The sequence below is a fragment of the Thalassobius vesicularis genome (assembly GCF_004799325.1).
Taxonomy (GTDB): Bacteria; Pseudomonadota; Alphaproteobacteria; order Rhodobacterales; family Rhodobacteraceae; genus Thalassobius; species Thalassobius vesicularis.
This window is the reverse complement of sequence record NZ_SSMD01000007.1, coordinates 1-177,098: the sequence shown is the minus strand read 5'-3', so window position 1 is coordinate 177,098 and position 177,098 is coordinate 1. Positions and strand designations below refer to the sequence as shown.

Annotated in this window: 147 protein-coding genes, 2 tRNA genes and 2 pseudogenes; 73 read left to right on the top strand and 78 right to left on the bottom strand. The window is 63.5% G+C overall.

Annotated elements, in window-relative coordinates; translation table 11 throughout:
* The first annotated feature begins 375 nt into the window (after positions 1-375).
* Positions 376-774 (top strand): DMT family transporter, encoded by a 399-nt coding sequence (locus tag E7681_RS14845; RefSeq protein WP_281302332.1) that lies wholly within the window; start codon positions 376-378, stop codon positions 772-774.
* Positions 775-829: 55 nt separating this feature from the next.
* Complete coding sequence (locus E7681_RS14840; protein WP_158524522.1) at positions 830-1,342, top strand: TetR/AcrR family transcriptional regulator; 513 nt, start codon at positions 830-832, stop codon at positions 1,340-1,342.
* A gap of 160 nt (positions 1,343-1,502) precedes the next feature.
* On the opposite strand, the gene E7681_RS14835 is transcribed toward E7681_RS14840, so the two are convergent.
* The 3 genes from E7681_RS14835 to E7681_RS14825 all read right to left on the bottom strand — a co-directional run bounded on the left by E7681_RS14835 (position 1,503) and on the right by E7681_RS14825 (position 4,951).
* Positions 1,503-2,525, bottom strand: coding sequence for a hypothetical protein (locus E7681_RS14835; protein ID WP_136340094.1), 1,023 nt, complete (start codon positions 2,523-2,525; stop codon positions 1,503-1,505).
* Positions 2,526-3,132: 607 nt separating this feature from the next.
* Positions 3,133-3,216: transfer RNA gene (locus tag E7681_RS14830), tRNA-Leu, on the bottom strand.
* A 79-nt stretch (positions 3,217-3,295) separates the two neighbouring features.
* Positions 3,296-4,951, bottom strand: coding sequence for an NAD(P)H-hydrate dehydratase (locus tag E7681_RS14825; RefSeq protein ID WP_136340093.1), 1,656 nt, complete (start codon positions 4,949-4,951; stop codon positions 3,296-3,298).
* Positions 4,952-5,124: 173 nt separating this feature from the next.
* Between E7681_RS14825 and E7681_RS14820 the strand changes: the two genes are divergently transcribed.
* The 9 genes from E7681_RS14820 (at position 5,125) to E7681_RS14785 (ending at position 14,190) form a co-directional block, all read left to right on the top strand.
* Entirely contained in the window at positions 5,125-5,463 is a 339-nt protein-coding gene (locus E7681_RS14820; RefSeq protein WP_136340092.1) for a P-II family nitrogen regulator, read from the top strand.
* A 31-nt stretch (positions 5,464-5,494) separates the two neighbouring features.
* Positions 5,495-6,901: a type I glutamate--ammonia ligase gene (gene glnA, locus E7681_RS14815; protein ID WP_136340091.1), complete on the top strand. Its 1,407-nt coding sequence runs from the start codon at positions 5,495-5,497 to the stop codon at positions 6,899-6,901.
* A 307-nt stretch (positions 6,902-7,208) separates the two neighbouring features.
* Complete coding sequence (locus E7681_RS14810) at positions 7,209-8,231, top strand: hypothetical protein (protein WP_136340090.1); 1,023 nt, start codon at positions 7,209-7,211, stop codon at positions 8,229-8,231.
* A gap of 158 nt (positions 8,232-8,389) precedes the next feature.
* Complete coding sequence (locus tag E7681_RS14805) at positions 8,390-9,598, top strand: bifunctional alpha/beta hydrolase/OsmC family protein (protein WP_136340089.1); 1,209 nt, start codon at positions 8,390-8,392, stop codon at positions 9,596-9,598.
* Between the two features lie 109 nt (positions 9,599-9,707).
* Complete coding sequence (gene purB / locus E7681_RS14800; protein ID WP_136340088.1) at positions 9,708-11,015, top strand: adenylosuccinate lyase; 1,308 nt, start codon at positions 9,708-9,710, stop codon at positions 11,013-11,015.
* A 64-nt stretch (positions 11,016-11,079) separates the two neighbouring features.
* Entirely contained in the window at positions 11,080-11,229 is a 150-nt protein-coding gene (locus E7681_RS18880; protein WP_168733219.1) for a carbohydrate-binding module family 14 protein, read from the top strand.
* 56 nt (positions 11,230-11,285) lie between these two features.
* A complete protein-coding gene (locus E7681_RS14795; protein WP_136340087.1) occupies positions 11,286-12,374 on the top strand; it encodes a flagellar motor switch protein FliG in 1,089 nt (362 codons plus the stop codon).
* Between the two features lie 67 nt (positions 12,375-12,441).
* Complete coding sequence (locus E7681_RS14790; protein WP_425471393.1) at positions 12,442-13,302, top strand: DMT family transporter; 861 nt, start codon at positions 12,442-12,444, stop codon at positions 13,300-13,302.
* A 3-nt stretch (positions 13,303-13,305) separates the two neighbouring features.
* Complete coding sequence (locus E7681_RS14785) at positions 13,306-14,190, top strand: lysophospholipid acyltransferase family protein (protein ID WP_136340085.1); 885 nt, start codon at positions 13,306-13,308, stop codon at positions 14,188-14,190.
* Here E7681_RS14785 and E7681_RS14780 read toward each other — a convergent pair.
* Both E7681_RS14780 and E7681_RS14775 read right to left on the bottom strand, forming a co-directional pair.
* Complete coding sequence (locus E7681_RS14780) at positions 14,187-14,897, bottom strand: DUF1223 domain-containing protein (protein ID WP_246032499.1); 711 nt, start codon at positions 14,895-14,897, stop codon at positions 14,187-14,189. The genes E7681_RS14785 and E7681_RS14780 overlap by 4 nt on opposite strands.
* Before the next feature lie 132 nt (positions 14,898-15,029).
* Positions 15,030-17,819: a bifunctional aconitate hydratase 2/2-methylisocitrate dehydratase gene (locus E7681_RS14775; protein ID WP_136340084.1), complete on the bottom strand. Its 2,790-nt coding sequence runs from the start codon at positions 17,817-17,819 to the stop codon at positions 15,030-15,032.
* A gap of 279 nt (positions 17,820-18,098) precedes the next feature.
* Here E7681_RS14775 and acnA point away from each other — a divergent pair, with 279 nt between their 5' ends.
* Complete coding sequence (gene acnA, locus E7681_RS14770; RefSeq protein WP_136340083.1) at positions 18,099-20,786, top strand: aconitate hydratase AcnA; 2,688 nt, start codon at positions 18,099-18,101, stop codon at positions 20,784-20,786.
* A gap of 8 nt (positions 20,787-20,794) precedes the next feature.
* Here acnA and E7681_RS14765 read toward each other — a convergent pair whose 3' ends face one another.
* On the bottom strand, positions 20,795-21,592 hold the full coding sequence (locus E7681_RS14765; protein ID WP_136340082.1) for a heme-dependent oxidative N-demethylase family protein: 798 nt from the start codon (positions 21,590-21,592) through the stop codon (positions 20,795-20,797).
* A 144-nt stretch (positions 21,593-21,736) separates the two neighbouring features.
* Here E7681_RS14765 and E7681_RS14760 point away from each other — a divergent pair, with 144 nt between their 5' ends.
* Positions 21,737-23,182 (top strand): TrkH family potassium uptake protein, encoded by a 1,446-nt coding sequence (locus E7681_RS14760; protein ID WP_136340081.1) that lies wholly within the window; start codon positions 21,737-21,739, stop codon positions 23,180-23,182.
* A gap of 9 nt (positions 23,183-23,191) precedes the next feature.
* On the opposite strand, the gene E7681_RS14755 is transcribed toward E7681_RS14760, so the two are convergent.
* The 10 genes from E7681_RS14755 to yajC all read right to left on the bottom strand — a co-directional run bounded on the left by E7681_RS14755 (position 23,192) and on the right by yajC (position 30,170).
* Positions 23,192-23,743, bottom strand: coding sequence for a DsbE family thiol:disulfide interchange protein (locus E7681_RS14755; RefSeq protein WP_136340080.1), 552 nt, complete (start codon positions 23,741-23,743; stop codon positions 23,192-23,194).
* Complete coding sequence (locus tag E7681_RS14750; RefSeq protein ID WP_342777063.1) at positions 23,736-23,891, bottom strand: heme exporter protein CcmD; 156 nt, start codon at positions 23,889-23,891, stop codon at positions 23,736-23,738. The genes E7681_RS14755 and E7681_RS14750 overlap by 8 nt, the downstream gene beginning before the upstream one ends.
* Positions 23,891-24,625, bottom strand: a complete 735-nt coding sequence (locus E7681_RS14745; protein WP_136340078.1) for a heme ABC transporter permease — start codon at positions 24,623-24,625, stop codon at positions 23,891-23,893. The genes E7681_RS14750 and E7681_RS14745 overlap by 1 nt, the downstream gene beginning before the upstream one ends.
* Positions 24,626-24,670: 45 nt before the next feature.
* A complete protein-coding gene (gene ccmB, locus E7681_RS14740) occupies positions 24,671-25,327 on the bottom strand; it encodes a heme exporter protein CcmB (protein ID WP_136340077.1) in 657 nt (218 codons plus the stop codon).
* The gene (gene ccmA / locus E7681_RS14735; RefSeq protein WP_136340076.1) at positions 25,324-25,941 is read right to left on the bottom strand and encodes a heme ABC exporter ATP-binding protein CcmA; all 618 of its coding nucleotides are present in this window, start codon (positions 25,939-25,941) and stop codon (positions 25,324-25,326) included. The genes ccmB and ccmA overlap by 4 nt, the downstream gene beginning before the upstream one ends.
* 156 nt (positions 25,942-26,097) lie before the next feature.
* The gene (locus tag E7681_RS14730) at positions 26,098-26,451 is read right to left on the bottom strand and encodes an Mth938-like domain-containing protein (RefSeq protein ID WP_136340075.1); all 354 of its coding nucleotides are present in this window, start codon (positions 26,449-26,451) and stop codon (positions 26,098-26,100) included.
* Positions 26,452-26,470: 19 nt separating this feature from the next.
* A complete protein-coding gene (locus tag E7681_RS14725) occupies positions 26,471-27,223 on the bottom strand; it encodes a sulfite exporter TauE/SafE family protein (protein ID WP_136340074.1) in 753 nt (250 codons plus the stop codon).
* Positions 27,216-28,184, bottom strand: coding sequence for a protein translocase subunit SecF (gene secF, locus E7681_RS14720; protein ID WP_136340073.1), 969 nt, complete (start codon positions 28,182-28,184; stop codon positions 27,216-27,218). Before secF ends, E7681_RS14725 begins: the two co-directional genes overlap by 8 nt.
* Position 28,185: 1 nt before the next feature.
* Positions 28,186-29,850 carry a protein translocase subunit SecD gene (gene secD, locus E7681_RS14715; RefSeq protein WP_136340072.1) on the bottom strand — a complete coding sequence of 555 codons (1,665 nt, stop codon included), beginning with the start codon at positions 29,848-29,850 and terminating at the stop codon, positions 28,186-28,188.
* A gap of 32 nt (positions 29,851-29,882) precedes the next feature.
* Positions 29,883-30,170 carry a preprotein translocase subunit YajC gene (yajC, locus tag E7681_RS14710; protein ID WP_136340071.1) on the bottom strand — a complete coding sequence of 96 codons (288 nt, stop codon included), beginning with the start codon at positions 30,168-30,170 and terminating at the stop codon, positions 29,883-29,885.
* A 223-nt stretch (positions 30,171-30,393) separates the two neighbouring features.
* On the opposite strand from yajC, the gene serS reads away from it, so the two are divergent.
* Both serS and E7681_RS14700 read left to right on the top strand, forming a co-directional pair.
* Entirely contained in the window at positions 30,394-31,686 is a 1,293-nt protein-coding gene (gene serS / locus E7681_RS14705) for a serine--tRNA ligase (protein WP_136340070.1), read from the top strand.
* A gap of 87 nt (positions 31,687-31,773) precedes the next feature.
* Positions 31,774-32,472 (top strand): hypothetical protein, encoded by a 699-nt coding sequence (locus E7681_RS14700; RefSeq protein WP_136340069.1) that lies wholly within the window; start codon positions 31,774-31,776, stop codon positions 32,470-32,472.
* Positions 32,473-32,564: 92 nt separating this feature from the next.
* Here the strand turns inward: E7681_RS14700 and E7681_RS14695 are convergent, their stop codons facing one another.
* The 4 genes from E7681_RS14695 to E7681_RS14680 form a co-directional block, all read right to left on the bottom strand.
* On the bottom strand, positions 32,565-32,801 hold the full coding sequence (locus E7681_RS14695) for an EF-hand domain-containing protein (RefSeq protein ID WP_136340068.1): 237 nt from the start codon (positions 32,799-32,801) through the stop codon (positions 32,565-32,567).
* A 182-nt stretch (positions 32,802-32,983) separates the two neighbouring features.
* A complete protein-coding gene (gene der / locus E7681_RS14690; RefSeq protein ID WP_136340067.1) occupies positions 32,984-34,456 on the bottom strand; it encodes a ribosome biogenesis GTPase Der in 1,473 nt (490 codons plus the stop codon).
* 48 nt (positions 34,457-34,504) lie between these two features.
* Positions 34,505-35,827, bottom strand: coding sequence for a PQQ-like beta-propeller repeat protein (locus E7681_RS14685; RefSeq protein WP_136340066.1), 1,323 nt, complete (start codon positions 35,825-35,827; stop codon positions 34,505-34,507).
* A 55-nt stretch (positions 35,828-35,882) separates the two neighbouring features.
* Entirely contained in the window at positions 35,883-36,554 is a 672-nt protein-coding gene (locus E7681_RS14680; protein WP_136340065.1) for a hypothetical protein, read from the bottom strand.
* A 226-nt stretch (positions 36,555-36,780) separates the two neighbouring features.
* On the opposite strand from E7681_RS14680, the gene E7681_RS14675 reads away from it, so the two are divergent.
* Both E7681_RS14675 and E7681_RS14670 read left to right on the top strand, forming a co-directional pair.
* Positions 36,781-38,031, top strand: coding sequence for an efflux RND transporter periplasmic adaptor subunit (locus E7681_RS14675; protein WP_136340064.1), 1,251 nt, complete (start codon positions 36,781-36,783; stop codon positions 38,029-38,031).
* Positions 38,031-41,603 carry an efflux RND transporter permease subunit gene (locus tag E7681_RS14670; protein ID WP_136340102.1) on the top strand — a complete coding sequence of 1,191 codons (3,573 nt, stop codon included), beginning with the start codon at positions 38,031-38,033 and terminating at the stop codon, positions 41,601-41,603. The genes E7681_RS14675 and E7681_RS14670 overlap by 1 nt, the downstream gene beginning before the upstream one ends.
* Positions 41,604-41,815: 212 nt before the next feature.
* Here the strand turns inward: E7681_RS14670 and E7681_RS14665 are convergent, their stop codons facing one another.
* Both E7681_RS14665 and E7681_RS14660 read right to left on the bottom strand, forming a co-directional pair.
* Positions 41,816-43,636 carry an ABCB family ABC transporter ATP-binding protein/permease gene (locus tag E7681_RS14665; RefSeq protein ID WP_136340101.1) on the bottom strand — a complete coding sequence of 607 codons (1,821 nt, stop codon included), beginning with the start codon at positions 43,634-43,636 and terminating at the stop codon, positions 41,816-41,818.
* Between the two features lie 96 nt (positions 43,637-43,732).
* Positions 43,733-45,175 (bottom strand): LysM peptidoglycan-binding domain-containing protein, encoded by a 1,443-nt coding sequence (locus tag E7681_RS14660; protein WP_136340063.1) that lies wholly within the window; start codon positions 45,173-45,175, stop codon positions 43,733-43,735.
* 102 nt (positions 45,176-45,277) lie between these two features.
* Here E7681_RS14660 and E7681_RS14655 point away from each other — a divergent pair, with 102 nt between their 5' ends.
* Positions 45,278-45,829 carry an LOG family protein gene (locus E7681_RS14655; RefSeq protein ID WP_136340062.1) on the top strand — a complete coding sequence of 184 codons (552 nt, stop codon included), beginning with the start codon at positions 45,278-45,280 and terminating at the stop codon, positions 45,827-45,829.
* Here E7681_RS14655 and rarD read toward each other — a convergent pair.
* The 7 genes from rarD to E7681_RS14620 form a co-directional block, all read right to left on the bottom strand.
* Positions 45,766-46,686: an EamA family transporter RarD gene (gene rarD, locus E7681_RS14650; protein ID WP_136340061.1), complete on the bottom strand. Its 921-nt coding sequence runs from the start codon at positions 46,684-46,686 to the stop codon at positions 45,766-45,768. The genes E7681_RS14655 and rarD overlap by 64 nt on opposite strands.
* A 104-nt stretch (positions 46,687-46,790) precedes the next feature.
* Complete coding sequence (locus E7681_RS14645) at positions 46,791-47,390, bottom strand: superoxide dismutase (RefSeq protein ID WP_136340060.1); 600 nt, start codon at positions 47,388-47,390, stop codon at positions 46,791-46,793.
* A gap of 111 nt (positions 47,391-47,501) precedes the next feature.
* Positions 47,502-48,080 carry a sarcosine oxidase subunit gamma gene (locus E7681_RS14640; protein WP_136340059.1) on the bottom strand — a complete coding sequence of 193 codons (579 nt, stop codon included), beginning with the start codon at positions 48,078-48,080 and terminating at the stop codon, positions 47,502-47,504.
* Complete coding sequence (locus E7681_RS14635) at positions 48,073-51,066, bottom strand: sarcosine oxidase subunit alpha family protein (RefSeq protein ID WP_136340058.1); 2,994 nt, start codon at positions 51,064-51,066, stop codon at positions 48,073-48,075. Before E7681_RS14635 ends, E7681_RS14640 begins: the two co-directional genes overlap by 8 nt.
* Positions 51,063-51,392, bottom strand: a complete 330-nt coding sequence (locus E7681_RS14630; protein ID WP_136340057.1) for a sarcosine oxidase subunit delta — start codon at positions 51,390-51,392, stop codon at positions 51,063-51,065. The genes E7681_RS14635 and E7681_RS14630 overlap by 4 nt, the downstream gene beginning before the upstream one ends.
* A 31-nt stretch (positions 51,393-51,423) precedes the next feature.
* Positions 51,424-51,915: a hypothetical protein gene (locus E7681_RS14625; protein ID WP_136340056.1), complete on the bottom strand. Its 492-nt coding sequence runs from the start codon at positions 51,913-51,915 to the stop codon at positions 51,424-51,426.
* Complete coding sequence (locus tag E7681_RS14620) at positions 51,912-53,156, bottom strand: sarcosine oxidase subunit beta family protein (protein ID WP_136340055.1); 1,245 nt, start codon at positions 53,154-53,156, stop codon at positions 51,912-51,914. Before E7681_RS14620 ends, E7681_RS14625 begins: the two co-directional genes overlap by 4 nt.
* Positions 53,157-53,345: 189 nt before the next feature.
* Between E7681_RS14620 and ccmI the strand changes: the two genes are divergently transcribed.
* From ccmI to E7681_RS14605, 3 genes are read left to right on the top strand one after another with little or no spacing between them, the layout of a single operon-like run.
* Positions 53,346-54,569 carry a c-type cytochrome biogenesis protein CcmI gene (gene ccmI / locus E7681_RS14615; protein WP_136340054.1) on the top strand — a complete coding sequence of 408 codons (1,224 nt, stop codon included), beginning with the start codon at positions 53,346-53,348 and terminating at the stop codon, positions 54,567-54,569.
* The gene (gene ruvX, locus E7681_RS14610) at positions 54,569-55,045 is read left to right on the top strand and encodes a Holliday junction resolvase RuvX (protein WP_136340053.1); all 477 of its coding nucleotides are present in this window, start codon (positions 54,569-54,571) and stop codon (positions 55,043-55,045) included. Before ccmI ends, ruvX begins: the two co-directional genes overlap by 1 nt.
* Entirely contained in the window at positions 55,042-55,284 is a 243-nt protein-coding gene (locus tag E7681_RS14605; RefSeq protein ID WP_136340052.1) for a DUF1289 domain-containing protein, read from the top strand. Before ruvX ends, E7681_RS14605 begins: the two co-directional genes overlap by 4 nt.
* On the opposite strand, the gene E7681_RS14600 is transcribed toward E7681_RS14605, so the two are convergent.
* From E7681_RS14600 to E7681_RS14570, 7 genes are all read right to left on the bottom strand, one after another.
* Positions 55,281-56,105: a sulfite exporter TauE/SafE family protein gene (locus tag E7681_RS14600; RefSeq protein ID WP_136340051.1), complete on the bottom strand. Its 825-nt coding sequence runs from the start codon at positions 56,103-56,105 to the stop codon at positions 55,281-55,283. The two genes, E7681_RS14605 and E7681_RS14600, sit on opposite strands and share 4 nt — an antisense overlap.
* Positions 56,106-56,175: 70 nt before the next feature.
* A complete protein-coding gene (gene dusA, locus E7681_RS14595) occupies positions 56,176-57,159 on the bottom strand; it encodes a tRNA dihydrouridine(20/20a) synthase DusA (RefSeq protein ID WP_136340050.1) in 984 nt (327 codons plus the stop codon).
* A gap of 77 nt (positions 57,160-57,236) precedes the next feature.
* Positions 57,237-57,626: a carboxymuconolactone decarboxylase family protein gene (locus tag E7681_RS14590; protein WP_136340049.1), complete on the bottom strand. Its 390-nt coding sequence runs from the start codon at positions 57,624-57,626 to the stop codon at positions 57,237-57,239.
* Between the two features lies 1 nt (position 57,627).
* Complete coding sequence (locus E7681_RS14585; protein ID WP_136340048.1) at positions 57,628-58,068, bottom strand: hotdog fold thioesterase; 441 nt, start codon at positions 58,066-58,068, stop codon at positions 57,628-57,630.
* A 145-nt stretch (positions 58,069-58,213) separates the two neighbouring features.
* A complete protein-coding gene (locus E7681_RS14580; RefSeq protein WP_136340047.1) occupies positions 58,214-59,425 on the bottom strand; it encodes a 3-hydroxybenzoate 6-monooxygenase in 1,212 nt (403 codons plus the stop codon).
* A 72-nt stretch (positions 59,426-59,497) separates the two neighbouring features.
* A complete protein-coding gene (locus E7681_RS14575; RefSeq protein ID WP_136340046.1) occupies positions 59,498-60,196 on the bottom strand; it encodes a fumarylacetoacetate hydrolase family protein in 699 nt (232 codons plus the stop codon).
* Entirely contained in the window at positions 60,193-61,230 is a 1,038-nt protein-coding gene (locus E7681_RS14570) for a cupin domain-containing protein (protein ID WP_136340045.1), read from the bottom strand. Before E7681_RS14570 ends, E7681_RS14575 begins: the two co-directional genes overlap by 4 nt.
* Positions 61,231-61,367: 137 nt before the next feature.
* On the opposite strand from E7681_RS14570, the gene E7681_RS14565 reads away from it, so the two are divergent.
* The 12 genes and pseudogenes from E7681_RS14565 to selD all read left to right on the top strand — a co-directional run bounded on the left by E7681_RS14565 (position 61,368) and on the right by selD (position 78,032).
* Positions 61,368-61,835, top strand: a complete 468-nt coding sequence (locus E7681_RS14565) for a MarR family winged helix-turn-helix transcriptional regulator (protein WP_246032498.1) — start codon at positions 61,368-61,370, stop codon at positions 61,833-61,835.
* An 86-nt stretch (positions 61,836-61,921) separates the two neighbouring features.
* Complete coding sequence (nadA, locus tag E7681_RS14560) at positions 61,922-62,974, top strand: quinolinate synthase NadA (RefSeq protein ID WP_136340043.1); 1,053 nt, start codon at positions 61,922-61,924, stop codon at positions 62,972-62,974.
* A 13-nt stretch (positions 62,975-62,987) separates the two neighbouring features.
* Positions 62,988-64,553 (top strand): L-aspartate oxidase, encoded by a 1,566-nt coding sequence (locus tag E7681_RS14555; RefSeq protein ID WP_136340042.1) that lies wholly within the window; start codon positions 62,988-62,990, stop codon positions 64,551-64,553.
* Positions 64,550-65,401 carry a carboxylating nicotinate-nucleotide diphosphorylase gene (gene nadC / locus E7681_RS14550; RefSeq protein WP_136340041.1) on the top strand — a complete coding sequence of 284 codons (852 nt, stop codon included), beginning with the start codon at positions 64,550-64,552 and terminating at the stop codon, positions 65,399-65,401. Before E7681_RS14555 ends, nadC begins: the two co-directional genes overlap by 4 nt.
* A gap of 129 nt (positions 65,402-65,530) precedes the next feature.
* Positions 65,531-66,115 carry an ANTAR domain-containing response regulator gene (locus tag E7681_RS14545; protein WP_136340040.1) on the top strand — a complete coding sequence of 195 codons (585 nt, stop codon included), beginning with the start codon at positions 65,531-65,533 and terminating at the stop codon, positions 66,113-66,115.
* Positions 66,112-67,284 carry an ABC transporter substrate-binding protein gene (locus E7681_RS14540; RefSeq protein ID WP_136340039.1) on the top strand — a complete coding sequence of 391 codons (1,173 nt, stop codon included), beginning with the start codon at positions 66,112-66,114 and terminating at the stop codon, positions 67,282-67,284. The genes E7681_RS14545 and E7681_RS14540 overlap by 4 nt, the downstream gene beginning before the upstream one ends.
* Positions 67,285-67,541: 257 nt before the next feature.
* On the top strand, positions 67,542-68,909 hold the full coding sequence (locus E7681_RS14535; protein ID WP_136340038.1) for a CmpA/NrtA family ABC transporter substrate-binding protein: 1,368 nt from the start codon (positions 67,542-67,544) through the stop codon (positions 68,907-68,909).
* Between the two features lie 72 nt (positions 68,910-68,981).
* Entirely contained in the window at positions 68,982-70,076 is a 1,095-nt protein-coding gene (locus tag E7681_RS14530; protein ID WP_136340037.1) for an ABC transporter permease, read from the top strand.
* 5 nt (positions 70,077-70,081) lie between these two features.
* A complete protein-coding gene (locus E7681_RS14525; RefSeq protein ID WP_136340036.1) occupies positions 70,082-71,788 on the top strand; it encodes an ABC transporter ATP-binding protein in 1,707 nt (568 codons plus the stop codon).
* Positions 71,789-71,794: 6 nt separating this feature from the next.
* Positions 71,795-73,036 (top strand): annotated as a pseudogene (locus E7681_RS14520) (NAD(P)/FAD-dependent oxidoreductase); the annotation flags it as partial.
* A 69-nt stretch (positions 73,037-73,105) separates the two neighbouring features.
* On the top strand, positions 73,106-75,751 hold the full coding sequence (locus E7681_RS14515) for a nitrate reductase (RefSeq protein WP_136340034.1): 2,646 nt from the start codon (positions 73,106-73,108) through the stop codon (positions 75,749-75,751).
* A gap of 106 nt (positions 75,752-75,857) precedes the next feature.
* Positions 75,858-78,032 carry a selenide, water dikinase SelD gene (gene selD / locus E7681_RS14510; protein ID WP_136340033.1) on the top strand — a complete coding sequence of 725 codons (2,175 nt, stop codon included), beginning with the start codon at positions 75,858-75,860 and terminating at the stop codon, positions 78,030-78,032.
* A gap of 54 nt (positions 78,033-78,086) precedes the next feature.
* On the opposite strand, the gene mnmH is transcribed toward selD, so the two are convergent.
* Positions 78,087-79,139, bottom strand: coding sequence for a tRNA 2-selenouridine(34) synthase MnmH (mnmH, locus tag E7681_RS14505; protein WP_136340032.1), 1,053 nt, complete (start codon positions 79,137-79,139; stop codon positions 78,087-78,089).
* Positions 79,140-79,337: 198 nt separating this feature from the next.
* On the opposite strand from mnmH, the gene E7681_RS18875 reads away from it, so the two are divergent.
* From E7681_RS18875 to E7681_RS14480, 6 genes are read left to right on the top strand one after another with little or no spacing between them, the layout of a single operon-like run.
* The gene (locus E7681_RS18875) at positions 79,338-79,502 is read left to right on the top strand and encodes a hypothetical protein (protein ID WP_168733224.1); all 165 of its coding nucleotides are present in this window, start codon (positions 79,338-79,340) and stop codon (positions 79,500-79,502) included.
* Positions 79,499-79,681, top strand: coding sequence for a hemin uptake protein HemP (hemP, locus tag E7681_RS14500; RefSeq protein WP_136340031.1), 183 nt, complete (start codon positions 79,499-79,501; stop codon positions 79,679-79,681). The genes E7681_RS18875 and hemP overlap by 4 nt, the downstream gene beginning before the upstream one ends.
* Positions 79,682-79,711: 30 nt before the next feature.
* Entirely contained in the window at positions 79,712-80,962 is a 1,251-nt protein-coding gene (locus E7681_RS14495) for an imelysin family protein (protein ID WP_136340030.1), read from the top strand.
* A gap of 5 nt (positions 80,963-80,967) precedes the next feature.
* On the top strand, positions 80,968-82,335 hold the full coding sequence (locus tag E7681_RS14490) for a di-heme oxidoreductase family protein (RefSeq protein WP_246032497.1): 1,368 nt from the start codon (positions 80,968-80,970) through the stop codon (positions 82,333-82,335).
* Positions 82,336-83,349, top strand: a complete 1,014-nt coding sequence (locus E7681_RS14485; protein WP_136340029.1) for an imelysin family protein — start codon at positions 82,336-82,338, stop codon at positions 83,347-83,349.
* Between the two features lies 1 nt (position 83,350).
* The gene (locus E7681_RS14480) at positions 83,351-84,430 is read left to right on the top strand and encodes a DUF1513 domain-containing protein (protein WP_136340028.1); all 1,080 of its coding nucleotides are present in this window, start codon (positions 83,351-83,353) and stop codon (positions 84,428-84,430) included.
* 76 nt (positions 84,431-84,506) lie between these two features.
* Here the strand turns inward: E7681_RS14480 and E7681_RS14475 are convergent, their stop codons facing one another.
* From E7681_RS14475 to putA, 4 genes are all read right to left on the bottom strand, one after another.
* Positions 84,507-85,907, bottom strand: a complete 1,401-nt coding sequence (locus E7681_RS14475; protein WP_136340027.1) for a TRAP transporter large permease — start codon at positions 85,905-85,907, stop codon at positions 84,507-84,509.
* The gene (locus E7681_RS14470; RefSeq protein ID WP_136340026.1) at positions 85,907-86,548 is read right to left on the bottom strand and encodes a TRAP transporter small permease subunit; all 642 of its coding nucleotides are present in this window, start codon (positions 86,546-86,548) and stop codon (positions 85,907-85,909) included. Before E7681_RS14470 ends, E7681_RS14475 begins: the two co-directional genes overlap by 1 nt.
* An 84-nt stretch (positions 86,549-86,632) precedes the next feature.
* Entirely contained in the window at positions 86,633-87,643 is a 1,011-nt protein-coding gene (locus tag E7681_RS14465; RefSeq protein ID WP_136340025.1) for a C4-dicarboxylate TRAP transporter substrate-binding protein, read from the bottom strand.
* Between the two features lie 206 nt (positions 87,644-87,849).
* A complete protein-coding gene (gene putA / locus E7681_RS14460; RefSeq protein WP_246032496.1) occupies positions 87,850-91,356 on the bottom strand; it encodes a bifunctional proline dehydrogenase/L-glutamate gamma-semialdehyde dehydrogenase PutA in 3,507 nt (1,168 codons plus the stop codon).
* 101 nt (positions 91,357-91,457) lie between these two features.
* On the opposite strand from putA, the gene E7681_RS14455 reads away from it, so the two are divergent.
* Positions 91,458-91,943 (top strand): Lrp/AsnC family transcriptional regulator, encoded by a 486-nt coding sequence (locus E7681_RS14455; protein WP_246032495.1) that lies wholly within the window; start codon positions 91,458-91,460, stop codon positions 91,941-91,943.
* Here E7681_RS14455 and E7681_RS14450 read toward each other — a convergent pair.
* Both E7681_RS14450 and E7681_RS14445 read right to left on the bottom strand, forming a co-directional pair.
* Complete coding sequence (locus tag E7681_RS14450; RefSeq protein ID WP_136340024.1) at positions 91,940-93,145, bottom strand: MFS transporter; 1,206 nt, start codon at positions 93,143-93,145, stop codon at positions 91,940-91,942. The two genes, E7681_RS14455 and E7681_RS14450, sit on opposite strands and share 4 nt — an antisense overlap.
* A gap of 17 nt (positions 93,146-93,162) precedes the next feature.
* Positions 93,163-93,402 carry an Lrp/AsnC ligand binding domain-containing protein gene (locus E7681_RS14445; RefSeq protein WP_136340023.1) on the bottom strand — a complete coding sequence of 80 codons (240 nt, stop codon included), beginning with the start codon at positions 93,400-93,402 and terminating at the stop codon, positions 93,163-93,165.
* Positions 93,403-93,528: 126 nt separating this feature from the next.
* On the opposite strand from E7681_RS14445, the gene hisB reads away from it, so the two are divergent.
* Both hisB and hisH read left to right on the top strand, forming a co-directional pair.
* The gene (gene hisB / locus E7681_RS14440; RefSeq protein WP_136340022.1) at positions 93,529-94,116 is read left to right on the top strand and encodes an imidazoleglycerol-phosphate dehydratase HisB; all 588 of its coding nucleotides are present in this window, start codon (positions 93,529-93,531) and stop codon (positions 94,114-94,116) included.
* A 34-nt stretch (positions 94,117-94,150) separates the two neighbouring features.
* Positions 94,151-94,789, top strand: coding sequence for an imidazole glycerol phosphate synthase subunit HisH (hisH, locus tag E7681_RS14435; protein WP_136340021.1), 639 nt, complete (start codon positions 94,151-94,153; stop codon positions 94,787-94,789).
* Between the two features lie 135 nt (positions 94,790-94,924).
* Here the strand turns inward: hisH and E7681_RS14430 are convergent, their stop codons facing one another.
* The gene (locus E7681_RS14430) at positions 94,925-95,308 is read right to left on the bottom strand and encodes a DUF2147 domain-containing protein (protein WP_136340020.1); all 384 of its coding nucleotides are present in this window, start codon (positions 95,306-95,308) and stop codon (positions 94,925-94,927) included.
* Positions 95,309-95,452: 144 nt separating this feature from the next.
* On the opposite strand from E7681_RS14430, the gene hisA reads away from it, so the two are divergent.
* From hisA to E7681_RS14405, 5 genes are all read left to right on the top strand, one after another.
* On the top strand, positions 95,453-96,175 hold the full coding sequence (gene hisA / locus E7681_RS14425; RefSeq protein ID WP_136340019.1) for a 1-(5-phosphoribosyl)-5-[(5-phosphoribosylamino)methylideneamino]imidazole-4-carboxamide isomerase: 723 nt from the start codon (positions 95,453-95,455) through the stop codon (positions 96,173-96,175).
* Positions 96,176-96,308: 133 nt separating this feature from the next.
* Positions 96,309-96,656: a hypothetical protein gene (locus tag E7681_RS14420; RefSeq protein ID WP_136340018.1), complete on the top strand. Its 348-nt coding sequence runs from the start codon at positions 96,309-96,311 to the stop codon at positions 96,654-96,656.
* 63 nt (positions 96,657-96,719) lie between these two features.
* On the top strand, positions 96,720-97,481 hold the full coding sequence (hisF, locus tag E7681_RS14415; RefSeq protein ID WP_136340017.1) for an imidazole glycerol phosphate synthase subunit HisF: 762 nt from the start codon (positions 96,720-96,722) through the stop codon (positions 97,479-97,481).
* Positions 97,478-97,786, top strand: coding sequence for a phosphoribosyl-ATP diphosphatase (locus E7681_RS14410; RefSeq protein ID WP_136340016.1), 309 nt, complete (start codon positions 97,478-97,480; stop codon positions 97,784-97,786). Before hisF ends, E7681_RS14410 begins: the two co-directional genes overlap by 4 nt.
* Positions 97,783-98,070: a Dabb family protein gene (locus E7681_RS14405; RefSeq protein ID WP_136340015.1), complete on the top strand. Its 288-nt coding sequence runs from the start codon at positions 97,783-97,785 to the stop codon at positions 98,068-98,070. The genes E7681_RS14410 and E7681_RS14405 overlap by 4 nt, the downstream gene beginning before the upstream one ends.
* Before the next feature lie 165 nt (positions 98,071-98,235).
* On the opposite strand, the gene E7681_RS14400 is transcribed toward E7681_RS14405, so the two are convergent.
* Together E7681_RS14400 and rlmB are read right to left on the bottom strand one after the other, a co-directional pair.
* Positions 98,236-98,709, bottom strand: coding sequence for a CoA-binding protein (locus E7681_RS14400; RefSeq protein ID WP_136340014.1), 474 nt, complete (start codon positions 98,707-98,709; stop codon positions 98,236-98,238).
* A 225-nt stretch (positions 98,710-98,934) separates the two neighbouring features.
* Entirely contained in the window at positions 98,935-99,714 is a 780-nt protein-coding gene (gene rlmB, locus E7681_RS14395; RefSeq protein WP_136340013.1) for a 23S rRNA (guanosine(2251)-2'-O)-methyltransferase RlmB, read from the bottom strand.
* A gap of 135 nt (positions 99,715-99,849) precedes the next feature.
* On the opposite strand from rlmB, the gene E7681_RS18870 reads away from it, so the two are divergent.
* Positions 99,850-99,933, top strand: a tRNA-Tyr gene (locus tag E7681_RS18870).
* A gap of 43 nt (positions 99,934-99,976) precedes the next feature.
* Here E7681_RS18870 and E7681_RS14390 read toward each other — a convergent pair.
* Positions 99,977-100,483 (bottom strand): hypothetical protein, encoded by a 507-nt coding sequence (locus tag E7681_RS14390; protein ID WP_246032494.1) that lies wholly within the window; start codon positions 100,481-100,483, stop codon positions 99,977-99,979.
* 87 nt (positions 100,484-100,570) lie between these two features.
* On the opposite strand from E7681_RS14390, the gene E7681_RS14385 reads away from it, so the two are divergent.
* Positions 100,571-101,575, top strand: a complete 1,005-nt coding sequence (locus E7681_RS14385; protein WP_136340012.1) for a hypothetical protein — start codon at positions 100,571-100,573, stop codon at positions 101,573-101,575.
* Positions 101,576-101,715: 140 nt separating this feature from the next.
* Here E7681_RS14385 and E7681_RS14380 read toward each other — a convergent pair whose 3' ends face one another.
* Positions 101,716-102,129, bottom strand: a complete 414-nt coding sequence (locus E7681_RS14380) for a VOC family protein (RefSeq protein WP_136340011.1) — start codon at positions 102,127-102,129, stop codon at positions 101,716-101,718.
* 100 nt (positions 102,130-102,229) lie between these two features.
* On the opposite strand from E7681_RS14380, the gene E7681_RS14375 reads away from it, so the two are divergent.
* A complete protein-coding gene (locus E7681_RS14375) occupies positions 102,230-103,513 on the top strand; it encodes an O-acetylhomoserine aminocarboxypropyltransferase/cysteine synthase family protein (RefSeq protein ID WP_136340010.1) in 1,284 nt (427 codons plus the stop codon).
* A gap of 51 nt (positions 103,514-103,564) precedes the next feature.
* Here E7681_RS14375 and E7681_RS14370 read toward each other — a convergent pair whose 3' ends face one another.
* Positions 103,565-104,245, bottom strand: coding sequence for an SIMPL domain-containing protein (locus E7681_RS14370; RefSeq protein WP_136340009.1), 681 nt, complete (start codon positions 104,243-104,245; stop codon positions 103,565-103,567).
* Between the two features lie 161 nt (positions 104,246-104,406).
* Here E7681_RS14370 and E7681_RS19320 point away from each other — a divergent pair, with 161 nt between their 5' ends.
* Entirely contained in the window at positions 104,407-106,608 is a 2,202-nt protein-coding gene (locus E7681_RS19320; RefSeq protein ID WP_136340008.1) for a hypothetical protein, read from the top strand.
* Between the two features lie 106 nt (positions 106,609-106,714).
* Positions 106,715-106,840 (top strand): hypothetical protein, encoded by a 126-nt coding sequence (locus E7681_RS19315; protein WP_281277664.1) that lies wholly within the window; start codon positions 106,715-106,717, stop codon positions 106,838-106,840.
* Here the strand turns inward: E7681_RS19315 and hppD are convergent, their stop codons facing one another.
* Positions 106,841-107,935: a 4-hydroxyphenylpyruvate dioxygenase gene (gene hppD / locus E7681_RS14360; RefSeq protein WP_136340007.1), complete on the bottom strand. Its 1,095-nt coding sequence runs from the start codon at positions 107,933-107,935 to the stop codon at positions 106,841-106,843.
* A 133-nt stretch (positions 107,936-108,068) separates the two neighbouring features.
* On the opposite strand from hppD, the gene E7681_RS14355 reads away from it, so the two are divergent.
* Both E7681_RS14355 and E7681_RS14350 read left to right on the top strand, forming a co-directional pair.
* Entirely contained in the window at positions 108,069-108,524 is a 456-nt protein-coding gene (locus tag E7681_RS14355) for an Lrp/AsnC family transcriptional regulator (RefSeq protein ID WP_136340006.1), read from the top strand.
* A 10-nt stretch (positions 108,525-108,534) separates the two neighbouring features.
* The gene (locus E7681_RS14350; protein WP_136340005.1) at positions 108,535-110,412 is read left to right on the top strand and encodes a monovalent cation:proton antiporter-2 (CPA2) family protein; all 1,878 of its coding nucleotides are present in this window, start codon (positions 108,535-108,537) and stop codon (positions 110,410-110,412) included.
* Positions 110,413-110,436: 24 nt separating this feature from the next.
* On the opposite strand, the gene cobT is transcribed toward E7681_RS14350, so the two are convergent.
* Positions 110,437-111,453 (bottom strand): nicotinate-nucleotide--dimethylbenzimidazole phosphoribosyltransferase, encoded by a 1,017-nt coding sequence (gene cobT / locus E7681_RS14345; RefSeq protein WP_136340004.1) that lies wholly within the window; start codon positions 111,451-111,453, stop codon positions 110,437-110,439.
* An 80-nt stretch (positions 111,454-111,533) separates the two neighbouring features.
* On the opposite strand from cobT, the gene cobS reads away from it, so the two are divergent.
* Together cobS and E7681_RS14335 are read left to right on the top strand one after the other, a co-directional pair.
* Positions 111,534-112,295 (top strand): adenosylcobinamide-GDP ribazoletransferase, encoded by a 762-nt coding sequence (gene cobS, locus E7681_RS14340; protein ID WP_136340003.1) that lies wholly within the window; start codon positions 111,534-111,536, stop codon positions 112,293-112,295.
* A gap of 99 nt (positions 112,296-112,394) precedes the next feature.
* Positions 112,395-114,161 (top strand): carboxyl transferase domain-containing protein, encoded by a 1,767-nt coding sequence (locus tag E7681_RS14335; RefSeq protein WP_136340002.1) that lies wholly within the window; start codon positions 112,395-112,397, stop codon positions 114,159-114,161.
* A gap of 3 nt (positions 114,162-114,164) precedes the next feature.
* Here the strand turns inward: E7681_RS14335 and E7681_RS14330 are convergent, their stop codons facing one another.
* Positions 114,165-114,629 (bottom strand): Lrp/AsnC family transcriptional regulator, encoded by a 465-nt coding sequence (locus E7681_RS14330; RefSeq protein WP_136340001.1) that lies wholly within the window; start codon positions 114,627-114,629, stop codon positions 114,165-114,167.
* Between the two features lie 173 nt (positions 114,630-114,802).
* Between E7681_RS14330 and E7681_RS14325 the strand changes: the two genes are divergently transcribed.
* The 4 genes from E7681_RS14325 to E7681_RS14310 all read left to right on the top strand — a co-directional run bounded on the left by E7681_RS14325 (position 114,803) and on the right by E7681_RS14310 (position 120,154).
* Positions 114,803-115,843 (top strand): pyridoxal-phosphate dependent enzyme, encoded by a 1,041-nt coding sequence (locus E7681_RS14325; RefSeq protein WP_136340000.1) that lies wholly within the window; start codon positions 114,803-114,805, stop codon positions 115,841-115,843.
* Positions 115,836-117,002 (top strand): M24 family metallopeptidase, encoded by a 1,167-nt coding sequence (locus tag E7681_RS14320; RefSeq protein ID WP_136339999.1) that lies wholly within the window; start codon positions 115,836-115,838, stop codon positions 117,000-117,002. Before E7681_RS14325 ends, E7681_RS14320 begins: the two co-directional genes overlap by 8 nt.
* Positions 116,999-117,736: a maleate cis-trans isomerase family protein gene (locus E7681_RS14315; RefSeq protein ID WP_136339998.1), complete on the top strand. Its 738-nt coding sequence runs from the start codon at positions 116,999-117,001 to the stop codon at positions 117,734-117,736. Before E7681_RS14320 ends, E7681_RS14315 begins: the two co-directional genes overlap by 4 nt.
* Positions 117,737-117,868: 132 nt before the next feature.
* Positions 117,869-120,154: an arginine/lysine/ornithine decarboxylase gene (locus E7681_RS14310; RefSeq protein ID WP_136339997.1), complete on the top strand. Its 2,286-nt coding sequence runs from the start codon at positions 117,869-117,871 to the stop codon at positions 120,152-120,154.
* 42 nt (positions 120,155-120,196) lie between these two features.
* On the opposite strand, the gene E7681_RS14305 is transcribed toward E7681_RS14310, so the two are convergent.
* Complete coding sequence (locus E7681_RS14305; protein WP_136339996.1) at positions 120,197-121,114, bottom strand: bile acid:sodium symporter family protein; 918 nt, start codon at positions 121,112-121,114, stop codon at positions 120,197-120,199.
* A gap of 156 nt (positions 121,115-121,270) precedes the next feature.
* Between E7681_RS14305 and E7681_RS14300 the strand changes: the two genes are divergently transcribed.
* Complete coding sequence (locus E7681_RS14300; protein WP_136339995.1) at positions 121,271-122,152, top strand: 1-acyl-sn-glycerol-3-phosphate acyltransferase; 882 nt, start codon at positions 121,271-121,273, stop codon at positions 122,150-122,152.
* A gap of 31 nt (positions 122,153-122,183) precedes the next feature.
* On the opposite strand, the gene E7681_RS14295 is transcribed toward E7681_RS14300, so the two are convergent.
* The 9 genes from E7681_RS14295 to E7681_RS14255 all read right to left on the bottom strand — a co-directional run bounded on the left by E7681_RS14295 (position 122,184) and on the right by E7681_RS14255 (position 136,673).
* Positions 122,184-123,362 carry a cytochrome P450 gene (locus tag E7681_RS14295; protein WP_136339994.1) on the bottom strand — a complete coding sequence of 393 codons (1,179 nt, stop codon included), beginning with the start codon at positions 123,360-123,362 and terminating at the stop codon, positions 122,184-122,186.
* Entirely contained in the window at positions 123,359-123,868 is a 510-nt protein-coding gene (locus E7681_RS14290; RefSeq protein WP_136339993.1) for a cyclic nucleotide-binding domain-containing protein, read from the bottom strand. Before E7681_RS14290 ends, E7681_RS14295 begins: the two co-directional genes overlap by 4 nt.
* 21 nt (positions 123,869-123,889) lie before the next feature.
* A complete protein-coding gene (locus E7681_RS14285; protein ID WP_136339992.1) occupies positions 123,890-126,724 on the bottom strand; it encodes an ATP-binding cassette domain-containing protein in 2,835 nt (944 codons plus the stop codon).
* Positions 126,721-128,859, bottom strand: coding sequence for a cysteine peptidase family C39 domain-containing protein (locus E7681_RS14280; RefSeq protein WP_211089807.1), 2,139 nt, complete (start codon positions 128,857-128,859; stop codon positions 126,721-126,723). Before E7681_RS14280 ends, E7681_RS14285 begins: the two co-directional genes overlap by 4 nt.
* A gap of 23 nt (positions 128,860-128,882) precedes the next feature.
* Positions 128,883-130,154 carry an NHLP bacteriocin system secretion protein gene (locus E7681_RS14275; protein ID WP_136339990.1) on the bottom strand — a complete coding sequence of 424 codons (1,272 nt, stop codon included), beginning with the start codon at positions 130,152-130,154 and terminating at the stop codon, positions 128,883-128,885.
* Positions 130,151-133,306, bottom strand: coding sequence for a type 2 lanthipeptide synthetase LanM (gene lanM, locus E7681_RS14270; protein ID WP_136339989.1), 3,156 nt, complete (start codon positions 133,304-133,306; stop codon positions 130,151-130,153). Before lanM ends, E7681_RS14275 begins: the two co-directional genes overlap by 4 nt.
* 53 nt (positions 133,307-133,359) lie before the next feature.
* Positions 133,360-133,980: an NHLP leader peptide family RiPP precursor gene (locus E7681_RS14265; protein ID WP_136339988.1), complete on the bottom strand. Its 621-nt coding sequence runs from the start codon at positions 133,978-133,980 to the stop codon at positions 133,360-133,362.
* Between the two features lie 87 nt (positions 133,981-134,067).
* Positions 134,068-136,026 (bottom strand): CHASE2 domain-containing protein, encoded by a 1,959-nt coding sequence (locus E7681_RS14260; RefSeq protein WP_136339987.1) that lies wholly within the window; start codon positions 136,024-136,026, stop codon positions 134,068-134,070.
* 23 nt (positions 136,027-136,049) lie between these two features.
* Entirely contained in the window at positions 136,050-136,673 is a 624-nt protein-coding gene (locus E7681_RS14255) for a FecR domain-containing protein (protein ID WP_168733223.1), read from the bottom strand.
* Between the two features lie 156 nt (positions 136,674-136,829).
* Between E7681_RS14255 and E7681_RS14250 the strand changes: the two genes are divergently transcribed.
* Together E7681_RS14250 and E7681_RS14245 are read left to right on the top strand one after the other, a co-directional pair.
* The gene (locus E7681_RS14250; RefSeq protein ID WP_168733222.1) at positions 136,830-137,546 is read left to right on the top strand and encodes a Crp/Fnr family transcriptional regulator; all 717 of its coding nucleotides are present in this window, start codon (positions 136,830-136,832) and stop codon (positions 137,544-137,546) included.
* 108 nt (positions 137,547-137,654) lie between these two features.
* Positions 137,655-139,202, top strand: a complete 1,548-nt coding sequence (locus E7681_RS14245; RefSeq protein ID WP_136339984.1) for a PAN domain-containing protein — start codon at positions 137,655-137,657, stop codon at positions 139,200-139,202.
* 394 nt (positions 139,203-139,596) lie between these two features.
* On the opposite strand, the gene E7681_RS14240 is transcribed toward E7681_RS14245, so the two are convergent.
* On the bottom strand, positions 139,597-140,394 hold the full coding sequence (locus E7681_RS14240) for a hypothetical protein (protein WP_136339983.1): 798 nt from the start codon (positions 140,392-140,394) through the stop codon (positions 139,597-139,599).
* A 579-nt stretch (positions 140,395-140,973) separates the two neighbouring features.
* On the opposite strand from E7681_RS14240, the gene E7681_RS14235 reads away from it, so the two are divergent.
* From E7681_RS14235 to E7681_RS14210, 6 genes are all read left to right on the top strand, one after another.
* Entirely contained in the window at positions 140,974-142,131 is a 1,158-nt protein-coding gene (locus E7681_RS14235) for a tyrosine-type recombinase/integrase (RefSeq protein WP_136339982.1), read from the top strand.
* A 73-nt stretch (positions 142,132-142,204) separates the two neighbouring features.
* Positions 142,205-142,870 (top strand): hypothetical protein, encoded by a 666-nt coding sequence (locus E7681_RS14230; RefSeq protein ID WP_136339981.1) that lies wholly within the window; start codon positions 142,205-142,207, stop codon positions 142,868-142,870.
* 135 nt (positions 142,871-143,005) lie between these two features.
* A complete protein-coding gene (locus E7681_RS14225; protein WP_136339980.1) occupies positions 143,006-143,200 on the top strand; it encodes a helix-turn-helix transcriptional regulator in 195 nt (64 codons plus the stop codon).
* 251 nt (positions 143,201-143,451) lie between these two features.
* Positions 143,452-144,330 carry a DUF7146 domain-containing protein gene (locus E7681_RS14220; RefSeq protein ID WP_136339979.1) on the top strand — a complete coding sequence of 293 codons (879 nt, stop codon included), beginning with the start codon at positions 143,452-143,454 and terminating at the stop codon, positions 144,328-144,330.
* Positions 144,327-145,832: a YfjI family protein gene (locus E7681_RS14215; RefSeq protein ID WP_136339978.1), complete on the top strand. Its 1,506-nt coding sequence runs from the start codon at positions 144,327-144,329 to the stop codon at positions 145,830-145,832. Before E7681_RS14220 ends, E7681_RS14215 begins: the two co-directional genes overlap by 4 nt.
* A 260-nt stretch (positions 145,833-146,092) precedes the next feature.
* Complete coding sequence (locus E7681_RS14210; protein WP_136339977.1) at positions 146,093-146,374, top strand: HGGxSTG domain-containing protein; 282 nt, start codon at positions 146,093-146,095, stop codon at positions 146,372-146,374.
* A 109-nt stretch (positions 146,375-146,483) separates the two neighbouring features.
* Here E7681_RS14210 and E7681_RS14205 read toward each other — a convergent pair.
* Positions 146,484-151,499, bottom strand: a pseudogene (locus E7681_RS14205) (RecQ family ATP-dependent DNA helicase).
* A 631-nt stretch (positions 151,500-152,130) separates the two neighbouring features.
* Here E7681_RS14205 and E7681_RS14200 point away from each other — a divergent pair.
* On the top strand, positions 152,131-153,717 hold the full coding sequence (locus E7681_RS14200; RefSeq protein WP_168733221.1) for a calcium-binding protein: 1,587 nt from the start codon (positions 152,131-152,133) through the stop codon (positions 153,715-153,717).
* Positions 153,718-154,023: 306 nt separating this feature from the next.
* Here the strand turns inward: E7681_RS14200 and E7681_RS14195 are convergent, their stop codons facing one another.
* The 7 genes from E7681_RS14195 to capB are packed head-to-tail and all read right to left on the bottom strand — an operon-like array spanning position 154,024 to position 162,602.
* A complete protein-coding gene (locus E7681_RS14195) occupies positions 154,024-155,196 on the bottom strand; it encodes an ABC transporter substrate-binding protein (RefSeq protein ID WP_136339975.1) in 1,173 nt (390 codons plus the stop codon).
* Between the two features lie 39 nt (positions 155,197-155,235).
* Positions 155,236-156,288: a branched-chain amino acid ABC transporter permease gene (locus E7681_RS14190; protein ID WP_246032493.1), complete on the bottom strand. Its 1,053-nt coding sequence runs from the start codon at positions 156,286-156,288 to the stop codon at positions 155,236-155,238.
* A 4-nt stretch (positions 156,289-156,292) separates the two neighbouring features.
* Positions 156,293-157,207, bottom strand: a complete 915-nt coding sequence (locus tag E7681_RS14185) for a branched-chain amino acid ABC transporter permease (RefSeq protein WP_136339974.1) — start codon at positions 157,205-157,207, stop codon at positions 156,293-156,295.
* The gene (locus tag E7681_RS14180) at positions 157,207-157,944 is read right to left on the bottom strand and encodes an ABC transporter ATP-binding protein (RefSeq protein WP_136339973.1); all 738 of its coding nucleotides are present in this window, start codon (positions 157,942-157,944) and stop codon (positions 157,207-157,209) included. The genes E7681_RS14185 and E7681_RS14180 overlap by 1 nt, the downstream gene beginning before the upstream one ends.
* The gene (locus tag E7681_RS14175) at positions 157,944-158,696 is read right to left on the bottom strand and encodes an ABC transporter ATP-binding protein (RefSeq protein ID WP_136340095.1); all 753 of its coding nucleotides are present in this window, start codon (positions 158,694-158,696) and stop codon (positions 157,944-157,946) included. The genes E7681_RS14180 and E7681_RS14175 overlap by 1 nt, the downstream gene beginning before the upstream one ends.
* Positions 158,697-158,701: 5 nt before the next feature.
* Positions 158,702-160,828 carry a caprolactamase subunit alpha gene (capA, locus tag E7681_RS14170; protein ID WP_136339972.1) on the bottom strand — a complete coding sequence of 709 codons (2,127 nt, stop codon included), beginning with the start codon at positions 160,826-160,828 and terminating at the stop codon, positions 158,702-158,704.
* A 22-nt stretch (positions 160,829-160,850) separates the two neighbouring features.
* The gene (capB, locus tag E7681_RS14165; protein ID WP_136339971.1) at positions 160,851-162,602 is read right to left on the bottom strand and encodes a caprolactamase subunit beta; all 1,752 of its coding nucleotides are present in this window, start codon (positions 162,600-162,602) and stop codon (positions 160,851-160,853) included.
* A gap of 269 nt (positions 162,603-162,871) precedes the next feature.
* On the opposite strand from capB, the gene E7681_RS14160 reads away from it, so the two are divergent.
* Positions 162,872-163,825 carry an AraC-like ligand-binding domain-containing protein gene (locus E7681_RS14160; RefSeq protein WP_136339970.1) on the top strand — a complete coding sequence of 318 codons (954 nt, stop codon included), beginning with the start codon at positions 162,872-162,874 and terminating at the stop codon, positions 163,823-163,825.
* Here the strand turns inward: E7681_RS14160 and E7681_RS14155 are convergent.
* The 4 genes from E7681_RS14155 to gabT are packed head-to-tail and all read right to left on the bottom strand — an operon-like array spanning position 163,822 to position 168,577.
* Entirely contained in the window at positions 163,822-164,733 is a 912-nt protein-coding gene (locus E7681_RS14155) for a phosphate acyltransferase (RefSeq protein ID WP_168733220.1), read from the bottom strand. The genes E7681_RS14160 and E7681_RS14155 overlap by 4 nt on opposite strands.
* Positions 164,730-165,830 (bottom strand): butyrate kinase, encoded by a 1,101-nt coding sequence (gene buk, locus E7681_RS14150; protein ID WP_136339968.1) that lies wholly within the window; start codon positions 165,828-165,830, stop codon positions 164,730-164,732. The genes E7681_RS14155 and buk overlap by 4 nt, the downstream gene beginning before the upstream one ends.
* Positions 165,831-165,834: 4 nt before the next feature.
* Positions 165,835-167,265, bottom strand: coding sequence for an aldehyde dehydrogenase family protein (locus E7681_RS14145; RefSeq protein WP_136339967.1), 1,431 nt, complete (start codon positions 167,263-167,265; stop codon positions 165,835-165,837).
* Between the two features lie 13 nt (positions 167,266-167,278).
* Positions 167,279-168,577, bottom strand: coding sequence for a 4-aminobutyrate--2-oxoglutarate transaminase (gene gabT, locus E7681_RS14140; protein WP_136339966.1), 1,299 nt, complete (start codon positions 168,575-168,577; stop codon positions 167,279-167,281).
* A gap of 121 nt (positions 168,578-168,698) precedes the next feature.
* Here gabT and E7681_RS14135 point away from each other — a divergent pair, with 121 nt between their 5' ends.
* Together E7681_RS14135 and E7681_RS14130 are read left to right on the top strand one after the other, a co-directional pair.
* Entirely contained in the window at positions 168,699-169,277 is a 579-nt protein-coding gene (locus E7681_RS14135; RefSeq protein ID WP_136339965.1) for a cupin domain-containing protein, read from the top strand.
* A gap of 233 nt (positions 169,278-169,510) precedes the next feature.
* Positions 169,511-169,699 (top strand): hypothetical protein, encoded by a 189-nt coding sequence (locus E7681_RS14130; protein WP_136339964.1) that lies wholly within the window; start codon positions 169,511-169,513, stop codon positions 169,697-169,699.
* A 7-nt stretch (positions 169,700-169,706) separates the two neighbouring features.
* Here E7681_RS14130 and E7681_RS14125 read toward each other — a convergent pair whose 3' ends face one another.
* The 3 genes from E7681_RS14125 to E7681_RS14115 are packed head-to-tail and all read right to left on the bottom strand — an operon-like array spanning position 169,707 to position 176,479.
* Positions 169,707-172,781 (bottom strand): type I restriction endonuclease subunit R, encoded by a 3,075-nt coding sequence (locus E7681_RS14125; protein WP_136339963.1) that lies wholly within the window; start codon positions 172,779-172,781, stop codon positions 169,707-169,709.
* 51 nt (positions 172,782-172,832) lie between these two features.
* Positions 172,833-174,089 (bottom strand): restriction endonuclease subunit S, encoded by a 1,257-nt coding sequence (locus E7681_RS14120; RefSeq protein WP_136339962.1) that lies wholly within the window; start codon positions 174,087-174,089, stop codon positions 172,833-172,835.
* Complete coding sequence (locus E7681_RS14115) at positions 174,086-176,479, bottom strand: type I restriction-modification system subunit M (protein WP_136339961.1); 2,394 nt, start codon at positions 176,477-176,479, stop codon at positions 174,086-174,088. The genes E7681_RS14120 and E7681_RS14115 overlap by 4 nt, the downstream gene beginning before the upstream one ends.
* Between the last annotated feature and the right edge of the window lie 619 nt (positions 176,480-177,098).

Here is a 177,098-nt window from a genome sequence, read left to right as displayed (position 1 = left end):
ACTACATAAACGGCTTCTACAATCCGCGCCGACGGCACTCAGCCCTCGGCTGGAAAAGCCCCGTGGCCTTCGAACGGAAAGTGGCCTAAACGAGCACTTGGGGCGGCACAAAAACGGGACAGGTCCAATCTGCTTTCAAGACCCAAAGAGAGTGCAAGCATAAGCTGTGAGAGCGCCGTGAATCCTCGTTGATCTCGGCTATGCAGCAAAGTTGGCCAGGTGGCGGGAGATCGAGTTACGACCAAGGGGGGCGGCAAGCGGAGGTTCGCTGCGGCTTGTCCCGAGGTCTGCACTGCGGACAAAGCAGACCTTTCCCTTTCGAGAACAATGACCGCTCTGATGACTAAAAACCACAAATAACGTAGAAGAGTGGCCTTGAAAGAAACCATTCGTATGGTATGTTTATCGAAAATCGACGGAGATGTTGAAATGAACGCCATGCTTGCTGCCTACACGGCTCTGGGAGCCGCCATTATCCTAGAGGTCAGCGGTTCGACCCTGCTGAAATTGTCCCAACAGTTTACGAAGCTGTGGCCATCTCTCGGGATGCTGGTCTGCTTTATCCTGTCCCTTTACTGTCTTTCTCTTGCGTTGAAGATGGTGCCTCTTGGTGTGGCCTACGCCGTTTGGGCTGGTCTCGGCATCGTCCTGACGGCGGTGGTCAGTGTCGTCGTGTTTAAGATGGCTCTGGATTTCTGGGCGGTAACGGGAATTGCTATGATCGTCGGCGGTGTGCTTGTCATGAACTTGCTGTCTGGTAGCGTCTCACATTGAGATGCCAGAAGCACATAAACGCGTCAAAGACCCACAAGCCGTTAGACGCCGCCTCATGGATGAAGCCAAAAAGCTCGCCATTGAAAGCGGCATCTCGGCAATAACAGTTCAAGCCGTTGCGTCTGCTGCCGGTGTCACTAAAGGCGGCTTCCTTCATCACTTCCCGAGCAAGCAGGCCTTGATTGATGCGATCTTCGAGGAAGTCTTAGACCAACTGGCTTCTGAGATTGGGGCTCGGGCCTCGAAGGATCGTGTTGCGCATGGAGCGTTCACCCGTGCCTATATTGATCTGGCCTTTGGTGGTGAAGAACCGGCCATGGATCAGACATGGATCGCTCTTTCGCTCCTCATGCTGGATGATCCGGCTCTTCGGATGAAATGGACAGAGTGGCTGAATGACCAACTCTCTGAATACGGTGAAGATCAAGGCAACGTCGAACTAAGCATTGCTCGGTTTGCCGTAGACGGAGCTTGGCTGGCCCAACACTTCGGGGTGGCGATCCCGGAGCGGAAGAGTATGCACGAAGCTCTGACGAAGAGTACCTTTTCCGCTGGCAAACGAGGATAGCTCGCGACCCACTTTCCGAAAGCGGTCGTTCGTGCGACGCGCAGCATTCTGTATTCTGGGCTCCTAACTGCCGTTCGCGGCACACAACACGACCGTCCGCTATGGGCCGGCACCGTAGACTCAGCAGCGTTGTTGTCCCTTAATAACGATTGTCAGAAAATCATCCCTCCATTCTCGGACCCACGACGCGCGTGGGTAAATCCCTACTTGCTGGTTGTCCTCGCTTGTGCGCCCGAACCCGTACCACTTTTCCGTCGGCGTACCGTCTTTCATGTTCGGCCACCCAATGCTCAGTTGGCGCAGCTCGGCTTGCGGCCCGTGCTTGCTCAAAGCGAAGCCTAGCCTTTCGCTCAGTCAAGTGTCGCTCGCCTGCCGGTCCAATTCTAATAGTAACATGAGATTTGAGAACTTCAGTCATCCAAGCCTTGCCAAACTTCCGCGCTGTCTTGGCCTGTGATGTTGATAGGCTTGCAACTTCTTGCGATATCAAGTCGTCCTCACGCGCAGCTAGAGCAGCGAAGAGCATAAACCCGACTACCATCTCGTATGTGAGGTGACCTTTGTGTTCCTCGAAGTATTCCCTCAACGAAGCTTCATCGGGCAACAGTCCTGCCCTCATTAATCCCGCTAGTACTGTCCGCTGAGGTTTCCAAAGGGTGCCATTAAAGTCGGGCCGACCATCTCTTGATTTCGGTATCTCCAGAACGAAGGGCGCATCAAAGAAGATGGTGTCCGTAATTGCTGAGAAGAGGCGCACGCTCAGTTTGTCGGGAGAACGATTATCAAAGAGGAACCCTCGCTGATGCCGGTTGCTCAGTCCTTCTTTCTCCAGGGTCGTTACTCCTCGAGCACAACGGTCTTCCCACAGTTTGCGGTCGTCATACTCTATCCAAATGAGGTCACGCGGAAGTTCGATATCGCGCACATAGTCTCGAATATTGGACTCAGGTCGATCCTCCCATGGCATGCCTTGGACATCCATCCTCAACGAGTCGAGATAATTGGTAGCGTTGTGATCGAGCAAATAGATCCTCGCCGAGGAAAGGTCGCTAAGAACTTGTTGCCAATGCTGACGGATTTCCTCGGACGAGACCCGCTGCCCATCAAGGCCGTGCATATCCACAGGTATTTCGTTTTCGATGTGGTGGCCAAACTTAAGAGCGATCGTCTTATAAAGGATCATTGATTTTACTCAAATTTTAGGTGGGCGTATCTCTGGCGGATCGAATACCCGACAGTGTCATACCCAAGACCTTAGAAGCGAGATGCCGGTGCGTGTACTCTCCTAGCCTCGCTGCACTTGGCAACCGACACAACGGAAAAACGGAGATCCGGAGGCTCAAAGACTAGTTAATCATGCCTTCTGATTGCTGGCATTGTCCACATTCTGGGACGTCCGCTTTGGGGAGTCGCGTCGCAGCAACTCTAGGCGCGACGAGGTAACTACTAAGGGCCGGAAGCAATCTTCCTATAGCCAACACAGGGTATAGCCCCCCTCAATGATCGCATGCAGAACGAACACAACCTCAAGGCGCATTTCAGATGCCGTCTCCCCCAAAAAAACAGTGTCGATTTCATGTTTTGAACTGCTTTTGCAAGATCACCGATTTCCCGAAATCAGGCTTGCACCGCCTAGAAAACGATGGTCTTCCAGAGTGGTTGACGCACAATAATTCGTACCTACCCAGAATGATGATACTTTATAACATTGTAAAACCGGGTGTAAAACTCGCATTTTTTACAAAATGGTGACCTTAATAAATTTCGAAAATAATCTTTTAAAATCAATGTGGTGCGGGTGAAGGGACTCGAACCCCCACGCCAAAGGCGCCAGAACCTAAATCTGGTGCGTCTACCAATTTCGCCACACCCGCAACCCAAGCCCCGCCCAAAGGCAGGTCCGGCGTTCAATAGCAAACCGCCGAACCGGATGCGAGGGAAAAAATCCGCCGCTCAGACCCGTCCGGCTTCGCCCGAAATGACCCGGCGGAGCACCCCTGGCAGTTGCTCTGGCAGGTCCTCGGCAATCAGGCCCGGCCCGAACTGCCGCGCGCATTCCACATGCAGCCAGGCGCCGGTCGCGGCGGCTTCGAACGCCGCATATCCCTGTGCCAGAAGCCCCGCGATCAACCCGGCCAGCACGTCTCCGGACCCTGCGGTGGCCAGCCACGGCGCGGCGCGCTCATAGACTGCGGCATGAATGGCGCACTGCCCTTGCGGCGTCGCGATGACCGTATCCCGGCCCTTCAGCAGCACCGTGCAGCCGGCCTCGGCCGCTGCGGCGCGCACTGCATCGACCTTGGAAAAGGACTGGGCCGACGGGGTACTCAACCGCGCCTCTATTTCGGGAAAAAGTCGTTTGAATTCACCATTATGCGGGGTCAGAACGCAATTTTGGTGCAGCAAATTCCGCAGCTGATCATCGCGTGCGACCAAGCTGAGCGCATCCGCATCCAGAACGGTTGGCCTTCCGGTTTTCAGCACGGTTTCCACCAACGCGGCATGGTTGGGCCCAAGGCCGAGGCCCGGTCCGATGCAAATCGCGTTCAGCCGCGCATCGGTCAGCATTTCCGCCATCGCACCGGCGTCGGGCACCGCCCGCATCATCGGGGCCGTGATTTGGGCGGCGACCTCGGCGGCGGCGTCCGGCGGGACGGCCAGGCTGACCAACCCCGCACCGACTCGCAGCGCCGAGCGGGCGGCCAAACGCGCAGCCCCCGTGCGCCCTGCCCCTCCGGACACGATCACGCCATGTCCGAACGAGAATTTATGGGTATGCCCTGCATGGATGTTACGCTCGGACTTGACCGGCACACGCAGGGGCGACAATGCGTGCCGACGATCCGGCACCACGGACCGATCCGTGACCAGCACGGTTTGCGGCAGCCTCATCGCCCGTCCCGCCCCCGTTTCGCGCCATTTCCGAAGCCCGATATCCTTGACCGCCAGTTTCCCACACAATCCCGGCCCGTCGGCCAAGAATTGCCCCTGCTTCGGGCTGTCGAAGGTCACGGTCAGCGCGGCGAAGCGGTTATGTCCGTGCGCATAGCTGCCGTTCGCTGTTCCCAGCAGCCGACCGCTGTCCAGACACAGACCCGACGGCGCGTCGATCGCCACTATATAAGGCGCGTAATCATCCCCGTTGCGGCCCGCCAAATGGGTCAGCACGCTCCACGCTTCTCCGCTGACGGGCCGGCTCATCCCGGTGCCGAACAGCGCATCCACATAAAGGTCCGCATACCCGGCCCCTGCCGCCCGAAACGCTCGCTCGGACAGCGGCTGCACGTCCCCCAGCGCCAGCCAGCGCCGATAGTTGGTCTTCGCGTCCGGTGGCAGCTTTTCAGGATCGCCAAGGGAAAAGACCGTCACATCCCAATGCAGATCCCGCAACAGGCGCGCGACGACATAGCCGTCCCCCCCATTGTTGCCCGGCCCACACAATACGATTGCCCGGCGCGGAGACAGCCGATAGGACGGCCATTCCTCGAAAACAGCCTCGACCACGCCACGCCCGGCGCGCTCCATCAGCTCCAGCCCGGTCACCTCGCCCGACTCGATGGCAGCTTGCTCGATGCTGCGCATTTGTGCAGCTGTCAGAATTTCAGTCATACTTGCGGACCCAGCGATTCAATTTCGATTATTTTTTGTGCATTGCGCTCAAAGAATAGTCATTCTATGGGCTTTCCCATGACCCCTTGCAGCACCTTGACCATAGTCAATTGTGGCCGCTGTATGAAAGTGTTCTGTCGCTTGCGACAAGTCTGGTGAGGAGATCCAAGGCGATGAAAAAAATCGAAGCGATCATCAAGCCCTTCAAGCTTGATGAAGTGAAAGAAGCGCTGCAAGAAGCCGGCATCCAGGGCCTCAGCGTGATCGAAGTGAAGGGCTTCGGTCGTCAAAAAGGGCACACTGAATTGTATCGCGGCGCAGAGTATGTCGTGGACTTCCTGCCCAAGGTTAAGATCGAGGTCGTTCTGGACGACGACCTGGTGGACGGCGCGATCGAAGCGATCATTGACGCCGCCAAGACCGACAAGATCGGCGACGGCAAGATTTTCGTTAGCCCCGTCGAACAAGCCATTCGCATCCGCACCGGTGAATCCGGCTCGGACGCGCTGTAATAACCCCAAATAAACGAAAGGGATTAAGGGAATGAGCAAGGACGCAGTTCTTAAACTCATCAAGGACGAGGACATCGAATACGTCGATATCCGCTTCACCGATCCGCGCGGCAAGCTGCAGCACGTGACCGTTGTTTCGGACCTGGTTGACGAAGATTTCCTGGAAGAAGGCTTCATGTTCGACGGTTCGTCGATCGCAGGCTGGAAGTCGATCGAAGCATCGGACATGAAACTGATGCCCGACACCGAGTCGGCCTACATCGACCCCTTCTATGCCGAAAAGACCCTGTGCATTCACTGCTCGGTCGTCGAACCCGACACCGGCGAAGCATATTCCCGCGACCCGCGCGGCACTGCGGCCAAGGCAGAAGCCTACCTGAAATCCTCGGGTATCGGCGATGTGGCCTACTTCGGCCCCGAAGCTGAATTCTTCCTGTTCGACGACGTGCGTTACTCGGTGAAGCCCTCGAAAGTGTCGTTCTCGATCGACGCCGAAGCAGCAGCCTGGAACACCGATACCGAAATCGAGCACGGCAACCTGGCTCACCGCGCTGAACACAAGGGCGGCTACTTCCCGGTCAACCCCGTTGACGAAGCGCAGGACATCCGCGGCGAGATGCTCTCGACCATGAAGCGCATGGGCATCAAGGTCGACAAGCACCACCACGAAGTGGCGACCTGTCAGCACGAACTCGGCATGATCTTCGGTGGTCTGGTCGAGCAAGCCGACAACATCCAGAAGTACAAGTACGTCATCCACAACGTGGCGCACGCCTACGGCAAGACCGTGACCTTCATGCCGAAGCCCATGAAGGGCGACAACGGCTCGGGTATGCACGTGAACATGTCGATCTGGAAAGACGGCAAGCCCCTGTTCGCAGGCGACAAATACGCCGACCTGTCGGACGAGGCGCTGTACTTCATCGGTGGTATCCTGAAGCACGCCAAGGCCCTGAACGCGCTGACCAACCCGTCGACCAACTCGTACAAGCGTCTGATCCCCGGTTTCGAAGCCCCCGTTCTGCGCGCCTACTCGGCACGCAACCGCTCGGGTTGCGTCCGTATTCCGTGGACCGAATCGCCGAAAGCCAAGCGCGTCGAAGCTCGTTTCCCCGATCCTTCGGCGAACCCCTACCTGGCCTTCGCAGCACTGCTGATGGCTGGCCTGGACGGCATCAAGAACAAGATCCACCCCGGCGAAGCCTCGGACAAGAACCTGTACGACCTGCCCGCCGAGGAACTGGCCGGCATTCCGACCGTCTGCGGCTCGCTGCGCGAAGCCCTGGACGAGCTGAAGGCCGACATGGACTTCCTGCTGGCCGGCGACGTGTTCACCAAAGACCAGCTCGAAGGCTACATCGACCTGAAAATGGAAGAAGTCTACGCCTACGAGCACACCCCGCACCCGATCGAATACCAGCTGTACTACAGCTGCTGATCCGGTTCGGACAAGGTTTGGAAAGGGCGCCCTCGGGCGCCCTTTTCTGTTGGAAGCCATGCAACCAGAGCGGTACTGGGCCAAACCCAAACCGAATCATCCAGCCACAGATTCCTTTCGAAAAAACAAAAACTGCAGGGTACGCGGGCACCACTTGCGTAAAATTTTGCGCCACTGTTCACCCACTGGGGACAGTATGGACCAGGCCGCAGGATTACCCCGGAGTCTTCGAATTTCCGTCATATTCTTACCCTTTTTCCCCTCCAGATTGAGCAGGAGAAAAAAGACGGCGGACTGGAGTTCTGTGATGAGCAAGGACGAACATAGGTATTCTTCAGGGCTGGTATTCCTGGCTTCGCGCAACTGCGACACGCTGGAACTCAGCACCAGCCTTCAGCGCGTGCTGGAGGCCAACGGCCACCGCATCTGCGGTGTGCAGGTTCTGTCTGACACGCATGTGCAGGTATCCTCGGACATCCTGAAGCTTGAACTTTCCGTTCCTGAAAACGGCGGCAAGCGCGGCAAGGCCGACGACCTTGGCGACACCGCCAGCGCGCAGGAAATCATGGAAAAGGCCGGGCTGATCATCGAGGTGACGCTGACCCAGCCCCAGGAAGACGGCCTTGCACCGGCCAAGCGCGCCACGCAGGCGACCCTGGCCAGCCTGACCTGCCAGATGGCTGTCTGGCTGGAACCCGATTACATTCAATGGCTTAACGAAGACACACTGCTGGACACGCATGATTTCGTAAAGGCCGTGGCCCGCGTCATGCCCCGCCGCGTCAAGCGCCCTGAGCATGTCGAGGCCGTTCGCCCCGCCCGCCCCGTTCTGGCCATGCCCAAGCCGCAACTGGCCACCGCGATGGCAACTGCCACGGCCGCGCCGGTGCGCCCGGTGCATCCGACCGTGACGCCCTCGGAACGTCCGGCCACCACCCGCGGCGCGGCGCGTTTCCCCGACGTGGACATGACCTCGCGCCGGCTGGAATCCGAGTATGACACCCGCAACCGCCGCGCAATCGAGCAGTCCGACCTGCACGAGCTGTCGGACCTGCGCACCAGTTTCCGCGATGAGAACGACCAGATCGAGGCGCAAGGCATCGCCTCGCCGCGCAACAGCGTGGCCCGCATGGCGACCTGGTTCGTGTCGATCACCGTCGGCGTGTTCTCGATGCCGCTGGCCGCCTTCCTGATGATCTACAACCTGTTCCGCGGCGAGGATTTCCGCCTGTCGGCGCAGATGCTGTCCCTGTCGGGCCTGTTCGCCGCGCTGAACGCCAATGGCGCGACGGCGGATGTGCTCCACATCGTCACGCAGATCGTCGGCTAAGCACCTGCACACACAGGCAAACGGCCATCGCGTTCCTTACGCGGTGGCCGTTTTGCTGCGCGCGGCGGCTCAAATTCGCGTGACGCGCGGACGGATCGGGTGGTGTACGCCTGCGCGCGCTCCTACTCTGTGCTCAACAGACCGCAGCGGAGTATCCCATGCCTTCCGAAAGGTTCACATTTGCCGGCCATGACGGCACCCAACTGGCCGCGCGTCTGGATATGCCGGATGGCCCGCATCAGGCGACGGCGATCCTGGCCCATTGCTTTACCTGCACCAAGGACATCGCCGCCGCGCGCCGGATCAGCCAACGGCTGGCCGGGTTGGGCATCGCCGTTTTGCGTTTTGATTTCACAGGGTTGGGGCATTCGGCAGGTGAGTTTGCGAACACCTCGTTCACTTCGAACGTCAACGACATTCTTGCCGCGGCAGCGCATCTGCGCACCCGTAGCATGGCGCCCAAGCTGCTGATCGGCCATTCGCTGGGCGGGGCCGCCGTCCTGCGCGCCGCCCAGCAGATCGAAGGGATCAAGGCCGTCGCCACCCTGAACGCGCCTTTCGACCCGGCGCATGTTCTGAAAGCGTTCGAGGCGGATATCCACACCATCGAATCCGAAGGCTGCGCGCAGGTCAAACTGGGGCATGGCAGCTTTCCGATCACCGACAGTTTTCTAGCGGATGTCAGCCAAGCCAAGCTGACCGACGCGATCGCCCATCTGCACGCCGCCCTGCTGGTGATGCACGCCCCAAGGGACGAGGTTGTCGGGATCGACAACGCCACCGGCATCTTTGTCGCTGCCAAGCACCCCAAAAGCTTTGTCACGCTGGATGATGCCGACCACCTGATCTCGCGCGCGGAGGATGCCGATTACGCCGCACAAGTGATCGCCGCCTGGGCCGGGCGCTATCTGGGTCTGAAACACCCCGCCCCGCCCCCCGGTGCCCCCGAAGGCGTCGTGCGCGTGACCGAGGCGGACCCCAACGGCTTTCTGCAGGACATCCAGAACGGCCCGCATCACCACGCCGTCGCGGACGAACCGCTGGCCTATGGCGGCACCAATCGCGGGATGACGCCCTACGGCTTTCTGGCGGCCGGTCTGGGGGCTTGCACCTCGATGACCGTGCGCATGTATGCCCGGCGCAAGGGTTGGCCCCTGACTCGCATCCGCGTGGACGTCACACAGGGCAAGGTTCACGCGCAGGACGCGGGGACCTCGGACACGCTGGACCACTTCACCCGGCTGATCCACCTGGAGGGCGACCTGACCCCCGACCAGCGCGAGAAGCTGCGCCAGATCGCCGACAAATGCCCCGTGCACGGCACCCTGACCCGCGGCAGCAAGGTCACAACCCTGCTGGCCGACTAACAAGGCCACCCAGAGAGGCCCAAACACGGGCATATCGCCGCCCCGCCCTTGCCGCGCGGGGCGTGCGGCGTTAAAGACCGCGTGAAACCCAAGTTCCCGAGGAAAGCCGATGATCCCGCGTTATGCCCGCCCCGAGATGGTCTCCATCTGGTCGCCCGAAACCAAGTTCAAAATCTGGTACGAGATCGAGGCCCATGCCTGCGACGCTCAGGCAGATCTGGGCGTGATCCCGCGCGAAAACGCCGACGCCGTCTGGAAAGCCAAGGACGTGGATTTCGACGTGGCCCGCATCGACGAGATCGAAGCCGTCACCAAGCATGACGTCATCGCCTTCCTGACCCACCTGGCCGAGCATGTCGGTTCCGAAGAGGCGCGTTTCGTCCACCAGGGCATGACCTCGTCGGACGTGCTGGACACCTGCCTGAACGTGCAGCTGGTGCGCGCGTCGGACATCCTGATCAAGGACGTCGAGGCCCTGCTGGCCGCGCTGAAGAAGCGCGCGATGGAACACAAGATGACAGTGCGCGTCGGCCGCAGCCACGGCATCCACGCCGAACCCACCACCATGGGCCTGACCTTTGCCCGCTTCTACGCGGAAATGGACCGCAACCTGGCCCGCCTGAAACTGGCGCGCGAGGAAATCGCCACCGGCGCGATCTCGGGCGCGGTCGGCACCTTCGCCAACATCGACCCCCGCGTCGAAGAGCACGTCTGCGAGAAACTCGGCCTGAAGCCCGAGCCGATCAGCACCCAGGTCATCCCGCGTGACCGTCATGCGATGTTCTTTGCCACGCTGGGCGTGATTGCCAGCTCGATCGAGAACGTCGCCATCGAAATCCGCCACATGCAGCGCACCGAAGTGCTGGAAGGCGCGGAATTCTTCTCGATGGGCCAAAAGGGCTCGTCGGCGATGCCGCACAAGAAGAACCCGGTGCTGACCGAGAACCTGACCGGCCTGGCCCGTCTGGTCCGCATGACCGTGGTCCCCGCGATGGAAAACGTCGCCCTCTGGCACGAGCGTGACATCAGCCACTCCTCGGTCGAGCGCGGCATCGGCCCGGACGCCACGATCACCCTGGATTTCGCGCTGAACCGTCTGACCGGCGTCATCGACAAGATGCTGGTCTTCCCGCAGAACATGCTGGACAACATGAACAAATTCCCCGGCCTGGTGATGTCGCAGCGCGTGCTGCTGGCCCTGACCCAAGCCGGCGTGTCGCGCGAAGACGCCTATTCGATGGTCCAGCGCAACGCGCTGAAAGTCTGGGAAGACCGCGTCGATTTCCGCGAACTGCTTCTGGCCGATGCCGAGGTTGTGGCCGCGTTGGGCGAGGAGGCGATCAACGCCAAGTTCGACATGGACTACCACACCAAGCACGTCGACACGATCTTCCGTCGGGTGTTCGGCGAAGCCTGATTTCTCGGGAATCGGTTTACATGTTATGCTCCCTGTCGTGTCACCCACGACAGGGAGTTTTCGTATGATCCGCCTGGTACTGACCGCCCTCATCCTGGCCGCGCCCATGCCAGCGCTGGCGCAATGCCCCTCGGGCCACGAGCAGGCGATGTCCTGCGCCGATGGCAAGGTTTGGGACAAATCGTCGAAAAGCTGCATCAGCGCGACGGGCTAAAGGCATTTTTTACCCTTCCCTGCTTTTGTGACCCCGGTCACAGACGTGAGGCAAGGATGAGCGAAACGAAACAGTTGGCACGGATCACACCGGCCAAGAAAGAGGTGCCTGCCCCCGCAGTCCCCTCTCCGCAGCGGCGCAAGTCCGGCCTCAGCCGCCGCCAGAAGGCCGCGATCATGGTGCGCTTCCTGCTGAGCGAGGGGGCGGATCTGGATTTTTCCGCCCTGCCCGAGGCGTTGCAGGCCGAACTAACCCTGCAACTGGGCGACATGCGCCTGATCGACCGCGAAACCTTGGCCAGCGTCGTCGCCGAATTCGCCGGCCAGCTAGAGGAGATCGGCGTTACCTTCCCCCACGATCTGGCGGGCGCGCTGATGATGCTGGACGGGCGCATCCACCCTCGCACCGCCGCGCGCCTGCGCAAACAGGCGGGCGTGCGCCAATACGCGGACCCGTGGGATCGTATCCGCGCGTTGGATTGCGCCGCCCTCGTCCCCATTTTCGAGGAAGAATCGACCGAGGTCGCCGCCGTCGTCATGTCCAAGCTGGACGTGCCCCGCGCGGCCGAGGTGCTGGCCCTGCTACCCGGCGACAAGGCCCGCCGCATCACCTATGCCATGTCACTGACCGGCGCGGTGACGCCTGATGCGGTGGACAGGATCGGCCTGTCGCTGGCCGCCCAGTTGGACGCCCGCCCTGAACGCGCGTTCGAGGACGGCCCGGACAAGCGCGTCGGCGCCATCCTGAACTACTCCCCCTCGGCCACGCGCGATGAACTGCTGGCCGCGCTCGAAGGCGACGACGCCGATTTCGCGGCGCAGGTGCGCAAGGCGATCTTCACCTTTGCCGACATCCCCGCCCGCATCACACCGCTGGACGTGCCCAAGATCACACGCTCGGTGGACCAGTCCGTTCTGGTCGCCGCCCTCGCCCATGCCAGCGCCTCTGGTGTGCAAGAAGCGGTCGATCATATCCTGTCCAACCTCTCGGGCCGCATGGCCGACGCGCTGCGTGAGGAGATCGCCGAGGCCGGCACCATCAAGCCCAAATCCGGAGAGGAGGCGATGTCCGCCGTCGTCTCCGGCATCCGCCAGCTGGAGATGTCGGGCGAGATCACCCTGATCACCGAGGACGAAGACGGCTGAACCATCTGGACACTTACTATTATGCCCCATAACGTCCGGACAGCTTGGACCAACCGGGGATGCCGCCGTGCACAGCCTTTCGCCAAAGTCCCGCGCCATCTTGTTGATGATCGGGGCCATCTTCTTTTTCTCGGCGATGGATGCCACGGCCAAAGAACTGACGCGCCATATCGGCACGCTACCCACCGTCTGGTCGCGCTATGCGGGGCAAAGCCTGATGGTGCTGTTGATCGTCTCTCCGCGCCTGAAACAGGTGGCGCGCACGCAGTTTCCGTGGCTGCAACTGGCACGCTCGGTGCTGCTGATGATCGGCACGGTCTGCTTTTTCTCGGGCCTCGCGCATATCGGCCTGGCCGAGGCGACCGCGATCATGGACATCAACCCCGTCCTGATCACGCTGGGCGCGGCCCTGTTTCTGGGCGAACATCTGGGCCCCCGCCGCCTGCTGGGCATCGCCGCCTCGCTGGTGGGTGCGCTGATCGTGATCCGCCCCGGATCGGGCGTGTTCTCAATCTACGCGCTTTACCCGCTGGGGGGCGCGCTGGCCTATTCCGCCTACAGCCTCGTCACTCGCTTCGTCGGCCGGGCCGAGGATCCCTGGACCTCGCTCCTCTACACCGGGTTGTTCGGCGCGGTCATCCTGACCTGCATCGTGCCGTTCTTCTGGGTCACCCCCAGTTGGACGGCGATTGGCCTGATGGCGATCCTTGCCGTGTGCGGAACACTGTCCCAACTACTGCTGATCCGCGCCCTTGGCATGGGCGAGGCCGCGATGCTGGCGCCCTTTGCCTATACCGGCCTGATCTTCGCCGGGGTCTGGGGCATCACCCTGTTCGGCGAATTCCCTGACCTGTGGACAATCGTCGGCGCCCTTGTGATCGCGGTTTCGGGCATTTATGTCTGGCATCGCGAAACCCGAGGAAGCTGACATTTGGCGAAGAAGGCGAAAAAGCACGGCGGCTGGCAGGACTGGCTGTCAGATCGCATCCTGCGCGGCCTGATCGGGCTGGCGCTGGCGCTGCCGTGGGAAACGCGCGTCAACATGATGGGCTGGTTCACCAGCCGCGTGCTGGCCCCTCTGGTGGGCTACCGCAAGCGCGCGATGGCCAATCTGGCCTATATCTACCCCGACATGCCCGAGGGTGAACGCCTGCGCATCGCGACCGCCGTGGCCGACAATGCCGGGCGCACGATGATCGAGAATTACGACACCCAAGCCCTGCTGGAACGCACCAAGGACCAGCAGATCACCGGCGCCGGACTGGAGATCATCGAAGAGGCCCGCCGCAACGGCACCCCCGTGATGATGGTCACCGCCCATTTCGCCAATTTCGAAATCCCGCGCGCCGCACTGGTCAACCGCGGTTTTCAGATCGGCGGCCTTTATCGCCCGCTGGCCAACCCCTATTTCAACGCCCATTACGCCGAGAACATGAAGCGCCTGTCCGGCCCGGTGTTCGAGCAGGGCAACAAGGGCACCATCGGGCTGATCCGGCACATCGCCAAGGGCGGCTTCGGGGTGCTGTTGTTCGACATCTACGCCAGCGGCGGCATTTCCCTGCCGTTCATGGGCAAGGACGCGCCCACCATCACCTCGGCCGCTGAAATCGCGTTGCGCACCAAGGCGTTGCTGGTGCCGTTCTTTGCCACCCGTCACGCGGACGGCATCCATTTCGACGTGGAAATCGAGACCCCGATCAGCGCCTCCACCCCCGAAGAAATGACCCGCGAGATGAACCGACGGCTCGAGGCGCGCATCGCCGCCCACCCCGAACAATGGTTCTGGATTCACCGCCGTTGGAGCAAGTCGCTCTAACGCAGACGCGCCGCCGCCAGCACCTCGCCGGGGCCCTTTTTCTGCAGGATCACGACGATCGGCTCGTTGCCCTCGATGGTGCCTTCAGCCTCCAGCGTGGTGCGCGTGTCCCACTCGCCCAACACGTGCCATTCCGTGACGATGTTGGAATAATCCACCGTGCGGCCCGCGTTCTCGCCCTTGTTGATCATCACCCGCGCCGACGGCATGTAGCGCACCACCTGCACCAGCACCGGCTCGCCCAACGGATAGGCGGCTTCGGCTTCGATCTCCAGCCGGTCGCCCTTGCGCTCGATCTTCAACTCGACCGGGGACGCTTGCGTGCCGTGCTTGTTGATCATGGCGCCCACGTCCTTGGGGTGGTTGCCCACGACATGCTCCATCCCGTCCACGATCATCTGCGGCGTATAGACAGACCGACGCCCCGCCGAAATCGCGTATGCCTTCTGGCGGGCGGTAAAGGCGGGCTGGGCAAAGCTGTCCTTCCAGCCGATGTAATCCCAGTAATCTACATGCAGCGCCAGGGCGATGACATCGTCGCGGTCGGCAAGCGTGGCTAGGAATTCGTCAGCAGGCGGGCACGACGAACACCCCTGCGAAGTGTAAAGCTCAACCACGACCGGATGGTCATCTGCCCAGACGGGTGCGTATGCCGCTGTCCACGCCACCAACACCCATGCCAAAACCTGACGCATCTTTGCTGTCATCCCCAATTTCCGTTGCCTTAGGTCTTAGGACGATCGCACTGAAATAACCAATCAAGGTTTCGTCAGATGCCCCAAGAAAAAGGGCGCCACGGTTTCCCGTGACGCCCCCATTTTCGTCGCAAGACGTCGGTCTTAGAAATGGACCGAGCGCGCGGTGCCCGGGATTTCCTTCGGCGGTGCGAACTTGGTCAGGTCGATGCCTTCGACAGCAGCCTTGTACTCGTCCAGGTTCGGGGTGCGGCCCAGGATGGCCGACAGCACCACGACCGGGGTCGAGGCCAGCAGCGATTCACCCTTCTTCTCGGCCGAATCTTCCACCACGCGGCCCTGGAACAGGCGGGTCGAGGTCGCCAGGACGGTGTCGCCCTTCTCGGCCTTTTCCTGGTTGCCCATGCACAGGTTGCAGCCCGGACGCTCCAGGTACAGGATGTTCTCGTACTCGGTGCGGGCCTTGGCCTTGGGTTTCAGGTCGTCAAACTCGAAGCCCGAGTACTTCTCCAGGATCTCCCAGTCGCCTTCGGCCTTCAGTTCGTCGATGATGTTGTAGGTCGGTGCGGCCACAACCAGCGGCGCCTTGAATTCCACCTTGCCGGCGGTTTTCTCAAGGTTTTTCAGCATTTGCGCGACGATCTTCATGTCGCCTTTGTGCACCATGCACGAGCCCACAAAGCCCAGGTCCACCTTCTTCTCGCCGCCGTAGTAGGACACGGGGCGGATGGTGTCGTGGGTGTAACGCTTGGACACGTCGATGTTGTTGACGTCCGGGTCGGCGATCATCGGCTCGACGATCTGGTCCAGGTCGACGACAACTTCGGCAAAGTACTTTGCGTCCGCATCCGGGGTCAGGGCGGGCTTGGCGCCCGACTTGATGTCCGCGATGCGCTGATCGGCCTTGGCGATCAGACCGGCCAGCAGGCCTGCCTCGTTGTCCATGCCCTTGTCGATCATGATCTGGATGCGCGACTTGGCCAGCTCCAGCGAGCCGATCAGCGTCTCGTCGTTCGAGATACAGATCGACGCCTTGGCCTTCATCTCGGCGGTCCAGTCGGTGAAGGTAAAGGCCTGGTCAGCCAGCAGCGTGCCGATATGCACCTCGATGATGCGGCCCTGGAACACGTTGTCGCCGTGCTGCTTCAGCATCTGCGCCTGGGTGGCGTGCACCACGTCGCGGAAGTCCATCCAGTCGGCCATCTCGCCTTTGAACGTCACCTTGACCGATTGCGGGATCGGCATGGTGGCTTCGCCGGTTGCCAGCGCCAGTGCCACGGTGCCCGAGTCCGCACCAAAGGCAACGCCCTTGGACATACGGGTGTGGCTGTCGCCGCCGATGATGATGTCCCAATCCGACACGGTGATGTCGTTCAGCACCTTGTGGATCACGTCGGTCATCGAGTGATATTCGCCCTTGGGGTCACGCGCGGTGATCAGGCCGAACTTGTTCATGAACGCCATCAGACGCGGGATGTTGGCCTGTGCCTTCTGGTCCCAAACCGACGCGGTGTGGCAGCCCGACTGATAGCCCACGTCGACCGACGGGGAAATCACGGTGGCGGCCATTGCTTCCAGTTCCTGCGCGGTCATCGGGCCAGTGGTGTCCTGCGAGCCGACAACGTTCACGCGCACGCGCACGTCCGAACCGGCGTGCAGCACTTTGCCCGGGGTCACGCCGCGAGCGTTGGCGTTGAAGATCTTCTCGACGGCGGTCAGACCCTGACCTTCGACCGACACCTCTTTCGAGGCCGCGTAGGCCGACTTCAGCTCTTGGCCCAGCGTTTCAGCAGCGAACGTTTGCAGCTTCTTGCCAAAGACCACGGCGTAGGAACCGCCCGCCTTGATGAATTCCACCTTCTGCGGGGTCAGCGACGAGGCGATGTCCACCAGCTCGGTGCCATCGGCGTCATACAGCTTCTTGGTTTTGGTGTTGATGGTCAGCACCTTGCCGGTTTCGACCGAGTAGGCCTGCTCCAGCACCGGATCGCCGTTGGCGTCCAGAACCGGCTTGCCGTCGGCGTCCAGCTTCTTGACCCAGTTCTTCAGGTCGATGCCGATCCCGCCGGTCACGCCCACGGTGGTCAGGAAGATCGGCGAGATGCCGTTGGTGCCAGCCACGATCGGCGCGATGTTCACGAAGGGCACGTAGGGGCTGGCTTGCTTGCCAGTCCACAATGCGACGTTGTTCACGCCCGACATCCGCGACGAGCCAACGCCCATCGTCCCCTTTTCGGCGATCAGCATGACGCGCGCTTCGGGGTGCTTGGCTTGCAGCGCCTGGATCTCGGCCTGCGCTTCGGGGGTGATCATGCACTTGCCGTGCAGTTCACGGTCGGCGCGGCTGTGGGCCTGGTTACCGGGCGACAGCAGGTCGGTCGAGATATCGCCTTCGGCGGCGATGTAGGTGATGACCTTGATCTCTTCGTCGATCTCGGGCAGCGCGGTGAAGAACTCGGCCTTGGCGTAGCTCTCCAGGATGTCCTTGGCGACGGCGTTGCCGGCCTTGTAGGCAGCGGCCAGACGGTCGGTGTCGGCTTCGTACAGGAAGACCTGGGTCTTCAGCACGCCAGCCGCGGTGGCGGCAACGGCCGCGTCATCACCCAGCGCCAGATCCAGCAGCACGTCGACCGAGGGGCCGCCCTTCATGTGCGACAGCAGCTCGAACGCAAATTCGGGGGTGATTTCGGCAACGGTCTCGGTCCCCAGGATGATGTCCTTCAGGAAGGCCGCTTTCACGCCTGCCGCACTCGTGGTGCCGGGCAGCGTGTTGTAGATGAAGAAGTTCAGCGAGTCCGCACGGTGCTCGTTTCCGGCATCCTTGATCTGCGCGATCAGTTCGGCGACCAGCGCGCCATCGTCAATCGGCTTGGGGTGCAGGCCCTGGCCTTTGCGCGTTTCAATCTCGTTTAGGTAGTCGGTGTACAAGCTCATGACGATCCCGAAGGTTAGAGTTGAATAACGCCCGCAAACCCGAGCACTGACAGGTCAGACGACTCGGGGCGGAACAGCTGTATGCAACGGTATACCAGACGCTGCGGCATTGCAAGATTTTCGACCGTTGCTGCCCGGCTTTTATAGCCACGCGATACCGCCCCCGCCACCCGTCAAAACGCCCGTGACCAGCGGCAAACACGCCGATAGCCCTAACATTTTCCGCTAGCCGCCCTAGCTGTGTCTCAGCACGCTGCATCTTCGAAAAGGAGTCCCGAAATGACCGTTCACGTCGGACAAGACACCGCCAAGACCCGCAAGACCCTGACCGCTGCCGGCCAGAGCGTCGCCTACTACTCGATCCCCGCCGCGCAGGCCGCCGGACTGGGCGATTTCACCCGCCTGCCCGCCGCGCTGAAGGTGGTGCTGGAAAACCTGCTGCGCTTCGAGGATGGCGGGTTTTCCGTCTCCCTCGACGACATCCGCGCCTTTGGTGACTGGGCCAGAAACGGCGGCCAGAACCCGCGCGAGATCGCCTATCGCCCCGCCCGCGTGCTGATGCAGGATTTCACCGGCGTCCCCGCCGTGGTCGATCTGGCCGCGATGCGCGACGGCATCAAGGCGCTGGGGGGTGACGCGCAAAAGATCAACCCGCTGACCCCGGTCGATCTGGTCATCGACCACTCGGTCATGATCGACGAGTTCGGCAATCCCCGCGCCTTCCAGATGAACGTCGACCGCGAGTACGAGCGCAACATGGAGCGGTACCAGTTCCTCAAATGGGGTCAGGGTGCGTTCAACAACTTCCGCGTGGTGCCGCCGGGCACCGGCATCTGCCATCAGGTCAACGTGGAATATCTGGCCCAAACCGTCTGGACCGACACGGACCAGACCGGCGAAACCGTCGCCTACCCCGACACGCTGGTCGGCACCGACAGCCACACCACGATGGTCAACGGTCTGGCCGTTCTGGGCTGGGGCGTTGGCGGGATCGAGGCCGAGGCCGCCATGCTGGGCCAGCCGATCTCGATGCTGATCCCCGAGGTCGTGGGCTTCAAACTGACCGGTCAGATGGTCGAGGGCACCACCGCCACCGATCTGGTGCTGAAAGTGGTCGAGATGCTGCGCAAACACGGTGTCGTGGGCAAATTCGTCGAATTCTACGGCGACGGCCTCGATCACCTGCCCCTGCCCGACCGCGCCACCATCGCCAACATGGCCCCCGAATACGGCGCGACTTGCGGGTTCTTCCCGGTCGACGGCGAAACCCTGCGCTACCTGCGTCAGACCGGCCGGGATGAGGCGCGCATCGCGCTGGTCGAGGCTTATGCCAAGGAAAACGGACTGTGGCGCGGGCCGGATTACGCGCCGATCTATTCCTCCACGCTGACGCTGGACATGGGCAGCATCGTCCCCGCCATTTCCGGCCCCAAACGCCCGCAGGATTACCTGCCGCTGACCGAGGCCAAGGCCAGTTTCACGCGGGAAATGACCGAGACCTTCAAACGCCCGCTGGACAAATCCGTCCCGGTCGAGGGGCAGGACTATACCCTGTCGTCCGGCAAGGTGGTGATCGCCTCGATCACGTCGTGCACCAACACCTCGAACCCCTACGTGATGGTCGGGGCCGGTCTGGTCGCCCGAAAGGCCCGCGCACGCGGCCTGACGCAGAAACCTTGGGTGAAAACCTCGCTCGCCCCCGGGTCTCAGGTCGTCACCGACTACCTGCACGCCGCCGGTCTGCAGGATGATCTGGACGCGCTCGGCTTCAACCTTGTGGGCTATGGCTGCACCACCTGCATCGGCAACTCGGGCCCGCTGCAGCCCGAAATCTCCAAGGCGATTGCCGAGGGCGATCTCGTCGCCGCCGCCGTCCTGTCCGGCAACCGCAACTTCGAGGGGCGCATCAGTCCCGACGTACGCGCCAACTACCTCGCCTCGCCGCCGCTGGTCGTGGCCTATGCCATCGCGGGCGAAATGAACATCGACCTGACGACCGAACCGCTGGGGCAGGATCCGGACGGCAAAGACGTCTACCTGCGCGACATCTGGCCCACCAATGCCGAGATCGCCGAGCTGGTCCACGCCACTGTCACGCGCGAGGCGTTCATGGCCAAATATGCCGACGTGTTCAAAGGTGATGCCAAATGGCAGGCGGTCGAGACCTCTGCCGGGGAAACCTACGACTGGCCGCCCACCTCGACCTACATTCAGAACCCGCCCTATTTCCGGGGCATGGGGGCCGAAAAAGGCACCATTCAGGACATCACCGGCGCCAAGGTGCTGCTGATCCTGGGCGACATGGTCACCACGGACCACATCAGCCCCGCCGGCTCGTTCAAACCCTCGACCCCCGCCGGTAAATACCTGACCGAACGCGGCGTGGAGGTGCGCGAGTTCAACTCCTACGGCTCGCGCCGCGGCAACCACGAGGTGATGATGCGCGGCACCTTCGCCAATATCCGCATCCGGAACGAGATGCTGGACGGCGTCGAGGGCGGCTTCACCAAAGGCCCTGACGGCCAGCAAACCACCGTGTTCGACGCCTCGATGGCCTATCAGGCACAGGGCACGCCGCTGGTGATCTTCGGCGGCATCGAATACGGCGCGGGCTCGTCACGCGACTGGGCGGCCAAGGGCACGAACCTGCTGGGCGTCAAGGCAGTGATCGCGGAATCGTTCGAACGCATCCACCGCTCCAACCTGGTCGGCATGGGCGTGATCCCGTTCGAATTCACGGGCGGCGACACCCGCAAGACGCTGGGCCTGACCGGCGATGAAACCGTCACGATCCAAGGTCTGGCCGATGTCCAGCCGCTGCAGATCGTGCCCTGCGACATCACCTATGCGGACGGGCGCACGAAAACCATCCAGCTCAAATGCCGGATCGATACCGCGCCCGAGGTCGAATACCTCGAAAACGGAGGCGTGCTGCATTACGTGCTGCGCAACCTGGCCCGGTCGTAATCGCGGCCTCAATCCGCTAGGCGGATCGGGAATTCCTCAAGCGTTTGCGCCTGATGCGGGCTCAGCGCCGAGGGTTCCACGATCTGCGTGTGGATCGAGAACACTACCGCCCGCGTTTCCGGCAGGCGGATCAGGCATTGCCGCTCCACCCGGATGAACCGCGACCCGCGCGAGCCGTGCACATATTCGCCCTCGGATCGCGGATCGGCCAACGGCGCGTCCGAGCGCGAGGCCGTGCCGCGCATCAGCCCCCGCCCCACCTGCACCCCGTCCAGCAGGCGCTGTACGCGCATAGCCAGTTCGGGGGTGTATTTCTCGATCGGCAGATGGATGCGCAGCATCGGCATCATGAATTTCTGCGGCAGCCGCCAGCCGGACGGAAAGCACAGCACACCCCCCGTCAGCACGCTTTCCTCGGTCTGGCCGGTCGGATCGGGCTGCATCAGGCACAGGTCGCACTGCACCAGCCGCCCCAGCGTCGCCAGCGGGTCCGAGGCATCCAGCGCCACCGTCACCCCATCCGGCCGCGTGACCGAGCCCTCGCCGACCTCATAGCCAAGCGCCGGCAGACGCTCCAGGATCACGCGGTACATCTCGTCCGCAGCCGGGCGCGCACTGTCGTGCAGCGCCATCACCTCTTGCGGCTTGGTGGCGATCAAATGTTCCCGCAGGGCCATCTGCGCGGCAAAGGCGCTGTCCACCTCCAGCCACTCCTCCATCGTGACCGGAACGATGCCGGGCAAGCGGTTGGTTCGGGGGTCGGCCCAGGGGGCAAAGCTCAGCGATGTTTGCAATATCGTGTCCATGACGCGATGCTGCGCGGGATTTCAGCCCGCGTCCATGCCCGAAATGCCGCACTCGGGCCTTGCCCTTGCGTCGCCCCCATTTCACGCTGGACCTTGCGGGGCGGTTTTCGTTAACTCCGCCCTGTTTCGACCGGAAAAGACACGATGCAATACGCCTCTATCGCCAGAATTCTGGCCTATCTGACCATCGCAATGGGCCTGGCCATGCTGCCGTGCCTGGTGATGGACGGTGTGACCGGCGATCAAAGCATGGGCGTTTTCGCCAAGTCCGCCGGGTTTTCGCTGGTTGTGGGCGTGATGGTGGTGATGGCCACCCAGAACCGCCGCGGCGACGACATCGGCATCCGCGAGGCGTTCCTGCTGACCACCGGCACCTGGGTGGTGATTCCGATGGTCGGCGCACTGCCGCTGATGCTGGGCGCCCCGCAATCCAGCTTCATCGACGCCTATTTCGAATCCGTCTCGGGCATGACCACGACCGGCGCCACCATCTACGAAAACATCGAGTCCCTGCCCTCGGGCATCCTGCTGTGGCGCGGTATCCTGCAATGGCTGGGCGGGTTAGGCATCGTCGTCGTGGCGATGATCTTCCTGCCCGTTATGCGGGTCGGCGGGATGCAGTTCTTCCGCTCCGAAGGGTTCGACACTCTGGGCAAAGTGATGCCCCGCGCCCCCGACATCGCCCGCAGCCTGCTGGACGTCTATATCGGCCTGACCGTGCTGTGCGCGATGGCTTACATGCTGCTGGGCATGACCCCATTCGAGGCGACGGTCCACTCCTTCACCACGATCTCAACCGGCGGATTTTCCACCGCCGACGCCAGCTTTGCCGCCTACGAGGGGCCGTTGGAATATGTCGCCTCGTTGTTCATGATGCTGGCGTCGCTGCCCTTCATCCGCTTCGTGCAACTGACGCGCGGACAGGTCAGACCGATGTTCCGCGACGTGCAGATCCGTGCGTTCCTGCGGTGGACGGCCTATGTGATCGGCGCAATTGTCCTGTACCGCTGGTATAACGAGACGACCCCCTTTCTGGATATCCTCCGCGAAAGCGTCTTTAACACGATCACGCTGTTTTCCGGCACCGGCTACGCGTCCGAGGATATCACCACTTGGGGCGGCTTTCCCTTCGCGCTGATCTTCTTTTCCGGACTGGTCGGCGGGTGCACATCGTCCACGGTCTGCTCGATCAAGGTGTTCCGCTGGCTGATCGTGATCGAGGCCATCAAGACCCAGATCCGCCGGATTCAATATCCCAATGCAGTGATGCGCCCGCACCTTGGCAGCCAGACCATCGAGCAGGACGTCATCAACTCGGTCATCGCGTTCTTCGTACTGTTCACGCTGTCCTTCGGGGTGCTGATCGTGGCGCTGGACCTGACCGGCCTGCACCTGAAAACCGCGATCACCGCCGCCTGGACAGCCATCGCCAATATCGGCCCCGCCTTCGGGCCGGGGGTGTCGCCCTCGGGCGCCATGAACAATTTCCCCGAAGCGGCGAAGTGGCTGATGATCTTCGGAATGCTGGTCGGACGGCTGGAAATCCTGGCCGTCTACTTGCTGTTCACCCGCAAGTTCTGGCAGGACTAAGCCAGCCCGTTACTGCCCTTGCGCGGCACGGATCGCCGGCATCAGCGTCTGGTCGATCACCCGCTCGGTCAGCGGCCCGGCGATACGCAGCAGCACCTTGCCATTCGCGTCGATCAGGAACGTCTCGGGCGCGCCATAGACGCCCCAGTCGATCTTGGTCTTCTTGCTCAGATCCTTGCCCAGCGTGGTAAAGGGGTTGCCCTCTTCGGCCAGGTATTTCTCGGGCGCGCCCTCGACGGTTTCGTCGAAATTGACGCCGTGCAGCGGCATCGGCATCTTCAGCAGTTCCGACAGTTTCAGCAGGTTAGGATGCTCGGCCCGGCAGGCCACGCACCACGTCCCCCAGAAGTTGACCAGCTTCAGGCCCGGCTCGCGCACGGTTTCGTCGGTCAGCAGCGGTTCGCCCTCGAACGCGGTCAGCGTCAGCGGCGGCGCCGATTTGGCGATCAGCTGCGACGGCAGATCATTCGGGTTCTCGCGCTTCATGCCCAGCACGAACATCGCCGCCAGCCCCGCGAAAATCAGCGGCGGAGCAATCATCAGCGGGGAAAACTTAGCCATTGCGTCCACTCCGTTTCTCGACATCGTCCAACAAGGCCCGTGCCTTGCGCGACCGCAGGATGCTGATGGCGACCAGCGCCACGATAATCACGATCGACACCGCGTAGGACGACAGCACCTCGATCTCGTATTTTCCCAGTTCCGGCATCATTGTCCCAGTCTCTCCCGTGCCAGCAGCGCCCGTGTACGGCGTGCGCGGATCTCGGTTTGCGTGCGCAGGAACACCAGCGCCACGAACAACAGGATGAACCCGGCGATGCAGACCAGCAGCGGATAGTAATACACGTCATTGACGTGCTCTTCCTTGTCCAGCGACAAGGACGCGCCCTGGTGCAGGCCCTGGTTCCAGAAATTCACCGCATAGCGGCTCAGCAGCGCGAACACCGACCCCACCAGACACAGGATCGAGGTCAGATCGGCCGCCGTGTCGTCGTTTTCAATCGCCGCCCACAGCGCCATGTAGCCCAGATAGAACAGGAACAGGATCAAAAAGCTGGTCAGGCGCGGGTCCCACTCCCACCAGGTGCCCCACATCGGCTGGCCCCAGATCGCGCCCGTCACCAGTGCGATCACCGTCATCGTCGCCCCGATCGGTGCGGCCGCGCGGGCCGCCAGCGCCGACACATGGTGCCGCCGCACGATCCACACCAAGGACGCCACCAGCATCATCATCCATGCGTTGATCGCCATCAGCGCGGCAGGCACGTGCAGGTAGATGATCTTGACGGTCGAGCCCTGCTTGTAATCCTCGGGCGTGAAGAAAAAGCCCCAGATCAGCCCGCTGACCAGCGCGACCACGGCCAGCGCCGACACCCACGGCAACAGCTTGTCCGTGGTGGCGATGAATTTCTTCGGATTGGCATATTCCCAGATCGAGGCCATGTCTTTTCCTATCTCCCCTCGCGCGATGCGCAAGTCACATCCTTGTTAGCGCAGGTTCACCCGCAATACCGCAGCCGAGGCAAAGGGCAACAGCGCGATAGCGCCGCAGCTGATCCCCGCCAGCAACAGCATCGGCGTACTGTAATCCATCTGGTCCGCCCCGCGCCGCGCCACCTCGGCGCCGAAAATCAGCGTGGGCACGTAAAGCGGCAGCACCAGCAGGCTCAGCAGCAGCCCGCCCCGCTTGATCCCTACCGTCAGCGCCGCGCCGAAGGTGCCGATCACGCTCAGCGCCGGGGTGCCCAGCAGCAGCGACAGCACCACTGGCCCGTAGCCCGGCCCCGGCAGGTTCAGCAGCATCCCGAACACGGGCGCAGCCACCACCAGCGGCAGCCCCGTCGTAAGCCAATGCGCCAGCGCCTTGATGCTGACGGCAGCCTCCAGCGGCACCGGCGCGGTCGCCAGCAGATCCAGAGAGCCATCCTCCCAGTCCAGCGCGAAAATCCGGTCCAGCGACAGCAGGCAAGCCAGCAGCGAGCCCAGCCACAAAATCCCCGAGGCGATCTTGGCCAGCAGCGCCGATTGCGGCCCCACGCCGAACGGCACCAGCACCACGACGATCAAAAAGAACGCCAGCCCCAGGCCAAAGCCCCCGCCCGCGCGCACCGCCAGCCGCAAGTCTCGTGTCAGCAGCGCAATCACAGGAATGCTCCGTCGAAATCATCCAATGCAGGGGCCTTCGCCTTGAACGGGCGCACATCCAGCACCCGCGCCTCGTCCAGCCCCAGGTCGATATGCGTCGCCATCAGCGCCAGCCCACCGCCGCGCAGATGGGTGCGCACGGCCCCCGCGAACATCTCCACCGCGGACACGTCCAGCGACACGGTTGGCTCGTCCAGCACCCAGACCGGGCGCCCCGTGACGACCATCCGCGCCAGCCCCAGCCGCCGCTTCTGCCCCGCCGACAGCGACCCGGCCGGGCGATCCTTCAGCCCGTTCAGATCGAACGCCTCCAGCGCCGGCTCGATCGAGCCCGTCGCAAACACATCCGCCCAGAATTGCAGGTTTTCGCGCACGCTCAGCACGGCCTTGATCCCGTCCGAGTGCCCCGCATAAGCCATCGCCTCACGCTCCAGCCCGATCTGTCCAGCCAGCGCAGGCTGCAACCCGGCAACCGTGCGCAGCAACGTGGTCTTGCCACATCCGTTCGGCCCACGCAGCACCAGCGCCTCGCCCGCCATCACGGTGAACGAAACCCCCTCAAGGACCGGCACGCCTCCGCGCGCCACGGCAAGATCAGTCACTGTCAGTTCCATGCCGCCGTCCTACCCGATTGGCCCGGCCCCGCAAAGCCGCAACCGCCCGGTCCTTCTTCTTTTTCCAAATATCCCGGGGGTGTGGGGGCTGGCCCCCACTCCGTCCGCGTTCAGACAGGGCCTACCCCGAAGCTACCGCCCCGACCTTGACCTTGGTCAAACCGGCAGCGCGGCAACCGCAACCCGCCGCCCCTCCGAGGCCAGCACGTTATACGTCCGGCATGCGGCCGGAGAGCTCATGACCTCCAGCCCGACGCCCAGCTCCTCCAGCGCCTTGCGCAGCGCGGCGGGCGGATGCGCGATATCCGCGCCCATCCCCAGAAAGATCACGTCGACCGAACCCGCCAGCGCCTCCAGCGCAGCCGCATCCTGCAACCCGCCCCAGCTGGCCGCGCGCGTCAGCGTCACCAGCACCGGCCCCTCGATCACCTGGCCCGCGACCCGGAAAAACCCCGGCCCGTACCCGTCGATCGGAACCGCATCCTTGTAAGTGATCTCGTGCATCTGCATGGCGTTGTTTTCCGTTTCCTCAGTCCCACAGCGGCAAACCGGCCAGCGCCGACGCCGTGATAATCGCATATCCGGTGGCGCGGTACAGCTTCGCGCGCTCGGGCCGGAACATAGCCGCCCCCGCCAGATTGCCCAGCAGATTCGGCACCGCCAGCAGCAGCCCGATCAGCGCCGCCTCGGGGAAAAAGCGCCCCTGCACGGCCAGAACCCCGATCATCAGCAGGCCAAAGGCGCTCAGGTAGCTCATGATATTGCCGCGGATCGCTTGCGTCGGCAGGTTCGAGGCCATGTACAGCAGGATCACCGGCGGCCCCGCCAGCCCGCTGATTCCCCCCAGAAACCCGCTCAGCACGCCCGTCCCGAACAGCAGCCCCGGCCCCAGCGGCCGCGTCAGCCGGAACCCGGCGGCCATCAGCGCGGGTGCCAGCAGCGCAATGCCCGACACCGCATATCGAAACAGCTCGGGCCGGACCGAGAACAGCACCATCAGCCCGACCGGCAGCGCGATCAGCGCCCCCGCCAGCATCAGGGCGATCTTGCCGGGATGGCCGTCCCGCACCGCCCGAGGCAGGTTGGGCGCGGCGCCGATCAGGTCCATCACCACCAGCACGACCAGCGCCTGCACGGGTGGTAGCACCAGCCCCGCGATGGGCAGAAAAACAAGGGCCGTGCCGAAGCCGGTAAAGCCTCGCACGACCCCTGCGATGAATGTGCCAAAGATCAGCCAGACCAGGCCCTCTTGGGCCAGGACGGCGGAAATGACCTCAGGCATCGATGTTGGCAAACTGGGTGCCCGCACCCGAATCCGGCTTGGACCAGTCGCGTTTCACGCCCAGCATCAGCACGATATTCTTGGCCACATAGACCGACGAATACGTGCCCACGATGATGCCCCAGGTGATGGCAAAGACGAAGCCACGGATCACGTCGCCGCCCAGCACCAGCAGCGCGATCAGCGCGATCAGCGTGGTGCCCGAGGTCATGATCGTCCGGCTCAGCGTTTCGTTCGCCGTCAGGTTCATCAGGTCACGCAGCGGCGTCGTCTTGAACTTGATCAGGTTCTCCCGCAGGCGGTCAAAGATCACCACGGTGTCGTTGATCGAATAGCCGATGATCGTCAGCAGCGCCGCGATGGTCGCCAGATCGAACCGGATCTGCATGACCGAGAAGATCCCGATCGTCACGATCACGTCATGCGCCAGTGCTGCGACCGCGCCCACCGAGAACTGCCATTCGAACCGCAGCCAGATGTAGAACAGGATCGCCGCCAGCGACGCGCCCACCGCCAGAATCGCCGTGATGATCAGCTCTCCGGACACTTTGGGGCCGACCGATTCCACCGACGGGAAGGTGATCGAAGGATCGACGACTTTCAGCGCGTCCTCGATCTTCTGGATGGTTTCTGGCGTGACCGCCTCTTGGTCGTCCTGCGCCTGGATGCGGATCATCGAGACGTGTTTGTCCTCGCCGAACGCGGGGTCGTACACCTCCGAGATGATCACGTCGCCCAGCCCCAGCTGTGCCAGCGCACTGCGGTACGAGCCAACATCAACGGCCGCGCTCGATTCCGTACGGATCGTGGTGCCGCCTTTGAAGTCGATGCCGAAGTTCAGCCCGATCACCAGCCAGCTGACCAGCGACAGCACCACCGCCACGCCCGAGACACCCAGCGTGACCCATTGCAGGCGGAAGAAGTCGAAATTCGGTACTTCCTTGAAGAAACGCAGGCGCATGTCAGACCTCAATCGTTTTCGGACGGCGGCGTTCGAACCAGGTGACGATCAGCAGCCGCGTGACGTAGATCGCCGTAAAGACCGACGTGACGATGCCCAGACCCAGCGTGATCGCAAAGCCGCGCACCGGACCCGAGCCCAGCGTGAACAGGATCACCGCGATGATGAACGTGGTGATGTTGGCGTCGATGATCGCCGACAGCGCCCGGTCATAGCCCAGCTCGATCGCGCGGGCGGGGCCTTTGGCGGTGCGCAATTCCTCGCGGATGCGCTCAAAGATCAGCACGTTGGCGTCCACCGCCGTGCCGATGGTCAGCACGATACCCGCGATACCGGGCAGCGTCAGCGTGCCGCCGATCAGGCTCAGCGCGCCGAAGATCATGATGACGTTCAGCGCCAGCGCGATGTTGGCGAACAGGCCGAACAGGCCATAGCTGGCCAGCATGAACAGCACGACCGCAGCCGCCGCCACGACGCTGGCAATCTTGCCTGCTTCGATGCTGTCGGCGCCCAGTTCCGGGCCGATCGTCCGCTCTTCGAGGAAATCCAGCCCGGCGGGCAAGGCGCCCGCACGCAGCAGAACCGCCAGGTTGGTCGATTCCTCGACCGTGAAATTGCCGGTGATGATGCCCGATCCGCCGCCGATATGGGCCTGGATCACGGGGGCGCTGATCACCTCTCCGTCCAGCACGATGGCGAAGGGGTTGCCGATATTGGCCGCCGTGTAATCGCCGAACTTGCGCGCGCCGGTCGGATCAAAGCGGAAGCTGACCGCCGGCCGCCCGTTCTGATCGAACGAAGGCTGCGCGTCCACCAGGTCCTCGCCGGTGACGACAGCGGCCTGTTCCAGCACGTAGTACAGATCTTTTTCATTGGCGGCGGGCAGCAACTCGTTGCCAGCGCCAGCCGGCATATCGGCATTGTTGGTCCGCGTCACCACGCCCTGGAACGTCAGCTGCGCGGTGGTGCCGATGATATCCTTCAGCTCTTTCGCGCTGCCGATGCCGGGCACCTGGATCAGGATGCGGCTGTCGCCCTGACGCTGAATGGTAGGTTCGCGCGTGCCGACCTCGTCGATACGGCGGCGGATGATCTCCAGCGCCTGCTTGACGGTGCGGTCATCGGTGGCGGCGCGCTCGGCCTCGCTCAGGGTGATGACGATATCCGCGCCATCCACGGTGACTTCGATGTCGCTGGCACCCGCGCCCGACAGGCTGGCCACGGGACGGGCCAGACCGCGCACCAGCTCGGCGGCGCGTTCGGCCATGTCCGGGTTCTGGTTCAGACGGATGCGCAACTCGGCGCCTTGCGTGCGTTGCAGCCGGATGGTGCCGATCGTGTCACGCTCCTCGCGCAGCAGGTCGCGCACTTCGGGCCACATGCCCTGCAGGCGGGTTTCATAGACATCCGCAACCTGCACTTCGGCCAGCAGATGCGCCCCGCCGCGCAGGTCCAGCCCCAGATTGACCAGCCCCGACGGCAGGAACGAGGGCCACAGGGCCACCTGTTCCGCCAGACCGGGGGCCGTGGCCCCCTTCTCGATCGAGGCGACCGCGTCGTTATGCGTCTCCACCCGCGTGTAGAACGCATTCGGAAGCGCCAGCGCGATGCCGAGGGCGCAAAGCGCCCAGATCAGCACACGCTTCCACATCTGAATCTGAAGCATGATCCCTGCCTTTGCTTGGGGCTGCGCGGGGCTTACGCCTCGGCTGCAGCCGGCTCGGTCTTGTTCAGAACCTGTGCGATGGTCGATTTCACGACGCGCACCTTGACGCCCTCGGCGATCTCCAGCTCGACCTCGTTGTCGTCCTTGACCTTGCTGACCTTGCCGATGATGCCGCCCTGCGTGACGACCTGATCACCGCGACGCAGCGCCGAGACCATGTTCTGGTGGTCCTTCATCTTTTTCTGCTGGGGGCGGATCAGCAGGAAATACATGATCGCGAAAATCAGGATGAGAGGGAGAAACTGGCCAATGGCTTCCATTTTTGTCTGTCCTTATAGCATGGCGAGGGTCACCCCCCCGGATTTTGCAGGGAACCTATGTGCGAGGGCCGCCATTTGCAAGGCGCGAAAGGCCACCCGGTCAGCAGGCGATCCGCCTGCGCCCCGGTGAAATGCCGCATCTTTCGCGGGGCGCGCTTACATCCTGTTCAAAAATACGCAATAACCTGCGCCGAAACGACTCAACACACCCCGGAGCAGACCCATGCATGACATCCGTGCCATCCGCGAAAATCCCGCCGCTTTCGACGCGGCTCTGTCCCGTCGCGGGGCTGCTCCCATGTCGTCCGAGATTCTGGCCCTGGACGAGGCGCGGCGCGCCAAGATCCTCGCCTCGGAAACCGCGCAGGCCGATCAGAACAAGGCCGCCAAGGAAGTCGGCGCCGCCAAGGGCCGTGGCGACGAGGCAGAGTTTGAACGCCTGCGCGCCCTCGTAGCCGAAAAGAAAACCGAAGTCGCCGCCATGCAGGCCGAGGCCAAGGCGCTGGACCAGCAGCTGACCGACCTGCTGATGACCCTGCCCAACGCACCGCTGGACGTGGTGCCCGACGGCAAGGACGAACACGATAACGTCGAGATTCGCCGCTGGGGCACCCCGCGCGTCTTCGATTTCAAACCGCGCGAACATTACCAGCTGGACGGCGTCGTCCCGGGCATGGATTTCGAGACTGCCGCGAAACTCTCCGGCTCGCGCTTCGTCGTGCTGAAGGCCGGCGTCGCCCGCATCCACCGCGCGCTGGCGCAGTTCATGCTGGACACCCATATCGAGGAAAACGGCCTCTCGGAAACCTGGACCCCGGTTCTGGTGCGCGAGGAAATGATGCTGGGCACGGGCCAGCTGCCGAAATTCGGCGAGGACAGCTATCAGACCCGCGAAGGCTGGTGGCTGGTGCCGACCGCCGAGGTCACCCTGACCAACGTCGTCAACAACGAAACCGTGGACGAATCCGCCCTGCCCCTGCGCATGGTCGCGCATACCCAGTGCTTCCGCTCCGAAGCGGGCAGCGCGGGCCGCGACACCGCAGGCATGTTGCGCCAACACCAGTTCGAAAAGGTCGAGATGGTCTCGATCACCCATCCCGACACCTCGCTGGCCGAACATGACCGCATGACCAAATGCGCCGAGGGCATCCTTGAAAAGCTGGGCCTGCCCTATCGCACCGTCGTGCTGTGCACCGGCGACATGGGCTTTGGCGCCACCCGCACCCACGATATCGAGGTCTGGCTGCCCGGTCAGGATACCTACCGCGAGATCAGCTCGGTTTCCGTCTGCGGTGATTTCCAGGCGCGCCGCATGAACGCCCGCTTCAAGCCCACCGACGGCGGCAAGCCGCAATTCGTGCACACGCTGAACGGCTCGGGCCTGGCCGTGGGCCGCACGCTGATCGCAGTGCTGGAGAACGGCCAGCAGGCCGACGGCTCGGTCAACCTGCCCGAGGTACTGCACTCCTATCTGGGCGGCAAAACCTGCCTGACGGCGGACGGCACCTTGGCCTAAGGCCACCTGATTGGCCGTCCCACCGGGGCGGCCAAAAAATATCTGCCCCTGGCGGGAACCCTTTGGCCAAACGCGCGTTCCATCCCCATGGAACGTATGATCGCCAGCCTCATCCTTATCGCCTCAATAGGATTCGTCCTGTCCCCGGTGCTCAGCCCCGGCTTCAGCGGCTTCACGCCCGAGCAGTTCCCGATCCCGCAATACCGCCCCCCGATTCAGCCCGCGGGCTATGCGTTTTCGATCTGGGGGCTGATCTACCTGTGGCTGATCGTCGGTGCGGGCTACGGCCTGTTCAAACGCGCCCAGGCCACCGATTGGCACCGCATGCGCCCGGCCCTGCTGCTGTCGCTGATCGTGGGGATTGCCTGGATCCCGGTGGCGAATCTGTCGCCGCTTTGGGCCACTGGCCTGATCTGGGTGATGTGGGGCAGCGCGGTAATGGCCATGATGAATGCCGGAAGGCAAGACAGGCTGTGGCAGCGCACGCCGGTCGCGCTTTATGCCGGGTGGCTGACGGCGGCCAGCGCGGTTGCGACGGGGCTGGTGCTGGCGGGCTACGGCATTCTGGGCGCGCAGACCGCCGCCTACCTGATGCTGGGTCTGGCGCTGGTGCTGGGCCTGTTCGTGCAATCGCAACGCCCTGATTCGCCGGAATATTCGCTGGGCATCATCTGGGCGCTGGCCGGGATCGTCGTGGCCAACATGGCCAGCGGCAACGTGCAGATCATCGGACTGGCCAGCCTTGGCATCCTGATGCTGGCGGGCCGCGCTTTTCTGGCCCGCTGAAAACACGAACCCCCGGCGCGGATGCAGCCGGGGGTGTGTGACGGTGCGTCGGGTCAGGCACGAGGTTACCCCTCCCGGACGTCCTGTCTGGCTCAGCCTGCGATAACGCCAGCTGCGACGGCTGCTGCCAGCTCGTCTGCGCTCACTTCGCCGTTTGCGTCGGCGTCGATCTGGCCGAACTGCTCTTCGGTCAGGCCTTCAACGGCTGCCGACAGTTCTTCCATCGAGTACGAGCCGTTGCCGTCGGTGTCTTCGACGGTGATTTCGGCATGTGCTTGAGCTGCGAAAAATGCTGCAGAAGCAGCCAGAGCCAGAACAACTTTGTTCATGGACGATACTCCAAATGCGACAGCTAAGTCGCTGATAAAAAGGCGATATTGCCTTCGAGCGGAGACATATCTGATCTGTTGGCAGCCGCAACAGAATCGAATACGGCCCGGATACCGTAGAAAATGCTGCATCGGCAAAAGGGCGCTTACGACCTTGGTTGCGGCCATGAAAAAGGGGCGCCTCAGCGCCCCTTGGGTGTCTTGTTCAGGTGCTTGGTCAGGGCGCCTGCGTTCTTTTCGCGTCGGCCCTTGTAGGGGTTTCGGTCGCCCTGCCCGCGCATGTACAGGCGGATCGGCGTGCCCGGCATGTCAAAGTCCTGCCGCAGCCCGTTGACCAGGTAGCGCGAATACGAATCGGGCATCACATCGGGGTGCGAACACATGACCACGAACCCCGGCGGGCGGCTCTTGGCCTGGGTCATGTAGCGCAGCTTGATGCGGCGCCCGCCCGGCGCGGGCGGCGGGTGCTGTTCCAGCATCCCGGTCAGCCAGCGGTTCAGCTGGGCGGTCGGCACGCGGCGGTTCCAGATCTCGTAGGCGCGTTTGATCGCGCCGTGCAGGCGGTCCAGCCCCTTGCCGGTCTTGGCGCTGACGGTGACCAGCGGCGCGCCGCGCAGCTGGGGCAGCAGCCGCTCGAACGACTCTTTCAGAGCCTTCAGCTTCTCCTGCTTCTCGTCTTCGATATCCCACTTGTTGACCGCGACCACGACGGCGCGGCCTTCACGCTCGGCCAGGTCGGCGATGCGCAGGTCTTGCTGTTCGAACGGAATCGCCGCGTCCAGCAGCACCACCACGACCTCGGCGAATTTCACCGCGCGCAGACCGTCCGAGACCGACAGTTTCTCCAGCTTGTCCTGCACCTTGGCGCGCTTGCGCATCCCCGCGGTGTCCCAGATGCGGATCGGCAGCCCGTCCCAGTCCATCGACAGCGAAATCGCGTCGCGCGTGATCCCCGCCTCGGGGCCGGTCAGCAGGCGGTCCTCGCCCAGGATCTTGTTGATCAGCGTGGATTTGCCCGCGTTCGGGCGGCCCACCACGGCGATCTGCATCGGCCGCTCCGGCGTGGGCCAGCGGATGGTGTAATCTTCGTCATCGCCATCCACGTCCTCGTCGATGCTGACATCGACCTCGGGGGCATGCGCGGCGGCGCGTTCCTCATATTCCTCGGCGATCGGCATCAGCACGTGCAGCAGATCGTCCATCCCCTCGCCATGTTCCGAGGAAATCCGCAGCGGCTCTCCCAGACCCAGCGCATAGGCCTCCAGCGCGCCCGCCTCGCCGGCGCGGCCCTCGGCCTTGTTGGCCGCCAGGATCACCTGCTTCGAGCGTTTGCGCAGGATGTCCGCGAACACCTCGTCCGAGGGCGTCACGCCGACGCGCGCGTCCAGCATGAACAGGCACACATCGGCCATGTCCACGGCGCGTTCCGTCAGGCGGCGCATCCGGCCCTGCAGGCTGTCGTCAGTGGCCTCTTCCAGACCGGCGGTGTCGATCACGGTGAACCGCAGCGGGCCCAGCCGCGCCTCGCCTTCACGCAGGTCGCGCGTCACGCCGGGCTGGTCATCGACCAGCGCCAGCTTCTTGCCGACCAGGCGGTTGAACAGCGTGGATTTGCCCACATTGGGGCGCCCCACAATGGCCAGGGTAAAACTCATTTCAGGCTCCGAAGGCGGATCAAGCCGCCCTGTTACAGCATTCCCGCGTCAACGGAAAGCGTACAATTGCCCCTTGGTCGAGATGACGTACATCACGCCACCGGCCACCACCGGAGAGGTCGTCGCCCCGTCCGGAATTTCCAGCACCTGCAGCAGCGCGCCATCGACCGGGTTGAAGAACCGGATCTTGCCGTCGTTCGAGGCCACGATCACACGCCCACCGGCGACCACGGGGCCCATGTTGGCATAGGTCTCGGTGGCTTTCTTCTGGGTGTGCTTCACGTAATGGGGCAGTTTCACGCCCCAGATGCGGCTGCCGTCCGAGGCGTTCATCCGTACCAGCTCGTTCTGCACCGTCACCGCGAAGACCGAGCCGCCGACCGGCCACATCGGCCCCAGCGCGCCGTCGCGTGCCGTCCAGATGCGCTCGCCGGTGTCGATGTCCAGCGCCACCATCCGGCCCGCCATCGAGCCCGCATAGATCCGGCTGCCGTCGATCACCGGATCGCCCGTGACATCCGTCAGCTTCGAAATCGCGCGGTTCTGCTGTTCGCCCGCCAGCTGCGAAATCCACATCCGCATCCCGCCCTTGCGGAACGCGCCCTGCACCTCGCCGTCGCCATAGGCGAAAATCGCGTATTTATCCGTCAGCGCCGGGGCCGGAGCGCCCAGCACGTTGCCGTTATCCGGCGCGGCGGTCAGCTGCCAGCGGATGCGGCCGGTATCCGGCTCGATCGCCCAGGCGGTGTCATCGCCCGAGGTGACGTAGACCAGCCCCTTGTAATAGGTCGGCGCGCCCGAGCCGCTGGCATTCAGCAGCTGGGTCCACTTCACCGCGCCCGAGGTCGGATCAATCGCGGTCAGACTGCCAAAGCCCGAGGTCACGAACAGCGTACCGTCGCCATAAGCCAGACCACCGCCCGTCGCCTCTTCGGAACTGTCGCGCGCCGGCGTCAGATCGCGGCTCCACAGCGTTTGTCCGGCGGTCGAGGTCGCCATCACCGTCGCCTGCGCGTCCAGCGTGAACACCTTGCCAGCGGCGACAACGGGATCGGCGGTGATGCGGTTGCGGCGGCTGTCCCCGGCGCCGATGGGCGCGCTCCAGATCACGGCCGGGTTAGCGGCCAGCGCCGGATGGCTGGTGCGATAGGCGGGCGTGCCGATGGCATGGGTCCACTCGGCATTCGCCTTGGCCGCAGGCAGCCGGATCGCGACCGAGCGGTTCTCGGGGATCACCGTATCGGCAGGCGCCCCGTCGGCCAGGATCGCGTAGATCTCCTCGCGCTCGCCGACAAGGATCTCTTCCTTCTCGCTACAGGCGGTCAGAACCGCCAGGCCAGCCAATCCCAGGATCAAAGCACTTGGTTTCACGGACACCGCCCTCTTTATTGTCTCGGCACGCGGCGACCGCCGTCGTGCCCGGGCCTCAATTGCCCGATTGGCTTGCCGGTTGCAGCTCGCCACCCAGCGACACAATCAACTGAGACGCCCGACGACGCAAGTCCTCCGTCACCTCGGCATCCGCGATGATCCGCTGCAAGCGCTCGATCGCGTCCGCGGATTTGCCTTCCTGGATGTCCAGCAGGGCCAGTTGTTCCTCGGCCGGCAGGCGCAGCGTGACCGAGGTCTGCATCAGCCCCTCCAGACGCACGCGGCGTTCGGCGGCATCCAGCCCATTGCCCTGCACCAGCAGCGATTTGAACGAGGCGACCTGACGATAGATCATCGGCATCTCACCGTTCGAGGCGACCGAATCCAGCAGCGCCACGGCGCCCTGGGTATCCCCGGCCTCGGCCAGTTGCGCCGCGCGCAGCATCGCCACCAGCGCAGTCGCCGCCGGGCTGTTGCTTTGCACACCCGCCAGGGCTGCGGCGCGCGCCTCGGCGCTGTCGCTTTCCAGCGCGGCCACCACATCGTCACCCAGCTTCTGGGCGGCGGCGGTGTTTTGCGCCTTGGTCCATTCCTTGTAGGCGGCACCGCCCACGATCGCCACCACGGCAACGGCTGCGATCCAGCCGTATTTCTTCATCAGCGCGAACAGCTTGTCGCGGCGGACTTCTTCGGTGACTTCTTCGATGAAACTGTCGGTATCGCTCACGTCGGGGCCTTTCTTCTTTGCCCCCTCTTAGCGCAGCGCCCGCCCCCTGCCAAGAGGCGCGGCCACTCCTTGGCCCCTGCGCACAGCACGCTTGCGTTACAGGGTTTCCATGCGTAAACTGAACCAATCGGTTCACCTTTTTGTGGGCCTGGTAGTTGTTTTGCGGGGACGGGCCGATAAATAAGGCGTGAACCCCGGCTTTTGGCGCGCGAAAAGGACCCCACTGATGAGACCCATCCCGGTACTCACCGCCATCCTTGTGACGGCATTCCTCTATATCCTGGTGATGGAGCGCGACGCGCTGACCGCCTTTGCGCTGACCGGCGACCCGCAGGCCGCCATCGCCGCCGCCGAGGCCCCCGACACCCCCAAGCCGCTGCCCGAACACGCCCAGCCGCAGCACAAGGCGGTCCGCGTCATGGCCCTGCACTCGACCGCGCAGGTGATCGACAGCGCCGTGGTGCTGCGCGGTGAAACCCGCGCCATGCGCCAGGTCGATGTCCGCGCCGAAACCACCGCTCAGGTGATCTCGGAACCGTTGCGCCGTGGCACCTACGTCGAAAAAGGCCAGCCCCTGTGCCAGCTGGACCCGGGCACCCGCCCCGCCAAACTGGCCGAGGCAAAGGCCAATCAGGCCAGCGCCCGCGCCCGCCTGCCCGAAGCGAACGCCAACCTGAAAAAGGCCGAGGCCGCGCTGCACGAAGCCTCGATCAACTATAACGTCGCCAAGAAGCTGAACACCTCGGGCTATGCCGCCGAAACCAAGCTGGCCGCCGCCGAGGCTGCGCAGAAAGCCGCCGAGGCAGGCATCGAATCCGCCCGCTCGGGGCTGGAGACCGCACAGGCCGGCATCGAATCCGCCCAGGCCACCGTCGCCGCCGCCGAGAAAGAACTGGAGCGCCTGACCATCACCGCCCCCTTCACCGGCCTGCTGGAAACCGACGCGGCCGAGCTGGGCAGCCTGCTGCAATCGGGCACCCTGTGCGCCACCGTGATCCAGCTGGACCCGATCAAGCTGGTCGGCTACGTCCCCGAGACCGAGGTCAACCGCGTCACCGTCGGCGCGCTGGCCGGCGCCCGCCTGACCACTGGCGCGATGCTGCAAGGGCGCGTGACCTTCCTGTCGCGCTCGGCTGATCAGCAGACCCGCACCTTCCGCGTCGATATCGACGTACCCAACCCCGATCTGAAGGTCCGCGACGGCCAGACCGCCGAGATCCTGATCGCCTCGGACGGCGCGCGCGCCCACCTGCTGCCGCAATCCGCGCTGACCCTGAATGACGAGGGCACTCTGGGCGTCCGTCTGGTCGGCCCGGAAAACATCGTGCAATTCGCCCCGATCTCGCTGGTGCGTGACACCGTGCAGGGCGTCTGGGTCACCGGCCTGGACGAAACCGCCGACGTCATCATCGTCGGCCAGGAATACGTGACCGAAGGCGTCAGCGTCGCCCCGACCTTCCGGGAGGCCGCGAAATGATGACCGGTATGGTCGACTGGGCCGCCTCGCGCGCCCGCATGGTTCTGGCCTTTATCGTGCTGTCGCTGGTGGCCGGGGGCTATGCCTACGTGAACCTTCCCAAAGAGGGCGAGCCGGATATCGACATCCCCGCCCTGTTCGTCTCGGTGCAATTCCCCGGCATTTCCGCCGAGGATTCCGAGACCCTGCTGATCAAGCCGATGGAAACCGAGCTGGCCGATCTGGACGGTCTGAAAAAGATGTCCGCCACCGCCGCCGAAAACTACGCCGGTGTGGCGCTGGAATTCGAGTTCGGCTGGGACAAGTCCAAGGTCATGGCCGACGTCCGCGACGCCATGTCCACCGCCGAGGCGCAGTTTCCCGACGGGGCCGAGAAATACTCGATCAACGAGATCAACTTCTCGGAATTCCCGATCATCATCGTCAACCTGACCGGCGACGTGCCCGAACGCACCATGTTCCGCATCGCCAAGGAACTGCAGGACAAGGTCGAGGCGATGGATTCCGTTCTCGAGGCCGGGATCGCCGGGTCGCGGGATGAGATGGTCGAGGTTGTGATCGACCCGCTACGCCTGGAATCCTACAACGTCACCGCGGCCGAGCTGATCAAGGTCGTCCAGAACAACAACATGCTGGTCGCCGCAGGCGAGGTCGAGACCGCGCAGGGCACCTTCTCGGTCAAGATCCCCTCGTCCTTTGATGAGCCGCGCGACATCTACTCGCTGCCGGTGAAAATCAACGGCCAGCGCGTCGTCACCCTTGGCGATCTGGCCGAGATTCGCCTGACGTTCGAGGACCGCAAGGGCCTGGCCCGGTTCAACGGCGAACCGACCGTCGCCTTGCAGGTGGTCAAGCGCAAGGGCTTCAACCTGCTGGACACCACCGCCGCCGTGCGTCAGGTCATCGACGAGGCGCAAAAAGACTGGCCCGAGGATCTGCAAGCCGCCGTTCAGGTCGGCACCTCGAACGACCAAAGCCGCGTCGTCGGCTCGATGGTCAGCCAGCTCGAAGGCTCGGTCCTGACCGCCATCGCGCTGGTGATGATCGTGGTGCTGTCCTCGCTTGGCAGCCGCGCCGCGCTGTTGGTGGGCTTTGCGATCCCCACCTCGTTCCTGCTGTGCTTCCTGCTGCTGGCCGGGATGGGCGTGACCATTTCCAACATCGTGATGTTCGGCCTGATTCTGGCCGTGGGGATGCTGGTGGACGGCGCCATCGTCGTGGTGGAATACGCCGATAAGCGCATCTCCGAAGGCGTCGGCCCCATGCACGCCTATGTCGAGGCGGCCAAGCGCATGTTCTGGCCGATCGTCTCGTCGACCGCGACCACGCTCTGCGCCTTCCTGCCGATGCTGTTCTGGCCCGGCGTTCCGGGTGAATTCATGGGCATGCTGCCCGTCACCCTGATCTTCGTGCTGTCCGCCTCGCTGGTCGTCGCGCTGATCTACCTGCCCGTCATGGGCGGCGTCTCGGGCCGTCTGTCGCGTAAATTCGACCGCTCCTCGGCCTTCCTGATCGCGCATTTCCCCTGGTGGGTGCGTGCAGCCCTGGTGCCCGTCACCTGGATGGGCATGTTCATCGGCGCGATGCAGGTGCTGAACCCCGCCTACCTGTCCGCTGACCTGGCCGCCAAACCCGGCCTCGCCCTGCTGATCGGCACCGTGCTGTTCTTCCTGTCGGCCTTCGGCGCCTCGATCGCGCTGGGGGCGGCCAAGATCACCTGGCGCCGCCGTGGCCGCGTGAAGGCGGGCCATAACCGCACCCCCTTCGGCATGTTCATCAAGTTCATCGCCGGCAACCCGATCATGCCGCTGATTACCGTCGCCGTCGTCATCGGCTTCGTGATGACCACCTTCCAGGTCTTCGGCGAAAACTCCAAGGGCGTCGAATTCTTCGTCGATTCCGAGCCCGAGCAGGCCATCGTCTACGTCCGCGCCCGCGGCAACCTGTCCGTCCCCGAAAAGGACGCGCTGGTGGCCCAGGTCGAACAGGTCGTGCTGGCCCATCCCGGCGTGCTGAACGCCTTTGCCTTCGCCGGCGAAGGCGGGCTGAAGAACAACACCGGCGGCGCACAGCCCCCGCTGGACACCATCGGACAGGTCCAGCTGGAAACCATCCCGTGGGAAGACCGCGCCGACCGCCCCGATCTGGACGGTGACGTCGTGATCGCCGAGCTGACCCGACAGCTCGAACAGATCCCCGGCATCAAGGTCGAGATCCTCGCCCAGGCCCGCGGCCCCGCCTCGGCCAAGCCCGTGCACCTGCGCGTGAAAGGCGACGACTGGGGCAAACTGGTCGAGGCCACCAAGCTCGCCCGCGCCCATTTCGACGAAACCGAAGGGCTGGAACTGATCGAGGACACCCTGCCCCTGCCCGGCATCGACTGGCAGATCGACGTCGATGTCGAAAAGGCCGGCCTCTACGGCGCCGACGTCGCCACCGTGGGCGCGATGGTGCAGCTGGTCACGCGCGGCATCCTGCTGGACACCATGCGCGTCGACAGCAGCGACGAGGAAATCGAAATCCGCGTCCGCCTGCCCGAGCAATACCGCGTCCTCTCGACCCTCGACACGCTGAAGGTCCGCACCGCAGATGGCCTCGTGCCGCTGGCCAACTTCATCACCCGCCAGCCGGTGCCGAAACTGGCCAAGATCAGCCGCGTCGACCAGAAACGCTATTTCGACGTCAAGGCGGGCGTCACCGACGGGCTGACCAAGACCGTCACCGACGACAACGGTACCCACCAGGTGCCGCTGACCGCCAACGAACGGATTGAAGAGATCACAAACTGGCTCAACACCAATCCCCTGCCCGCAGGCATCGAATGGGAATGGACCGGCGACCAAGAGGATCAGGCCGAATCCCAAGCCTTCCTGGGCAAGGCCTTCGGCGCGGCGCTGGCGCTGATGTTCATCATCCTGCTGGCGCAATTCAACAGCTTCTACAACTCGGTGCTGGTGCTGCTGGCCGTGATCCTGTCCACCGCCGGCGTGCTGGTGGGGATGCTGGTGATGGATCAGGCGTTCTCGGTCATCATGACCGGAACCGGGATCGTCGCACTGGCCGGGATCGTGGTGAACAACAACATCGTGCTGATCGACACCTACCAGGAATACTCGGCCTACATGCCCAGGATCGAGGCGATCGTCCGCACCGCCGAAGACCGCATCCGCCCCGTCCTGCTGACCACCATCACCACGATGGCGGGCCTCGCGCCGATGATGTTCGGCCTGTCGCTGGACTTCATCCAGGGCGGCTACTCCATCGACAGCCCAACGGCGCTGTGGTGGAAACAGCTGGCGACGGCAGTTGTGTTCGGCCTCGGTATCGCCACGGTGCTGACGCTGGTCTTCACGCCCTCGCTGCTGGCCATCCGGGTCTGGCTGAACACGTATCTGCGCTGGATCGCCCAGGCGCTCAAGGCACTGTCCCTGGGCCGTGCCAGCCGCGCCGCGCAGGACCTGGCCCTGCAGCGAGCCGCCCGCAAGCTGAAAGCGCCCGAGATCATCTGGGACGACGACACCCCCGACCTGTTCGAAACCCCGCCCAAACCCGGCCTCAAGGCTGCGGAATGAACAACGCGCTGGGGGCGTTGCCCCCGGTCGCCTGCGGCGCCCTCCCCCAGAGTATTTTTACTCAGAAAGAAGCCAGCTTGTTTCTTTCTGATCAGAAATACTCCGGGGTTTGGGGCAGAGCCCCAATCTGCGCGAAATCACCCGAGAACCAACGTACGAAAACCGGCGAAAATCCTACGATTCCGCGGGTTAACCGAGTGTTAGAGCACCGTTCAGGCGGCCTCTTCCTCGGTTTGTTGGCGGGTCCATAGGCTGTAATAGCGGCCCTTCTTGGACAGGAGTTCGGAATGGGTGCCTTCTTCGACCACAACCCCTTGTTCCAGAACGACAATCCGGTCCGCATCGGCGATGGTAGACAGCCGGTGCGCGATGGTGATCACCGTGCGCCCTTGCCCGGCTCGCGCCAGCGCGCCCTGGATTTCCCGTTCCGTATCCGTGTCCAGCGCAGACGTCGCCTCGTCCAGCAGCAGGATCGGAGGATTTTTCAAAAGCGTACGCGCGATGCCTACGCGTTGTTTTTCGCCGCCCGACAGTTTCAGCCCGCGCTCACCGACCTGGGTGTCGTAGCCTTGCGGCAAAGACTGAATGAAATCATGGATTTGCGCGGCTTTCGCGGCCTCGATCACCTCGGCGTCCGAGGCATTGTCGCGCCCATAGGCGATGTTGTAACGGATCGTGTCGTTGAACAGCACCGTGTCCTGCGGCACCACGCCGATCATCGAATGCAGGCTGTCCTGCGTCACGTCGCGCACGTCTTGCCCGTCGATTTTCACCGCCCCGCCCTGTACGTCGTAGAACCGGAACAGCAATCGCCCGATCGTCGACTTGCCCGAGCCCGACGATCCCACGATCGCTACCCGTTTCCCGGCCGGCACGTCGATGCTGACGCCTTTCAGGATGGGCCGCTCGGCGTCGTAGCCGAACTGCACGTCGGACAGATTAACATGCCCGCCTGACACGGAAATTTCCGGCGCACCTGGCTTGTCGTTGACCTCGGCGGGTTGCTCCAGCAGGTGGAACATCTCGCTCATGTCGACCAGGCTCTGGCGGATTTCACGGTAGACCGTGCCGAGGAAGTTCAGCGGCACGGTGATCTGGATCATGTAGGCGTTGACCATGACGAAATCGCCCACCGTCAAAGCGCCATCCTGCACCCCCATCGCGGCCATCACCATTACCGCTATCAGCCCGCCGGTGATCAGGAAGGATTGCCCGAAGTTCAGGAACGAAAGCGAGTAAGCCGTTGACAACGCAGCTTTTTGATAGCCCTCCATCGCGTGATCATAGCGCGCGGCCTCGCGGGCTTCGGCGCCGAAATACTTGACGGTTTCAAAGTTCAGCAGGCTGTCGATGGCCTTTTGGTTGGCGTCGGTGTCCTGCTCGTTCATCTGGCGGCGCAGCTTCACGCGCCATTCGGTCACGGCGAAGGTGAATTTGACATAGGCCGCGATCGTCACGGCCACGACGACCAGGTACCAGACGTCGAACATCCAGAACAGGATCGCGCCGACCAGTGCCAGTTCCAGGATCAGCGGCCCGATCGAGAACAGCATGAATCGCAACAAAAAATCCACGCCCTTGACGCCGCGCTCGATGATGCGGGACAGCCCACCGGTCTTGCGGGTGATGTGGTAGCGCATCGAAAGCCGATGGATGTGCGAGAACGTCTCGAGTGCCAGCACCCGCAGCGCCCGTTGCCCGACCAGAGCGAACACCGCGTCGCGCAGCTGCTGGAACCCGTTCGACATGAGCCGCGCCATGCCATAGGCGACGGTCAGCCCCACGGCCCCCAACATCAGCGGCGAAGCATCCTTGGCCAGCGCGTCCACGGCGTCCTTGTACAGCATCGGCGTAGCGACCGTGATCAGCTTGGCCAGCAGCAGCAGGATCATCGCAACGACCACGCGCCACTTGATATCCGTGCGCCCCTCGGGCCACAGGTACGGGGCGACACGGCGGATCGTGCGCCATCCCTGAACGTCGGTCTTGCTGGGATCTGCCTCGGACACGGGCAGGGACTTGCGGCTTCTCATACGGATCATCCTTTGCAACCTCCCTGACATAGGGCGCGGCAGCAGCAATGACCAGCGGATGCGAAAGCGGGGCGACGATGCGCCCCGCTAGATGCGTTATTCCGGCACCACAAACACCTGTCCGGGATAGATCAGGTCGGGGTTGCGGATCAGCTTTTTGTTGGCCTCGTAGACGCGGACATACAGAATTCCGTCCCCGTATTTTTCGCGCGCGATGGCCCACAGGGTCGAGCCGGGCTGCACCGTCACCACCCGCACCGGTGGGGCCTTGGGCTGCTCGGGGCTGGGCGCGACTTTCGCGAGGATTTCAGGGGCTTCGCGCTTGAACGGAGTTTCGATCCGCGACAGAACCTTGCCGGTTTCGTCCACCTCGTCCACCCGCAGGGTGTAAACGCCCGGGGCGATGGCGGCCAGAACGGTCTGCCATTTGCCATCCTCGGCAATGCCGGTGCTGCCCACCGAGGCGTTGTTCAGGTAGATCTGCACAAACTTGCCCGGCTTGCCGCGTCCAGCGACGGTAACATCGCCAGTTTCGGTGTAGCTGATCGCGTCGATCACAACGGTGACCTCGGGTTCGGCGGCGGCGGGTTGGATCACCTTCACGCCGTCCTTGTCCGCCAGGATTACCGCCGGAGCCTTGGGCTTGGGCGCCTCTTTCACAGGCTCCTGCGCGGGTTCAGCGGCCGGTTCTGCGGGCTGCTCGGCAGGCTGCTCAGCAGCTGGTTCGGCTGCGGGTTCGGCTGCGGGGGTGGTCTGCTCAGGCTCCTCGGCTTTCGCGACCTGCGTGGGTTCGTCCTTGGGCTCTTCCTTGGGTTCGTCCTTGGGCGCTTCGGCAACCTCTGCCGGGGCCGCAGGCTGCGTCTCGGCCGGGGGTTGCACGGGTTCCGACTGCTTGGGCTGCTCCTCGGCGACCTGAGCGGGTTCGGGCTGGGTATCCTGACGCGGGGCCTCGGCTGCCGGGGCTTCTGCTTTGGGCTCCTCGGCTTTCGGTTCCTCTGCCTTGGGTTCCTCGGCCTTGGGTTCCTCTGCGGGGGCCTCGGCCACCTGTACGACCGGCGCGATGATCACCGTCTGGTCCGAGACGATCTCTTGCCCGTCGATCCGCATCAGCAGGCTCAGCACGCGCGGCTGCTCGGACGGTTCGATCGTCACGAAGGCAGCGAACTTGCCGTCCTCGGCGGGCTTGGTCTGCGCAACCGAGGCGGCGTCCAGCAGGATCTCCAACTCCGAACCAAAGGCAGCGCGCCCGGCGATCAGCGTCGATCCATCCGGTTCCACCCGCACCACGTCGAAGGCAGGCGGATCGTAAACCACCACGGCGGGTTCCGGGGCGGGGGCCGGTTCCGGCTTGGCTTCGGGCTTCGGCTCGGCGGCGGGTTCCGGCGTGATGGGCTGCGCCACTTTCACCGGTTCGCTTGGCACGGGTTGCGCTGGCGTGAACCATCCCAGAAAATAGGCACCAACCACGGCCGCGACCACAACAGCGGCGCCGCCAAACATCAGGGCCTGGCCGCCCGTCGCTCCAGCTTGTTTCGTCATCGTTATCCTTCCAGCCCGCCTTTTCCATCCCCAGCGGTTGAGAGACCATAGCAACGGCTGTATCAGGGGTCAAAACCACCTTTCGTCCAAGGATGATTTGCGATGAAAACCGTGTCTGTCTGTGTCTATTGTGGCTCACGTTCCGGGAAAAACCCGATTTATCAGGCCCATGCCGAGGCATTCGGCGCCCTGCTGGCCGAAAATTCCTGGCGTCTGGTCTATGGTGCCGGGGATGTCGGGCTGATGGGGGCCGTCGCCCGCAGCGCCCAGGCCGCCGGGGCCGAGACGTTTGGCGTGATCCCGACCCATCTGGTGAAGTGGGAAGTCGGCAAGACCGACCTGACCCGCTACATCGTCACCGAGAACATGCACGAGCGTAAGAAGGTCATGTTCATGAACTGCGACGCCATCGTGGTTCTGCCCGGCGGCGCAGGTTCGTTGGACGAGCTGTTCGAGGTTCTGACCTGGCGCCAGTTGAAGCTGCACCACAAGCCGATCCTGCTGCTGAACTCGGACGGGTACTGGAATCCGCTGATGGCGCTGATGCACCACGTGATCGATCAGGGCTTTGCCGAGGCATCGCTGCTGGATTACATCCGCGTCGTCGCAACGCCCGAAGAGGCCATCGCCGCCCTGCGCACCGCCCTGTCCTGACGCCAGGTGCCGGCGGTGTAGATCGCCAGCGCGGTCCAGATCAGGGCAAAGGCGATGGCGTGCCATTGGCCGAACGGCTCGCCGAAGATCAGCACGGCGCACAGGAATTGCAGGGTCGGGTTCAGGTACTGCACCAGCCCGACCGTCGCCATGCTGACCCGCTTGGTCGCGGCCGAGAACAGGATCAGCGGCGTCGCCGTCAGCGGGCCAGAGAACAGCAACAGCCCCGTATCACGCCAGTTCGCGCCAAAAGTCGCGTGCCCTTGGTACCAGGCCAGCAACAGCACGCTCAGCGAGATCGGGGCGATCAGCAGCACCTCGGCCGTCACGGACACCACCGGCCCGACGGAAAGCCATTTCTTGACAAGGCCATAGAGGCCGAAACTGAACGACAGGATCAGCGCGATCCACGGCGCTACGCCCAGCCCGAGCGTCAGCACCACCACCGCGCTCAGCGCCAGAACAACGGCCAGGATCTGCAGCCGGCCCAGCTTTTCCCGGAACACGACAACGCCGATCAGCACCGCCACCAGCGGAAAGATGTAATAGCCCAGCGACGCCTCGGTCGCCTTGCCGATCTGGATCGACACGATGAAGAAGAACCAGTTGATCGAGATCATCAGCGACGCAAACGCGATCACCAGCACCGAGCGCACAGACCCCAATGCCGTGCGCAGCTGCCCCAGCCGGCCCTGCACCATCAACACCACCGCGAAAAAGACAAAGGACCACAGGGTGCGATGCGCCAGCACCTCGATCGGCGGGATATGGGCCAGCAGCTTGTAGTAAAGCGGCGACAGTCCCCAGACCGTGCACGCGCCGACCAGCGCCAGAATGCCGCTTTTGTTTTGTGTCATGATGTCCCTCGCCCGCCCACAGTGGCGCGCATTTTCACCACCCGCAAGCGGCAAAGAAAAACCCCGCCCGAAGGGGCGGGGTTCAATACCGGATCAGGCCGGAATTACAGGCGCGAGGCCACGTTTTCCCAGTTCACCAGCTTCTCGAGGAAGTTGGTCAGGTAGGCCGGGCGCTTGTTGCGGAAGTCGATGTAGTACGAGTGTTCCCACACGTCGCAACCCAGCAGCGCGGTCTGGCCAAAGCACAGCGGGTTCACGCCGTTCTCGGTCTTGGTGACCTTCAGGCCGCCGTCAGCGTCCTTCACCAGCCAGCACCAGCCCGAGCCGAACTGACCCGCGCCTGCAGCGGCGAAATCGTCCTTGAACTTGGCGACCGAGCCGAACGATTCAGTGATGGCTTTTTCCAGCTCGCCGGGCATGGCGTTGCCGTTCGGGCCCATCATTTCCCAGAACTGCATGTGGTTCCAGTGCTGCGAGGCATTGTTGAAGATGCCGTTCTGGGCAACCGCGCCAGCGGCATAGGTGCCGGTGATGATGTCTTCCAGCGACTTGCCTTCCCATTCGGTGCCGGCGATCAGCTTGTTGCCGTTGTCGACATAGGCCTTGTGGTGCAGGTCGTGGTGATACTCCAGGGTTTCCTTCGACATACCCAGCGCTTCCAGCGCGTCGTGGGCATAGGGAAGATCGGGAAGTTCAAAAGCCATGGTCAAAACCCTTTCCGGTTCGAGCGTTAATATCCTGCCGTAGATGGTAGCCTTCGACGCGCGAGGTCAACCCCAAACCGCGGCAAATAGCGACCAAAGGTGGTTGGTGGCTTAACCCTGCCGGAAAAATCCCACCGGCCCTGCAGCCGCCGAGGTCGCCAGCAGATCGAACGCATAGCGCGCGACCGAGCGGAAGCAGACCAGGTTCGCCTCGCCTTCTTGCGTCAGCCAGAACGCGGCGGCGACCTGGGCCAGGCGGGTGCGACGGATGTCTCCGAGGGCGAAGGCGTCTGGCGACAGATCGGCCGGGGCCAGCTTGGCGATCACCTCGCGCACCGGGCCGGGCTTGCCGGTCACCCGGAACAGCGCGCGCGCGTCCGACACGTTGACCGCCAGGAAATGCGTCCCCGCCAGGGCCGCGTTCAGCGAGGACACGGCGGCCCCCACCTCGGCATAGGGCAGCAGGATCAGCAACTCGTCGGGCGACATCCACGCGACGGCATTGGCCCCCGCATGGGTGATCTTGCGCTGCCCCGGCACGGAGGCGCCGGTGACTTGCGCCACGGCTGCCCCAAAGGCGGCATCCGACAGATCGCCGCGCAGGGTGATCATGCCTTGCGGGCCGACCTCCTGCACCGTGATGGCACCCTTGGCATAGGCGTTGTTCAATGCGCTGACGGCCTCAGACATTCTGCTTCTCCCCGTCCTTATCGTAGAAGACCGGATCGCAGATCCGCGCCTTCACGCTGGTTCCGTCCACTTTCGGGAACTCGATCACCTCGCCCATCCGGTCCGGGCCATGCAGCACCAGCCCCATGGCGATGCCCTTGCCCAGCGTCGGCGAATGGTAGGTCGAGGTCACGCGTCCCTGCGTATTTCGCTGACCGTTGGCATTCACGCCCTCGGCCATCGCATAGGCCCCATCCGGGATGACCGAGCCATCCAGCGTCTCCAGCCCCACCAGTTTCCAGCGGTTCGGATCGGCCATGTGGCTACGGGTCTGGGCGCGCTTGCCGATAAAGTCCTCTTTCTTCTTCGAGATCGCCCAGTTCAGCCCCAGATCCTGCGGGATCACGGTGCCGTCGGTTTCGTCCCCGATCATGATAAAGCCCTTCTCGGCCCGCAGCACGTGCAGCGTCTCAGTCCCGTAGGGCATGATGTCGAACTCGGCACCCGCCTCGCGGATCTTGTCCCACAGCTCTTGCCCACGCCCCGCATCGACGGCGATTTCATAGCTCAGCTCGCCCGAGAAGGAGATGCGGTAGACCCGCACCGGCATGCCCGCCAGCGTGCCGTCCTTCCAATCCATGAAGGGCAGCGTTTCCTTGGACACGTCCATGCCGCCCAGCTTTTCCAGCACCTTGCGGGCGTTGGGGCCGACCACGGCGATCTGGGCGTATTGCTCGGTCGCGTTGGCGACATAGACCTTCAGGTCCCACCATTCGGTCTGCAGCCATTCCTCCATATGGGCGTGGATGCGATCCGCGCCGCCGGTGGTGGTGTGGCAGAGGAAGGTGTCCTCGTCGATGCGCGCGACCACGCCGTCGTCGATCAGGAACCCGTTGTCCGAGCACATCAGACCATAGCGGCATTTGCCCGGCTTCAGCGTCGACATCAGGTTCGTGTACATCAGGTCCATGAATTTGCCCGCATCCGGGCCTTTCACGATCAGCTTGCCCAGGGTCGAGGCATCCAGCATCCCGACCGAATTGCGCACCTGCAGGATTTCCCGGTTGACGGCCTGATGCGTGGTTTCGCCCGCACGCAGATAGCAGAACGGACGCCGCCACATGCCCACAGGCTCCCAATCCGCGCCGTTGGCCTCGTGCCACTCATGCATCGGCGTGCGGCGCAGCGGCTGGAAGATCTCGTCGCGTGCCGCCCCGGCGATCGCGCCAAAGCTGATCGGAGTATAGGGCGGGCGGAAGGTGGTCGTGCCGGTCATCGGGATCGGTTGATCCAATGCATCGGACAGGATCGCCAGACCATTGATATTGCTCAGCTTACCTTGGTCCGTGGCCATGCCCAGCGTGGTGTAACGCTTGGTGTGTTCGACGCTCTCATACCCCTCGCGCGCAGCCAGTTGCACGTCCGAGACCTTCACGTCGTTCTGGTAATCCAGCCAGGATTTCATCCGCAGCTTGACGCCTGCGCCCTGAGGCATCAGCCAAACGGGCATCATCGGCGCTTCGTCGGTCGCGGGCACGGCAGGCGCATCAGCCTCCACCCCGGCGACCTTGGCGGCCACTGCAGCGGCATCCGCCATCACGTCGGCCAGATGCATCGCCCCCGAGGCGGTGCCGGCAGTGGCGACGTACCCTGCGCCATCGGCGCCAAGCGGAGGACGCGACGGATCGGGGCGGAACATCGCGTTCGCCTCGTCCCAGATCAGTTTGCCGCCGCAATGCGACCACAGGTGCACGACCGGCGACCAGCCGCCCGACATGGCAACCGCGTCGCAGGGGATCGTCTCCAGCGCAGCACCCTCGCCCGCGTGCAGACAGACGGACACGCCGGTGACGCGCTTGCCGCCATGCACCTTGGCAATGGCCTTGCCAGCCTCGATACGGATCCCCAGTGCGCGCGCCTCTTCGGCCAGCGCACCGCCGCCGGTGGGGCGGGCATCCAGGATCGCCGACACAATCATGCCAGCCTGTTTCAGCGCAATCGCAGTGCGATAGGCGTCGTCGTTGTTCGTCACCACAACGGTGCGATCCCCGATCGAAACGCCGTAATTCACCAGATAATCCCGCACGGCACTGGCCAGCATCACACCCGGAATGTCGTTCCCGGCAAAGCTGATCGGGCGCTCAATCGCGCCGGTTGCCGTGATCACCTGCCCGGTCCGGATGCGCCACAGACGGTGGCGCGGCCCGGCGGCCATCGGAGCGTGATCGGTCAGGCGTTCGTATCCCAGCACATAGCCGTGGTCATAGACGCCCGCGCCCATGCAGCGGCTGCGCAGGGTCACGTTGGGCAGGTTGCGCAGGTCGGAAACCGTCTGTTCAATCCAGTCCGCAACCGGCTTGCCGTCCACCTCGCCACCATCGACGGGCGCGCGGCCACCCCAATGGGCGCTCTGCTCGATCAGCATGACCTTTTTGCCGCTGGTCGCCGCGACCTTGGCCGCTTGCAGACCGGCCACGCCGCCGCCGATGACCAGCACGTCCACGAAGGCATAGAAGTGTTCATAGGTGTCAACGTCGCGATCCTTGGGCACTTTGCCCAGACCGGCGGACTGGCGCACGATCGGCTCGAACAGGTGTTTCCACGCGGCCCGAGGCGCCATGAACGTCTTGTAATAGAACCCCGCCGGCAGGAACCGCGCGGCGTAGTTGTTCACCACGCCCACGTCGAATTCCAGCGAGGGCCAGTGGTTCTGGCTTTCGCTTTCCAGCCCATCGAACAGCTCGGTCGTGGTGACGCGCTGGTTCGGTTCGAACCGGCCATCGCGGCCCAGGCCGACCAAGGCATTCGGCTCTTCGGCGCCCGAGGCGACGATGCCGCGCGGGCGGTGATACTTGAACGAGCGCCCGACCAGCATCTGGTCGTTCGCCAGCAGGGCCGAGGCCAGCGTGTCGCCCTCGTACCCTTTGAAATTCTTGCCGTTAAAGCTGAAACGCAGCGGCTTGCCCTTGTTCAGCAGGCGGCCGCCGGTGGCCATACGAGTGCTCATGCGAAGTTCCTCCAGCTCCAACCGGGGCGTTTGGCGGTGATGGCGTCCTTGATCTGTTGCGGCGGTTCGCTGACCTGCGCGCTATAGGTGCCGAACACCTCTAGCGTGGCGGTGCAGCGGGCTGCGTGGAACCACTTGCCGCAGCCGTTCACGTGCCGCCAACGTTCGAAATGCACGCCCTTGGGGTTTTCGCGCATGAACATGTAGGTCTCGAAATCCTCGTCCGAGGACCCGGGACCGAAGCGTTTCAGGTGGGCCTCGCCACCGGCGTGCAGCTCGGTCTCTTCGGCCATGACGCCGCAGTAGGGACATTGAAGGGTCAGCATGTCAGCCTCCGAATGGGTCGGAAAATTTGGGTCATTGCGTCAGCCCTTTCCGGCAATCCTGCAACTGGGCGTAAACGCCCGGCATGGTGGTCAAATCCAGACCGACGCGGTCGTCGGGCCGCAAGGGCAGAGAGATCACGGTGTGGCCATGACGGCGCAGCGCCGTCCAAAGCGGGGTTTCGGTTTCGGCAACGCCGTCGTGCAGTTCGACCAGAAAGCGGCCGTTTTTCAGGCGGGCCGATCCGCGCACGGTCATGCTGTCCTCGAACGTGAAGTCCAGCAGCTGCGGCAGCATTGCGCTGCGCGAGTAGGCGTCGGGGGCGACGACCATCTCGGTCCGGCCGTCGCGCGCCATGACAAAGGCGACGTCGATCCCGGCCTTGCGCGCGCTCAGCAGATGGTCCTTCGCCACGCATAGCCCCGCATCCACCGAATGCTGGAACTTGGCCGGGCGCACGGTGGCGACCTGCTCGGCCAGCGCGGGGGATGCCAGTCCAGCGATGATCGCGAATACCAGCCTCAATGCGCCACCCCTGCCGCCACGCTTTCGTCGATGAAGCGGCCCTCGGCAAAGCGGTTCAGGCCGAATTCGTCCGCCAGCGGCGAGTGGCCCTTGGCCATCAGTTCCGCCATCGCCCAGCCCGAGCCGGGGATCGCCTTGAACCCGCCAGTGCCCCAGCCACAATTGACGAAAATGCCCTCGACCGGGGTTTTCGACAGGATGGGCGAGCGGTCGCCGGTCATGTCCACGATACCGCCCCATTGGCGCAGCATCTTCAGGCGGCTGATCATCGGGAAGGTCTCGATCAGCGCGCGGATGGTTTCCTCGATATGGTGGAAGCTGCCGCGCTGGGTGTAGTTGTTGAACCCGTCGGTGCCGCCGCCGATCACCATTTCGCCCTTGTCGGACTGGCTCATGTAGCCGTGCACGGTGTTGGCCATCACGACCACGTCCATGCAGGGCTTGATCGGTTCGGACACCAGCGCCTGCAGCGCCAGCGATTCAATCGGCAGACGGAAGCCGGCTTTTTCAGCCATCACACCCGAGTGCCCGGCCACGACGATGCCCAGCTTATCGCAATCGATCGAGCCTTTGGTGGTGTCCACGCCGACCACGCGGCCGCCCTCGCGGCGCACGCCGGTGACTTCGCATTGCTGGATGATGTCCATCCCCATCCCCGAGCACGCCCGCGCATAGCCCCAAGCCACCGCATCGTGCCGCGCCGTGCCGCCGCGTTTTTGCAGCAGACCGCCCAGCACCGGGTAACGCGGGCCGTCCAGGTTGATGATCGGCACCAGTTCCTTGACCTGTTGGGGGGTGATGAACTCGGTCGCGACGCCCTGCAGCGCGTTGGCATGGGCGGTGCGCAGATAGCCGCGCACCTCGTGCTGGGTTTGCGCCAGCATGATAAGGCCGCGCGGGCTGAACATCACGTTGTAGTTCAGATCCTGGCTCATCGTCTCGTAGAGCGAGCGCGCCTTTTCGTAGATCGCCGCTGACGGATCCTGCAGATAGTTCGAGCGGATGATCGTCGTGTTCCGGCCCGTATTGCCGCCGCCAAGCCAGCCTTTTTCGATCACCGCGACATTGGTGATGCCGAAATTCTTACCCAGGTAATAGGCCGTCGCCAGCCCGTGCCCACCGGCACCGACGATGATGACGTCGTATTTCTTCTTGGGTTGGGGCGACGCCCAGGCGCGCTCCCATCCAGTGTGATAGCGGGCTGCTTCGCGGGCGATGGCAAAGGCGGAATAACGTTTCATCGTCGACTCTTGTACCTCGAATCCGATGTGGAAGTGCTCTGAACCCTAACTGGACCGACAGGCGGTTTCATCCCCGTTTTGAAGCGTCACTATGGATCACAATTGCGACATGGTGGGGCATTGCGTCAGTTTGCCCTTTTTCCAAACGGGCTGCGCATATACATGTTGGCCCGAAAACTTGGAGGCCCCATGCTGTTCTGGATCATTATCGGCGTCATCGCCTTTGTCGCGGCTGTCATTCTGGCTGTGGCACTTGTCAAAGGTCGGGCCGGGCAGGACGCGCCTGCTGCCTATGACCTGCAGGTGTATCGCGACCAGCTGAAAGAGGTCGACAAGGATTTGGCCCGCGGTGTCATCAACGCCGAGGATGCCGAGCGGACCCGCGCCGAAATCTCGCGCCGCATTCTGGCCGCCGATGCGCAGGTCAAGGCCGGTAACGACACCGGCGGGCAGCCGCAAGGGCTTGGCCGCGTTCTGGCCGTCGGGGTTGGCGCGGTGATGGTTGCGGGCTCGATCGGCCTGTACATGACGCTGGGCGCGCCGGGTTATGGCGATCTGGGGCTGTCCTACCGGATCGAACAGGCCAAATTGATGCATGAAACCCGCCCCAGCCAGGACGAGGTTGAGGCCCAAATGCCCCCCGGCAACCCGATGGGCGAACCCCCGGCGGAATATGTCGTGCTGGTCGAAAAGCTGCGCAAGGCCGTGGCCGAGCGTCCGGATGATCTGCAAGGGCACCAGCTGCTGGCCCGCAACGAGGCAGCACTTGGGAACTTCAAGGACGCCTATACCGCCCAGACCAAGGTGATCGGCCTCAAGGGCGACGCGGCAACCGCGCAGGACTACCTGGACCTGGCCGACATGATGATCCTGGCGACGGCGGGCTATGTCTCGCCTGACGCCGAAAAGGCGCTGCTGGCCGCCCTGGCGCGTGAACCGCGCAACGGGGCCGCGCGCTATTACATGGGCCTGATGCTGGCCCAGACCGGCCGCCCGGACCGCGCCTTTGCGACCTGGGATGCGCTGATGCGCGAAGGCCCCGCAAACGCGCCGTGGATCGCTCCCATCCGCGACCAGATCGAGGAGCTGGCCTCTCGCGCTGGCGTCAACTACCAGCTGCCCCCAGCGGCAGAGATGAAAGGCCCCTCGCAAGCCGACATGGCCGCCGCGCAGGACATGAGCGCCGAGGACCGCCAGCAGATGATCCGCGGCATGGTCTCGCAACTGGCCGAACGTCTGGGCACCGAGGGCGGCACCCCCGAAGAATGGGCGCGTCTGATCTCGGCTTACGCCGTGCTGGGTGAAACCGACAAGGCGCAAACCGTCTGGAACGAGGCGCAGCAGGTCTTTGCCGACAAAGCCGAGGCGCTGGCAACCGTCCGCGCCGGGGCTGAAAAGGCCGGGCTGCAATAATGGTGCTTGACGATTTCGCGGACTTCGCCGCCGCCCTGCCCCCGCATGGCGCGGTGATGGGGCTGGATCTGGGTACGAAAACCATCGGCGTGGCGCTGTCGGATGTGCTGCGCGGGGTCGCCACGCCCGTGGAAACCGTCAAGCGCAAGAAATTCACGCTGGACGCCGCCCGCCTGCTGGAAATCGTGAAAGCCCGCCAGATCAGCGGCATCCTGCTGGGCCTGCCCTACAACATGGACGGCTCCGAAGGGCCGCGCTGCCAGTCCACCCGCGCCTTCGCGCGCAATCTGGCACAGCTGACCGAGCTGCCCATCGGCTATTGGGATGAACGCTTGTCCACCGTCGCCGCCGAACGCGCCCTGCTGGAGGCGGATACGTCTCGAAAGCGTCGCGCCGAGCTGATCGACAACGTCGCCGCCTCTTATATCCTGCAAGGGGCGCTGGACCGGTTGCGCCATATGGGACGCAGCGCATGAGCGAAAACACCGACGCCATCTGGAAACGCGACGAGATCCAGTCGCCTTGCGTGAAGGTGTGCGTGATGCACCCGCAAGAGCGGCTGTGCATCGGCTGCCTGCGCACTATCGACGAGATCGTCGGCTGGTCGAAAATGACCACGCCCGAGCGCAGCGCGATCATGGCCGAGCTGCCCGCACGCGAACCCCGGATCAAACAGCGCCGCGGCGGTCGCGCGGCGCGTCTAGCGCAGGATTAAAGCCCCAGCGCCTTGCGCAGCATGTTCAGCGCGACCAGCGTCAGGAACACCGCAAAGACCCGCTTCAGAGGCTTGGGGTCCATCGAATGGGCCAGTTTCACTCCGATCGGGGCGGTCAGCAGCGTCATGGCAATGACGATGAAAAACGCCACCAGATTGACAGCACCAATGGTAAACGGCGGGCGCACAGCCGGATCAATGCTGAGCGTCAGGAACCCGATCACCGACGGCACTGCGATGAGCACTCCAAACCCTGCGGCGGTCGCCACGGCACGGTGGATCGGCGTGTTGTAGAGGCTCATCAGCGGCACACCAAAGCTGCCGCCGCCGATCCCCATCAGCACGGACAGAAAGCCGACAACCGGTGACAGCACCGCGCGCAGGATGCCCTTGGGCATGGCCTGACCCAGACGCCACTCGGACCGGCCAAAGCCCATGTAGGTGCCCACGATAAGGGCCAGAACGCCGAACACCCCCTGCAGCGTGGAGCTGCGCAAGGACGCGACCGTCATCATCCCGATGACCGCGCCAATCGCGATGCCGGGCGCCCAGCCGCGCAGGATCGCCCAGTCCACGGCGCCCTTCTTGTTATGGCTCAGCACCGAACGGACCGAGGTAACGATGATCGTCGCCAAAGAGGTCGCCAGACAGATCTGCATCAGCTGCGGGCTGTCATAACCCAGCGTTTTGAACGCGTAAAAGAAGGCCGGCACCAGAACGATGCCGCCGCCAACACCCAACAAACCCGCAAGCACACCCGCAAACGCGCCGATCACCATCAGCAACGCCATCATCATCAACAACAAGGACAAATCGGGCATTACGCCACTCCCCATTCTCAGTCTCACCCGCGCCTACATAACGCGTTCATCCCGAGAGGCGACAGGAAAATCAGGCGACCTGAACCAGCGCCTGTTCGACAAGCGCGGGGCCGGCGCCGGGCAGATGCGCGCCTTCGGACAAAATCCGCCGCCATTGCCGGGCACCGGGGCGACCGGCGAACAGGCCCATCATGTGGCGGGTGACTTGCGCCAGTTTGCCGCCGCCGGTCAAGTGGGCCTCGATATGGGGCAGCATCTGCTGCACGGCCTGCATCGGGTCGCTGGCCTGCCCCGTTCCATAGATCAGCGGATCAGCCTGACACAGGATGTCGGCGGGCTGGTGATAGGCCGCGCGGCCGATCATGACGCCGTCCAATCCGGCCTCCAGAAACTCTTGCGCCTGTTGCAGGCTGGTGATGCCGCCGTTGATCGACAGGTGCAGATGCGGGAACGCCTGCTTCATCCGCAGCACCAGCGGGTAATCCAGCGGAGGGATATCGCGGTTCTCTTTCGGGGACAGCCCCTGCAGCCACGCCTTGCGCGCATGGATCGTGAAGCGATTGCACCCCGCGCCCGAGACGGTTTCCAGAAAGGCGGGCAACACGTCCTCGGGGGTCTGCTCATCCACACCGATGCGGCACTTGACGGTGACTTCGACGCCGACGGCATCCTGCATCGCCTTGACGCAGTCCGCCACAAGTGCCGGGTGTTTCATCAGCACCGCGCCGAAAGTGCCCGATTGCACCCGGTCCGAGGGGCAACCGACATTCAGGTTGATCTCGTCATAGCCCGCATCCGCGCCCATCTTGGCCGCCTGCGCCAGTTCCGCCGGATTCGAGCCGCCAAGTTGCAGGGCAACCGGGTGTTCCTCGGGCGAGTAGTCCAGCAGATGCAGCGCCCCGCCCCGCACCAGTGCGGGCGAGGTCACCATCTCGGTGTACAGCAGGGTTTCCTTCGACAGCAGCCGATGCAGATAGCGGCAATGACGGTCCGTCCAGTCCATCATCGGGGCGACGGACAGTCGGGCAGAGGTACGGATGCTGTCTGGGCTCATCGGTGTCTTGGCGGCGCTGTTGCGGATCAGGTCCGCCCCTTAGCACCGGTCGCCCCGTCTTGCCACCCCTGCCGGGATCACAACAGCCCTTCGGCCTCCAGCACCTTGCGGGCCGCGCGGAAGCATTCCAGCGCCTGCGGCACGCCGCAATAGATGCCTACGACGTGGATGATGGCGCGGATTTCCTCGGGGGTGACGCCGTTGTTCAAAGCGCCGCGGCAGTGCAACTCCCACTCGTACATCTTACCCAGGGCCCCCAGCATCGCCAGGTTCATCATCGATCGGGTCTTGGCCGGGATCACTTCGTCGCCCCATCCAAAACCCCAGCACCAGGCGGTCATCGCCTCCTGGAAGGGTTTGGTGAAATCGTCGGCGGCGGCATAGGATTTCTCGACATACTCCTCGCCCAGCGTGGCCTTGCGCTGGGTCATGCCTTTCAGGAACAGGTCTTCGTCAAACAAGCTCATGTCAGTCTTCCTTTGGCCGGTCGATCACTGCCAGCGTCATGCGAGAGATGCAGACCAGACGGTCCGCCTCGTCCGTGATGTGAGTTTCCCAGACCTGCGTGCGGCGGCCGATATGGACCGGGCGCGAGGTGCCATAGACCCACCCTTCGGTGGCCGAGCGCAGGTGGTTCGCGTTGATTTCCTGCCCGACGCAGGCCTGATCACGCCGATCTAGCACAAAATTTGCGCCAATGGATGCCAGAGTTTCCGCCAGCACCACCGAGGCCCCGCCATGCAGCAAGCCCATCGGCTGTTTGGTGCGGTGATCCACCGGCATTCGGGCTTGCAGAAAGTCAGGCCCGACCTCGATCACCTCGATGCCCATGTATCCGTTGCAGCAATTGGTCCCCAGCTTGTTCACCAACTCCAGTGAGATCGGGGATTTCCAGATGGTCTCGGTCATTTTGTGCCCTTCGAAATTTTCACCAGAACTGTCGCGTGCCATTCCTTAGCGTCAAGGACAGAACCGCAAAACATTGCGTCACATCGCAAAAATCGAAAGGCCCCCGAAATTCGAGGGCCTTTCAGCAAGCAGCAAGACGGTGGGATTAACCGCGCAGCGTCTCAGGAGAGACAGCGCCGTTCAGCCCGGTCGAGCCGTACAACCATTCGACGTTATCGTACCAATCGGCCGGGGTTTTGGCCTTCATGATCGCGTTGCGCAGCTCGGCATGGGCCCCGGCGGGGTGATAGATATGCTGGCCGATCTCGCGCGATTGCAGCTGGATGCGGGCGGTACGCAGTTTGCGCATCCCCTGATAGGTCTGCAGCACCTTCTCGATGTCGTTGGGCGTGTCACCCATGACATGCGCCAGTGCGACGGCGTCTTCCATCGCCATGCAGGCGCCCTGAGCGAAGTATTGCAGCTGCGGGTGAGCAGCGTCGCCCAGCAGCGCCACGCGGCCATCGACCCAGTTGCTGACCGGCTCGCGGTCGCACAGCACCCACAGTTTCCAGTCTTTGCCCTTTTCGATGATCTGACGGGCGACCGGGTTCACGTGCTCAAAGCCGCGGGCGACTTCTTCGTTGGTCACGGGTACGCCGGCAACGGGGGCGGCGGCGTCATTGTGGTAGGTCACCACCAGGTTGAACACTTTCCAACCCGACAGCGGGTAGTGAACGATGTGACACTTGGGACCGGCCCACAGGGTAGCCGCGTTCCAGCGCAGATCCTCGGGCATCTGTTCGGTCGGAATGACCGAGCGATAGGTGGTGTGGCCCGACACGCGCGGTGCGCCGTCGCCGACCACGCGCTTGCGGATGTTCGACCACAGGCCATCGGCACCGATCAGGGCCTTGCCGGTCACGCGCTCGCCATTGTGCAGGATCGCGGTGACAGAGCTGCCGTCCTGCTCGTAATCCGCCACTTCCGAGGAGGTGCGCAGATCGACCAGGTCATGCTCCAGGCAGGCGCGCAGGAACACGCCATGCAGGTCCCCACGGTGCACCACGGCATAGGGGTTCTTGAAGCGCGCACGGAACGCTTCGTCCAGCGGAATGCGGGTGATTTCCTCGCCCGAGATCGCGTCCATCAGGCGCAGGTTATCGATATACACGGCCATCGAGCGGGCCGCGTCGCCCACGCCCAGATAGTCGAAGGCGTGGAAGGCGTTCGGCCCCAGCTGGATGCCTGCGCCGATCTCGCCCAGTTCGGGGGCCTTTTCCAGGACAAGCGTCTTGATGCCCTTCTGGGCCAGACCAATGGCGGTGGCCAAACCACCGATACCGCCACCAGCAATCAGGATACGATCTTCACTCATGGGAAATCTCCTCCGTTCGGGGGCGACCCCTCGGCCACGCCCCGTCCATGAATTTACGTTTAGGGAACCCGATTACTCGGGGTCGCCGATGGTCAGAGCAATCGGGGCCAGCCCGTCCACGCCGCCGGTGATCTTGTCACCAGAGACAACGGGGCCAACGCCTGCAGGGGTACCGGTCATGATCACGTCGCCGGGCACCAAGTGGTAGTATTTCGACAGGTCCGCCACGATCTCATAGACGTTGTGGATCAGGTCCTTCAGGTGCGCGTCCTGCTTGACCTCGCCATTCACTTCCAGATGGATGCGCTGCGGGCCAACCTCGCCGAATTCAGCGGCTTTGGTCAGCGGGGCGAACACGGCCGAATCCTCGACGTCTTTGCCCAGATCCCACGGGCGCTGCTTGGCGCGGGCGGCCAGTTGCAGGTCGCGGCGCGTCATGTCCAGACCGCAGCCATAGGCGTAGATCTTGTCGGCGGCCTCGTCCTTGCTGACGCGGAAGGCGGGTTTGCCGATCACCAGAACCAGCTCCATCTCGTAGTGGTAGTTCGAGGTGCCCAGCGGATAGGGGATGGTCGAACCGCTGGCCAGATTGGCCGAGGGCGACTTGGTGAAGTAGAACGGCGCCTCGCGGTCCACCTCGACCCCCATTTCAGCGGCATGGGCGGCATAGTTGCGGCCAACGCAGAAGATGCGGTTGATCGGGTATTGCTTGTCCTCGCCCTGAACGGGGATGGATTGAACCTTGGGGGTGTCGAACAGATAGCTGCTCATCGTGCGCGTTCCTCGTAGTAGCCCAGTTTTTCCTGCAGCGGACGGTCATGCACACGCACCAGGAAGGATTCCTCGCTGGCTTCGTGGGTGATTTCCGCAAAGACGGGGGCGGTAAACGTGTCCTTGGGGCCCCATTCGAACACTTGCCCGTCGATGGTGGTTTTGCCACGGCCCTTCACGACATGGAAGGCGGCCGAGGACGATTGCAGCGGCGGCGCGGATTTCACACCGGCGGGGATCATCACCGCGGTGAAGCCCATCGTCGGCAACACATCGGCGCCGGTTTCGGGGTTCACGTAGTCCAGCTCGGCGATGCCATCGTCCGAGTATTTCACGACCTCGCGCAGCGCGGCCTCGGTGCGGGTCCAGGGGTAGCGCACCATCGGGTACTTGCGCGCACCCGCGCCCAGCTTGCGCGACGGCACCAGACCCGAGGACAGGTATTCCACCTGACCGGCATCGGGACGGTTGCGTTGTGCCTGCAGCGGGCCTTCGGTCGCGTACGACCCTTCGAGGTAGTAGAACAGCGGCAGGTCCAGCGCGTCCAGCCACACGACAGGCTCGGTGCCGTCATGGCCGTGATCGTGCCAGTCGCCGCCGGGGGTCAGGACCAGGTCACCCTCTTCCATCGGCAGACGCTCGCCGTCGACGACGGTGAAACCACCCTTGCCTTCGACGATGATCCGCACGGCCGAGGGGGTGTGAACGTGTGCAGGCGCGGTTTCGCCCGGCAGCAGCAGCTGCATGCCCAGATAGATCGAGGCCGTCGCCTGCATCGCCCCTGCCCCGCGGCCCGGATCGGACAGCACCAACACGCGACGCTCGGCCTTTTCGACCGGGGTCAGCTCGCCAGCCCGGTGCAGCAGCGGACGCAGGTTTTCATAGTTCCAGTAGCCCGGACGGGTCGTCGGGTTGGGTTTGCCATGCGGCAGCACGTTGCGCATCATCGGCCACAGCGGCGCGACGCCCGCCTCGGTCATCGCATCGCGATAGTCCTGCGGCAGCTCCTCCAGGGTTCCAAGCTGTTCGGCCATGATCATCCTCCCAATGGCAAACACGGTGATTCCACGATTTATGTAAGTGTACTTATCATTAGTGTACTCGTCAAACATTTCTTTCCGTGTTAATGAAATCCCGACGCGCCGCCCCACCCGCAACGAAGGAGCGCCCCTTGGACGAACTTTACGGCATGGCCGGTCACCTGATCCGGCGGCTGAACCAGATTTCGACCTCGGTCTTTGCCGAGAAAATGAAAGAGGCCGGGCACGACTTGACCCCGGTGCAATTCGGCGCGCTGTCGGCGCTGCGCACGAACCCGGATGTGGATCAGGCGACGCTGGCGGGGTTGATCGCGCATGACCGCGTGACGATGGGCGCGGTGCTGGACCGTCTGCAAAACAAGGGGCTGATCGCGCGCAACGTCAGCCCGACTGACCGCCGCGCCCGCATCCTGACGCTGACCGATCAGGGCCAACAGGTGCTGGCCGAGGTCGAGCCGATCGTCTGGCAGTTGCAGGACGAAATCCTGTGCGGGCTTGAGGATGACGAAAAGGCGCTACTGCTGAGGCTCATGCGCAAGGTGGCCGACGCGGGCAACGCCCGAAGCCGCGCACCATTGCACCTGCCGCAGGGGCGATAAAATCTGCCGCACCGCCGCATTCCGCTGGAAAATACCGTAGATTCACCTTAAGTAGCACGTCCATGCCATAGCTGGAGGATAGCTGGTTGCTCGATCTGACGCATGTTCGCGCCGAACTGGCCGACCATTACGATCTCGCTCCGTCCGTGGAGCTGGCCCAGGCCACCCAGGACATCTACGCCCGCATGGATCGGGTCGTCACCCCTGCCGACTGGGCCATCTACGCGCCCTATGTCGTCGCGATCAACGAGCTGAAGAAACAGCGCAACGCGGTGATCCTGGCGCATAACTACATGACGCCCGAGATTTACCACGGCATCGCGGATTTCGTGGGTGACAGCCTTCAACTGGCGATCAAAGCGACCGAGGTCGAGGCCGATGTCATCGTCCAGTGCGGCGTGCATTTCATGGCCGAAACCTCGAAGATCCTGAACCCGGCCAAGACTGTCATCATTCCGGACATGGAGGCTGGCTGTTCGCTGGCCGAGTCCGTCACCGCCGAGGGCATCGCCCAGATGCGCGCCAAATACCCCGGCGCACCCGTGGTGACCTATGTGAACACCACCGCCGAGGTGAAGGCCGCGTCGGACATCTGCTGCACCTCGTCGAACGCGGCGCAGATCGTCGCTGCCCTGCCCGATGACACGATAATCATGACCCCGGACCAGTACCTGGCGCAAAATATCGCTAACCAGGTGCCGGAAAAGAATATCGTCTGGTGGGAAGGCTCGTGCATCGTGCACGAACAATACACCGCGCAAGACCTCAAGGACTTCCGCGAGTGGAACCCCGACACCCGCATCATCGCCCACCCCGAATGCCCGCCCGACGTGGTGGCGGAATCGGATTTCTCGGGCTCGACCAGCGGGATCATCGACTACGTGACCCGCGAGAAACCGCAAAAGGCGATGCTGGTGACGGAATGCTCGATGGCATCCAACATCTCGGACGCGCTGCCCGAGGTCGATTTCGTGGGGCCGTGCAACATGTGCCCCTTCATGAAGAAGATCACGCTGGAGAAAGTGCTGTTCGCCCTTCACACCATGACCGGTCAGGTCGAGGTGGACCCGGCCGTCGCCGAAAAGGCCAAGCTGGCCGTTCAGCGCATGATTGATCTGTCTCGCGAATTGGGGATCTAAGGGAATCCGGCCCATGCAGGTGGTCACGACCGATCGCGTCATTATCGTCGGCGCGGGGATGGGGGCGCTCTATGCGGCGCTGAACCTGGCCCCGACGCCGGTCGTGATGATTTCCCCCGAGAAGCTGGGCGAAGGCGCCTCTTCGGCCTGGGCGCAGGGTGGGGTTGCCGCCGCGATGGCCCAGATGGACAGCCCGGAAAGCCATGCCAAGGATACCGTCCGCGCCGGAGCGGGCACCGTGGATCGCAGCGTGGCCAATCTGGTGACGCAAGAGGCCCGCGCGCATATCCTGGACCTGACCCAGCTGGGCACGCCCTTTGACCGCGACGAAAACGGCGGCTACGTGCTGTCGCGCGAGGCGGCCCACAGCTTTGCCCGCGTCGTGCGTGTGAAGGGTGATCAGGCCGGTGCCGAGATCATGAAGGCGCTGATCGCGCAGGTCCGCGAAACGCCATCCGTGCAGGTGCTGGAGGGCGTCATGGCCTCCAATCTCGAAGTGCAGAACGGCGGAGTGACCGGGGTCGAGATCGAAACCTCGGGCAGTGAACGCTCGCATCCCGTGCTGCTGCGCGGGCCGGCGGTTCTGCTGGCGGGTGGCGGCTCGGGCGGGCTGTTCAAGCTGACGACGAACCCGCCACGCATCCGGGGGCAAGTGATCGGCATGGCTGCCCGCGCTGGCGCGATGATCGCCGACCCGGAATTCGTGCAATTCCACCCCACCGCCATTGACATGGGCGAAGACCCCGCCCCGCTGGCGACCGAGGCCCTGCGCGGCGAAGGCGCGATCCTGATCAACAAGGACGGCGAGCGGTTCATGCTGGCTGATCACCCAGACGCCGAGCTTGCCCCACGCGACATCGTGGCCCGCGCGATCTATGCCCAGACGCAGGCGGGCAAACGCCCGATGCTGGACACCCGCGCTGCCTTGGGTCCGAAAATCCTGACCCATTTCCCCGCCGTGGCCGAGGCATGTGCCCGTGCCAGCATCAACCCAGCAGTCGAGCCGATCCCCGTGGCCGCCGCCGCGCATTACCACATGGGCGGGATCGACACCGACATGGAAGGGCGCGCCAGTCTGGGCAACCTGTGGGTCTGCGGCGAGGCATCCTCGACCGGGCTGCACGGCGCGAACCGACTGGCCTCGAACGGGCTGCTGGAGGCGCTGGTTTACGCCCGGCACTGCGCGCAGGGCATCAAGGCCACCCTCGGCCAACCCGCCCCTGCCCCCGAACTGGATCTGCATTGGGCCCCCGGCGGCCCCACTCCGCCTGCCGAGGCCATCGACGCCCTGCGCCGCTGCATGACCGACAATGTCGGCGTGGTGCGCGATGCCGAGGGCCTGAAACGCGCCCTGCGGGTCATCGCAAAGCTGGAGCAGGACCACCCCGAATGCCCCTGTTTCCTGAACATGACCGCTACCGCGACCCTGATCACCGCCGCCGCCCTGACGCGCGAAGAATCGCGTGGCGCCCATTGCCGCCGCGATTTCCCCGATACCGCCGACGAGGCGCGCCGCACCCGCATCACTCTGGACCAGGCGCTGAGAATTCGCGCCGCCGCCGTGGAGTCTGACCAATGACCCGATATGCCCCCCTGCCCGACCTGATCCTTGAACCGATGGTGCGCAACGCGCTGATGGAGGATCTGGGCCAATACGGTGACGTCACCACCCGCTCTGTGATCCCCGCCGGAACCACCTACAACGCCCGCATCAACGCGCGCGAAAATGGCGTTGTGTCCGGGATGCAAGTGGCCGCAATTGCGTTCCGTCTGGTCGACCCGTCGCTGGAAATCACCACCGTGCTGGCCGATGGCAGCCCCTGCAAGAAGGGCGACACGCTGATGGAGATCAAGGGCGCCGCGTCTTCGATCCTGTCGGGCGAACGCGTCGCGCTGAACTTCGCCGGGCGTCTGACCGGCATCGCCACCCTGACCGCCGCGTTTGTCGCGGAAACCAAGGGTACCCAGACCCGTATCACCTGCACCCGCAAGACAACGCCCGGCCTGCGCATCGTGGAAAAACAGGCCGTCTTGCATGGCGGCGGGTTCAACCACCGGATCTCGCTGTCCGACGCGATCCTGATAAAAGACAACCACATCGCAGCCGCCGGTGGGATCGTGCCGGTGCTGGAGGCGGTAAAGACCAATGCCTCTCACATGGTCCGGGTCGAGATCGAAGTGGACACGCTGGAGCAGCTGGCCCAGGTGCTGGAAACCGGCGGCGCGGATGTCTGCCTGCTGGACAACATGGACACCCCCACCCTGCGCAATGCCGTCGAGATGGTGAACGGCCGTCTGGTGCTGGAAGCCTCGGGCAACATGCGTCTGGAACGCATCGCCGAGGTGGCCGCGACGGGGGTCGACTACATCTCCTCCGGGGCGCTGACGCATTCTGTGCGCACCCTCGACCTTGGGCTTGATTTCTAAGCTGATCGCCTGTTTTTTGTGCGGCCGCCGAAATTATGCCGCATTGCGGCGACAACTTAGGCAGTCGCAGCTATCAGGCCCTCAATCCGACGGGTATCCCAGACCCAAAGACACTGGGGACCCGCCAAATTGCCAAGCCGCCTTTCCATCATCGTGGTCGAAAAAGACCGTGATCGCGCCCTGCAAATCGTGGATAGCCTGAACGCTTCGGGTGACTACGACATTGCAGTGATTGCCGAAGAATCCGGCCTGGCCCGGCGCATTGCTCAGCGCAATCCAGACGTGGTGCTGATCGACATCACCAATCCCTCGCGCGACTCGCTGGAGGAACTCGCCCTGGCCTCGGGCCCGACCGAACGCCCGGTGGCGATGTTCGTGGACCGCTCGGACGACGCACTGACCAAGGCCGCGATCGAGGCCGGTGTTTCTGCCTACGTGGTCGACGGGATGCGCGCGGACCGGATCAAACCGATTCTGGACGCGGCGATCACCCGCTTTCACATGTTCCACCGGATGCGCACCGAGTTGCACGCCACCAAGCAGGCGCTAGAGGAACGCAAAACGCTGGACCGCGCCAAGGGCATCCTGATGAAGGCGCGCGGCCTGTCCGAGGACCAAGCCTATGCCCTGCTGCGCAAGACCGCGATGGATCAGGGCAAGAAGATGATCGACGTGGCCCAGTCACTGGTAACAGCGGCGGGGTTGCTTTCATGACATTGACCCTGACTGCCGGTTTCATCCCGCTGGTGGATGCCGCCCCGCTGATCATTGCGCGCGAACTGGGCTTTGCCGAGGAAGAAGGCCTGAACCTGGAGCTGCGCAAGGCTCCAAGCTGGGCAACCTTGCGCGACCTTCTGGCGCTGGGTCAGATCGAGGCCGCCCATATGCTGGCCCCCACCCCCGTTGCGATGGCACTGGGGCTGGGTGGCATGACAACCCGGCTGGACGCGCTTCTGGTGATGTCCGTGAATGGTAACGTGATCGGCGTGTCGACCACGTTGGCGGCCAAACTGCACGCCGACGGGTACGATTTCGATTTCCAATGCGCCAACAAGGCCGGACGCGCGCTGATTGCCTCGGGTAAGCGTCTGCGGATCGGGGTGCCGTTCCCGTTCTCGATGCATGCCGAACTGCTGTATTACTGGCTGAACTCGCTTGGTCTGGCCGCCCCGCAGGCGCTGGACATCCGCACGGTGCCGCCGCCCCTAATGGCGCAGGCCATCGCGGCGGATGAGATTGACGCCTTCTGCGTCGGCGAACCCTGGGGCTCGATCACCGTTGAAAACGGTGTGGGCGAGTTGCTGCTGCCCTGCGCTGCAATCTGGAATTTCGCCCCGGAAAAAGTGCTGGCTGTGCGCCATGACTGGGCCGAGTCCGACCCTGATCTGACCGGCCGCCTGATGCGGGCTGTCTGGCGCTCGTGCCGCTGGCTGGGCACCGAAGGCGCGCGAACGACGGCTGCCGAGATCCTGTCGCGCGGCACCTATGTCGCCGTCCCGCCCGATGTGATCGACCGCGCCCTGACCGGACGGTTGGTCATCAACGCCCGCGGAGAGGAGCGCGAGACCGCGAAATTCCTGGAGTTCCACGCCGGCGCCGCCACCTTCCCCTGGAAAAGTCAGGCCGCCTGGATCGGCGCACAGATTGCCGGGCGGATGGGGCTGGACCGGGCGCAGGCGATGGACACGGCCCGCGCGGTGTTCCGCAGCGATCTGTACCGCAAACACCTGGCCACGACTCCGGCCGATTTACCCGGCGCCTCGGAAAAACTCGAAGGGTCGCTGTCGGCGGAAACGGCGGTCGCTTCGGAGACCGGAAAGCTGTTCCTGCAGCGCGATCGTTTCTTTGACGATCGCATTTTCGACCCCTCCGCTCCGGTGTGATGAAAAAAAAGGCAACACACCAGAGCGGACGCCGCAATGCAGCAAAATCTTCCGACATACCCCGAAACCCCCTTGCTGCACCGCCCGATTCCCCCGCATGTTGATACCGAAGACGAAACAAGGGCGTTCCGTCTTACGAAATTTCCCGAAGGACCGGGTTTCCTGAGCAAAGCCGCTCGACCCTCTGCAAACGCAGAGTGTGTCAGCGGCTTTTTTGTTGTTCCGCCTAGCGGACCCCACGAACGAGGACAGACAGAATGAAACGTATCGCCTCCATCCTGGTCGCCACCACCATGCTGGTGACCCCTGCAGCTGCAGAGATGTTGACCGTCGAGAAAGACGAGCTGAAGTTCGGCTTCATCAAGCTGACCGACATGGCGCCGCTGGCCGTCGCCTATGAAAAAGGATATTTCGAGGACGAAGGCCTGTTCGTCACCCTCGAAGCGCAAGCCAACTGGAAAGTGCTGCTGGACGGCGTGATCTCGGGCACCCTGGACGGCGCACACATGCTGGCCGGCCAACCGCTGGCAGCGACCATCGGCTTCGGCACCGAGGCCCACATCATCACCCCCTTTTCGATGGACCTGAACGGCAACGGCATCACCGTGTCGAACCAGATCTGGGAAGAGATGAAGCCCTATGTTGCAATGGGCGTGGACGGCAAGCCGATGCACCCGATCCCCGCATCGGCCCTGAAGCCGGTGGTCGAGAAATACAAGTCCGAGGGCAAGCCCTTCAACATGGGCATGGTGTTCCCGGTGTCCACCCACAACTACGAACTGCGCTACTGGCTGGCCGCGGGCGGCCTGCAGCCGGGCTACTACTCGCCCGAGAACGTGACCGGCCAGATCGGCGCCGATGTGCTGTTGTCGGTGACCCCGCCGCCGCAAATGCCCGCCACCCTGGAAGCCGGCACCATCTACGGCTACTGCGTGGGTGAGCCGTGGAACCAGGCCGCCGTCTTCAAAGGCATCGGCGTTCCGGTCATCACCGACTACGAGCTGTGGAAGAACAACCCGGAAAAAGTGTTCGGTCTGAGCGCCAAGTTCCAGGAAGAGAACCCCAACACCACCATCGCCATCACCAAGGCCCTGATCCGCGCCGCGATCTGGCTGGATGAGAACGACAACGCCAACCGTCCGGAAGCCGTGGAAATCCTGTCGCGTCCGGAATATGTCGGCGCCGATGCCGAGGTGATCGCCAACTCGATGACCGGCACGTTCGAATACGAAAAAGGCGACAAGCGCGAAGTTCCCGACTTCAACGTGTTCTTCCGCTACAACGCGACCTACCCCTACTACTCGGACGCCGTGTGGTACCTGACGCAGATGCGCCGCTGGGGCCAGATCGCCGAAGCCAAGCCGGATAGCTGGTACGACGAAGTCGCCAAGTCAGTCTACAAGCCGGAAATCTACCTTGCCGCCGCCAAGAGCCTGATCGACGACGGCCTGGCCACCGAAGACATGTTTGACTTTGCCACCGACGGCTACAAGGCGCCGACCCCCGGTTCGGATGTCATCGACGGCATCGGCTACGACGGCAAGCAGCCCAACGCCTACCTGGAAAGCCTGCCGATCGGCCTGAAAGGCAGCCAGGTTGTCGAAGGCAACCAGGTCAAGGGCTAAGCCCCGCGGGCCGGGCGCCGCTCTGCCGCCCGGCCCCTCCTCAAACACACGCGAACCCGCAGGATCAGACACATGACCGCTATTGACCCGCACACCCTGTCCGAGGCCGACAAGGCCGCCGAGAAGGAAGCCCGCCGCGCCCGGATGTTCACCCGCATCAACAAGATGGACGCCTGGTTCAAGGTGCTGGGCCTGGCCTGGATCACCCCGATCCTGAAAGCCTCTGCCGGCGACAACCCCAAGACCCAGGCCAAGGAAATCTGGCAACTGCTGGGGGTTCCCCTGCTGGCCATCGCGGCCTTCCTGCTGATGTGGGGCACGCTGGCGCCGAAGGTGCAGACCTCGCTGGGCGCAATCCCCGGCCCGGCCGAAGTGTGGGAACAGGTCATCAACCTGAACGCCGACCACGTCCGCGAGAAAAAGAAAGAAGCCGCCTTCTACGATCGTCAGGACGAGCGGAACGCCAAGCTGATCGCCTCGGGCCAGGCCGATAAGGTCAAAGAGCGCGACTATACCGGCAAACCGACCTATTACATGCAGATCTGGACCTCGATCAAAACCGTGTTCTTCGGGTTCCTGGTCGCCACGCTGGTCGCGGTTCCCGTGGGCATCGCCGCGGGTCTGTCGAAGACCGCGAATGCCGCCGTCAACCCGATCGTGCAGATCTTCAAGCCCGTCTCGCCGCTGGCCTGGCTGCCCATCGTGACCATGGTCGTCTCGGCGGTCTACACCACCAATGACGGGTTCTTTTCCAAGTCCTTCCTGATCTCGGCCATCACCGTGACGCTGTGTTCGCTGTGGCCGACGCTGATCAACACCGCACTGGGTGTGGCCTCGATCGACAAAGATCTGGTCGCCGTGTCCAAGGTTCTGAAAATGGGCACCTGGACCAAGATCACCAAGCTGGTGCTGCCCTCGGCTCTGCCGCTGATCTTCACCGGTCTGCGTCTGTCGCTGGGTGTGGGCTGGATGGTGCTGATCGCCGCCGAGATGCTGGCGCAGAACCCTGGCCTGGGCAAGTTCGTCTGGGATGAGTTCCAGAACGGGTCGTCGCAGTCGCTGGCCAAGATCATGGTGGCCGTGTTCACCATTGGGATCATCGGCTTCCTGCTGGACCGCGTGATGTACGCCCTGCAGTCGCTCTTCACCTTCTCCAACAACCGGTGAGCGCCATGTCCGTGATTTCCTTCAAGAACGTCTACAAGAGCTTTGGCGAGGGCACCCATGCCCACGCCGTCCTGAAGAACATCAACCTTGAGGTGGAAGAAGGCGAATTCCTGGTCCTGCTGGGCTTCTCCGGCACCGGCAAGACCACGCTGATCAACCTGATGGCCGGCCTTGATTTCCCGACCAAGGGCAAGGTCTCGTTCAAGGGCGACCAGATCGAAGGCCCCGGCCCGGAACGCGGCGTGATCTTCCAGAACTACTCGCTGATGCCGTGGCTGACGGTGAACGGTAATGTGGGTCTGGCGGTGGACACGATCTTTCCGGATCTGTCCAAGGCCGAAAAGGCCGAGAAGGTCAGCAAATACGTCAAGATGGTGGGGCTTGGCCACGCCACGCACCGCCGCCCAGCGGAACTGTCCGGCGGGATGCGTCAACGGGTGAACGTCGCCCGTGCGCTGGCGATGAACCCCGAAGTGCTGCTGCTGGACGAACCGCTGTCCGCGCTGGACGCGCTGACCCGCGCCAACCTGGCCGACGAGATCGAGCATATCTGGGAAGCCGACAAGAAGACCTGCATCCTGATCACCAATGACGTGGACGAGGCCATCATCCTGGCCGACCGCATCATCGCGCTGAACCCCGATGGAACGCTGGGCGAGCAGTTCACCGTCGACATCCCCCGCCCCCGTGATCGCGGCGAGATGAACCACCACGAGGGCTTCAAGAAGCTGCGCGCCGAGGTGACCAACTACCTGATGGATGTCGGCATCGAGGCTAAGGCCGAAGGCGTCCGCCTGCTGCCGAACGTGCGTCCGATCCACGACACCGCGCCCGAGGTGGACCCGAACCTGCCATCGGCCGTGGCCGAGGCCCAGAAGGGCATGATCGACCGCAACTTCCTGGATTTCTCGCAGCTCTACAAGATCTACCCGACGCCCAAGGGCCCGCTGACCGTGGTCGAGGACTTCAACCTGAAACTCAACCGCGGCGAGTTCATCTCTCTGATCGGCCACTCGGGCTGCGGTAAATCCACCGTGCTGACGATGGCCGCCGGTCTGAACTCGATCTCCAAGGGCGTGATCAAACTCGACGGTCGCTCGGTTGAAGGTGCTGACCCCGAACGCGCCGTGGTGTTCCAGTCGCCCAACCTGTTCCCCTGGCTGACCGCGCGTGAAAACTGCGCCATCGGCGTCGACAAGGTCTATCCCAAGGCCAGCGTGGCCGAGCGTCAGGACGTGGTCGAATACTATCTGGAACGCGTTGGCATGGCCGATGCGATGGACCGCCCCGCGAACTCCATGTCGAACGGCATGAAACAGCGCGTCGGCATCGCCCGCGCCTTTGCCCTGTCGCCCAAGCTGCTGCTGCTGGACGAACCCTTTGGCATGCTGGACAGCCTGACCCGTTGGGAACTGCAAGAAGTGCTGATGGAAGTCTGGGACCGCACCAAGGTTACCGCGATCTGCGTCACCCATGACGTGGACGAGGCGATCCTGCTGGCCGACCGCGTGGTGATGATGACGAACGGCCCACAGGCCACCATCGGCAAGATCGTCGATGTGAACCTGCCCCGTCCGCGCACCCGCAAGGCCCTGCTGGAGCATCCGGATTACTACGCTTACCGCCAGGAAGTGCTGGATTTCCTTGAGGAATACGAGCACGGCGCCAAGCCGAAAGCCCCGGCAAAACCCAAAGCCATCGCAGCGGAGTAAGGTCGAATGTCGCGCAACCTTGTCGTGATCGGAGCAGGCATGGCCTCGGGGCGGGCGCTGGAGCATCTCCTTCAGGTCAACCCCGGCGCCTATGACGTCACCCTGTTCAACGCCGAGCCGCGCGGCAATTACAACCGCCTGATGCTGTCGCCCGTTCTGGCCGGCGAAAAGACATACGAACAGATCGTCACCCATGATGCCGACTGGTACGCGGCGCATGGCGTCACCTGCCGCTTTGGCGAAAAGGTTCTGCGCATCGACCGCGCCCGCAAGGTCGTGATCGGCGAGAACGGCGAGGTGCCCTATGACAAGCTGCTGCTGGGCATGGGCTCGACCCCGTTCATGATCCCCCTGCCCGGCCGCGATCTGGGCGGCGTGATCGCCTATCGCGACCTCGAAGACACCCAGCGCATGATCGACCTGGGCCTGAAACCCGGTGCCAAGGCCGTTGTCATCGGCGGCGGTCTGCTGGGGCTGGAGGCTGCGGCCGGCATGAAAGCCCGCGGCGTGGACGTCACCGTTGTCCACATCATGGGCCACCTGATGGAGCGTCAGTTGGACCCCGCCGCAGGCTTCCTGCTGCGCAAGGCGCTGGTGGATCGTGGGATCAAGGTGATGTGCTCGGCCAACTCGCAGGAAATCGTGGGCGAAAACGGCCACGTCACCGCCCTGCGTCTGGCCGACGGCACCGAACTGCCCTGCGATCTGCTGGTCATGGCCGTGGGCATCCGCCCCGCGACCAAACTGGGTGCCGAGGCGGGCCTGACCGTCAATCGCGGCATCGTGGTGGATGATCACATGGTGACCTCGGACCCCGACATCCTGGCCGTAGGTGAATGCGTCGAACATGACGGCGCGCTCTTTGGGCTGGTGGCCCCGCTCTACGATCAGGCCAACGTCGTCGCCCAGACCCTGCTGGGCCAAGAGGCACGCTTTGTGAACAAGGAAGTCTCGACCAAGCTGAAGGTCACCGGCTGCGATCTGTTCAGCGCGGGCGACTTCGCCGATGGCGAGGACCGCGAGGACATCGTTCTGCACGACGCCGCCGCCGGATCCTACAAACGCCTGATCCTGAAGGACGACCGCCTGATCGGTGCGGTGATGTATGGCGACACCGCCGATGGTGGCTGGTTCTACAACCTGATCCGCGATGGCGCCGATGTCAGCGCGATGCGCGACATGCTGATCTTTGGCCCCGGCTACCAAGCCAGCACTCCGGCCGAGCCTTACGGCGGCCTGTGCAGCCTGACCGGCTAAGGCCCTGACGAACACTTCCCCTCCGGTGCGCCGGTGGGGACCCGCCCAAGGGGATTGAGAATGAAGAACCTCCAGTTTGCGCCCGCCTCCACCTGCAAGACCACCTGCCCCTATTGCGGCGTCGGCTGCGGTGTGCTGGTCAGCCCCGAAAAGACCGGCGGCATCAAGGTCAAGGCCGACCCCGATCACCCGGCAAACCTGGGCCGTTTGTGCTCCAAGGGGACCGCGCTGGCCGAGACGATCTGGCTGGACGATCGCCTGCTGCACCCGCAAGTGAACGGCGCTCGCGCCAGCTGGGACGACGCGCTGGAGCTGGTCGCGCAACGCTTCAAGGGCACCATCGCCGAGCACGGCCCCGACAGCGTCGCCTTCTACGTCTCGGGCCAACTGCTGACCGAGGATTATTACGTCGCCAACAAGCTGATGAAGGGCTTCATCGGCTCGGCCAATATCGACACGAACTCTCGCCTGTGCATGGCGTCCTCGGTCGCGGGACATAAGCGCGCCTTTGGCACCGATACTGTGCCGGGCCAGTATACCGATCTGGAACAGGCCGATCTGGTCGTGCTGACCGGCTCGAACCTGGCGTGGTGCCACCCGGTGCTGTACCAACGCATCGTCGCGGCCAAGAAGGCCAATCCAAAGATGAAGGTCGTCAACATCGACCCGCGCCGCACCGCGACCTCGGACATTGCTGACCTGCATCTGGCCATCGCGCCGGGCGGCGACGCGGCCCTGTTCAACCGCCTGCTGGTCGAGATCCACGAACAAGGCGCGGTCGACAGCAGCTTTGTCGGCCAGCATGTGGACGGCTTCGACGACGCGGTGAATGCCGCCAGCAGCTGCGACAGCACCGTCACCGGCCTGAGCGAGGCCGACATCCGCGCCTTCTGCAACATGTGGATCGGCACGGAAAAGGTCGTCACCGTCTATTCGCAGGGCGTGAACCAGTCCAGCGCGGGCTCGGACAAGGTGAACGCGATCCTCAACTGCCACCTGGCCACGGGCCGCATCGGTCAGCCCGGCATGGGGCCGTTCTCGGTCACTGGCCAGCCCAACGCGATGGGCGGGCGCGAGGTGGGCGGCCTGGCCAACATGCTGGCCTGCCATCTGGACCTGGAAAACGCCGAGCACCGCAGCGCCGTCAAAACCTTCTGGGCCGCGCCAGATATGCCCGAGGCCGCAGGGCTGAAGGCCGTGGACATGTTCAATGCCGTCGCCGAAGGCCGGATCAAGGCGATCTGGATCATGTGCACCAACCCGGTCGTGTCGATGCCCGACGCCGACGCCGTCAAGGCCGCGCTGGAGGGATGCGATTTCGTCGTCGTCAGTGATCTGACCGCCGACACCGACACCGCCAAGCTGGCCCATGTCGTGCTGCCCGCAACCGGCTGGGGAGAGAAGGACGGCACCGTCACCAATTCCGAACGCTGCATCTCGCGCCAGCGCGGCTTCCTGCCCGCCCCCGGCGAGGCGCGGCATGACTGGGATATCATGTCCGACGTGGGCCGCCGCATGGGCTGGCACGACGCCTTCGACTACCAGTCCCCGGCCGAGATTTTCCGTGAATACGCCGTGTTGTCGGGCATCGCCGGTCAGTTGGGCCGCGACTTCGACATTTCGGGCCTCAGCGATCTGGGCGACGACGCTTATGACAGCCTTGAGCCGCTGCACTGGCCGGTCACCGCGATCCGTGCGGGCGGGCGCTTCTTTGGCGACGGGCGGTTCTTTACCCCCTCGGGCAAGGCGCGGATGCTGCCGATCCACTTCCGGACCCCGCAATCGCACCCCTCGGCGCAGTACCCGTTCCGCCTGAACACCGGCCGCGTGCGCGATCACTGGCACACCATGACCCGCTCCGCCAAATCGTCGCGCCTGTCGCAGCACCTGGCCGAGCCGTATCTTGAGATTCACCCCAGCGACGCCACCCGTTTGGGCATCGCCCCGGCGGACATCGTGCGCGTCACCAGCCCGCAAGGCGCCTCTCTGCTGCGGGCGCTGGTCACGGATCGTGTTCATGCGGGACAAGTCTTTGCGCCGATGCACTGGACCGCGCAATACGCCTCGGCCGGGCGCGTCGATACGCTGGTGGCGGCACATACCGATCCGGTCTCGGGTCAGCCGGAATCCAAAGCCTCGGTCGTGAATGTCGAGAAATTTCAGGCCAAATGGTACGGGTTCGCCGTCTCTCTGGCCAAGCCGCGCGCCGACACCGCCTATTGGGCGCAGGCCCGCAGCGGTGACGGATGGCGCATCGAACTGGCCGCCACCGACACCCCCGAGGATTGGGAAACCTACGCCCGCACCCTGCTGAACGCCCCCGAGGCACAGGCCCAGATCGTGCAAGACCCGAAACGCGGCGGCGCGCGCATTGCCTTCGTGCAGGATGGCCGCCTGATTGGTGCGCTTTTCGTGGCCGCTGAACCCGTGCAGGTCGCTCGCAACCACATGGCCCATATGCTGGGCAACGTGGCCGAGGATGCTCTGGCCGGTCGTCCATCCGCCGATCGCCCCGACCCCGGCGCCACGATCTGCGCCTGCTTCGATGTCGGGGTGAACACTATTCTGGCCGCGATCGCCGAGCAGAAACTGGTCTCGGTCGAGCAGATCGGAGCGGCCCTGAACGCAGGTACGAACTGCGGGTCGTGCCGGCCCGAATTGGCCGCCCTGCTGGCCGCCAGCCACGTGCAACAAGCGGCAGAATAACATCGCCCCTCTCGCAGCTTTGTGAGGGGGGCGGCCCACAAGCCCATAGCCTGACACGAACAAAGCCGTTACATTCCGGGGACTGAATAAATCCGAAGGCCCCGCCATGCAGACGCAAATCCCGCTGACCCGTGACCTCGTCCTGATCGGAGGCGGCCATACCCACGCACTAGTGCTGCTGAAATGGGGCATGCGCCCGCTGCCCGGCACCCGTGTCACGGTCATCAACCCGGCGCCCACTGCTCCTTATTCGGGGATGCTGCCGGGCCATATCGCAGGCCATTACACACGCGATGAGCTTGAAATCGACCTGATCCGCCTGGCCCGTTTTGCCGGTGCCCGCGTGATCCTGGGCCGCGCGGTCGGCCTGGACCCCGAGGCACGGACAGTGACCCTTCAGGACGGGCGCGTGATTGCCTATGACGTCGCATCGCTCGACATCGGGATCACCTCGGAACTGCCGCAAATCCCCGGCTTTGCCGAGCACGCGATTGGGGCCAAACCCCTTGATATCTATGCTGAAACCTGGGCCGATTATCTGGAGGCCGCCCGCCAGACCGGCCACGCGGAACCGGTCGCCGTCATCGGCGGCGGCGTCGCTGGCGTCGAACTGGCGATGGCCATGGCCCATGCCTTGATCAAGGCGACGGGCAAAGCGGACGTCACGCTGCTGGAAGCGAATGCAGAGATCCTCTCAGCCGATCCGAAACCGCGGTCGCAGCTACGTAAAGCACTTGAAGTTTGCGGCGTAACCATACGCAATAATGCAACTATTTCCGAAATCACCCAAGAGGGACCGCGCCTCTCCACCGGCGACATCATCCCCGCCGGATTGACGATCGGCGTCGCCGGCGCGTTGCCGCAATCCTGGTTGGAACGGACAGGCCTGACCCTGACCGAGGGCTTCGTCAATGTGAACAAGTCCCTGCAAGTATCTGGATACGATACACTTTTTGCCGCCGGGGATTGCGCCCACCTGACCCATGCCCCGCGCCCGAAGGCCGGGGTCTATGCCGTTCGCGCAGCGCCAGTGCTCTTCGACAATTTGCGCGCAAAACTGGTCGGCCTTCCGTTGCGCGCGTTCCACCCGCAAAAGGACTATCTGAAGCTGATCTCGCTCGGGCAAAAATCCGCCCTGGCCGAGAAATGGGGACGCATCTGGCAAGGCCCCTGGCTGTGGCGGCTGAAAAATCGCATCGACCAGAAATTCATGAATATGTTCAATAACTTACCGCAAATGCCTCATGCGGACCTGCCCCCCGTTCTCACGCTCGGCGTCGCGCAGGAACTGGGCGACGGGCAACCGATTTGCGGGGGATGCGGCTCGAAAGTCGGGGCCGGAACGCTGTCCGGCGCGCTTGAAACCTTGCCGCAATCGCAGCGCGCCGACGTGGTGACCGGGCGTGGGGACGACGCCGCCGTTCTGAAAATAGGTGAGCATTTTCAGGTTATTACGACCGATCACCTCAAATCCTTTACCGAAGATCCGGCGCTGATGGCGCAGATTACAGCCGTGCATGCGCTGGGGGATATCTGGTCGATGGGGGCGCAGCCTCAGGCGGTGCTGGCAACGGTGATCCTGCCGCGCATGTCGCAGTCGCTGCAGGCGCGGACAATGGCCGAAATCATGGGCGCGGCCAGCCAGGTCTTTGCCCAGACCGGGGCCGAGATCGTCGGGGGGCATTCGACCCAAGGCACTGAAATGACTATAGGATTCACGATCACGGGACTGGCAGATCGGCCGATCACCCACGCAGGGGCGCGGGTTGGGGATGTGTTGATCCTGACGCGGGCGATTGGGACGGGAGTTTTGCTGGCGGCGGAGATGCAGGGCAAGGCGAACGGGCGACACGTCGCAAAAATGCTGGCCGCGATGGCGCAACCGCAGGACAGAGCGGCGGAAATCCTCAAGGATTCCAATGCAATGACGGATGTGACGGGGTTCGGACTGGCCGGTCACTTGCAGGCGATTTGCCGCAGCTCGGACGTAGGGGCCGAGTTGGTGCTGGACCAAATCCCGGTCTACGAGGGCGCCGTTGAGATGTCAGAAGTTGGCGTAAAATCAACGATTTACGACTCGAACCTGATGCACTCTCCGGTCGAAAATGCGGCGGGATCGAAAGCGAAATTGCTGCATGATCCGCAGACCGCGGGCGGATTGCTGGCCGCCGTGCCATCCGAGAAGGCCGACGAAATTCTGTCGCAACTTCAAGAGCTTGGCCTGCCCGCCGCCATCATTGGCCGGATCATCGACGGCCCGCCGATCCTGCGTTGCGTGTGACGGGGCGCGGGGGTCACCAAGGGTTAACCGGCGAAATTGTAAGATTCTCGGCAGTTATTGTACGTCGCCTGCGACGGTGACGATGCGGGCGGCCGCATCCCCAAGGGCGGCATCGTCCAGACCCGGCAGATCGACCTCGGCCAGCGGGGCGGTCACGCGGCGAGAGGAGCGGCGGTAGGTCGGATCGTAATGCTTTTCGACCAGCTCGGCGGCGAGCTGCTCCAACTGACCAGCGCGGGCCATCGCGCGCCAGGCGTCGGACTGATCATGCCCGTGGAACCGCGCCAGAACGGCGAGCTTCTCGTCCAGACCCTCGGCATCCTCGATCACCTCGGAATAGGTACGCACGAGGTAGCGGGCGCGCACGTCGAGCGGGGCCTGCACGCGGACATGATCGGCGCGCAGCATCGCCTGCCACAGGGTCGGCGGCACGATGCGGGTGCCGATCTTGTTGCTTTCCGCCTCAATGAACACCGGGCGGGTCGGGTCCATCGCGGCCAGCGCCATCGCCACGCGGGATTCGAAGGTCTTTTGCGAGGGCTGCCCGCCCGGCATCCCGCCCAGCAAGGAACCGCGATGCTGCGCGATACCTTCGAGGTCCAGCACCTGCTGGCCTTGCTGCGCCAGATGCGTCAGCAGGCGGGTCTTGGCAGTGCCGGTGCCGCCGTCGATCAGGATGACGCGGGGCGCGACCGGGGTTTCGTACATCGCCTGCACGACCAGACGGCGGAAGGATTTGTAGCCCCCGTCGATCAGCCCTACGCGCCAGCCGATCTGCGCCAGGATCGACGCGAAAGAACCAGAGCGCTGCCCGCCGCGCCAGCAATAGACCAGCGGACGCCAGCGATAGGGCCGATCCGCCAGCGGCCCCTGAAGATGCGCGGCGGCATTGCGCGCGACCAGCGCCGCGCCGACCTTGCGCGCCAGAAAGGGATCCTGCTGCACGTAGATGGTGCCGACGGTTGCGCGCTCTTCATCCGACAGAACGGGCAGAGAGATGGCGCCGGGGACGTGATCCTCGGCGTATTCGGCGGGGGCGCGCACGTCGATGATTTCGTCAAAGGGCAGCGCGGTCAGGTCGGTCAGGCTGGTCAGCGTGTGTTTCATGACAGATGCATAGCGCAGCCCCCGCCCCTGCGCCAGATGCCGGAAATTCAGGCAGGGCGCGGGGTGACGTTGGGAAATATTTAACTTAGCAAAAGACTCGGGTTGACTATTCTGACTATTTTGGTCAGTTAAATCCCATGTCCAGCCAACCGCGCGTGCGGCCAGCCCGATCCAACCGATCACACAGGAATGCCCGAGATGAGAAACGCGCGCACCCAAAGGGCCGGACATGCCCCGCTGACCAGCGGACCGGCCGATGACCAACTGACCCTTCGCAGCATGATGAGCGAGGCAGGACTGACCGGAGGTATCTGGCTGGACTGGATCCTGGACCGGATCGAAACCCCGGAGGCAGGCCAATGACCGACATGCGACTGACCCGCGACGGCGCCACCGAAGTGCCCGGCCCGCTGGGCGAGGGCTTCCCTGTGCATCACGCGCAGGATCTGACGCGCGGCGGCACACAGGCGCGCATCGTGCTGGGCGATCAGGTCTACAGCCTGCGCATCACCCGCGCGGGCAAGCTGATCCTGACGAAATAACCACCAAATAACAGACCAAGGGACACAAAGATGAAACGCAGTTTGCTGGCGCCTGCCGCCGTAATGCTGAGCTTTGGCGGCGCGCAGGCCGATACTGGCGCCGTACTGACCACCTATGCCGATATCGCGCAGGCCACGTTCGAGGACAGCCTGACCACCGCGCAGGCGCTGCAACAGGCGGTGGCTGCGCTGGTCGCGGCCCCCTCGGACGCGGCGCTGGAAAACGCCCGTCTGGCGTGGAAGGCCGCGCGCGTGCCCTATCAGCAGTCCGAGGTGTTCCGGTTCGGCAATGCCATCGTCGACGACTGGGAAGGCAAGGTGAACGCATGGCCGCTGGACGAGGGGCTGATCGACTATGTCGACGAGGGCACCTATGTCGGCCCCACGGATGAGAACGAATATGCGGCGCTGAACGTCGTGGCCAACCCGGTGTTCCAGCTGGGTGGTGCGCAGGTGGATGCAACGCAGATCACCCCGGCCCTGCTGGAAACCGCCCTGCAAGAGGCGGACGGGATCGAAACCAACGTCGCCACCGGCTATCACGCGATCGAGTTCATGCTTTGGGGGCAGGATCTGAACGGCACCGGCCCGGGCGCGGGCGCGCGTCCGTGGACGGATTATGCCTCCGGCGAGGCCTGTACCAACGGCAATTGCGACCGGCGCGCGGCCTATCTGGTGGCGGCGACGGACCTGCTGGTCAGCGATCTGGCCTGGATGGTGGCGCAATGGCAACCCGGTGGCGCCGCGCGTGCGGCCGCGACCGAGGGCGGCCTGTCCACGATCCTGACCGGGATGGGCAGCCTGTCCTACGGCGAGCTGGCGGGCGAACGGATGCGTCTGGGCCTGCTGCTGAACGACCCCGAAGAAGAGCAGGATTGCTTCTCGGACAACACCCACAACAGCCATTTCTATGACGGCGTGGGCATTCGGAATGTCTATGTCGGGGCGTATACGCGGGTCGATGGCTCGGTTGTCAGCGGGCCGTCGCTGGCCGATCTGGTCGCTGCCACCGATGCCACGCTGAACGCCGAGCTGGTGGGCAAGCTGGACACGACCGTCGCCGCCCTGGGCGAGATGAAGGCCGCCGCAGATGCCGGATTCGCCTATGATCAGATGCTGGGCCGGGGCGATGCGCGCGGCGAGGCGCTGATCATGGCGGGCGTGAACGGGCTGGTCGACCAGACCAAATCCATTGAACGCGTCGTCGCAGCCCTGGGCCTGGACCAGCTGGAGATCGAGGGCTCGGACAGTCTGGACGCCCCCGGCAAGGTGGCCGAGTAAGCGCAATGACGCGCCGGACGGACACGATGCGCCCCGTTGGATTGGCCGTGCTTTGCGCGGCCAGTCTGGCGTTCGGGCCTGCTGCGGCGGATGAGACGGCCCCGGCTGGGGCGGCGACGTTGCGCCGCGCGGTGCCGGTGGGCGAGGTGTTCAGCCAGCCGCGGACGGGCATGGATGCCGCCGCGCGGATGGAGTTCGTGCTGGGCAAGGCGATGTTCGACAAGCTGTGGGTGGCGTCTCCGTCCTCGACCAAGGCGTCGGACGGGCTGGGGCCGCTGTACAACGCGCGGTCCTGCGCGCTGTGCCATCCGGGCAATGGCCGCGCCCTGGCCCCCGTCGGAGATGGGCCGCTGACGATGGGGCTGGTGCTGCGTCTGTCGGTGCCGGCTGAGGCGCAGACGGGGATCGAGGGCTATCTGGCCACCCTGCCCGACCCCACCTATGGCGCGCAGTTGCAGACCGACGCGGTGTCGGGTCTGACGCCCGAAGCCGCGCCCAGCGTGCGCTATGAGGCGCGAGCGTCCGATGGGGTGGAACTGCGGGTGCCGGAGTATGATCCCGGTGTCGCGCTGTCGGCTGAAACGATGATCAGCCCGCGCTTGGCCCCGCCGGTCATGGGGATGGGCCTGATCGCCACGATCCCCGAGGCGAACATCCGCGCCGGGGCCGACCCCGAGGATGCCGATGGCGACGGGATTTCCGGGCGCATCAATCTGGTGCCGACCGAGGCTGGTCCGCAACTGGGCCGGTTCGGGTGGAAGGCGGGGATGGCCTCTCTGCCAGCGCAGGTTGCGGATGCGTTTTCGCACGATATCGGGGTTTCCAGCCCACTGCTGCCCGAGGGTTGGGGCGATTGCACCGAGGCGCAAGCCGCCTGCCGAGCCGCACCGCATGGCGATGGCGACGTGCGCGGCACCGAGATCGACGCAGAGGCGCTGGCGCTGACCACCGCCTATGTCGCCGGGCTGACCCTGCCCGCGCGGCCTGATCCGGCCGCCACCGCCGAGGGGCGCGATCTGTTCGCGCAGATCGGATGTGCCGCCTGTCACCGTGTCGAATGGCAGCTGCCCGGCCCGATTGGCGCGATCCGGCCGCATTCGGATTTCCTGCTGCACGACATGGGCGACGGTCTGGCCGACCACCGCCCCGAGCATCGCGCAACAGGTCGTGAGTGGCGCACCCCGCCCCTATGGGGTATTGGGAGGACAACACAGGTCTCGGGCGGGGCGTTCTTCCTGCATGACGGGCGGGCGCGCTCGCTGTCCGAGGCGATCCACTGGCATGGCGGCGAGGGGCAGAATGCCCGCGACCGGTTCGTCATGCTGTCAATCCGCGACAGGGATGCCCTGCTTGCCTATCTGGAAAGTCTGTAGATGTTGAAACCGTTGCTGACCGCCGTCCTGATTACCCTGCCCTTTGCGGGATGGGCCGAGCAGGCCTCGTCCGAGGCTGAAAAGGCCGTTCACCAGCAGATTTTGCCGGGGTTTGCGGCGCTGGCGGCCGCGTCTGCGCGGATGTCGGATGCGGCGGCGACGGATTGCGCGCCGACGTCACAGCCGCTGCGCACCGCGTGGAACGCCGCGTTCGACGACTGGATCAAGGTCAGCCACCTGCGCTTTGGCCCGACCGAGACCGAGAACCGCGCCTTTGCGCTGGCCTATTGGCCCGACAGCCGCGGCACCACGCCCAAGACGCTGAAACGGCTGATCGCCGAGCGCGACCCGATCATCACCTCGCCCGACGGGATGGAGTCGGTCTCGGTCGCGGCGCGCGGGTTTTACGCGATGGAATACGTGCTGTTCGACCCGGCCTTTCAGGGCGATGCGGGCTATGCCTGCGCGCTGACCCGCGCGCTGAGTGCCGACATTGCTGCGAAAACCGCCGGGATCGCGCGGGACTGGCGCGACAGCTATGCCGCGCTGATGATGACGCCGGGCAGCACCTATAGCCCCTACCAGACCCCGGCCGAGGTGACGCAAGAGCTGTACAAGGCGCTGGCGACGGGGCTGGAGTTCACCTCGGACGCGCGGCTGAACCGGCCGCTGGGCAGCTTTGACAAGCCCCGCCCCGGCCGCGCCGAGGCGCGTCTTTCCGGGCGCTCGCAGCGTCATGTGGTGCTGTCGCTGCAGGCGCTGAAACAGCTGGCGGTGATCCTGTCCGAAGGCGATCAGGCGCTGCAGGATGATGTCAGCCAGGCCTTTGACACCGCGATCAGCCAGGCCGAGGCGCTGGACGATCCGATCTTTGCCGGGGTCGAGGACCCGCAGAAACGCCTGAAGATCGAGATCCTGCAACAGACGGTCAAGCTGATCCGCGAACAACAACTGGCCAATATCGGCAACAAACTGGGCGTGGCCGCTGGCTTCAACGCCCTTGACGGAGATTGACATGACCACTCGACGCGGGTTTCTGGCCGGGTTGCTGGCCAGCGGGTTGGCCGGACAGGCCAGCTGGGCCGATCTGGGCGCGCCCAAATTCCTGGCAGCGGCCAAGAAGGGCGAGACCTACCTGATTTGCGGCCTCAGCGAGGCGGGCGAGACGTTGTTTTCCGTCCCGATGCCGGGACGCGGGCACGGCGCAGCGGCGCATCCCGAAAAGGCCGAGATCGTCGCCCTGGCGCGCCGTCCCGGCACCTTTGCCGAGGTGATCGACGTCGCCACCGGCCAGCGCAAGGCGGAACTGACCAGCCCGGCGGGGCGGCATTTCGTGGGGCACGGGGTGTTTTCGTCGGACGGGACGCTGCTGCTGACCCCCGAGAACGACTTTGACGCCGGGCGCGGCGTGATCGGCGTCTGGGACCGGCGGCAGGGATACAAGCGTGTGGGCGAGTTTGCCTCGGGCGGGGTCGGGCCGCATGACATGCTGCGCCTGCCGGGCAGCGACCTGTTCGTCGTGGCCAATGGCGGGATCGAGACCCACCCGGACGCGGGCCGCGCCACGCTGAACCTGGCGACGATGCGCGCGAACCTGGCGCTGGTGGACCTGAGCGGCGCGCTGCTGGAAGTGACCGAGTTGGACATCGACCTGCGCCTGAACTCGATCCGGCACATGGCGGTGCGGCCTGACGGGCTGGTCGGGTTCGCGATGCAATGGCAAGGCAACCCGACGGACAACCCGCCGCTGCTGGGCCTGTACCAGCCGGGTCAGGGCATGGCCCCGATCCTGGGCCAGGCCGACGAGGAGCTGCACGCCGCGATGAAGGGCTATGCGGGGTCGATCGCGTTTTCGGGGGACGGTTCGCAGGTGGCGATCTCGTCGCCGCGCGGGGGCATGGTGCAGGTGTTCGACGCGCAGACAGGCGCGTTCCTGTGGCATGTGGACGAGCCCGATGTCTGCGGGCTGAACGCAGTGCCCGGCGGGTTTCTGGCGACGGCAGGCACGGGGCGGATCACGCGGTTTGCGGACCCCGAGGTGACACTGCTGCGGCGCGACGCGCTGGCCTGGGACAATCACCTGGTCACGGTGTGACACGAGACGCGCGTTCAGGCGCGGTGAGGACACAAAAAAAAAACGCCCCCTTGCGGGGGCGTTTTCGTTTGGTTCATCAGGCCATGGATGGCAGCCAGAGCACGATCCACGGGAAGGCGATCAGCAAGCCGATCGTCACCGCATCCGCCACGAAGAACGGCGTCACACCGCGGAACACGTCCTGCACGCTCAGGTCCGGGCGCACGCCCGCCACGACAAAGCAGTTCAGGCCGATGGGCGGGGTGATCAGGCAGAACTCGGCCATTTTCACCACGAGGATGCCGAACCAGATCGCGCACATCGGACCGGACATGCCAAAGGCGCTGTCGGCGGCGCTGACGAACTCGCCCCCGTTCAGGGCCATGACGGCGGGGTAAACCACCGGCAGGGTCAGCAGCAGCATCCCGATCGCGTCCATGAACATCCCCAGCACCGCATAGGCCAGCAGGATGTAGATCAGCGTCAGCATCGGCGACTGCTCCAGCCCGGTAATCCAATTGGAGAATGCGTGCGGCAGGTCGGCAAAGCCCAGGAAGCGGACATAGATCAGCACGCCCCAGATGATGGTGAAGATCATCGCGCTCAGCTTGGCGGTTTCCAGCAGGGCGTCCTTGAACTCGGTCCAGCGCATGCCGCGATAGACCGCCATCAGGAACACCACGAAGGCCCCCAGCGCGCCGCCCTCGGTCGGGGTGCCCCAGGCATCGCCGCCGAACGGGTTGTAGATGAAGACGATGATGATGAAGACCACGAAGAAGATCGGGAACGCCGGCGGGATCGCCATGAAGCGTTGCTTCCACGTGAAGCCGGTGACGCGCGGGCCGAAGCTGGGGATGACCAGCGCCAGACCCATGATCAGGATCGCGTAAACAACGGCCGAGAACATCCCCGGCACGAAGCCCGCCAGCAGCAGCTTGCCCACGTCCTGTTCGACGATGATCGCGTAGATCACCAGGATGGCCGAGGGCGGGATCATCGAGGCCAGCGTGCCGCCAGCCGCCACGACACCAGCCGCGAACCGCTTGTCATAGCCGATTTTCAGCATCTCGGGGATGGCGATACGGGCGAACACCGCCGCCGTCGCCACCGAGGCGCCGGACACGGCGGCAAACCCCGCCGTGGCAAAGATCGTCGCCACGGCCAGACCACCGGGCAGCCAGGCGACCCAGCGTTTGGCGGCCTCGAACAGGGCCTTGGTCAGGCCCGCGTAATAGGCCAGATAGCCGATCAGGATGAAGGTCGGGATCAGCGACAGCGCCTGCGAGCTGACCTTGGCATGGGGCACCTGCCCCGCGGTTTTCACGGCGATCGTGACCGCCTTGAGGAAACGCGACGGGTCATAGCCGAACTTGTTCCAGAAAATCCAGGTCAGGCCGACCAGACCGGCAGTGCCGGCGGCAAAGGCCACGCGCATCCCCAGCAGGACGGCAACTAGCATGAACCCCGAGACCCACAGGCCGATTTCAATCGGTTCCATCAGTTGTCTCCCTTATCCAGGCTGCTGACGTGCTCGGCCTCTTCCGCGGCCTGGGCGGCGGCGGACATGACCAGCGGCACGGCGACGGGTTCGCTGAGGCCCAGTGCTACGGCGCGGGCATAGCCCCAGATCTGCAGCAGCATCCGCACGCTGAGGATCGCAAACGCCACCGGCGCCAGCAGTTTCGAGGGCCACAGCGGCAGGCCGATGTCGATGGTGCTGTCGCGGCTCCAGAGTGGCGAGCCGAAATCAAAGCTGCGGGCGAAATGTTCCCATGTGCCCCAGACCAGAAGCAGCATCAGGATCAGCGTGAAGACCGCGGTCACCAGCTCGGCCAGCCAGAGCGCGCGGCCCTGCAGTTTGCCGACCAGGATGTCCATGCGGATATGGCCGCCATCGCGCTGGGTATAGGCGATGCCGAGGAAGGCGATCAGCGGCATGGCTTGCTCGATCCAGTCCACGTAGCCGGGCAGCGGCGCGTTGAACGCGTTGCGCCCGCCGACTGAGATCACCGCCAGCACCATCAGCGCGAACACGGCAAGGCCGCTGATCAGCGCAAGAATCTTTTCAATACGGTGTAACCCGACGTCCAGACGGCTAAGCGTTGAGCCGTCCTCGAGCACAGCAGCCGAACCAGCCATGTGCTACCCCCCTTTTATGTTGATTGGTCCCCACCCAGGGACGGGGCCGCCCGCAGAAACCCTGCGGGCGGCCAGATCTGTCGCTTACTTGCGCGCAGCTTCCAGAGCCGACATGACGGTGTCATACAGCTCTTGGCCGGGGATGCCCTGACCGTCCATCTTGGCGATCCACTCGTCGCGGATCGGGTCAGCAGCGGCGGCTTTGAACTTGGCGATCTCTTCGGGCGCGTAGGTCACGGTGGTCACGCCCTTTTCAGCCAGAACGGTGTCCCACTTCTTGTAGACCTCGCCGTAGACGGCGATGTAATGCGCGATCGATTCATCGATCGAGCTGTTCAGCGCGTCACGCTCGGCATCCGACAGGGCCTCGTAGGCGTCCTTGTTCATCACCACCGGGCAGTTCACGGTGCCGGGGTTCAGGTTCGAGGACCACCAGGTGCCGATGTCGACGGTCCGGTACGCCAGGTGCGCGTGCTGCGCGAAGGCCACCGAGTCGACCACGCCGCTTTCCATCGCGTTGTAGGCTTCGGTTGCGGTCACCGAGGTCGGCACGGCGCCAACCGTCTTGAACGCCTGGCCGATGCCGCCAGTGGCGCGGACGCGCATGCCGTTCATCTTTTCCAGCGTGTCGCGCGGCTCGCCGATACCGACCAGGTTGTACTGGGGCATGGGCGACGGCATCAGCAGCATCGCGTTCCAGCGCTCCAGATCCTTGACGGCAGCGGGGTGCTTGTAGACCGCGTTCGAGACCGCGACCTCTTCGGCCAGGTTGTTCACGCCGATGAACGGCAGTTCCAGCACGGTCAGGGTCGGGTTCTTGTCGGCGTGGTAGCCCGCGCAGATCTGCGCCATTTCAAACGCGCCGATCGAGATGCCGTCCAGGTTTTCCTTGGCGTTCGACAGGCCGCCGTAAGAGATGTTCAGGGTAAAGCCGCCGTTGGTCTTGGCGGTGATCAGCTCGTTCAGCTTCTCGATATGCTCGGTGAAGGCGCGGCGCTTGCCCCAGACAGAGACGTTCCACTCGGTGGCCATGGCTTCGGTCGCAAAGCCAAAGGCCAGAGCCGCGACGGCGGCTTTGGTCATCAGGTTCTTCATTATGTCCTCCCAGTTTGCGGTATGTACCCACCGCTGACAGGGGAAAAGCTAGTACGGGAATTTGGTGATGCCAACCCTTTCGTGCAAAATGCGATTCCGCATACCGGAAAGTGGGTACAAACCCCGTGGGATTACGGTACGCGGCCGCATGGAATTTGCGGCCGCGTCAGGGATTGGTCCGTCAGACGGACAAACGCGCCCAAGAATCAGGCGGTTGCGGCCAGAAGTTGTGCGTTGCCACCGGCGGCTGTGGTGTCGATGCAGATGTGCCGCTCCAACCGGCAGCGTTGCGCCAGTCCTGCCCCCGAGGACAGCCCCACCAGAGCGCCGTCGCGCAGGGACAGCGCGCGCCGGGTGGCGGCCAGATCCTCGTCATCGGCCCAGAGGGCGACCAGGGCGATATGCTCCAGATGCTCCAGCGCGCCGCGCGGCAGCACCCCGTCCAACCCCAGCGCCGGCGGCACGCCCGGCGCGATGGCCAGAGCGGGACAGCCGTTGTCGCGGGCGATGCGGACCTGCTCGATCGCGTCCTCGGCGGTGGGGCCAAGGCACAGAACGGTGCCGCGACCGCTGACCGTCAGGCGATTCGATTCGCCGGTCGGGCCGGGCAGATCGGTGGCCGAAAGACGTTCGGTCGGTTGCTTGGCCAGCGTTTCCAGCGCGGCCTGAACCTGCGCCACCTTGACCGCCTTGCCGGGCACGAAGGGATGCGCGATGCGCGGCGACCGGGTGAAGCGCGGCAGGTAGGCCGGGCCGCCCGCCTTGGGGCCGGTGCCAGAAAGCCCTTCTCCACCAAAGGGTTGCGAGCCGACGATAGCGCCGATCTGGTTGCGGTTGACGTAAAGGTTGCCGACGCGGATACGGCTGGAGACCTGCTCGACTCGGCTGTCGATGCGGGTGTGCAGGCCAAAGGTCAGCCCGTAGCCGGTGGCGTTGACGGCATCCACCACGGCGTCGATCTGGTGCGCCTTGAAGGTGGCGACATGCAGGACCGGGCCGAAGATTTCCCGCTCCATCTCGGCGATGCCAGAGACGCGGATCACGGTCGGCGCGATGAAGTGGCCGGTGTCAGGGGCGGTCAACTCTTTCAGCACGGCGCCACGTTCGCGAGCCTGCGCAATGTAGGCAGCGAAATCGGCCTGCGCGCGGGCATCGATGACGGGGCCGACATCGGTGGTGTGATGCCACGGATCGCCCAGAACCAGCTGATCCATCGCGCCGTACAGCATGGTCAGCAGGCTGTCGGCGATATCCTCTTGCACATAGAGACACCGCAAGGCCGAGCACCGCTGCCCCGCCGACTGGAAGGCCGAGGCCACGATGTCGCGCACGGCCTGTTCGGGCAGCGCGGTGGAATCGACGATCATGGCGTTCAGCCCGCCGGTTTCCGCGATCAGCACCGCATCGGCCGGCGTGCCCGTCGCCATCGTGCGCTGGATGCGCTGCGCCGTGGCGGTCGAGCCGGTGAAACAGACGCCATTGACCTGCGGGCTGCCAGTCAGGACGGGGCCAAGAGCCCCGCCCTGCCCCGGCAACAGCTGCAGAGCCGCAAAGGGAACTCCGGCTTCGTGCAGCAGCTGGGTGGCGCGATGAGCGATCAGACTGGTGGATTCCGCAGGCTTGGCCAGCACGCCATTGCCCGAGGCAAGCGCCGCCGCGATCTGGCCGGTGAAGATCGCCAGAGGGAAGTTCCAGGGCGAAATGCAGGTGAACACGCCGCGCGCCTGGTTGGTCAGATGATGGGCCTGGGCCGCGTAATAGCGCAGGAAATCAACCGCTTCGCGCAGCTCGGCAATGGCGTCATTCGGGGTCTTGCCGGCCTCGCGGGCCAGCAGGGCGAACAGCTCTCCGAAATGCGCCTCGTAGAGGTCGGCAGCGGCGTTCAGGATCGCGGCACGTTCGGTCACGGGCGCGCTCCATACGGTGGCGTCCTGCAACGCGCGGGCGGCGTGATCGGGCGTCGCCTCGGTGATCTGGCCGACGGTGTCGGCGGGAGCGGCGGGGTTGACCACGACCCGTACCGGGCCATCGGTTGCGGGCGTCACGGTCAGCGGCGCGGCCTGCCATTGCGCGGTCTGGAAGGGGGTGCGCGCGGCCTCGATCGCGGCGAGGTCTGTCAGATCATGCAGATCCCAGCCCTGCGCATTGCCCCGTTCCGGCGCGTACAGAGCGGCCGGAGGAACCACGCCCTTCGGTGCCGTATGGGTGACGGCATCCAGCGCCTCGAACGGGTCGGCGACGACCACGGCGGGGGGCACATCCGTGTCCACGATCTGGTTCACGAAGGACGAGTTCGCGCCGTTTTCCAGCAGGCGACGCACCAGGTAGGCCAGCAGATCGCGATGCGCGCCGACGGGTGCATAGATCCGGCAGCGGGTGCCCTGATCGGCGTGCACGATGTCGTGCAGCGCTTCTCCCATCCCATGAAGACGTTGGAATTCAAAGGGTTGACCGTCCGAGAGTTCGAGGATCGTGGCGACGGTATGGGCGTTGTGCGTGGCGAATTGCGGGTAGATGCGGTCGGTCATGCCCAGCAGTTTCGTGGCGCAGCACAGATAGGCCACGTCGGTCGCCTGCTTGCGGGTGTAGACCGGAAAGCCGTCCAGACCCTGCACCTGAGCGCGCTTGATCTCGGTGTCCCAATAGGCGCCTTTGACCAGACGGACCATGATTTTGCGGTCCAGACGGGCGGCCAAGGCGTAAAGCCAGTCGATGGCGTATGGTGCGCGCTTGCCGTAGGCCTGCACGACCACGCCGAAGCCGTCCCAACCGGCCAGGCGGGGATCGGCCAGAACGGATTCGATCACGTCCAGCGACAGGTCCAGGCGGTCGGCCTCCTCGGCGTCGATGTTCAGGCCCATCCCGGCCTCTTTGGCGGCCAGCGCCAGCGCCAGCGTGGCGGCGGTCAACTCGCTCATGACGCGGGCGTGCTGGCCGACCTCATAGCGCGGATGCAGGGCCGACAGCTTGATCGAGATGCCGGGGTTGTCGCGAATGTCGTCCGAGCGCGCCTCGGCGGCCAGACGGCGGATCGCGGCCAGATAGGCGGCGTGGTACTTGACGGCGTCACGGGCGGTCAGCGCGGCCTCGCCCAGCATGTCGTAGGAAAAGGTGAAGCCCTGACGCGCGCGCGGGGCGCCACGTTTGATCGCCTCGTCAATGTCCTGCCCCAGCACGAATTGCGCGCCCAGCTCTTTCATGGCGCGGGCGACGGCGGTGCGGATGACAGGCTCGCCCACCCGTTTGATCGCGCCGTGCAGCGTGGCGGCCAGACCCGGAGTTTCGTCTTCTTTCAACACCTTACCGGTCAGCATCAACGCCCAGGTGGACGCGTTCACCAGCGAGGAGGACGAGCGCCCCAAATGGGTGCCCCATTCCGACGGCGCGATCTTGTCCTCGATCAACTCATCGATGGTGGCGCGGTCAGGCACGCGCAGCAGCGCCTCGGCCAGACACATCAGCGCGATGCCTTCCTTGGTGGACAGGCCGTATTCGGACAGGAACACCTCCATCAGGCCCGGATTGCGAGCCGAGCGGATTCGTTTCACCAGATCGACCGCGCGGGCAAAACCGGCGTCGCGCAGCGCCTCGTCCGGCGCGTGGGCACGGCGCAGCGCCTCTAGCAGGGCGGTTTCGGGCAGGTGGTGGGCCTCGCGCATCTGGGTGCGCAGATCGGTCAGGGCGGTGGTGCGGATCGGGGTCATGTCAGTCATGTCGCGCTCGGTTGTTGATGGGGTCATAATACCAGATGCGCGACAGTCAGATTTCCTGTAGAGATGCCGAATGCAGGCAATCCGCCCGAAGATTCCGAAACATGCAGGACCATGACATGCATCACCCCGACCTGAACGACGATCTGGACCGTATCGATCTGCGCATCCTCGAGGTGCTTTCGGGCGACGGCCGCATCGCCGTGACCGAGCTTGCCAAAAAGGTCGGCCTGTCCAAAAGCCCGTGCCAGGTGCGCCTGAAACGGCTGCAGGACGAGGGCTATATCCAGGGCTTCCGCGCCATCCTGAACGCCGCGAAACTGGGGTTGGAACATGTCGCCTTTGCCGAGGTCAAGCTGACCGACACCACCGAAAAGGCGCTGTCGGCCTTCAACAAGGCGGTCTTGCAGGTGCCGGAAATCGAGCAATGCCACATGATCGCGGGCTCGTTCGACTACCTGCTGAAAATCCGCACACGGGATATCCAAAGCTATCGGCGGGTGCTGGGCGAGGTGATCTCGACCCTGCCCTACGTGGGTTCGACTTCGACCCATGTGTCGATGCAATCGGTCAAGGACGAGGCGTTCTAGCGTTTCGGAAGGCGGCGCGACAACGGCAGCAGGGCAAGCACGGTCAGCGCGGCAAAGCCTGCGCCGGCCAGAAAGGTGCCTTGCGGGCCGATATATTGCCAGAGCGCGCCAGCGATGACGCTGGCGGCCAGCAGGGCCAGGCCGGTGATCAGGTTCATCATGCCAAAGGCAGTGCCGCGCAACTCGGCCGGGACGGCATCGGCGACGATGGCCGACAGCAGCCCCTGCGTGAAGCCCATGTGCAGCCCCCACAGCGCGACGCCCAGCCCGGCCCCGGCCAGGCCGGGGATCAGCGCCAGCGCCAGGTCGGCGGCGATCAGCAGGGCCATGCCCGCGCCCAGAATCGCGGCACGGCTGAGCCGGTCTGACAGCACCCCCATCGGGTAGGCGCTGAGCGCGTAGACCAAGTTCATCGCCACAAGCACCAGCGGCACCCACATCACCGGCAGGCCGCCGCTTTGGGCGCGCAGGATCAGGAATGCCTCGCTGAAGCGGGCCAGCGACATCAGGGCAGCGGTGGCGACCAGGCCCCAGTAGAGCGCGCCCAGCTGCGCCAGCTCGGCCCGGCTGAGCGGGTTGCGGACGGCGCGGCGGGCGGGCTGCACGGGCTCGTGCACGGCGAACAGGATCAGCGCCAAAGCGGCAAAGGCGGGGATGGTGGCGACCCAGAACACATGGCGGAAATTGTCGGCAAACAGCCACATCAGCGCGATGGCCAGCAGCGGGCCGAGGAAGGCACCGAACGTGTCCAGCGACTGGCGCAAGCCGAAGGCGGCGCCGCGCATGTCCGGCGGGGTGATGTCGGCGATCAGCGCGTCACGGGGGGCGCCGCGGATGCCCTTGCCCACGCGGTCGATAAACCGCGCGCCGACCAGCCAGCCAATCGTGGGGGCCAGCGGGAAGACGGGTTTGGTCAGCGCAGCCAGACCGTAGCCAAGTGCGGCCAGCCGTTTACGCTGTCCCAGCCGGTCGGACAGCGCGCCCGAGAACACCTTGGTGATGGCGGCAGTGGCCTCGGCGATGCCCTCGATCACGCCGACGGCAAGGGTGGACGCCCCCAGCCCGACCGTCAGATAGACCGGCAGCAGCGCGTGGATCATTTCCGAGGAGATGTCCATCAGCATGGACACCAGACCCAGCGCCCAGATCCCCGGCGGCAATTTGCGCCACAGGCTGCGGGACGGGTCGGCGGGGCTGGCCATATTGGCCTCCGATTGGATCAGAACGCCTTGAAGGTCAGCGTGGTCAGCGAGCGTTCAATCCCCGGAATATCCAGCAGATGGTCGTTGATGAACTTGCCCACGTCCTGATCGCTGGGGATGTAGAGTTTCATCAGCAGATCGTAATCGCCCGAGGTCGAATACAGCTCGGAATGGATTTCGCGCAGGGTGATGTCCTCGGCCACGCGATAGGTGGTGCCGGGTTTGCAACGGATCTGGACGAAAACGCAGGTGGTCATGGGGGGCCTCGTATTCCTTGGTTGCGGCCAAGCTGTCACAGGCGGTCGGGGCGCGCAAGGCGCATCAGGCTTGGACAATGACGCGGGCGCGGCCTATAAGGCGCGCGAACCCTATCGGAGAGCGACATGCGCACAGCTTTGATCAGCCGCAAGACGGCAGAGACCGAGATCACGGTGAAGGTGAACCTGGACGGCACCGGGACCTATGACAACCAGACCGGCGTGGGCTTTTTCGATCACATGCTGGACCAGTTGGCGCGGCACTCGCTGATCGATTTCGAGATCCGGGCGAAGGGCGATTACCACATCGACGACCACCACACGGTCGAAGATACCGGCATCGCGCTGGGTCAGGCGCTGGCGCAGGCCCTGGGCGACAAGAAGGGCATCCGGCGCTACGGCGAATGCCACCTGCCGATGGACGATGCGCAGGTGCGGTGCGCGCTGGACCTGTCGGGCCGGCCCTACCTGGTGTGGAATGTCGAGTTCAAGGCGCCCAAGATCGGTACCTTCGACACCGAGCTGGTGCGCGAGTTTTTCCAGGCGCTGAGCACCCACGGCGGCATCACCCTGCACGTCGATCAGCTGCACGGCTTCAACGCCCACCACGTCGCCGAGGCGGCCTTCAAGGCCGTGGCACGTGCGCTGCGCGAGGCGGTCGAAACCGACCCGCGCAAGGCGGATGCGATCCCCTCGACCAAGGGCGCGCTGTAATCCGGCGGCGCCGGAGCAAACAGGAACAGGCAAGATGACCACTGTTATTGTCGATTATGAATCGGGCAACCTGCACTCGGCCGAGAAAGCGTTCCAGCGCATGGCGGGCGAGGTCGGCGCGGGCGAGGTCATCGTGACCTCGGACCCCGAGGCGATCCGCCGCGCGGACCGTATCGTGCTGCCCGGCGACGGGGCATTCCCGGCCTGCCGCGAGGCGCTGTTCGACCATCGCGGCGTGTACGAGGCGATGGAAGAGGTGGTGATCCGTCAGGGCAACCCGTTCCTGGGCATCTGCATCGGCATGCAGATGATGGCCTCGCGCGGGTTGGAGTACCAGGAGACCCCCGGTTTCGACTGGATCGGCGGCGAAGTGGCCAAGATCACCCCGGCGGACGCGCATCTGAAGGTGCCGCATATGGGCTGGAACGATCTGGTGATCGACCACGCGCACCCGGTATTCGACGGGATCGAAAGCGGCCAGCACGCTTATTTCGTGCACTCGTACCATTTCCGGGTGGCCGATCCGGCGCACCGGCTGGCGCATGTGGATTACGCGGGCGACATCACGGCGATGGTCGGGCGCGACAACCTGCTGGGGATGCAGTTCCACCCCGAGAAAAGCCAGAAGACCGGGTTGCACCTGATCGCCAACTTCCTGCGCTGGAAGCCATAACGGGTTGGGGGCGCTGCCCCCGCCGCCCTGCGGGCGACTCCCCCGGGATATTTGGAAAAAGAAGAAGGAAAGCGCGGCGCGCGATTCGGGCCCCGGGGTGCTGATGCGCCCCGAGGCTTTGAGATCAGGCGCGCGTTACTTGACGCGGTTCCAGGTCTGCTTTTTGCAGAACGGGCCGATACAGCCCTTTACGAACAGCGTGTCGCCGTCCAGGTCCATCTTGGAGCTGTAGATCTTGTCGGTCGACGGCTGCCAGATCTTGCCGTTGCGATAGGCCTTGCCGCCCGACGGCTCCATATCCCAGACCAGCTGTTTGCCGATATTGGGCGACTTGTATTCCCCGCCCGAGTTGAAGGTGCGGCTGATCACACCGCAAATCTTGGCCCCGCAGGGCGCGATGTTGACATAGGCATAGGCGCCGTCATCGACCTGTGTCTTCCAGACGCCCTTGACCGGGTCGGCCATCGCGACAGAGGCCATGGAGAGTGCGGCCACAGCGGCCAGAGCAAGAATTTTCATTGGAATCCTCCCAGTGTTTGGAACGATCCTGCGCCGGGCAGGCGATTCCGTTCAAGTCCGACCTGAGGGAAACAGGGCGAAAGTTGCAATTCCCCGCCCATCATGCAAAAGGGCGGCGAGCACAGATACGGAAAGGCCCGACCGATGATCCTCTACCCCGCGATCGACCTGAAGGATGGCAACGCCGTGCGCCTGTACAAGGGCGACATGGGCAAGGCCACGGTCTTCAACGAAAACCCCGCCGCGCAGGCGATGGAGTTCGTCAAGGCGGGCTGCGAATGGCTGCACCTGGTCGACCTGAACGGCGCCTTCGCGGGCGAGCCGGTCAACGCCAAACCGGTCGAGGAAATCCTGGCCCAGACCAAGGTGCCCGCACAGCTGGGCGGCGGCATCCGCGACATGGCCACGATTGAACGCTGGCTATCGAAGGGGCTGCAGCGCGTCATCCTGGGCACCGTCGCCGTGGAAAACCCCGATCTGGTGCGCGAAGCCTGCCGCGCCTTCCCCGGCCATGTCGCCGTAGGGATCGACGCCCGTAACGGCATGGTCGCCACCAAGGGCTGGGCCGAGGAAACCAACGTCACCGCCACCGACCTGGCCAAGTCATTCGAGGACGCCGGCGTCGCGGCCATCATCTACACCGACATCAACCGCGACGGCGCAATGCAAGGCCCGAACGTGGCCGAAACCGCCGCACTGGCCAACGCCGTGTCAATCCCGGTGATCGCCTCGGGTGGCGTCTCCTCGCTCGATGACCTGCACGCCCTGAAGTCCTGCGGCGCCCCGCTCAACGGCGCCATCTCGGGCCGCGCGCTCTACGATGGCGCGATCGACCTGAAACAGGCGCTGGACCTGCTCAAGGCCTGATCTTCTTCTTTTTCCAAATATCCCGGGGGGTCCGGGGGGCTGCCCCCCCGGCCCTTCCTGCCTGCGAGGCGCAACCGGGTTTGACTTTGACCCACTGCCGCCCATACTGCCCCTGCGCAAACCGGAGGCGTCCATGCTGAACGACATCCTGCTGGCCTTTTTCTTCGGCATGCCCGCCATCGTCGCCGTGCTGCACGCACCGAATATGCGCGCTCCTTTGGCACGCGGATTGCTGCGCTGGGGCGGCTTGGCCGCAGTGGTCTGCGCCACCCTGACCATCCTTCCGATGCTGGCCTGCGACGGCACGATCTACGACAGCTACGCGAACTGCACCGGCGGCGCGTCCCTCACCAACCTGTTCAACACGGCACAGCCCGCAATCCTGGCCCTGGCCAAAATCTACATCCTCGCGGGCCTGCCCCTGGCGATCCTAGCCTTCGTGATCGAATGGCTGGCCCCGAAGCCGCGCCAAACCCCCTGATCGGGCATGGACGCCGCCCGGCTTTCTTGGCATAGAGGCGGCACCATCGCAGAAGGCCCCACCATGCTGAAAACCCGCATCATCCCCTGCCTGGACGTGGCTGACGGCCGCGTGGTGAAGGGCGTGAACTTCGTCGACCTGATCGACGCCGGCGACCCCGTCGAATCCGCAAAGGCCTATGACGCCGCTGGCGCGGACGAGATCTGCTTTCTCGACATCCACGCCACCCATGAAAACCGCGGCACCATGTTCGACGTGGTCAGCCGCACGGCCGAGCAATGCTACGTCCCCCTGACCGTAGGCGGCGGCGTCCGCACCGCGCAGGACGTGCGCAACCTGCTGCTGGCGGGGGCCGACAAAGTGTCGTTCAACTCGGCCGCCGTGGCCAACCCGGACGTGGTGGCCGAGGCCGCCGACCAGTTCGGCAGCCAGTGCATCGTCGTGGCGATCGACGCGAAAACCGTCTCGCCCGGCAAGTGGGAGATTTTCACCCATGGCGGCCGCAAATCCACCGGCATCGACGCCGTGGAATTCGCCCGCACCGTCGCCGCCAAGGGCGCCGGGGAAATCCTGCTGACCTCGATGGACCGCGACGGCACCCGCGCGGGCTTCAACCTGCCGCTGACCCGCGCGATCAGCGACGCGGTCGACATCCCCGTCATCGCCTCGGGCGGCGTGGGCAACCTAGATCACCTGGTCGAAGGCGTGACCGAAGGCGGCGCCAGCGCCGTTCTGGCCGCCTCGATCTTTCACTTCGGCATTTACACCATCCGCGAAGCCAAGGAACACATGGCTGCCGCGGGCATCCCGATGAGGATCGAATGACACTCGACGATCTGGCGGCGGTCATCGCCGAACGCGCCAAAGCCGACCCCGAAAGCAGCTGGACAGCCAAACTGCTGGCCAAAGGCCCGGAAAAATGCGCCGAAAAATTCGGTGAAGAGGCCGTCGAGGCCATCATCGAAGCGGTGAAGAACGACAAGGCCCGCCTCACCTCCGAAGCGGCTGACGTACTGTTCCACCTGCTGGTCATGCTGCAATCGCGTGGCGTAGCCCTGTCGGACGTGATGGCGGAGCTGGCGCGCCGACAAGGCACCTCGGGCATCGCGGAAAAAGCCGCCCGCAAATGATCCGCCACGTGGTCTTTTTCTCGGTCAAACGCCCCGAGGACACCGAGCGCGCCCGCGATGGGCTGATGCTGCTGGCGGGCATCCCGTATTCCTCGCATTTCGAGGTCGGACGCAACCTGAACACCGACCCGATCCCCGGCCCCCGCGTCGACCTGATCGTCTATGGCGAGTTCCCCGATGAGGCCGCGCTGGCGGCGTTCAAGGCGCATCCGCTTTATGAGCAATCCATCCAGATCGTCCGCCCCTTGCGGGACCAGCGCGTGGCCGCCGATTTCCTATGCTGATCCGCGGCGCGTCTGGATGCGTCGGCATTTGAGTATTTTCATCAGAAAGAAGCCAAAAAGCGGCGCGTTAAGGTTAACGGCTTCTCTTCTTCTTTTTGCAAATATCCTCGGGGGTGAGGCCGCAGGCCGAGGGGGCAGACAGCCCCCTGCCCGGTTGATACGCGATCACAGTTTCGAGGAAATCACACCGGTCGCAAAGCCGCCCATGCGCAACTCTCCGAACAGGCGCTGGTATTCGATCTTGGGGCAGCGATCCATGATCACCTCGACACCGCGCGCGCGGGCTGTTTCGGCGGCATCAAGGTTCACGACTCCGATCTGCATCCAGATGGTTTTCAGGTCTGGGAAGGTTTCCAGCGCCTCGTCGACGATGGGGCCGACATGGTCGGAGCGGCGGAAGATGTCGACCATGTCGACGCCACCCTGGATGTCTTTCAGGTGTGCGACCACGGTCTGACCGTAGAGCTTTTCGCCCGCATGGCCGGGGTTCACCGGGATCACGGTGTAGCCCTTCAGTCCCAGATAGCGTGCCACGTAGTTCGAGGGGCGCACCGGGTTCAGGGAAACGCCGACCACGGCGATCCGTTTGGTGCCGCGCAGAATCGTTTTCAGGTAATCGTCGGAATAATGCTCGCTCATGCCCTAGCGTTACCGCGCTGGGGCTGGTCTGCATAGCCTGTGCTCAAGAAAAAAGCGCCCCGGGACCAACCGGGGCGCAAGTGTCGGAACGAGGGACAGTGAATGGAGCCACGGGGGTTCCGGCCCCGCAGTCACTTACTCATGTAGGATCGCATGATCCGTTTGTAAGAGGGTGTAAAATACCTGTGAAGATCCCGTTAACACGGGCAGGTTTCCGCCGATCCCCTAGCGCTGCCCCGAGGCATAGAGCGCCACCGCCGCCGCGTTCGACACGTTGAGCGAGCCGAAGCCGCCCGGGAAGTCGATCCGCACCAGCGCGTCCACGGTTTCGCGGGTTTTCTCGCGCAGACCCGGCCCTTCGGCGCCCAGAACCAGTGCGACGGGGCGGTCGCGTTTGCCCTCCAGCGCGGCCTCGATGGTTTGGTCCGCCTCGCCGGCCAGACCCAGCACCAGGTAGCCCATCTTTTGCAGCGCCTCGATTCCCTCGGCCAGGTTGCGGACACGCAGGTAGGGCTGACGTTCCAATGCGCCGCTGGCGGTCTTGGCCAGCGCACCGGTTTCGGGAGCGGAATGGTGGCGAGTGCCGATCACCGCGCAGGCGCCGAAGACCTCGGCCGAGCGCAGGATCGCGCCGACGTTATGCGGGTCGGTCACGCGATCCAGCACCACGACGCGCGGCGGCAGGTCGGGTTTGCCGACGCAGACGTCCTCCAGCCGGCCCCAGTCCAGCGGCTTGACCTCGAGCGCGGCACCCTGGTGCACGGAATTGGGATCGATCGGCACGTTGAACTTGCGCGGATCGACGATCTCGGGCTCCAGCCCGGCGGACGGAATCGCGTCGGCCAGCTTGTCCATCGCGTTCTTGGTCACCACCAGGCGCAGCTTTTCGCGGTGGGGGTTGAGCAGCGCGTCACGCACCGCATGCAGGCCAAACAGCCAGACGGTTTCGGCAGCGGCGGCCTTCTTGGCCTGCTCTTTTTCGACGACCCATTTGGGCTTTTTCATCGCTCGGTCCCCCGTGCTTTCGGATGTGCGCGTTAATGCGCTGCATCCCGTCCATCTGCAAGGAATTTTCCTGTTGACGCCCCCCGCGGCGAACGGTAATCACCCCCCACGTTCCGCGGCCGAGGCCGAGGACACGGGCGACGAGCTGCAAGGTGCGGCAGCGGACTGTAACTCCGCCGGGGAGACCCATGCCTGGTTCGATTCCAGGGTCGCCCACCATTTCCCCCCCAAATAACTGGTTGGCAAGCGGTGGTTTTCCCGGTCACGGGATCAGGATTTGTGCGCGCTGATAGCTGGCAAAGTCGATGCTGGTATCGTCGTAGAACACCTCGACATCCAGCGTTTGCACCGAGTTGGGCGGCAGCCCCATGATCGGCATGCCTTCTTCGCCGATCAGCGCGTTGGGGGTCGCGGTGTCCTCGTGGCAGGGCGGCAGCGGATATTGCTGCATCGGCCCGCCATTGACCGAGTAACGCATCGCCGACAGCCCGCAGCGCCAGGACAGCAACTGGGTGAAATAGATCAGGTCGTGCCCGTCATATTCGCGCACGGCCACCCATTGCGGCTTGGTCATGGTCAGGATCGGCTTGACCTCGGCGGCGGTCAGGAATTTACCCGTCGGCGCCTGCACGGGGGGCGGCGTTTGCGCAGGCGGCTGGGCGGCGGGCGCGGCCTCGACCACTTGTGGCGGCGTGACGGGCGTGGTCCCGCCATCCCCACCTATCCCGCCAGCGACGGCGGCAATTCCAATCAACAGCCAGTCCAGCATCGCGCAATTCCTTTTCTTTCAAATCGCCTCCCGGTGCCCCATACTCCGCAAAACACGCGCAGAAGTTTGCATCGGGCTAGGTCGAGTATGGCGGCAGACAGGGAAAAAATCCAATCTTTCAACATTGTCGTCGTCGGCCAGGCCAATCGCCTGCAATACGAAGCAATCCTGTTCGCCGCCTCGCTGCGCCACACCAACCCCGATTTTCAGGGCCGGCTGTTCGTGGCCACGCCGAATGAAAGCCCGCTCTGGTCCAGCTCTCCGACGCTGCGCAACAAGGCGGTGATCGCTCGGCTAGAGGCCCTGAGCGCCGAGATCCTGCCCTTCGACACCCCCGAATTCGGCGAGGGCTACCCGAACGGTAACAAGATCCAGTGCCTGCTGGCCTTGCCCGAGGGCGAACCCTTCGTGTTCTTCGACACCGATACGTTGATTCTGGACGATCTGGCCCGTGTCCCCTTCGATTTCGACCGCCCCAGCGCGTCGCAGAACGTCGAAGGCACCTGGCCCAGGATCGAGCTTTACGGACCGGGCTACACGGCGATCTGGCGCTCGCTCTACGATAAATTCGGCCTGGATTTCGACAGCTCGCTGGACCTCAGCCAGCCGGACGAGTTCTGGAAACGCTACCTCTATTTCAACGCGGGCTGGTTCTACGGCCGCTGCCCCCGCGAATTCGGCGCGCGCTTCCTGCGCTACGCCACGCAAATCCGCGACGACGCCCCCGAGGAACTGGTCTGCCAGCCCATGTGGCCCTGGCTGGACCAGATCGCCCTGCCCCTGGTAATCCACAGCTTCGGCGGCGGCCGAGACGTGCTACCCACCGGGCTGCTGGACGGAGAGGTCAGCTGCCACTACCGCCTGTTCCCGCTGCTCTACGCGCGCGAGGATGATCGGGTGGTCGAGGTGTTGGAAACCATCGCCGCCCCTAACGACGTGAAAAAAGTGCTGAAACAGTACGACCCGATCAAGTTCATGGTCTATCATGGCCGCGGCCAGAAAGTTCGCGCGCTTTTCGACCGGCAAAACCTGCCCCGCCGCGAACAGGCCATCCGGAAGATCATCAAGGAAAAGGGCTTCTGGATGCGGTGAGGGGAAAAGGGGCGCTGCCCCTCTGCGCCTACGGCGCATTCACCCCGGGATATTTGGGAAAAGAAGAAGGGCAAGGGCGCGGCTTTTGGCTTCTTTCTGATCCAAATACTCAAATTCCGCGCGTGCCACGGGTGCCGCGTTCAGGTGGCAAAGACCTGATCGAAATCGGCGAATCCCTTGATCTCGATCGGGTTGCCGGAGGGGTCGCGGAAGAACATCGTCCATTGTTCGCCCGGTTGGCCCTGGAAGCGGACCGAGGGGGGGATCACGAAGTCGATGCCCGCGGCGTCGAGCCTGTGCGCCAGTTGTTTCCAGTGCGGCAGTTCCAGCACCACGCCCAGATGCGGCATCGGGACCATGTGGTCACCGACCTTGCCGGTATTTGCTGTGGCGAAGGGTTGGCCCAGGTGCAGGCTGATCTGGTGGCCGAAAAAGTCGAAGTCGACCCAGGTGTCGGTGCTGCGGCCTTCGCGGGCGCCCAGCAGGCCAGAATAAAATTCTCGTGCGGCGTCCAGATCCAGAACATGGTAGGCCAGATGAAAAGCAGAGCGCATCAGTTTGGGGTCCCTGTTGGTTAGGCGTTGTGGGGCATCCTCGGATGGCATACTTCTTTTTGCAATCCACAACATCCGGATGAATTCAGGAGGAGACCCCATGACCGACGCCCCCGCCTTTGGCTTTGACACGCTGGCCATCCATGCCGGCGCCCGCCCCGATCCCGCGACCGGTGCGCGCCAGACGCCGATTTACCAGACCACGGCCTATGTGTTCCGCGATGCTGATCACGCTGCGGCTTTGTTCAACCTGCAAGAGGTGGGCTACATCTACTCGCGTCTGACCAACCCAACCGTGGCCGTTCTGCAGGAACGCATCGCCACGCTGGAGGGCGGCGTGGGCGCTGTTTGCTGTTCGTCCGGCCATGCCGCGCAAATCATGGCGCTGTTCCCGCTGATGGCGCCGGGGCGCAACGTGGTGGTGTCGACGCGTCTGTATGGTGGCTCGATCACCCAGTTCAGCCAGACGATCAAGCGGTTCGGCTGGTCGGCCAAGTTCGTCGACTTCGAGGATATGGCCGCCGTTGCCGCCGCCATCGACGATGACACCCGAGCGGTGTTCTGCGAGTCCGTGGCCAACCCGGGCGGTTATGTGACCGACCTGCCCGCTGCCGCCAAGGTGGCCAGCGATGCCGGTCTGCCTCTGATCGTGGACAACACCAGCGCGACGCCCTACCTGTGCAACCCGATCGCGCATGGGGCGACGCTGGTCGTGCATTCGATGACCAAGTACCTGACCGGCAACGGCACCGTCACCGGCGGCGTCGTCGTCGACAGCGGCACGTTCGACTGGTCGGCCAGCGACAAGTTCCCCTCGCTGTCGCAGCCCGAGCCGGCCTATCACGGCCTGAAATTCCACGAGACGTTCGGCCCGCTGGCCTTTACCTTCCACGGCATCGCCATTGGTCTGCGTGACCTGGGCATGACGCTGAACCCGCAAGCCGCGCATTACACGCTGATGGGGATCGAAACCCTGTCGCTGCGGATGGAGCGCCACTGCCAGAACGCCCAGACCATCGCCGAATGGCTGGAAAAGGACGACCGGATCGAGAAGGTGACCTATGCCGGTCTGGCCTCGTCGCCGTATCACGCGCGGGCCAAGGCACTGTTCCCCAAGGGCACCGGCGGGCTGTTCACCGTGGCGCTGAAGGGCGGCTATGACGCTTGCGTCAAGCTGGTCGGAAATCTGGAGCTGTTCAGCCACGTCGCCAACCTGGGCGATACGCGCTCGCTGATCATCCACCCGGCCTCGACCACGCACCGTCAGCTGACCGAGGCGCAGCAGGTGGCCGCAGGGGCTGGCCCGAACGTGGTGCGCATCTCGATCGGGATCGAGAATGCCGCCGACCTGATCCGCGATCTGGACCAGGCGCTGCCGCGCTGATCTGAACGCATGCAAAAGGAAACGGCGCGGGACACCCCCGCGCCGTTTTCGTTATTGCAGCTCGATCACAAGGGTGACGGATTGCTGTAGCGCGACCTCGCCCTCGGCCACGGGCACCGGCGAAGGCGCCATATCCGCCGCCATGCGCATCATCGGCACGCCACCTCCCCCGCCGTTTTCCTGGATCGAAACGACAGCCCCCAGTTTCACCCCCGCAGCCTGAGCCAGCAGCCCGGCCTTGCGCAGCGCATCCGCAACAGCGGCGGCGCGGGCGGCATCCTCGGCGGCCTGCCGGTCAGAGACCGAGAAATGCAGCCCCGAGAACCGGTTCGCGCCATCCTGCACCACGGCCCCCAGAATGCCCCCCAGCGCGGGAAGATCGCGCACGCGCACCGTCAGCTCCAGACTGGCGCGGTAGGCGTCGATCGTGGGCTCTTCGTTCTGGCGGTGGGTATAGACCGGGGACAGGTCGATCTGGCTGGTCTGCAGATCGCGCGGCTCGATCCCCAGATCGCGCAGTTTCGTCAGCACCGCGCCTGCCGCCTGCGAGGCCCGCGCCATCGCGGTGGCGGCATCCTTGTCCTGTTGGGTCACGCCCACCGAAATCACGGCGACATCCGGCACCGTATGAACGATCCCCTCGCCCATGACGGTGATCTGGCGCGCGACGCCCTCGGCCCAGGCGGGCAGCGCGGCGGAACACAGCGCCATCGTCAGAATCCATGCTTTCATTCGGAATCTCCTTTCCTTGCTGGCCCCATGATGAGCGGAAATCCCGCTGCGACAACAATCACATATTTGTTTTTCTTCCCCTCGGCAGGAAGCTGCTGTAACTTGCCCTCCGCGTGCAGAGGGACTCCCGCTGTCGCGCACGGGATGGTATTGCCAGTGAGATGAAACCGAATTTCGCCCTGACCTTTTCCAGCGAAGGCCTCCGGCTGTTGCAGCGCGCACCGACGGGGTGGCTGCTGGTGGGCGACGTCGACTATTCTGCGCCCGATCTGGCGGCAGGGATGGCGCAACTGCGCGCCGCCGCTGGCCGTCTGTCCCCCGAAGGCGTGCGCACCAAGCTGGTGCTGCCGAACGACCAGATCAAGTACCTGACCGTCGCCTCGACCGCGAAAACCGAAGCCGAGGCTGAGGACGACGCCGCCCACGCGCTGGCAGGCGCGACGCCATATGCGCTGAACGAGCTGTCGTTCGACTGGGCGATGGATGACGGCCAGCTGTTCATCGCCGCCGTCGCCCGCGACACCCTGGACGAGGCCGAAGCCTTTGCGCTGGAGCATGACCTGGGGCCGGTCAGCTTTGTCGCGCTGGCCGAGCAAAGCACCTTTGCCGGAGAGCCGTTTTTTGGCGTGGCCAAATCCGCGCGCGCCGAATTCGGATCGGCCGACAATGTGACCCGCGATCTGCAGCCCATCCACGTTGTGGGCCGCGCCAATATCCCCGAGCCGGAACCGGAACCCGCCCCGATGATCGAGGTTGTGGATGACGTCCCCGAGACGCCGGTAGACCCTGCACCCCCTGCACCAGCAAAGCCCAAGCCGGTTGAAGCGCCAAAAACCGAGGCGAAGCCCCCGGTTGAGCCCGCCCCCAAAGCACCTGCTGCAGAGCCTGAGGCACCGGCGCCCGTGTCCTTTGCCAGCGTCCGCGCGGCGACCCCGGCGCCTGCTCCGGCAGGTGGCAAGGACGCGCCCAAGGCCCCGCGCAAGGGCAAGCTGACCCTGACGCTGCCAAGCGCGCCCGACGCCACACCTGACCCCAAACCCGAACCAGCAAAACCGGCTGAACCACCGAAAGCCGCGCCCAAACCGCAACCTGCAAAACCGGCAAAAGCCAAGCCTGCCCCCTTTGAACCGTCCGTTGACGTCGTCGGGGGAAAACCCCGCCGCCTGGGCCTGATCCTGACGGCTATCTTGTTGATATTCATGGCAGGTGTGGCGCTGTGGGCCTCTGTGTTCTCGGATGACGGATTGGCCGGATTGTTCGGCGGCGCGCCCGAAGTTCAGGTCGCCTCGGCCCCTTCGCCCGAGGCCATGACGACGGCCACCGAAGAGGAAATGGCCGAGGCCGCGGATGTCGAACCCGCAGGCGATGTGACCAGCGGCGAAAACGCGCCTCCCCCGAGCGAGGCGATGCTATTGCCCGACCCCGAGCCGGGCCTGTCGCGCGAGGAGGCCGAGCAACGCTATATCGCCACCGGCATCTGGCAAATCGCGCCGGACAAGCCCGCGACGCCGCCGGCGCTGGACTCGGCGGATGCCTATCTGGCCTCGATCGACCCGGCAATCAACGCCGTGGACGCCATCGCGCTGCCCGATATCGGCGCGCAACATGACGAACCGCCGTCGCGCCGCTCGAACCCCGCCGCTGCGGGCACGACCTATGACGTGGATCAGCGCGGGCTGGTCACCGCCACCGCCGAGGGCGCGCTGACCCCCGAAGGCATCAAGGTTTTCGCGGGCCGCCCGCCGCTGCTGCCACCCCGGATGCCGAACCGGGCCGAGGAAAACCAGGCCGTCGATCCCGCGCTATCAAAGCTGCGCCCACGTCCCCGCCCCGAGAATTTGCAGGAAAAAACCGAGCGAGAACAACTAGGTGGCCGGACCCGGACCGAGTTGGCGCTGTTCCGGCCGCGCCTGCGCCCGGAGGATGTTGCTTCGGAACCGCAGGCTGAGACGACGACGGATGATGCCTCGACCGCGCTGGCGGTTGCCTCGTCGCTGAAGCCGCGTTTGCGGCCCTCCAGCCTGGCCAGCCTGGCCAATATCTCGCGCAAGTCGCAGCCGATCGTGGGTGGCGATGATGAAGAGCCCGAGGTCACCAAGGCCGCGCCGAACCTGCCCTCCTCTGCCTCGGTCGCGCGGCAGGCGACGGTGAAAAACGCCATAAATCTCAGAGAGTTGAACCTGATCGGCGTCTATGGAAAAGCCTCGGACAGGCGCGCGTTGGTGCGGCTTTCAAACGGGCGCTACAAAAAGGTTCAGGTCGGCGACCGGATCGACGGCGGGCAGGTCGCGGCGATCTCGGATACCGAGTTGCGGCTGGTGAAAAACGGCCGCTCGGTCATCCTGAAAATGCCGCGCGGGTAAGGCCGGGACGCTGGTCTGGGCTTTGGTTAACCCGCGAAATTGTATGATTCTTGCCGGAAAACGTACGTTAACCCGATAGCAGGATTTACCCGGCACATTGGCCGTCATGATCTTGCTGTTTTCCATCCTGTTCGCCCTGCCCGCGCCGCGCCCGGTGCGGTTTACCCTGCCCGATTGGCCGGGGGGCGATCTGACAGCGCGGGTGCGCCCCGCGCTGCCGAACCCGCCGTGATCACTCGGCGGCGATTTCGCCGTTTTCGATCTGCTCACGCTCGATGCTTTCGAACAGGGCCTTGAAGTTGCCCTCGCCAAAGCCGTCGTCGCCCTTGCGCTGAATGAACTCGAAGAAGATCGGGCCGATCACGGTTTTCGAGAAGATCTGGAGCAGGATCCGGGTCTCGCCGCCATCGACCACGCCTTCGCCGTCGATCAGGATGCCGTGCTTTTGCATGCGGTCCAGCGGTTCGTCATGGCCGTGAACGCGGCTGCGCGACAACTCGTAATAGGCCTCGTTCGGGCCAGGCATGAACTGGATGCCGTTCGCGGCAATCGCGTCGGTCGAGTCGTAGATGTCGTCGGTGCCGACGGCGATGTGCTGGATGCCCTCGCCCTTGTACTTTTTCAGGTAGGCGACGATCTGGCCGGTCTCGCCTCGGTCCTCGTTGATCGGGATGCGGATACGCCCGCAGGGCGAGGTCAGCGCGCGCGAGAACAGGCCGGTATACTTGCCCTCGATGTCGAAGAAGCGGATTTCGCGGAAGTTGAACAGCCGCCCGTAAAAGCCAAACCACTTGTCCATGTTGCCCTTGAACACGTTATGGGTCAGGTGATCGAGGTAGTAGAAGCCAACGCCGGCGGGTTTGGAGCGGGCCAGCCAGTCGAACTCCTCGTTATAAGGCGAGGTGTCGTGATACTGATCGGTGAAGTAGATCAGGCTGCCACCGATGCCCTTGATCGCGGGCCAGTCCAGCGTCTTGTCGGCACCCTCGTAGGGTTCGGCGCCCATGCTGACGGCGTGGTCAAACGCGTGCTGCGCATCCACCACGCGCCACCCCATCGAGGGCGCGCAGGGGCCGTGTTCGGCCACGAAACGGCTGGCAAAGCTGCCGGGTTCGTCGTTCAGGATATAGGTGATATCGCCCTGCTGCCAGAGCTCGACATTCTTGGTTTTGTGCCGCGCCACAAGGGCATAGCCCATGCGGGTGAACAGCGTGCGCAGCTCCTCGGGGTTGGGATGCGCGAATTCGACGAATTCGAAGCCGTCCGTGCCGGCGGGGTTCTGCGGGGTGATCTGCGCCTGCGGCGCGTCATGCGGGAAAGGGCCCATTGGTATTCCTCCTGTTCTGCTGTGAACAGGTTAAGGGGTTTTCACCGTGTTTTTTGCGCATTCTTTGGCAGTCCGAAGGGTTGCCATGCGGGTTTTTCGCGTTAGGTTAAGAAAAAACGCGGAAATTGCGCACATGCTGGATGACACGGACAAACGGCTGCTGGCCGAGCTGCAAAACAACGCCCACCTGACCGCGCAGGAGTTGGGGGATATCCTGAACCTGTCGCCCAGCCAGGCCGGACGGCGGCGCCAGAGGCTGGAGGCCGAGGGCTATATCCGGGGCTACGCGGCGCGGCTGAACCCGCGCAAGGTGGGGCTGTCGGTGCAGGCCTTTGTGCAGGTGCAGATGGTCACGCATCGCCCTGAACAGGCGCGGCTGTTCGCGCAGCTGGTGCAATTGCGCCCCGAGGTGATCTCGGGCTGGACGTTGACCGGCGAAGCGGATTACCTGCTGAGAGTCTATTGCGAAGACCTGACCGCCCTGAACCGCCTGATCCACGAGGTCCTGTTGCCGCACCCCTCGGTCGCGCGGGTGCAAAGCCAGATCGTGATGGACCAGTTCAAACAAGACGCCCCCCTGCCCTGTTGAGTATTTATTGATGCAATCATTCCTGTTCCAAGCCTCGATCTACCTGGCCGCCGCCGTCATCGCCGTTCCCATCGCCGCACGTCTGGGGCTGGGCTCGGTGCTGGGCTATCTGAGCGCGGGCATCCTGATCGGGCCGGTCTTCGGGCTGGTCGGCACCGAGACGATGGACCTGCAGCATTTCGCGGAATTCGGGGTGGTGATGATGCTGTTCCTGATCGGGCTGGAGCTGACCCCGCAATCGCTGTGGGACATGCGGCACCGGCTGATCGGGATGGGCGGGTTGCAAGTGGTGGCGACCACGCTGGTGGTGATGCTGGCGGCGATGTGGATGGGGCAGCAATGGTCGCCGGCGCTGGCGATCGGGATGATCTTTTCACTGTCGTCGACGGCAATCGTGTTGCAGACCTTGTCCGAGAAGGGGCTGATGCAGACCAGCGGGGGGCGCTCGGCTTTTTCGGTGCTGCTGACGCAGGATATCGCGGTGATCCCGATGCTGGCGATCCTGCCGCTGCTGGGGTCAACCCCGACGGCGGTGCTAAAGTCCGATGGCTCGATCGCGCGGGTGAAGGACCTGGATGCGGGCAAGGATCACGCGATCTCTTTGGTTGAGGGGTTGCCGGCCTGGGGCGTGACGCTGGTCACGCTGGGGGCCGTGGCGGTCATCATCCTGGCGGGGATCTACCTGACGCGGCCGGTGTTCCGCTATATCCACCACGCGCGCCTGCCCGAGATGTACACGGCGCTGGCGCTGCTGATCGTGCTGGGCATCGCCTTTGTGATGTACGGCGTGGGCGTGTCGCCCGCATTGGGCACCTTCCTTGCGGGCGTGGTTCTGGCCAACAGCGAATTTCGCCACGAGCTGGAAAGCGATATCGAGCCGTTCAAGGGCCTGCTGCTGGGGCTGTTCTTCATCACGGTGGGCGCGGGGATCAACTTTGACCTGCTGACCAAGGCTCCGGTGCAGATCCTGGCGATGACGGCCAGCCTGATCCTGATGAAGGGGCTGATCCTGCACGGGCTGGCGCTGCTGTTCAAGCTGAAGGGCCGCAATCGCTGGCTGTTCACGCTGTCGCTGGCGCAGGCCGGTGAATTCGGCTTTGTGCTGCTGTCCTTTGCCAAGCAGACCCATGTGCTGACGGGGGGCCTGTCGGAAAAGCTGCTGATGGTGGTGGCGCTGTCGATGCTGGCCACGCCGCTGCTGTTCATCCTGTACGACTGGCTGTCGAAACGGCTGGGCGAAGAGACGCAGACCTTCGAGGACGACCTGATCGACGACCACGGGCCGGTGATCATCGCGGGGATCGGGCGGTTCGGGCAGATCGTCAACCGGCTGGTGCAGTCGAGCGGGTTCAAGACGGTGGTTCTGGACCACGACATGGAAACCATCCAGCTGATGCGGAAATTCGGCTTCAAGGGGTTCTTTGGCGATCCGACCCGGCCGGAACTGCTGCATGCGGCGGGGCTGAAGGACGCGCGCGTGCTGGTGGTGGCGCTGGACAGCCCGACGGCGACGACGCAGCTGGTGACCTATGCCCGACGCGAGCGGCCCGACCTGCATATCGTGGCACGGGCACGCGACCGCAACCACGTGTTCCAGCTGTACAAGGCCGGTGCCGATGACATCGTGCGCGAGATGTTCGACAGCTCTTTGCGGGCGGGTCGCTACGTGCTGGAGAATGTCGGCCTGAGCGAATACGAGGCCGATCAGGCCGAACGGCTGTTCTATCAACACGACCGCGAGGCGATGCTGGAACTGGCGCAGCTGTGGGACCCGAACAAGCCCGCCTCGCAGAACAACGCCTATATCCAGCGCTCGCTGGAGCTGGACAAGGAGTTGGAAGCCGCCCTGCAAGCGCAGCTGGATGCGCGCGCGCAAGAGGAAGGCTGACGCTGTTCAGGGCGGGGGTGCGGATCAGCCGTCCGACACGCCCGCTTCGGCGAAGGTGGCCATGCCGGAATGGCAGGCGACCGCGCCCTTCAGTACGCCGATGGCCAGTGCCGCCCCCGAGCCTTCGCCCAGACGCAGGCCCAGCGACAGCAGCGGGGTCTTGTCCAGCGCGGCCAGCAGGCGGGGATGCGCGGCCTCGGCGCTGACATGGCCCGCGACGCAGTGATCCAGCGCGCCCGGCACGGTCTTTTCCAGACAGGCGGCGGCAGCGCAGCAGATGAACCCGTCCAGGATCACCGGGATGCCAAGGCTGCGGGCGCGGGCAATCGCCCCGGCCATGCCCGCCAGTTCACGCCCGCCCAGACAGCGCAGCGCGTCCAGCCCGTCGGTGATCGCCTGGGCATGCAGCGCCTCGCCTTCGCGGACGACGCGGGTCTTGTTGGCCAGACCGGCATCATCGACCCCGGTGCCGCGCCCGGTCCAATCCCCGGCATCGCCGCCGAACAGCGCCAGCGCGATGGCCGCGGCCGAGGTGGTGTTGCCGATGCCCATCTCTCCGGTCACCAGCAGATCCGAGGCCGGATCGACGCTGTTCCAACCGGCGTTGAGGGCGTCCAGTAGTTCAGCCTCGGACAGGGCGGGGGCGGTGGTGAAATCGGCGGTGGGCCGGTCCAGATCCAGCGCCACCACGTCCATCTTGGCGCCGAACGCCTTGGACAGCTGGTTGATCGCGGCGCCGCCGTGCTGGAAGTTCATCACCATCTGCACGGTCACCTCGGCGGGAAAGGCCGACACGCCCTGCGCCGTGACCCCGTGATTGCCCGCGAAGATCACCACCTGAGGGGCGGCAATTGCCGGACGCGCGTCTCCGCGCCAGGATGCGTACCAGATCGCCAGATCCTCGAGTCGGCCAAGCGCGCCCGGCGGCTTGGTCAGCTGGCCATTGCGGGCCTCGGCCTCTTTGCGGGCGGACTGATCGGCGGCGGGGGCTTGCGCCAGCAGGGCGCGGAACACATCGAGCGTATCAAAGCTGCGGGTCATCGGGATCATCCTTCGTGTCTGTGTTGCGGCGGTGTTTAACGCAATGGTAACGAGGGGCAAGCTAACAAAAGGCCGGAGCGATGCAGGAAAACGACAAGACCGGGATTCAGCTGCGCGATGTCGCGGTGGCGCTGTCGCTGCTGACACGGGTGCCGCTGCGCCTGCCGGACGCGGCCTTTGCGCGGGGGGCGGCGGCCAGTTGGGCCTGGCCACTGGCGGGGTTGGTGCCGGGGACGCTGGCGGCGCTGGCGGGGCAGCTGTGTCTGGGCGCGGGCGCAGGGTTCGCCGCCGTGATGGCGCTGGCTGCCTCGGTGATCGTGACGGGCGCCATGCACGAGGACGGGCTGGCCGATGTCGCCGACGGGTTCTGGGGCGGATGGGACCGCGCGCGCCGGCTGGAGATCATGAAGGACAGCCGGATCGGCGCCTATGGCGTGATGGCGCTGATCCTGGGCTTTGCTGCGCGCTGGTCGGCGCTGAGCGTTCTGCTGGCCTCGGGCGGCGGGGCATGGGCGCTGCTGGGCGTGGCGATGCTGTCGCGGGCGGGGATGCCGGCGCTGATGTGCTGGCTGCCGAACGCGCGCGCCAATGGGCTGAGCCAGTCGACGGGCCGCCCCTCGGCCCCGGTTGCGGGACTGGCGGTCGCGGTGGCGCTGATCGGCGCGGGCCTGTGCCTGGGCGTGTCGGTGCTGCCGGTGGCGGTGATGATAGCGGCCGTGGTGCTGTGCCTGGGCCTGATCGCGCGGGCCAAGATCGGCGGACAGACCGGCGACGTGCTGGGGGCCAGCCAGCAACTGGCGGAAATCGCGGGGCTGGGCGTGCTGGCCGCGCTCTGGGCCTGAGGATTCCCGCAAAACGACGCAAGGTCACAGCGTCCTACCGGCTAGGCGTGTGGGCGGGGCCGTGCCATCGTCCCTCCTAAGACGTCAGAGGGGGGAGCCATGACCATCATCCGTGCCGAAAGCGCCGCACTTGTCGCAGCCATCCATGTCGCCGTCGGTGACGAAGTGCCCGCGGGAGCGCAGCTGCTGTCGACCGAGCTGATGAAGATGCACCACGACATCTGCGCGCCCTCGAGTGGGATTGTGGCGGCGATCCATGTCAGCATCGGTGACGAGCTGCGTGGCGGCGAGGCGCTGGTGACGCTGACACAGGCCGAGGTGGCGCAAAAGGCCGAAACCGCCGCCCCGGCCCCGCGCGCCGATTTCGCCGAGTACCAGACCCGGATGGCGCTGCTGGACGATGCCGCGCGCGAACAGGCGGTGGCGAAACGCCATGCCTCGGGGATGCGGACGGCGCGGGAAAATATCGAGGCGCTGTTCGACGCGGGCAGTTTCTCGGAATACGGCGCGCTGGCGGTGGCCGCGCAACGCACCCGCCGCCCGCTGGAGGAGCTGCACAGCCGCACCCAGGGCGACGGCATCATCGTGGGCACCGGGCTGGTCGGCGGGCGGCCCGTCGCGGCGATGGCGGTGGATTACATGGTGATGGCGGGCACGCAGGGCTTTAACCATCACCGCAAGATGGACCGGCTGATCGAGATCGCATCGCGCGATGACCTGCCGATCGTGATTTTCGCCGAGGGCGGCGGCGGGCGGCCGAACGATTACGACGTCGGCGCGATCATGGCGGCGTGGCTGAACGTGACCTCGTTCCGGCATTTCGCGGCGCATAAGGGGCCGAAGATCGGCATCGCGGCGGGGTTCTGTTTCGCGGGCAACGCGGCGATGTTCGGCGTGTGCGATTTGCGGATCGCCACGCGCAACAGCTGGATCGGCATGGGCGGCCCCGCGATGATCGAAGGCGGCGGGCTGGGCGTGGTGAAGCCCACCGACATTGGCCCCTCGGAGGTGCAGGTGGCCAACGGCGTGATCGACCTGCTGGTCGAGGACGAGGGCGAGGCCGTGCAGGCCGCCCGCGCGCTGCTGACGCTGGGTGCCAGCGGCGCGGCGCAGCCGCCGCAGACCGACCCGCGCGACGTGGTGCCGGCGGACCGCACCCGGGCTTATGATATGCGCGCGGCCGTGGACTCGATCGTCGATGCGGGCAGTTTTCTGGAACTGCGGCGCGGCTTTGGCACCGGGATGATCACCGGCTTTGCCCGGATCGAGGGGCGCGCGATGGGCGTTCTGGCCAACAACCCGCTGCATCTGGGCGGCGCGATTGATGCCGCCGCCGCCGACAAGGGCGCGCGATTCTTGCAGCTGTGCGACGCGTGGGGCATTCCGGTGCTGACGCTGTGCGACACGCCGGGTTTCATGGTTGGCCCCGAGATCGAAAAGACCGGACAGGTGGCGCATATCTCGCGGCTGTTCCTGGCCGGGGCGCATTTCAGCCAGCCGCTGGTGACCGTGATCCTGCGCAAGGCCTACGGGCTGGGGGCAATGGCGATGGCGGGCGGCGGGCTGGACCGGCCGCATTTCTGCTGTGCCTGGCCCAGCGGCGAGGTTGGCGCGATGGGGCTGGAGGGCGCGGTCAAACTGGGCGCGCGCGATCATCTGGCCGCGATCACCGACCCCGCGGCGCGCGAGGCCGAGTACAAACGCCTGGTGGACGAGCTGTACGAGCGCGGCAAGGCGCTGAACGCCGCCAGCCTGCTGGAGTTCGACGCGGTGATCGACCCCGCCCGCACCCGCGAAGAGATCACCCGCGCGCTGGCCACCGCCGGACAGGCGCGGCCCGGCGGGCGCTATGTGGATGCGTGGTAAGGGTTAGTCGTCGGGCTGGACCGGCATGGCAAAACCGGTCTTGACCCGCTCCATCACCGCGCTGGTGCGGAAGCGGACGACGTTGTCCTGGCTGAAGAAATGGCGGCGGGTGAAGCTCTCGTAATCGGCCATGTCGCGGGCCGAAATCAGCAGGATGAAATCCGCGTTGCCGGTGACGTAATAGCACTGCATGACCTCGGGGGTGTCGGTCATGCGGGCCTTGAACGCGTCCAGATCGGTCTTGCGTTCGTTCTGCAGGCTGACCTCGACGATCAGCATCAGGCCGCGGCCGATGCGGGTCGGGTCCAGCACGGCGATCTCGGCCTCGATCACGCCCGAGGCGCGCAACCGCGCCAGCCGTTTCCGGCAGGCATCGGGCGACAGGCCGACCAGCGGCGAGAGCGCCTCGGCCGTCAGACGGGCGTTGCGTTGGATGGCATCAAGGATCTGGGCGTCGAATCTGTCCATCTCCGCAGGATGGCGGATTTTCGGCGCTATGGTCAGAGGATTTTTGCGCATGAGCCGAAATTCGTCCCTTATAGCAGCTTTAGCACGTATTTTCGGCCCGTTTCGGCCAAAGCTTTCCGGAAGCTTTGGCGCGGCCTGCGCTACTCTGACCCCAGATAATTGCAGGAGGCCCCATGACCGAGACCGTTTCGAACCGTTGGCGAGGTGCCGGGCTGGTGCTGGATGCGCCCTTGCCGTTGGCCGATGCCGCCCCCGTGGCCGCGCTGTTGGCGCAATGCCCGGCCCATGCAGAAACCCCGCTGCGCGACTGCCCCGATCTGGCCAAGCGCGCAGGCGTGGCCGAGCTGTGGGTCAAGGATGAACGCGGCCGGATGGGGCTGGGCAGCTTCAAGGCGCTGGGGGCGGCCTATGCCATCGCGCGCGAGGCGGCGGCGACCGGAAAGGACTGGGCGCAGGCGCTGACCGGGCGGACCTATGTCACCGCCAGCGCGGGCAATCACGGGCTGTCAGTGGCGGCGGGGGCGCGGCTGTTCGGGGCGCGGGCGGTGATCTACCTGTCGCACACCGTGCCCGAGGGGTTCGCCCAACGCCTGCGGGCGATGGGCGCCACGGTCGAACGCGCCGGGGCGATCTACGAGGACAGCATGGCCGCTGCGGAACAGGCGGCCGCAACGAACGGGTGGACGCTGCTTTCGGACAGCTCTTGGCCCGGATATACCGAGATGCCGCTGCGGGTGATGGAGGGGTACACCCAGATGGCCGCCGAGGCCGCGCGGCAGATCCCTGCCCCGCCGACGCATATCCTGTTGCAAGCCGGTGTCGGCGGCCTGGCCGCCGCTGTCGCCGCCCATTCGCGCGCGGTTTGGGGGAACGGGCCACAGATCATCGTGGTGGAACCCGAGGCGGCGCCAGCGCTGCAAGCCTCGATCCAGGCGGGTCAGGTGGTGGAGACGCACGGGCCGGTCTCGGCGATGGGGCGGCTGGACTGCAAGACCTCCTCGATGATCGCGCTGGCGGGGCTGTCGCGCGACGCCGATCTGTTCGTGACGATCAGCGAGGATGAGGCGTTTGATGCCATGCCGGTGCTGGCGGGGGCCGGTCTGGCCACGACGCCATCAGGCGGGGCCGGGTTGGCGGCGCTGCTGGCAGGCGTCATCGACGACCCGCAGGCGCGGGTGCTGGCGATCCTGAGCGAGGGGGGCGAGGATGCCTGAGCGATCGCTGATCTTTCCGGCGCAGGAATACCGGGACCGCGTGGCCCGGTTGCAGGCGCATATGGACGCGGCGGGGATGGGGGCGGTGCTACTGACCTCGGCCGCGGATGTGTTTTACGTGACCGGTTTCCTGACGCGGTTCTGGGAAAGCCCGGCCCGCCCGTGGTTCATCGTGGTGCCAAGCGCCGGAGAGCCGGTGGCGGTGATCCCCTCGATCGGGGCAGAGCTGATGGGGCGCACATGGATGCCGCAGATCCGGACCTGGGACGCGCCCGACCCGCGCGACGATGGCGTCAGCCTGCTGGCCGAGACTCTGGCCGGGCTGGTTGGCCCCGAGGGGCAGATCGGCGTGCCGATGGGGCTGGAGACGCAGTTGCGGATGCCTTTGGCCGATTATGCGGAACTGGGCCGCAAACTGGCGCCACGTCGGTTCGTCGATGCGACGGACGTGGTGCAGCTGGTGCGCGAGGTCAAATCCGAGGCCGAGATCGCCCGTATCCGCGAAAGCTGTGCCATTGCGGGGCGCGCGTTCGACCGGGTGCCCGAGTTTGCCGGGGCGGGCCGTCCGCTGGACCGGGTGTTCCGCGATTTTCAGGTCACTCTGCTGCAAGAGGGCGCCGATTGGGTCAGCTATGTCGCGGGCGGTGCGGGGCCGGACGGATATGGCGATGTGATCTCGCCCGCCGCTGAAACGCCGCTGCAACCGGGTGACGTGCTGATGCTGGACACCGGCGCGGTGCGGAACGGATATTTCTGCGATTACGACCGGAATTTCGCGATCGGGCGGGCCTCGGACGCGGCGAAACGGGCGCATGCGGCGCTGTGGGGCGCGACGCAATCGGTGTTGGAGGCGCTGCGCCCCGGCCACCGGGCCTGCGATGTGCACCGGATGCTGTGCGACGGCTTGCGACGGCACGGGGCGGAACCGGGTGGCGGGCGGCTGGGTCACGGGCTGGGGATCACGCTGACCGAGTGGCCCTCGTTCACGGCGCTGGACACGACCGAGCTGCGCGAAGGCATGGTGCTGACGCTGGAACCGGGTGCGGTGCTGCGCGAGGGCGTCATTCAGGTGCACGAGGAAAACATCGTCTTGCGGGCGGACGGGCCGGAATTGCTGTCGCCGCGCGCACCGTCTGAATTGCCGGAGATCCACGAATGAGCGCCTTTCCCTATGAGCTGAGCAATGATCCGCAGCCGGTGCTGGGGCTGATCGTGTTGCAGGTGGACGAAACCATCGAGCAGGATTTTCGCCGGATTTTCCCGCCCGAACTGGCCAAGCTGCACGTCACGCGCATCCCCTCGGGGGAGGAGCTGACGCCGGACACCATCGCGACGATGGAGGGCACCCTGCCCGCCGCCGCGCGGTTGCTGCCACAGGCGGCGCGGTTCGATGCGGTGGGCTATGGCTGCACCTCCGGCACCACGCTGATCGGGGCGCCGCGCGTGCATGCGCTGGTCGGGGCCGAGGTGGACACGGCCGCCGTCACCGACCCGCTGAGTGCCGCGCTGGCGGCGATGCGGGCGCTGGGGCTGCGGCGGATCGGGGTGGTGTCGCCTTATGTGGAGTCGGTCGCGGGCCCCATCAAGCGCGCGTTCGAGGCGGCGGGCTTTGCGGTGCCCGCAACCCTGTCGTTCGGCGAGGAGGTCGAGGCGCGCGTGGCGCGGATCGACCCGGCCTCGATCAGCGCGGCGGCGGGCGAGGTGGCAGGCCGCGCGCAGGTGGACGGGGTGTTCCTGTCCTGCACCAACCTGCGCACGCTGGACATCATCGCCCCGCTGGAGGCCAAGCTGGGCGTGCCGGTGCTGTCATCGAACCAGGTGCTGGGCTGGCAGATGGCGCGGATGGCCGGGCTGCCCGTTCCGGCATGGATGGGCCGGATCGCCGATGTGTGACGCATTGGCCCCGGCCAAGCGGCAATTGGCCTGATCTGACGCGGGTTTATGCCCTAATCCGGCAGCAACCCTTGACGCGGAAGCCCATGGGCGAAACAAGGGGGCAGGCTGCCGTCCCCCGAGGAGAGACTCATGAAGTTCCGCTTTCCCATCGTTATCATCGACGAAGATTTCCGCTCTGAAAACACATCGGGGTTGGGCATCCGCGCCCTGGCCGAAGCGATCGAGAAAGAGGGTTTCGAGGTGCTGGGCGTCACCAGCTATGGCGACCTGTCGCAATTCGCGCAGCAGCAATCGCGCGCCAGCGCCTTTGTGCTGTCGATCGACGACGAGGAATTCACCCCCGGTCCCGATCTGGACCCCGCCGTTCTGAACTTGCGCAATTTCATCGAGGAAGTACGCTGGAAAAACGCCGACGTGCCGATCTATGTCTACGGCGAAACCAAGACCAGCCGCCACCTGCCCAACGACATCCTGCGCGAGCTGCACGGCTTTATCCACATGTTCGAGGATACGCCCGAGTTCGTGGCCAAGCACATCATCCGCGAGGCCAAGGGCTATCTGGAATACATCCAGCCGCCGTTCTTCAAGCAGCTGCTGGATTACGCCGAGGACGGCTCGTACTCGTGGCACTGCCCGGGGCATTCGGGCGGCGTGGCGTTTCTGAAATCGCCGATCGGGCAGATGTATCACCAGTTCTACGGTGAAAACATGCTGCGCGCCGACGTGTGCAACGCGGTCGAGGAGCTGGGCCAGCTGCTGGACCACAATGGTGCCATCGGAGAATCCGAAAAGAATGCGGCGCGGATCTTCAACGCCGATCACTGCTTCTTTGTGACCAACGGCACTTCGACCAGCAACAAGATGGTCTGGCACCACACCGTGGCCCCCGGCGATGTCGTCGTGGTGGACCGCAACTGCCACAAGTCGATCCTGCACTCGATCATCATGACGGGCGCGATCCCGGTCTTCCTGAAACCGACGCGCAACCATTGGGGCATCATCGGCCCGATCCAGCGCAGCGAATTCGAGCCCGAAGCGATCAAGGCCAAGATCCGCGAGAACCCGCTGCTGGCGGGCTATGACGCTGACACGGTGAAGCCGCGGATCATGACCGTCACGCAATCGACCTATGACGGCGTGCTGTACAACACCGAGGTCATCAAGGGCGCGCTGGACGGCTGGATCGAGAACCTGCATTTCGACGAGGCCTGGCTGCCCCATGCCGCGTTCCACCCGTTCTACGGCACCTATCACGCGATGGGCCGCAAGCGCGGACGCACCAAGCATTCGGTCACCTATGTCACCCAGTCGGTGCACAAGCTGCTGGCGGGCATCAGCCAGGCCAGCCACGTTCTGGTGCAGGACAGCGAGGAAACCAAGCTGGACCGCCACCTGTTCAACGAGGCGTACCTGATGCACACCTCGACCAGCCCGCAATACTCGATCATCGCGTCCTGCGACGTCGCGGCGGCGATGATGGAACCCCCCGGCGGCACCGCGCTGGTCGAGGAATCGCTGCAAGAGGCGATGGATTTCCGCCGCGCCATGCGCAAGGTCGACGAGGAGTTCGGCAACGATTGGTGGTTCCAGGTCTGGGGCCCGGACGAGCTGGCCGAAGAAGGCATCGGCCGCGCCAAGGCGTGGGAGCTGAAGAAAACCGACAGCGAGGGCGTGGAATCCTCGGGCGAGGACGCCTGGCACGGGTTCGGCGACATGGCGCGCGGATTCAATATGCTGGACCCGATCAAGGCCACCATCGTCACCCCCGGCCTGAACATCGACGGCCGGTTCGAGGAATCGGGCATCCCCGCCTCGATCGTGTCGAAATACCTTTCCGAGCATGGCGTCGTGGTCGAAAAGACCGGGCTGTACAGCTTCTTCATCATGTTCACCATCGGCATCACCAAGGGCCGCTGGAACACGCTGCTGGCCTCGTTGCAGCAGTTCAAGGACGACTACGACCGCAACCAGCCGCTGTGGCGCGTGATGCCCGAGTTCAGCCAGAAACAGCCCCGCTATGAGAAGATGGGCCTGCGCGATCTGTGCCAGCACGTCCATGCGCTCTATGCCAAGTACGACGTGGCCCGCCTGTCGACCGAGATCTACCTGTCGGATCACCACCCGGCAATGACCCCGACCGAAGCGTTCAGCCACATCGCCCGCCGCAAGACCGAGCGTGTGTCGATTGATGACCTTGAGGGCCGGATCACCACCTCGCTGGTGACGCCGTATCCGCCGGGCATTCCGCTGCTGATCCCGGGCGAGGTGTTCAACACCAAGATCGTGGATTACCTGCGCTTCAACCGCGAATTCGCGCGCGCCTGCCCCGGATTTGAAACCGACATCCACGGGCTGGTCACGGAAACCGGCGAGAACGGCGAGACGCTGTATTTCGCCGATTGCGTCGTGGAATAAGATCGGATCGGCCGGGGGGCGATTTGCTCTCCGGCCGTTCGCTTAGTGCTCTACGGGATGGCGGGCCAGAACCCCGGCCAGCGCGATCCCGGAAATGGCGTGCCAGATGCCCCAGAAGGCGGCAACCACGGCCATGCCCCCCAAGCCCCCGAAAAAGCCGAAGATCAGCACCAGGCCCAGGCCGGAATTCTGGATGCCCGTCTCGATCATGATGGCGCGGCGGTCAAAGGCGGGCAGACGCGCCGCCGTGGCCGTGGCCAGCCCGGCCCCCAGCGCCAGCGAGTTGTGCAGGATCACCAGCCCCGCCACCGCCCCCGCGAATTGCAGGAACAGCGACCAGTTGGCCGACAGGGCCAGCACCACGAAGCCCACGAAAATCCCCATCGACAGGTATTGCAGCGGCGTGCGCAGATGGGCGGTGATGTCGGGGCGGCGCATGTTCAGCAGCACCCCAAGGCACAGCGGCAGGACCAGCATCACGCCCACCGTGATGACCACCGACAGCGGGTCGATCGAGGTTTCGCGCAGCACCGCCCGTGTCGGGGGATAGAGGCTGCCCCAAAGCGCGATGTTCAGCGGCGTCAGGATGATCGAGCCGACCGTGGAAAACGCCGTCATCGACACCGACAGCGCCGCGTTGCCGCCCGCACGATGCGTGATGAAGTTCGAGATATTCCCGCCCGGACAAGCCGCCACCAAAATCAGCCCCAACGCGATCGAGGGCTGCGGGTTCGTCACCAGGATCATGCAAAAGGTCACCACCGGCAGCACCACGAATTGCGACACCAGCCCGGTGATCAGAGATTTCGGTGAATGCGCCAGCTTGCGGAAATCGGCGGGCTTCATGTCGATGGCGATCGAGAACATCACCACCGCCAGCACCGCGTTCAGGATTTGCAGGCTGGTGGGCGAGAAATTCAGCATCACCTCGTCGATGCCGATGGTCACCGGAGTCGTCATGTCACCCTGTCCTTCCCTATGGCCCCAGTTTTCGGGTGCCTGTTGCGGCCATCTTACCCGAAGCCGGGCCGCTGACCACAGATTTCGCCATGCGTCGGAACAGGTGCAGGGACTGGCCAGCCGTGCTAGCGTGCGAAAAAGACGAAGGAAAACGGCTTGGCACAGCAGCGCACCCCCTCTCCGATGGACGAACTCTTGCGGGCGCGGCTGCGCATTGCCGAGGGCGCCGATCTGCGCCTGACGGCGCTGCGGATGCTGATGTCCTCGGTCGACGGGGTCAGCCGGACGGTGACGGGACAGGCGTTTTTCGCCCTGCGCGAGGCCGAGCAGGTGCTGCGCGCGCTGGACGGGCGCACCGATACCGCGCTGGTGCAGGCCCTGCTGGAGATGAACGGCGGCACCCGGATCACCGCCCACGGGCTGGAGAATGTCCCACAGGCGGGGCCGGTCGTCATCGGCTCGACCCACCCGATCGGGACCTTCGATTTCATCGCGCATGCCGGCGCGCTGCTGCACCACCGCCCGGACCTGAAGGTCGTCGCCAACCGCGAGGCTGAGCGGTTCCTGGGCGCGGATCGCATCGTGCCGGTGGATCTGGACCGAAAAGACCACGTTCTGACCGCGCGCCAGACACGAGCCGGGATGCAGGCGCATCTGCAAGAGGGGGGCGCGCTGCTGGTGTTCGGCTCGGGCAAGGTGCCGGGGATGCGAAACGGATTGCTGGTCGAGCCGCCCTGGCGCACCGGCATCACCCGCATGTCGGCGGCCTGCGATGCGCCGATCGTTCCGGCCTCGGCGGACATGCGTAATTCGCGCCACTATTACCGCACGCGGAGGCTGGCCAAACTGCTGAGCGGCGGCAATGACGACGTCGGGAGAGAGGTCGCATCGCTACGCTATGTGTCTGAATTATTAGCAAAACTTGGCGGCAGCTATGACGTGCATTACGGCACCCCACAAGCACCGGGCACACCGCCCGAAACCCTGAAGGCGCTGGCCGAAAACCTGGTGCCGGGGCTATACACGCGCCCGGACTAAGTCGCGTTTCAAGGGGCTGTCCCTAGCGGCGTCAGGCCCAACGCAGGGGCAAGGACTCGAGCCCGCCGTCATCGGAGCGCGTTGACCACTGGGCGGCGCCATTCGGGACCACGCTCCGGTCGCCGCGCAGCATCTGGCGCAGGACCGAGGACCACAGGACCGGGGCAAGGGCCTGTCCCAGACAGGCATGCGCCCCGGACCCAAAACCAAGGCCGCGTGCGGGAACGCGGGTCGCATCAAACCGGTCAGGCGCCGCAAAACGGGCCGGGTCGCGGCAGGCCGCACCGATCAGCAGGTAGACACGGTCGCCCCGCCGCAGCGGCACTCTGCCGATGCTCCGGTCCGCCGCGACCCAGCGATCCACCATGCGCAAAGGCGGACAAAGGCGGAGCGTTTCGTGAAACGCCGTCTCAAGGGATTGGCCGCTACGCACTGCAGCACCGAGCCCGCCCTGATCGGCCCCGGTCGCCGCCAGCCACAGCGCCGCCGAGATCGCATCGCGCACACCCCCATGCCCGGTGGTCAGCACGAACACTGTCAGCGACAGAACCTGCGGCAAGGGGGCGTCCGGCATCAGCCTGCGCAGCCGTGACAGCAGGCCATCGCCGATCCCGTCGGCAAGCGCCCCGCTGAGCGCATCGACCAGCGCAACGCGGGCCGCGACAAAGGCGGACTGAGGGGTGCCACGGTCCAGCATGGACAGGACCAGCGCCTCGACCGCGCGGGCCGCATCCGCGCGAAACCCGGTCAGGGCCACCATGGCGGCAGCGGGCACCTGCGGGGACAGGTCTCGGGCCCCGTCAAAGACATCTTGCGACCGGAGGGTTTTCGCCAGTTCGCCGATCCGATCGTCGATGATGCGGGCCATATCGCCGGTGGGCAGGCCGAACAAGGCCGAGGCCAGCGCCTGTCGCAGCGGCCCGTGGGCGGGCGGATCGCGAAACACCGGCCAGGTCTGGTCCAGCTCTATCAGGCCCGGCGATGGCCTGCGTCCGGACGGATGATCCGGCACCGGCCGGTCCGGGTGTTCGCGGACCAGACCGGGATCGGCGAAGGCGGCACTGACCCGTTCCCAGCTGCCGAAATAGAACAGCCGGTCGTTGTCCACCGCGCGCCCGACCCCCCCGGATTTGGCCAGTTCGACCGCCAGGGACGACGCAGCAGCCGGATCGGCAAGACGCTCTGCCGTGATCCGTGGGAGGGTGCTCATGCGCGGCCCAGCGCGGCTAGCAGGTCGTTGAAGCGGGTGCCGGCCATCGACAGCGTGTCCAGCACCGTTTCATCCAGCTCATCCGGCGCCAGGCCGTCCCCGCCCTGCCCCGTCGCCGCCCGCAGACGGTCGGACAGCAGAATGGCCAATGCGCGATAAAAGCGGGCGGCAAAGGCCGGCTCTGCCTCAAGCCGGGCGCGCATCCGATCCCGGTTCATCGCCAGCACTGTCAGGCTGTCCAGCGCCGTCACCGTGGCCGAAGGCGGCGCGGCGTCGACAAAGCTCATTTCGCCCAGCATGTCACCGGTGCTGCGTGTCGCCACCACGCGGCCATCGGCCAGCGCAACGCGCGCCTGACCGTCCAGCACGATGAACAGGTCGTCCAGCGGCACCCCCTGCCGGATCAGCACCGCTTTGGGGGCCAGAGTGCGAACCTGACCAGTATTGGCAAACCAGTGGATGTCGTCGTCGTGAAACAGACCGAAGAAGTAGAGGATCGTTTTCATCTGGTGCCCTTGCGCATTTGGTTACAGGGATTGCCGCTGGATCATGTCCCGGAAGGGGCCGTCGGTGGCGGCAAGGCTGTCATAGGTCCCGCTTTGCACGATCTTGCCGCGCACAAGCACGTGGATCAGATCGGCATCGCGGATCGTCGACAATCGGTGGGCCACGACCACCCGCGTCACGCTCATGGTGCGCAGCGTGTCCATGACCTGCGCCTGCACCCGGTTGTCGAGCGCGCTTGTCGCCTCGTCCAGGACCATGATCGCGGGGGTGCCTGCGATGGCACGGGCGATCAGGATGCGTTGCCGTTGGCCGCCCGAGACGCTTGATCCGCCATCCAGCAACAGCGTGTGCATCCCCATCGGCATCGCCTCGATATCGCGGTCCAGCCCGACCCGGCGCGCGGCGTCCCAGGCGTCGTGGATCCCCAGCACGCGGTCGCCCGAGATATTGTCCAGAATCGAGCCCGCGCTGATCCGACCGTCTTGCAGGACCGCGCCGACCTGTTCGCGCAGGCTGGCCGGGTCGATCCGGTCCAACGGTAGACCGTCGAACAGGATTTCGCCGGTCTCGGGGCGTTCCAGACCAAGGATCAGGCGCAGAAGCGTGGACTTGCCACTGCCCGAAGGCCCCACGATGGCAACCTTTGAGCCCGGCGCGACCGACAGGCTGACCCCGTCCAGCACGGCGGGCCCTTCGGGATCGTGGCGAAAGGTGATCCCGCGCAGCTCGATCGCGCCGGAAAGCCTGGGCGGCAGGATATGGTCCGCGTGCTCCTCGACGGGCGTTTCCAGCAAGGGGGCCGCACGACGGGCCAGCGCCAAACCCTCGGCCAGACCGACCAGTGCCCGGCTTGCCGTGCGACCGGCCAGCATCGCCTGTCCAAAGGCCGCCGCAAAGGCGATGAAGGCCGCTGCGGGGATCGGTATCTCGGTCACGGGGGCGTCAGAGAGCATCCCGTTGCGCCAGACCACCGCCAGTATCAGCACCGCGTAGGACAGCAGCCCGAACAGCTCTGCGGTGACGTCTTGCAGGGCGGTCCAGCGTTGAGCGGCGATCCGGGCGTCGCGCACCCGGGCATAGGCCCCGGCCCAAAGCGCCATCGCCCGGGGTTCGGCAGCCGCGACGCGCAGTTTGGCGATGCCGCGAAAGAACTGCAAAACCTGGCCCTCGACCTTGCCTTGTTGTTCATAGGCTTCGCGGTTTCGGGTCTGTACCGGCACGGAAAGTGCCAGTTGCACAAGGCTGCCAATCCCGACCAGGCCGATCCCGACCACGGCCAGCAGCGGATCGAACACCAGCATCGGCACCAGCCCCGCCAGCGCCAACGGCACCGCCAGGATCAGACTTGCCGCGCTGGCCCCAAGGATCATCCGCGCCGCGTTCAGACCAAGGGCGCGGTCCAGCAGATCGCCACTGGCGCGGGATTTGAAGAAGCTCAGGGGCAATCGCATCAGCCTTTGGACGACAAAGGGCTGCGTCCGCAACTCCAGCCGCGCCGCGATCCGCGCCGAAACCAACTTCAGGATCAGATCGAACAGGGCCTGCGTGAGTGCCATCACCGCCATCCCTGCGATCAGCACGGCAAGGAACACGCGGTTGCCCTGTGGCAGCGCGCTTTCGATCATCGCATGGAGCAGGAAGGGCATCGCCATCCCGCCAAGGGCCACCATCAGGCCGGCAAACACCATCCGCGCCCGATCCCCCCCCGAGCCGCGCGTGGCATGCCGCAGCAATCCCGCCAGACCGCTGCGCGCCTGCCTGTCCCAGGGATAAAGCTGCAATGCCTCGCTGCGGAATGCGGCGCGGTCGCGGGGGCGAATGATATCTTCGCTTGTGGCGGTGGTGAACTGCCATTGCCCGCGTTGCCGTGACAGGGCGCCGATATCGCCTGCATCGCCCCGCCAAGCGATCAGGGGCGGGCTATGGCCCTGCCAGAACGCTGTATCGATCCGCACGGATCGCGCCCCTGTTCCCAGGCTTTTGAGGATGCGCCGCACGCGTTCCGGGGCGGCGGCATAGCCGCGTTCGACCGGAACGGCCAGCGCGCGGTCAGCGTCAGCGCGGCTCCAGCTTGCGTGTTCCAGCCGGTGCACGGATGCAAGCGCCGCGATCACCGCCTGATCGGCCTGATCAATATGGAAGGTGTCACCATTCAGCGCCGCGCTATCGACCGCGTCCCCGGGATGCGCCAAGCGAGCCACGGCCTGATGCAGGCGATGGGCGTTCTCGCGCGCGGTTCGGTCGGTTGCCGCGGCGCGCGCGGAGGCGTCGGCCTCGGCCCGGATCGCCAGAACCCGCAGAACGCCCGCCATCAAGGGCGCCAGAGCATTGCAGCCGATGTCGCCGGGTTCCAGACTGGCGACGCACCCTGACTCTCCGGCGGCGATCCAGACACCGGGTCCGGCGGCACAAGGCCCGACCGGAAGATCGGTTTCCCCCCACAAGCGCGCCGTACCGGACTGCAGATGCAGAAGCCCGACCTCGGCAGCGGCAACGCGCGCGACCTGCCCCGCCGCCAGGTCGATCGGATCGGGCCCCAAGAGCCCGGGCCAGCCCTGCACCGCAGGCACCAGCGGCGGCACCCAGCGGCGGGCCCAGTGCGAAATGACCTCGGTCGTCGCGGGAATGGTCTGCACAGACGCCCCGGCGCGCCCGATCGCAATCAGGCGGTCGCCGCTTGGCGTTCCATTGGCACTGACGCCGATCAGAACACCCCCCGGTTCAACCCGAAACAGGAACTGACGGCGCCCGGACGACGCCGGTTCAAAGTAGACGTCATAGACGCCCTGTGTGACGGACCATGCGCCCTCGTTGCGCCCAAGATCCAGCGAAGTGCCCGTTAGCGCTGCGGTCATGTCGCCCCCACCAATGCCGTATAGGCCCCGCCCCGAGCCAAGAGGCCGTCATGGGTGCCGCGCTCGACGATCCGTCCCCGTTCCAGCACGATGATCTCGCCCGCGTCGCGGATCGTGCTGAGCCGGTGCGCGATGACGACCTGCGTGATGCCGCGGCGGGACAGGCGGTCCACCACCTGCGCCTCGACCTCGGGATCAAGGGCTGCCGTCGCCTCGTCCAGCACGATCACGGCGGGGTCCGAGACAAGCGCCCGCGCGATTTCCAGCCGCTGCCGCTGCCCGCCCGAGAAATTCGCGCCGCCCTCGGCCACTGGGGCTGACAGGCCGCCGGGCCGGGCCAGGATGTCGTCCAGCAGCGCCGCATCGTCCAGGGCGCGCAACAGGTCGGCATCGGGTGCAGAGGACAGCCAGAGCGTCAGGTTATCGCGCACCGTGCCTTCGAACAGAAAGATCTCTTGGTCGACATAGGCGATCTGGTTGGCGCGCTCCAACTTTGGAACGCTGCGCAATGCGCGCCCATCCAGAAGGATGTCGCCGCCCCTTGGCTCCAGCAGGCCACAGATCAGCCGGCCCAAGGTGGATTTGCCACTGCCCGACAGCCCCACCAGCGCAACCGACGCACCGGGGGTTACGGTCAGGTCGATCCCCTCTACCAGCGGCGGATCCAGAGGGGAGTAGCCAAAGCTCAGCCCTGACACGGCAAGGCCCCCTGCTGCCGGACCAGAAATGGAATCCGTGTCAGGCTCGGGCGGGACGGGATAGCGCATCGCATCCTCGGCCCGCATCAGCCCGGTGCGGACATTGGCCAGATCCGGGCCGAGGGCCAGAAACGCCCCGAGCGGGGCAAGGAAACTGGCCGAGAGCGTCTGGAACGCCAGAAAATCCCCGAGGGTAAAACGCCCCTCCAGCACCGACCAGCCCCCCAGTGCGACGACCCCGGCCCCAGAGAGCCCGCGCAACAGCACCGGCAGCGCGCCGAACACGGCCTCTTCGATGGCGTTCCGGCGCAGGTGATTGGAGACCTGCGCATGCAAACCCGCCCATTTCCGAAACGCCGCCGCCTCGCGCCCCGAGGCACGGATCGTCTCGATGTTCTGGATGATCCCGGCGGTATGGGCGACCAGCCGGCTTTCGCGCAGGCGAAGGGTCTCGGCGGTGCGGCGCAGACGGTCCGAGAACAGCCACAGCACCAGCAGGTTGGGGATCGCCATCGCCCAGACCGCCAGCCCGGCGACCGGCGCCATCACCACCAGAACCAGACCGTAGAGCAGCACCTCGACCAGCTTGAGAACGGTCTGCGACACCTCGGTCGACAACAACCGCGCGGTTTCGTCGTTGGTGTTGATGCGATCGGCGATTTCAGCTGCATGGCGCTGCATGAAAAACGCGATCGGCAGCCGCAGCAGATGCCAGACCAGCCGCCCTGCGCCGGACACCGCGATCCGGGTGTTCAGGCGCACCAGCAGCGATTGCTCGACCAGGATCAGACCCGCCCGCACCAGCGCGGTCACGGCCAGCCCCCCGATCACCACCGGCAGCCAGTGGCTTTGCCCGGCCACCAGGATGCCATCGACAAACACCCGAATGGCAGCGGGCAGAACCAGCCCCGTCGCAACCAGACACACAGCCAGCAGCGCGATCAGCGTCAACGCCCCCGAGGCCGCAGCCAGACGCCGCCACAGCATCGCCGCGGCACCGGCTGCCTTGCCGCCCGGACGGAACGCCTCGGTCCGGGCGAATGTCAGCACGACGCCGGTAAAAGCGCGGTCCAACTCGTCGGTGCCGATCACGCGGCGCCCCGTGGCCGGATCGTTGATCCAGCAGCGCCGGCCCCGGATGCCCTCCAGCACCACGAAATGTTCGAAATTCCAGTGCAGGATCACGGGCATGGTCAATGTGCCCAGCTCGCCCGGTTCCTTGCGAAAGCCCCGCGCCTCGAGCCCGAAGCTGCGCGCGGCCTTGAGGATGTTGCTGGCCTTGGCCCCGTCCCGCGTGACACCGCACAGGCTGCGCAACAATTCGACCGGCACGAAGCGGCCCTGCCGCGCCAGGATCATCGCCAGACAGGCCGCGCCGCATTCCACCGCCTCGAACTGCAGAACGGTGGGCACCTTGCGCCGCCGAGCCTGTGGCATGGGTTGTGTCCCGACCGCCGCCGTCATGACCCGCCTCCGCCGCGCAACAGCGCCTTGATGGCGGGCATCAGCAGTGCGATCGGCGGATCGATCCGGACCGTGATCTCGGCCGTTGCCAGCGTGCCGCTGTCGATCTCCAGCGTCGGGCCCTGCCCCGTGGCCCAAAGCGGCGCGCCGGTGTCGGTGTCACGCTCCAGCTCGATCACCACTTCGAAGGGCGCACCAAGCGGCGCGAACCGGGGCAGCAAGCTTTCATTGCCCAGCACGGCGATCATCGCCTGCGGGCTGACCGGCGCCGAGGAGACGGACAGAACCCGCGCCCGCAGCCCGCCCGTTTCGGCGCGCCGCACCGTTGATGGCACCACCAGCGCCGCCATGCCCGGTGCAATGCGTTTGCCGGTTTCCGGCGCGACATAGGCCACCAGCCGGACCGGGGCCGCGCCGGTTTCCAGCGTGGCGATCCGCACACCCGGCGCCACGCGTTCGCCGGGCCGGGCCAGCAATTCTTTGACCCGCCCGTCCGCTGGGGCCAACACCACCTGGAATTCCCGCGCGCGCAGGTCCAGCTGTGTCACCCGCTCTTGCTGGATGCGCAGTTCCTCGGCCAAGGCCGCGCGATCCCGATCATCCTGTTGCTTCGCCGCCAGCGCCTCGCCGTCCAGAGCCACAAGGGCGGCCTTGAAATCCAGCAGGGCCTGTCGGGCATCGTCCAGTTGGCGGCGGCTGTCTTCGACCGCCCGTCGCACGACCAGCCCACGCGCCAGCAAGGCCTCGTCCCGGGCCAGTTGATCGGCCTGCACAGAGACGCGCCGGGTGGTGGCCGCGATCTGTTCGTCCAGCGCCGCGCGCCGCGCCGCCAACCCTGCATCGCGCGAGCGGGCGCGGTCTGCGATCTGCGCCTCTCGGGTTGCGTTCCGAGCCTGCAACTCGGCCACTGCCGCCTGCGCCTGCGCCAGTTCCAGCCGCAGCTCGGGCTGGCTGATCTGGGCCAGCGGCATTCCCGCCGTCACCGCCTGCCCGGTGGTCACCAGCAGCGCGCTGAGGCTGCCCTCGGCGGGGGCGCTGACCTGAACGATCGCGCCATCGGCCGGGGCAAAGATCCCGTCGCCGGGGACCAGCGTCTTGACCTGCCCGAGAAACAGCCAGACCACGCCCGCCGCGACAAGGCAGGCCAGCGCCAGCACCGCGACCAGATCGAACGGGCGCACCACGCGGATCGCTTCGTCCAGCTGGTCGGGGTCCGACAGCCGGTCCAGCGCCGCCTTGCGAAATACTCGGGATGACTGATCGCTCATGCTGCGTGCCTTCTGTTTGGGGCCGACAGGGTCATGACATCCGGGATCGGCAGATCGGGCCGGGCCACAGACAACAGGGTCAATCCGATCCCGGCAGTGCCCTGCATCAGGCCCGGAAACACCGGCTGGCGCAGCGGCGGCGCATAGGTGCCACGCGGATAGAGGACAAAATCGCCCGGCGTTGCCCTTGCGGTCGCCAGCCCCACGGCCATCGGGCGCGCGGCCTTGGGCTGGCCGGCCCGCATCAGCAACATGACCGAGCCCGCATTGCCGCAGCACAGGTGATCGACCAGCGCCGCACTCGCCCCGCTGACTGCGCGGGCGGCCCTGTCAGTGCCCTCGCGGGTCGTGGCGTCAGGCAGCAGGCCGGACAGGGCCAGATAGGCAAACCCGGTTCCCGCCGCGCCGTAGCACCACTGGCAGGAGCAGGCGCCGTCCTCGCGCCTTGTATCGCGCCAATTGGTCTGCGCGGCGTCCCAAAGGCGGGCCTGAAAGCCCAGCGCGGCGTGACCTGCGCGCACGAAATCGTCGCGTCCCAGACGATGCCCCAGACGGATCAGAGCCACCGCGATACCCGCCGCGCCATGGGCGAAACCGCCGTGCAACAGCCCCTCGATCGTGGGCCAGGCCAGCGTATCGCCTTGCGCCACGGCATGGGCCAGCAGATGGTCGCCGGCGACCTCGGCCAATGTCAGGCAGCGCGGCTCGCCCGAGGCTTGCGCCAGATCGAGCAGGGCCAGGATCAACCCCGCCGATCCGTTCAGCACGTCGAACTGGGTATCCATGTGAATGTGGACCGGGGACAAAAGCCCGGCCAGTCGCAGCGCCGCGCCAAGAGGCGCCGGGTCATCCAGCAGCGCTGCAAGACGAACATTGGCATAGATCAGCGCCCCGGCCCCGGAATAGCCGCCGATCGGCACCCGGAACGTCGCCACATCCTCGGGGCGGCCGAAATCTTCGGGGGCCATCGACACGGTCGCGCGGGCGGCATCGGCAAAGCCTTGCCCCGGCAGTGCCCTGTCCAGAACGGCAAGGAACAGGGCAATCCCGCCATTGCCGGCATAGACCCCTTGATCCAGCCCGCCGACCTGATAGCGCCGGTGCGCGTCAGACGGGACCGCGCCCTGCCAATTCAGACCACCGTTCGGCGCCACAAAAGCCCGCCGGATCAGATCGCGCCCGATCTGGGCCGCGCGTTCGGTCAGCATGTCGTCGGAGCGTGCAGCCTCGGCCACGGGGGCAAAGGCGTCCCCCTCGACCCCGGCGCGCAATGTCGCGGGGGTTGCGCCCGCTGCGAACACGGCGGCGTTCACCAACTCGATCTGCCGCCACAGTTCATCCTCGGAGGTCAGCGCCAGATGCCGCCGGAACGCGTCGATCCCGGAATTGCCAAAGAACCCGCGAACGGCGGCACCCGTGACCGACAGCAGATCGCGCCCGTCATTGCGCCGGGTGAAGACAGGCACGTCCTCGGCCATCAACTCGGCCTGTTCCTGACGCGCGAAATCGGCCTGATCGCGTTTCCAGCTACCCAGAAAGGTGACGCGCATCACCTGCTCGTAATGCAGGCTCAACGCGATTCCGTCCCGGTTGAGATCGGGGTGATAGCTGGCCTCCAGCAGGGTCACGTAAATCCGGGTGTGACGCAGGATGTGCCGGAATTCGAGCGTTTCAGCCCGTGCGATCAGCGCGTCCAGCCCGGTGCCCGCCTTGTCGCGCACAGCCCTGAAGACCCGGCTGAAACCGTCCCGGAAAGGGGCCAAGTGATCTGCCAGCCGCTGGGGCTGATCGCCCAGCCGCACCAGGTTGCTGCCCCGCCGCGGAGGTTTTGGCATGATGCCCCAGCGCATGGTCGCGCTGTTGGGGTCCAGGTACTGCGCCTTGTGCTGCGCGACATCGTCCAGGCACCCGGTGAACCCGCCAATATCAACCGATCCCCCCTGCGCCGAGGGCATCCAGGCGGTCAGCAGCATCGTGTCCATGACCGAGAACACCGACCATTGCGGACGGTCCTGCCCGTCCGGGCGCAGGGGCTCGGGGTTGAACAGGGTTTCGAAATCGACCAGCGTCGGCCATTCGCCCGAGGCGATGACGTTTTCCTCGTGGAAGTCATAACCGTTGATCAGGTGGACCAGCGCGGCCAGCCCGCCAGCGCGGCGATAGTATCGTTCGACCTGATCGGGGGCGGTGCAGGTCAGATGCTCGATATACCCGACCCAGCCATAGCCATCGCGGGCAAGCGCCAGTAACCCCGGCCGAACCAGCCCGCCCGGAATGTTCGCCAGCGTCCCTGCCGCGTGCGCGAAGTCGTTGAACCAGATTTCAGGCTCGATCGGCTTGGGCTTGTAGACCAGCTTGCGGCCCGAGGCAAAGTCGACAAGGATCACCGTCGCGCCGCCGTCATGCCGGTCTGACAGGCCGATATTGAGCCGCGCCACGGGCAGATCACCAGCGGCCGCCAGCGCCTTGGTATCCGCGGCCAGACGGGTCAGGAACTGGGCGGTGGTCCGAATGTGGCTCTCTACAAAGGTCACGATCCGCCGCGCCAGCACAGGGTATTCACGCAGAAACGCCACATGACCAGCCGCCCGGAAATGCCGTACGAAACTGCCATAAGGGTCGCCCCCCCGACGGAGCCTGCGCCACAGGTCAAACTCGGCGAACAGGCTGTGCGCCGTGACCGTCGACAAAATCCGCAAGAGGGCCGCGTCGATGTCCTCTTGTGCTTGGTCCGTCAGCAGCGCGGCAAGGTCGGGATGGCGCGTCATAATCCGGGTTCCGGCAAGACGGGCCAGAGGCCACAGCAGATCTGCAAACGGAATCTCGGCCAAATCGGCGGGCACCGGGATGTCCAGCGCAAAGGCAGGGGCCAGATCAGCCAGCGCGCGCGTCCAGTCCGGCAGCACGGTCAGCGCATCGGGTCGAAGCCCACCCATCAGCATTGCCGCGCGGGCCTCGCTCAGGTCCAGTTGCGCCAGACGTTTGCCCAGCCGGTCGGGGAAATCCTCGCCCAGACTGCGCCGCCAATGATCCAGCCGCCGCTGCACCGCCCCGGGGTCCGCAACAAAGGCGGTGTCCGGCAGGGCCAGACGCTCGTCCAGCGTCAGGGCCCCCGTTGCGATCTGCCTGAGGTCGGTCTGGGTCAGTGACATGGTATGTGCAAAGGCCAGCAGCCCAGCCGACACCGGCTGGGCCTTGGCTGATCCTAGGCGCGCACCCCGCTGGCCGACGAGCAACCACAGCTGCCCGAGTTGGTGGATGCGTTGCACGAAGAGGAGCTGCTGGTCATCCCCAGCTTGACCGCCAGCCACGAGAAAAAGCCGCCGCCCGCGACGCCTTCGAGTTCCTCGTCGCTCAGCTCGCTGCTGGCAGCAGGGGCCGCGCCGGTGTCGCTGTCCAGATTGGCGGGCAGGATCAGTTCCAGCGTGTCCTTGCCTTCCTCCAGCACCATCAGCTTGGCCCCGGCGGGCATTCCAGCGCCGAATTCCGCCCGCAGCACCGCATCTGGATTGGCCACCAGCTTGGCGCGATAGGCCGGGTCTTTCCACGCTTTCTTGACCACCACCTCTTCGGGGTTGTCGGTTGGATTGACGGTGATCGCCCCGGCGCCGCCCGGCAGATCGGGGTTGTAGTTGATCAGGAAATAGACGTTATCGGGCGTCTCCTGATGCAGGTTCACCTTGAGCCCGTTCACCTTTGCCATCTTGCCGACAGTGCCAGCCGGGTCCTGCCGCAGGGCGCTGCGAAAGGCGCTGTCGGTGTGCGCCTTGCGGATCACTTCCCATTTGAAATCTTCGCGGCTGTTGATCGAATTCAAGTTCAACATCTTATTCTCCCTATGTGTTTTTGGTGCAGTCTGGTCGTTTGGAAAGAGCCAGATTCGCTCTGGCGTGATGCAATCGTTAACGCGGGTTCACCTTTTGGCATGTTCCTTTCGTAACAGGGCAAAGCCGGGGGGATCGGGGCCGAGCGTGGTGAACACCTCAACGCCGTCACCGATGCCCCGGATCGAGACACGGCCAATCGCGCGCAACATGCCGGGCGGGCACAGCGAGGCGGTTCCGGGACCGACACAGATGGTGGTGCCCAGCTCCTTGTTCATCGCTTCAAGGCGCGCCGCCGTGTTGATGACATCCCCATGCGCCGTGTAGTCCAGCTTGGCCCCCCGCCCCACGTCCCCGACCACGGCAGGCCCGGTTTCGATGCCGATCCGGGTCCGGCCAAAGCCGTCGGCCGCCAGATCGGGGCGCTGGCGCAGCGCTTCGGACCAGGTGGCGATCTCGGTGGCGCAGCGCAGGGCCGAAAGCGCGTGATCGGGTTGGTCGATCGGAGCATTGAACAGCACGTGGACCGCATCGCCCACGATCTTGTCCACCATGCCGCCGTGACGCAGGATGATCGCCGTGATGCCCTCGAAATACTGGTCCAGCATCTCGATCAGCCGCTCTGGTCCGGTCCGCCGGGTCATCGCCGAGAACCCCTCAAGGTCGGTGAACAGCGCGGTCACGACCCGCCGCTCGCCGCTTTGTTTCATCAGGTGCGGCGCCTTGACGATCCGGGCCACCACCTGAGGGGCAAGATGCTGTTCGAACCGCTGCCGGATGCGGGCCGCCTGCCGACGGCTGATCGCGAAGGACGCGACCAGCCCGCAGAGGCCGGACAGCAGCAGAACGGTGCCGGGAAACACCGGATCGAACAGGATCAAATCCTGCGCCAGCCGCAGAGACAGCATCACGAACGCGCCGACACCGGCCAGCAACCCCAGCACGGCAAGGATCGGAGGGGCCAGAGGGATCAGCGCGCTCAGAACCACCGCTAGCGCGACCGAGCCCCAGACCATCCCTGCGCTGGCCGAAACCGGGGTCAGGCCCAACAGCATTTGTTGCGCCGCGCGGGCCTGTATCTCGACCGTTGCCGCGGTTTCACCCCATGGCAGGCTGCGGATCGCACCGATTTCGGGGGCCGACCCGCCGATCATGACCAGGCGGCCCCGAAACTGGTCGGGGTCGAAGCGTCCTGCCAGCACGTCTGCCGCCGACACCGATATTGGGCCGCGTCCTGGCCGGCCTCGGGGGAGCAGTCGCAGGAACCCGCGGGCATCCATCCGACCCTGCACCGCACCGGCCGCAAAACGACCCGCAATCGGGTCCAGCCGTATAAAGGGTGCCCCCGATACCACCCGCGACGCTTCGAGAGCGAGGCCGGGCAGCGCGGCCCCTTCGATCGAGACGACCACAGGCACCCGGCGCACCACGCCGTCGGGTTCGGTGAGAATGGCCAGCGCGCCCTGTCCGGCAGCGGCGGCGGCCAGCGTGGTATCGGCCGCCTCGGCCCCGGCGGCCGCCCAGAACCCCTCGGCCGCTCCTGCGGGCATCAACACCGGCGCACTGCGCGGTGTGGCCCCGCCCGCGGGGGCCAGCGCAAAGCCCAGAACCGTCGGCGTCGAGGTCATGGCGGCGGCGAAAAGCTGATCGTCATCCGGGCCGGGAACTGTCCGGGCAAGTTCCGTTCGCCCGGTCGCTTGTGCAAGTGCCCGGGCCATCGCGGCGGGCGACCGGGTGTCCGCACCGGCAAACAGGATATCCACCGCGACCGCGCTTGCCCCGGCCCTGCCAACCGCCTTGACCATCATGGCGATCAGTTTTCTGCGCCACGGCCAGGGGCCCACCTCTTGCAAGGACGCGGAATCGATATTGACGATGACGACACGGTTCGGGGCATCCTGTGCCCATCCGCTATAGGCAAGGGCTGCGTCTTCGCCGAACGTCACAAGGCGCGCGCGCGCCTCGGGGGCAACCACGCTCAGACCCAGTACAAGCAGCAAGGCCACGGCCAGAGCACTGAGCGGAACGGCCCACCGACGCCACATCATGGCGGATCGCGGGCGCACGGGCGTCAGTCGAATTGACTCAGCGCCTCGGCCACGCGCTCGGCGGACCAGACGCTGACCGTACCGGGCACCGCGCCGGGTTCGGCGATGCTCACGCCCTGCCCTTCGGCAACCGTGACTGTCGCGCCGCCCGCTGTCACCTCGACATGGCCGCGCGCGACAAAGACGCTGAAACTGCCCCGGCTGGGGCCGACAAAGAACGACGTCCCGCGCACCGCGACCCGCCCGAATACGCTGTCGATGGTCAGTGGCACCGCAGACGACGCGGGCGGTTTGTCCACCAGGATCGCCCCCTGCGCCAGATCAAAGGCAAACCCCGCCGCCTCGACCAACTCGGTCAACGCAATCGAGGTCTGTGCGCCCAGTTGCAGCACCAGCCCGCTGGGGAATAACAGATCCGCCCGCGCCTTATCCCCGGTCGAGACAACATCGCGGACGAAAACCGGATCCTGCACCGCAAGCGGGCGCGATGTGCCCCCCTCGGTCGCCTGGACAGAACCCGAGACGTGGATGGCGTTGCCATGCGCTGCACCGGCACCTTCCGCGATGCCCGCGACGGGCCGAAAGTTGGACAGTAAAGCCAGACAAACAAACGCAAAAATACTGCGACGCGACAGAACCCACAGCATGACAGCCACCTGACAAACCCACTTGGCGGATGACCGCAAATGTGCCACGAAATAGGGGAAAAACATAGTGAATTAATTGTTCGGCTTTACGGCAATCCCGGTCGGGCGGTGTCGGCACCGAGCGGCTTGGCGGCGGCCAAAACAAGCGGTGCTCGGATGCAGGGTGGCAAACCTTTTTCCAGATCGAACGCCGCCCATTGGCGGTCTTTTCCCCCGTTCGAAACCCTCGAGGAAGATACGCTTGCCGCGATCTCGGCCCTTAGTCAGACGCGCGTCTGGCAGGCGGGCGCGGTGCTGTTCCAGAAAGGCGACCCGGGGGACTGGATGGTGGCGCTGACCGATGGCCGCGTCCGCGTCGACATCAGCTCGCCGGGGGGGCGCAGCCTGACGTTGCGGATCATCGAACCCGGCGAGTGTTTTGGCGAGATGTCGCTGTTCGACGGTTCGCCCAGATCGGCCACCGCAACCGCCATGACCCCGATCACCGCGCATGTCCTCAGCAAACCCGATTACCGCAGGCTGACCGGGGCCCACCCGGAGATTCTGGATGGCATGGTTCGCTGGCTGGCTCGTCGCCTGCGCGAAACCACCGATCAGCTGGCAGCCGTCGCCTTGCTACCGCTCGAAGCGCGCACGGCGTGGTATCTGCTCAGGGCATTGAAGGCGCTGCACGGGATTGATGAGACCTGTGACGTCGCGCTGGATCTCAGCATCAACCAGTCGGAAATCGCGCTGATGCTGGGGGCCAGCCGGCCAAAGGTCAATCAGGCCCTTCTGCAACTGACCCATTGCGGCGCCGTTGAGCGGGGGGGAAACCGGCTGATCTGCCGTGCCGACCGCCTCGCCGAGCGGATCGAGGCACTCAGCCGCTGACCATCTCGGGGACGGTAGACGAGAATTCTTGTTGCTTTTTACAACCACCCCAAGGACTCTGGCGCCAGGCCGTCGAAGATAAGACAGGCCGACTTGGGAGAGGTAACTATGGAATTTTTTATGATGCGCCTGCGTGGCGTCTTTGTAGTGGCGATTGCCATGCTAACGCTCTCGGCGAGCGTCGGATTGGCGGATTGTCGTCCTGACTTTGATGGAAAGCCGCCCTCAAACGGCGTGCTTTTCTTTGATTCGAACGACTGTAACCCCAACAACGGCATGGTCACGTTTACTCTTGAAGACAACAACGGAAACCGCCCGAGGTTGTCGGATACAGGTTGGAAAGACAGGATCAGCTCGATCGCCGTGGGCGACGGCGTCAAGCTGACGGTGTACTGGAGCGACAACTACGAGGGCCGCAAGGCCACGCTTTGGCCCGGCACCTATTCCCGCATAGCCCGTTGGGACAATGACATCGCCTCGATGAAACTCGAGAAATTTGACAAGGCGAAAGAGGGCATCGTCTCGATCTACCTTCGGGATAACATCACCGAAAACACCCCCGCGCACCATGTCAGCGCGGGCAAGTTCAACTTCAATGCGGGTGGAGATAAGGCCTGGGATCTGTTCGTGACTGGGAACGTGGTGGACAAGGACGTCTGGCCCAAGGTGATCCGCATGGACAAGAACATGAAGATCACCATGTACAGCGACCCCGCTTACACGCCGGACGAAAGCACCGCGCATGTTGAGACCTCGCTCGAAGAAGGCCGCGATATCATCCTGGACAATATCGGCTGGGGCAGCAAGCTGCGCAGTCTCAAGGTCGAACGGATCGAGCCGGACATTTCCAAGCTTGAGGAAGGCTACAAAGTTGTCAACGTCACAGGCCACTGGGAACGGGTGAACCCCAAGGGCTGTTCGGGCTGCTCCAATCTGTCCTTTGCCATCACGGTCGGGTCCGAGCATGCAGAGGAAATCGGCAATGAGGAAGGCGTCGAGAACGAGATCAATGCCTCGGTAACCGCGTCCGTTGAAACGACGGTTGGCGGGCCGGGTGCCGAAGCGACCGTAGGTCTTGCTGTGTCTGCCGGATACAGCAACGGCTGGACCAAGTCAGAAACCATTGTCAAAAGCTTCACCACCTCCGAACAGACAGAAGTGACCGAGGAATGCGATCTCGGCTCGATGTGGCAATGGCGCTCCGCGGCCGTGCGCGAGTGTCCGAACAAGGCGGCGGCATGCAGCCCCTTTGAAAGCAAGGGCCACACTGTATGCGCCCCCGAGGACGCTGAACCACCGACCACCGGCAACTTCAAGCTCGATTCCAGTTGGGGCGGCTGTGAAAAGGTCGCCACAGGCGTCGAGTTCGAGGGCGCGGGCCCTGCCGTCGCGGGCGTCATGATCATGCTGTCGCCGGAATACCGGTGCAAGTGGAACTACTTCATGCGCTACAACGGACCAGAGCTGCGCACCTTAACGTTGACGAAGAACCCCGAGGATTGTCGTGCGATCTGCAGCAACACTGCCGATTGCCGCGCGTGGTCGCTGAACCTTTCGAACGGGCAATGCACGATGCACCAGTTCATCGGAGAGGCGGTGCCGGGTCAGACAGACTTCATCGCTGGCACGATCGCGTCGCCAAAGACCTTCGAATAGTCTGGACGCAGAGACCGGGGCGGTGCAATGCCGCCCCGGTCCCGATATGAACGGCGAACAACCACGCGGGCCTGTACGGGAAAAGCCAATCCCCACGCTGAACAAATGGATGCCGCGTAGGATCACGCAAGGCCGGTTTCCGCACTCAGGCCAGTGACCAAACCACCACGACCAGTCTGTAGGTATCCCGGTTCAGAAGGCCCCTGCACATCGATAAGATCGGCAGCGCCCCAACGCGCGTGCTGGTCCTGTTGTGCCAGGGATTGCCGCGGCCCATCGTACCTTCATCCTACCCGAACGACGCACGCAGGATTGCCCTTGGGGGGCGGGGCTGCGGCTCAATAAAAAAGGGCCGCCTGATCAGGCGACCCTAATTTTTCGATCAAAACGACGGTCATTTCACCGGAATGTACTCATCCTTTTGTCCGGCCATGTGGTTCTGACTTTGGCTTTGCATTTTCTTGACAACATATGTGAGTTCAAAGACACCGTCGGCGTTCGGCCCGACGACATCATAGCAATTGCCTTCGACCACATCGAAGCACAGCTCATTGCCATCTTTGATGAAGAACCCCTTGATGTTCAAACCCGGCCCCGTTTCCGAGAACGACCCATCAGCGTTCATCTCTATGATAGTGCCCCAGCGCTTGGACTTATATTTGCCCACGGCAAGAATCTCGGTCGCGGCAGCGCGGGCCTCCTTGCGGGCTTCGGTGATTTCCGTTTCGCCCGGCGCCAGTTCATCCGCACTGATCGTCAGTATGGTTTTTGCCATGGCAGGATTGTTGCGGGTTTGACCTGCGCGGCGTCCGGGTTCCCAGAACTCGAACTGGATCGAACCGTCGGGCAGGAACTCGAAGCGCACTTCGTCCTGATCCGGTTGTTTGAAGTTGACCGTCGGGTTGCCGTCTTTGCGGCCTCCTGCCCGGGCAAGTCGTTCGGTGAATTCAATCCGTTCGCCGGCTTTCACGTATTCATAGGCGAACTTGTCCGGCCCCAGGATCGTGAACTTCACCACTTCACCTTCCATCACGCCGTCCAACGCGCCCTGAAAACTATTCGTTTTCGAGGTGATTTGCTGAACCTCTTCTTCTGTTAGATAAACCTGTGCATTGGCAGGCGCGGCCAGTACCAGTATTGCCGCCGCAATTACTACAGAAAGCATCATCGACAGTTTATTGCCAAGTCCCATAACTTTCCTCACTCTCAAAAGAGAACTCCCAAACAGTCTTTTGATTATACGGCTACGGCTTGACACCGGTCAATGCGGATGACGCTCGGGTCGGATCGCAAAATACTGTCTTACGGGACCCCGCATGCGGTCACAGAGCAGTGCCCTGGCGACACTAATCTCGGGTCTGGCGTCGTATTTACCAGCGTCAACGAGTGACTGTCGGGTTGCGAACCAAGTACGAACGTCGCCAGTTTCTGCAGAGGTAAATGGATAAGTCGATAGTCTCTCACCCGCAGCGAGACAGGAAATCGAAGCCGATATTCCATCTTCCTACATTTTCAAGATGGAGAATTGCGCTCATCGAAAATGATGCAAGCACCTGTAAATAGATCATTTCAATTGACTGCGTGGTGCCCCCAGAGGGAATTGAACACCTATATATAGTGTTATCACCCAATAGCAGACCCAAACTAACATATTGATTTTCAGTTGTTTATAGAATTATGTAGCCTCAACAGTTCTCACTCAATCTCCCACCATACTAGATCTTGTAGGTGGACTGAAAGGTGGACTGAGTTTTTCGAGTGATAAAATCATATGCGTAAGAGACATCTTCTAAGCGCCAAGCGGGCCGCGGCACTGAACAAAGGGAAGTGGGCCGACGGCGCTGGGCTCTGGCTCTGCAAATACGAAAAAGACCGCGGGAAATGGGTGTTCCGGTTTACCACCTTCGGCAAACGTCGAGAAATGGGATTGGGGGCTTATCCGGACGTGTCGCTGGCGGATGCGCGTCGAAAGGCAGATGCGGCACGGGATATTGCGATCAATGGCAAGGACCCGATCAAAGAGCGGGAAAACGCAACCCGGGAGACGATCCGTAATCTACACTTGCTGCGTGACATTGCCGTAGATGCATTCGAGGCTCGCAAAGCGCAGCTGAAGAACGATGGCGAGGCCGGTCGTTGGTTCAGTCCGTTAGAGCTCCATGTCCTGTCACGGCTTGGAAATTCACCCGTCTCGGAAATCAATCAAATCGACATTCGGGACACACTTGCACCGATATGGCACACCAAAGCTGACACGGCGAAAAAGGCGCTTAATCGTCTCAGCATCTGCATGAAGCACGCGGCCGCGCTGGGCCTGAATGTCGACATTCAAGCGACCGAGAAGGCACGTGCGTTATTGGGAAAACAGCGGCATGACATTGCGCACATTCCCGCCATGCCCTGGGCTGAAGTGCCGTCATTTTACAAATCCTTGAGCGACAACACGGTCACGCATCTGGCGTTACGATTGTTGATCTTGACCGGCTCCCGGTCCGCACCTGTCCGGTTTGCTCGGGTTGAGCAATTTGAGGACGGCGTCTGGACGATCCCAGCGGACCGTATGAAGGGTATCAAAGGCAAAACCTCGGATTTCCGCATCCCACTTTCAAGCGAATCCCTACGCGTACTTGAGGACGCGAAACGACACGCCAGAAACGGGGATCTTTTTCCAAGTGTTCGGAAGGGCGTGATTTCAGATGCAACCATGAGCCGACACATGGAGCGCACGGGGCTGCACTACCGACCACATGGCTTTCGATCGTCCTTTCGCGACTGGATCGCTGAAACGACTGACACGCCTCATGATGTAGCAGAAACCGCAATGGGACACGTAGTCGGGGGCAACGTGGAACGTGCATACCGCCGGACAGATTTTTTGGAACAGCGTCGCAAACTGCTCGAACGCTGGGCGCAATTTCTAACGCAGTGATCAACCCACAAAGTGAGTAAAACATATGTTTTGTCCGAACAATTACGTTCTGTTGTCCGAACTGGTAGACGAAATGAAACTGGATATCGGCGAGTTGCCGGAGCCTGTCACCTCGACTGCCGAATTCTTCGCCGATGTCGATGCTTTGAAGCGAGCCTTCGTGAACTGGCTGTTGCTCGCTCTTTTCAAATCTCTTGGTGACAAGTTGCGGGTCTCCACGCCTGCCGGGGCGACCTTGCGCCTTAGCGCTGAAGTCTTGCAGCCAATTGTGCCCAAATTTTCTGACGCGATAGAGGTGAGATGGGATGGAAAATTTCCCTCCGAAAGCGTGAAAGATCTGCGAGAGCTGTCAAAATCACCTTTCTTCAAGTTTTTGGACCCCGATTATCTTTGCATTTCTGTTGATGACGGTCGCAGCAACACTCCGCTACATCTGCTCAACCGCTATCCACTTTGTATTGCTAAGGATGAGCTGCCAAAAGGTAATCCCAGACTGGCGCCTTGGTTGTTGGATGAAATGCAAAGATCTTTCGATCCAAACTTCACCGGTCATTTTGGGACAGAGGATGAAGAAGCATTAATCGCGACTCTGATCCAAGCCTATGTTGATGGAGAGGTTCGCGACAAGCCGAGCGCCAAGGCGATGTTCGCCCCCAATATGAAGCACGAATCTTGGAAAGAGATTTGGGCTCTCGCAAGCAAGAAATATCCAGAGATGGCCAAATCGGGACCTCGCTAACGAAACCGTGAGAAATGGCGTCGGGGATTCTTGGCGAGAATAATTCAAAACGGAATTCAAAATGAGTTTCGCTTCGCGTTCTGAATTCCCTCGTACAGTCTGTCAGGCACGTTCAACCCTTGGAAAGGAATATGAATGAGCCTCACCGACCCTCTTTTGAAAGCGAGCGAAGCTGCTGAAATTCTTGCAATTTCTGAGCCCACCCTGTGGCGGCACGTCAAGTTGGGGAAACTTCCCAAGCCCCTCAAGCTGGGGGCGTCGTCCCGCTGGCCGCAGTCGGAAATCTTGGACGTCATCGAACAGGCCAAGGCCAACCGCGCAACGCAGTAACAGAAAACCCCGTCAATCATGACGGGGCTCCTGCCTTGTTTCTCGCAACTTCAAGGTAGCCAGCCCCGCATATTGGCACAAGTCACCAAACCCCGATCTTGATTGGATTTCTGGGCTCAGCACCCAGCCAAATCGCCGTTTCAAACGGCGACCGGTATCGGCTTGTCCAACGGTATGCCCGTGCTTAACAACAGCCGCCGCTGGTCCGCTCAAGATCCATACCGAACAAACAGTATGGAGATGACTAAACCATGCACGACGCAAAACACTTTACCCTCACTCTCGGAGGGCGCTGGTATCAAGCCTATGGGACTGCAGCCTGCCCGGTCTGCCAACCGGAGAAACGCGCGGACCAAACGGCCTTGACCATTGGGCAAGGCTCGAACGGCCATTTGTTGCTGCACTGCAAGAAAAGCAACTGTAGCTTTCGTAGCATCATGCGCGCCAGCTTGAGCAACGAACAACTCAATCTCCGCCTCACGTCCCAAATTGCCCAGCGCATTGAGACCTATTCGGACGTGCACGCTCGCAAGGCCAAATTTGCCGAAGCAATTTGGCGGCGCAGCCAGCCGATCCAAAGCTCCCTTGCGGAGATCTACCTCCGGAAGCGGGGGATTTGTTGCGACCTGCCAACTTCGATCCGGTTCCTTTTCCGCTGCAAGCACCCCACGTCGGGCGATCTACCGGCGATGGTCGCAAAAATCGACTGTGCAACTGGATTTGGCATTCACAGAACTTTCCTGACCAGGGATGGGCTCGCAAAAGCAGCTGTGATCCCCACGAAAGCAATGCTTGGCCGTGCCGCCGGTGGTGCGGTCCATCTTTTGGAGGGGGGAGAAGGGATCCTGGTTGCCGAAGGAATCGAAACGGCATTGTCGTTGTACACGATCGCCGCCGAGCAGAACCTGTCTGTTTGGGCGGCTTTGTCGACCTCGGGGATGACGCAATTGGTACTTCCGAATTGTCCCCGCCAGTTGATCGTTGCGACAGATGGGGACCACGCCGGGAAAACCGCGGGCCTCGCATTGGCGCGTCGCGCCGATCAGCTCGGCTGGAAGGTTAGCATGCTGCCGGCGCCCAACGGGAAAGATTGGAATGATGTGCTCTGCTCTAAGCGAGGTGCGCAATGATCGCCAACGAAATCAAGAATGCGATTATTCCGTTTAAAGCTGAGGAACCGCAAATGCTGGTCCGGCCGACAGCGGTGGGGGAAGCCTACCCGGTAGACGCGCTTGGCCCGCTCGAACAAGTGGTCACATCAGTTCAGAAAATGACCCAAGCACCGGTGGCTATTGCTGCGCAATCGGCGCTGGCTGTCGCTGCGTTGTGCGTCCAAGGTTGGGCAGACGTGGAAACATTGCGCGGATCCGTTCCCTGCTCGTTGTTTTGCTTGACCATCGCCGAAAGCGGTGAGCGCAAGTCGTCATGTGATCGGTTGCTGATGCAGGGTGTTGCTGACTTCGAGAAGTGGTTGATGCAGTCCTACAAAAAGGAAATCAGTGACTTCAAACTGAACCAGGAAATTTGGAATGGGCAGCGGAAACGATTGCTGGCAGCGGCAATCGGGGAGGATCCCGTTACTGCTGCCGCAGCCAAAAAGACGTTGCTCGCGCTGGGCGATGAACCGCAGCCGCCGGTCTTGCCAATTGTGACCGTGCAAGAGCCAACCCTGGAGGGTCTGTACAAGGCGTTTCAGTTCGGTCGCCTGTCGCTGGGTCTCCTCTCGGATGAGGCGGGAGGACTGATTGGCGGCCACGCCATGAACAAAGACAACAAGCTGAAAACCATTTCCGGACTATCTGTTTATTGGGATGGAACGGGCGTGAAACGCGTGCGGGCCGGAGATGAACCGAGCTGGGTTTGTGGACGCCGTTTGTCCATCCACCTGATGGCGCAACCCGTCGTTCTTGGGCCCCTCCTGGGGGACGCAGAGGTTTCGGGACAGGGGTTTCTGGCGCGGTGTCTGATTGCCGCACCGGCCAGCACGATTGGCACACGCACCGCGCGTGGGTACTCGGCGCAATACGAGGAAGAGGTCAAAGCGTTCAATACCCGCGTCTTTGAACTTTTGGCATTACCGATGCCCACCGACAAGCATCAGAAACAGCTTTGCCCTCGCAAGCTCTGTTTGTCCGAAGATGCACGTGAATGCCTCTACGATTTCTATGACAAAGTAGAGCGAGGTCAGGCCGCCGGAAATCTCTACGCACACGTACATTCCTTTGCCAGCAAGGCCGCGGAACAAGCCGCACGCATCGCCGGTATTCTTACGTTGTGGGCCGACCCGAACGCGTCGCATGTGACGGTTGAAACGATGCGGTGCTCGATCCGCCTCGCGCACTTCTATCTTGGAGAGGCAAGCCGCCTATCGCAGCACGGGCAAATCGACAAGCAGATCCAGCTTGCAGAACAGCTGCGTCTGTGGCTTCAGAGCCAATCCAAATACGACGAAGTATTCACTGGCTACATTTTGCAGGAGGGGCCAAATTCGGTTCGTGATCGCAAGACTTTGACGCCCTTGTTGTCTATCCTGGAAAGCACTGGTTGGTTGATCCGCCTGCCTGAAGGTACCGTGATCGACGGACGCGCCCGCAAGGAAGCATATCGCATCGTTCGACGGGGGGAGTTCTAGGTTTTTCTGGGCGCCTACGCGCTCGTATGCGCCCAGTCCAAACAAATGTGAGAGCCGCGACTGGACTGAGAATTGGCGACGGTGCGTATCCGGCCTCCAAGGCAAAATACGGACCGCCGCCAATGCAGCCAAGGTAGCAGCTAATTCCGCTAAAATTGCTAACCGGTGTTCCGTGTTTAGCGCAATTAGCAACATTAGCGGGGCAGCCCCTGATGCTTTGCACATCCCAAAAGTCGCCTACCACCCCCAAGGAGAACCAGTTGGATCAAGACGAGATCACCAAGCTGTTCAATGCGTTCCAGGCAAGCCGCGCCCATTACCTGCAACGCCAGCAGAGGAAGAAAGCGGTATGCGGCGCCAAAACTCGCAAGGGCACAGAATGCAAGGTAAAACCACTGCAGGACCACTCTCGATGCCGGATGCACGGAGGCAAAAGCACCGGTCCCAAAACGCAAACGGGGCGATCCCGAATTGCGGAAGCGCAACGAAAACGTTGGGAAAAATGGCGTCAGGAAAGGAGTGAAAAAGCTAGTGATTGCTAGTCACGCGACAAATGCGACAACGGTGCATGGGGTCTTATACTCAACGCAACGGCTGTTTGTTTGGCAGAGGCAGAAAATTGCAGCTGCTTTGAGCGCAGCCGCGTTAATATTATCGAAACACCAGTTCGGGCAGCACAGTCTCCCATTCATCCCGTTTAATATAGGACTGGAAGCGTTCGTCATTGTCTGTCTTCCGCCAGCGAACGATGGCCCCGACCTTACCTGACAGAAGTGCAGTATTTTCGGGCGGACGCCAGTTGCCAGCCATGCGGCCCAGTGGCCGTTGATATTGATCTAGGATCAGCCATTTCCCATCCCGCTGTTCCAGTGTCACGGGATCATCGATCTTTGATGCCGCAATGGCCGCATGGGATGGATGCCTTTCTGGGAGGCGGCCGGCATAGGACAGGTCCACCGTAGCCATATCGGGAACCTGGTACCAATCGGGATGAGGCAGATCCATCCGCCCGGGCATCTCGACCTTGCGCAGCATTTCGCTATCAGAGTCCGCAACGACGAAGGCATGTTCCCCGCTGGTGACAACAGACAAGCTACGGCGGGCGCGGGTCATCGCAACATAGAAGAGGCGGCGCGGGGCTTCGCCGTCCTCACCTTTGGACAGGGCTTTCCAGCCGCCATTGAGGATCACCACGTGATCGAACTCGAGCCCTTTGGAGCGGTGCGCGGTCAGCAGCAACAGGCCCCTTTGCGCTCGGCGGACGTCCTGTGACCATTCGGCCAACCACTCGATGGCGTCGGGCACAGGAATGGTCTTTTTCCCTAGGTCACGCGCAAGATCCGCAATACCTTCGGCAAGCAAGTCCACCCAGCGACCTGAAGGTTGTCGGTTGAGGACATCTAGAATGTCCTGGATCGTCAACATTGCAGCGGGACGCTGTCGCAGGCCCTCGATGAGCTGCTGCATCTCGCGCAGGCGCCAGACACTAGGCAGCTTTTCGTTCGCCATTTCGACCGGCAGAACGAGTTTTTCGGCATAGGCCCGAACGGCACCCAGCCGCCGCCAATCCCGAGAGATGATGGCGGTACGGGACCAGGTAAAATTCGGATCCAGTCGCGAAATCCGCACGAGCTCGTCGACCGCAATGACTGCCTGCGCCACCTCATGATCCGGACCATCGAGGAATTGCACTCGCCCTTTGGCGACAGGATCATACTGCGCCATGGCCCCGCCACCGGGATCAAGGCCGCGTAACTTGTCGACGGTGATTTCGTGCCCGGCTTTCATACGTCCCTGCGCAGGTTCAATGACCTGATTGGAGGCATCGATGATGTGCCGGGTAGAGCGGTAGTTCTCAACCAGGAACTTCGGCTTGGCGCGGTAGTCTTCTTCGAACTGGCGAATGAAGGATATTGAAGCCCCTGCAAAGGCGTAGATGTTCTGATCATCGTCGCCGACGGCAAACAGGCTGAGCCGTTGATCTGGGTCGTCCATCGAGCGCCCGGCGACCGCAGCGATCAGCGCGTATTCTTCGGGGCCGATGTCCTGATATTCATCTACCAGGATCCAGCGATACCCCTGAATAAGCGCCTCGCGCTGCGCCTCGGCCTCGGAGCGGCTCAGGCCGTCGCCGTTGATCTGGCGGACTGCCTCCATGACGATCCCGTCGAAATCACGTTCTTCGGACGCGGCGCAGGTAAAGCTGGCGCCGACCAGCCGCATCGCCAGCGCATGACAGGTCGAAACGGTAACGCGTGTCGCCTCTTCGCCGACCAGATGGCGCAAGCGCGCGCGGATTTCAGCGGCGGCGTGGCGGTTGTAGGTCAGCACGAGGATTCCTTGCGGATCCTCTCGCTTCACCCGAAGGAGGTAAGCGATGCGATGCACCAAGACCCGCGTTTTTCCCGATCCCGGCCCGGCAAGCACAAGGACGTTGGTTTCTTCGCGATCATCGGCAACAATTTCTTGCTGGACCGGATTGCCCAGATCCTCGACGATCTTCTTCTAGGCCTTGCCGGTGGTCTGACGGCGGACTTCGACCCCTCGCCCGGGCATCCAGCGCCGCAAGAACCGCTCCTGATCGAGTGCGAAATAGTCCTCAGACAGACGTTCGGCTTCTGCGATCTGGTCTAACCCCTTTTCGGCGTAAGCGGCCATTACGTGGGTCTGAAGCGTTTGTTCGCGGTAATGCTCCTCGAGCGGCAGGAAGTCTTTCCTGGTGAACGTCGCGCGACTGGGTTTTAGAAAAATCGTCATGGCTGAACGGAACACCGTCAGCCCTTTCCCAAGGGTCACGACCTGCTGCTCGTGAAGCCACAGAAGCGCGCGCTCCATGAGCTTGGTCATGTCCTTGACGCCAGAGGTTTTGATGACCGCATCGCCGCTGATCTCGGCCAGCAGATCGCCAATGGTCGTTTCGACTTGAATGTCTTTGCCCCTTGCGCCTGCGGGAGCGTTCTGGATCAGGAAATTCAGCAATTTTTCAGCAGCCGCCCAGCGCACGGCGGCTGTCTGCTCAACGACCCGCCAAGACCGCTGCAGCACCACTTCGAGCGTCTTGCTGGACAGTTTGCGCAAGCGGATGTTGCCCTGGCCACCATCGCTGTCGCGCCCGTCCCTCTCGATGCTGCGCAGCAGACGGTCAATCAAGTGGGGAATGGCGTCCGGGTGTCCCTCATCGCGCAGGATCTGACTGGCCGCTGACAGATCGAGCGGCGACGCGTCGCCAACACCGGTATCGGGGGCCAGCTCTCGCATCCGTGCAATCAGCGCCTTTTCCAGATGCATGGCGCGGACCATGCGATCGCGCGACTGGTTTTCGACGCCAATGTGCACCGAAACCGTGATGGCGATGTCGTTCTGCGCGATCCCAAGCGTTTCAAGGTCCGCCATGGCTTTGATCAGTTCGCGATGCGACAGCCCGCTGATGCCGGTTAGTTCGTCTGTGGAAATGCCCTGATCGGGGGGCGTGCTCATCACATGGCGCACGATGGTCAAAAGCTTATCCCGCCGAGCCTGCGTGATGTCGGCGCCTTTCAAACGCGCTTCGGCTTCGGCGATTGTCCGCACCAGCAGGGACGAGGGGAAGACCTGCACTCGGTTTTCCTCGCGCGAAAGCAGCGCTGCTTCCTCCAGCCAGGAGACAGCGGTTTTAACACGGGTGTCGTCAGTGGCACTGTCGCGCACGAACTCCCGGTCTTTTTCCTCACGTACGATTTCGCCCGGAGTTGCGACCACCTTGCCGCTGTTGCGCGTGTGCTCGTCCATGCGGCGGAGCGCCTTGAGAATGGCACCGATTTCATGACGATCTAGGCGCGAGCGGGCGGAAAGGGTGAACTGCCGCTCAACGTCGTCGGAATGATAAAGCAGCACGCAATCAGCCGGGGCACGGTCGCGTCCCGCCCGCCCTGCCTCTTGCAGGTAGTTCTCGAGCGAGCCGGGAATGTCTGCGTGAACAACCAGACGGATATCCGGCTTGTCAATACCCATCCCAAAGGCGTTGGTGGCAGTAATCACCCGTAGTTCCCCGACGCGAAAGCGTTCCTGAACGATGTGTTTGTCGTCAGCCGTCATACCTGCGTGAAAATGCTCAGCCGCCAGCCCTTGTTGCTTCAGGAAGGCCCCTACCCGCTCGGTTTCCTTTCGGGTGGCGCAGTAGATCACCGCCCCAGAGGTATCATCGGCGGGAAGAAACTCATTGATCGCCGTCAGGATGTCGCCAAGTTTGCTTTTCCTACCAGTCGGACGGACAGTAAAGGTCAGGTTGGTTCGCGTCGCACCACCGTCGAACAGGCCTAGTTCTACACCAAGGCGGTCGCGAAAATGTTGTGTTATATCCTGCACGACTTCGGGCTTTGCCGTGGCTGTCAAACACATAACTGGCGCGGGTTTGGCAGCCCCGGAGAACTCGCGAATGAACCGCCCGATGTAACGATAGTCCGGCCGGAAGTCGTGCCCCCATTTCGAGACGCAATGTGCCTCGTCCAGCACCCATAGCCCAACTTCGCGCTGGGCAAGCACAGACCGGACAGAGACGCTGCGCAATTGCTCGGGCGAGATCAGCAAGATGGCCGCTTGCCCCAATCGAACCCGGTTCAAAGCCTCTTGCCGCTCTGGCATCGAGAGCATTCCGTTGATAGTGACGGCCGACGAAATACCTACACGCTCCATCCCTTGGACCTGGTCGGCCATCAGCGCCACCAGAGGAGAAATCACCACGGTAAGCGCTCCGGTCTTGTCATAAAGGCTCAGCGCCGGAACCTGATAGCAGACGGACTTACCCGTACCCGTCGGCAGGATGCCCAGCACATCTGCGTGCCCCATGGCTTTGGCCACGATGACCTCTTGCAAAGGGTTGCCATCGTTGTCCACGGGCTGAGGGCGGAACCCTTCGAACCCGAACCACCGCTTTAGCGCCCCCACCGGGTTGTTCATCGCAGCGCACCAGGTGCAGCTGGGATCGCCACAGTTCGTGTCCCGCAAATCGCGCACCATCATTGCCGCCTCTGGGAAAGACGCACGGACCCACGGCGGCATCACGGACTCGCCCCCGGACACCGAAATCCAGGCCAACGCATAGGCCAGCGGCCAACCCATCCGAGGATCTGACAGCTGAGCAAGCGTCGGAGCGACCTGAGCGCCACAAGACTGACCTTCGAGGAGCCTTTTGATCGCAGCCAGCGCGTCGGCGCGCTCGGGTTTCGGCGCTTTCCGGATGTGGGTGAATACAGCGTCGAACCCATCCGCACGATCGGTTCTGGTTGCGAGATAATGATACGCAAGCAGCGTTTCCGGCGAGGCTGCATTCAGCTCCGTCAGTGCCTTGTTCTGGTTCTCCAGAACCTGAAACACAAGTCGTGCATCAAGCTCAGGGTCATTCACATGCCCAGCCTGCAGGCGCCCGTCATGGTAATGTTTGACAAGGTGGTGGTAGGGATTGCGCGGAAAGGCTAGAGGATTGAGCCACAAAGTATCAATGGGCGCGGCCATTTTCGCCGCCAGCCGCGGGCGCGCTGCCAAAAGGTGCTCGATATCATGGCGCAGAATGTTGTGACCAATCACGTGAGGCGTTTTGCCGAGCGCCTTTTCGAGCTGATCGAGCGACTTTGACAACTTTCCTTTCGCAGAAACAATAGCAGGCCCGTCCCCGATCCTCACGGCTGCCAGATCAAAGATTTCTGAGGTTTTGGGATTTATCTCGAGATCAACAGAAAGGCATTGCTCCAACAGGGGCCTTTTGTTTTCGGCTCTAGATCGAACAAGGTTAAAAAAGGCCATAAGTCTCGGGGCATTAGTCTTTGCTGAGGTGAAGTTAAGACCCGCGCATGGCTTCCGCAAGAGAACAGAGATGGCCGGTCGCTCGCATCAGGAGTGCAAATTTCGGAAATATGTGATCCGCAATCGGAGGATTTGAGGTGCCCCGAGATTTGGAGACGCTTTGACCTCCTACATTAGAGGTTAGGAGACCAATCGTGCACACCGACATCACCATTATTTACCGCTGCCCTGACTGAACTGGAAAACACGGAAAAGCGCCATTCGGGGCGCTTTTTGCCAGAATTTCAGGCCGACCCCTGGCGCGAATACGGTCTTGAAATTCCCTCAAGACGGGACAATCCTGAGAAAACACATTCTTGCCTATTCCACTTTCATCCGTGGGCCAAAAGCCCCGGAACCCGTTCAGACAACACATCAGAAAATGGTGACTGCGATGCTCCGGAAACCCGATTTTACTCTGCTCGACAGTATCTCAAGAAACCTGGCAGAGCTGGCGACAACCACCCTGCGTATTCGTGAAATGGCCGTCATTCGCGGCACCACAGATCCCGACAGCCTTGACGGCACCGAATTGGACGACCTGATCTATGGCGACGATGGCGACGACACCATAAACGGTCTGGTGGGCGACGACACCCTTCTGGGCGAGGCAGGTAACGACAGTCTCGATGGCGGCTCTGGCACCGACTTCATGTTTGGCGGCGACGGCAACGACACGCTGCGCGCAGGTCACTATGGGTATGACTCGCTCTATGGCGCCGACGGCGATGATCTGCTGATCGGAAGCCTTGAGGAAAACGTGCTCTGGGGCGGCACTGGCAACGACGTGATCGCTGGCGAAGCGGGCTCCGACCTGATCGAGGCCGGGGATGGCGACGATTACATCTTTGGCGACGGGTACCTCAATTTCGGCGCGTCTGTGACGGACGGCAATGACAGAATCTACGCGGGTGCCGGCAACGACACCATCTTTGGCGGCGGCGGCCGCGACAACATCAACGGCGAAGACGGCGATAACCTGATCTACGGCGGCGATGGGGGCGACTCTTTAGTGGGCGGCTTGGGCCATGACACTCTGTTCGGAGGGGATGGCGACGATTCTCTTGGAGCCGCAGGTACACACAACCTGTTGGTGGGGGGCGATGGCGATGACCGTCTGTCGGGGGGGCTTTACGGATACGATACCCTCATCGGCGGGAGTGGAGACGATCGCTTCAGAACCAATGGCCTTTACAGCTTCGCTGGCGGCGGCGAAGGCAACGACACATTCTATGGCGGAGCCAACCACGACACGATGATGGGGGGCGTAGGCAACGACATCTTCTACGCTGGCAGCGGTTATAATTTTGTCGACGGCGGCACCGGCACCGACACGCTATTTGGCGGCTATGGCGACGATACGCTACTTGGCAATGCCGGTGATGATGAAATCTGGGGCGGCTTCAACGAAGACTATCTCGAAGGTGGGACTGGCAACGACTGGCTGTATGGCGAGCAGCAGAACGATACAATCTGGGGCGGCGAGGGGGACGACCGCATCTTTGGCGGCTCTGAAGACGATCTGATCGGTGGATATCTGGGGGCCGATCTCATTCTGGGCGGCCGGAATGACGACACGATCAATGGCGGAGGCGACAACGACACGCTGCAAGGCGAACATGGCAACGACCACCTCTGGGGTGATGCGGGCAATGATGACCTCTCTGGCGGCGTGGGGAACGACACCCTGGGCGGCGGCGAGGACAGAGACACCGTAAACGGTGACGCAGGTGACGACCTGATCTACGGCGGGTCCGGTAACGATCTGCTCAGCGGCGGCGCGGGCAACGATACCGTCTGGGGCGGCTTGGGGGCCGATACCTTCGTCTTCACCCTCGGAGACGGCGCTGACTTGGTACGCGATTTCTCTGGGGTAGAGGGCGACGTGCTGCAGCTGGACCAGTCCTTGTGGGGAGCCCAAGGCACCCTGACTGCCGTGCAAGTGGTGACGCAGTTCGCAAGTTTGGGAACCAACGGCATCGTGTTGACCTTCGATCTTGGCAATGTCATCACGCTCGAAGGGTACTGGGACATGGCCGACCTGCACGACCACATCACCATTGTGTGACCTCTACCCTTAAAGGCAGGAAAACACCGCACAGATCCCTATGAGGGCCTTGCTCACGATGACGGGCTGTTTGCTTCAACGGGAAAGCGTAGAGCGCTCGGTTCTTTGAATTCGATGACGCTATTAACGGCAGTTTGCATTCACGTACCAACAAGGTGCAAAACCGACATCCGCCTTGCCATGAGAAAGCGTATCTCAGAGCAATTTGGCCAGCCTCTCGTCACGGGCAACCGACGTTTCATCCGCCAGTCAAAAACTTCCCCGGCAAGGAAAATCGCCGGGGAAACTATCATTACGTGGCTTCGGTTACTTCAACAGAACGTCCAAGGGGACGGCTTCGCTGATCGTCCAATTGTCGACGGCTTGGGGTTTGCCGTCGGTAATCTCGATGATCTGCATTTCGGCAAAGTTTTGATGATGAAGCTCGGAGGTAAAGCTACGCGGGCCAAAAACCGTTGCCTCATTGCGCATCTTTTCCAATTCCGCCGTCACGGCCGCGCCGTCAAGGGTGCCTGCACGCTCAACCGCCTTGGCCCAGAGGTCCATCAGCACGTAGCCAGGATAAGCGTAGGAGCTGGCTGGGCGAGCGCCAACCGTGGCCTCATAAGCTTTGTTGAAGGCCTCCACTTCGGGGCGCGGATCGTCGCCATAGATCGAGCCTTGCACAGGTACCACGAAATTCGACAGGTTCGGCGTCGCATCCAGCCAATACGACCCATCAACGGCCGAGCCATTCAGGATCAGCGACTCGATCCCCGCCGCCCGAAGCTGCCGCACCGCCGAGGCCGCGCCCGGGATATAAGAGCACAGCATGATCACATCAGGCTGTGTCGGCAGCGCCTTGATCCGGCTGATCTGGCTGGCAATCGAGGCATCGTCGTTCTTGAACGTATCGCGGCCGACTATCTCGGTGCCTTCGAGGCGCGGGAACATCCAGTCGAACCCGGTGCAGATGCCCTTGTTATACTCGATCGTGGTGTCCAGCAGGACGTAGCCGGTCCGCGCGTTCCGCTTGGCGTGGCTCCATTCTGCCATCGTGGCCCCCTGAACCGGGGCCAGCACCGAACCCGAGAAGCTGTAGGGACCGACACCCTGGATGCCGGCTTTGACATCCTCGGCGCACAGGAAGAACGAAACCATGCCTTCGGCATCCGCGGACAGCGCAGCAGGTGCTCCGAAATCGTAGTCGCACGACACTACCATCATGTCTGCGCCCTCGTCGATCAGTTGGAGCCCGGCCTTGGCCGCTTGGGCGCGGTCGGTCTTGGTATCGGACTCGACCCATTTGATCTGACGGCCCAGCAGACCACCGTTTGCGTTGATCTCGTCGATGCGGATCTTGGCGGCGGTGGCAGCGGGGGTGTCATAGGCCTCCATCCATCCGGATTTCGCGATAGCGAAGCCTACAGTGATGTCGTCGGCGGCATAGGCCGGGCCGCACAGGGCCAGCACAGCCGCGGCTGTGGTCAAATATTTCATATCATACACTCCTGTTTTCTGGTTGGTATTGGAGGGCGTTCAGGCCTGTTTCGGCCTGCCCTTGGTTTGGAACAGACGCCTTGACAGCGTCCATTCGCGCCCCCCGGTCAGACCCGAGGGGCGAAGGATCAGAATGACAATCATTGCCATGCCGATCACGATTTCCTGTGTGCCATTGGGGATCGCCAGATGGGCATCACCCAGATCAAAGCCCTGCTCCAGCCGGACCAGCACCTCGATGGCGACCGACAGCACAACCACGCCAGCGACCGCTCCGGTCAGGCTGCCGATGCCGCCCACGACCAGCATAGCCAGCGCGATGAAGGTCAGACCCAGATAGAAACTGTCAGGGTTCAGCACGCCGATGAAATGACCCAGCAAAGCACCCGCAACCCCGGTGAAGAAGGCTGAAATCACCAGTGACAGCAACCGATGACGGTACATGTCAATCCCCGAGGACTGGGCCGCGACCTCATCCTCACGCGTGGCGCGCAGGGCCAGACCCGACCCGGAATTCGCATAAAGGCTTGCGACCAAGATCGCGGCCACGGACCAGGCCAGTGCCACCCAGGCATCCACGTATCGCGGCAATCCCACGACCGAACTGGTCGCGCCTGTCACGTCCTCCCAGTTGGAATAGACGGTGTTCACGATCGCCAAAAACGCGAAGGTCGCGATCGAGGCGGCGATGCCAGACAGCCGCAGAATGGCCGCCCCGGATAGCAGACCGACCGCAGCGGCCAGCGTGCCTCCGGCAAGGGCGGCGGGAAAAACCGGCCATTGCGCCTGGGCCAGCCAGTCGGGCAATCCCGGCAACAACAGCGCCTTCATCGTCGGCTTCAGGGTCAGCCAGGCGGACATGTACGCACCGATACACATATAGCCCGCATGCCCGAAGCTGATGACGCCCGAATTGCCGACGAAGATCCAAAGCGCCACCACCAGCGTCACGCGGATCAGCATCTCGGCCATGGCGCGGGCCAGAGCCTTGTCACCCAGACCGACCGCCAAGACCGTCAGGGCTAGCAAGGACAGCGACAACAACAGCGGCGTGGAATAGGAACGAAGCCGTGTCTGCGTATGAGTATGCATCAGATCAAACCCTCGGTTTGGCGCCGGACAGGGCGAACAGCCCCTGCGGGCGCAGCAACAGGCACCCGATGACCAGCGAATAAAGGAACGCATCGCGGAAGGGACGCGCCTCGAGCGGCAGGAAAGCCTGCAAGATCACCGAGGCCGCCCCCAGCAGAAACCCCGCAGCCACTGCTCCGGGCAGGCTGCCCATGCCTCCGATCACCGTTGCGATGAACGCCACCAACATCACCGGCCCACCCATGCGCACATCGGCGACACCCGTCTGCGTGACTAGGATCAGCGCCACAGCGGCCGCCAGCGCCCCCGAAATCGCGAAAGCCCCGGTGATGACCCGGTTGGCCTTTACGCCAAGCATACGGGCCATGGTGAAATTCTCGGCGGCGGCGCGCATTTCCAGCCCCAGTCTGGTGTGCTTCAGCAATCCGAACAGGACACCCAGAATTGCGACCGTGATGCCAATGACGATCAGCTGCAGCAGCGGCACGCTGGCCCCCAGCAGCTCGACCGGCGTGTTCAGGCCCGGCCACAAGGAAATCGCCTTGGGGCGCCCACCATAGGCTGCCAGCAGCGCGTACCGCAGCACGAAACCCAAAGCGAAAGAGGCGATCATCATAGTGACCGGCGTGGCATTACGCAGGCGACGGAAAATCAGCGCCTCGGACATGACGGCCAGACCACCGCCGACCATCAGTATGGCGGGCACCAATACTATCGCCGGTGCGCGCCCCAACAACAGATGCGCAGTTGCGTCCGTGCTGGGGATGATCAGCGCGAAAACACAGAAGGTGATGTATTCGCCATGTGCAAAGTTCACCAGATTCATCACACCAAAGATCAGCGCGATGCCCAACGCGGCCAGCGCATAGATCCCGCCAAGCGAGGCTGCATCAAAGAACAGTTGGGATACCGACCCCATCACGAAACCTCCTTCACGTGGTTCGCATTGCCGAAATAAGCGTCGCGCAGGCTGTCTTCGTTTCCGATCACGGCGGCATCTCCATCGCCGACAATGCGGCCTCCGCGCATCAGGATCATTCGACCGCCCACGCGGGCCGCACGGGCCGAGCTTTGCTCGACGATCAGCAACGTCAGCCCCTTGAGGGCCTGCAATTCGACCAGGGTGTCATAGACCTGATCGACTATCTTCGGGGCTAGTCCCAAAGACGGCTCATCGATCATCATCAGTTTCGGGTTGGTCATCAGCGCGCGTCCGATCACCAGCATCTGCTGCTGGCCACCGGACAAGGCCCCTGCACTTGCGTGCCGGCGTTCGGCCAAGATCGGAAAGGCCGAGTAGATGTCTTGAAGGTCTTCGGCGATGGCAGTCTTGTCGCGACGTATCCCAGTGCCGATCAGCAGGTTTTCTTCGATCGACAGTTGCCCAAAAACCTCGCGCCCTTCGGGAACCATCGACAAGCCTTTGCGCGCAATGGCTTCGGGGGAGGCGCCGCTCAAGATGTCTCCGTCCATCTCGATCCGGCCGTGGGCGGTGGTCGCCACGCCCGCAATCGCCTTCAGCAGCGAGGATTTTCCAGCGCCGTTCGGACCAGAGATAAAAACCCGTGCACCTTCCTGAACGGTGAACGAGACATCGTCCAACGCCGTCAATTTGCCATAGCGCACCGTCAAGTCGTGAATTGCCAGCTTAGACATCACGCGGCCTCCTCGTGGCTGGGTCCGAGATAGGCGTCTCGGACAGCCTGGGATGCCAAAATAGCCGTGCGGTCGCCCTGTTCGATCACCTGACCGGCATCCAGAACGTAGACGTGCTCGCAGACACCCAGGACCAACCCGACATTGTGCTCGATCAGCAAAACACCGATCCCCAAGTCCGAGGCGATCCTGGCAATCAGTTGCGAAAGTTCTTCGGCTTCGATCTCGGACATGCCGGCCGCAGGTTCGTCCAGCAGCAGGAATTGCGGTTGGCCCATCAGCGCACGTGCAATGCCGACGCGTCGTTCATCGGTATAAGGCAACCCAGCAGCGGGCTGGTCCGACAGATGCCGAATGCCGATCCAGTCCAGCACCTGTCGGGCCATATCTTCGGCCGCCCTTCGGCGATGACCAAGGCCAACCCCGGTCACCGCCAGATTGTCGAGGACGTCCAGACCGGCAAACAATCGGCCAGCCTGAAACGTCCGCGCGATTCCGAGGCGGCGCAGCGCGAAAGGGGAGTACGCGCCCACCGCCTCTGTCCCGAGCAGAACTTCGCCGGAAGAGGGGGACTGAAAGCCCGTCAGGACGTTCACAAGTGTTGTCTTGCCGGCACCGTTCGGCCCGATCAGCCCGACAACGGACCCGGCGCTCAACGTCATCGTGACATCTGTCAGCGCGTTGAAACCACCGAACGAGACCGTGACGTTTCGGGTCTCAAGTGCGGGTTGCGGAGGAATTGATGCCGGCATGACGATCAAGCCTCGACCAGTTGCTTGGCGTCCTGCGAGACCCGGTTGTCGTGCGCAGGATCATAGGTCACGACGTAGACGCCGCTTTCATGCAGATCCGCCGTCCAGCCAGGTTCGATCACCAGCGTGGTCGTGACCTCTTCGATCACAGCGGGCCCGTGTAGCACGTCCCCAGCCCCCAGTTTCGCGCCTTCGTAGACGTTGGTCCGGGTCGTAGCACCCGAGGCGTCGAACACCATCGGACGTGTGCCTTTCAGCGCCTTGTCCGAACCCGAACCTGCCGCGATGCGCATCTGCGCAGGCTTCTGGACATGACCACAGATCGTGCTTTCGACGTTGACCACCTCAACCGCGCTGGCGGGTTCGTCGTAGGTGTACAGCTCCTTGTGCCGGGCGTGGAACGCGGCCTTGAGCTGCTCCAGCGAGGCTTCGGTGATCTCGAACGGATCGACCTCGACGGTGCATTCATGGACCTGTCCAACATAGCGCATATCCAGCGAGCGGCGGACCGAGATGCGGTCACGGGTGAAGTCGTCCGCCTCGAGGTCCGCAACACCGCGCGCTTCAAGTCCATTGAACAGGGCATCCAGTTTCGCGGCGGCTTCGGCCCCTTCCAGACGCACAGGCGCGGGTGCCATGTAGTTGTACTTCACGTCCGAGATGATCTGACCATAAGCACACAGACCGGATGCCAGCTTGGAAATCAGAACCTTGCGGATGCCGATTTCGCGGGCCAGCGCCGTAATATGCGCGCCGGTTGCACCGCCCGCGCCAATCAGAACGAAGTCGCGCGGATCATAGCCGCGCTCCACCGACACGCGGCGGATACCGTTGACCATGTTGTTGTTGACGATGGTGAACATCCCGTAGGCCGCCTTCTCCACGGAAATCCCCAGCGGATCGGCCAGTTTGGTTTTGATCGCCTCGCGCGCCTTGGACACGTCCAACGGCAGGCGGCCGCCGACCAGACCATCACCGTTCAGGTAGCCCAGCGTCAGATTCGCATCGGTCGTGGTCGGGTTTTCACCGCCTTGGCTGTAGCATGCGGGTCCGGGTTCGGAACCGGCCGACTGCGGTCCCATCTGCAGCAAGCCCATCTCGTCAATCCACCCGATCGAGCCGCCACCGGCGCCCAGCGTCTCGACCTGGATCATCGGGATGCCGATGCGGTAACGCAGGAAGTCGATGTTCTTGCTGACATTGGCCTGCCCATCCTTGGTCAACGTAATGTCGAACGAGGTGCCGCCCATATCCACGGTGATCAGGTTGGTTTCACCCCAGGGTTCAGCCACGTTCAGTGCCGCCTGCGGGGCCGATGCCGGGCCCGAGTTGATCGCGTAGACCGACTGGTCCGTCACAACCTGCCCGCGCGCTAACCCGCCGTTGGACTGGAAGTAACGCACCGGGTTCTTTGCCCCCAACGATTGGAAATAGGCATCCACCGCACTGACATAGCGTTGCAGGATCGGTGCCAGATAGGCGTTCACGATCGCGGTCGAGGTCCGGGTATATTCCCGTACCTGCGGATATAGCTGCGCCCCGACGGTCAGATGAACCTCTGGCATCATCTCGCGGACGATCTCGGCGGCGCGCAGTTCATGCTCGGGATGCAGCACGGACCAGACAAAGGAAATCGCGACGGATTCCACTTTTTCGCGGATGAAATGGCGGCACGCCTCGCGAACCTGTTCCTCGTCCAGCGGAGTATAGACCTTGCCGTTGGACAGAACCCGTTCCGAAACGCCCCGGCGCAGGTAGCGAGGCACCAGCATGGTCGCAGGCGGATAGTCCGGATCGTAGCGATAGCCGTCTTCCTTATGGCCCAGACGAATTTCGATGCTGTCTTCGTGTCCCGAAGTCGCAATCAGGCCGGTGCGAGCGCCGTTATGGGTAATGAGCGCATTCAAGCCCACGGTCGTGCCGTTGATGCACAGATCCGAGTTCGAGACGATTTCCTGCGGGGTGATTCCGGTTTCTTCCTGGATCAGCGCCAGACCGTTACGGATGGCCTGGGTCGGATCGGACGGTGTAGACAGGGCCTTGAAGATCCGCACCTGCCCCGAAGAGTCGGCCAGAACGAAATCGGTGAAAGTGCCGCCCGCGTCGATGCCAAGACGATATTTCGTACGCATGTTTTTTCTCCTTGAAACTGGCTTAGGCGCTGGCGCGCAGACGGGCGGTTTCGGCCTCGTCGATTTGCAGAGCGTCCACGTCGGCAAAGGCCACGCCGTATTCGATACGGGCACCTTCGATGCTGACCAGACCGTTACGCACATCCTCGGCCACGCGGGCGGGGCTGCGCTCGAATGCAGGGCCGAAGCCGCCGCCGCCGGGGTTGATATTTGCGGCACGTTCGCCCGGATGAATGGTTTCGATCACGTTATCGGTGATCACTTCGGTCTGACCGTTGCGGGTGATTTCCAGTCTGCCGACCTTTTTGTCGATCATCTTGGATTCAGCGCCTGCAGCACCCATGGCAGGGATGCGACGTCCTTCGCCAAAGGTGACCAGGGTCATCGGGGCGTCCAGCGGCTCGACCTCCCAACGCGCACCGGAACCGCCACGGAATTTGCCTGCCCCGCCCGAGTCTTCCATCATCGAGTAGCGGTGGATGATGATCGGATAGCTGTGCTCCAGCATCTCGATATCGCCCGAGGTCAGCGCCCCAAAGCAGCATTCCGGCCCGCGCACGTGCCAGCCATCCTGCGTGGCCGTGGCCCCCGCCCCCGAGATGATCGAGGCCAGGACCATGGTCACGTATTCCTCGTCATGGCGGGTGTCCCAGCCGGCGATGTTGCAGCCGTTGGCATGGCCCCAGCTGGCCGAGACCTTGTCCGGCGCGGCCTGCTCGAACGCCAGGCGCACGGCATCCGTCAGGGTTTCCATCGGCGTGGTGGTGCAGTTCATGTGCGGCGCCGGGGATTTGGCGTTACACAGCGTGCCCTTGGGCCCCATGTTCACGGTCACGTTCCGGTACAGCCCTTCGTTATAAGGCGGCGGCAGTTGCGCGAACATCATCAGGCCCAGATAGACGCCCGAGTAGCTGTTCCCCTCGTAGGAGTTGATGAAGTAGGGGATCTGCGGCGGGCTGGCGATCTCGATATGGCAGGTTTCGCCCTTGATCGTGACGGTCGCCGTAATGTCGAAATCACCAAAGCCGTGGCCTGCGTCCTCCAGCACTGCGGTGCCGGAATAGGTGCCGTCCGGAACCTGAGCGATCAGCTTGTTCATGTGCTTGTTGGCCATATCCAACAGCACCTCGATGCAGTCCTGCACCGTTTGCTTGCCGTACTTGTCCATCAGCGCCACCAGATTACGCGCACCCACCTGGCAGGCCCCGATCAAGGCGTTGAAGTCACCCTCTTGGTCGCGGCGCGCGCGCATGTTGGTCAGCAGCATGTTCAGCACGTCGCGGCGCGGCTTGCCCTTGTCCCAGATCTTGACCGGAGGAATGCGTAGACCCTCTGCGAAGATCTCTTTGGCCTCGGGGTTGTAGCCTGCGGGAACCGGGCCGCCGATATCGGTCAGGTGGCCCTTACAAACCGTCCAGAACACCAGCTCTCCCTGATAGAACACCGGGTAGTACATGCAGGTGTCGATGATGTGGCTGCCCGCGTAATCGGGGTCGTTGTGCAGGATCAGGTCGCCTTCGTGGATGTCCCCGTCAAAGAAACCCGCAACAGCCTTCATCGCCGGGATCAGGCTGCCCAGGTGGATCGGAATGTCCTGACCTTGAAGGATCATTTCGGGCGTGTGGTTGAACAGCGCCGTCGAATAGTCGTGCGCCAGATTGAACACCGAGCTGCGCGCGGTCTTCTCCAGCGCCAGCGTCATTTCGCGCTGGGTCGTTTCCAGAACGCCACGCACCACGGATAGCGTGATCGGGTCGACATTGGGTTTGGTCATTTGGTCCTCCGGGGCTGTAACGCACCGTCCGGACAAAACTGTAGGGAGCCCGGAATCCGGGGGAATCTCCCTGTCAGCGCGCCGTCCGAAACGGCTTTCTCGTTGTTGTTCGAAGCAACCTGCCCGGAAGTGGCGCCCCCGTCTTGATCCACAGTGCGCAATGATTTGCATTTCAGCGCACTGCCCGCGCAACCAATGGAAAAGGGCTTGTCAGCGTGTTCGGCGGCCCCTAGCCTTCCTAAAGTCAAGGCAAACAGGGGAGGTTCGTCATGACATTGACCCAGTTTTCCACCGAGAGTGCCGCTGCGCCCCAACGCGCCGCGATGTGGAGTTCGGTCATTGCCGAGACCTATTTCCCCCTGCAGCTGAACTTTCGCTCGCCCGAGACATTCAAAGGGCAGCTGTCCCGCCGGCAGATGGGGCAGATCTCTGTCTCTCGCCTGTCAACCGAGCCGCTTCAGTTCGAGCGCCGCCCCCACCACATCAAATCCGCGACGGAGGAAGAATACCTCGTCACAATCCCCCTCAAGAGTCCCGTGGTCTTCCGCCAGCTGGGGCAAGAGGTGCGGTGCGATCCGGGTGGATTCATCCTGGAGCGCGGAGACGAGCCCTACCGGTTTTCGTACGAAAGCGCCGCAGATTTGTACGTCATGAAAGTGGGCAGACAAGCCCTGGCAGATCGCATTCCGAACCCTGATCGTTTCTGCGCGAAGGTGCTGAACGGGTATTCGGGGATGGGGGCGCTGTTCTCGTCGATGGTGCAGGGCGTACACAAACAGGACATGGCAAACGATCCGCGCAGTACCTCGGTTCTGACGCGTCACCTGCTGGAGTTGCTGTCGCTGTCGCTGGAAGAAGTCGGCGTCGAAGATCCGGGCGCGGGGTCGTCTGTCCGCGCAGCCCACCTGCGGCGGGTCGAGCAGATCATCCGCGACAACCTGAGAAACCCCAACCTGTCACCGGACATGATCGCGGACAAGTGCGGCATCTCGAAACGCTACCTGCACGAGCTGTTCAAAGACGTGAACGGCACCGTCTCGCAGCGTATCCGGGACCGCCGCCTGCTAGCAGCGAAAGACATGATGGAAGCGCAGCCACAAAAATCCATCGCCGAAATCGCCTACACGTTCGGCTTCTCAGAACAGGCGCAGTTTTCGCGCCTGTTCAAGGCGGCATTCGGGGAAACGCCCTCGGGGTATCGGGCGACATTGCGCCAGGCTTAATGCCCGGCGCGTTGCCCCGCGAGCATGGTGATCGCGAGTAGTAATCCGTTCAGCCGCGCCTGCGCACCGTCCGAGCGCGAGTTCAGCAGGATCGGCACCAGCCCCCCCAGCACGATCGAGCCGGTCTGCGCGTTTGCGTGAAACTTCCACGATTTCACGACCGCATTCGCAGCCTCGATATTGGGGAACAGCAGCAGATCGGCGTGCCCGGCCACACGGTTTTCACCGGCTCCCTTCAAACTTGCAGCCCGGGGATTGATCGCCATATCATAGCCCATTGGCCCCGCCACTTCGAAACCTGCGATGCCCTGCCCTACAATCTGGGCAGCATCGACCGTGGCAGGCATTGCCGGGGTCACCTTTTCGGTTGCGGCCAACAGGGCGACCTTTGGCACAGACACCCCCAAGCCACGCCATAAGGGAACGGTGTTCTGAACGATCGCCCGTTTCTGACCGCAGGTCGGGGCTGGCACAATTCCATTGTCCGTGGCACCGATCAGGCGATCCAAACCGGGAATGGCCGCGATGGTGATGTTCGACAGCACATCGGATTGCGCGATGCCGGTGCTCCGGTTGACCACCGCCTTCAGGTAAGCGCCACTGTCGACGGCCCCCTTGATCAGGATGTCCGCGCGGCCAGCGGCGACCTCGGCCACGGCGAGCGCGGCCATTTCCGCGGCACTCTGGGCGGGTAGGATCGTCACCGAGTGGTGCGCGTTGGCCGGCAGCAACGCAAGGATGGCCGCGGGATCCCCCGTCAGCGTTGCGTGCAAGATCAGGCCCATCTCCAACCCGATGGCAAGGGCTGCGGCGACTTGCTGATCTTCGCCACCGGCGATGGCAACCACGACCGGCCCCGTGGCCCGAACAACATCGGACAGCTCATCGAAACTGCGCACAGCGCTCATTCTGCGGCACTCCGAACCAGATCGGCCCAGTCGATCACATGCTCTTGGCCAGCCAAGGCGCGGGCGGCGCCCTCGGCCAAGGCGCGGCATTCGTCGCTGCCGGGATAGGTTACGATCTCGGAGATCCTGCCGACCCGTTGGGTCAATACCTCGCGCACACGCGAGCTGTGCGCGATCCCCCCTGTCAGAACGACCGCATCCAGATCGTAGTTGAGTACGCTGGCCATCGCGCCGATAGCCTTTGCGACCTGATACAGCATCGCATCGAAATACAGCGCGGCGGTGGCATCGCCAGCCTCGATCATCGCCTCGACACGACGCACATCCTTGGTGCCCAGAGCGGCCATCAGACCGCCATTACCATAGAGTTTACGCTTCAGCTCGTCCTTCGTGAAACGCCCCGAATAGCACAGGTCGATCAAGGCCAGTGGCGGCAAACCACCCGCGCGTTCGGGGGTGAAAGGAGACGCCTCCATCCGATTGGTGTTGTCCACGATCCGACCATTCTCCAGCGCCGCGATCGAAAACCCCGCCCCCAGATGGGCGACCACCGCGCGCACCTGTTCAAAGGGTTTGCCCAGATCAGCCGCCAACCGCCGACCGCAGGCCCGAATGTTCAGCGCATGACCAAAGCTGAAGCGCGGCAGCTCGGGCACTCCGGAAACGCGCGCCAGATCGCTGAACTGGTCCACGCTGACCGGATCGACCACAAAGGCCGGGGCCCCAAGGCTTTGGCCGATCGTATACGCCAACGGGGCACCCAGATTGCTGGCATGCTGGTGCCGCGGAGTGTGCAGTGCAAAGGTCACCAGATCGCGGTTCACGCGGATCACCCCGGCAGGCACCGGCATCAACATGCCACCGCGCCCGGCGCAGGCCACCAGACGGAAACACCCCGTCACCCCTTCGAGGAACTCAAGCACCGCACGGGTACGGAACTGGAGCTGATCAGGGATCGACGCGAAGGTCGCCATTTGCGTTTCGTCATGCTCCAGCGTGGCCTCGGCCAGCAGGGAAATCGTCCCCTCGCTGACCGCGTAGACAGCGCAGCGCGTCGTCGTGGTGCCTGGATTGATGGAAAGGATTGCGTCTTTCATCGCCCTACCCCGCGAAGCTGTAAGCTGTCTTGACCGAGGTATAGAACTCGGCCGCATGGCGTCCCTGCTCGCGCGAGCCAAGCGAGGACCCTTTGCGCCCGCCGAACGGCACATGGTAGTCGACACCCGCCGTGGGCAGGTTGACCATCACCATTCCCGCCTCGGATTTGCGCCGGAACTCGCGCGCGTATTTCAGGCTGCCGGTGCAAATCCCCGAGGACAGCCCGAACGCCGTTTCATTCGCCAAGGCCAGCGCGTGATCGAAGTCGTCGGCGGGAATGACGCTGGCGCAGGGGCCAAAGATTTCCTCTTGGCTGGTGCGCATGTCATTCCGAGCATTTCGGAAGATGGCGGGGCGCTGAAAGAACCCCTCGGTCGAGGCGTTGAGCTGTTCGCCCCCGATCACGTCGGCCCCTTCCTGAGCGGCCAGAGAGACGTAGGACAGGTTCGATTCCAACTGCTTTCTGGAAACCACCGGCCCGATCTGGGTGCCGTGCTCCAGAGCATGACCCACTTTCAACTCCCCTGTCGCTGCTATCAGCTGGTCGCAAAACTCGTCATAGATCGCGCGATGCACGATCAGCCGGGACGAGGCCGTGCACCGCTGTCCGGTCGAGTAGAAGGCACCATTCAGACAGGCTTCGATCGCCAGCGGCAAGTCGGCGTCCTGCATCACGACCATCGGGTTCTTGCCGCCCATTTCCAACTGAACCTTTTTCAGGCCCTTGGCAGCCTCGACCGCCATAGCGCGCCCGACAGGAACCGATCCCGTGAACGAGATCGCCTGGATCAGCGGGTGCTGCACAATTGCCTGACCAACGACCGACCCGGCCCCCATGACGAGGTTGAACACACCATCGGGTAAACCAGCCTCGGCAATGATCTGTGCCAGCAAATGGGCCGTGCCCGGCGTCAGATCCGCAGGCTTGAACACAACGCAGTTGCCGTAGCACAGGGCCGGAGCAATCTTCCACGCCGGGATAGCGATCGGGAAGTTCCAAGGCGTGATCAAGCCAATCACACCCACCGGTTCCCGAGTCACCATGACATCGACATTCGGGCGGACCGAGTCGATGGCGTCTCCTGCGATCCGAACGGCCTCTTGCGCGAAAAACTTGAAGATCTGCGCCGCCCGGACGGTTTCGCCGATGGCCTCGGGCAGGGTCTTGCCCTCTTCGCGCGCCAGCATTTGCCCCAGCTCGTCTTTGCGAGCCAGGATAGCGGCACCGATCCGCTCCAACGCATCCGCGCGCACTTGCGGGCTAGAGAGCCCCCACGTCTTCGACGCCATAGCCGCAGCTTGGGCCGCTTGGTCCACGTCCTCCGGCGTTCCGCTGGCATAGTGACCAATCAGGTCCGAAAGGTCGGATGGGTTGCGGTTTTCGGCGGCGGTTTCTGCGCTCACCCAGCGACCGGCAATGAAATTTGGCTGCATGGTGCCCTCCAACTCAAGCGACGGCGACTTGGGCCGCTCCGGCCTCGATCGACGCTTCGAGAATGTCCAACGCCTCGGCCACCTGCCCCTCGGGCGTGGTCAGCGGCGGCAGAAGGCGGATGACGTTCCCGTACGTGCCACAGGGCAGTATGATGAGCCCGCGTTGTTCGGCTTCTGCGACGATCCTCTGGGTCAGTGCCGCATCCGGCGTACGGCTGGTGCGGTCGGTCACCAGCTCGAACGCAACCATCGCGCCCAGACCGCGGACATCCCCGATCATCTCCATCCCCTGGCGATCTGCGACGGTGTGCAGGCGGGATTTGATGACATCCCCCAGCCAGGTGGCACGTGCGCACAGGTCTTCGTCCTCGATCACGTCCAAAACCGCATTGGCGGCGGCAACGGCCAGCGGATTGCCCGCATAGGTTCCGCCGATCCCGCCGACAGGGGCGGCATCCACGATCTCGGCGCGGCCGGTGACGGCGGACAGCGGGAAGCCACCCGCCAGCCCCTTGGCCATCGTCACCAGATCAGCCGCGACACCTGCATGTTCAAAGGCAAACAGCTTGCCTGTGCGGGCCATGCCGGCCTGAACTTCGTCTGCGATCAGCACGATGCCGTGGGTATCAGCGATCTGGCGCAGCTGTCTTAGGAACCCGGCATCGGCGATGTTGAAACCTCCCTCGCCCTGCACAGGTTCAATGATGATCGCGGCAACGCGCGTCGGGTCGATCGTGGATTTGAACAATCCTTCGAGCGCCGCAATGCTCTGCTCTGCCGTCACACCATGATAGGTGTTCGGGAAGGGCGCGTGATAGACCTCGGGCGGCATGGCGCCGAAGCCGCGCTTGTAGGGAACGACCTTGCCGCACAGGGCCATCCCCATCAGGGTGCGTCCGTGAAAGGCGCCGCTGAAAGCGATCACACCCGAGCGCCCAGTATAGGCCCGCGCCATTTTCACCGCGTTCTCAACAGCCTCTGCGCCCGTGGTAACCAACATCGTCTTCTTGACGAAATCCCCGGGTGTCGCCGCGTTCAGACGTTCGGCCAGACGCACATACCCTTCGTATGGCGCGACGTGAAAACAGGTATGGGTGAACGCCTCGGCCTGAGCCGCCACCGCCTGCATCAGGCGCGGGTGGCGATGGCCGGTGTTGTTCACGGCAATACCGGCGGCAAAATCGATATAGCGCTTGCCGTCCACATCCCACAGCTCGGCGTTTTCGGCGCGCGCCGCGTAAATGCCCCGCGTTGCAACACCCTGCGCCACGGCCTGGTCCCGACGTTCCTTGAGTTTTTCAGCAATGGTCATTTTGATTCCTCCTAATTCATCAAATTCACGATATTGCTGCTCAAATTTTTGAGCAACAGATTTTGTTGACCTTGGACAAAAAGGTTGTGAATTTGCGGCATCTGGGAACATCGGGGGCAAAATGTCTGAATTTGATGTAGGCAACAGGCTTAAGGAGCTCAGGATTGCGAGCGGGCTATCGCAGCGACAGCTCGCAGATGCGGCCGGCGTTCCACATGGTCAAATTTCCATGATCGAAACGAACAAGAGCAGCCCTTCAGTCTCCTCTTTGCGCAAAATTCTGGGCGGACTCGGCATTGGAATGTCCGAATTCTTTGAGCCCGACGCCCCCGATGACGGTGCGGTTTTCTTTACACCGAACTCATTCCGCGACCTCACGTCTCGCATCTATCGAGAGCATGACACGATCAGCGGACGGATTTCTCTGAAACAAGTCGGCGACGCGCGCACGAACAATCTGCAGATTCTGCACGAAACCTATGAGCCTGGCGCAGATACAGGCGAAACCATGTTGGAACACTTCGGCAACGAAGGTGGCGTGGTCATTGCAGGAGAACTTGAGGTCATCGTGGGGACCACTTCGCGCATCCTCAAGACCGGAGACGCGTATCTGTTCAGTTCGCAAGAACCACACCGCTTCAGGAATGTCGGCGATAGGCCGGCGATGGTGATCTCGGCTTGCACCCCGCCGTATCTGTAAGGGCATTAAACAACCCATTGGCGCTCGAGCCGGGCCGTATTTCTAGTGGCCGATAGGGGGCGCTTCAGGCAACCAAGAGATCCGATTGCATTTTGGAAAACGATGCGACATCGTCCTCGGGACTGTCGAATAGATGCCTACAGACATACATCGTCATGGCAAAGAAGATCCCCCAACAGAACTTGGGCCTTCTTTGGTGGTCAGTTCTGCTCAATGAACAATGATTTCGCCGCATGTCGAAGAGCATGGAAGCTGAATTTTGGCTTTCCGTGGCCATCCACAATTCCGCTGTCGATCTGCAGCGAAAAAAACCCAACAAGGCCAGGCTGTCTCGCTTGAACTGCTTCGCCATGCTTTCGGCAATGACGCTGTGCCCGCGTGGAGGTGCGGCTATCGAACCCTCCAAGTCTATTTCGGGTTAAATTCTAACTACCAGCTCGCAGTGTCGCTCTGGAGCAATTGTTTGATGCTCTGGTAGAAGGAGGCCTTAAAGGCTTCGTCTTGGCTATGGAGTTTGTATAGCTCCAGTTCCTCTTTGCGTCGCTGAAGCATGACTTCCGCCATGATTTTATTGAATGCTAGGTCACGAGTGTATGGGTCGGGATTGTCGCCAAATTTCTCTTGAAAGTCCGGATGCGCCTGAACGCTTTCGACAATATTCAGAAACTTAATACGTTGCTCTTCGGGCGTCGCGCTCCACCCCTGAAACCATCTTTCGTTGAAGCTACGGATGATCTCTTCTAGCGGGTCTTCTTGCGCGTCTCCTTCGCGATAGCCGCGAGGGTTGGGATTCTGGGGGTCCAATTCGGCCTCCGAAAAATCCAGTCCGATAGAATGGTTCAGCTTGGTGCGCTCCAGTCCATATGACGACAAGTCGACAGACTCGAGAAGCTCGTCCAACGCATCTTGGCTCGGATCTTGGATATGAAGCTTTGGCACCAAGAATTTCAGGAACCAGAAAAGCTTCTCCCACGCCAGGACCTCGAAAGGCATGATTGCTGCCATTTGGCCGTAAATTTTCACGAATTGCTTGGCTTTGATTTTGAAATCGATCTTGTCGGGATCTTCCAGTTCCAAGCCATTGTTAAAGCGATCCGCCGCGACGTCGATAAGCGGGCTCAGCTTTTCGGCATCTTCACCGGTAAAAAACCGGTTGCAGAACTCCTCGACCTCGGACCATTCGTACACGCCCACATCGTCAATGAACGCCTTCAGCTCATGAAGAACATTGACATCCGTCGCCTCGGAAAGGGTCGTCACCGTGAAGAACGGGTCGAAGGCAGCCTTGATGTCCTCCGTCGAGTTGAAGAAGTCGAGCACGAACAGGTCCTCGGTCCGTTTGCCCAGCTTCGGCGAGGACCGGTTCAGCCGCGACAGGGCCTGGACCGCCAGCACCGACTGCAACTTCTTGTCGACGTACATCGCACAGAGCTTCGGCTGATCGAAGCCCGTCAGGTACTTGTTCGCGACGATCAGAAGTCGGAAAGCGTTTTCAACGCTCTCGCCATTCAGTTTCATGGGTTTGCCGTCCTTGTCGACACCATGGAAGTAGTCGCGAGTCTTATCCTCGGGAAAGCCGTTCATCTCGGCTTCGGTGTACTTGACCCCATCGACCTCCTTCTCACCCGAGAATGCTATTAGTGCTTTGAAGGGATTGCCGCGCTTGGCAAGCTCCGTCTGGACGGCCTTGTAGTACCTGATCGCCATCTCGATATTCTGCGTGACAATCATCCCCTTGCCCTTGCCGCGCAGCTTCTTCGGGTTGACCACGTTGTCGATGAAGTCATCGACCATGATCTCGGCCTTGGTGTTGATCGTCTGCTGGCTCCTTTCGACGTAGGCACGCAACTTCTTCTGAGCCTTGGACGTGTCGAACAGGGGGTTGTCCTCGATGGACTTCTGAATCTCGTAGTAGCTTTTGTACGTCGTGTAATTCGCCAGCACGTCGAGGATGAAGCCCTCCTCGATCGCCTGCTTCATGCTGTACAGGTGGAAAGGCAGGAAGCGGCCGTCGGGCTGTCGTTCCCCGAACTTCTCAAGGGTGATCGCCTTGGGCGTGGCGGTGAAGGCGAAGTAGGAGGCATTGCCCCGCATCTTGCGCGCCTCCATCGCGGCGAGGATCTTGTCTTGCGCATCAACCTCGTCTGGGTCGGCGCCCATCGCTTGGTTCATCTTGTCACTGGCGATACCGCTCTGGCCGCTGTGCGCCTCGTCGATGATCACGGCGAAGCGCTTGTCACTCAGGTCTGCGATCCCGTCGATGATGAAGGGGAACTTCTGGATCGTCGTGATGATGATCTTCTTGCCGTTTTCCAGCGCCGCCTTCAGGTCCGACGACTTCAGCGCCGGGGCGACGATGTTCTTGACCTCGGAGAAGTCCTTGATGTTGTCCCGCAGTTGCTTGTCCAGCAGCCGGCGGTCGGTCACGACGATCACGCTATCGAACAGCGGGGCGTCCAGTGCCTTCGCCCCCGGCAGGCCCATCTTCGCCGGGTAGGTCTCGATCAGCTGGTAGGCGGCCCAGGTGATGCTGTTGGACTTCCCCGAACCGGCGGAGTGTTGGATCAGGTAGCTATGCCCCACGCCCGTCTCTGCCGCATGGGACAAAAGCTTCCGCACCACGTTCAGCTGGTGGTAGCGCGGGAAGATCAGCGTCTTCTTCGCCAGCGGGTCGGTGGCCTTCCCCTCCAGCAACACGAAATGCTGGATGATCCCGGCGAGGCTCTCCGGTTGCAGAACCTCTTCCCACAGATAGGCCGTCTTGTGGCCGCTCTGGTTCGGCGGGTTGCCCGCGCCCTCGTTATGGCCCTTATTGAACGGCAGGAAGAAGGTCGAGGCGCCGGCCAGCTTCGTCGCCATCCACACCTCGTCGGTGTCGGCGGTCATGTGGACCAGCACCCGGCCAAAGCGCAGCAGCGTCTGGTTCGTGTCACGCTCGCGGTATTGCTTCTGGCCGTGGTGGCGGGCGGTCTGGTGGGTCCAGGCGTTCTTCAGCTCCAGCGTCACCAGCGGCAGCCCGTTGAGGAACAGGACCATGTCCACCGATTCATTCGGGTTGGCGGTGCTGTGGTGGACCTGCCGGGTCACGCTCCAGATATTGGCGGCGAAATTGTCGTGGACCTTTTGTGCCGAGCTTGCCAGCGGCGCCGGGTACATCAGGTGGAAATGCGCGTTGTCGACGGGCAGGCCCTTTTTCAGGACGTGGAGCAGGCCCTTGTTCTTGATCAGCTTGTCGAGCTGGCCGGTGATCTTGGCCTGCCAGTCGGTGGGGCTGTTCTTCTTGAGCTTGTCGAGGTCCTGGGACTGCGTGGTCTCGAGGAACTCCCAGAATTTGGCACGGTCGAGCGCGAGGGTCGCATCGAAGTCCGAGGGTTGGCCGATGCGGAATGGGCCGGTCTCGGCAGCGGCCCCGGCGGCCAGCTCTTCGGAGCTCGCGCCGCAGAGCCGTCGTTCGATGGCCTGTTCGAGGGCGATTTCCTTGGTATTGCTGACCGCGATATTCATGGCTTTGCTTTCAAATGAGTCTCTGCCCCGCCCCGATCAGGGGTCGGGCGCTTACAATACCTTGATCTTTCCAGTCACCGCCGCGTTGATCAAGCTCGTCTTGTATTCCCGCAATGCGGAAATCTGTGTCTGCTTCAGAGAAAGTGCAGCGTCGATCTTCCCCGCCTCGCGCTCGACGTAATCGACAATAGGCTGCTGCTCGCACTGAGGAGGCAGGGGCAGCCGTTGATTGCCTATAACCTCGACAGAAATTCCGGGTTGCGCAGCCGACTGAGATAGACGGTTGAAGTTCGCGCATCGGATTATCTCACCAAGCCAAACCGTTTTGATTTGACGCTTCGGCGTCGCTACGATCGCGTGTTCGGAGGCAAAAAACTCGCCATCGGCATAGTTCACATTGCCGCACAGCGCGCCTTGTCTACCGATCAGCGCGAAATGCCCACGATGTGTATATCTGGATGTGAAGCCCCGAAATCCATTGCCTCCGTAGACTGGATACCCAGCTTCTGTGAAGCTCTCCGCCGAAATGGTATCGCCACTACGCAGCGCAGCGATATATTTTAACGGAAGAACATCCCAATGCGAGGGGATATGGCCGATCCAGTCGATGCCGCTGTCCTTCATGGGGGCGTCGGGGTTCAGGCCGCGGGTGACGGCCTCTTGGATCAGGATCTGCCTGCGCTCGGCCAGCAGCCTGATCTGCTCCTCCTTGATCCGCACCGCCTCATCAATCGTCCCGCATTTCCCATCCAGAAACGCCGCGATGGCGCGTTGTTCGGGGAGTGGGGGGATTGGTATCAGCTGGTTCTTCAAGAAGTCCGTGGAAACACGTTTCTGACCTGCACTACCTACCATGAAGACTTCGCTGTAGGTCCGGAATGCGCTTCTGTTGAGGAAGTAATATAGGAATTCGCCCGTAACTTCCCTCGGGCGCATGACATGGAGCTCGGTCGTGCCGAAACCATATTTGGTTGAAAGCTCTTTCAGGTAGGCTCCTTTGCCATTCTCAAAGCAGGGAGTGATCTTCGCCATGACCACATCGCCTCTCTGGAAATAGGTAAACCCTTCTGAGACTTCACGGGACAGCCTGATATTCGATTGATCTATTTGGCCATTATCTCCAACGGCCTCCATAGGCAGAAAGACGACCTGCTCCTCGCGTCCGGTGTTTCCGTCAAGCCTCCGGGAAGGTGAGATTTCTGCCGCGTGACGAATCCTTGAGCACGTCCAATGGGTTGGAATTTCACCCACCGGGGTAAAGCCACTTTCCTTGTAGTCGTCATACTTCGGATATGCCGCGATGTTCATTCCGCCGGCTCCAGCTTGGTCGCGACCTCGACACCAAGGATGTCGGCGATCAGCCCGTCGGCCTTTTCTTCCAGGGCCAGGATGTCCTGCGTGACCTCTTCGAGGCTGCGCAGCGGCTTGTGGCGGTAGAAGTACTTGTTGAAGCTGATCTCGTAGCCGATCTTGACGCTGTCGAGGTTGATCCAGGCTTCCTTCACATGCGGCTTCACCTCCGCCAGGAAGTAGCGGTGGATGTCGTCCTTTAGCGGCACGCTTTCCGCATCGCGCAGGTCAGAGGTGCTCTCGTAGGTCAGGTAGCTGCCGTCCGCTTGCCGGTACCAGCCGAAATCGGCCAGATCCTCCGCCGCGCAGCCCAGATGGGTGGTCAGCTCCGCGACCTCTGCGCCGGTCAGCTTGTGCTTCTTGGCGATGACCTTTTTCGCGGTCTCGTCGTACCAGCTGACCGCGTTCAGGATGGCGTTCTTCTCGGTCACGCCCAGCTTGATCTTGCGCGCCTTGATCGCGGCGTTCACCGCCTTGCGGAAGGCGTTGAAATCGTCGGTCTCCTCCGTGCCCACATCGCGCATGATCCGGGTCGCCGTGGCCAGCAGGTCGCGTAGCTTGACCCAGCACTTGGTGTCGAGCAGCTTGGTCCTCGCCTTGGCGTTCAGGGTGATGCCTGCTTCCTCGCACCACGCGATGATCGCCTTGGTCTGTTCCTTGAGGAAGCCCGGCTGGTAGACCTGATCGCCGTGTTCGCCATAGAGCCATTCCATGGGCTCGCGCAGAGACTTGTCAAAGCGCAGCGGCGCGAGGCGTTCGGCGCTGAAGGCCGCACGGCGACGGTCCGGGCGTTCGATGGTGACCTTGTGGTAACCAAAGTCCGCGTTGTCGAAGACCTGCACGGCGATGCCGGTGGGATCGTTGTTGGCGTCCATCTCGCGCTCGATGGGGGCGAAGGCGAGGAAGGCATCGGTGATGGCCTGGATGTGCTCGTCCGAGAACTCGCAGTTCTTGTCGCCAAGGTTCTTGCGCAGCTTGCGGTACAGGAGGTTGGCGTCGATCAGCTGGACCCGCCCGCGCCGTCCTTCGGGTTTGGCGTTGGACAGGAGCCAGATGTAAGTGGTGATGCCGGTGTTGTAGAACAGGTTGTTGGGCAGCTGGATGATGGTGTCCAGCATGTCGTTCTCGATGATGAAGCGGCGGATGTTGGATTCCCCGCTGCCCGCATCCCCGGTGAACAGGCTGGAGCCGTTGTGGACGGAGGCAATGCGCGAGCCGAGCGGGCTGGTGCCCGTGGGCTTCATCTTGCTGACCATCTCCATGAGGAAGAGCAATTGCCCGTCCGAGGAGCGCGGCGTGGCGTCCATGGTCTCGACCTTGCCCCAGTAGTCGGCCAGATCGACCTGGAAGCGGGTGTCGATGACGTCCTTGCCGTCCTTGATGTACTTTACCTCGCTGTTCCAGCTTTTGCCGTAGGGCGGGTTGGAGAGCATGAAGTCGAAGCGGTTGGCCGAGAATTCGTCGGTCGAAAGGGTGGAGCCCACGCGGATGTTCTCGGGGTTGTTGCCCTTGATCATCATGTCCGACTTGCAGATCGCGTAGGTCTCGTCGTTGATCTCCTTGCCGTAGAGATAGACGTCGCCCCGCGCCTGGATCGGGCCGTCGGGGTCCTTGATGTAGTTCTGCGCCTCGGTCAGCATGCCGCCTGAACCGCAGGCGGGGTCGTAGATCGTCATGACCGGGGGCAGCTGGTCCTTGATCGGGTCGAAGATGAGATGCGTCATGAGGTGGATCACCTCACGCGGGGTGAAGTGTTCCCCGGCTTCCTCGTTGTTCTCTTCGTTGAACTTGCGGATCAGCTCCTCGAAGACATAGCCCATGCCGAGGTTCGACAGACCGGGCAGCGTGTTGCCCTCCGGGTCCTCGATGTCGTGCGGGGTCAGGTTGATCCAGGGAGAAACGAACTTCTCGATGACGTCGAGCAGGACCTGCTTCTCGGCCATGTGGCGCATCTGTTCAAACAGCTTGAAGCGGCCGATAATCTCTTTGACGTTGTCGGAGAAGCCGTCGAGGTAATCCTCGATGTTGGCGAGCAGGATCTGCTGGTTGTTGGTGGCGGTGCCGTGGAGCTTTTTCAGGGTCCACTGGCTGGTGTTGAAGAAGACGTAGCCCGATGCGTCCTTGAGCGGCTCATCGTCCAACTCGGTCGCAGCCATGTCTTCCTTCTGGTACCGGACTTCTTCCAAGACGGCGTCCTTGGTAGGCTCCAGCAGCGTATCAAGGCGGCGCAGCACGACCATGGGCAGAATGACATCGCGGTATTTGCCGCGAACGTACACGTCCCGCAAGCAGTCGTCGGCGATGCGCCAGATGAAGGAAACCAAGGAGTTGTGTGAGCTCTGATTCATGACTATCGCGGGTAACCTTATGAAAATATGCGGTATGTTTTTGTTGCTTGAGAGGCTACATCCAACTGCAGCACTCCGCAATCTGATGATGCCAAATGGGCGCAAAGCAACCATAGCTAGAAGCCGATCTTTTCGCGCCTTATGGTTTTATCGAATTAGAGCTGAAATGTTTTTGCTGACTTTCAACAATATGAAAACGGCTTCAGAACCCGCGCCAGCATGACCTCCGCCCATCTCCGACTAAACATTGCAACCACCGCGAATGACCGCTTTACGCCAAAAGTGATCTGGCCGATTTCGGCCCTTACCTGCCATTCGCAATTCACCTGGTCGCCGCAGTGCAGCTTCGTTAAACTGGCCGTTCACGCGGATCGCAGCGAAACGTACTCCACAAGTCCACACTGTGTGGATGGTATTCGTGTCCGCCCCGCTATAGTCCTGTAGCGGCGCTAGACCCGCCTCGAAAATCTCGCTAGCGTTGCGGAGACAACGTGGACCTGTCACGGTTTGATGCCGCTCCTTTGATAGCATTAATTGCAACAAAGGAGACGAGCTATGGGAACGACAAGGACGGATGAATTCCGGGCAGATGCGGTGCGGATCGCACTGACAAGCGGTT

Bases quoted from the DNA above. Each gene is read 5' to 3' on its own strand.
- E7681_RS14840 (WP_158524522.1), top strand. From the start codon at position 830: ATGGATGAAGCCAAAAAGCTCGCCATTGAAAGCGGCATCTCGGCAATA.
- E7681_RS14835 (WP_136340094.1), bottom strand. From the start codon at position 2,525: ATGATCCTTTATAAGACGATCGCTCTTAAGTTTGGCCACCACATCGAA.
- E7681_RS14825 (WP_136340093.1), bottom strand. From the start codon at position 4,951: ATGACTGAAATTCTGACAGCTGCACAAATGCGCAGCATCGAGCAAGCT.
- E7681_RS14820 (WP_136340092.1), top strand. From the start codon at position 5,125: ATGAAAAAAATCGAAGCGATCATCAAGCCCTTCAAGCTTGATGAAGTG.
- glnA (WP_136340091.1), top strand. From the start codon at position 5,495: ATGAGCAAGGACGCAGTTCTTAAACTCATCAAGGACGAGGACATCGAA.
- E7681_RS14810 (WP_136340090.1), top strand. From the start codon at position 7,209: ATGAGCAAGGACGAACATAGGTATTCTTCAGGGCTGGTATTCCTGGCT.
- E7681_RS14805 (WP_136340089.1), top strand. From the start codon at position 8,390: ATGCCTTCCGAAAGGTTCACATTTGCCGGCCATGACGGCACCCAACTG.
- purB (WP_136340088.1), top strand. From the start codon at position 9,708: ATGATCCCGCGTTATGCCCGCCCCGAGATGGTCTCCATCTGGTCGCCC.
- E7681_RS18880 (WP_168733219.1), top strand. From the start codon at position 11,080: ATGATCCGCCTGGTACTGACCGCCCTCATCCTGGCCGCGCCCATGCCA.
- E7681_RS14795 (WP_136340087.1), top strand. From the start codon at position 11,286: ATGAGCGAAACGAAACAGTTGGCACGGATCACACCGGCCAAGAAAGAG.
- E7681_RS14780 (WP_246032499.1), bottom strand. From the start codon at position 14,897: ATGACAGCAAAGATGCGTCAGGTTTTGGCATGGGTGTTGGTGGCGTGG.
- E7681_RS14775 (WP_136340084.1), bottom strand. From the start codon at position 17,819: ATGAGCTTGTACACCGACTACCTAAACGAGATTGAAACGCGCAAAGGC.
- acnA (WP_136340083.1), top strand. From the start codon at position 18,099: ATGACCGTTCACGTCGGACAAGACACCGCCAAGACCCGCAAGACCCTG.
- E7681_RS14765 (WP_136340082.1), bottom strand. From the start codon at position 21,592: ATGGACACGATATTGCAAACATCGCTGAGCTTTGCCCCCTGGGCCGAC.
- E7681_RS14760 (WP_136340081.1), top strand. From the start codon at position 21,737: ATGCAATACGCCTCTATCGCCAGAATTCTGGCCTATCTGACCATCGCA.
- E7681_RS14755 (WP_136340080.1), bottom strand. From the start codon at position 23,743: ATGGCTAAGTTTTCCCCGCTGATGATTGCTCCGCCGCTGATTTTCGCG.
- E7681_RS14750 (WP_342777063.1), bottom strand. From the start codon at position 23,891: ATGCCGGAACTGGGAAAATACGAGATCGAGGTGCTGTCGTCCTACGCG.
- E7681_RS14745 (WP_136340078.1), bottom strand. From the start codon at position 24,625: ATGGCCTCGATCTGGGAATATGCCAATCCGAAGAAATTCATCGCCACC.
- ccmA (WP_136340076.1), bottom strand. From the start codon at position 25,941: ATGGAACTGACAGTGACTGATCTTGCCGTGGCGCGCGGAGGCGTGCCG.
- E7681_RS14730 (WP_136340075.1), bottom strand. From the start codon at position 26,451: ATGCAGATGCACGAGATCACTTACAAGGATGCGGTTCCGATCGACGGG.
- E7681_RS14725 (WP_136340074.1), bottom strand. From the start codon at position 27,223: ATGCCTGAGGTCATTTCCGCCGTCCTGGCCCAAGAGGGCCTGGTCTGG.
- secF (WP_136340073.1), bottom strand. From the start codon at position 28,184: ATGCGCCTGCGTTTCTTCAAGGAAGTACCGAATTTCGACTTCTTCCGC.
- secD (WP_136340072.1), bottom strand. From the start codon at position 29,850: ATGCTTCAGATTCAGATGTGGAAGCGTGTGCTGATCTGGGCGCTTTGC.
- yajC (WP_136340071.1), bottom strand. From the start codon at position 30,170: ATGGAAGCCATTGGCCAGTTTCTCCCTCTCATCCTGATTTTCGCGATC.
- serS (WP_136340070.1), top strand. From the start codon at position 30,394: ATGCATGACATCCGTGCCATCCGCGAAAATCCCGCCGCTTTCGACGCG.
- E7681_RS14700 (WP_136340069.1), top strand. From the start codon at position 31,774: ATGGAACGTATGATCGCCAGCCTCATCCTTATCGCCTCAATAGGATTC.
- E7681_RS14695 (WP_136340068.1), bottom strand. From the start codon at position 32,801: ATGAACAAAGTTGTTCTGGCTCTGGCTGCTTCTGCAGCATTTTTCGCA.
- der (WP_136340067.1), bottom strand. From the start codon at position 34,456: ATGAGTTTTACCCTGGCCATTGTGGGGCGCCCCAATGTGGGCAAATCC.
- E7681_RS14675 (WP_136340064.1), top strand. From the start codon at position 36,781: ATGAGACCCATCCCGGTACTCACCGCCATCCTTGTGACGGCATTCCTC.
- E7681_RS14670 (WP_136340102.1), top strand. From the start codon at position 38,031: ATGACCGGTATGGTCGACTGGGCCGCCTCGCGCGCCCGCATGGTTCTG.
- E7681_RS14665 (WP_136340101.1), bottom strand. From the start codon at position 43,636: ATGAGAAGCCGCAAGTCCCTGCCCGTGTCCGAGGCAGATCCCAGCAAG.
- E7681_RS14660 (WP_136340063.1), bottom strand. From the start codon at position 45,175: ATGACGAAACAAGCTGGAGCGACGGGCGGCCAGGCCCTGATGTTTGGC.
- E7681_RS14655 (WP_136340062.1), top strand. From the start codon at position 45,278: ATGAAAACCGTGTCTGTCTGTGTCTATTGTGGCTCACGTTCCGGGAAA.
- rarD (WP_136340061.1), bottom strand. From the start codon at position 46,686: ATGACACAAAACAAAAGCGGCATTCTGGCGCTGGTCGGCGCGTGCACG.
- E7681_RS14645 (WP_136340060.1), bottom strand. From the start codon at position 47,390: ATGGCTTTTGAACTTCCCGATCTTCCCTATGCCCACGACGCGCTGGAA.
- E7681_RS14640 (WP_136340059.1), bottom strand. From the start codon at position 48,080: ATGTCTGAGGCCGTCAGCGCATTGAACAACGCCTATGCCAAGGGTGCC.
- E7681_RS14635 (WP_136340058.1), bottom strand. From the start codon at position 51,066: ATGAGCACTCGTATGGCCACCGGCGGCCGCCTGCTGAACAAGGGCAAG.
- E7681_RS14630 (WP_136340057.1), bottom strand. From the start codon at position 51,392: ATGCTGACCCTTCAATGTCCCTACTGCGGCGTCATGGCCGAAGAGACC.
- E7681_RS14620 (WP_136340055.1), bottom strand. From the start codon at position 53,156: ATGAAACGTTATTCCGCCTTTGCCATCGCCCGCGAAGCAGCCCGCTAT.
- ccmI (WP_136340054.1), top strand. From the start codon at position 53,346: ATGCTGTTCTGGATCATTATCGGCGTCATCGCCTTTGTCGCGGCTGTC.
- ruvX (WP_136340053.1), top strand. From the start codon at position 54,569: ATGGTGCTTGACGATTTCGCGGACTTCGCCGCCGCCCTGCCCCCGCAT.
- E7681_RS14605 (WP_136340052.1), top strand. From the start codon at position 55,042: ATGAGCGAAAACACCGACGCCATCTGGAAACGCGACGAGATCCAGTCG.
- E7681_RS14600 (WP_136340051.1), bottom strand. From the start codon at position 56,105: ATGCCCGATTTGTCCTTGTTGTTGATGATGATGGCGTTGCTGATGGTG.
- dusA (WP_136340050.1), bottom strand. From the start codon at position 57,159: ATGAGCCCAGACAGCATCCGTACCTCTGCCCGACTGTCCGTCGCCCCG.
- E7681_RS14590 (WP_136340049.1), bottom strand. From the start codon at position 57,626: ATGAGCTTGTTTGACGAAGACCTGTTCCTGAAAGGCATGACCCAGCGC.
- E7681_RS14585 (WP_136340048.1), bottom strand. From the start codon at position 58,068: ATGACCGAGACCATCTGGAAATCCCCGATCTCACTGGAGTTGGTGAAC.
- E7681_RS14580 (WP_136340047.1), bottom strand. From the start codon at position 59,425: ATGAGTGAAGATCGTATCCTGATTGCTGGTGGCGGTATCGGTGGTTTG.
- E7681_RS14575 (WP_136340046.1), bottom strand. From the start codon at position 60,196: ATGAGCAGCTATCTGTTCGACACCCCCAAGGTTCAATCCATCCCCGTT.
- E7681_RS14570 (WP_136340045.1), bottom strand. From the start codon at position 61,230: ATGGCCGAACAGCTTGGAACCCTGGAGGAGCTGCCGCAGGACTATCGC.
- E7681_RS14555 (WP_136340042.1), top strand. From the start codon at position 62,988: ATGCAGGTGGTCACGACCGATCGCGTCATTATCGTCGGCGCGGGGATG.
- nadC (WP_136340041.1), top strand. From the start codon at position 64,550: ATGACCCGATATGCCCCCCTGCCCGACCTGATCCTTGAACCGATGGTG.
- E7681_RS14540 (WP_136340039.1), top strand. From the start codon at position 66,112: ATGACATTGACCCTGACTGCCGGTTTCATCCCGCTGGTGGATGCCGCC.
- E7681_RS14535 (WP_136340038.1), top strand. From the start codon at position 67,542: ATGAAACGTATCGCCTCCATCCTGGTCGCCACCACCATGCTGGTGACC.
- E7681_RS14530 (WP_136340037.1), top strand. From the start codon at position 68,982: ATGACCGCTATTGACCCGCACACCCTGTCCGAGGCCGACAAGGCCGCC.
- E7681_RS14525 (WP_136340036.1), top strand. From the start codon at position 70,082: ATGTCCGTGATTTCCTTCAAGAACGTCTACAAGAGCTTTGGCGAGGGC.
- E7681_RS14515 (WP_136340034.1), top strand. From the start codon at position 73,106: ATGAAGAACCTCCAGTTTGCGCCCGCCTCCACCTGCAAGACCACCTGC.
- selD (WP_136340033.1), top strand. From the start codon at position 75,858: ATGCAGACGCAAATCCCGCTGACCCGTGACCTCGTCCTGATCGGAGGC.
- mnmH (WP_136340032.1), bottom strand. From the start codon at position 79,139: ATGAAACACACGCTGACCAGCCTGACCGACCTGACCGCGCTGCCCTTT.
- E7681_RS18875 (WP_168733224.1), top strand. From the start codon at position 79,338: ATGAGAAACGCGCGCACCCAAAGGGCCGGACATGCCCCGCTGACCAGC.
- hemP (WP_136340031.1), top strand. From the start codon at position 79,499: ATGACCGACATGCGACTGACCCGCGACGGCGCCACCGAAGTGCCCGGC.
- E7681_RS14495 (WP_136340030.1), top strand. From the start codon at position 79,712: ATGAAACGCAGTTTGCTGGCGCCTGCCGCCGTAATGCTGAGCTTTGGC.
- E7681_RS14490 (WP_246032497.1), top strand. From the start codon at position 80,968: ATGACGCGCCGGACGGACACGATGCGCCCCGTTGGATTGGCCGTGCTT.
- E7681_RS14485 (WP_136340029.1), top strand. From the start codon at position 82,336: ATGTTGAAACCGTTGCTGACCGCCGTCCTGATTACCCTGCCCTTTGCG.
- E7681_RS14480 (WP_136340028.1), top strand. From the start codon at position 83,351: ATGACCACTCGACGCGGGTTTCTGGCCGGGTTGCTGGCCAGCGGGTTG.
- E7681_RS14475 (WP_136340027.1), bottom strand. From the start codon at position 85,907: ATGGAACCGATTGAAATCGGCCTGTGGGTCTCGGGGTTCATGCTAGTT.
- E7681_RS14470 (WP_136340026.1), bottom strand. From the start codon at position 86,548: ATGGCTGGTTCGGCTGCTGTGCTCGAGGACGGCTCAACGCTTAGCCGT.
- E7681_RS14465 (WP_136340025.1), bottom strand. From the start codon at position 87,643: ATGAAGAACCTGATGACCAAAGCCGCCGTCGCGGCTCTGGCCTTTGGC.
- putA (WP_246032496.1), bottom strand. From the start codon at position 91,356: ATGACTGACATGACCCCGATCCGCACCACCGCCCTGACCGATCTGCGC.
- E7681_RS14455 (WP_246032495.1), top strand. From the start codon at position 91,458: ATGCAGGACCATGACATGCATCACCCCGACCTGAACGACGATCTGGAC.
- E7681_RS14450 (WP_136340024.1), bottom strand. From the start codon at position 93,145: ATGGCCAGCCCCGCCGACCCGTCCCGCAGCCTGTGGCGCAAATTGCCG.
- E7681_RS14445 (WP_136340023.1), bottom strand. From the start codon at position 93,402: ATGACCACCTGCGTTTTCGTCCAGATCCGTTGCAAACCCGGCACCACC.
- hisB (WP_136340022.1), top strand. From the start codon at position 93,529: ATGCGCACAGCTTTGATCAGCCGCAAGACGGCAGAGACCGAGATCACG.
- hisH (WP_136340021.1), top strand. From the start codon at position 94,151: ATGACCACTGTTATTGTCGATTATGAATCGGGCAACCTGCACTCGGCC.
- E7681_RS14430 (WP_136340020.1), bottom strand. From the start codon at position 95,308: ATGAAAATTCTTGCTCTGGCCGCTGTGGCCGCACTCTCCATGGCCTCT.
- hisA (WP_136340019.1), top strand. From the start codon at position 95,453: ATGATCCTCTACCCCGCGATCGACCTGAAGGATGGCAACGCCGTGCGC.
- E7681_RS14420 (WP_136340018.1), top strand. From the start codon at position 96,309: ATGCTGAACGACATCCTGCTGGCCTTTTTCTTCGGCATGCCCGCCATC.
- hisF (WP_136340017.1), top strand. From the start codon at position 96,720: ATGCTGAAAACCCGCATCATCCCCTGCCTGGACGTGGCTGACGGCCGC.
- E7681_RS14410 (WP_136340016.1), top strand. From the start codon at position 97,478: ATGACACTCGACGATCTGGCGGCGGTCATCGCCGAACGCGCCAAAGCC.
- E7681_RS14405 (WP_136340015.1), top strand. From the start codon at position 97,783: ATGATCCGCCACGTGGTCTTTTTCTCGGTCAAACGCCCCGAGGACACC.
- E7681_RS14400 (WP_136340014.1), bottom strand. From the start codon at position 98,709: ATGAGCGAGCATTATTCCGACGATTACCTGAAAACGATTCTGCGCGGC.
- rlmB (WP_136340013.1), bottom strand. From the start codon at position 99,714: ATGAAAAAGCCCAAATGGGTCGTCGAAAAAGAGCAGGCCAAGAAGGCC.
- E7681_RS14390 (WP_246032494.1), bottom strand. From the start codon at position 100,483: ATGCTGGACTGGCTGTTGATTGGAATTGCCGCCGTCGCTGGCGGGATA.
- E7681_RS14385 (WP_136340012.1), top strand. From the start codon at position 100,571: ATGGCGGCAGACAGGGAAAAAATCCAATCTTTCAACATTGTCGTCGTC.
- E7681_RS14380 (WP_136340011.1), bottom strand. From the start codon at position 102,129: ATGCGCTCTGCTTTTCATCTGGCCTACCATGTTCTGGATCTGGACGCC.
- E7681_RS14375 (WP_136340010.1), top strand. From the start codon at position 102,230: ATGACCGACGCCCCCGCCTTTGGCTTTGACACGCTGGCCATCCATGCC.
- E7681_RS14370 (WP_136340009.1), bottom strand. From the start codon at position 104,245: ATGAAAGCATGGATTCTGACGATGGCGCTGTGTTCCGCCGCGCTGCCC.
- E7681_RS19320 (WP_136340008.1), top strand. From the start codon at position 104,407: ATGAAACCGAATTTCGCCCTGACCTTTTCCAGCGAAGGCCTCCGGCTG.
- E7681_RS19315 (WP_281277664.1), top strand. From the start codon at position 106,715: ATGATCTTGCTGTTTTCCATCCTGTTCGCCCTGCCCGCGCCGCGCCCG.
- hppD (WP_136340007.1), bottom strand. From the start codon at position 107,935: ATGGGCCCTTTCCCGCATGACGCGCCGCAGGCGCAGATCACCCCGCAG.
- E7681_RS14355 (WP_136340006.1), top strand. From the start codon at position 108,069: ATGCTGGATGACACGGACAAACGGCTGCTGGCCGAGCTGCAAAACAAC.
- E7681_RS14350 (WP_136340005.1), top strand. From the start codon at position 108,535: ATGCAATCATTCCTGTTCCAAGCCTCGATCTACCTGGCCGCCGCCGTC.
- cobT (WP_136340004.1), bottom strand. From the start codon at position 111,453: ATGACCCGCAGCTTTGATACGCTCGATGTGTTCCGCGCCCTGCTGGCG.
- cobS (WP_136340003.1), top strand. From the start codon at position 111,534: ATGCAGGAAAACGACAAGACCGGGATTCAGCTGCGCGATGTCGCGGTG.
- E7681_RS14335 (WP_136340002.1), top strand. From the start codon at position 112,395: ATGACCATCATCCGTGCCGAAAGCGCCGCACTTGTCGCAGCCATCCAT.
- E7681_RS14330 (WP_136340001.1), bottom strand. From the start codon at position 114,629: ATGGACAGATTCGACGCCCAGATCCTTGATGCCATCCAACGCAACGCC.
- E7681_RS14325 (WP_136340000.1), top strand. From the start codon at position 114,803: ATGACCGAGACCGTTTCGAACCGTTGGCGAGGTGCCGGGCTGGTGCTG.
- E7681_RS14320 (WP_136339999.1), top strand. From the start codon at position 115,836: ATGCCTGAGCGATCGCTGATCTTTCCGGCGCAGGAATACCGGGACCGC.
- E7681_RS14315 (WP_136339998.1), top strand. From the start codon at position 116,999: ATGAGCGCCTTTCCCTATGAGCTGAGCAATGATCCGCAGCCGGTGCTG.
- E7681_RS14310 (WP_136339997.1), top strand. From the start codon at position 117,869: ATGAAGTTCCGCTTTCCCATCGTTATCATCGACGAAGATTTCCGCTCT.
- E7681_RS14305 (WP_136339996.1), bottom strand. From the start codon at position 121,114: ATGACGACTCCGGTGACCATCGGCATCGACGAGGTGATGCTGAATTTC.
- E7681_RS14295 (WP_136339994.1), bottom strand. From the start codon at position 123,362: ATGAGCACCCTCCCACGGATCACGGCAGAGCGTCTTGCCGATCCGGCT.
- E7681_RS14290 (WP_136339993.1), bottom strand. From the start codon at position 123,868: ATGAAAACGATCCTCTACTTCTTCGGTCTGTTTCACGACGACGACATC.
- E7681_RS14285 (WP_136339992.1), bottom strand. From the start codon at position 126,724: ATGACCGCAGCGCTAACGGGCACTTCGCTGGATCTTGGGCGCAACGAG.
- E7681_RS14280 (WP_211089807.1), bottom strand. From the start codon at position 128,859: ATGCCACAGGCTCGGCGGCGCAAGGTGCCCACCGTTCTGCAGTTCGAG.
- E7681_RS14275 (WP_136339990.1), bottom strand. From the start codon at position 130,154: ATGAGCGATCAGTCATCCCGAGTATTTCGCAAGGCGGCGCTGGACCGG.
- lanM (WP_136339989.1), bottom strand. From the start codon at position 133,306: ATGTCACTGACCCAGACCGACCTCAGGCAGATCGCAACGGGGGCCCTG.
- E7681_RS14265 (WP_136339988.1), bottom strand. From the start codon at position 133,980: ATGTTGAACTTGAATTCGATCAACAGCCGCGAAGATTTCAAATGGGAA.
- E7681_RS14260 (WP_136339987.1), bottom strand. From the start codon at position 136,026: ATGATGTGGCGTCGGTGGGCCGTTCCGCTCAGTGCTCTGGCCGTGGCC.
- E7681_RS14255 (WP_168733223.1), bottom strand. From the start codon at position 136,673: ATGCTGTGGGTTCTGTCGCGTCGCAGTATTTTTGCGTTTGTTTGTCTG.
- E7681_RS14250 (WP_168733222.1), top strand. From the start codon at position 136,830: ATGCAGGGTGGCAAACCTTTTTCCAGATCGAACGCCGCCCATTGGCGG.
- E7681_RS14245 (WP_136339984.1), top strand. From the start codon at position 137,655: ATGGAATTTTTTATGATGCGCCTGCGTGGCGTCTTTGTAGTGGCGATT.
- E7681_RS14240 (WP_136339983.1), bottom strand. From the start codon at position 140,394: ATGGGACTTGGCAATAAACTGTCGATGATGCTTTCTGTAGTAATTGCG.
- E7681_RS14235 (WP_136339982.1), top strand. From the start codon at position 140,974: ATGCGTAAGAGACATCTTCTAAGCGCCAAGCGGGCCGCGGCACTGAAC.
- E7681_RS14230 (WP_136339981.1), top strand. From the start codon at position 142,205: ATGAAACTGGATATCGGCGAGTTGCCGGAGCCTGTCACCTCGACTGCC.
- E7681_RS14225 (WP_136339980.1), top strand. From the start codon at position 143,006: ATGAGCCTCACCGACCCTCTTTTGAAAGCGAGCGAAGCTGCTGAAATT.
- E7681_RS14220 (WP_136339979.1), top strand. From the start codon at position 143,452: ATGCACGACGCAAAACACTTTACCCTCACTCTCGGAGGGCGCTGGTAT.
- E7681_RS14215 (WP_136339978.1), top strand. From the start codon at position 144,327: ATGATCGCCAACGAAATCAAGAATGCGATTATTCCGTTTAAAGCTGAG.
- E7681_RS14200 (WP_168733221.1), top strand. From the start codon at position 152,131: ATGGCCGTCATTCGCGGCACCACAGATCCCGACAGCCTTGACGGCACC.
- E7681_RS14195 (WP_136339975.1), bottom strand. From the start codon at position 155,196: ATGAAATATTTGACCACAGCCGCGGCTGTGCTGGCCCTGTGCGGCCCG.
- E7681_RS14190 (WP_246032493.1), bottom strand. From the start codon at position 156,288: ATGCATACTCATACGCAGACACGGCTTCGTTCCTATTCCACGCCGCTG.
- E7681_RS14185 (WP_136339974.1), bottom strand. From the start codon at position 157,207: ATGGGGTCGGTATCCCAACTGTTCTTTGATGCAGCCTCGCTTGGCGGG.
- E7681_RS14180 (WP_136339973.1), bottom strand. From the start codon at position 157,944: ATGTCTAAGCTGGCAATTCACGACTTGACGGTGCGCTATGGCAAATTG.
- E7681_RS14175 (WP_136340095.1), bottom strand. From the start codon at position 158,696: ATGCCGGCATCAATTCCTCCGCAACCCGCACTTGAGACCCGAAACGTC.
- capA (WP_136339972.1), bottom strand. From the start codon at position 160,828: ATGCGTACGAAATATCGTCTTGGCATCGACGCGGGCGGCACTTTCACC.
- capB (WP_136339971.1), bottom strand. From the start codon at position 162,602: ATGACCAAACCCAATGTCGACCCGATCACGCTATCCGTGGTGCGTGGC.
- E7681_RS14160 (WP_136339970.1), top strand. From the start codon at position 162,872: ATGACATTGACCCAGTTTTCCACCGAGAGTGCCGCTGCGCCCCAACGC.
- E7681_RS14155 (WP_168733220.1), bottom strand. From the start codon at position 164,733: ATGAGCGCTGTGCGCAGTTTCGATGAGCTGTCCGATGTTGTTCGGGCC.
- buk (WP_136339968.1), bottom strand. From the start codon at position 165,830: ATGAAAGACGCAATCCTTTCCATCAATCCAGGCACCACGACGACGCGC.
- E7681_RS14145 (WP_136339967.1), bottom strand. From the start codon at position 167,265: ATGCAGCCAAATTTCATTGCCGGTCGCTGGGTGAGCGCAGAAACCGCC.
- gabT (WP_136339966.1), bottom strand. From the start codon at position 168,577: ATGACCATTGCTGAAAAACTCAAGGAACGTCGGGACCAGGCCGTGGCG.
- E7681_RS14135 (WP_136339965.1), top strand. From the start codon at position 168,699: ATGTCTGAATTTGATGTAGGCAACAGGCTTAAGGAGCTCAGGATTGCG.
- E7681_RS14130 (WP_136339964.1), top strand. From the start codon at position 169,511: ATGTCGAAGAGCATGGAAGCTGAATTTTGGCTTTCCGTGGCCATCCAC.
- E7681_RS14125 (WP_136339963.1), bottom strand. From the start codon at position 172,781: ATGAATATCGCGGTCAGCAATACCAAGGAAATCGCCCTCGAACAGGCC.
- E7681_RS14120 (WP_136339962.1), bottom strand. From the start codon at position 174,089: ATGAACATCGCGGCATATCCGAAGTATGACGACTACAAGGAAAGTGGC.
- E7681_RS14115 (WP_136339961.1), bottom strand. From the start codon at position 176,479: ATGAATCAGAGCTCACACAACTCCTTGGTTTCCTTCATCTGGCGCATC.